The sequence below is a fragment of the Campylobacter showae genome (assembly GCF_004803815.1).
Lineage (GTDB): Bacteria > Campylobacterota > Campylobacteria > Campylobacterales > Campylobacteraceae > Campylobacter_A > Campylobacter_A showae.
In genome coordinates this window covers 112,735-343,420 of sequence record NZ_CP012544.1, presented here as the reverse complement: position 1 = coordinate 343,420, position 230,686 = coordinate 112,735, and the positions used below count along the sequence as shown (strand labels likewise).

General features: G+C 46.1%; 218 protein-coding genes, 7 tRNA genes and 3 pseudogenes. 114 read left to right on the top strand and 114 right to left on the bottom strand.

Going from position 1 to position 230,686, the window contains the following annotated elements:
* Positions 1–245 precede the first annotated feature (245 nt).
* Together CSHOW_RS01710 and CSHOW_RS01705 are read left to right on the top strand one after the other, a co-directional pair.
* A complete protein-coding gene (locus CSHOW_RS01710) occupies positions 246–470 on the top strand; it encodes a helix-turn-helix domain-containing protein (protein ID WP_039895126.1) in 225 nt (74 codons plus the stop codon).
* The gene (locus CSHOW_RS01705; RefSeq protein ID WP_002947418.1) at positions 463–1,503 is read left to right on the top strand and encodes a MamI family restriction endonuclease; all 1,041 of its coding nucleotides are present in this window, start codon (positions 463–465) and stop codon (positions 1,501–1,503) included. Before CSHOW_RS01710 ends, CSHOW_RS01705 begins: the two co-directional genes overlap by 8 nt.
* A 16-nt stretch (positions 1,504–1,519) precedes the next feature.
* On the opposite strand, the gene CSHOW_RS01700 is transcribed toward CSHOW_RS01705, so the two are convergent.
* From CSHOW_RS01700 to CSHOW_RS01680, 5 genes and pseudogenes are all read right to left on the bottom strand, one after another.
* Positions 1,520–2,419 carry a DNA-methyltransferase gene (locus CSHOW_RS01700; protein ID WP_002947417.1) on the bottom strand — a complete coding sequence of 300 codons (900 nt, stop codon included), beginning with the start codon at positions 2,417–2,419 and terminating at the stop codon, positions 1,520–1,522.
* A complete protein-coding gene (locus CSHOW_RS01695) occupies positions 2,397–2,630 on the bottom strand; it encodes a helix-turn-helix domain-containing protein (RefSeq protein ID WP_039895125.1) in 234 nt (77 codons plus the stop codon). The genes CSHOW_RS01700 and CSHOW_RS01695 overlap by 23 nt, the downstream gene beginning before the upstream one ends.
* Before the next feature lie 141 nt (positions 2,631–2,771).
* A pseudogene (locus CSHOW_RS01690) lies at positions 2,772–3,145 on the bottom strand (transposase); the annotation flags it as partial.
* Positions 3,146–3,246: 101 nt separating this feature from the next.
* Positions 3,247–5,901, bottom strand: a complete 2,655-nt coding sequence (gene polA, locus CSHOW_RS01685) for a DNA polymerase I (RefSeq protein ID WP_171992802.1) — start codon at positions 5,899–5,901, stop codon at positions 3,247–3,249.
* Between the two features lie 204 nt (positions 5,902–6,105).
* Positions 6,106–8,559: a molybdopterin-dependent oxidoreductase gene (locus CSHOW_RS01680; protein ID WP_002947412.1), complete on the bottom strand. Its 2,454-nt coding sequence runs from the start codon at positions 8,557–8,559 to the stop codon at positions 6,106–6,108.
* 223 nt (positions 8,560–8,782) lie between these two features.
* On the opposite strand from CSHOW_RS01680, the gene CSHOW_RS01675 reads away from it, so the two are divergent.
* Genes CSHOW_RS01675 through CSHOW_RS01665 form a run of 3 tightly spaced genes read left to right on the top strand, consistent with a single transcriptional unit; the run spans position 8,783 to position 11,657 of the window.
* The gene (locus CSHOW_RS01675) at positions 8,783–9,352 is read left to right on the top strand and encodes a YcxB family protein (RefSeq protein ID WP_002947410.1); all 570 of its coding nucleotides are present in this window, start codon (positions 8,783–8,785) and stop codon (positions 9,350–9,352) included.
* Positions 9,353–9,372: 20 nt separating this feature from the next.
* Positions 9,373–11,292, top strand: coding sequence for a hypothetical protein (locus CSHOW_RS01670; protein ID WP_002947409.1), 1,920 nt, complete (start codon positions 9,373–9,375; stop codon positions 11,290–11,292).
* A 29-nt stretch (positions 11,293–11,321) separates the two neighbouring features.
* A complete protein-coding gene (locus CSHOW_RS01665) occupies positions 11,322–11,657 on the top strand; it encodes a hypothetical protein (protein WP_002947408.1) in 336 nt (111 codons plus the stop codon).
* 107 nt (positions 11,658–11,764) lie between these two features.
* Here the strand turns inward: CSHOW_RS01665 and CSHOW_RS01660 are convergent, their stop codons facing one another.
* Entirely contained in the window at positions 11,765–12,487 is a 723-nt protein-coding gene (locus tag CSHOW_RS01660) for a hypothetical protein (protein ID WP_002947407.1), read from the bottom strand.
* Positions 12,488–12,539: 52 nt separating this feature from the next.
* Entirely contained in the window at positions 12,540–12,878 is a 339-nt protein-coding gene (locus CSHOW_RS01655; protein WP_171992801.1) for a hypothetical protein, read from the bottom strand.
* A gap of 219 nt (positions 12,879–13,097) precedes the next feature.
* Here CSHOW_RS01655 and CSHOW_RS01650 point away from each other — a divergent pair, with 219 nt between their 5' ends.
* On the top strand, positions 13,098–13,355 hold the full coding sequence (locus CSHOW_RS01650; RefSeq protein WP_002947405.1) for a hypothetical protein: 258 nt from the start codon (positions 13,098–13,100) through the stop codon (positions 13,353–13,355).
* Positions 13,356–13,625: 270 nt separating this feature from the next.
* On the opposite strand, the gene CSHOW_RS01645 is transcribed toward CSHOW_RS01650, so the two are convergent.
* On the bottom strand, positions 13,626–14,222 hold the full coding sequence (locus CSHOW_RS01645) for a DJ-1/PfpI family protein (RefSeq protein ID WP_002947404.1): 597 nt from the start codon (positions 14,220–14,222) through the stop codon (positions 13,626–13,628).
* A gap of 133 nt (positions 14,223–14,355) precedes the next feature.
* Here CSHOW_RS01645 and CSHOW_RS01640 point away from each other — a divergent pair, with 133 nt between their 5' ends.
* Together CSHOW_RS01640 and CSHOW_RS10510 are read left to right on the top strand one after the other, a co-directional pair.
* Entirely contained in the window at positions 14,356–15,984 is a 1,629-nt protein-coding gene (locus tag CSHOW_RS01640) for a formate--tetrahydrofolate ligase (RefSeq protein WP_002947403.1), read from the top strand.
* 54 nt (positions 15,985–16,038) lie between these two features.
* Positions 16,039–16,170 carry a hypothetical protein gene (locus tag CSHOW_RS10510; protein WP_002947402.1) on the top strand — a complete coding sequence of 44 codons (132 nt, stop codon included), beginning with the start codon at positions 16,039–16,041 and terminating at the stop codon, positions 16,168–16,170.
* Positions 16,171–16,431: 261 nt separating this feature from the next.
* Here CSHOW_RS10510 and CSHOW_RS01635 read toward each other — a convergent pair whose 3' ends face one another.
* The 3 genes from CSHOW_RS01635 to uvrA all read right to left on the bottom strand — a co-directional run bounded on the left by CSHOW_RS01635 (position 16,432) and on the right by uvrA (position 20,676).
* The gene (locus CSHOW_RS01635; RefSeq protein ID WP_002947399.1) at positions 16,432–16,872 is read right to left on the bottom strand and encodes a pyrimidine dimer DNA glycosylase/endonuclease V; all 441 of its coding nucleotides are present in this window, start codon (positions 16,870–16,872) and stop codon (positions 16,432–16,434) included.
* Between the two features lie 62 nt (positions 16,873–16,934).
* Positions 16,935–17,813, bottom strand: a complete 879-nt coding sequence (locus CSHOW_RS01630) for an AbiTii domain-containing protein (protein WP_002947398.1) — start codon at positions 17,811–17,813, stop codon at positions 16,935–16,937.
* Between the two features lie 7 nt (positions 17,814–17,820).
* Complete coding sequence (uvrA, locus tag CSHOW_RS01625) at positions 17,821–20,676, bottom strand: excinuclease ABC subunit UvrA (RefSeq protein WP_002947397.1); 2,856 nt, start codon at positions 20,674–20,676, stop codon at positions 17,821–17,823.
* 175 nt (positions 20,677–20,851) lie between these two features.
* Between uvrA and CSHOW_RS01620 the strand changes: the two genes are divergently transcribed.
* A complete protein-coding gene (locus tag CSHOW_RS01620) occupies positions 20,852–22,510 on the top strand; it encodes an SLC13 family permease (RefSeq protein ID WP_002947395.1) in 1,659 nt (552 codons plus the stop codon).
* 92 nt (positions 22,511–22,602) lie between these two features.
* On the top strand, positions 22,603–24,183 hold the full coding sequence (locus CSHOW_RS01615; protein ID WP_002947392.1) for a class I SAM-dependent methyltransferase: 1,581 nt from the start codon (positions 22,603–22,605) through the stop codon (positions 24,181–24,183).
* Between the two features lie 159 nt (positions 24,184–24,342).
* Here the strand turns inward: CSHOW_RS01615 and CSHOW_RS01610 are convergent, their stop codons facing one another.
* Entirely contained in the window at positions 24,343–25,095 is a 753-nt protein-coding gene (locus tag CSHOW_RS01610) for a sulfite exporter TauE/SafE family protein (RefSeq protein WP_002947388.1), read from the bottom strand.
* Between the two features lie 77 nt (positions 25,096–25,172).
* Here CSHOW_RS01610 and CSHOW_RS01605 point away from each other — a divergent pair, with 77 nt between their 5' ends.
* The 11 genes from CSHOW_RS01605 (at position 25,173) to CSHOW_RS01555 (ending at position 34,781) form a co-directional block, all read left to right on the top strand.
* On the top strand, positions 25,173–25,601 hold the full coding sequence (locus CSHOW_RS01605) for a DUF302 domain-containing protein (protein ID WP_002947379.1): 429 nt from the start codon (positions 25,173–25,175) through the stop codon (positions 25,599–25,601).
* Positions 25,602–25,649: 48 nt separating this feature from the next.
* Positions 25,650–27,017: an anthranilate synthase component I family protein gene (locus CSHOW_RS01600; RefSeq protein WP_002947378.1), complete on the top strand. Its 1,368-nt coding sequence runs from the start codon at positions 25,650–25,652 to the stop codon at positions 27,015–27,017.
* Positions 26,986–27,327: a hypothetical protein gene (locus tag CSHOW_RS01595; RefSeq protein ID WP_039895124.1), complete on the top strand. Its 342-nt coding sequence runs from the start codon at positions 26,986–26,988 to the stop codon at positions 27,325–27,327. The genes CSHOW_RS01600 and CSHOW_RS01595 overlap by 32 nt, the downstream gene beginning before the upstream one ends.
* A 117-nt stretch (positions 27,328–27,444) precedes the next feature.
* Positions 27,445–29,058 carry an anthranilate phosphoribosyltransferase gene (trpD, locus tag CSHOW_RS01590; protein ID WP_002947376.1) on the top strand — a complete coding sequence of 538 codons (1,614 nt, stop codon included), beginning with the start codon at positions 27,445–27,447 and terminating at the stop codon, positions 29,056–29,058.
* Positions 29,055–29,654 (top strand): phosphoribosylanthranilate isomerase, encoded by a 600-nt coding sequence (locus tag CSHOW_RS01585; RefSeq protein WP_002947375.1) that lies wholly within the window; start codon positions 29,055–29,057, stop codon positions 29,652–29,654. Before trpD ends, CSHOW_RS01585 begins: the two co-directional genes overlap by 4 nt.
* A gap of 176 nt (positions 29,655–29,830) precedes the next feature.
* Positions 29,831–31,012: a tryptophan synthase subunit beta gene (gene trpB, locus CSHOW_RS01580; protein ID WP_002947367.1), complete on the top strand. Its 1,182-nt coding sequence runs from the start codon at positions 29,831–29,833 to the stop codon at positions 31,010–31,012.
* The gene (trpA, locus tag CSHOW_RS01575) at positions 31,005–31,754 is read left to right on the top strand and encodes a tryptophan synthase subunit alpha (RefSeq protein ID WP_002947360.1); all 750 of its coding nucleotides are present in this window, start codon (positions 31,005–31,007) and stop codon (positions 31,752–31,754) included. The genes trpB and trpA overlap by 8 nt, the downstream gene beginning before the upstream one ends.
* Positions 31,755–31,819: 65 nt before the next feature.
* On the top strand, positions 31,820–32,233 hold the full coding sequence (locus CSHOW_RS01570; RefSeq protein WP_002947358.1) for a chemotaxis protein CheX: 414 nt from the start codon (positions 31,820–31,822) through the stop codon (positions 32,231–32,233).
* Positions 32,234–32,289: 56 nt separating this feature from the next.
* Positions 32,290–32,586 carry a flagellar motor switch protein FliN gene (gene fliN, locus CSHOW_RS01565; RefSeq protein ID WP_034957998.1) on the top strand — a complete coding sequence of 99 codons (297 nt, stop codon included), beginning with the start codon at positions 32,290–32,292 and terminating at the stop codon, positions 32,584–32,586.
* Entirely contained in the window at positions 32,583–33,521 is a 939-nt protein-coding gene (locus tag CSHOW_RS01560) for a hypothetical protein (RefSeq protein ID WP_002947354.1), read from the top strand. Before fliN ends, CSHOW_RS01560 begins: the two co-directional genes overlap by 4 nt.
* A gap of 15 nt (positions 33,522–33,536) precedes the next feature.
* Positions 33,537–34,781: a PDDEXK-like family protein gene (locus tag CSHOW_RS01555; protein ID WP_002947353.1), complete on the top strand. Its 1,245-nt coding sequence runs from the start codon at positions 33,537–33,539 to the stop codon at positions 34,779–34,781.
* 1 nt (position 34,782) lies between these two features.
* Here the strand turns inward: CSHOW_RS01555 and CSHOW_RS01550 are convergent, their stop codons facing one another.
* The 8 genes from CSHOW_RS01550 to CSHOW_RS01515 form a co-directional block, all read right to left on the bottom strand.
* Entirely contained in the window at positions 34,783–36,231 is a 1,449-nt protein-coding gene (locus CSHOW_RS01550; RefSeq protein WP_002947352.1) for a Ppx/GppA phosphatase family protein, read from the bottom strand.
* The gene (locus CSHOW_RS01545; protein WP_002947351.1) at positions 36,232–37,461 is read right to left on the bottom strand and encodes a sensor histidine kinase; all 1,230 of its coding nucleotides are present in this window, start codon (positions 37,459–37,461) and stop codon (positions 36,232–36,234) included. It abuts the gene before it with no gap.
* A 38-nt stretch (positions 37,462–37,499) separates the two neighbouring features.
* Positions 37,500–38,171, bottom strand: coding sequence for a homeostatic response regulator transcription factor HsrA (hsrA, locus tag CSHOW_RS01540; RefSeq protein WP_002947350.1), 672 nt, complete (start codon positions 38,169–38,171; stop codon positions 37,500–37,502).
* Positions 38,172–38,244: 73 nt separating this feature from the next.
* On the bottom strand, positions 38,245–38,559 hold the full coding sequence (locus CSHOW_RS01535; protein ID WP_002947349.1) for a dihydroneopterin aldolase: 315 nt from the start codon (positions 38,557–38,559) through the stop codon (positions 38,245–38,247).
* Positions 38,556–39,170: a glycerol-3-phosphate 1-O-acyltransferase PlsY gene (gene plsY / locus CSHOW_RS01530; RefSeq protein WP_002947348.1), complete on the bottom strand. Its 615-nt coding sequence runs from the start codon at positions 39,168–39,170 to the stop codon at positions 38,556–38,558. Before plsY ends, CSHOW_RS01535 begins: the two co-directional genes overlap by 4 nt.
* 514 nt (positions 39,171–39,684) lie before the next feature.
* On the bottom strand, positions 39,685–41,988 hold the full coding sequence (locus tag CSHOW_RS01525) for an ATP-binding protein (RefSeq protein WP_002947345.1): 2,304 nt from the start codon (positions 41,986–41,988) through the stop codon (positions 39,685–39,687).
* Between the two features lie 140 nt (positions 41,989–42,128).
* Entirely contained in the window at positions 42,129–42,851 is a 723-nt protein-coding gene (locus tag CSHOW_RS01520; protein WP_002947344.1) for a PilZ domain-containing protein, read from the bottom strand.
* A gap of 165 nt (positions 42,852–43,016) precedes the next feature.
* Positions 43,017–43,616 carry a peroxiredoxin gene (locus CSHOW_RS01515; protein ID WP_002947343.1) on the bottom strand — a complete coding sequence of 200 codons (600 nt, stop codon included), beginning with the start codon at positions 43,614–43,616 and terminating at the stop codon, positions 43,017–43,019.
* Positions 43,617–43,781: 165 nt separating this feature from the next.
* Between CSHOW_RS01515 and CSHOW_RS01510 the strand changes: the two genes are divergently transcribed.
* From CSHOW_RS01510 to CSHOW_RS01470, 9 genes and pseudogenes are all read left to right on the top strand, one after another.
* The gene (locus tag CSHOW_RS01510) at positions 43,782–44,066 is read left to right on the top strand and encodes a DUF362 domain-containing protein (protein ID WP_002947341.1); all 285 of its coding nucleotides are present in this window, start codon (positions 43,782–43,784) and stop codon (positions 44,064–44,066) included.
* 95 nt (positions 44,067–44,161) lie between these two features.
* Positions 44,162–44,575 carry a nucleoside-diphosphate kinase gene (ndk, locus tag CSHOW_RS01505; RefSeq protein WP_002947340.1) on the top strand — a complete coding sequence of 138 codons (414 nt, stop codon included), beginning with the start codon at positions 44,162–44,164 and terminating at the stop codon, positions 44,573–44,575.
* A gap of 14 nt (positions 44,576–44,589) precedes the next feature.
* On the top strand, positions 44,590–44,946 hold the full coding sequence (locus CSHOW_RS01500; protein ID WP_002947339.1) for a YceD family protein: 357 nt from the start codon (positions 44,590–44,592) through the stop codon (positions 44,944–44,946).
* A gap of 11 nt (positions 44,947–44,957) precedes the next feature.
* Positions 44,958–45,104 (top strand): 50S ribosomal protein L32, encoded by a 147-nt coding sequence (gene rpmF, locus CSHOW_RS01495; RefSeq protein ID WP_002943740.1) that lies wholly within the window; start codon positions 44,958–44,960, stop codon positions 45,102–45,104.
* A gap of 5 nt (positions 45,105–45,109) precedes the next feature.
* Complete coding sequence (gene plsX, locus CSHOW_RS01490; protein WP_002952384.1) at positions 45,110–46,099, top strand: phosphate acyltransferase PlsX; 990 nt, start codon at positions 45,110–45,112, stop codon at positions 46,097–46,099.
* Between the two features lie 19 nt (positions 46,100–46,118).
* Positions 46,119–47,081, top strand: coding sequence for a beta-ketoacyl-ACP synthase III (locus tag CSHOW_RS01485; RefSeq protein ID WP_002947335.1), 963 nt, complete (start codon positions 46,119–46,121; stop codon positions 47,079–47,081).
* 169 nt (positions 47,082–47,250) lie between these two features.
* Positions 47,251–48,480: pseudogene (locus CSHOW_RS01480) on the top strand (DUF2920 family protein); the annotation flags it as partial.
* An 18-nt stretch (positions 48,481–48,498) separates the two neighbouring features.
* Positions 48,499–49,785 (top strand): DUF2920 family protein, encoded by a 1,287-nt coding sequence (locus CSHOW_RS01475; protein WP_171992831.1) that lies wholly within the window; start codon positions 48,499–48,501, stop codon positions 49,783–49,785.
* Positions 49,772–51,004 carry a DUF2920 family protein gene (locus CSHOW_RS01470; protein ID WP_002947333.1) on the top strand — a complete coding sequence of 411 codons (1,233 nt, stop codon included), beginning with the start codon at positions 49,772–49,774 and terminating at the stop codon, positions 51,002–51,004. Before CSHOW_RS01475 ends, CSHOW_RS01470 begins: the two co-directional genes overlap by 14 nt.
* 153 nt (positions 51,005–51,157) lie before the next feature.
* Here CSHOW_RS01470 and CSHOW_RS01465 read toward each other — a convergent pair whose 3' ends face one another.
* A complete protein-coding gene (locus CSHOW_RS01465; RefSeq protein WP_002947332.1) occupies positions 51,158–51,955 on the bottom strand; it encodes a hypothetical protein in 798 nt (265 codons plus the stop codon).
* A gap of 246 nt (positions 51,956–52,201) precedes the next feature.
* Positions 52,202–53,278 (bottom strand): 3-phosphoserine/phosphohydroxythreonine transaminase, encoded by a 1,077-nt coding sequence (gene serC / locus CSHOW_RS01460; RefSeq protein ID WP_002947330.1) that lies wholly within the window; start codon positions 53,276–53,278, stop codon positions 52,202–52,204.
* A 143-nt stretch (positions 53,279–53,421) separates the two neighbouring features.
* On the opposite strand from serC, the gene CSHOW_RS01455 reads away from it, so the two are divergent.
* From CSHOW_RS01455 to CSHOW_RS01410, 10 genes are all read left to right on the top strand, one after another.
* Positions 53,422–54,840, top strand: a complete 1,419-nt coding sequence (locus CSHOW_RS01455; RefSeq protein ID WP_002947325.1) for a CYTH and CHAD domain-containing protein — start codon at positions 53,422–53,424, stop codon at positions 54,838–54,840.
* A gap of 10 nt (positions 54,841–54,850) precedes the next feature.
* A complete protein-coding gene (gene ubiE, locus CSHOW_RS01450) occupies positions 54,851–55,567 on the top strand; it encodes a bifunctional demethylmenaquinone methyltransferase/2-methoxy-6-polyprenyl-1,4-benzoquinol methylase UbiE (RefSeq protein WP_002947323.1) in 717 nt (238 codons plus the stop codon).
* Positions 55,561–56,724 carry an exodeoxyribonuclease VII large subunit gene (gene xseA, locus CSHOW_RS01445; protein WP_002947321.1) on the top strand — a complete coding sequence of 388 codons (1,164 nt, stop codon included), beginning with the start codon at positions 55,561–55,563 and terminating at the stop codon, positions 56,722–56,724. The genes ubiE and xseA overlap by 7 nt, the downstream gene beginning before the upstream one ends.
* A 106-nt stretch (positions 56,725–56,830) precedes the next feature.
* A complete protein-coding gene (locus CSHOW_RS01440; RefSeq protein WP_002947319.1) occupies positions 56,831–57,499 on the top strand; it encodes a CsgG/HfaB family protein in 669 nt (222 codons plus the stop codon).
* A 9-nt stretch (positions 57,500–57,508) separates the two neighbouring features.
* A complete protein-coding gene (locus CSHOW_RS01435; protein WP_002947315.1) occupies positions 57,509–58,063 on the top strand; it encodes a DUF4810 domain-containing protein in 555 nt (184 codons plus the stop codon).
* Entirely contained in the window at positions 58,053–58,733 is a 681-nt protein-coding gene (locus tag CSHOW_RS01430; RefSeq protein ID WP_002947313.1) for a DUF799 domain-containing protein, read from the top strand. Before CSHOW_RS01435 ends, CSHOW_RS01430 begins: the two co-directional genes overlap by 11 nt.
* Before the next feature lie 18 nt (positions 58,734–58,751).
* Entirely contained in the window at positions 58,752–59,210 is a 459-nt protein-coding gene (locus CSHOW_RS01425; RefSeq protein WP_002947312.1) for a DIP1984 family protein, read from the top strand.
* Positions 59,211–59,596: 386 nt separating this feature from the next.
* Positions 59,597–60,283 (top strand): tyrosine-protein phosphatase, encoded by a 687-nt coding sequence (locus CSHOW_RS01420; protein ID WP_002947311.1) that lies wholly within the window; start codon positions 59,597–59,599, stop codon positions 60,281–60,283.
* A gap of 304 nt (positions 60,284–60,587) precedes the next feature.
* Complete coding sequence (locus CSHOW_RS01415) at positions 60,588–61,448, top strand: leucine-rich repeat domain-containing protein (RefSeq protein WP_039895121.1); 861 nt, start codon at positions 60,588–60,590, stop codon at positions 61,446–61,448.
* A gap of 323 nt (positions 61,449–61,771) precedes the next feature.
* On the top strand, positions 61,772–62,455 hold the full coding sequence (locus tag CSHOW_RS01410; protein WP_002947301.1) for a hypothetical protein: 684 nt from the start codon (positions 61,772–61,774) through the stop codon (positions 62,453–62,455).
* Positions 62,456–62,665: 210 nt separating this feature from the next.
* Here CSHOW_RS01410 and CSHOW_RS01405 read toward each other — a convergent pair whose 3' ends face one another.
* The 9 genes from CSHOW_RS01405 to CSHOW_RS01365 all read right to left on the bottom strand — a co-directional run bounded on the left by CSHOW_RS01405 (position 62,666) and on the right by CSHOW_RS01365 (position 73,853).
* Positions 62,666–63,076 (bottom strand): Fur family transcriptional regulator, encoded by a 411-nt coding sequence (locus CSHOW_RS01405; RefSeq protein WP_002947300.1) that lies wholly within the window; start codon positions 63,074–63,076, stop codon positions 62,666–62,668.
* Positions 63,077–63,924: 848 nt separating this feature from the next.
* Positions 63,925–65,772, bottom strand: coding sequence for a 1-deoxy-D-xylulose-5-phosphate synthase (dxs, locus tag CSHOW_RS01400; RefSeq protein ID WP_171992830.1), 1,848 nt, complete (start codon positions 65,770–65,772; stop codon positions 63,925–63,927).
* Positions 65,772–66,584, bottom strand: coding sequence for a flagellar assembly protein FliH (fliH, locus tag CSHOW_RS01395; RefSeq protein WP_002947293.1), 813 nt, complete (start codon positions 66,582–66,584; stop codon positions 65,772–65,774). Before fliH ends, dxs begins: the two co-directional genes overlap by 1 nt.
* Positions 66,581–67,612 (bottom strand): flagellar motor switch protein FliG, encoded by a 1,032-nt coding sequence (gene fliG, locus CSHOW_RS01390; RefSeq protein WP_039895120.1) that lies wholly within the window; start codon positions 67,610–67,612, stop codon positions 66,581–66,583. The genes fliH and fliG overlap by 4 nt, the downstream gene beginning before the upstream one ends.
* Positions 67,612–69,306, bottom strand: a complete 1,695-nt coding sequence (gene fliF / locus CSHOW_RS01385; protein ID WP_002947290.1) for a flagellar basal-body MS-ring/collar protein FliF — start codon at positions 69,304–69,306, stop codon at positions 67,612–67,614. The genes fliG and fliF overlap by 1 nt, the downstream gene beginning before the upstream one ends.
* Positions 69,307–70,407, bottom strand: a complete 1,101-nt coding sequence (gene hisC / locus CSHOW_RS01380) for a histidinol-phosphate transaminase (RefSeq protein ID WP_002947288.1) — start codon at positions 70,405–70,407, stop codon at positions 69,307–69,309.
* A 1-nt stretch (position 70,408) separates the two neighbouring features.
* Complete coding sequence (gene pheA, locus CSHOW_RS01375; protein ID WP_002947284.1) at positions 70,409–71,485, bottom strand: prephenate dehydratase; 1,077 nt, start codon at positions 71,483–71,485, stop codon at positions 70,409–70,411.
* Positions 71,486–71,494: 9 nt separating this feature from the next.
* On the bottom strand, positions 71,495–72,736 hold the full coding sequence (gene lysA, locus CSHOW_RS01370) for a diaminopimelate decarboxylase (RefSeq protein ID WP_002947283.1): 1,242 nt from the start codon (positions 72,734–72,736) through the stop codon (positions 71,495–71,497).
* 55 nt (positions 72,737–72,791) lie between these two features.
* Entirely contained in the window at positions 72,792–73,853 is a 1,062-nt protein-coding gene (locus CSHOW_RS01365) for an LptF/LptG family permease (RefSeq protein WP_002947282.1), read from the bottom strand.
* Between the two features lie 48 nt (positions 73,854–73,901).
* Between CSHOW_RS01365 and CSHOW_RS01360 the strand changes: the two genes are divergently transcribed.
* Positions 73,902–74,147 (top strand): hypothetical protein, encoded by a 246-nt coding sequence (locus CSHOW_RS01360; RefSeq protein WP_157753466.1) that lies wholly within the window; start codon positions 73,902–73,904, stop codon positions 74,145–74,147.
* A gap of 37 nt (positions 74,148–74,184) precedes the next feature.
* Here the strand turns inward: CSHOW_RS01360 and pth are convergent, their stop codons facing one another.
* From pth to nrfH, 15 genes are all read right to left on the bottom strand, one after another.
* Positions 74,185–74,745, bottom strand: a complete 561-nt coding sequence (pth, locus tag CSHOW_RS01355; protein WP_002947280.1) for an aminoacyl-tRNA hydrolase — start codon at positions 74,743–74,745, stop codon at positions 74,185–74,187.
* An 8-nt stretch (positions 74,746–74,753) separates the two neighbouring features.
* The gene (locus CSHOW_RS01350) at positions 74,754–75,290 is read right to left on the bottom strand and encodes a 50S ribosomal protein L25/general stress protein Ctc (protein WP_002947279.1); all 537 of its coding nucleotides are present in this window, start codon (positions 75,288–75,290) and stop codon (positions 74,754–74,756) included.
* A gap of 58 nt (positions 75,291–75,348) precedes the next feature.
* Entirely contained in the window at positions 75,349–77,643 is a 2,295-nt protein-coding gene (locus CSHOW_RS01345; RefSeq protein ID WP_100066923.1) for a type IV pilus twitching motility protein PilT, read from the bottom strand.
* Entirely contained in the window at positions 77,640–78,635 is a 996-nt protein-coding gene (locus tag CSHOW_RS01340; protein ID WP_002947277.1) for a transaldolase, read from the bottom strand. Before CSHOW_RS01340 ends, CSHOW_RS01345 begins: the two co-directional genes overlap by 4 nt.
* Positions 78,636–78,648: 13 nt before the next feature.
* Entirely contained in the window at positions 78,649–79,272 is a 624-nt protein-coding gene (gene serB, locus CSHOW_RS01335; RefSeq protein ID WP_002947276.1) for a phosphoserine phosphatase SerB, read from the bottom strand.
* Positions 79,273–79,280: 8 nt separating this feature from the next.
* Positions 79,281–79,778 (bottom strand): chemotaxis protein CheW, encoded by a 498-nt coding sequence (locus CSHOW_RS01330; RefSeq protein ID WP_002947273.1) that lies wholly within the window; start codon positions 79,776–79,778, stop codon positions 79,281–79,283.
* Positions 79,779–79,781: 3 nt separating this feature from the next.
* Entirely contained in the window at positions 79,782–82,142 is a 2,361-nt protein-coding gene (locus tag CSHOW_RS01325; protein WP_002947272.1) for a hybrid sensor histidine kinase/response regulator, read from the bottom strand.
* 11 nt (positions 82,143–82,153) lie between these two features.
* On the bottom strand, positions 82,154–83,095 hold the full coding sequence (locus CSHOW_RS01320) for a chemotaxis protein (protein WP_002947271.1): 942 nt from the start codon (positions 83,093–83,095) through the stop codon (positions 82,154–82,156).
* 1 nt (position 83,096) lies between these two features.
* Positions 83,097–83,837: a UDP-2,3-diacylglucosamine diphosphatase gene (locus CSHOW_RS01315; protein WP_002947269.1), complete on the bottom strand. Its 741-nt coding sequence runs from the start codon at positions 83,835–83,837 to the stop codon at positions 83,097–83,099.
* On the bottom strand, positions 83,837–83,965 hold the full coding sequence (locus CSHOW_RS10505; RefSeq protein WP_257792041.1) for a hypothetical protein: 129 nt from the start codon (positions 83,963–83,965) through the stop codon (positions 83,837–83,839). The genes CSHOW_RS01315 and CSHOW_RS10505 overlap by 1 nt, the downstream gene beginning before the upstream one ends.
* A gap of 4 nt (positions 83,966–83,969) precedes the next feature.
* Positions 83,970–84,452 (bottom strand): transcription elongation factor GreA, encoded by a 483-nt coding sequence (gene greA, locus CSHOW_RS01310; RefSeq protein ID WP_002947267.1) that lies wholly within the window; start codon positions 84,450–84,452, stop codon positions 83,970–83,972.
* Between the two features lie 3 nt (positions 84,453–84,455).
* Positions 84,456–85,487, bottom strand: coding sequence for a lipid-A-disaccharide synthase (gene lpxB / locus CSHOW_RS01305; RefSeq protein WP_002947265.1), 1,032 nt, complete (start codon positions 85,485–85,487; stop codon positions 84,456–84,458).
* Complete coding sequence (locus tag CSHOW_RS01300; RefSeq protein WP_002947264.1) at positions 85,484–85,930, bottom strand: lysozyme inhibitor LprI family protein; 447 nt, start codon at positions 85,928–85,930, stop codon at positions 85,484–85,486. Before CSHOW_RS01300 ends, lpxB begins: the two co-directional genes overlap by 4 nt.
* Positions 85,931–86,082: 152 nt before the next feature.
* Positions 86,083–87,789: an ammonia-forming cytochrome c nitrite reductase subunit c552 gene (locus CSHOW_RS01295; RefSeq protein WP_002947263.1), complete on the bottom strand. Its 1,707-nt coding sequence runs from the start codon at positions 87,787–87,789 to the stop codon at positions 86,083–86,085.
* A 19-nt stretch (positions 87,790–87,808) separates the two neighbouring features.
* A complete protein-coding gene (nrfH, locus tag CSHOW_RS01290) occupies positions 87,809–88,330 on the bottom strand; it encodes a cytochrome c nitrite reductase small subunit (RefSeq protein ID WP_039895119.1) in 522 nt (173 codons plus the stop codon).
* Positions 88,331–88,722: 392 nt separating this feature from the next.
* Here nrfH and surE point away from each other — a divergent pair, with 392 nt between their 5' ends.
* The 10 genes from surE to CSHOW_RS01240 all read left to right on the top strand — a co-directional run bounded on the left by surE (position 88,723) and on the right by CSHOW_RS01240 (position 95,515).
* Positions 88,723–89,505, top strand: a complete 783-nt coding sequence (gene surE, locus CSHOW_RS01285) for a 5'/3'-nucleotidase SurE (RefSeq protein ID WP_002947261.1) — start codon at positions 88,723–88,725, stop codon at positions 89,503–89,505.
* Positions 89,502–90,167, top strand: coding sequence for a tRNA threonylcarbamoyladenosine dehydratase (locus CSHOW_RS01280; protein ID WP_002947259.1), 666 nt, complete (start codon positions 89,502–89,504; stop codon positions 90,165–90,167). The genes surE and CSHOW_RS01280 overlap by 4 nt, the downstream gene beginning before the upstream one ends.
* A gap of 81 nt (positions 90,168–90,248) precedes the next feature.
* Complete coding sequence (mobA, locus tag CSHOW_RS01275; protein WP_002947257.1) at positions 90,249–90,914, top strand: molybdenum cofactor guanylyltransferase; 666 nt, start codon at positions 90,249–90,251, stop codon at positions 90,912–90,914.
* A complete protein-coding gene (locus CSHOW_RS01270) occupies positions 90,911–92,005 on the top strand; it encodes a phospholipase A (RefSeq protein WP_002947256.1) in 1,095 nt (364 codons plus the stop codon). The genes mobA and CSHOW_RS01270 overlap by 4 nt, the downstream gene beginning before the upstream one ends.
* A 223-nt stretch (positions 92,006–92,228) precedes the next feature.
* Positions 92,229–92,417, top strand: coding sequence for a hypothetical protein (locus CSHOW_RS01265; protein ID WP_002947254.1), 189 nt, complete (start codon positions 92,229–92,231; stop codon positions 92,415–92,417).
* Between the two features lie 132 nt (positions 92,418–92,549).
* Complete coding sequence (locus CSHOW_RS01260) at positions 92,550–92,819, top strand: hypothetical protein (RefSeq protein ID WP_002947253.1); 270 nt, start codon at positions 92,550–92,552, stop codon at positions 92,817–92,819.
* Between the two features lie 93 nt (positions 92,820–92,912).
* Positions 92,913–93,098, top strand: coding sequence for a hypothetical protein (locus tag CSHOW_RS01255; RefSeq protein WP_002947252.1), 186 nt, complete (start codon positions 92,913–92,915; stop codon positions 93,096–93,098).
* A gap of 19 nt (positions 93,099–93,117) precedes the next feature.
* Positions 93,118–93,684 carry an SMI1/KNR4 family protein gene (locus CSHOW_RS01250; protein ID WP_002947251.1) on the top strand — a complete coding sequence of 189 codons (567 nt, stop codon included), beginning with the start codon at positions 93,118–93,120 and terminating at the stop codon, positions 93,682–93,684.
* A gap of 223 nt (positions 93,685–93,907) precedes the next feature.
* Positions 93,908–94,810: a 1,4-dihydroxy-2-naphthoate octaprenyltransferase gene (gene menA / locus CSHOW_RS01245; RefSeq protein WP_039895136.1), complete on the top strand. Its 903-nt coding sequence runs from the start codon at positions 93,908–93,910 to the stop codon at positions 94,808–94,810.
* Between the two features lie 135 nt (positions 94,811–94,945).
* The gene (locus tag CSHOW_RS01240; RefSeq protein WP_002947249.1) at positions 94,946–95,515 is read left to right on the top strand and encodes a YceI family protein; all 570 of its coding nucleotides are present in this window, start codon (positions 94,946–94,948) and stop codon (positions 95,513–95,515) included.
* A 132-nt stretch (positions 95,516–95,647) separates the two neighbouring features.
* Here CSHOW_RS01240 and CSHOW_RS01235 read toward each other — a convergent pair whose 3' ends face one another.
* The 3 genes from CSHOW_RS01235 to CSHOW_RS01225 all read right to left on the bottom strand — a co-directional run bounded on the left by CSHOW_RS01235 (position 95,648) and on the right by CSHOW_RS01225 (position 98,607).
* Positions 95,648–95,785, bottom strand: a complete 138-nt coding sequence (locus tag CSHOW_RS01235) for a hypothetical protein (protein ID WP_002947236.1) — start codon at positions 95,783–95,785, stop codon at positions 95,648–95,650.
* Between the two features lie 26 nt (positions 95,786–95,811).
* Complete coding sequence (locus CSHOW_RS01230) at positions 95,812–96,954, bottom strand: glycerate kinase family protein (protein WP_039895135.1); 1,143 nt, start codon at positions 96,952–96,954, stop codon at positions 95,812–95,814.
* Between the two features lie 282 nt (positions 96,955–97,236).
* Complete coding sequence (locus CSHOW_RS01225) at positions 97,237–98,607, bottom strand: GntP family permease (RefSeq protein WP_002947234.1); 1,371 nt, start codon at positions 98,605–98,607, stop codon at positions 97,237–97,239.
* A gap of 467 nt (positions 98,608–99,074) precedes the next feature.
* Here CSHOW_RS01225 and CSHOW_RS01220 point away from each other — a divergent pair, with 467 nt between their 5' ends.
* Complete coding sequence (locus tag CSHOW_RS01220; RefSeq protein WP_171992800.1) at positions 99,075–99,887, top strand: hypothetical protein; 813 nt, start codon at positions 99,075–99,077, stop codon at positions 99,885–99,887.
* Positions 99,888–100,231: 344 nt separating this feature from the next.
* On the opposite strand, the gene CSHOW_RS01215 is transcribed toward CSHOW_RS01220, so the two are convergent.
* Together CSHOW_RS01215 and CSHOW_RS01210 are read right to left on the bottom strand one after the other, a co-directional pair.
* Entirely contained in the window at positions 100,232–100,654 is a 423-nt protein-coding gene (locus tag CSHOW_RS01215; protein WP_039895118.1) for a Sua5/YciO/YrdC/YwlC family protein, read from the bottom strand.
* Positions 100,655–100,667: 13 nt separating this feature from the next.
* Positions 100,668–101,567 carry a DMT family transporter gene (locus CSHOW_RS01210; RefSeq protein ID WP_002947229.1) on the bottom strand — a complete coding sequence of 300 codons (900 nt, stop codon included), beginning with the start codon at positions 101,565–101,567 and terminating at the stop codon, positions 100,668–100,670.
* A 247-nt stretch (positions 101,568–101,814) separates the two neighbouring features.
* Between CSHOW_RS01210 and CSHOW_RS01205 the strand changes: the two genes are divergently transcribed.
* Entirely contained in the window at positions 101,815–102,576 is a 762-nt protein-coding gene (locus CSHOW_RS01205; protein WP_100066922.1) for a hypothetical protein, read from the top strand.
* A gap of 206 nt (positions 102,577–102,782) precedes the next feature.
* Here the strand turns inward: CSHOW_RS01205 and CSHOW_RS01200 are convergent, their stop codons facing one another.
* The 9 genes from CSHOW_RS01200 to miaA all read right to left on the bottom strand — a co-directional run bounded on the left by CSHOW_RS01200 (position 102,783) and on the right by miaA (position 113,715).
* Positions 102,783–103,418: a GyrI-like domain-containing protein gene (locus tag CSHOW_RS01200; RefSeq protein WP_002947227.1), complete on the bottom strand. Its 636-nt coding sequence runs from the start codon at positions 103,416–103,418 to the stop codon at positions 102,783–102,785.
* Between the two features lie 192 nt (positions 103,419–103,610).
* Positions 103,611–106,958 carry a carbamoyl-phosphate synthase large subunit gene (carB, locus tag CSHOW_RS01195; RefSeq protein ID WP_002947221.1) on the bottom strand — a complete coding sequence of 1,116 codons (3,348 nt, stop codon included), beginning with the start codon at positions 106,956–106,958 and terminating at the stop codon, positions 103,611–103,613.
* Complete coding sequence (gene mreC / locus CSHOW_RS01190) at positions 106,958–107,713, bottom strand: rod shape-determining protein MreC (protein WP_002947220.1); 756 nt, start codon at positions 107,711–107,713, stop codon at positions 106,958–106,960. The genes carB and mreC overlap by 1 nt, the downstream gene beginning before the upstream one ends.
* Positions 107,703–108,740, bottom strand: a complete 1,038-nt coding sequence (locus tag CSHOW_RS01185) for a rod shape-determining protein (protein WP_002947212.1) — start codon at positions 108,738–108,740, stop codon at positions 107,703–107,705. Before CSHOW_RS01185 ends, mreC begins: the two co-directional genes overlap by 11 nt.
* 8 nt (positions 108,741–108,748) lie before the next feature.
* A complete protein-coding gene (clpX, locus tag CSHOW_RS01180; RefSeq protein WP_002947208.1) occupies positions 108,749–109,987 on the bottom strand; it encodes an ATP-dependent Clp protease ATP-binding subunit ClpX in 1,239 nt (412 codons plus the stop codon).
* Complete coding sequence (lpxA, locus tag CSHOW_RS01175) at positions 109,987–110,775, bottom strand: acyl-ACP--UDP-N-acetylglucosamine O-acyltransferase (protein WP_002947207.1); 789 nt, start codon at positions 110,773–110,775, stop codon at positions 109,987–109,989. The genes clpX and lpxA overlap by 1 nt, the downstream gene beginning before the upstream one ends.
* A gap of 10 nt (positions 110,776–110,785) precedes the next feature.
* On the bottom strand, positions 110,786–111,232 hold the full coding sequence (fabZ, locus tag CSHOW_RS01170) for a 3-hydroxyacyl-ACP dehydratase FabZ (protein WP_002947206.1): 447 nt from the start codon (positions 111,230–111,232) through the stop codon (positions 110,786–110,788).
* A 136-nt stretch (positions 111,233–111,368) separates the two neighbouring features.
* Positions 111,369–112,445 (bottom strand): epoxyqueuosine reductase QueH, encoded by a 1,077-nt coding sequence (locus CSHOW_RS01165; RefSeq protein ID WP_002947199.1) that lies wholly within the window; start codon positions 112,443–112,445, stop codon positions 111,369–111,371.
* A gap of 379 nt (positions 112,446–112,824) precedes the next feature.
* Positions 112,825–113,715, bottom strand: coding sequence for a tRNA (adenosine(37)-N6)-dimethylallyltransferase MiaA (miaA, locus tag CSHOW_RS01160; protein ID WP_002947197.1), 891 nt, complete (start codon positions 113,713–113,715; stop codon positions 112,825–112,827).
* Positions 113,716–113,805: 90 nt separating this feature from the next.
* Here miaA and mqnP point away from each other — a divergent pair, with 90 nt between their 5' ends.
* From mqnP to CSHOW_RS10365, 22 genes are all read left to right on the top strand, one after another.
* The gene (gene mqnP / locus CSHOW_RS01155; RefSeq protein WP_002947196.1) at positions 113,806–114,672 is read left to right on the top strand and encodes a menaquinone biosynthesis prenyltransferase MqnP; all 867 of its coding nucleotides are present in this window, start codon (positions 113,806–113,808) and stop codon (positions 114,670–114,672) included.
* On the top strand, positions 114,669–115,187 hold the full coding sequence (locus tag CSHOW_RS01150; RefSeq protein ID WP_002947195.1) for a hypothetical protein: 519 nt from the start codon (positions 114,669–114,671) through the stop codon (positions 115,185–115,187). Before mqnP ends, CSHOW_RS01150 begins: the two co-directional genes overlap by 4 nt.
* Positions 115,180–115,692: a DUF6115 domain-containing protein gene (locus tag CSHOW_RS01145; RefSeq protein ID WP_002947194.1), complete on the top strand. Its 513-nt coding sequence runs from the start codon at positions 115,180–115,182 to the stop codon at positions 115,690–115,692. The genes CSHOW_RS01150 and CSHOW_RS01145 overlap by 8 nt, the downstream gene beginning before the upstream one ends.
* A gap of 140 nt (positions 115,693–115,832) precedes the next feature.
* The gene (gene moaA, locus CSHOW_RS01140) at positions 115,833–116,801 is read left to right on the top strand and encodes a GTP 3',8-cyclase MoaA (RefSeq protein ID WP_002947193.1); all 969 of its coding nucleotides are present in this window, start codon (positions 115,833–115,835) and stop codon (positions 116,799–116,801) included.
* A gap of 195 nt (positions 116,802–116,996) precedes the next feature.
* On the top strand, positions 116,997–117,761 hold the full coding sequence (locus CSHOW_RS01135; protein ID WP_002947192.1) for a 7-carboxy-7-deazaguanine synthase QueE: 765 nt from the start codon (positions 116,997–116,999) through the stop codon (positions 117,759–117,761).
* Positions 117,762–117,821: 60 nt separating this feature from the next.
* Entirely contained in the window at positions 117,822–118,403 is a 582-nt protein-coding gene (locus CSHOW_RS01130; protein ID WP_002947190.1) for a 6-pyruvoyl trahydropterin synthase family protein, read from the top strand.
* Positions 118,404–118,408: 5 nt separating this feature from the next.
* Entirely contained in the window at positions 118,409–118,591 is a 183-nt protein-coding gene (locus CSHOW_RS01125) for a hypothetical protein (protein ID WP_002947188.1), read from the top strand.
* Complete coding sequence (locus CSHOW_RS01120; RefSeq protein WP_002947186.1) at positions 118,588–119,001, top strand: hypothetical protein; 414 nt, start codon at positions 118,588–118,590, stop codon at positions 118,999–119,001. The genes CSHOW_RS01125 and CSHOW_RS01120 overlap by 4 nt, the downstream gene beginning before the upstream one ends.
* Positions 118,998–119,654, top strand: a complete 657-nt coding sequence (locus CSHOW_RS01115; RefSeq protein ID WP_002947185.1) for a 16S rRNA (uracil(1498)-N(3))-methyltransferase — start codon at positions 118,998–119,000, stop codon at positions 119,652–119,654. The genes CSHOW_RS01120 and CSHOW_RS01115 overlap by 4 nt, the downstream gene beginning before the upstream one ends.
* Before the next feature lie 83 nt (positions 119,655–119,737).
* Positions 119,738–119,938 carry a 50S ribosomal protein L31 gene (gene rpmE, locus CSHOW_RS01110; protein ID WP_002947184.1) on the top strand — a complete coding sequence of 67 codons (201 nt, stop codon included), beginning with the start codon at positions 119,738–119,740 and terminating at the stop codon, positions 119,936–119,938.
* A gap of 4 nt (positions 119,939–119,942) precedes the next feature.
* A complete protein-coding gene (gene rsmI / locus CSHOW_RS01105; protein ID WP_002947182.1) occupies positions 119,943–120,755 on the top strand; it encodes a 16S rRNA (cytidine(1402)-2'-O)-methyltransferase in 813 nt (270 codons plus the stop codon).
* 82 nt (positions 120,756–120,837) lie between these two features.
* Positions 120,838–121,518 (top strand): 23S rRNA (guanosine(2251)-2'-O)-methyltransferase RlmB, encoded by a 681-nt coding sequence (gene rlmB, locus CSHOW_RS01100; protein ID WP_002947180.1) that lies wholly within the window; start codon positions 120,838–120,840, stop codon positions 121,516–121,518.
* Positions 121,511–122,536: a helix-turn-helix domain-containing protein gene (locus tag CSHOW_RS01095; protein WP_002947178.1), complete on the top strand. Its 1,026-nt coding sequence runs from the start codon at positions 121,511–121,513 to the stop codon at positions 122,534–122,536. Before rlmB ends, CSHOW_RS01095 begins: the two co-directional genes overlap by 8 nt.
* On the top strand, positions 122,530–123,327 hold the full coding sequence (locus CSHOW_RS01090; RefSeq protein WP_002947176.1) for a hypothetical protein: 798 nt from the start codon (positions 122,530–122,532) through the stop codon (positions 123,325–123,327). Before CSHOW_RS01095 ends, CSHOW_RS01090 begins: the two co-directional genes overlap by 7 nt.
* Positions 123,328–123,337: 10 nt before the next feature.
* On the top strand, positions 123,338–124,546 hold the full coding sequence (locus tag CSHOW_RS01085) for an LL-diaminopimelate aminotransferase (RefSeq protein ID WP_002947174.1): 1,209 nt from the start codon (positions 123,338–123,340) through the stop codon (positions 124,544–124,546).
* Complete coding sequence (locus CSHOW_RS01080; protein WP_002947172.1) at positions 124,543–125,805, top strand: homoserine dehydrogenase; 1,263 nt, start codon at positions 124,543–124,545, stop codon at positions 125,803–125,805. The genes CSHOW_RS01085 and CSHOW_RS01080 overlap by 4 nt, the downstream gene beginning before the upstream one ends.
* Positions 125,806–125,808: 3 nt before the next feature.
* Positions 125,809–126,147 (top strand): YraN family protein, encoded by a 339-nt coding sequence (locus CSHOW_RS01075; protein ID WP_002947170.1) that lies wholly within the window; start codon positions 125,809–125,811, stop codon positions 126,145–126,147.
* 70 nt (positions 126,148–126,217) lie between these two features.
* Positions 126,218–126,532 (top strand): thioredoxin, encoded by a 315-nt coding sequence (trxA, locus tag CSHOW_RS01070; protein WP_002947168.1) that lies wholly within the window; start codon positions 126,218–126,220, stop codon positions 126,530–126,532.
* Positions 126,532–126,981 (top strand): hypothetical protein, encoded by a 450-nt coding sequence (locus CSHOW_RS01065; protein ID WP_002947166.1) that lies wholly within the window; start codon positions 126,532–126,534, stop codon positions 126,979–126,981. The genes trxA and CSHOW_RS01065 overlap by 1 nt, the downstream gene beginning before the upstream one ends.
* A gap of 10 nt (positions 126,982–126,991) precedes the next feature.
* Positions 126,992–127,930 carry an NAD(P)/FAD-dependent oxidoreductase gene (locus CSHOW_RS01060; RefSeq protein WP_002947165.1) on the top strand — a complete coding sequence of 313 codons (939 nt, stop codon included), beginning with the start codon at positions 126,992–126,994 and terminating at the stop codon, positions 127,928–127,930.
* A gap of 217 nt (positions 127,931–128,147) precedes the next feature.
* A complete protein-coding gene (locus CSHOW_RS10370) occupies positions 128,148–128,642 on the top strand; it encodes an ankyrin repeat domain-containing protein (protein ID WP_236844701.1) in 495 nt (164 codons plus the stop codon).
* A gap of 205 nt (positions 128,643–128,847) precedes the next feature.
* The gene (locus tag CSHOW_RS10365) at positions 128,848–129,474 is read left to right on the top strand and encodes a hypothetical protein (protein ID WP_236844700.1); all 627 of its coding nucleotides are present in this window, start codon (positions 128,848–128,850) and stop codon (positions 129,472–129,474) included.
* Between the two features lie 178 nt (positions 129,475–129,652).
* On the opposite strand, the gene CSHOW_RS01050 is transcribed toward CSHOW_RS10365, so the two are convergent.
* Positions 129,653–132,496 (bottom strand): M16 family metallopeptidase, encoded by a 2,844-nt coding sequence (locus CSHOW_RS01050; RefSeq protein ID WP_002949254.1) that lies wholly within the window; start codon positions 132,494–132,496, stop codon positions 129,653–129,655.
* A gap of 142 nt (positions 132,497–132,638) precedes the next feature.
* Between CSHOW_RS01050 and dapB the strand changes: the two genes are divergently transcribed.
* The 5 genes from dapB to CSHOW_RS01025 all read left to right on the top strand — a co-directional run bounded on the left by dapB (position 132,639) and on the right by CSHOW_RS01025 (position 138,540).
* Positions 132,639–133,406 carry a 4-hydroxy-tetrahydrodipicolinate reductase gene (gene dapB / locus CSHOW_RS01045; protein WP_002949259.1) on the top strand — a complete coding sequence of 256 codons (768 nt, stop codon included), beginning with the start codon at positions 132,639–132,641 and terminating at the stop codon, positions 133,404–133,406.
* A gap of 310 nt (positions 133,407–133,716) precedes the next feature.
* Complete coding sequence (gene purF, locus CSHOW_RS01040; RefSeq protein WP_002949262.1) at positions 133,717–135,054, top strand: amidophosphoribosyltransferase; 1,338 nt, start codon at positions 133,717–133,719, stop codon at positions 135,052–135,054.
* A 271-nt stretch (positions 135,055–135,325) separates the two neighbouring features.
* A tRNA-Met gene (locus CSHOW_RS01035) sits at positions 135,326–135,402 on the top strand.
* 463 nt (positions 135,403–135,865) lie between these two features.
* Entirely contained in the window at positions 135,866–137,848 is a 1,983-nt protein-coding gene (locus CSHOW_RS01030) for a cache domain-containing protein (RefSeq protein WP_002949265.1), read from the top strand.
* Positions 137,845–138,540, top strand: a complete 696-nt coding sequence (locus CSHOW_RS01025; RefSeq protein ID WP_002949267.1) for a response regulator transcription factor — start codon at positions 137,845–137,847, stop codon at positions 138,538–138,540. The genes CSHOW_RS01030 and CSHOW_RS01025 overlap by 4 nt, the downstream gene beginning before the upstream one ends.
* A 187-nt stretch (positions 138,541–138,727) precedes the next feature.
* Here CSHOW_RS01025 and CSHOW_RS01020 read toward each other — a convergent pair whose 3' ends face one another.
* A complete protein-coding gene (locus CSHOW_RS01020; RefSeq protein WP_002949268.1) occupies positions 138,728–139,285 on the bottom strand; it encodes a hypothetical protein in 558 nt (185 codons plus the stop codon).
* 3 nt (positions 139,286–139,288) lie between these two features.
* A complete protein-coding gene (locus CSHOW_RS01015; RefSeq protein ID WP_002949269.1) occupies positions 139,289–141,787 on the bottom strand; it encodes a molybdopterin-dependent oxidoreductase in 2,499 nt (832 codons plus the stop codon).
* A gap of 524 nt (positions 141,788–142,311) precedes the next feature.
* On the opposite strand from CSHOW_RS01015, the pseudogene CSHOW_RS10360 reads away from it, so the two are divergent.
* Positions 142,312–142,630 (top strand): annotated as a pseudogene (locus CSHOW_RS10360) (transposase); the annotation flags it as partial.
* 67 nt (positions 142,631–142,697) lie between these two features.
* On the opposite strand, the gene CSHOW_RS01005 reads toward CSHOW_RS10360, so the two are convergent.
* Complete coding sequence (locus CSHOW_RS01005) at positions 142,698–142,952, bottom strand: hypothetical protein (RefSeq protein WP_039895380.1); 255 nt, start codon at positions 142,950–142,952, stop codon at positions 142,698–142,700.
* 1,529 nt (positions 142,953–144,481) lie between these two features.
* Here CSHOW_RS01005 and CSHOW_RS01000 point away from each other — a divergent pair.
* The 3 genes from CSHOW_RS01000 (at position 144,482) to aqpZ (ending at position 148,757) form a co-directional block, all read left to right on the top strand.
* Positions 144,482–145,666 carry a tetratricopeptide repeat protein gene (locus tag CSHOW_RS01000; protein WP_157753477.1) on the top strand — a complete coding sequence of 395 codons (1,185 nt, stop codon included), beginning with the start codon at positions 144,482–144,484 and terminating at the stop codon, positions 145,664–145,666.
* A gap of 271 nt (positions 145,667–145,937) precedes the next feature.
* Positions 145,938–147,410: a bifunctional metallophosphatase/5'-nucleotidase gene (locus CSHOW_RS00995; RefSeq protein ID WP_039895385.1), complete on the top strand. Its 1,473-nt coding sequence runs from the start codon at positions 145,938–145,940 to the stop codon at positions 147,408–147,410.
* 636 nt (positions 147,411–148,046) lie between these two features.
* Entirely contained in the window at positions 148,047–148,757 is a 711-nt protein-coding gene (gene aqpZ, locus CSHOW_RS00990) for an aquaporin Z (protein ID WP_002949277.1), read from the top strand.
* Between the two features lie 765 nt (positions 148,758–149,522).
* On the opposite strand, the gene CSHOW_RS00985 is transcribed toward aqpZ, so the two are convergent.
* From CSHOW_RS00985 to CSHOW_RS00950, 8 genes are all read right to left on the bottom strand, one after another.
* Positions 149,523–150,056, bottom strand: coding sequence for a DUF2393 family protein (locus CSHOW_RS00985; RefSeq protein WP_002949283.1), 534 nt, complete (start codon positions 150,054–150,056; stop codon positions 149,523–149,525).
* A complete protein-coding gene (locus CSHOW_RS00980) occupies positions 150,056–150,583 on the bottom strand; it encodes a DUF2393 family protein (protein WP_002949284.1) in 528 nt (175 codons plus the stop codon). Before CSHOW_RS00980 ends, CSHOW_RS00985 begins: the two co-directional genes overlap by 1 nt.
* Before the next feature lie 79 nt (positions 150,584–150,662).
* On the bottom strand, positions 150,663–151,541 hold the full coding sequence (gene hisIE, locus CSHOW_RS00975; RefSeq protein WP_002949285.1) for a bifunctional phosphoribosyl-AMP cyclohydrolase/phosphoribosyl-ATP diphosphatase HisIE: 879 nt from the start codon (positions 151,539–151,541) through the stop codon (positions 150,663–150,665).
* Between the two features lie 298 nt (positions 151,542–151,839).
* A complete protein-coding gene (locus tag CSHOW_RS00970) occupies positions 151,840–152,943 on the bottom strand; it encodes an SPFH domain-containing protein (RefSeq protein ID WP_002949289.1) in 1,104 nt (367 codons plus the stop codon).
* A gap of 8 nt (positions 152,944–152,951) precedes the next feature.
* Positions 152,952–153,866 (bottom strand): branched-chain-amino-acid transaminase, encoded by a 915-nt coding sequence (ilvE, locus tag CSHOW_RS00965; protein WP_002949291.1) that lies wholly within the window; start codon positions 153,864–153,866, stop codon positions 152,952–152,954.
* A gap of 115 nt (positions 153,867–153,981) precedes the next feature.
* The gene (locus tag CSHOW_RS00960) at positions 153,982–154,821 is read right to left on the bottom strand and encodes a hypothetical protein (RefSeq protein WP_002949293.1); all 840 of its coding nucleotides are present in this window, start codon (positions 154,819–154,821) and stop codon (positions 153,982–153,984) included.
* 304 nt (positions 154,822–155,125) lie between these two features.
* On the bottom strand, positions 155,126–155,965 hold the full coding sequence (locus CSHOW_RS00955; RefSeq protein WP_002949298.1) for a DUF3737 family protein: 840 nt from the start codon (positions 155,963–155,965) through the stop codon (positions 155,126–155,128).
* Positions 155,966–156,344: 379 nt separating this feature from the next.
* Complete coding sequence (locus CSHOW_RS00950) at positions 156,345–158,192, bottom strand: aryl-sulfate sulfotransferase (protein WP_002949302.1); 1,848 nt, start codon at positions 158,190–158,192, stop codon at positions 156,345–156,347.
* A gap of 241 nt (positions 158,193–158,433) precedes the next feature.
* Between CSHOW_RS00950 and CSHOW_RS00945 the strand changes: the two genes are divergently transcribed.
* From CSHOW_RS00945 to CSHOW_RS00930, 4 genes are read left to right on the top strand one after another with little or no spacing between them, the layout of a single operon-like run.
* On the top strand, positions 158,434–159,090 hold the full coding sequence (locus tag CSHOW_RS00945; protein ID WP_002949304.1) for a thiol:disulfide interchange protein DsbA/DsbL: 657 nt from the start codon (positions 158,434–158,436) through the stop codon (positions 159,088–159,090).
* A gap of 9 nt (positions 159,091–159,099) precedes the next feature.
* Complete coding sequence (dsbI, locus tag CSHOW_RS00940) at positions 159,100–159,723, top strand: protein-disulfide oxidoreductase DsbI (RefSeq protein WP_002949306.1); 624 nt, start codon at positions 159,100–159,102, stop codon at positions 159,721–159,723.
* A gap of 40 nt (positions 159,724–159,763) precedes the next feature.
* Complete coding sequence (locus CSHOW_RS00935) at positions 159,764–161,413, top strand: sensor histidine kinase (protein ID WP_002949308.1); 1,650 nt, start codon at positions 159,764–159,766, stop codon at positions 161,411–161,413.
* A gap of 1 nt (position 161,414) precedes the next feature.
* Positions 161,415–162,095, top strand: a complete 681-nt coding sequence (locus CSHOW_RS00930; protein WP_002949310.1) for a response regulator transcription factor — start codon at positions 161,415–161,417, stop codon at positions 162,093–162,095.
* Between the two features lie 377 nt (positions 162,096–162,472).
* Here the strand turns inward: CSHOW_RS00930 and CSHOW_RS00925 are convergent, their stop codons facing one another.
* The 3 genes from CSHOW_RS00925 to CSHOW_RS00915 form a co-directional block, all read right to left on the bottom strand.
* Positions 162,473–162,994, bottom strand: a complete 522-nt coding sequence (locus CSHOW_RS00925) for a disulfide oxidoreductase (RefSeq protein WP_002949315.1) — start codon at positions 162,992–162,994, stop codon at positions 162,473–162,475.
* Positions 162,994–163,647, bottom strand: a complete 654-nt coding sequence (locus CSHOW_RS00920) for a thiol:disulfide interchange protein DsbA/DsbL (RefSeq protein ID WP_002949318.1) — start codon at positions 163,645–163,647, stop codon at positions 162,994–162,996. Before CSHOW_RS00920 ends, CSHOW_RS00925 begins: the two co-directional genes overlap by 1 nt.
* Positions 163,648–163,858: 211 nt before the next feature.
* Positions 163,859–165,631, bottom strand: a complete 1,773-nt coding sequence (locus CSHOW_RS00915; RefSeq protein WP_002949320.1) for an aryl-sulfate sulfotransferase — start codon at positions 165,629–165,631, stop codon at positions 163,859–163,861.
* A 201-nt stretch (positions 165,632–165,832) separates the two neighbouring features.
* Between CSHOW_RS00915 and CSHOW_RS00910 the strand changes: the two genes are divergently transcribed.
* The 3 genes from CSHOW_RS00910 to CSHOW_RS00900 all read left to right on the top strand — a co-directional run bounded on the left by CSHOW_RS00910 (position 165,833) and on the right by CSHOW_RS00900 (position 168,625).
* Complete coding sequence (locus CSHOW_RS00910; RefSeq protein ID WP_002949321.1) at positions 165,833–166,036, top strand: tautomerase family protein; 204 nt, start codon at positions 165,833–165,835, stop codon at positions 166,034–166,036.
* Positions 166,033–166,530 (top strand): thioredoxin-dependent thiol peroxidase, encoded by a 498-nt coding sequence (gene bcp, locus CSHOW_RS00905; RefSeq protein ID WP_002949322.1) that lies wholly within the window; start codon positions 166,033–166,035, stop codon positions 166,528–166,530. Before CSHOW_RS00910 ends, bcp begins: the two co-directional genes overlap by 4 nt.
* Positions 166,531–167,164: 634 nt before the next feature.
* Complete coding sequence (locus CSHOW_RS00900; RefSeq protein ID WP_002949324.1) at positions 167,165–168,625, top strand: aldehyde dehydrogenase family protein; 1,461 nt, start codon at positions 167,165–167,167, stop codon at positions 168,623–168,625.
* A gap of 243 nt (positions 168,626–168,868) precedes the next feature.
* Here CSHOW_RS00900 and CSHOW_RS10355 read toward each other — a convergent pair whose 3' ends face one another.
* From CSHOW_RS10355 to CSHOW_RS00840, 14 genes are all read right to left on the bottom strand, one after another.
* Complete coding sequence (locus tag CSHOW_RS10355) at positions 168,869–169,138, bottom strand: Rossmann-like domain-containing protein (RefSeq protein ID WP_232502014.1); 270 nt, start codon at positions 169,136–169,138, stop codon at positions 168,869–168,871.
* Between the two features lie 40 nt (positions 169,139–169,178).
* Positions 169,179–169,328, bottom strand: coding sequence for a hypothetical protein (locus CSHOW_RS10350; RefSeq protein ID WP_002949328.1), 150 nt, complete (start codon positions 169,326–169,328; stop codon positions 169,179–169,181).
* Positions 169,329–169,417: 89 nt separating this feature from the next.
* The gene (locus tag CSHOW_RS10345; RefSeq protein ID WP_002949331.1) at positions 169,418–169,627 is read right to left on the bottom strand and encodes a DUF4213 domain-containing protein; all 210 of its coding nucleotides are present in this window, start codon (positions 169,625–169,627) and stop codon (positions 169,418–169,420) included.
* A gap of 875 nt (positions 169,628–170,502) precedes the next feature.
* Positions 170,503–170,769 carry a hypothetical protein gene (locus CSHOW_RS00890; protein ID WP_039895388.1) on the bottom strand — a complete coding sequence of 89 codons (267 nt, stop codon included), beginning with the start codon at positions 170,767–170,769 and terminating at the stop codon, positions 170,503–170,505.
* A gap of 8 nt (positions 170,770–170,777) precedes the next feature.
* Complete coding sequence (locus CSHOW_RS00885) at positions 170,778–171,074, bottom strand: hypothetical protein (RefSeq protein WP_039895389.1); 297 nt, start codon at positions 171,072–171,074, stop codon at positions 170,778–170,780.
* A 382-nt stretch (positions 171,075–171,456) separates the two neighbouring features.
* Positions 171,457–171,541, bottom strand: a tRNA-Leu gene (locus CSHOW_RS00880).
* A 15-nt stretch (positions 171,542–171,556) separates the two neighbouring features.
* Positions 171,557–171,633 (bottom strand) — tRNA-Arg (locus CSHOW_RS00875).
* A 12-nt stretch (positions 171,634–171,645) separates the two neighbouring features.
* A tRNA-Arg gene (locus tag CSHOW_RS00870) sits at positions 171,646–171,722 on the bottom strand.
* A gap of 5 nt (positions 171,723–171,727) precedes the next feature.
* Positions 171,728–171,804 (bottom strand) — tRNA-His (locus tag CSHOW_RS00865).
* An 11-nt stretch (positions 171,805–171,815) separates the two neighbouring features.
* Positions 171,816–171,893: transfer RNA gene (locus CSHOW_RS00860), tRNA-Pro, on the bottom strand.
* A gap of 108 nt (positions 171,894–172,001) precedes the next feature.
* On the bottom strand, positions 172,002–173,327 hold the full coding sequence (locus CSHOW_RS00855) for an MATE family efflux transporter (RefSeq protein WP_002949338.1): 1,326 nt from the start codon (positions 173,325–173,327) through the stop codon (positions 172,002–172,004).
* Positions 173,324–173,992 (bottom strand): DNA alkylation repair protein, encoded by a 669-nt coding sequence (locus CSHOW_RS00850; protein ID WP_002949339.1) that lies wholly within the window; start codon positions 173,990–173,992, stop codon positions 173,324–173,326. Before CSHOW_RS00850 ends, CSHOW_RS00855 begins: the two co-directional genes overlap by 4 nt.
* A 124-nt stretch (positions 173,993–174,116) precedes the next feature.
* A complete protein-coding gene (locus tag CSHOW_RS00845; protein WP_002949340.1) occupies positions 174,117–174,854 on the bottom strand; it encodes a TerC family protein in 738 nt (245 codons plus the stop codon).
* A gap of 295 nt (positions 174,855–175,149) precedes the next feature.
* Positions 175,150–175,224, bottom strand: a tRNA-Glu gene (locus CSHOW_RS00840).
* 69 nt (positions 175,225–175,293) lie between these two features.
* On the opposite strand from CSHOW_RS00840, the gene CSHOW_RS00835 reads away from it, so the two are divergent.
* From CSHOW_RS00835 to CSHOW_RS00810, 6 genes are all read left to right on the top strand, one after another.
* Positions 175,294–175,773, top strand: a complete 480-nt coding sequence (locus CSHOW_RS00835) for a hypothetical protein (protein WP_002949342.1) — start codon at positions 175,294–175,296, stop codon at positions 175,771–175,773.
* Positions 175,770–176,609: a deoxyribonuclease IV gene (nfo, locus tag CSHOW_RS00830; protein WP_002949343.1), complete on the top strand. Its 840-nt coding sequence runs from the start codon at positions 175,770–175,772 to the stop codon at positions 176,607–176,609. The genes CSHOW_RS00835 and nfo overlap by 4 nt, the downstream gene beginning before the upstream one ends.
* Positions 176,610–177,857, top strand: a complete 1,248-nt coding sequence (locus CSHOW_RS00825) for an OmpP1/FadL family transporter (RefSeq protein WP_002949344.1) — start codon at positions 176,610–176,612, stop codon at positions 177,855–177,857.
* A 9-nt stretch (positions 177,858–177,866) separates the two neighbouring features.
* A complete protein-coding gene (locus CSHOW_RS00820) occupies positions 177,867–179,411 on the top strand; it encodes a fatty acid--CoA ligase (RefSeq protein WP_002949346.1) in 1,545 nt (514 codons plus the stop codon).
* Entirely contained in the window at positions 179,411–181,138 is a 1,728-nt protein-coding gene (locus tag CSHOW_RS00815; RefSeq protein WP_002949349.1) for an ATP-binding protein, read from the top strand. Before CSHOW_RS00820 ends, CSHOW_RS00815 begins: the two co-directional genes overlap by 1 nt.
* Before the next feature lie 186 nt (positions 181,139–181,324).
* Positions 181,325–181,576, top strand: a complete 252-nt coding sequence (locus tag CSHOW_RS00810) for a hypothetical protein (protein ID WP_002949350.1) — start codon at positions 181,325–181,327, stop codon at positions 181,574–181,576.
* 10 nt (positions 181,577–181,586) lie between these two features.
* Here CSHOW_RS00810 and CSHOW_RS00805 read toward each other — a convergent pair whose 3' ends face one another.
* The 11 genes from CSHOW_RS00805 to rpsU form a co-directional block, all read right to left on the bottom strand.
* Positions 181,587–183,434: a dynamin family protein gene (locus tag CSHOW_RS00805; RefSeq protein ID WP_002949353.1), complete on the bottom strand. Its 1,848-nt coding sequence runs from the start codon at positions 183,432–183,434 to the stop codon at positions 181,587–181,589.
* Positions 183,427–185,691, bottom strand: coding sequence for a dynamin family protein (locus CSHOW_RS00800; protein WP_002949355.1), 2,265 nt, complete (start codon positions 185,689–185,691; stop codon positions 183,427–183,429). Before CSHOW_RS00800 ends, CSHOW_RS00805 begins: the two co-directional genes overlap by 8 nt.
* Positions 185,692–185,855: 164 nt before the next feature.
* Complete coding sequence (locus tag CSHOW_RS00795; RefSeq protein WP_002949356.1) at positions 185,856–187,220, bottom strand: coproporphyrinogen III oxidase family protein; 1,365 nt, start codon at positions 187,218–187,220, stop codon at positions 185,856–185,858.
* Between the two features lie 184 nt (positions 187,221–187,404).
* Positions 187,405–188,721 (bottom strand): hypothetical protein, encoded by a 1,317-nt coding sequence (locus tag CSHOW_RS00790; protein ID WP_002949357.1) that lies wholly within the window; start codon positions 188,719–188,721, stop codon positions 187,405–187,407.
* Positions 188,722–188,756: 35 nt separating this feature from the next.
* Positions 188,757–189,548 carry a DUF2314 domain-containing protein gene (locus CSHOW_RS00785; RefSeq protein ID WP_002949358.1) on the bottom strand — a complete coding sequence of 264 codons (792 nt, stop codon included), beginning with the start codon at positions 189,546–189,548 and terminating at the stop codon, positions 188,757–188,759.
* A 202-nt stretch (positions 189,549–189,750) separates the two neighbouring features.
* Positions 189,751–190,248 carry a YajQ family cyclic di-GMP-binding protein gene (locus tag CSHOW_RS00780; RefSeq protein WP_002949361.1) on the bottom strand — a complete coding sequence of 166 codons (498 nt, stop codon included), beginning with the start codon at positions 190,246–190,248 and terminating at the stop codon, positions 189,751–189,753.
* Between the two features lie 2 nt (positions 190,249–190,250).
* Complete coding sequence (locus tag CSHOW_RS00775) at positions 190,251–191,180, bottom strand: D-2-hydroxyacid dehydrogenase (protein ID WP_002949363.1); 930 nt, start codon at positions 191,178–191,180, stop codon at positions 190,251–190,253.
* A 9-nt stretch (positions 191,181–191,189) separates the two neighbouring features.
* Positions 191,190–192,368, bottom strand: coding sequence for a glutathionylspermidine synthase family protein (locus CSHOW_RS00770; RefSeq protein WP_002949366.1), 1,179 nt, complete (start codon positions 192,366–192,368; stop codon positions 191,190–191,192).
* 1 nt (position 192,369) lies between these two features.
* Positions 192,370–192,999 carry a UPF0323 family lipoprotein gene (locus tag CSHOW_RS00765; RefSeq protein WP_002949368.1) on the bottom strand — a complete coding sequence of 210 codons (630 nt, stop codon included), beginning with the start codon at positions 192,997–192,999 and terminating at the stop codon, positions 192,370–192,372.
* Positions 192,996–193,649, bottom strand: a complete 654-nt coding sequence (locus tag CSHOW_RS00760) for a MerR family transcriptional regulator (RefSeq protein WP_002949378.1) — start codon at positions 193,647–193,649, stop codon at positions 192,996–192,998. The genes CSHOW_RS00765 and CSHOW_RS00760 overlap by 4 nt, the downstream gene beginning before the upstream one ends.
* 107 nt (positions 193,650–193,756) lie before the next feature.
* Positions 193,757–193,969, bottom strand: coding sequence for a 30S ribosomal protein S21 (rpsU, locus tag CSHOW_RS00755; protein WP_002951513.1), 213 nt, complete (start codon positions 193,967–193,969; stop codon positions 193,757–193,759).
* Positions 193,970–194,106: 137 nt separating this feature from the next.
* Here rpsU and ccoG point away from each other — a divergent pair, with 137 nt between their 5' ends.
* The 6 genes from ccoG (at position 194,107) to CSHOW_RS00730 (ending at position 201,953) form a co-directional block, all read left to right on the top strand.
* Positions 194,107–195,453, top strand: coding sequence for a cytochrome c oxidase accessory protein CcoG (gene ccoG, locus CSHOW_RS00750; RefSeq protein WP_002949379.1), 1,347 nt, complete (start codon positions 194,107–194,109; stop codon positions 195,451–195,453).
* 58 nt (positions 195,454–195,511) lie between these two features.
* On the top strand, positions 195,512–195,700 hold the full coding sequence (locus tag CSHOW_RS10340; protein ID WP_002949380.1) for a TetR/AcrR family transcriptional regulator: 189 nt from the start codon (positions 195,512–195,514) through the stop codon (positions 195,698–195,700).
* A gap of 92 nt (positions 195,701–195,792) precedes the next feature.
* Positions 195,793–196,143 carry a TetR/AcrR family transcriptional regulator C-terminal domain-containing protein gene (locus CSHOW_RS10335; protein WP_002949381.1) on the top strand — a complete coding sequence of 117 codons (351 nt, stop codon included), beginning with the start codon at positions 195,793–195,795 and terminating at the stop codon, positions 196,141–196,143.
* Between the two features lie 119 nt (positions 196,144–196,262).
* A complete protein-coding gene (locus CSHOW_RS00740) occupies positions 196,263–197,447 on the top strand; it encodes an efflux RND transporter periplasmic adaptor subunit (RefSeq protein WP_002949382.1) in 1,185 nt (394 codons plus the stop codon).
* Positions 197,447–200,584 (top strand): efflux RND transporter permease subunit, encoded by a 3,138-nt coding sequence (locus CSHOW_RS00735; protein WP_002949383.1) that lies wholly within the window; start codon positions 197,447–197,449, stop codon positions 200,582–200,584. The genes CSHOW_RS00740 and CSHOW_RS00735 overlap by 1 nt, the downstream gene beginning before the upstream one ends.
* Entirely contained in the window at positions 200,577–201,953 is a 1,377-nt protein-coding gene (locus CSHOW_RS00730) for an efflux transporter outer membrane subunit (RefSeq protein ID WP_002949385.1), read from the top strand. Before CSHOW_RS00735 ends, CSHOW_RS00730 begins: the two co-directional genes overlap by 8 nt.
* Positions 201,954–202,310: 357 nt before the next feature.
* Here CSHOW_RS00730 and purN read toward each other — a convergent pair whose 3' ends face one another.
* The 7 genes from purN to tig are packed head-to-tail and all read right to left on the bottom strand — an operon-like array spanning position 202,311 to position 209,287.
* Entirely contained in the window at positions 202,311–202,892 is a 582-nt protein-coding gene (purN, locus tag CSHOW_RS00725; RefSeq protein WP_002949389.1) for a phosphoribosylglycinamide formyltransferase, read from the bottom strand.
* On the bottom strand, positions 202,874–204,295 hold the full coding sequence (locus CSHOW_RS00720; protein ID WP_002949390.1) for a bifunctional ADP-dependent NAD(P)H-hydrate dehydratase/NAD(P)H-hydrate epimerase: 1,422 nt from the start codon (positions 204,293–204,295) through the stop codon (positions 202,874–202,876). The genes purN and CSHOW_RS00720 overlap by 19 nt, the downstream gene beginning before the upstream one ends.
* Complete coding sequence (locus CSHOW_RS00715; RefSeq protein WP_002949391.1) at positions 204,292–205,812, bottom strand: YifB family Mg chelatase-like AAA ATPase; 1,521 nt, start codon at positions 205,810–205,812, stop codon at positions 204,292–204,294. The genes CSHOW_RS00720 and CSHOW_RS00715 overlap by 4 nt, the downstream gene beginning before the upstream one ends.
* The gene (gene def, locus CSHOW_RS00710; protein WP_002949392.1) at positions 205,809–206,321 is read right to left on the bottom strand and encodes a peptide deformylase; all 513 of its coding nucleotides are present in this window, start codon (positions 206,319–206,321) and stop codon (positions 205,809–205,811) included. Before def ends, CSHOW_RS00715 begins: the two co-directional genes overlap by 4 nt.
* Entirely contained in the window at positions 206,318–207,370 is a 1,053-nt protein-coding gene (locus CSHOW_RS00705; protein ID WP_002949393.1) for a GGDEF domain-containing protein, read from the bottom strand. The genes def and CSHOW_RS00705 overlap by 4 nt, the downstream gene beginning before the upstream one ends.
* Before the next feature lie 10 nt (positions 207,371–207,380).
* Positions 207,381–207,971, bottom strand: a complete 591-nt coding sequence (clpP, locus tag CSHOW_RS00700) for an ATP-dependent Clp endopeptidase proteolytic subunit ClpP (protein ID WP_002949394.1) — start codon at positions 207,969–207,971, stop codon at positions 207,381–207,383.
* Complete coding sequence (tig, locus tag CSHOW_RS00695) at positions 207,971–209,287, bottom strand: trigger factor (RefSeq protein ID WP_002949395.1); 1,317 nt, start codon at positions 209,285–209,287, stop codon at positions 207,971–207,973. The genes clpP and tig overlap by 1 nt, the downstream gene beginning before the upstream one ends.
* Positions 209,288–209,426: 139 nt before the next feature.
* On the opposite strand from tig, the gene folE reads away from it, so the two are divergent.
* The 3 genes from folE to CSHOW_RS00680 all read left to right on the top strand — a co-directional run bounded on the left by folE (position 209,427) and on the right by CSHOW_RS00680 (position 212,128).
* Positions 209,427–210,029, top strand: coding sequence for a GTP cyclohydrolase I FolE (gene folE / locus CSHOW_RS00690; protein WP_002949405.1), 603 nt, complete (start codon positions 209,427–209,429; stop codon positions 210,027–210,029).
* Entirely contained in the window at positions 210,029–211,333 is a 1,305-nt protein-coding gene (gene fliI, locus CSHOW_RS00685) for a flagellar protein export ATPase FliI (protein ID WP_002949409.1), read from the top strand. The genes folE and fliI overlap by 1 nt, the downstream gene beginning before the upstream one ends.
* A gap of 114 nt (positions 211,334–211,447) precedes the next feature.
* Positions 211,448–212,128 carry a hypothetical protein gene (locus tag CSHOW_RS00680; RefSeq protein ID WP_002949416.1) on the top strand — a complete coding sequence of 227 codons (681 nt, stop codon included), beginning with the start codon at positions 211,448–211,450 and terminating at the stop codon, positions 212,126–212,128.
* Between the two features lie 153 nt (positions 212,129–212,281).
* On the opposite strand, the gene CSHOW_RS00675 is transcribed toward CSHOW_RS00680, so the two are convergent.
* Both CSHOW_RS00675 and CSHOW_RS00670 read right to left on the bottom strand, forming a co-directional pair.
* On the bottom strand, positions 212,282–213,025 hold the full coding sequence (locus CSHOW_RS00675; protein ID WP_002949419.1) for a hypothetical protein: 744 nt from the start codon (positions 213,023–213,025) through the stop codon (positions 212,282–212,284).
* Positions 213,016–213,381, bottom strand: a complete 366-nt coding sequence (locus CSHOW_RS00670; RefSeq protein WP_002949422.1) for a hypothetical protein — start codon at positions 213,379–213,381, stop codon at positions 213,016–213,018. The genes CSHOW_RS00675 and CSHOW_RS00670 overlap by 10 nt, the downstream gene beginning before the upstream one ends.
* Positions 213,382–213,808: 427 nt before the next feature.
* Here CSHOW_RS00670 and CSHOW_RS00665 point away from each other — a divergent pair, with 427 nt between their 5' ends.
* Both CSHOW_RS00665 and CSHOW_RS00660 read left to right on the top strand, forming a co-directional pair.
* A complete protein-coding gene (locus CSHOW_RS00665; protein WP_039895395.1) occupies positions 213,809–214,987 on the top strand; it encodes a NifS family cysteine desulfurase in 1,179 nt (392 codons plus the stop codon).
* A 385-nt stretch (positions 214,988–215,372) separates the two neighbouring features.
* Positions 215,373–216,365 carry an iron-sulfur cluster assembly scaffold protein NifU gene (locus CSHOW_RS00660; protein WP_002949428.1) on the top strand — a complete coding sequence of 331 codons (993 nt, stop codon included), beginning with the start codon at positions 215,373–215,375 and terminating at the stop codon, positions 216,363–216,365.
* A gap of 132 nt (positions 216,366–216,497) precedes the next feature.
* On the opposite strand, the gene CSHOW_RS00655 is transcribed toward CSHOW_RS00660, so the two are convergent.
* Positions 216,498–217,604 (bottom strand): hypothetical protein, encoded by a 1,107-nt coding sequence (locus CSHOW_RS00655; protein ID WP_002949430.1) that lies wholly within the window; start codon positions 217,602–217,604, stop codon positions 216,498–216,500.
* Between the two features lie 265 nt (positions 217,605–217,869).
* On the opposite strand from CSHOW_RS00655, the gene CSHOW_RS00650 reads away from it, so the two are divergent.
* From CSHOW_RS00650 to CSHOW_RS00640, 3 genes are all read left to right on the top strand, one after another.
* Positions 217,870–218,289, top strand: a complete 420-nt coding sequence (locus CSHOW_RS00650; protein WP_039895398.1) for a TOBE domain-containing protein — start codon at positions 217,870–217,872, stop codon at positions 218,287–218,289.
* 206 nt (positions 218,290–218,495) lie between these two features.
* Positions 218,496–220,751, top strand: coding sequence for a TonB-dependent siderophore receptor (locus CSHOW_RS00645; protein ID WP_002949434.1), 2,256 nt, complete (start codon positions 218,496–218,498; stop codon positions 220,749–220,751).
* Between the two features lie 262 nt (positions 220,752–221,013).
* On the top strand, positions 221,014–222,777 hold the full coding sequence (locus CSHOW_RS00640; RefSeq protein ID WP_039895420.1) for an ABC transporter ATP-binding protein/permease: 1,764 nt from the start codon (positions 221,014–221,016) through the stop codon (positions 222,775–222,777).
* Positions 222,778–222,939: 162 nt separating this feature from the next.
* Here the strand turns inward: CSHOW_RS00640 and CSHOW_RS10330 are convergent, their stop codons facing one another.
* Both CSHOW_RS10330 and CSHOW_RS00630 read right to left on the bottom strand, forming a co-directional pair.
* Entirely contained in the window at positions 222,940–223,257 is a 318-nt protein-coding gene (locus CSHOW_RS10330; RefSeq protein WP_002949437.1) for a hypothetical protein, read from the bottom strand.
* Between the two features lie 222 nt (positions 223,258–223,479).
* Positions 223,480–224,010 (bottom strand): chemotaxis protein, encoded by a 531-nt coding sequence (locus tag CSHOW_RS00630; RefSeq protein ID WP_039895399.1) that lies wholly within the window; start codon positions 224,008–224,010, stop codon positions 223,480–223,482.
* Positions 224,011–224,160: 150 nt separating this feature from the next.
* Between CSHOW_RS00630 and CSHOW_RS00625 the strand changes: the two genes are divergently transcribed.
* The 3 genes from CSHOW_RS00625 to CSHOW_RS00615 all read left to right on the top strand — a co-directional run bounded on the left by CSHOW_RS00625 (position 224,161) and on the right by CSHOW_RS00615 (position 227,263).
* Positions 224,161–226,407: a nitric-oxide reductase large subunit gene (locus tag CSHOW_RS00625; protein WP_002949440.1), complete on the top strand. Its 2,247-nt coding sequence runs from the start codon at positions 224,161–224,163 to the stop codon at positions 226,405–226,407.
* Positions 226,408–226,483: 76 nt separating this feature from the next.
* Positions 226,484–227,029 (top strand): DUF1523 family protein, encoded by a 546-nt coding sequence (locus CSHOW_RS00620; RefSeq protein WP_002949442.1) that lies wholly within the window; start codon positions 226,484–226,486, stop codon positions 227,027–227,029.
* Between the two features lie 96 nt (positions 227,030–227,125).
* Positions 227,126–227,263: a hypothetical protein gene (locus CSHOW_RS00615; protein ID WP_002949443.1), complete on the top strand. Its 138-nt coding sequence runs from the start codon at positions 227,126–227,128 to the stop codon at positions 227,261–227,263.
* Positions 227,264–227,329: 66 nt separating this feature from the next.
* Here CSHOW_RS00615 and CSHOW_RS00610 read toward each other — a convergent pair whose 3' ends face one another.
* Together CSHOW_RS00610 and CSHOW_RS00605 are read right to left on the bottom strand one after the other, a co-directional pair.
* Entirely contained in the window at positions 227,330–229,765 is a 2,436-nt protein-coding gene (locus CSHOW_RS00610; protein WP_002949446.1) for an EAL domain-containing protein, read from the bottom strand.
* The gene (locus CSHOW_RS00605; protein WP_002949449.1) at positions 229,762–230,646 is read right to left on the bottom strand and encodes a cytochrome-c peroxidase; all 885 of its coding nucleotides are present in this window, start codon (positions 230,644–230,646) and stop codon (positions 229,762–229,764) included. Before CSHOW_RS00605 ends, CSHOW_RS00610 begins: the two co-directional genes overlap by 4 nt.
* Positions 230,647–230,686: the final 40 nt, after the last annotated feature.

The following is a 230,686-nucleotide window of genomic DNA, read 5'->3' as shown; positions in this document are numbered from 1 at the left end:
GCTGTTCGCAGATATCAAAAAGCATGGCGCGACAGGCAGTGTCGAAAATCTTTTTCTGTTGTTCAGCTTGCCCGGCTTCTAGTGCGGATTCGGAAGATCGAAGCTAAGGGCTTCCAGGACTTTTTCCTACTGCGACACAATCTCTCTTTAGCAGTTTTCATATACACTGGATGCCACTTATCGTCTGTAGACTTATAGCCTTCTGTTGATTATCATATAATTTTAGAATAGGAGAGAACTAGACCATGAACATTAAAGAACTTTTCGGAACAAATCTTCGAAAATTCCGCACCCAAAAGGAATATTCTCAGGAGAAGCTTGCCGAGCTTTGTGGGCTTCATCGCACATACATCAGCGATATAGAGTGCTTTCAGCGAAATGTCTCTTTGGAGAACATTCAGAAGATTGCCGAAGCACTCGAAATCAAATCTTACATGCTTTTAGTCGAGGAGAAGGAAAGCAATGCTTAATTACCGATTACAAACTTTGGAAGCATCTGAAGCTTTAATTAAGGACTTATATGTTGATTTAAGGACTAAAGTTAACGCATGGTCGGAAATCACACAGCAAACTCCGCAAGCAAGAATGGGCTATGTAGGGCAGCACCTTGTAAGTGTGGTTACAGGATACCCCGGCGGAAAATCCGGTGCGCGTGGATATGACTTGGTAATGAACAATGGGGGTTATGGAGAAATAAAAACTTGCTATCGCGTTGATCAACTTGGAGTTTGTTTAAATTGTAAGACTGTTGTTTCAAGCCTGGAAACAAGTTGCTCTGCTTGTGGCTCTACAAACATCGATAGAAAAGACGACTCGAAGTGGTTGATTAGCCTTCGTAACGAAACAGAATTTGCAGAAGTCATTGAGCCGATAAAATATTACTTCGTGCTGTTTGAATTCTTAGATATATACGATTCATCAAACAACGATATTAAAGCAACGATATGGGAAGTCGACTCTCTTAATAAGGGCTTTGCTTATTGCATGGTGGATTATTACCTTAACATTCGTGCAAGTTCGAAATCCAAAGCTCCATTTAATATGTGGCCATACGAGTTCAAATTTGCCCTGACAAAGCCTGTGCTAATTTATAAATCTATAATAAAAACTGATGGCTCGATTAACACACTTGTATTTCCCACAATGAATAACACTTATGAAGATGAGCTGAAGCCATTGGTAGATTACGCACGAGCAACAACAATTACTATTGATTCTTTGCAGAAGGTTATTTGTCGATTAATGGATGGTTCAATAACTGGCTATTCCAAAATGGAGCCACTTAATCTTTTAGAAAAGTTCAGAGTGCAAATGGGTAGTTTAACAACTAGCTCTTCCAAAAGGGAGCTACTTAATCTTTTAGAAAAGTTCAGAGTGCAAAACGGAATTACCAATGCGGATCTTTGCGACACTTTTGCAGAAGAGATATATCTACCATTGATTATCCCCAAGAAATCAGATATTCCGACTGAAATAAAAAGCAAGTTTCCAGAACTTGCTTGATTTCTGAGCCTTCCACTTAAATCAGAAGGCTCAGTTGTCTGCAATTCAATCTTTCTATCGATTTATCATAATACTCTTTATCTAACTCAAAACCAATATAGTTTCTCGAATTTAAAACGCATGAGACAGCGGTCGAACCTCCACCCATAAACGGATCAAGTACTATATCACCTTTATTGCTACTTGCGATAACTAATCTATCAATGAGTTTTTGTGGTTTCTGCGTTGGGTGAAACCTTTTTTCTGAATAAAAATTTATATCGCCCCAGACATCGGTTATACCAAGTTGGGCATTATATGTTTGCGAAATTTTACTATATGGGATATCAAAATCAAGAATTATCTGAAGCTTATTCCATAATTCTTCAGTTGGAAGCTGTTTGCAAACATTTTTTCCCGTATAAATACTCCACATACCGCCCCCGTTCGATTTTACGCCAAGCTTCTCATTGATTTCTTTTGCCGTTAAGCACAAATCTTTCTGTCGTTGCCTTAAGAAGGATTTTGCAAAAGGTTTGGGGTCTTTATAGAGAAATAAGATGCTTTCAGTTACATTAGGAAATATCTTATAATTCTTAGTGGCTCGCCCAGATACTGCTTGCATGCCTTTATTCAAGATGATTTGTTGCCTTAATTCTAGCCCGGCATCTTCAAGAATTGGGAGCAATCTGCTTAGCATTCTAAAATACCCAAATAAATAAAAGCTCCCCCCTATACGAATAACACGTACTGCTTCTTTTATCCATACCTTTGACCATTCGAGATAATCTTCTTCCGTTCGCCATATATAATCCCATTTTTCGCCAACAACTTTGAAATATGGCGGATCAGCGATGATTAAATCAATGCTCTCATCTGGAACAAGACTATTTATTCCTTCCACACAATCCATATTATATATCTTGTTTAATTCCATATTCAGTTTCCTTGTTGACAATATCCATAATATCTCCGACGTTGCACTCTAATGCAATGCAGATTTTTACTAAGGTTTCTATTGACACTGGTTCATTTTTACCAAGCTTTGCTATAGCGTTCGTGCTGACATGCGCCAGATCTTTCAATTGGGTTTTGTTCAATCCTCTGTCAATTAATAACTTCCAAAGCTTATTGTAATTTACAGCCATTTTCCACTCCTTCCAACATGAGTACCTTTATTATATTATTAATCTTGATAATAGTCAATATATTCTTGATATTTATAAAGGCAATCTTGGGCATTGATTGAGGTGCATTTCTCAATAACTGGATGTCTCACGGAGATAGTCTATCGGTATCAACTCACTAGCAGAGCAGTTTTTGACTATTTGGGTATAGACCTTACCGTCACGCTTTAGCATACTGAATACCGGTGTTTTTGTTTGCTACGCCTCTACCTATCTTGCCTCTTACTCTTTTATATCTGGAGTAACTTTCATCTATCTCTATCTCGCCTGAAAACTTAGATATTTTTTCACACTCTTTAGACATAAGAATTCTAATCTTTTTTTATAATTTTATTTGTAGAATTCCTAGAAATTTTACAAATTTCAGCTATCTTTACAACCTCCAAATCCAAAGAAAAATATTTCAATATCTCGGGAAACTTCTTCTCTGAAATTCGGTAACGATAGATATGCTTGTTTTTTATCGATAAAATTATAGTTCTTGTACTTGTATTCTCTTTGAGAAAAACTCCTTTGAAAGTTTTTAACTTGTCTTGAGCCTAAGATATTATGAAATTTCATCGCTTTTTAAAACACCTTACTTCAGTTCACCCCAATCCTTCGCCACATTTAGACTCGTTTTTAGCAGTACGTTTAGTTTATAAATTTCTTGCATTATCTTTTGCGCCGCTGCGCCAAACTCCTCAGCGTAGCCGTCCTGCACCTCAAAAATCAGCTCGTCGTGTATCTGCAAAAGCATTCTCGCGCGCGGGCTCAAAAGCGGACGGATTTTTACCATCGCCATCTTGATGATATCTGCGGCCGAGCCCTGAAATATCGTATTTACCGCCTCGCGCTCATACATCGCCGTTTGCATCGGTGTCGCGGTAGTAAAGTCAAACAGCCGCTTTCTACCCAGCAGCGTGCGCACGAAGCCCTCGTTTTTCGCCGCAGTTTTTATCCCCTCTAAAAAGCCTTTTATCGTAGGGAAAGCTTTAAAATAGCGCTCGATATACTCCTTTGCCTCGGCGCGCGTGATGCTTACCTGATTTGCCAGCTTGCTCGAACCCATGCCGTAGATGAGGCCAAAATTTATACTCTTGGCCACCGCGCGGTTTTGCCCCTCGGCGCTACCGAATATACTAATCGCCGTGCGCGCGTGGATGTCCTCGTCGTTCGCAAATGCCCGCAAAAGCGCCTCGTCGCGGCTAAAATGCGCGAGCAGTCGCAGCTCGATCTGCGAGTAGTCGAGTCCCACGAAGCTAAAGTCGCTTTTTGCCTCAAAGCAGCCTCGCACGTCCTTTGCCAGCGCGCCACGAGCGGGGATATTTTGCAGGTTCGGATTTTTAGACGAGAGTCTGCCGGTGCTAGTTCCCGTCTGGATAAAGTTCGTGTATATCCTGCTGTTAGCGTCCTTTTTGGCTAAATTTAGCAGCGGCTCGCAGTAGGTGCTTTGTAGCTTATATAGCTCGCGGTACTCGAGTAGTTTTTCGATGACTGGATGCTCATCTATGAGCTCGGCCAGCACGGCCTCGTCGGTGCTGTAGCCCGTTTTGGTCTTTTTCTTTACGGGTAGTTTTAGGTGCTCAAACAGCACCGAGCCCAGCTGCTTAACGGAGTTGATATTAAAATTTTCGCCCGTTAGCTCGTAAATTTCGCTTGTTAAGGCCTTGATCTTGGCGTCGTTTCGCAGGATCAAATTTTGCATTTTTTCGCGGTTTATCGCGATACCCTCGCGCTCCATATCAAAAAGCGTGAGGATGAACGCAAACTCGTGCGTATCGGCGAGTGCGAGTAGCTCGGGATCAAGCAAATTTAAAAAGCTTTTGTAAAACTTCAGCGTTATCCACGCATCCTCGGCGGCGTATTTTGCCGCGTTTTCAAGTGCTACGGACGCGAAGGTCTCGCCGCGCTTTACCACGTCTTCAAATTTGATCGTGTCGTAGTCGTAGAGCCGCTTGGCTAGCGCGTCCATACCGACGCTTGAGCCCGGATCCATGAGCCACGCCAGTATCATCGTGTCTTTAAAATTTACCGGCGGCTCGAGTCCTAGATTTCGCTTTACGACCTTAAAATCGTACTTTAAATTTTGCCCGATCACGCAGCCTTTGTAAATTTGCGAGATCGCCCAAGCGGCAAATTTCTCGCTCGCCTGCTTCGGGGCACCCAGATACTCGTGAGACACGGGCACGTAGTAGGCCTCCTCGTCGTTAAAGCAAAAGCTAAAGCCGACCAACCTGGCGTTTTGCGTATCGACGTCCGTGGTCTCGGTGTCAAACGCCACGAGCGTGTCCGCGTCTATATTTGCCAGCAGTCGCTCGATTTCATTCTCGTCCGTTAAAAGCCGCGCGTTAAAGCCGAGCTTAAATTCCGCGTTTTCGCCCGCGTCTTGGCTGTTTTGTAGCGCTTTTAAAAGGCGGTTTAGATCGTATTCGCGCAGAGTATCGGCGACTTTTACGAGCGGATTTTGCTCGGGAAATTCCGCCCTTTTTAGATCGAGCACGTCAGGCACGTCGTCAAAGAGCGACGTTAGACGCTTGCTCAAAAATGCGCTCTCTCGGCCCTCGGCCAGCATGCCGCGGATACGTTCGTTTCGCACTAGCGGCAGGTTTTCATAGATGCCTTCTAGATTGCCAAATTCGTTTAAAAGCTTTTTGGCGCCGACCGCGCCGATGCCTTTGACGCCCGGGATATTATCCGAGCTATCGCCAGCGATCGCGAGAAAATCGCGTATGCAGCTTGGCGGAACGCCGTATTTTTCTATGCAGCTAGCACTATCGTGGTCGATCTTGCTTTGGGGGCTGTAGATGCTCACTTTGCCGTCCTCGATGAGCTGATAGAGGTCCTTATCATGCGTCACTATGCGTACGAATATATCCCTCTGCTTGCACTCCTTTACGACGCTAGCGATGATGTCGTCGGCCTCGTAGCCTTCGCGGCTCACGGCGGCTAGGCCCATTTTTTCTATCATTTCTATGCACACGGGCAGCTGCTCTTTTAGCGCGGCGGGCGGCTCGGAGCGGTTGGCTTTATACTCGCCCAGGATCTCGTGGCGCAGCGTTTTGCCCTTGCTATCTAGCGCAAAGATGATGTAGTCGCTAGCAAACTCCTGGCGCAGATTCATGATAAAGCTAGCAAAGCCGCTCACCATGCCGCTTGGCTTGCCCTCGCGGTTTTTTAGTCCGCTCATCGCGTAGTAAAGTCTGAAAAAAAATCCGAAAGTGTCTATGATCGTTAGCGTTTTTTGGCTCATTTTTTATCCTTTTTTTGGGCTAATTTTACAAATTTTAGGCAAAAAAACGGCTGATTTGAAAGCAAATTTAAAATTTAGCGGCGCGGATCAAGCGCGGACGCGGTCAAATTTGAGTTAAATTTGATGCTAAATTTGAGCGTGTAAATGTAAAAAATAGTCAAATCTGAGCGGCTAACTTACCGCTCAAATTTAAATCGTAAAAGCCTAAGCCTCTATCGTCACAGGTCTATCAAACGCCGTTACGCTCGGCAGTTCGCCTTTAAATTTCTCGATCTGCACCATGCTCGTGTGCGCGGTGTTGCTTTGCGAGAGCTGCGAGCTAGGCACGTCTTTGGTTAGCACGTTTATGTTGCCGTGTTTGCATAGGCTACGCTCGCCCCAGACGGCCGGGTCGTACCACGCGCCCTCGCTTACGATCACGACGTTATCTTGCGCGGTGTTGCTCACCAGCGCGCCGCAGAGTATCTCGCCTCGGTCGTTGTATATCCTCACCACGTCGCCCGTTTTTATGCCGCGCGCCTTTGCCGTGGCGGGGCTGATGAGTGCTGGTTCGCGGTTTGCGATCTCGGCGTAGTTGCGGATGAGCGAGCTGTTTAGCTGCGAGTGGAGCCTAAATTTAGAGTGCGCGCCACTGATGGCGATAGGGTACTTGCTCACGTCGCCGCCCAGCCACTCAAACGGCTCCATCCACGTCGCGTACGGCGGGCAGTCGGGATAGCCTAGCTTTTCGACCGCTTCGGAGTAGAGCTCGATCTTGCCAGACGGCGTTTTTAGAGCGTTTTTCTCTGGATCGGCGCGGAAGTCCGCGTAGTTTGTAAAGTAGCGCTTTTTCTCGTCGATCTTATCAAATTTGACGTAGCCCTTTTGCCAAAACTCCTCAAATTTCGGCATCGCTATGCCCATGCCTTCGGCTTGCTTGGCGGCGTTTTCGTAGATCTCGCGCACCCACTCAAGCTCCGTTTTACCCTCGCTAAAGGCCTGCTCGTACTCGTCGCCCCACTGTGCGCAGATGAGCCGCGCGATCTCAAAGTCGCTCTTACTCTCGCCCGCAGGCTTTACTAGCGGTTTAATCGCAAAAAGGTATTCGCTAGTGGAGTTTGCAAACTCAATATCCGTGCGCTCGCACTCAAGAGCAGCTGGCAGCACGATGTCGCTGAGCTTTGCCGTACTCGTCCAAAACGGTTCCGTGGTGATGATCGCTTCGATCTTTTTCATCGCTTCGACCGCGCGGTTGGTGCCCGGGTGGCGGGTGAAGGTCGAGCCGTTGGCGTTAAACATCACGCGAATGCGCGGCATGACGTACTTTTTGCCGTTGCGCTCGATCTGCTTGCCAGGCTCCATAATCGCGTCTATGAGCCTGCTGTTTGGTATCTCGTGGTATTTGGCCTTGGCTAGCTTGCCTTGCGGGGCGATGTATTTTTCGTTTACCGCCGGGTTAAAAGCCTGAAGCTTTGGCGCGACGAAGCTGATATCGGCGTTTTTATGCATCTGATCGTTCATCACGTAGCCGCGTCCCGTCTTGCCGATGTCGCCTAGCATCGCAGCTAGAGTTATCAGCGCCCAGTACGCCATCTCGCCGTGGTGCTGACGCTGGATAGAGTAGCCCGTGACGATGAGCGTGTCTTTTTTAGCCAGGGTATCCGCTAGATTTTTTAGTTCTTTTTCGCTCACGCCGCAAATTTTACTCGCCCATTTTAAATCCTTTTTCACGCCATCTTTCGCGCCAGTGAAATACTCTTTAAATTTATCGAACCCGACCGTGTAGCGCTCGATAAATTCCTTGTCGTAAAGGCCGTTTTCGTAAAGATAATCGCAAAGCCCGATCAGCATCGCCGTATCGGTGCAAGGGCGCACGGCGAGATACTGCGCGCCGAAATACTCCGCCGTTTCGTTGCGGTAGACGTCGACGCTGTAAATTTTCATCTCGCCTTTTTTAAATTTCTCTTTCATAATCTCGTAGTAGGCGTAGGAGTTGTGCATCGGAACGCCGATAGCGATCTTGTTTGAGACGACCGGATTTGTCCCCCAAAACACGATCGTTTTGGCCTCCTTTACCACGCCCTCCCAGCGCGTCGGAGCGTGCGTCGGATCGATAGAGCCCGTCACGTGAGGCAAAAACGCCGTCGCCGCGCCGTAAGAGTAGCCGCCAAGCTCGCTCACGTAGCCTCCTAGCGCGTTTAGCATGCGCTTTGCAGTGCGCTGTGAGTGGCCGACCTTCCCGAGACTACCCCACTGATAAAGCTGTCCGTAAATGGCCTGCGAGCCGTATTTGTCGAAGTTTTCTTTTAAAATTTTGGCGCTTAGCTTTATCGCCTCGTCCCAGCTAACGCGCACGAAGGGCTCTTTGCCGCGAAGCTGCGGTTTTGGATTTGACGGGTCTGCGAGGAAGCTTTTGCGCACGTAGGGGTATTTCACGCGCGTTTCGTTTTGGATATGATCGCTTAGGGCGTTGTTTAGCACCGTTGGCATCGCGTCGCCCTCAAACGGCTCTGTGCCCACGACTCTGCCACCGATGGTTTTCACGTAAAACGCGCCGAATTTATTCGCGCAAAGCCCCATCTGCTCGTCAAATATCGCCTGCGCCGCCGCGTCAAACTGTTTTGCCTGCGCCGAAGCTGCCGCAAGCGCGCCTAGTTTTAGAAAGTCTCGTCTTTTCATGATTCTGCCTTAAATTTAAATTGATTGGTTGACTCGGTTTAAATTTAGCGGAATTTACGCGGTTGAGTTTTGCATAGTTTGCCTTTTAACGTATTACGCGACCTCGCGTCTTGGCGGCGATTTTACTAAATTTGGGCTTAATTATCGTTTTAGCGGCGATTTTAAAAATAGCGTAAATTTAGGCCAAATTTGATAATATCTCATCAAAATTTAAAGGAAGCAAATGTCAAATTTGAAAGCCGACTTTGAGATAAAGCCTAGCGCCGAGTATAAAGCCATGACGCGCGAGGTGGGCAAGATTGTTTATAAGGGCGATAAATTTATGCGAAACATACGTATATGCGACTTTACGGCGTCGGCTCTTGGCATGTTTTTTATCACGCTTTTGTGCGTCAAATTTTACTTCAGGGAGCTTAGCGACTTGCTTAGGGATTACGGTTTTAGCGGCGTGGAAAATCTAGCCTACCTATCGTGGATGGCCGCATTTTTTACTCTGCTTTACGCTACTGGGCTGCGGCCTTGGCTGCTTACTCGCGCGCTGATAAATAAAGCAAACTACGGCGAATTCGGATCAAAAAGCGTGATCTTAGAGGATGGGTTTTTCGTGCAAAAAAGCAAATTCGGCGAGGGCAGATATTTTTATAACGTCATCAGCGACGCTCGCTACGTCGGTAGTTTCGTCGTCGTTATCATCGCAAACTCCATGTTTTACGCCGTGCCACGCGAGGCTTTCGCAGACGGCGGGGCGGAGTTTTTAAGCGAGATAAAAAAACGCGCGAAGCTAGACGCGTAAAATCAAATTTAGGATTTAAAATGAGCGAATTTGACGAGCTAAGTTTACACGAGCCGTTTTTAAAAGGACTGTGTAATCTAATAAACGGCAACCAAGCTAAGCCTGAGGACTTGGTAGAAATTTCGCACGAAATTTTTGATTTTGAAGCGACGGCGACCGTAACGTGGGAATTTTACGGCAAGCGCGAAGAGAGCAAAATCGCTGGCGGCGCAAAGGAGCAGATACACTTCGGAGGCGACGATACGCGCGGCTACGAAAATCACGCCAGAGAGTGTTTGCTACAGGCTAGAGATAGCGCCGATTTGCACGAGATTTTACTCGCCGAGCTACGCCAAGACGCAAAAGAAGCCGTCGCGAAATCAGGCGGCACGGTTAGGTATTACGATTTTAAGCCATTTAGCATGAGCGAGCGTTGCGACAACTGCGGCGGTGACGGGCAGACGCGCTGCGGCGAGTGCGGCGGACGCGGTAAAAAAACCTGCTCTAGCTGCGGCGGACGCGGACGACAAAGCTGCTCCACGTGCGGAGGCAGCGGCGGCGTAAATCGCCCTCACACGCAGTATAACTCGGACGGCAGCACCTACGTGACGTATCGCTACGAGAGCTGTTCGTCATGCGGCGGCAGCGGCTCAAATACCTGCTACGGCTGCTCGGGATCTGGCACTGTTAGGTGCGGCGGATGCGGGGGATCTGGCTACGTGCAGTGCGCCCAGTGTAGCGGGCACGGATACTTTACCACGGTAGCAAACATCGGCGCCTACGCGAAACCCAGCGTAAATTTACGCATAAAATCGCGCGCCTACGCCGACGAGCTTTTGGACTTTTTATGCGCGCGCACCTGCAAATTTATCTCGCAAACGATACCGTTTTATCAAGACGAAGAGAGCGGCGACGAGAGCTCGCACCTGTTTTCCTACGTGGGTTCTAGCGCGATAACACGGCTAAACTTTATCCTGCTTGGCAAGGAGTACGAGGCGGTGGGCTTTAGCAACCCGCCCTACGCCTTTATCAGGCCGCCGTTTTTCGACGATCTTTTCGCAGACGAGATATCTATGCTAGAAAAGATTGACGCCGACGGCAAGATAACTAGGCGCGAGGCGTTTAAATTTTTCACGCGATACTGCTCGCAGCCAGCTCTAGACTCCGCGCTAAAGCGTATCGCTAAAACAGACGGCGCGCAAACCGAGGCCGCAAACGCCGTGATAGAGGCCTGCGACGGCTACGTCTCAAGGGGTGCCGCAAGCAAGCTAGGCGATACGATGAAAAAATGCCTGGATAAAATCTCTCCCGTTTACTCGCCTGCGGTTTGGTTCGGGCTGGGCTCGGCGTTTTGGCTGATTGCGCTGGTTTTTACGGCGGGATTTTTAGGCGAAAATTTAGCCGAGCGCTACATCATGGCGCCTATCTATACGCTTATATTTTTAGCCCTTTGCGCGGGCGTGGCTTGGTGCGTCTTGGCGCCTCTTAGCGCGCTGGTTACGCTGATTCGCCGAAGCTCCGTGCCCAAAGAGTACCGCCAAAGCATGCGAAACAAAGAGGCTTTTTCGCTGTTTTTTAAAATTTTAGCGGGCTTTGGAGCAGTCGGCGCGATCTATGGTGCGATATCTAGCTTTGGTTACGCGCCGACTCTTATGCAGCTTGACGAGCGCTTTGAGGCGTCGCGTAGCCTGGAGGCCAAATTTCGCGAGATGACGGCTAAATTTGAGAACTCTAGCGACCAAGAGCGCGAAACAAACTCTACCGTCGCAGCCAAAACAGCGCCGCAGATCACGCAAAAAGAGAAAATTTTATACGTGCAAAAGGCTATCGGCGTCAAGGCCGACGGCATCATGGGCGCACGCACGCTAAAAAAGGCGCAGGAGTTTTTGGACGCAAATTTGACGAACGCGGATGAAATTTACGAAGCCGTAAAAGCAAAAGAAGCAAGCCGCGCAAAATGATTGATTATAACTCATTTTAGGAGGATAAAATGCCCAAAATCAACTGGGACGGAAGGTCTGCGGGAAACGGCACTTGGGTATACGAGGGCAACGAGCTAAAGCCCAAATACGGCGCAACTACGCACAATACTTTTGAATTTGACGGCGGCGTGCTAAAGCCCAAAACTGGAGCTAACTCCTCTAACACCTTTGAGTTTGACGGGAGAAAAATAAAACCCAAATACGGCGCAAACTCAAGCAACACCTGGGTGATACAGGGCAACGTCGTTAAGCCTGATTTTGGCTCAAACTCTAGCAACACTTACGACATAAACGGAGCTCCTATCGCCGTCATAATAGGGCAAGTATGCCTAAAACTGTGGTAGCGGGGGCAAATTTGGCGAGTGCGTGAAGTACACTCAAATCACACTCGCCGTTTTTTTGGCGTGCGATCACGGTAAATTTTAGTTATTTAATGCCTTTAACGCTAAGTTTATTTGCTGTTTTGAGCTAAAATTTGAGCTATTTTCTCTCCAGTAGCTTTTATCGCCGCGTCAGAATTTAAACCGTGTGGATTGCCCAAGAAATACGTTATCGCCACGATTGTGCCAGCCTCGTTTTTAAAATAATAAAATTTCTTACCGCCTGCGACCGCTTCCTTCACCTGCACGCCCTCGCCGCCAAATGCCGCGATAAATTCGTTCTTATAGCTTATTCCCACGCAGATTATTAGGCGTGGCTTGCGCTCTTTTGCCCATGCCCTAAGTTTAGGGAAGCGATTTTGCTCTATCCAGCGTATATATTCACTCTTATTTTCTATACCGGTTGCCTTAGCAAACCCCTCGCTCCAGAGGCTATGACTAGTATTTTTAAACGCAAGCGGATACAAATTTAGCTTAAAATACCCCTTTGCACCTTGCGTAAACGGCTTTACGGTTTCGTTAAATTTGACATGATCGCTCGCTCCGTTAATCGCGCAAAGCAGCTTAAGGGCTTTGATATTATATTGATACGCCAAATTTCGCTCGTGACTCTCGTATCCTGCGGACGGCTTGCTAACGTCATCCTTAAACTCGTCGGCCAACTCTTCAGGTTTAAACCCGCCGCCCCACTCTATCCCGCATAACCAAACACTAGGATGCTCGGCGTTACCGATATCGCCGCCGTCACAACCGCTAAAACCCAAAGCCCATTTTTTAAAATTTTCGTTTAGCATTTTTTGCTCCTATTGATTAAATTTTTTTAAGATGTTTAAAATCCTTAAAAAATTACACCTCTGTTTTTTTGGTTACCGTATAAAAATTTTCAAAACCGCATTTAGCGCATTTGGTATAAATTTCTATATCTTTTATCCTAAAAGTCGTACTTACCGTTCTGTTATCCACCTTCTTAGTCCCTTTCGCCAACTCTTCCCGCAACGTCTCTTGACCTATTTTTCTAGTACAAAAACTCTTTTTGCAGTTTGGGCATTTTGAATAAAATTTAAGCCCGAAATATACCAAAGGGATAACAACTATAAATAACAAAGAGTAGCTATCGTCTTTTAAAAAATGAACGCACAAAACGCTGACTCCGATGCCGATAATAAACGATATAAAAATAGCCAAAAACCTACCGGCGCGCCTTAAATCTTTTGCGTCAAAAAAATAAAAATTCATTTTTATCCTTTAAAGTGAAATAAGAGCGTATTCTACCCCCCCCCCCCCATAAAATCCGCTTAAATTTTATTATTTTTTGGTTGTGAATTTTTTGCTTTAAAAATTACTATATGTCATCAAAATTTTACGCTAATTATGATAACATTTCCCAAAAATAAAGGAGAAAAAATGAATAACGATCACGTAACCAAAACAGAACCTAAGCGCCCGCTAAGCAAACTAGTTCGTGCCTGCGACGCCGTCGCTACCGTGCTTTACGTCATCATTGTAGGCGGCTTTTACCTCTACATCGGCCGCAACGTCGGCGTGCAATACGACTACTACGAAAAGCCTTTTGTTTTTTGCTTACCTTACGTCATCTGGTTTGCGACGACGCTAGCGATGATTTACGTTGCCTTGGTGCGCGAAAAGCTTAAAACGCTCTAAACGGCGATAAGTCTGTCGCCTAAAACCGCTAAATTTATAAAATTCGCGATTTTTGGCAGTAAAATTTGCATTGTTTTGGATTATTTGCTTTTTTGCCGTAAATTTGGAAGCCCTCCGAATATCAGACTAAATTTGCTCTTTTTATACCCGTGCTTTTAAACGGCTAATTTTGTAAATTCGTTTTTCACGCATCTTTTAGGCACGGTGCCTCAAAATTTGACTCGGCTAAAATTTAGCCGTCAAATTCCCGCGGCCGCCGCACGCCAAATTTTAAAACAGATCCGCGTTTTTGTCGCTATTCCACACATACTCCATCGTCACGGCGATCCTCTGCGCCTCGTCTCGTCCGTGCATATCCGCGATAAAACCCAGAGCCGCGTCGATGCCCGCGCTCACGCCCGAGCTGGTGTAAAATTTCCCGCTAACGCACCACCTAGCAGCACGCACCCAGCGTACGCTAGGAGCCTCCGAGGTCGCCCACTGCCATGACAGCTTGTTACTTGTGGCCTCCACGCCGTCCAAAAGCCCTGTTTTAGCTAGCAAAACCGAGCCCGTGCATACCGCGATCACGTACTCGTGTCTGCGCGATAGCTCGCCTAGAGCCGCGATAAACTCGCCATCATGCGCAAGCTCCCTAGCCGCAAAACCGCCCGGCACTAGCAAGACGTCAAATTTGGCGATCTCGCTTAGCTTTCGCGTCCAAATTTTAGCACTCGTACTGCCGCCGACAAGTCCGCCAGTAGCCGAGAAATACTCTATCTCATAGCACTTTAGCTCGCCATCCAGCGCCCTAGATAGCGCCTCGGCAGGCCCCAGCGCGTCCATCGTAGTAAATCCGTCAAAAAGCAAAACGTTTAGCGCCTTCATAGCGATCCTTTACCAAATTTAGTTTCAAATTTAGCCCAAATTTGATTACGAGCGGCTAAAATTTAATGAGATTTTTCGCATTTGCGAGGTAAAATTACAAAATCATTTTAAATCAAATTTTTAAGGAAAGACGATGCTAAGCGACAGAGAAATAGAAGCGAGCGCAAAGCCGCAAAATATCGTAAAAATCGGCGCAAAACTGGGGCTAGGCGAGGAGGAGCTGGATACCTTCGGTAAGCTAAAAGCCAAGATCGAGCCGCGACTAGACAGCGCGTCCGGCGCAAACCTCATCCTAGTTACCGCAACCAATCCGACCCCGTACGGCGAGGGCAAAACGACCGTGACCGTCGGGCTATCAGACGGCTTAGCGCGTATCGGCAAAAGCGTGTGCGCCGCGCTTAGAGAGCCGAGCTTGGGGCCTGTTTTCGGTATAAAGGGCGGAGCGACGGGCGGCGGCTACTCGCAAGTGACGCCGAGCGAGGATATCAACCTGCACTTTAACGCCGACTTTCACGCTATCACCTCGGCAAATAACCTCATCGCGGCGATGCTAGATAATCACATCCACCACGGCAACGCCCTAAATATCGATCCTGCGCGCGTCGTTTTCAAGCGCTGCATGGATATGAACGACCGCTCGCTAAGAGAGATCGAGATCGGCCTTGAAAAGAGCAATAAATTTACCCGCAAGGACGGCTTCGTAATCACGGCCGCTAGCGAAATAATGGCGATCCTCTGCCTAGCAACCGACCTAAAAAATCTAAAAGAGCGGGTAGAGAACATCGTCGTCGCCTACGATAAAGAGGGCGGCCTCGTGCGCGCAAAATCCCTAAACTGCGCGGATGCCGTCTGCGTACTGCTAAAAGAGGCGATAAAACCAAACCTCGTGCAAACGCTCGAGGGCACGCCCGTACTCATCCACGGCGGACCGTTTGCAAACATCGCGCACGGCTGCAACAGCGTGATCGCGACCAAAACGGCGCTAAATTTAGCGGGCTACGTCGTAACAGAGGCGGGTTTTGGTGCTGAGCTAGGAGCGCAAAAGTTCCTCGATATCAAGTGCCGCACCGCGGGCCTCGCGCCAAAATGCGTCGTGCTAGTAAGCACCATCCGCTCGCTAAAATATAACGGCGGCTGCGATAAAGACGGTATCTCTCAGCCAAATTTAGAAGCGCTAAAGCTAGGCGGCGAAAACCTAAAAGCCCACATAGAAAATCTCAAAAACTTTAACCAAAACGTCATCGTCGCGCTAAATAAATTTGCCACGGACTCGGACGAGGAGATCGCTCACGTGCGGGCTCTTTGCGAGGAGTTGGGAGCCGAGTTTAGCGTGTGCGAGGGCTTTTTAAAAGGAAGCGCAGGCACGGAGGATCTAGCCAAAAAAGTCGCGCAAATCTGCGAAAAACCGGCTCGCGAGATAAAATTCACGTATGAGTCCGCCGACTCCGTCAAAACCAAGATCGAAAAGATCGCGACTAAAATTTACGGCGCCAAAGACGTCGTCTTTAGCCCGCGCGCGCAGGAGGATCTGGCCGAGATTTCGCGCCTAGGCTTTGAGAGTTTGCCCGTTTGCGTCGCAAAGACGCAGTATAGCTTTAGCTCGGACGCTAAGCTGCTAGGAAGGCCGAAAGGCTTTAGCTTCGAGGTTAGCGCGCTTGAGATCCGCGGCGGAGCGGGCTTTATCGTGGCGGTTAGCGGATCGACGATGCTGATGCCCGGACTGCCTAAAGTGCCTGCCGCCGAGCAGATGAAAGCGGAGTAAATTTAACTCGCCGATTTGCCAAATTTGCTTGCGAATTTGGCCCGTCGGCAGAGTTTGATTTATAAAAACAGAGGCGAATTTGGCGGAAATAACGCCGGGTTCGCCTTTTTAAATTTGACTACTTCGTCCTTTAAATTTGACGTCAAATTTAAAACGCTAAATTTAACAAACGCCTGCGCTAGCTAGTAAATTTTAGATTTTATCGCAACGCTATTCATGCGAGATTTTTATCTTACCGTCCATACGCCGCCGAAACGCAAAATCAAATCTACTCGCCTAAAGCCGCGTATTAACCTAGCGCCAAATTTGCGCTATTTTACGGCGTTTTGAATATCCAAATTTAACGCTCGAAATTTTGCCGTAATTTTTGGCAAAATCGGCGTAATTTATTTTGGTGTTTTTAATCAAATTTGCGCAAGCAAGCCAAAATTTACGCATGAGGCGGCGCTAGATTTTAACCTTCTCCCACGGCTCGATTCCGCCCTCGACCTCTTTAAAAATGCTCGCGATTTCTATATCTTTTACGCTCAAATTTCGCTCGTAAGCCTTGACGTCGCGCGATTTTAGCTTCTCTTGTAAAAAGGCGAATTCATACTCGATCTGCCCGCGAGAGACGGCTATTTTGGCTAAATTTCGCTCGTCAAATTCGCCCACTTTTGCCGCGTCAAATTTATACCCGCGAGCGCAGGCCTGCGCGTAAACCCCCGCTAGATACACATTTATCGCTTCACACGCGTTTTCGTGCGCGTAAAAGCGGTCAAGCTGCGGGTGATTTTTGTAGCCTTTAGTAAGCCCGGCTAGCACGTTTTTAGCTAGCAGCGCCTCGCGCCAAAGCGCTACGAGCCCCTTTGCGTCGAGATATTTAAAGCTTATCGTCCAAAGTCTCATTTTTGCCTTTCGTTAAATTTGACTTCAAATCACACAAAATAAAGACAGAATTTGACAGTTCATTATACTTTCGGCCAAAAGTATAAAATTCCTGCCACAATCAGATTTCCAGCAATGCCTTCAAGTATATTCCTAATAGTTTTAAATGATTGACTTATAACTTCCTTTGAAGGATTTGCCTTCTTTACTTCATCGTTAACCACATCTAGTTCTTTTTCAAAATTTTTTGGATTGTCTAGTGATACCAAAATGTCTTTTTTATGGGTGTTAATTAATTCTAGGACTTTAACTATTTTATCAATATCCAAACTATTATTAATTGTTTGCGAAGAGTAATTGCTATTCTGCTGAATTTGGCTGTTTGAAACATTACCATAAAAATTATTTACCGTGTAGTTCTTTTCACTTGCAATTTTCTTTTCTTCATCTGTAAATTTCATATCCACTCCTATAATGCCATCTTCTTCCAATTTTAATATCCATTCCATAATAATATTTTTTACGGTCTCAATAATGCCGATTATACTAGTGGGGCTTAACTCTTTTCTATATTTAGTTGGAAAGCCATCACTTATAAGTTGGTTAAACGAGTCTGGTAAATTTATACTTATGATGCTCTTATTTTCAGAGCGATTGATTATATTTTCCAATTCTGGAATTCCTTGTCCAATTTTAGACATAGTTAATTTATTATACATTTCAATATTCTCAATTATTACAGAAACCCAACCATGATACGGATTCCACCCTTTAATATCTCCAAAAATATTTCTATACTCTGGAATACTAGCGTCTTCTTTATATCCGTTCAACTCATTATTAATCCAAATTTCAAAATCCTTAATCTTTAATTTTCTAGCAATAATATAAGCTTGTCTAAGAACATCCGTGGTGCTTTTACTCAATACCTGCTTTTGTATATCAATAACTATTGAATCCATAAAAAACCTATCCCTTTTTTGGCTTACTTTTTACTTTTTTCATATTTTCCAGCTCCTCGGCCAAAAATTTACCCGTATAGCTGCCCGTTTTTGCGTGATTTTTAGCGACCTCTTTTACGCTGCCCTGCGCGATGATTTTACCGCCTTTTGCGCCGCCCTCGGGTCCCATATCGACGATGTAGTCGCAGTTTTTGATGACGTCCATATTATGTTCGATGACAAAGACCGAGTTGCCAAGATCGACCAAATGGTGCAGCACGCGCACGAGCCTATCGACGTCGGCGAAATGCAGCCCCGTAGTCGGCTCATCAAGGATATAGAGCGTATTTCCCGTGTCCGAGCGGCTGAGCTCTTTTGCGAGCTTTACGCGCTGCGCCTCGCCGCCGCTTAGCGTCACGGCGTTTTGCCCTAGCGTGATATAGCCTAGGCCCACGTCTTGTAACGTTGTTAGTTTGCTAGCGATTTTGGGCACGGATTTAAAAAACTCCACCGCCTCGTCGATGCTCATATTTAGCACGTCGGCGATACTTTTGCCTTTGTAGAGGATTTCTAGCGTCTGCGCATTATAGCGGGTGCCGCCGCACGAGTCGCAAACGACGTTTACGTCGGGCAAAAAGTGCATCTCGATCGTGATCTCGCCCTCGCCTTGGCACTTTTCGCAGCGTCCGCCCTTGACGTTGAAGCTAAACCTGCCGATCTTGTAACCGCGCAGTTTGGCTTCCTTAGTCTGCGCAAAAAGCCCTCTGATCTCGTCCATCACGCCCGTGTATGTGGCTGGATTACTGCGCGGAGTGCGGCCGATCGGGCTTTGATCGAGGTAGATCACTTTGTCTAGATTTTCTAGTCCGCTCAAATTTACTCCCGCGACCTTTTTTACCTTTTTGGCGCGGTTTAGCTGCTCCTGAGCCTCAGGCAGCAGGGTTTGTAGCACGAGCGAGCTTTTACCGGACCCCGAAACTCCCGTGATACCGATCAAATTTCGTAGCGGAAAGCGCGCGCTTAAATTTGATATGTTGTTGATATTTACGTTTGAGATTTCAAGCCACGTGTCGATTTTGCGGTTTTTTTGGTAGTCGATTTCCTTTTCGCCGTTTATGTAAAGCGCTGTTTGCGTGCTTGAGCCTAGCAGGCTTTTCACGTCGCCGGCAAAAACTATCTGTCCGCCAAATTTCCCCGCTCCAGGCCCGATATCCACGACGTAGTCGGCCTCCTCGATCGTCTTTTTATCGTGCTCGACGACGATAACCGAGTTGCCTTTGGCTTGCAAATTTCGCAGCGTTTTGATGAGCTTTAGAGTATCGCGCTCGTGCAGGCCGATGCTAGGCTCGTCTAGTACGTACATCACGCCGCTAAGGCCCGATCCGATCTGGCTAGCGATCCTGATACGCTGCGCTTCGCCGCCGCTAATCGTGCGCGCGTCGCGTCCGAGCGATAGATAGCCAAGCCCCACGTCGTAGAGGAAAAACAGCCTCTCGTTTATCTCCTTAAATATCGGCTTTGCGATCGTTTTATCGTATTCGCTAAGGTAGCTAAAATTTGACTCGTCTGAAAAAAACGCGGTGCAGTTTTCGATACTCATGTCTAAAATTTCGCCGATACCGCGCCCTGCGACCTTGACAGCTAGGCTTTGAGGCTTTAGCCTGTGTCCGCCGCAGTCGTCGCAGACCTTCTCGCTCATGTATTCGTCAAAGTCCTTGTAGTCTTTTAGCAGTCCGTGAGTGATTTTTAGCGCGCCTTCAAATTTGCGCAGTAGCTTGTTTCGCTTCCAGAAAAACTCGACCTCTTTTACGTTGCCGTAGAGCACGAGGCGCTTTTCGTCCTCGCTAAGCTCGCAGTAGGGGCGCTTTACGTCGATACCGTTTTGCTCGCAAAAAGCTAGCAAAAATTTATAATAATAGCTCATATTGTAGCCGTAAAGAAGCTTTATCGCGCCGCCTTCGATGCTTTTTTCCTCGTCGATCACTTTGGTAAGATCCAGGCTATATCTGATGCCAAGGCCGTCGCACCTCTCGCACGCGCCTTTTGGAGAGTTGAAGCTAAAGCTAAGCGGCTCGAGCGGCGTAAATGAAATTTTACAATCAAAACACGCCGAGTGCTCGCTGTAGTGAATGAAGCTCTCTTTTAGCCCGAGTTCTTCGGCATTTGCGATCTCGATCTCGACCTCGCCGTAGCTTTCATTCAGCGCTTTTTCTACGTCCTGGGCTAGGCGCTGCGCGTTATCCGCGTCTATCACGATACGGTCTACGATGAGCTTTATCGTGTGCTTTTTGGTTTTGGCTAGCTCGATCTCCTCATCTAATCTCACCTGCACGCCGTCTATCTGGGCGCGCACGTAGCCTTTGCCGCGTAAATTTTCGATCAAGTCCGCCCACGTGCCCTTTTTCTCGCGCACGAGCGGAGCGTATATGACGACTTTAGCGCCCTGAGGCAACTTTTGGATCTCGTTTATGATATCGCTAGCCGACATTTTAGAGATCGGTTTGCCGCACTTGTGGCAGTGCTGTATGCCGACCCTTGCATAAAGAAGGCGCAGATAGTCGTAAATTTCCGTTATCGTGCCCACGGTCGAGCGCGGGTTTTTGGACGTGGTTTTTTGATCTATCGCGATAGCGGGCGTGAGACCCTCGATCTTATCGACGTCGGGCTTACCCACGCGGTCTAGAAACTGCCTAGCGTAGCTGCTAAGGCTCTCCATATACCTGCGCTGCCCTTCGGCGTAAAGCGTGTCAAAGGCTAGCGTGCTCTTGCCGCTGCCGCTAAGTCCGGTGAAAACTACGAGCTTGTTTTTTGGGATTTCTAAATTTAAATTTTTCAGGTTGTGCTCGCGCGCGCCCGTGATTTTTATGGTGTCGTTTGCGTTCATTTTCGCTTCCGTGATTTTAAATTTTTAACCCGTAATTATACCCAAAATCGCTTTAACTAAAATCGCTGTTACTTTTATCAACACTTTAGTAAAAAATCAATTTTAAAGCAAAAGAATTTTTTAAGCCATAAGCTTTTTGGATGTATTATAAATTATCCCAAGCATAGGAGTTATCATGGCAAATCCAAACATTCCTATAGACAGAAGAACAAACCGAGTCGAGCTCATCGGGCTGGTGCTAGGCGTTTTGCTAGCGATTTGGGTGTATAAAATCTTCCCCGCAAACGCAGGAGACATCGCCCTAGCTGCAGCCAAGGGCAAAAAGCTGCATGTAGAAGCTATGCCAGTCGTTGCCGCGGTAGCCGCGCTGATGGCGGCGTGGTGGATGACCGAGGCCATCGCCCTGCCCGCAACCGCCCTGGTGCCGATGGTGGCTTTTCCGGTGCTTGGCGTAGACGCGTTTAAGGTTGTCGCGGCGCCGTATGCTTCGGACACTATCTATCTTTTTATGGGCGGCTTCGTGTTAGCCCTTGCGATGCAAAGGTGGAATCTGCACACCAGAATCGCCCTTGGCATCGTGCTTTTAGTTGGTACGAGCCCTAGGCGGCTGGTGGCTGGATTTATGGTGGCGACGGGATTTTTATCCATGTGGGTGAGCAACACCGCAACCGCCATAATGATGCTACCGGTGGGTCTTAGCGTACTACATTTGGTCGGACGCCTAACGACTCAAAAATGGACGTTTACGGCGATCGAGGATGTGGCAAATTTGGATGAAATTTCACGCAAAGGCGTGCAAGGCGGCTTTATGAATACGGTATTTCACAAAGGCCGCGACATCGCAAAAGAGATAAAAGAAAAAACGAGTACTTTTAGCTCAAATTTCGGCATCTCGCTAATGCTAGGCATCGCCTACGCCGCCTCGATAGGCTCAGTAGGCACCATCATCGGCACTCCGCCAAACGCCCTTCTGGTCGCATACATGAAAAACGAATTTGGCATCGAGATCGGCTTTTTTGAGTGGATGCTAGTGGGCGTGCCGCTTAGCGTCGTTATGCTTGCGGCGTGTTGGTTTTTGCTCACTTACGTGCTCTTTAAGCCTGAAATCGGCGAGATACCAAACGGCAAAAAAGTGATCCAAGACGAGCTAGATAAACTAGGCCCCATAACTACGCCCGAAAAGCTAGTCGGAGTCATCTTCGTAGCGGCGGCTGCGTGCTGGATATCGCTGGGCTTTATCCTAAAGTCCTTTGATGTAAAAATCGCCAGCCTAGATGCGATAATCGCGATGAGTACGGCGATTTTGCTATTTATCGTGCCCGCAAACAAAAGCGGCGAGCGTCTCATCGACTGGGATAGCGCCAAAAAGCTGCCGTGGGATATCCTCATACTCTTTGGCGGCGGTTTGTCGCTATCAGCGCAGTTTAGCAGCAGCGGACTATCGCTTTGGATCGGACATCAGGTCTCTGCTCTCGGCGCGCTACCTATCGCCGCGATCATTATGGCCGTCGTAACGCTCGTCATTTTCCTCACCGAGATCACGTCAAACACTGCTACCGCAGCGGCTTTTTTACCCGTTATCGCAGGCGTTAGCGCAGGTCTTGGATACTCCGGCGCAAACGTTATGCTGTTTACGATCCCGGTCGCTATGGCAGCTACGTTTGCATTTATGCTGCCCGTCGCCACGCCGCCAAACGCCATCGCATACGGCTCTGGCTACGTAAAAATCAGCTCGATGATAAAGGCCGGAATCTGGTTAAATATCATCGGAATTTTTCTTATCACGGCAACTGTCGTCTTTATCGCTTCGGCCGTTTTTGGGCTTAAATTTTAATCAAATTTAGGCGGCCTTAACCGCCTAAATTTACCCACATTTAATAGGCGTTGCTGTATCATCGTAAAAATATTTTAACCTAAGGCTGCAAAATGAACGACATCCAAAAATCCTACGACGAGCTTCCATATATCTCGGCCGCTTTCCCCGAAACTTCGCCTGCACGACTTGAGGCTTTGGCTTCGTTTTTATCGCTAACTCCGCCGCCGTCCAAAACGGCTAAAGTGCTAGAAATCGGTTGCAGCTACGGCGGAAATTTATTTCCTTTTGCTATCGCAAATCCGCAGGCAAAGGTGCTAGGCATAGACCTAAGCGAAGTGCAGATAAATAAAGCCAAAGAGCTAGCCGCACAAATGCGCGTGGATAATATCGAATTTAAAGCAAAAGATATCTGCGATTTTACGGATGCGGACGTGAGAGATTACGGCAAATTTGACTACATCATCTGCCACGGCGTTTATAGTTGGGTGCCCGATATGGTAAAGGACGCGATCCTAAAAACCATCAAGCGATTTTTGAGCCCAAACGGCGTGGCCTACGTGAGCTACAACGTCTATCCGGGCTGGAAGATCAAGGATACGATCAGAGATTTTTTAGTCTTTGGCACCAAAGACGTAAAAGGAGAGGCCGCAAAAGTAGCCAAAGCAAGGGAGCTTTTAAAAGTACTTGGAGAGTACGCGAAATTTTGCCAAAAAGACGGCAACGTAAGCCAAATTTTCTTAAATTACGAAAGTCTAAAATTTCACATCGACTATATCTTATCCGCTAGCAACTCATATATAGCGCACGAGTATCTAGAAGTTTTTAACGATCCGATTTATTTTAAGGATTTTGCGGCCGATCTTGATAAAAACGGTCTTGCCTATCTCGCCGAGGTCGGACTGGAGGACGTTTTTCAATCAAATTTAGGCATAGACGAATTTGACGCGTATATAGATACAAATTTTAGCTCGCGTATCGAAAAAGAACAAATGCTTGACTTTCTAACCAACAGAGTTTTTAGACGCAGTATGATAACGCACAAAGACCTCGTTTCAGACGACTTTAACATAAATATCGGCACGGACGAGCTTTGCAAGCTGCATATCTCGGCAGGTTTTGAAAAAACGAAAGACGGCTACGTAAATATAAACGGCGCCCCGATGAAGCCGCAGTACGACTGGCTTTATCAAGTCTTTACCGACGTTTATCCGGCAAGCGTAAATTTCGCCGACGTCGCCGCGCTTTTAAAAGACGATGAAAACGCGGTAAAATCGGCCTATTTTGGCTTTATGGAAATTTTAGCCGCAAACTGCGCAAAACTAACGACCTACGAGCGCCCAAAAATCGCTTACGAAGTAGGCAAAAGCCGCCTAAAAGAGCGAGCGCGCGGATATTTTGAGTATTTCTCCGCCGCAGACGAGCCTGTGATAAAAATCGCCGACGAACTAAACGTGCTCGCGAATTTTTCGCAGTTTGACGCCTTTATCGCGCTTAAATTTAACGGAGAAAACTCGCTCGAAAATATCGTAAAGCAAACGGCGAAATTCGCACAAGAGCGTAAACTGGAGTTTGCCGTCAAAAACGGCACGATAAAAACCGCCAGCAAAAACGAATACCAAAAAGCGGCCGAAAACTACGTAAAAGACCTTGAGCTAAAACTAAGCGACGGCGGATTTTTAGAAAATTTCTGATTTTTTTGGGGCGAATGCGATAAATTTGCCCCCCTACATTTCCCGTAAATTTGACCGCGTTGTTTTAAATTTACGCAAGCTTCTAAACTCGCCAAAAGTAGTTTCAGCTATTAAAGCGGTAAAATTTAGCAAAACCAAAATTTATAGCAAATACTAAATTTAAGCAAAAAGCTTATTTATCATTATAATTAGCGTCGTGCAAATAAGCGCAAGCAGGCATCTTTTTTGGATAGCACGGTCGATCTTTTGCGCTAAAGCCACGCCAAATCTCACGCTTATAAGCGAGCCGATACCGACCAAAACGCCAACCTCGTACTGCACGAGCCCTTGCAAAGTTAGACTAATAAAGCCCGAAATCGACGAAAATATCACGAAAAATAGCCCCGTGCTGATCGCCTTTTTTATGTCGTAGTTTAAGAAATTTATCAAAACCGGCATGATGATAACAGAGCCTCCGATACCCACGCTGATCGCTACCGCGCCGACAAAAAGTCCGACGAAAAAAAGCGGCACGAGAGAGGGATTGTGCGCGCCTTTGGGCTCCGGATTTTTAAAAAATAGCTTAATAACGTTAAAAATTTGAATGCAAATAAGCGTGAGAAGCAAAAATTTCGACGGAACGCTCGCCACGATAAAGCCGCTCGCGCTCGCCCCGCAAAAGCCGCCGCTGCCCAGAACCAAAGCGGGCTTTAGATCAAGGGTCTTATTTTTGAGATTTAGAAGCGAGCCGTAGACCGAACTAAACATCATCTGAAGGACGCTTACGCCGATTGCGTATTTGACGTCAAAGCCCAAAAATACGAGTATCGGTACGGCCGCCGCGCCGCCGCCGATGCCCAAAAATCCGGACAAAAAGCCGACAAATAGCCCCAAACAAACGTAACCGATCGACGCAACCGATAAAATTTCCATAATCTCGCCTTAAAGTAAAATCCGATTTTAGCCGTTTTTGGGTAAAATTAATTTTAAAATTTAAAAAAGGGAAGTTATTGAAAAGATTGTTTTTGATGATTTTTGCGGGGTTAAATTTGGCCTTCGCAGGCGTCACGGCAGACCAAAGCGAGTTAGAGATAGAAGCCGCGGTTAAGAGATTTCAAAGACTGCTTGACATGAAAGACGTTAGCGAATTTGCCGTAGTGCCTCATCACGTTTTCGCCGCGCAAACGGGAGTAAATTTGACGCCGTCGGTCACGGTAATCTTCGGCGCTCCCGGCGTACTTGCGCCTTTAATAGAATGCGAACCTAGCCTAGCGCTAGAGCTTCCGTTTAAGTTTTTATTTCAAAAAATAGAGGGCAAAACGGTCGTGAGCTTTGAGGGTATAAAAAGCGTCGCTGCCAGATACGGCGCCTCGGACTGCCCAGCCCTAGACGCGGCGCAAAGGCTAGAGCGCGAGCTTTTTGACGCCGCCGTCAAATGAAAATTAAGCTTAAATTTTATATAATCAACGCACATTAAAGGATATTTTATGCTACTTTTGAGCCCAGTTTTTTATTACGAAAAGATCCGCGAGAGATTTGCTAACTCCTACCTCGCCGAGGACACGACGCAGACCATCATCGGTATCGACTGCGAGTATATCAGCAGCGAGCAAACCGATTTTGCGGGGCTTAAGAGCTATTTTAAAGCTCAAAAATTTGACGCACCTTTTGCGGGACTGTTTGGAGTGCTAGGCTACGGCGGGATAAAATATTTTGAAAAAATTCCTGAATTTAACGCGTCGCAGTACGATTTCCCCGACTTTTTCTACGCTAACGCCCGCGCTTACCTACACTTTGATAAAAATAGCAAAATTTACAGCTTTTACGGCAACCGCGAGCGGTATTACGATTTTCTCGTTAAATTTAGCGCAGACGACGAAGCGGCCGCCCAGAAACAGCGCACAAAAAGGCAGAGCAAATATCAAATTTTAACCGATCTTGATGGCGAAAAAGCGCATTTTCTGAGTATCGCAAAGCGCGCAAAAGAGTACCTAAAAAGCGGCGACGTCTTTCAAGTCGTGCTAAGCGAACAGCTAAAACTGGCCTCGGATATGGATAGCCTAGACTTCTACCGAGCGCTGAGCGAGGCAAATCCGAGCCCATATATGTTTCACTTTCCGACCCCTTACGGCGACGTCGCGGGCTCTAGCCCCGAGCTAGTCTGCGAGATCAAAGAGGGCAAGATCTACGTCGCGCCCATAGCCGGCACGCGCGGACGCGGTAAGGACGCGATAGAGGACGCCGCGCTCGAGCGCGAGCTGCTAAGCGACGAAAAGGAGCTAGCCGAGCACAAAATGCTCATCGACCTCGCCCGCAACGACATCGGCCGCGTCAGCAAGCCAAAAAGCGTCGCGGTCAAAAACGCCATGCGTATCGTGCGCTACGAGAGCGTGATGCATATCGTAAGCGACGTCTACGGCGCGAAGGCGGACGATCTGGACGCATTTGACGCGGTCGGTAGCATCTTCCCCGCAGGTACGCTCAGCGGTACGCCCAAAATCCGCGCCATGGAGATCATCGCCGAGCTTGAGCCCTATAGGCGCAACGCATACGGCGGCGGCATCGGATTTTTCCACTTTAACGGCGACGCGCAAATGGCGATTTTGATTAGAAGCGCGATATTTGCGCGTAAATTTGGCGGCAAATTTGACGCTAGCGGGCATGACCCGCACCTTGACGGCGCAAACGAGTCAAATTTAAAAGGCGGGGAGCTCAGTGTAAATTTCGCCGAAATTTTCGTGCAGGCCGGAGCGGGTATCGTGATAGATAGCGTGCCGGAATACGAATATAAAGAGATTTGCAAAAAACGCGCCTCGGTGCTAAATGTATTTGCGAAAAATGCAATGGAAATTTGAGAAATTTGACCTGCACGTAGTGCAGCAACCTCTCACGTGCAGTGGGGTTAGAGAGGGCTTGGGAGAGGGTCTGCCTCCGACAGTTACGAGCGCAAAACGCGAAGTAAAGGAAGGCGACGCTCTACTTCACTTTGTTTGTAGCTGCAAGCAGACCGTAAGTAGAACCTCTTCCTCTCCCAAAAATTCAGTTTTACAGAAAGTAAGTTTTTCAAATTTTGATATTTTCAAGATGCGGGTCTCGGTGGGTAAAATTTGCAAATTTGACTTCAAATTTGAAAGTAAAAAGTTAAGACGAAGTATCGTGAGATGATTTTTGGGGTTTTGAAGTTAAAATTTGACGAAGATAAGGCATATAGCCTATCGAGTCAAATTTTAACGAAATCCACAAAAAGCGCTCGCGAGACAAGCCGCAAAAAAGGAGAAAATTTTGATTTTATTGATCGACAATTACGACAGTTTCGTATTCAACGTAGAACAATACCTACGCGAACTAACTTCCGAAGAAGTGCGCTGCGTGCGCAACGACAAGATCACGCTAGATGAGATCCGCAGGCTAAATCCGAGCAAAATCGTGCTAAGCCCGGGGCCAAAACACCCGCAAGATAGCGGCATTTGTTTAGAGATTTTGCGAAGCGACATCGCCGCGCCGATCCTTGGTATCTGCCTCGGACATCAGGCGATCGGCCTGGTGCACGGCGCAAAGATCAAACGCCTAGAAAAGCCCTATCACGGCAAAACCTCGCTAATAAAAGTTAGCCGCAAAGAGCCGCTATTTACGGGACTGCCGGACGAATTTGAGGTCATGCGCTACCACTCGCTTTACGTGGACGAGCTACCGTCAAATTTGCAGGCCTCAGCCCTGAGCGAGGACGGCGTAGTGATGGCGCTTAGCGTGAAAGATAGGCCGATTTTTGGTATCCAGTTTCATCCCGAGAGCTACTTCACGCAGTACGGCAAAAAAATCATCGAAAATTTCATCAACTACGAAGCCACGCCTGCGACAGACGTCGCCAAAGAGCCCAAAATCCGCCCGCTAAAGCCGTTTCTAATCAAGCTACAAGAAAACGAGCGCCTGGACGACCGCGACTTTGAGCAAATTTGCGAAATCATCGCGAGCAAAGAGTACGAGATCACGCAGCTAGCGGCACTTTTGGTGCTGATCAGCGAAAAAAGCCTCTATCCGCAAAGCCTAGCAAGCCTCGCCAAAAACATCCTAAAATACTCGCAGACCTACCGCGATCCTTCGCCGATGATCGATCTTTGCGGCACTGGCGGCGACGGCTTTAAGACGATAAATATATCAACGACCGTCGCGTTTATCTTAGCGAGCCTTGGCGTCAAGGTCGCAAAGCACGGAAACAAAGCCGTTTCTAGCAAATCAGGCAGCTCGGACGTGCTGGAAATTTTGGGCGTTCATAGCTCAAATTCGCTCCTAGGGCAGCGCGAGCTACTAAACGATAAAAATCTAGCCTTTTTCCACGCGCCGTTTTTCCATCCGCTAGTGGGCGAGGTGCGCGAGGTGCGCCAGCGCCTGGGTATCCGCACGGTTTTTAACGTACTTGGCCCGCTGCTAAATCCAAATTTGGCGCTCAAAAATCAGCTCGTGGGCGTCTATCATAAGCCCGTTTTGCGCCTCTACGCCGAGACGCTGCAGCTGCTGGGACGCGAGCGCGCGCTGGTGGTTCGCGGCGAGGACGGACTAGACGAGATCAGTCTATGCGATGAGACGCGCGTCGTGGAGCTACGCGGCGGCCAGATCAGCGAGTACAGCATCACGCCCGAACAGTTTGGCTTCAAACGGGCGTTTCACAGCGAGATCGAGGGCGGCACGCCGGAGCAAAACGCTGAAATTTTAAAGCAAATTTTAAAAGGTGAGATTAGCGGACCGAAATTTGACATAGTTGTGCTAAACGCGATGTTTGCGCTATACGCCGCTGGCGTCGCTGATAGCCCAGCGCAGGCAAAAGAGGTCATCCTGGACGCGATAAAAAGCGGTAAAGTTTATCGCTATTTTGAGGACTACGTGCGGGGCAAAGCGTGACGCTGGTTAAAATTTGCGGTATCAAAACGCCTGCGGAGGCGCGCGACGTGGCGAGCCTGGACGTCGATTTTTTAGGTGCGATATTTGCCAAAAGCAAACGCCAAGTAGGCGCTCAGACGGCGCGAGAGATAGCGGATATAGCGCACAAGGCGGGTAAAAAATGCGTCGGAGTTTTTGCCGGGCAAAGCGACTGCGAGATAATGGAAATTTGCGAATTTGCCGCGCTTGACGTCGCGCAGATCCACGGCGAGGTTAGCTCAAATTTGTACGCAAATTTAAAGGCGATGAGGCTAGGGGTTTGGCGCGTTTATAGCGTGCTAGATGCGCTACCCGCCGTCGATACCGCGCTTTGCGATATGCCGCTTTTTGATTGCAAAGGCGAAAATGCAGGCGGTAACGGTATTAGCTTTGATTGGGAGATTTTGCGGGGGGTCAAATTTGACTTTGGCATGGCAGGCGGCATCGGCGAGCATAACGCGCGCGAAGCGGTCAAATTTAACCCGCGAGTACTCGATCTAAACTCAAAAGTCGAGGATGAAAACGGTATAAAATCGGCCGAAAAAATAAAGAAAATTTTAGAGCTAATAAAGGCGTAAATTTGTTTGCGGCGAAGGCAAATTTTACGCCTTTGCCGCCTTGCCTAAATAAAATATGGCATGTTTTTAAATTTCCCGTTTCCCTCACAGACCGATTAACGAGGCCTATCCGCGTCCCAAATAAGCCTAATAAAAACTTAAAATGCTAAAATAGAACGAAAATTTAAAGGATACCGATGAACACCAAAGCATATTTCGGCAAATTCGGCGGGCAGTTCGTGCCCGAAACCGTGATGTTCGCTCTAGACGAACTTGAGGCTGCGTACGAGAATATCGCAAAAACGGCTGAATTTAAAGCCGAACTAGACGACCTACTAAAAAACTACGTCGGACGCCCGAGTCCGCTATATCACGCAAAACGCCTAAGCGAGCACTACGGGCATGAAATTTACCTCAAGCGCGAGGATCTAAACCACACGGGCGCGCACAAGATAAATAACGCCCTAGCTCAGGCATTGCTTGCCAAAAAAATGGGCAAAAAGAAGGTCTTAGCCGAAACGGGAGCCGGTCAGCACGGCGTGGCGACTGCGACGGCGGCGGCACTGCTCGGTCTTGAGTGCGACGTATATATGGGTGCTACCGACGTCGAGCGTCAGCAGCTAAACGCATTTCGCATGCAGCTTTTAGGCGCCAGAGTCGTGAGCGTAGAAGATGGCCTAAAAACGCTAAAAGAGGCCACTACCGCAGCGATCCAAGCGTGGGTAAACGAGATAGAAAGCGCATTTTACGTCATCGGCTCGGCGGTCGGCCCGCACCCGTATCCTAGGATCGTGCGCGACTTTCAGAGTATCATCGGCCGCGAGACCAAGGCGCAACTAAAAGAATACGGCGTACATCCCGACTACGTCATCGCCTGCGTCGGCGGCGGTAGCAACGCCATCGGCATCTTTAGCGCGTTTTTGGGCGACGCGGACGTAAATTTGATCGGAGTCGAGGCTGCGGGCCTAGGCGCGGATACTCCGTATCACGCCGCAACTCTAACCAAGGGCCGCACAGGCATCATTCACGGCATGAAAACGATCGTGCTTCAAGACGAATACGGCATGATCGAGCCGGTACATAGTATCTCGGCGGGGCTTGATTATCCGGGCGTGGGCCCCGAGCACGCGCACCTCCACGAGAGCAAGCGAGCCGCCTACTACGGCGTCACAGACGACGAGTGCATAAACGCGCTATATCTAACCAGCCGCCTAGAGGGCATCATACCTGCGATCGAGAGCTCGCACGCGTTAGCGTATCTAGAAAAGCTATGTCCAAATTTGACGAAAAAAAGCGTCATCGTCGTAAATGTCTCGGGACGCGGCGACAAGGACATAAACACCGTGATGAGCTACGAGAAAGGAAAAATTTATGGCTAAGGTAAAAGACGCGTTCGCGGGCAAAAAAGCAAACATCGGCTACGTCGTGGCGGGATATCCTAGCGTCGAAGCGACTAAGGAGTTTTTATTAAATTTAGACGGCAGCTGCCTGGATCTACTTGAGCTTGGCATCCCCTACTCCGATCCGCTCGCAGACGGCAAACTCATCGCGCAAGCTAGCTTTGAAACCGCCGCAAAGGGCGTAAATACAGGCACGGTATTTACCATGCTAGAAGAGTGCAAAGGCAAGATAAATAAACCGGTCGTATTTCTCGTGTATTTTAACATCGTGTTTGCCTACGGCGTAGAGAGGTTTATCGCTCGCTCAAAAGAGGTCGGTATAGCAGGATTTATCATCCCCGATCTGCCGTTTGAGGAGAGCGAGGAGGTAGCGGGACTGTGCGCTAAATTTGACCTTGATCTCATCCCGTTAATCAGCGTCACTTCGCAAAACCGCGCGGATAAAATTTTAAAATTCGGCTCAGGATTTGTCTATGCTCTGGGCGCTATTGGCGTGAGCGGGTCGCAGCGAGCTAGCGAGGAGAGGCTAAAGGCGCTAGTAGAGGGTCTAAAAAAAAGAAGCGATCTGCCTGTTGCGGTGGGCTTTGGCGTGAAAAATAAAAACGATGCCGACGAGGTAAAAACCTACGCCGACGGCGCGATAATCGGCACCGAGATAGTAAAGCTCACGGCCAAATTTGAGGGCGAAGAGCTGATAAAGCAAATCAATAAACTTTTTTAAATTTAGCGGCGTTTGCGTTAAATTTAAGTATAATTATAAAATTTTGTTTAAAGGACGGCGCGATGATGGACGTTGCGGAGCTTGGGATCAAGCATCTGTGCGAGGATACCCTGGGCTACAAGGTAGAGAGCGCAAAGAGCGCGGAGGGGGAATTTTACGGATCGAGTTTGCCGATTTTTAAGGGCAAAGAGGAGTTTCACTTTTATCTTTACTTTAAAAAAGATACGCTAAACCGCTTTGCTAGCGTGCTTCTTGGCGTCGATAAACTAGCCGAAGACGAGCTAAGCGACATCTGCAAAGAGGTGGCAAATCTCACGATCGGCTACGCTAAAAATCTACTCAACGAACGCGAAGCAAACGCTTATAAACTAGGCACTCCCGAGTATCTAGGTAGGACGAGCTTTCACGTCAAACTAGACGACAAGCGCGTCTATAAAATCAAAAATAGAACATTTCAAGTAGGATATAAAAAAGCATGAGCGAAGAACTACAAGAGATAAATGCCGTAGAAACGGCGCTGCAAGGGGTTCAGGAGATGTTGCAAGAGCGCGGCGGGCTTTTTAAAAGCTACGACGAGCTGATGGATATCGGCGTGGATTTTATCTCAGAGCTCGGCACTACGACGATTAGCGTAAAGCAGCTCTTAAAGCTCGAAGTTGGTTCGGTTATCGATCTAGAAAAGCCTGCCGGCGAGAGCGTGGAGCTTTTTATAAACAACCGAATTTTCGGCAAGGGCGAAGTAATGGTCTACGAAAAAAACCTCGCCATCAGGATAAATGAAATCCTAGACTCAAAATCCGTCATCCAGTACTTTAAACGAGAGCAATTATGAGGATTTTCGCCGCGCTTTTGTTGTTTTTCGTAGCGCTTTGGGGGTCAAATTTATCTACTTACAACATTTACGAGCGCAGTGACCGCGTCGATATCATGCTTAGTTTTGACGCGCCTTATAGCGGAGCGATCCTGCAAGAGCGAAAAGACGGCGTGATAACCCTGCTTTTTAAAGACCTGCAAAACGATCAAAATATCGAAAAAAGCGTAAATTCAAGCATACTACAAGAGCTTTTGTTTGAGCCTAGAGGCCAAAATTTAGCCCTCGTGATAAAAAGCGACACTCAGGTGGCCGTTAGCGCGTCAAAAACCACCGACGGCTTTGGCCTGCGCATACGCGTGACGCCTGAAAATGCAGCAAACTCAGCCGCCGCAACAGCACTCTCTCCACAAGAAACTAGAGAAAATATAACCGAGGCGACGAATTTATCCGGCGATCAAAACGCATCAAATTTGACCGCGTCTGCTCAAGGTGCCGGCTTAAATTTAGGCGCGCAAAACGGCGACGTAAATTTCATGACGCAAGGCGTGAGCGATATGATCGATTATAGATATTACTCGGTTTTAGGCGTTTTGGCGCTACTTTTGGTCGTGCTTTTGGTCATCAAGGCAAAGCTAAAAAACAAGCAAAAAACGATAAAAACAAAGCGCGAAAACGGCTGGTTTGAAAAGGTAAAAAGCGACGAAGGCGTGGAGATAATCTACGAAAAATCGATTGATGATACGAACAAAGTCGTGCTTTTTCAGCATCTTGACAGACGCTATCTCGTGCTAACGGGCACATCAAACGTACTTTTGGATAAATTCGGCGAAGAAAAGATGACGAGCGAGCAAGATTTCCAGAGCTTTTTTGAAGAAAATCAAAAAAAGCTAAACACCTACATCGAAAACCGCCAAACATTGGACGCATATAAAGACAAGGCAAGTATAGACTAAAATTCGGAGATAAATTTGGCCAAAAACGATTTGGAAATTTTAAAAGAATTTATAAACGATAAAGAGGCTCAAGAAAAATTTAACGCTATCAAAAATAGCGTAATGGACTTTAATATCTTTGAAATTACGGGTCTTGGCAATCAAGAAATAAAACACTCAAATACCTTAGCCTGGCTCTTTGGAGATAATGAACACGGATTAAAATATCAAATTTTAGAGGGATTTTTAAAATTTACGCTAGAAAACGGCAATAATACTTCAGAAAGTTACGAAAATTTAGAAAAATATCTAAAAATCCAAGAAAAGAATATACGAATTTTTAGAGAAAGCGATAATATCGATCTTTTGCTAATTGACGAAAATAGTAAATTTGTCATAACGATAGAAAATAAGGTTGAAGCGGACGAGAGTGAAAAACAGTTACCCCGGTATCGCAAATTTATCGATAATAAATTTAAAAAATTTAAAAGAATTTATATTTTTCTAACGAAGGACGGGCGCTTGCCTGAGGATGAGACAGAGCAAGACTGGTGGCTAGTAGCGACATATAAAATAATCGGCGATAGCATAGAATACTTGCTAAAAAACAATAATCCGCCTCAAAAAGCAAATATTATTTTATCAAGCTATGTCGATTTGCTAAAAAGGAAAAATATTATGAGTAATGAAAAACTACAAAATTTATGTGAGCAAATTTGGGACAAATATGAAAAAGAGCTTCAAATTTTAATTAGCTATAAAAGGACAAAATTAGATAAGTTGTTTGAGGCAATAAAAAATACACTAGAAGAGAGAGGTATAGAAATCTATAAAGATAGTCGTCTAAACAACCTATATCTAATAAGAACAAAAAATGCCGATTATATATACAACTTTATGTACAGCAAAAATGCAAAGGAAGCAAACAAAGAAAGAAAATATGCTATAGACATCCAATTTAATATAACGAAGGAAGAATATATTTGGATTGGATATGATGGTAGCTATAAACAAGATAAAAATAAAAATAAAAATAAAAATAAAGATAGTGCAATAGAAGAACACAATAAAAAAATAGATAAGTTGAGCAAAATACTAAATATTAATATTAACAAGAACAAAGGAAAGGAGATCTACAAAATTAATAAATCAGAGATAGAGAATTTTAACGATGAGGATATAGAGACCAAAGCAAAAGAAATAGTTAAAAAAATATTAGTAGAAATAGAAGAATTTGACATAAAGATTATTACAGTATCTAGTGAGCTAGGAAATTCCTAACTCACGCAAAACAGATCGCAAAGGTATCCGGCTTGGTCATCTTTTTGATATTTTCCTTCGCCATAAACAGCTCCTTAGCGCCGTAAATTTGCAAAGTGTGGTTGATAAACTCAAACTCCAGTTTTTTATGCGAGCAGTTTGCGTCTAAATTTTTAGCAAGCGCGAGGATAAAACTCAGCCAGCGCACGACATCCTCGCTCGGTAGCAGGTTTTTAAATCGCTCAAATTCGCTCGAGGTTTTCTTGCCGTTTTGTGCGATGATCGCGGCGACCAAGCATTTTTGCGCATGCGAAAAGCCGTAGTTTAAGGCATTTAGTACAAAAAATGCCGAACTAGCGTGCTCGCCATAAAATCCCAAACACTGCGCCACGCTATGCAATCTAGCAGCGACAGCCAGCTCGCTCTCGTATCGCCCCTCAAGCCCATGCAACGGCTCTAGAGCGGCAAATAGATCTTTGGCGTATTTCACGATCGTCTTGTTATCGTCTAGCAAAAATCTATCTTGCAAACTCCTCACGCTCGGGTTGAAATTCGGCGGAAATTTACGCGTCGGACGCAATATATCGCTCAAAAATACGCCCTCTCTAAAGCCTGCGCCGCTAGTATAGATATTTTGCGCGCCCACTGCATCCACTGCGCCTAAAAAGATGAGCGCGCCCTCTCTAATCGTATCGAAGCGATCTTTTTTGATACCGAATTTCCCAAGCTCCAGCACGCTCGCTCGGGCTAAATTTTCGATGAAGTTTTTGTGGTTTTGAAATTTGTAGGCAAAGTTATGCACGGTTTTTAGCGGATAGTCTTGCGCCGACATGATGGCCGAAGATATCGCGCGCAGGCTACCGCCGATGGCGACTAGGTTTTTGCTTTTAAAGTTTTTAGGCAAGCTTTTAAATGCCTCTTTGATAAAGGGCGCTGCAGCGTTTAAATTTTTCTTATCGAAAAATAGCTCCTTTAGCCGCACCGTGCCCAAATTTAACGACACGGCATCTATTATCTTGCCGCCACTAACAAGCGCTAGCTCGGCAGAACCCCCGCCGATATCAAGCGTGACGAACTCCTCTAGCGGCTCAAGCAAATTTAGCGCCGCCACTCCGCCAAACGTCGCTTCATCCTTACCGCTAACGACCTTTAAATTTATCCCAAGCTCCCTGCGCGCCATGCCTATGAGCTCGCTGGCGTTTGGAGCGTCGCGCAGAGCCGAGGTGCCCATGGCGAAAATTTTCGAGCATTTGTAGCTTTTTGCGATATTTTTAAACTCACTAAGCGCTTCGCAGGCCTTTTGCATCGACTTTTCCGAGATCTCGCCGCCGTGCTCGTACGCGCCCTCGCCCAGACGCACCTTCATCTTAAATTCGCCGATGATGTGAAACGCGTAACGCGAAGTTTTCTCAAAAATCGCCATTCGCATCGAATTTGAGCCTAGATCTATGACGGCGGTTCGTTTTGCCATTTATTTGCCTTTATTATTTTTATTTATCGCTAGAGTGAGGGTCGAGATCGCGCCGCTGTGCCCGTCGGTACGGTTTTTGATAGACACCGAGCCGCCCAGAGCCTGAGCCGCGCCCTTAGCTAGAAATAGCCCAAGCCCCGCTCCGCCCTTATCGCCAAAACGCTTAAACGGCGCAAAAAGGTCCTTGCTCTCGTCGATGCCGCAACCCTCGTCTACGACCTCGATGATAAACTCGTTTTCGCTAAGGCGCGAGCGTAGCGTGATCACGGCGCCGCGAGGAGAAAATTTGATCGCATTTTGAACGAAATTTTGAATAACATGCGTTAAAAGCGTCGTTTGTAGCGTCATTTCAAGACTGCCAGGCGTAAAATCCGTCGCTATATCCTTGCCCTCGCCGCGAGCTAAAATTTTAAAATTATTCGCAGATTGATTTAAAAACTCGATGATGTCGATACGCACAGCCTCCTCAAACTGCGCGCCCTCCTGCCGTCCGATCTCCAGGATAGAGCCGATCATTTTATTCATCTGATTGATGGCTTCGTTGTTGTTTTTGAGCGCTTCGATATATTTTTCGCTCTCGCGCGGTTTTATTAGCGTCACTTCGTTTTTGGTTTTCATCACGGCAAGCGGCGTTTTTAGCTCGTGCGCAACGCCGACGAAAAGCTCTTTTTGATAAAGCACGAAAGTCTGAATACGCTCGATTAGGCGGTTTAGGCTTTTGCCCAGCGGCTTAAACTCGGGCGGTAGCTCCTCAAGGCTCACCGTCTGCAAAAATCGCTCGTTTAAATTCGTCATTTTTCTGCTTAAAATTTTGATCGGCACAAGCAGCATCCGCGACAAAAACAGCACGTAAAAAATAATCAGAAGTATCGACGTAGCGTTTACCATGATGATGTCGATTAAAATTTGATCTATGAGTTTGCTTTGATGGGTGGTGTCTTTGGTTAGCGCGATGCTAGTATCGTCCATATATGGGTAAAATAACGTCAAATGGGTCTTTTGGCCGACACTTTCCGTGACGAAATAAGGCGATACCGTTTTGCCCTCAACGAGCTTTGCTCTAGTGGGACTATCGTTTAGCGTGAAGTATTCAAACGGTTTTTGTACTTTAGATAAATTTGCGCTCGTGGATAAAATTTTAGCTTCATATGCGAGCGATTGCGAGATACCCTCGTATATCGTAACCTTGATATACTGATATAAAAGAACGGAGATGATGAGAATTAGCATCGTAGAAGCCGATGCTAATTGCACTATAAACCTAAATCTTAGGCTTTTTTGGGAAAGCAAAACCTATACCCGCGTCTTCTGACCGTCTCGATAGTCGAGATATTTAACGGTTTATCCATTTTTTGGCGGATTTGATTGATTGCTACTTCGATTACGTTTGGAGTTACGAGCTCAGGCTCCTCCCAGATCGCGTCTAGTAGCTGCTCTTTGCTGACGATCTGATCGCTGTGGCGCGCAAGGTGAGTTAGTACCTCAAACGGCTTGCCTTTTAGCTCGATATCTTGGCCTAGATAGGTGATTTTCTCCTCGTCCGGATCAATGATAAGGTCGTCTATTTTGATAACGTTGGTGCCGCCAAAGCGCAGTCTTGCTTCGATTCTAGCTACCAAAACGTCAAAATCAAACGGCTTTTTGATATAGTCGTCCGCACCTGCTCTAAACGCCTTAACTTCGCTATCTTTATCGTCTTTCGCAGACAGTACGACTACTGCAGTGCGCGGAGATTTGTGTTTGATGATGTTGATTAGATCCACGCCGTCGCCGTCAGGCAGCATCCAATCAGTCAAAACCAAATCGTAATTTCTAATACCGATGTAGTATTCGGCATCCTTGAAATTCTCCGAGCTGTCGGTCTGGTAGCCGAACTCTTGCAAGCCCTCGGCGATGGTTTTGTTTAGAGTTACCTCATCTTCAACTATTAAAATTCTCATTTTTTCCCTTCAGTAAAATTTGTTGGGATTGTAGCATAAATTAAGCAAGATTTCAAGATACTTTAAAAAAAATTTAATATTTAAACTCAGCTCTTGCGCCAACCGTCGCATTTTTGACGATCTCGATTTTTAAAATTTCCATTTTTAAAAAGCTAAGCGAGCTAAATTTTTCCTTCAACTTTTTCGCGCAAATTTCAAGCGAGCTCTCCACGGTACCAAATTTCTCCCGCGCGTAAATTTCCTCGATTAAATTTATCATTTCCACGTAGTCTATAAACTCGCCGCTTTCAAATTCCGCGCTTACCCTTACCTTCTGCGGCGTCACGCGCTCAAAATCAAGCAGCCCGATGATCGTGCTAAATTCGTAATCTTTGATAATCGTCGTCAAATGACGCGCTTTTCTTGCCCGGTTATCAGGCGTTTGATGTTTGGCAGGTGCTTGTAAACGACCAAAAACGCTATCAAAAATATCGGCGCATAAGAGTCGATATCAGGAATCTGCGGCTGAAGCGCAAAAGTCGCTACGATAAACGCCGCAAGCGCGGCTAGCGAGGCGAGCGATGAGATCTTAAGCAGCTTGCCCACGACGAACCAAACTCCAAGCGCGATAGCGATCTCAAGCGGCAAAAAAACCGCCAAAACGCCCGCTCCCGTGGCAATGCCCTTGCCGCCTTCAAATTTTAAAAACGGCGAATAGCAGTGACCGAGCACCGAAAGTACCGCCATCGCCCAAAGCGTCGCGGGAGCAAGGCCTACAAATTTCGCGATTAAAATCGGCAATACGCCCTTTAAAACGTCGCAAACGACGGTCAAAATCGCGATTTTTTTAGCGAGTTTGGGGTCTTTTTGCTTTAGCACGCGCAAGACGTTTGTCGCGCCGATACTGCCGCTACCTTCGCTTCTGATGTTTACTCCGCCGAAGATATATGCCAAAATCACGCCCGAGGGGATACCGCCCAGCAGATACGCCGCAGCATAAGCTATCAAATTTTCGTTCATTTTTTATCCTGATTTTTGTTTAGATTTCGCAATATTAATTAAATTCGGCTGATTTTTTGATAAATCGGTCGTTTTAAAGGGCGGCAAATTTGTAAATTTTGCTAGCCGAGACCCGCACCCTGAAAATGCTAAATTTGGTTTGGTTAAATTTGGCATTGCAAGTTTGGCTTCCTTCAGTAAAAAACAACCGTTTGAGGTTGTTTTTTACTTTGTTGTAAAGGGGGCGGGGGCTTAAATTGCGAAGTCGCTCCCCACCCCCTTTAATCCCCCTCCCCCTACGACGCTTTTAAGGTGGCGACATAGCTTTGCTGACGCAAAGCGTCGCAGGTTTGAATCGAATTTGATGTTTTCGAGATGCGGGTTTCGGCGAATAAAATTTGAATATAATAAATCAAGGCGAAGTATCGTGAGATGATTTTTCGAGTTTTGAAGCTAAATTGAGCGTGCGCTAGGCATATAGCCTGCGGAGCGAAAATTTTGCGAAATCTCGGAAAAGCACTCGCGAGACGAGCCGTTATTTCCACAAAAGATAGACCCTTTCGTCGTATATATCGCTACTCTTTGGACTAACCTCCACCTCCGTCACCTCCACGTTTTGCACGTCATTTTTGGCTTTTAGCGCGCTGGCGTCTTCTTCAAATTTCGCCATCAGCTCCTCGATCTGCGCGTTTAGCTGGGCGACTTCTTGCTCGCTTAGTTTGACGTCGCTACGCTCTTTTAGCACACTATTTGCCGAGCGCGCGGAGGTCGCAACTTTGCCGATGTTTCCGCTACTTAGCAGCCCCTTGCCAAATATCGCGCCCAAAATGCTCGCACCCACCGAGATTGCGGTCTCGATGCCTTTGCTTTTAAAGTCTCGCTGCTCTTTTTCCAGCTTTGCCACCGAGCGGTTTAGCTTCTCTTCTAGGCGCGCTTTTTGTTTGTCAAACTCAGCCGTGAGCTTAGCAGTTTGCGCCTCTAAAATTTCGTTGCATTTATCGGCCAAACGGACGTAAAACTCCTCCTTGCTCTCGTTTGGCGCCGAGCTTAAATTTAGCGCGCTAAAGAGCCTAAGCTTGTAGTTTCTATAGATAAATTCTTTGAAATTTTTGGTTAGCTCTTTGAAATTTTTAGCTCCCGCGACAAAGCCCGGCAGCGGCGCGTAGGATAGTTTAAAATTTGGCTCCGAAACCGCGGTAAAATGCATATTTTCGCTAGCTTCGCTCCAGTCGGCGCTTTTTTGAGCTTCATCCAGCCTTAGCGTGAAATTTACCTCGCGAACCTCGTCAAGCCCCTTTTTAGCGTCGTAAAATCGTACTTTGGCTTCACCGTAAAGATACCCCTCCAGCTCGCCGCCCTCCTGCAAATTTGAACTCGCGGCGTAAATTTGAGCGATATCGGGCGATAGCACGGGCTTAGCAGCAAAGCTTTTTGCCGGGCTTGATCCGCTAAAATTTGACCCACTCTTTTGCTCTTTCATCAAATTTGAAATCTGCTCGCGGCTAAGCGGTCCTTTGAGATAGCTCAGGGCCCAGCGCGTCGAGATGACAGACAGCCCGTCCTCGTGGATGTTTTTTAGTAGGAAGTTGCGCTTTTGCAAATTTGAGATGAGATTTTCTATCTCGCCTTTATCCATCGCAGAGCCCGCAAGCCCCGTCATACCGTCGATCACGCGCGCCTTGTCCTGCGCGGTTTGCAAGCGACCGATAAACCACGTGCCGATGTTGCTAAGGCCCTTGTAGTCAAGATCGACCGGGTTTTGAGTGCTAAGTATCACGCCAAGGCCGTGCGCGCGGGCTTGTTTTAGTAGAGTTAGCATCGGGGTTTTGGACGGCGGATTGCCGTTTGGCGGGAAAAATCCAAAAATCTCGTCCATATAAAGCACCGCGCGAAGCGAGCTCGTACCCTCGGTCTTGCGTATCCACGCGATGATTTCATTTAGCAGCAGCGTCACGAAAAACATCCTCTCGCCGTCTTTTAGGTGCGAGATGGTAAAGATATTGCACTTTGCCTTGCCGTTTGCGTTAAAAAGCATTTTTGAAATATCGAGTCGCTCGCCGCTCAGCCACGCGCGAAAATCAGGGCTTGCAAGCAGCGTGTTGATCTTAACCGCTAGTTTCATACGCTCGGAGCTCGGATAAAATTTCTCCACGTCAAATACGCCGATCTTAGCAAACGGAGGCGTCGCGATAAAGCCGATGAGCTCCTCTAGGCTCACGTCCGCGCCCTGGCTAAATTTATCTATAAAGATGTTCGAAATGAGCAGGTGTTCTTTTGAGTTTACGTCGTTTTCTATGCCCACGAGCGAGAGCACGGAGCTAGCCAGGGAGCCTACGTACTCGCTAAACTCCTCGCTGCCTGCGTCTAAATTCGGACGGGCAAAATCCCCGAGCAACGCCACGCCGACGCCGCTACTGCTCTTTGGAGTATAAATTTTTAGCTCGGCGCTATCTTTAAAAAGCCCCACGCGCTCTAGACTTTGAAACGAGCCTTCGATGCCTTTTGTCCACGTCTGTGCTTCGCTAGCGGCAAACTCATCCGCGCTCATGCCTTTGTTTTGCGCTTCGTTTTCATCGACATATGGTACAAAATCCTGCGCGCGCATCTGCGGGAACGCCAAAGCGAGGTTTGTCATATCGCCCTTTGGATCGATTATAAAGGTCGGGATATTATCGATGCAGGCTTCTTCTAGGATGCCGATGCCAAGGCCTGTTTTACCGCTACCGGTCATGCCGATGATGGCTGCATGCGTCGTGAGGTCTTTGTTTTTGTAAAAAAACGGCTCTTTGTCTTTGAGGCCGACGTAAAATAGCTTTAAATTTTCTTGAATAGTTTTCATAAAATTTCCTTGTAGATTTTGGGCTATTTTACTGATTTTTGTTTAAATTTCGGGTGAAGCTGCGGGGTAAATTTGAAATCGAAGCGGGTAAAATTTTAAAAAGGTAAGCACGATGCTCGCCTTTTTATTTTGCGTTAAATTTATTGGTAGGTTTTTAGCTGCTCTTTTAGCTCTTCGAGAGTTTCTATTACGCGTCTTTTGGCAAATTTCGCTATATCTTCGCCTGCGCCGTCTTTATCGGCTAGCTCGCAACAATATCTCATCGCACCTTTATATCTTAACGCAGCGACCAATTTTAGATTAGTGTCTATTTCTATATTTTTATTAGAGTCGCTAGCCTCATCTAGTATGCTTAGCTCAAATTTAGCATTTATAGGCTCACCCTCTTTAAACTCGCCGTCATCCAAGCTAACGACGCCTAGGCCGCCTCTTGAGATATCGTATAGATTGCCGCTTATTTCGCTACCGTTTTGCGTCAAGATCACTCTAGTATAGCGATCGGGATAAACGCGCTGATGTTTTCTTAGGTTTGCGTGCAGATTTTGCATATACGTGAAATTTTGTAGAGTAACGGTCAAATTTGCAAGATCAAATCCGATGATATCCGCCCTTAAATTTTCGGAAAAATATTCATCGCGTACGATATAGGCGTTTTGTTCCTCTTTCATGGCCAAAATTTGCTCTAATGCTACCTTGCAGACGACCGTATCGTCTTCTACATGCTCTACTTCGCCCATGCACTCGACTTTTACGCCGTTGTAAAGATTTAGAAAGTGCACCTGGCGGTTATCGTTTCGTACTCTGGCAAATACGGTCACTGCGTCCTCGCGCATAAAAGAGCTGTCGTTATACGTACTGTTCATCTGAAATATGATTCCTTCCGAATAAAGTTTAAAACTAGATTATAGTAAAAAATCCTTATTTTTTCATTTAAGTACTGATATTTTGTATTAAACTTAATGTCGTTTTGATGTAAAGATGTAGAAAAGAAGCACTAAGGGCGAGAGCTCGCCCTTAAATTTGGATAATTATAGTTTGTCTGCGTTGTGAGATAGGTAGTCTGCGACGCCTGCGGTATCGGCTTTCATGCCTTTATCGCCTTTGTTCCAGCCGGCAGGGCAAACCTCTCCGTGTTCGTTCGTAAATAGCATCGTATCGACCATTCTTATCATCTCGTCGATGTTTCTTCCAAGCGGAAGGTCGTTGATAACCGCATGGCGAACGGTGCCGTCTTTATCAAGCAAGAAGCTACCGCGAAGCGCTACGCCCGCATCCTCTAAAAGTACGTCAAAACCGCGAGCGATAGACTTCGTCATATCGGCTACTAGCGGGAAGCGAACTTGGCCGATACCGCCTTTATTTACCGGAGTTTCTTTCCATGCGAAGTGAGAGAATTGGTTGTCTGTTGAAACGCCGATAACTTCGATACCGCGAGCTTTAAATTCGTCGTATCTTTTATCAAACGCGATGATCTCGCTAGGGCAAACGAATGTAAAGTCCATAGGGTAGAAAAATACTACCGCGCCTTTCTCGCCGATATTTTTATATAGGTTGAAATCATTTACGATCTGATTGCTTCCTAAAACCGCTGCAGCTGTAAAGTCAGGTGCTTTTTTTGTTACTAACATTTTTTCTCCTTAATAATTTTTATTTGTAGCGAAATTATATCATCTAAATATTAAAAAGAGCTAAAAATTTAACGTTTTCGTTTTAAAATTTAACGAAAAAATTTAATATCAAATTTACTTAGTTTTTGATATTCTTGCGAAAATTTTGACCAAAAAGGATAAAAAATGGCAGTAAAAATAACAGATATTTGCATCAGCTGCGGCTCATGCATCGACGAGTGCCCGACGAGCGCTATCGTAGACGACGCGGATAACCCGACCGGCGAGGACGCATACTACGTCTATGCGGATAAATGCGTCGAGTGCGTAGGATTTAACGACGAGCCGGCATGCGCCTCGGCCTGTCCGACCGACGGCTGCATCGTTTGGGACGCTCCTTATGCAGGACAGCCTTCTCGCGACGAGATAACCGCAGATATGAGAACCGGCGAAACTGCCGTCATCTCGTAAACTCCGCACCTAAGCCCTTTTGCGGGGCTTATTTTGAAATTTAATTTTTTTTTGATATAATCACCGCCTTATAAAAACCACAAAAAGGAAATTTTATGCAACAAACGCTTTCTATTATTAAGCCTGATGCCGTAAAAAAGGGCGTTATCGGAAAAATCATGGATAGATTCGAAAGCAACGGACTAAGAATCGCCGCTATGAAAAAAGTTAAACTAAGCACATGCGACGCAAAAGCTTTCTACGCAGTTCACAAAGACAGACCTTTCTTTAATGATTTGGTTGATTTTATGGTGAGCGGACCGGTCGTAGTTATGGTTCTTGAGGGCGACGATGCGGTAGCTAAAAATCGCGATCTAATGGGCGCAACAAACCCAAAAGAAGCAAAACCGGGCACTATCAGAGCCGACTTTGCAGAGAACATCGACGCAAATGCCGTTCACGGTAGCGACAGCCTAGAAAACGCTAAAAACGAGATCGCATTTTTCTTTGCAACAAGAGAAATTTGCTAAATTTAGGTTAAATTTTGAAAATATCTTTCGCCAAAATCGCAAATAACCAAATGCCGTTCGAGCTAAACTCGGACGGGGTAAATTTTAACGGCGATCTAAAAAGAATAAATCAAAATTTAGTTAGCTGTAAAGGCAAAATCGCAGGCGAGATAGCTCACAACTGCGACCGATGCGGCGAAGATATAAATTTAAAGCTTGATGAAGACGTAAATTTGATATTAAGCGACGGAATTTATAAAGGTAAAGAAGAAAATCTCGACGATGTAGTAGAGTTTTTCGACGGTTTTGTAAATTTAGAAGAAGTATTAACAAGCGAAATAGAAGCTTTTAAGAGCGATTATTTTTATTGTGATAAATGTAAAAATCTATAAAGGAGAATAAAATGGCAGTACCTAAACGAAGAGTAAGTCATACTCGCGCGGCAAAGAGAAGAACGCACTACAAAGTAACGCTTCCCGTTCCCGTAAAAGATAAAGACGGCTCATGGAAAATGCCTCACCGCGTAAATAAAACTACCGGAGAGTATTAATACAAATGACGAGCATTTGCATTGACGCAATGGGCGGCGACTTCGGTCCGCAACCTATTATCGGCGGCGTGATCGAGGCTTTAAAAGAAGTAAAATTCGAAGCCGTTTTGGTAGGCGATACGAAAATTTTAGAAAGCCTCGTTCCGCAAAATTTAAAACAATACGTAAAATTTATTCAAGCCGACGAGGTCGTCTCTATGAGCGACGGCGCCACTGATGCGTTAAAGCGAAAAGAAAGTAGTATTTTTAAGGCTATCGAGCTACTTAAAAATAAACAAACTATGGCCGTAGTTTCGGCAGGACACAGCGGAGCTACGATGAGCCTTGCCACGCTTCGAGTCGGACGACTCAAAAACGTCTCTCGCCCGGCGATAGCGACGCTGATGCCAAACGTAACCGGCGGCAATACGCTAGTTTTGGACGTCGGCGCAAACGTAGACTGCAGGCCGGAGCATCTGTTTCAATTTGCTATAATGGGCGAAGCCTATGCAAAAGAAATTCTAAAAATAAAATCCCCTAAATTAGGGCTTCTTTCAAACGGCGAAGAGAGCAGTAAGGGCAACGAGGCGACGAAAGAAGCCTTTGAAATGATCTCAAAACTTGATAGCTTCGTAGGAAACGCCGAAGGAAATCAAGTCTTTGACGGAAGCGTCGATGTGGTAATTTGCGACGGTTTCGTCGGAAATATCCTACTAAAAACAAGCGAAGGCGTAGCCGACGCCATAACAAAAATCATCAAAAAACACGTTAAAAAATCCCCGGTCGCTATAGCCGGCTCACTTCTCATGAAAAAAGTTTTTAAAACTCTAAAACAGCAAGTTGATTACGACGAATATGGTGGCGCACCGCTACTTGGCGTGAACGGCTGCGTCATAATAAGCCACGGTAAAAGTACCCCAAAAGCTATCAAAAACGCGATATTTCAAGCTCTAAAATTCGCAAACTCCGATATAAATAAAGTCATCGAAGACGAGCTTTCGCACTTCGCAAAATGAAATTACAAAGAAAAATTTAATGCCAAAAGCCTCGCTAATATCCATAGCCGCATACGCTCCGCCTAAAATTTTAACAAATTTCGACCTTGAAAAAATGGTGGAAACCAACGACGAATGGATAGTTAAACGCACCGGCATCAGCCAAAGACGCATAGCGCAGGGCGAAGACACGAGCGAGCTTGGCACGAAAGCGGCAAAGATAGCGCTTGAAAGAGCAAATTTGGCGGCAAAAGATGTCGATGCGGTTATCTGTGCGACAATCTCGCCAGATCACTTTTGTATGCCTTCGACGGCGTGTAAAATCGCTAAAAATTTAGGCATAAATACCATTACGGCATTTGATATAAGCGCGGCATGCACCGGTTTTATTTATCTGCTTGAGCTTGCAAAATCACTAATTGAAAGCGGAAACAAAAAAAACGTATTGATAATCGGAGCCGAAAAACTAAGTAAGATTGTCGACTGGACGGACAGAACGACTTGCATACTATTTGGCGACGGAGCGGGTGCCGCGGTCGTAAGCGCTAACGAAGAAAACGAAATAATCGACGTTCACACCGCAGCCGACGGCAACTACGCGAACCTACTCATAACGCCAGGTGGCGAAGAGAAATTTATCAAGATGTCGGGCAACGAAGTCTTTAAAATCGCCGTCCAGACGCTAACCAAAGACGTCGTAGATATCCTGGAAAAAAATCAAATTTCAAGCGATAAAATCGATCTTTTTATACCTCATCAGGCAAATTTACGCATTATCGAGGCGGTCAAGCAGCGCTTAAATTTTACAAACGAGCAGTGCGTCGTAACCGTAGGAAAATACGGCAACACAAGCTCAGCCTCTATACCTATGGCGATGAATGACGCATACGAAGCGGGCAAGCTTAAAAAAGGCGATTTGCTTTTACTTGACGCATTTGGAGGCGGTTTTACTTGGGGTTCGGCTCTACTTAAATTTGGCGGCGAAACTGCAAATAATTTCTAATCTCGCAGTTAAAATTTAAATCTTACGCTTAAATTTATCAAAACCAAAAATCGATTCCATAATCCTTAGTATAACCACCGCATAGCTTACGATCGACCGATTACACTTGACAAAAAAGCTAAATTTAGCTCGGCAGAGGTATAATACAAAAAATCACGGAAGGCAAAAAATGGTAGTCAGTAAAATCTACGAAATCAACTCTTGCGACGATATGGAGCTGGGCGTTAAACGCTCTACGAAATTAAACTTCAAACTGTGCTACGATGACGATAAGCCGGTTAACGCCATAGTTTTTATAGTGCCTGGATGCGGCGGCGACGTCGATAAAGCATATAGAGACTATCTAGCCGAATTTACCGCCAGAGAATTTAACGTAGCCGTGATCAATGTAGATTATCACCATATCTACAACAGATTAGTTACGGGCGCTAGATACTATATGGACGAATTTGATCAAGAAATTTTAAGAGAAAAATGCCGAGAAATAAACCTGCAACTAGGCGGCGATCTGAGCTCGCTAAAAAATTTCGATAAGCTAAACGGCGTCTTGTCTGCGGTTAGTAACTATATAGACAACAATAAAAATAGCGGAGCATTTCCAAAAGATTTTGTTTTAAATTTATCCCTTACGATTGATCCGGCAAAAGACGAATACCAAAATTTCGGCATTATGCAGGCGCAGGATTTGATAAACGCCCTACTTTTTATAAAGGCAAATGCGCCGTTTAAAGCGATTAAAAATTTAAACGAACTACCAGTCGTCATGATCGGCAGCTCGCATGGAGGTTACCTATCGCATATGGCCGCCAAGATCGCTCCGTGGCTCATAGACGGCGTCATAGATAACAGTAGCTACGCCAAATATCCGCTTAGGATCGTGGGATTTGGTAAGGAGCTTGACTATATGAATCACTGCTGCTCATCAAACGATATGCTTTTTAAACATATAAATTTTTTCATCTCCGACAAGACGCTTTGGACCTTAAAAGATGGCTCCGATAAGAGATTTATGCCCGCACACGAAAAGATACGTTATATTTTAAATTTAGACCACGTAAAAACCCAAAGCAAATATCCAAAGCCGATTTATCTAAGCTATCACTATGCCGGAGACGACATCGCTCCTATCGCTGATAAATCAGAACTTTATAGCGAATTTAACGCATGCGGCATAGACGCGACATTAAAAATAATAAAAGATGAAAGCGAGCTCGACGGCAAATTTATCAAATCGTTAACTCACGGCTTTGATATGTCCATCAAAACGCTGATCTCAAAAGAGCTTCCGCCGATGTTAGCCAAGATCGCAGCTCGCCCTAAACAACCTTGCGAGGATAAAAGCATAACCTATATCTCGGAAAATTTAGAGTATAAATTTTTTGAATCTAACGATAAAATCAATCTACAAGTTTCAAAAATATGGCAAAACGGCACAGTAGTTAAAAAAACGTATAAAATCCACTCCTGCGACGATACCGAGCTTAATATAAAGCGCGAAAGCCTGCTAGAGTTTAACCTTTGCTTTGATACCAAAAAGCCGATCACATCAATAGTTTTTATAATCCCCGGCTACGGAGGAGACGCAGACAGCAACTACCGCGAGCACTTAGCGCAGTTTGTCGCGAGCGAATTTAGCGTAGCCGTAGTAGGCGTAAACTACCACTGTATCGGCGATAGACCGCAAACAGGAGCGACGATATTTTTTGACGATTTAGATAGATCGATATTAAAAAAAGAATGCGCCAGGTGCGGCATAGAGCTCCTGGAAAATTTAAGCGTAATCGATACGCAAACCCTACTTGATATCGACAATCTAATAGATGCAAGAAAACGCGATAAGACAGCACCTCAAGACTTGTCGCTTAAACTATCAATTTCTCTTCAACCGACTAAAAACGAATATCAAAATTTCGGCATTATGCAGGCGCAGGATTTGATCAATGCGCTACTTTTCGTAAAAGCCAACACTCCTTTTGAGTGCACAACCGACATAAACGACCTACCAGTTGTCATGATCGGCAGCTCGCACGGAGGCTATCTATCGCATATGGCCGCCAAAATCGCCCCATGGCTCATAGACGGCGTCATAGATAATAGTAGCTACGCGCTAGCGCACTGGCCTTTTATCGGCTTTGGCAAAGAGATAGATTACATGAAATATTACAGCGGTTACACCAGCGAATGCTATCACAATATCGAGCTTTATTTATTCGACAAGACGCATTGGACGCTAGACAAGGCTTCGCCGGCTTATTTTTCCAAGTCGAGGAAATATATAAGAGAAATTCTAATGCCGCAACACCTCAAAGTCCAAAGCGGCTATAAAAAGCAAATTTACACGAGCTATCATTACGCTTATGACGATTTTTACGCTCCGGCTAGCGAAAAACAACGACTCTACGACGAACTAAAAAATTTAGGCTACGACGCTACTCTAAATATAATAGAAAATGGAAGTCAGCTTGACGGTAAATTTATCAAAACGCTAACGCACGGTTTAGATATGTCGATAAAAACGCTAATCTCAAAAGAGCTTCCGCCGATGCTGGCTAAAATCACAGCTCGACCGAAACAGCCTTGCGAGGATAAAAGCATAAGTTACGTTTCAGACGATTTAGAGTATAAATTTTTTGAAGCGAACGACAAGATAAATTTAGAGATAAAAGAACAAAATCTACCGCAGCAAAATCATGATAATAAATAAAACATACGAGATCCCATCCTGCGACGATGTAGAGCTTGGCCTAAAGCGAGATTCGCTACTTGAGTTTAAGCTCTGCTACGACGATGAAAAGCCGGCTAGAGCCCTAGTTTTCATAGTGCCTGGGCTTGGCGGCGACGCGAACGAAAACTATAGAGAGCATTTAGCGCAGTTCGTAGCGAGCGAATTTGAGGTAGCGGTAGCTAGCGTAAACTACCACTGTATCGGCAGCAGACCGCAGACGGGGGCGAAGTATTTTTTAAACGATTTAGACAAAATAATCCTTAAAAACAAATGCTCTAAAATCGGTATAGAAATCCCAAACGATATCAGCTACGGCGAACTTTCGGTGCTAGATGCCTATCTGGGCAATATAAAATCAAGCGGCGGTTTGCCGAGCGATTTTAAATTAGAAATATCCGTCACGTTGCAACCGACCAAAAACGAATATCAAAATTTCGGCGTTATGCAGGCCCAAGACGTGATAAATGCAGCGCTTTTTATCAAGGCAGATCCGCCGTTTAAATCCGCGACCGATATAAACGAGCTGCCAGTTGTCCTAGTCGGCAGTTCGCACGGCGCATACATAAACGCCTTAGCGGCCAAATTTGCGCCGTGGCTCGTGGACGGCCTCATCGACAACAGTAGCTACGCGAAGCTAAACTGGGAGCTCATAGGCCTAGGTAAAGAGGCGGATTATCTCAAATTTCGCGAATACTCGACCGATATATATTTTAAAAATATCAAAATTTACGTCTTTACCAAAACGATGTGGACGCTACTGGATAAATCCTCGCCTCGATATTTCTCGCAAGCGCGCGAAGATATACGAAACGCCCTAGACGCCGCGCACCTAAAAATCCAAAGCGAGTATCCAAAGCCTATCTACGTCGGCTACCACTGCGCCGTAAGCGACCACTGCGCGCCGCCCGAGGAGAAAGTACGGCTCTACGAGGAACTGCAAAAACTCGGCTTTGACGCGACCTTGCATATGATAAAAGACGAGAGCGAGCTTGACGGTAGGTTTCTCAAAAAGTTAACGCACGGCCTAGAGATGTCTATCAAGCTTTTGATCGCCAAGGAGCTTCCGCCGATGTTAGAAAAGATAGCCTCCCGCGAAAAGCAAATTTGCAAAAACAAAAGCATAGCCTATCGCTCGGACGAGCTGGAATATAAATTTTCAGAGGCAAACGGTAAGATAAATTTGGAGATAAAAAGATAATTTTATTTGTAAAATTTGCGTTTGCTAGGGGCTAATTCGAGCGGCAAAATTTGATAAAAGAAAATTTAAGAGGCAAAAGCTGCGCGACAAGCGCATAAAATTTACGGCGTAATCTTTATCTCAAAAGCGTGTTTATACGCAAATTTGACAAAATTACTCTAAACTAAAAAACCGCCTCATCTTACGCTTCCAGTCGTCTTTTGGTATTTCCGTATCGTTTGGATCGTCGCTCCAAACCTCGTGTTTGTCCTCGAAAAATATCGCAGATCTTTGAGCTTGCGGCATAAATTTCGTCTTGTCCTGCACGGGGATTTTGTTCGCCTGAAAGTACCGCAACAGCTCAAAATAATCATCTCTACTATAGCAATTTACCAAAAAATAATTTCTATTTTTCATCCTGATGACGAAATTTTTACGCAGCAACCATAGCGGTTCGCCGGATTTTTTGAGTTTATAGATTTTAAACGGCAGCGCAAATATCAGATAAACTAAAAGATATCTTATAAAGTCTCTCGTTTTGTTAAAATGCACGCCGATAGAGGACTTTTTATAGAGCTGATACGGGGTAAAAAAGTGAAATCTGCCGTATCTGCTATCAAGCTCGCTGATAACGCAAAAATAGACCTTTTCTACATCTTTTACGAGGGCGATTTTCTCCTCGCTCTCTACTTTGTTTACGTAGACATACTCTATATGATAAATTTGCTCGCTAGAAAATCTAAAAAAGCTCGGTTTTTGTTTAAAAACTCGCGGCGCGAAAACGTATGTATTGTATAGGCAGAATAATAAAAAAGATGCGGGCAAAGCAATAAGATAAATGCGATATAAAAGCCCATAGTCGCTAAAAGCAAATACAAAAACGAGAATCGAGTAAAGTATAATATAATATCCCGCCAAAAAAAGCGCGCCGTAATCGTTTATGATTATCGGATTTTCGTCGTAGTTTCTCAAATTTTCTCCAAATTTCTCTTCATGCAGTCAAATTTAAAATGCATAATAAAAGGCGAGAGAGAGCTAAATTTAACTCGGCAAATTTAGACCGGCTCGCCGTAAAACCAAAGCAAATTTAAGCGACCGACCTCAAGCCAAGCCGCTTAAATTTGAGCAAAAGCAAAATTTGGCGCACCCCAAATTTAAACCCTCGAGTTTAAATTTGCCCGAAACAAATCCAAATTCGCACGGCGCGTCTAGTCAAATTTACCCGTTTTTCCTAGCAAATTCTTTCATAAACTCAGCCAAGGTTCGCACGTTTTCGATACTCACGGCGTTGTAGATAGAGGCCCTGATACCGCCTACGTGACGGTGTCCTTTTAGGCCCAGCATGCCAGCATTTTCTGACTCGGAGATAAAGGCCGCCTCTAGCTCGCGGTTTGCGATGGTAAAGCTAACGTTCATCAGCGAGCGGCTATCTTTTTGCGCGTGACCCTTGTAAAAGCCGCCAGAACCATCGATCGCGCCGTAAAGCAGCGCCGCCTTTTGCTCGTTGATCCGGTTTACGCCCGCCAAGCCGCCCTGCTCCTGCACCCAGCCCAGCGTCAAATTTAGCAGATATATGCCAAATGTCGGAGGCGTGTTGTATAGCGACGCGGCCGACGCGTGCGTGTCGTAGCGAAGCATCGTCGGAGTGCGATCCATGCAGGCTCGCTCGAGCATGTCCTTGCGGATGATGACGACGGTTACGCCGCTTGGGCCGGCATTTTTCTGCGCGCCGCCGTAGAGCAGCCCAACGTCCGTGAAATCAACCGGACGCGAGAAAAAATCGCTTGACGCATCGACGACTAGCGGAGCTTTGGAGCGAGGCAGCTCGCGATACTGCGTGCCGTAGATGGTGTTGTTCGTGCAGACGTAGCCGTATGCGGCGTCATCACTAAATTTAACCTCAGGGATGCGGTCGTAGGAGGTCTCTTTGCTGCTAGCGACCACTTCGTAAGCGATGCCCACGTTTGCGGCCTCTTTGATCGCCTTGCTCGTCCAGACGCCCGTATCGGCGTACTGCGCGACGCCTTTGGCGGCTAAATTTAGCGGTATCATCGCAAACTGCAAATGCGCGCCGCCTTGCAAAAATAGCACGTCATACTCTTCGCCGATACCGTATAACTCGCGCGCCTTTGCCATCGCGCCGTAGTGCACCTCTTCAAAAATCTTGCTTCGGTGGCTGATTTCCATTATCGAAAAGCCCTTGCCCTGATAGTCGGTGAGCTCGTTTTGCGCGCGCTCCAGCACGCTAAGAGGCAGAGCCGAAGGGCCCGCGCTAAAATTTAGTTTTCTATTCATCCAAACTCCTTTCAAATTTGAGCTGATTTTAGCGTGATTTGCGTTAAAAAATCATTTCGCGTCGCAAGGGCGGCGGCAAAAGCACGCAAATTTTACACTTTAAGCTACCTTTTGATACAATTTTTCATATTAAGGAGCGAAATTTGATAGAGATCGAGCGTAAATTTATCCTGCGTGACGCCGCCGTCATAAACGAGCTAAAAGCCCGCGACATCGACGTCCAGCAAAAAGATGTGACGCAAATTTACGTCAAAATCACTCCGCTTGAGGAGATTAGATTTCGCGAGGCTTCTGGCGTTTTTACGATCACGCAAAAATCAGGCGTCGGTCTAGCGCGCGAGGAAAATGAGAGCGAAACGGACGCCAAAAGCTTTAAAAAAGCCCTAAAAAACGCGGTCGCCGCTCCTATAAAAAAGACGAGATTTTTATTTAAGCTTGACGGTGCTGCCTGCAACGTCGATATTTTTCACGGCGCTTTAGAGGGGCTTGTTACTTTTGAGGCCGAGTTTAGCGGCGAGCGCGAGGCGACGGAGTTTAGCCTGCCCGAGTTTATCGCCGCGCACGTAATCAGCGAGGTCACGGAAGACGAACGCTATAAAAATAAAAATTTAGCGCTTTTTGGCCTGCCGCAGGGCGAATTTGACGCACAAAAGAGCATTGAGATTTTACAAAACAGCCCCGAGCTAGAGCTAAATTTACCAAGCTACATCGGCGCGATGGATGCGATGCGGACGGTATTTTTTCAGATTTTTACGGCGCTAAACAAACACCTGAGCGAGTACGCAAGCTCTAGCGATGCCGAGGCGCTGCACCAGATCCGCATAAATTTGCGCAAAACGCGCTCTTTACTTAAAATTTTCACTCCAGTTTTTGACCAAAAAACGGCTTGCTATTTTCTGCTAAATTTTAAAAAACTAGCCGAGCTAACTAACCAAAAGCGCGATATAGACGTTTTTTGCGAGTTTTTACAAAAACAAAAAGGCTTTGAAGGGCTAGCTAGCGAGCTAGAAATTTTAAGCAAAACCCTAGCCAAAAGCGTCCAAGCCGAGCTACAAAGCGACGAAGCGAACGAAATTTTGCGCGACTGGGAGGTAATTTTACGCGAGGGAAGCGACTTTTTTAAAGGCGAGCTAGGAGACGCGCCGATAAAAAAACTCGCGGCAAAATCCATGCGAGCTCAAATTTTACGCCTCAAAAAATCTCTCTCAAATTTGAGCGAAACTACCGAAAACGCGCAGTTTCACAAGTGCCGCATCGAGATAAAAAGACTAAGGTATCTAAGCGAGATTTTTGGCGGCGGTTTTAGCTTTGCTGCAGCTAAAAAATGCTTTAAAAAGAGCAAAATTTTACAAGAAACCTTTGGCTCGCTGCAAGACGCCGATATCTGGCTAGGCCTGCTAGCGCACGTAAAAAGCGGCGCCGAGCAAAAGCGCATAGACAAACTCCAAGCTAAAATTTACAAAAAAATCTACGAGCTGCGAAGCGAAATTTTAGACTCAAAGCCTAAAATTTTAAAAAGCCTCACAAAGCTTTCGCACGGCTTAAAAATCTACTATATCTAAAAGAGAAAAAATGGAAAAACAAGAAAAAATAGTTCAGATGTTTAACGACATCGCGCCCACCTACGACCTGGCAAACCGCGTGCTGAGCATGGGTGCGGACGTGAGCTGGCGCAAGATCGCGTGCAAAACGGTGCTAAGCAATTTCAAAAACTCAAGCGTAAATATCGTCGATGTCGCATGCGGCACGGGCGACATGATGGGCTTTTGGCAAAAGACGGCGGGCGAGTTTAACGTAAAAATCGAAAATCTAATCGGCGTCGATCCCTCAAGCGGAATGCTCGCGGTCGCCAAACAGAAATTCCCCGAGTTTAAATTTATCGAGGCGCTAGCGACGCAAACGACGCTTGATAGCGGCTCGATGGACGTGCTAAGCATCAGCTACGGCATCAGAAACGTAGTCGAGCGCGAGGCCGCGCTAAGAGAGTTTAACAGAGTGCTAAAAACGGGCGGATACGTCGTAGTGCTAGAGTTTACCAAACGTAAAAAAAGCGGGATTTTAACGGGCGCTCGCGACTTTTATCTAAGTAAAATTTTACCTAAAATAGGCGGCTTTATCTCCAAAAATCAAGAAGCCTACGAGTATCTGCCAAGCTCGATCGAGGGCTTTTTAGACGCCAAAAGCTTTGCGGACGAACTCGCTGCCGCAGGCTTTGAGATGCGCCTTTGCAAGAGCTTTTCGATGGATATTTCTACTCTTTTCATCGCGCAAAAGGCCCGTGAGTGCTAAGCGTCAGCGAGCTAAACGAGCAGGCCAAAACGCTGCTTGAGACGACGTTTTCGTACGTCGAGGTAGAGGGCGAGATCTCGCGGCTAGTGAGGCACGGCTCGGGCCACTGGTACTTCACGCTAAAAGACGAAAAGGCCGCGATCTCGGCGGTCATTTATAAATTTAACGCCGCTAAGCTCAAATTTGACGTTGCAGACGGCATAAAGGTCGCTCTCTACGGCAAAATTTCGCTCTACTCGCCAAGCGGCAGCTATCAGTTTATAGCAACTCTCATACGCCCAAGCGGCGAAGGCGAGCTCGAACTTGCCTTTAAACAGCTAAAATCGCGGCTTGAGAGCGAAGGGCTTTTTGATATCTCGCGCAAAAAACCGCTACCCAAATTTCCGCGCAGAATCGCGCTCGTAACATCAAAAACATCAGCCGCGCTGCAAGACATGCTGCGTATCGCTTCGCAGCGCTGGGCGCTAGCGGAAATCATAGTTTTTGATTCGCTAACGCAAGGCGAAACCGCGCCCGCCTCGCTCATACGCGCGCTAAAAAGAGCGGGCGCCAGCGGAGCCAACGCGATCGTGCTGGCGCGAGGAGGCGGCAGCAGAGAGGATCTGTGGTGCTTCAACGACGAAAATCTAGCCCGCGAGATCTACGCGGCGCGCACGCCCGTGATCTCGGCCGTTGGGCACGAGATTGACTACGTGATCAGCGACTTTGCGGCGGACTTTCGCGCTCCGACCCCAAGCGCGGCGATGGCTGCGCTACTGCCCGATGCTGGCGAGCTAATGCAAAGCATAGACAGGCTAAGCGAGGCGGCGGACGCGGCCTTTACGCGCGTTTGGGAGCGTAAATTTAACGCCCTAGCGATGATGAGAGCGAGATTTTCGCAAGCGAGCCTCACGCAAAAAATCGCTCGCAAGGAGCAAATTTTGCTAAATTTACGGCAGGCTTTAGATGCCGCCGTGCAAACTAAGCTGCTCAAATTTGAAAACGCGCTCAAGCTCGCTCGCGCCGCATACGCGCAGCAAGAGTCGTTTTTCGCGCAGATTTCAAATTTCGTCCGAGTGCAAAAGGGCGGCAAAACTGTAAATCTAAGCGAGCTAAAATCCGGCGACCGCATCGCGCTAAGCTCGGTAAACGCAAGCAAAGAAGCGGAAATTTTATAGCCAAATTTGATCTGCGGACGCAGCGATTCAAAATTTTAGTCGGGTTAAAAATTTTTAAGCTAAAAATAGTAAGATAATAACGCAAATCAAAATTTAAAGGAGCGATATGAAAACGAACGTAAAATTTTTACTAGCCGCGTGCGCTGCGATGCTAATAACCGGCTGCGCGACCGAGAGATCTCGCGTAGTCGAAACGCCAAAAGTCCAAACCATAAACACCAACTATCAAGGACAAAAGATAGCCGTCTCGATCGGCCGCTTTAGCAATCAGTCCTCATACCAAAACGGCGTATTTTCAGACGGCGAGGACAGACTAGGCAACCAAGCCCAAACCATCCTCATCTCAAATTTACAGCAAAGCGGACGCTTTTCGGTGCTTGACCGCAGCAACATGCGCGCCATCAAAGAAGAAAGCGCTCTAAGCAAAGAGGCTCAAAACATCAAGGGCGCAAGATACGTCATCACGGGCGACGTGACGGAGTTTGGCCGTAAAACGACTGGCGATCACCAGCTTTTTGGAATACTTGGCAAAGGCAAAACCCAAACCGCCTACGCGAAAGTAAATCTTAACGTCGTGGACGTGAAAAACTCCGAGGTGATCTACTCCACTCAGGGTGCCGGCGAGTATGAACTCTCAAACCGCGAAGTACTGGGCTTTGGCGGAAGCGCTGGGTATGATTCGACGCTAAACGGCAAGGTGCTAAGTCTAGCCATCATCGAGGCCGTAAACAACCTAACGCGCGGGCTTGAAAGCGGCGCCTTTAACGCGAAATAAGGATAAATTTTGCGCTTTAAAACTCTAGCAAATTTCGCGCTCGCCTCCGCCGCCGCCATGCTGCTCTCGGGCTGCGCGGACGACTCTCCTAGGCAGCTATACTACTGGGACGGCGCCTACACGAGCTCGGTCTACGAGTATCTAACCGAAGAGGGCGACGCTGGCGCGCAAATCGCCGCACTCGAGGAGAGTTTGCAAAAAGCCTATCAAAGAGCCGCCAAAGTCCCTCCCGGACTGCACGCGCATCTAGGCCTGCTCTATCTTTCGCAAGGAAACGGGGCGAAATTTAAAGCCTACGTCGAAAAAGAAGCCGAGCTTTACCCTGAGTCGCGCGACTACGCCATGTTTTTGCTAAATCAAAATAGCAAAACTAAGGGCGCGGCAGGCAAAACTGAGGCAAATTTAGGCGAGCAGACGAAGGAAAAACCAGGCGCGAGCGAGTCAAATTCAAATGACAAAAGCTCAAATTTAAGCGAGCAAACGAGCAAGCAAAATTTGAAAAACAAGCAAGCAAAACCAGCCAAAACTAGCAAGACCGCAAAAGGAAGCCAAAATGAAAAATAAAATAAAATCGGCGCTTCTTGGCGCGTTTGCGGTACTATTTCTTGGCGCATGCGCAGGATCGCAGCCCGAGGTTTACGACTATTCGGCGTTTTTACAGACCAAGCCTCGCTCGATCGTAGTCGTGATGCCCACCAGCGACTCGTCTGAGATAAAGGCCTCCGCTGCGGTGCTGGCAAACGCGCTCTATCCGCTTAGCGAGGCTGGGTATTACGTATTTTCGCCCGCGCTCGTAAACGAGACCTTTAAAAACAACGGCATCTACGACGCCGCAGAGATCGCGCAGATCTCTACGTACAAGCTAAAGCAGATATTTGGCGCCGACGCCGCGCTGTATCTAAACGTCGCGGACTACGGCACCTCGTATATGCTCATTAGCAGCGTCACGCGCGTGAGCGTAGCGGCGACTCTAGTCGATCTAAACACCGGCGCCGTGCTCTGGCAAAAGAGTGCGACCGCAGCAAACGACTCGGGCGACAGCGGCGGCAACCTCATCGGTATGCTGGTCTCCGCGCTAGTTAAGCAGATTGCCGACTCGGTCTCGGATGCGAGCTTTGATCTCTCAGCGCGCGCGGACGCGATTTTGTTTAGCACCGATTGCCGAGACTGCTTGCTCTACGGCCCGTATTCGCCGCATTACGGCCAGGATAGGCAGCTTGGCGGCGGCAGATAAATTTTAAAAAGGACGAAAATGAAACTAGCCGAGGCGCTGATACTGCGCGCCGACATACAAAAACGCATCGAGCAGCTAAAATCAAGGCTTGCGGACAACGCAAAGGTGCAAGAGGGCGAGAATCCTAGCGAAGAGCCAAAGGCGCTGCTAGCCGAGCTAGACGCGCTCACAAGCGAGCTTGAGCGATTAATCGTTCGGATAAATTTAACCAACTGTACCGCAAAAGCGGACGGCAAGAGCCTAACCGAGCTAATCGCCAAGCGCGACGTACTTACGCTAAAAGCAGGAGCATTGCGAGCTTTCGCGCAAGCTGCCGCTCAAAAAGTGGAAATTTATTCGCGCAGCGAGATTAAAATTTTAAGCACGGTCGACGTCGCGGCGCTGCAAAAGCAGGTGGATGAGCTAGCTAAACAGATCAGGCAGCTTGATACGACGCTGCAAGGCGCGAACTGGCAGACCGAGCTGATCGAAAGCTAAAACCGTTAAATTTAAAATTTCGGGTAAGTATCGCAAGAGGCGAGTACGAAACTCACCTGCAAAGCAGGTTTATGGCAGCGCTCGCGGAAACGGGCGCACCCCTTTTACGATTTATTTTCAGTAAATTTACAGAGGCAATGTAACTACGCAATGTAACTACCGCGTACTGATCTAGCGATACCGAGGGCGGGAACGGGGAAATTTAAAACGAAATTTTGATTTTACGGCGCGGTTTGCGGGCTTGCGACGAAATCTAGCGGCGATTTGGGCGGGCTTGACGCTCAAATTTTACGTTAAATTAAGGCGCGCTTGCTATTTTGTATTTTAACCGCGAGCGTCAAATTTTACAAAAATCATAAAATTTAGCCAAATTTAAAGGATGAAATTTGAAATTTAAAACCCTTGCGCTAGCGGCCGCATTTTTCTTTGCGACCGGCATAAATGCGGAGCTCGCGACAGATACGAATTCCGTAAATTTTAGAAAAACGAGCGGCGCGGAGCTAAATCTCGCGGACGTAAAAGACGCCAAATTTCAAAACGCGCATTTTAAAAGCACAGATACCGCAGCGCACGGCACAAACTCAAACTCATCGCAAAAAGCAACCCTCATCGACGAAGCTAAAAATTTCTACCGCGTGGACGAGCTGCTGTTTCGCAGCGCTCAGCTTGACGGGAGCGACGCCGCGAAGCTGCACGAGCTTGGCATCAAAAGCATCGTAAATCTGCGCCATTTTAGCAGAGGCGGCGACAGAAGGGCGTTTGGCGATCAATTTTGGCTCGCAAGCAAGCCGCTTCAAAGCTGGGAGATAAAACCCGCGCAAATAGCGGACGTCTTGCGCACCATTCGCGAGCGCCAAAAGGAGGGCGCCGTGCTCGTGCACTGCTATCACGGAGCCGATCGCACGGGCCTTGTGGTGGCGATGTACCGCGTGATCTATCAGGGCTGGAGCTTGGATGCCGCGCGCAGCGAGATGATAGACGGCGGATACGGCTTTCACTCCATGTGGCAGGATATCGCGGGCTTTTTGACGCCGCAAAACGAAGCGCTCGTAAGAGTCGAGCTTGGAATTTAGACGAAACGCCCGTTAGGTCAAACGGCGGCTAAATTTGCAAATTCGAAGCGCGTGAGTTTGATTTAACAAAAGCTTGAGCGGCTTTAAAATTGACTAGAGCCCGGCGAGTTTAAATTTTGGCAGGCTTAAATTTAAAGGCAAACTACTGCGGCTAGCTATTGTAGCGGAGATATTTGCGGGATGAGCCGCGGCGAGTCTAAATTTTACGGCGACAGGGTTTGCAAGCTCGAAAACGGGCTTAAATTTAGCGCGCCGTTTGCGCTATAAAATTCTCGTTTTAAAATTTCAAAAACAGAGACTACGAATGATACATCACTTTGCGGATCTGCTAGATCGAAAGGACGATTACTGGGCGATGGTGCCCAACCGCGAGCGTTTCGCATTCGCGCTAAACGGTCCCGTGGCGGATAAGCAGAGCTTGCAGATCGCTACAATAGTGGCGGATACTCCTTTTTGGGAGCAGATTTTTGAGTGTGGGGATCTGCAGGAGCTTACCCTACATCTTCCGAGCAAGGAGCAGATCGCTGCGATATCTAGGCTTAGGCAGCTTAAACGTCTGCGCATTATGAGAGTTCAAGTGAAAAATACCAACTTTCTCGCCGAACTGCCGCTTTTGCAGGAGCTCGTTTTGGAATACGTCTCGGGATTTTGCGACCTTTCGCCTCTGCGCGAGCTGAAAAGCTTAAGATCGGCGCATTTTGAAAATTTACGCAGAGTGAGCGATTTTTCTGGACTTAGCGGCATAGCCTCGCTGCGATATCTGTGTATCAACGGCACGCTAGATTGGGATCAGCCGATTGCAGATTTCGAGTTTCTCAAAGGCCTAACGGGCCTTGAAGTGCTAAAACTAACCTGGGTGAAGTGCAAAGCCCCATATCCGGCGCTTTTGCCGTTCGCCGCTCTTGAAAATCTAAAAAAGATAAGTCTGTATCCGCACGCCTTTGCGCTAGAGGAGTATGCGCTTGCGCAGCTTATTTGCGAGGGGGTAGAGGGCGCGCAAATGCCGCTTGCGGTGGAGTTTAAAGATACCGGTTACGTATATTTTCTAGGGCGAGGCTCGGGATACACCAAAATGGGGGCGAAAAACGAGCTGCAAAGACGCGCGGAATTTGAGCAAAAATTTGAGGCATGCAAGCAAAAGGCGCGGGAAATTTTAAATTTATAGGTATCGCTAAAATTTTACTCTTTGCGGCGAGCTAAATTTAAAACTGTAAATTTCTGCAAAAAAGCAAAGAAATTGCAAAATAGTAAAATATAGGTCGTAAAATTTTACGTATTTTTCTACTTAAAATTCTCATACCCTTTTTCAAATATGCGCTCATATCGCTGCGGCGCGCGTATCGCAATCAAGTCGGCTAAATTTTAAAAGCCCAATTTGCGCTTGCGGCGACTGGGCGCGTAAAACGCCGCAAATATCAGACAAAATATCCGTAAATTTAGCCAAAACGCAGTAAAATTCGAGCGGCAAATTTAGCAAAAGGAGCGATCGTGGAAAATTTATTGTTAGCGCAGCTTCGTGAGGCGCTACCGCAGGGCATGCGCGTGCCGAGCGAACTTGAGGCGCTTTATACGTGGATCGAGGCAAACGGCTTTTATGACGACGTTGGCGGGCGCAGACGCGGCTATCTCTACCCGCAGGATCGGCTGCAGCAGAGCTGGAGCGACGATGAGCGCGAGGGCGGCACGGATATCGTATTTTTCACGGATGAGCCGAAAAATCGCGACGAGGAGTTAAGGTATTGGTTTTACGGCGAGGATCGCGAGCTTGCAGCGGAGATCAAACAGCGGCTTTGCGTGTTCGCAGGCAGCGGCTCGGAGGGCTCGATGTGCGCGCTGTGGCTGGACGATGCAGGGGAAACAAAGATCGTGCATATGGGCTCCGGCTCAGGCTCGACGATGACCTGCGTTTTGGCTCGCAGCGGACTTGATTTTTTGCGGTTACTTGCGATAGGATACGACGAGATCTGCTGGGATGAGGATTTTAGCGCGCCACCAAACAGCGAGAATGACGACTTTATCGTGCATCCAAACCTGAAATTTCAGCAGTGGGTAACGGAGACGTTTAAAACGACGATCCCGCAGACCGCGCTTGAGCTCGTCACTCCCGCGCATTTGGACGACGAGAACCCGAGCGATGAGTTTTTGATCTGGGTAAATCGCGTCGCGGAGTGAGGTTTAGTATAAATTTAAGGCAGGTTAAAACGCAAAATGTCGCCGCTTTTAGCGCCGCCAAGCACTCGCAAGCGTAACTTATTCTTGGCAAAAGCTCGCTTGCAGGATCAAAAACAGCGGCAAATTTTATCGGCATAATCCCGAATTTAATTCATTATAAAGCTATAAACGAGAGAAAATTTAGCTCGCCAAAAAAAGCGAGCCAAAAGCCTAATGGCGGCAGTTTTTGCAGTCCTTTACAGTCACTAGTACATTCATCTTTTCGATGAAATTTCCGAGCTTTCTCTCCAGATTTTCCTTGTATTCGCTCAGCGCCTCGCAGAAATTATAGTCCTCGACGTGTCCGCAGCTCTCGCATACGACGTGGATGTGCGGGTAGCTAAAGATGTCGTAGCGCGCCTTTTGGTTTGGCATATTGACCTCGACGACGAGCCCCTCGTCTTTGAGCATATTTAGGTTTTTATACACCGTCGCAAGCGATACGGACGGGTTTTCGGCGCAGATCTCTTCGTAAAGCTCATCGATCGTCGGGTGCGTGTGACGGTCGAGGATCTTGAGCACGCTGAGGCGCTGCGGGGTGGCTTTGAGCCCGTGATTTTTGAGAAGTTCCATATAGTTCATAGTTTTTCCTGATATTTTTTGCTAAATATACAAAAATTTTATTTAAAACTTCTTTATAGTTGGTAATATAAATTATTATTTACTAAAATTTGTGTCACTTGTAGTCAAGTTTATGCTTTTTGCGAGTTTAAGCACTATACTCAAGGTAAATTTTAGACCTTGGGGCTTAAATTTGAATGCGATTTAAATTTGGCGCTTTGCTCGCCGAATTTAAATAAAAAGCCGACTTTTAATGTGGCGTAAATTTTGTTATCGATCGTTGCAACCGAACGCCGCTTATCATCGCTACCGTAAAATTTATTTTTTGTCGGTTGCGGCGATATCACAACGTTTTAGATACGGCTACGTTTTTCAAGCAAAGGCGTAAAAATAGTTTTCGCTAATTGCGATTTTAAATTTAAACAAGCTTCTGTGCCTTGCTGCACGGCTAAATTTACGAGCAAAAATCTACTTAAATTTTACCTTTTTGATATAATCCGCGTCCAATCAAGCACCGGCGCCAAATTTAAGCATTATAAACGGCAAAAAACGAAAGTCTGTAATGTTTTTTAGCGATTTTATCCTAGGGCACAGCGAGCAAAACAAACCTTAGCACAAAAGCCTATCGCGACTCAAATTTAACCCAAAAATTCGCTCGCAAGCCAGTCCGTAAAAAAGATAAACGAAGATAAAAATAAATAAAACCGGCTTGATGCGCACAAATTTGCCTGTGCCGTTTAGGAGTGGTAAATCAAAGTAATAGCGGCGGGACCGAGTATAAAAAGGTTTGTTTCGCTCAAATTTTTCGCCTTCTCCGCCTAAATGCGCTCGCCAAAACGCATAAAACCGAAACGCAAAAAAGCTTCAGCTTAAATTTGATCCGCCGTTTCGGCTAAAATTTTCTCGCAAACGCTCGCCGCATCGATACCAAGAGCCCTTTCGACATCGGCCGTAGCGCCGTGCGAGATAAACGCGTCGTCAAACTCAAAGCTAACAATGTGCACGTCAAAAATGCGCTGCTCTTGCAAAAATGCGGCTAAAATCTCGCCTACGCCGCCCTTTTTTGCGGTATCTGAAAAGACGTACCAAATTTTATGCCTGCCCGCGAGCTCTTGCAAAAGTTCGCAATCAAGCGGCTTAACAAACACCAAATCAACGAGGCTCGGATCAAATTTACCGTCAGTTTTTTCTAGTAAAATTTTGCGCGCGGCGTTTGCCTTGCCCACGGCGTTACCGTAAGCGATAAAGGCTGCTTTGCCGCCGCCCTCGACCAAGATTTCGCCTTTGCCGAGCCTTAGCTCTCGCGCCTCAAATTCGCCCTGTGCCAGCGCAAAAGCTCCGCGCGGATAACGAAAAGCGCAAGGCCCCTCGTGAGCGTAGGCGTAGCGCATCGCGAGCCTAAAGCTATCGGCGCAACGAGGCGCAAAAATCGTCAAATTCGGGATCAAATTTAGATAACTAACGTCAAATGCGCCCTGATGCGTCTCGCCGTCCTCGCCGACTATGCCCGCGCGGTCCATCGCAAAGACGACGTTTAGGTTCATGATCGCACAGTCGTGCACGACCTGGTCAAATGCCCGCTGCAAAAAGGTCGAATAAATCGCGATAAAGGGTTTAAAGCCTTCCTTCGCCATCGCTGCCATCGAGGCGACAGCGTGCTGCTCGGCGATCGCGACGTCCCAAAATCTATCGGGAAACCTCTCCATCAAAGCGTCTATGCCCGTGCCCGTAGGCATCGCGGCGGTTACTCCGACGATATTTTTATGCTCGCTAGCTAGCTGGGTCAAATTTTCCGCAAAGAGCGCGGTGGCCGATTTGGCGGCTGATTTTTTGATAGCTTCGCCGCTTTGTAAATCAAACGGGCTCACGCCGTGCCAGCTGGCTAGATGCCCCTCGGCCTTTTCGTAGCCCTTGCCCTTTAGCGTCTGGGCGTGCACGACGACGGGCTTTTTCATCCCTTTTGCGACGCTAAAAGCCTCGATAAGCGCCCTCACGTCGTGACCGTTTACGGGGCCGATATACTCAAGCCCGAGCTCCTCAAAAAACATCCCGGGCGTAAATATCCTAATGCCCTCCTCCATCCTGCGCGCCATATACGCGGCGCCGTCTGGCATATAGCTCAAAAATCGCTCGACGCGGCTTTTAAACTTCTGATACAGCGGCCCAGCCATCATCTGCGACAGGTAGTTGCTAAAGGCGCCGATGGGCTTGCTGATGCTCATTTCGTTGTCGTTTAGGACGATGACACAGGGATTTTTGATATCGCCTAGCTCGTTTAGCGCCTCATACGCGATACCCGCACTCATTGAGCCGTCGCCGATAAAGGCCACGGGGATGCGATCCTCGCCCTTTAGCTTGATCGCCTTTGAAGCGCCGACTGCAAGCGAGATAGAGGTGGAGCTGTGTCCGGCGATAAAGTAGTCGTATTTACTTTCGGAAGGCTTGGTGTAGCCGCTGATACCGCCAAATTTTCTAAGCGTGTCAAATTTATCCCAGCGTCCAGTGATTAGCTTGTGCGCGTAGCTTTGGTGGCTAACGTCAAATATAAACGGATCTTTTGCGGCATCGAAAACATAATGCATCGCCACAATAAGCTCGACCGCGCCGATGTTTGAGCTCAGATGCCCGCCGTTTGCGCTGACGGTTTGTAAAATTTTATCTCGGAGCTTCCCGCAAAGCGCTTCGAGCTCCTCCATATTCATAGATTTTACGTCTATCATTGTCCTATTATCTTTTTGATTTTTTCTAGTCTGGCTTCGATCGTGCCCTCGAGGTTGCCAGCGTCGCTAAGCACGATCGCTCCGCCCGCGCTGATGGCTTCATCGGCGGAGATTTTGACGTTTTGTCCGGAGAAATTTTCTTTGATAAACTCGTAATCTTTCGGATTTACTTTGACCTGCACCTCTTTGGCGTCTTTTATCTCACTAAAAAGCTCTTTACAGATAGCTGCGGCGATGTTTGCCGAATTTAGCGAAATTTCTTTTTTCACGACCTCTTTGGCTATATCAACTGCGGTAGCGGGCAGCTGCGCTTCGCTAGATGCGATGAGGCTTTCAAATTTAGCCGCCTGCTCCTCTAGCTTATTTATAGATCCTAGATATCTACTCTCAAGCGCTCTTAACTCCTCGTCAAATTTAGCCGCCGCCTCATCTCTGCCCTGCTTTATGCCGTCTTCTTTAGCGCGCTGGATCTCGCTCTCTAGGCGTTTAGCAAATTCGTTTTCTTGGTTTTCGATTTGCATTTGCAGCTTTATCATACTGCCGCTCATCTCGTCGGTGCGCTTCAAAAGCTCCTCGATAAAGCTTGACTCAGGCTTAAAATGCCCGCCTTGCTCTTTTGCGTCGTTTAAATTTGAGCTCTCTTGCTCGCCGTTTAAGGCTCGCTCCTTATGCTCGGTCGCACGGCCGGATTCGCTTTCGTGGGCCGAGCGTGTATCCTCGCTTCTTTTTTCCTGACCTAAAATTTTAAACCGATAGTTTTCTACGAAGTGCTCTTTTGAGCGCTCATTTGTTATTACGCTACTTTTCATTCTATCATCTCATCGCTTTCGCCTATTTGGAATGCCCCGCTTTCGGCTAGGGCCTGAACCTGCTCTACTATGCGGCGCTGCGCCTCTTCGACGTCTTTTACACGCACCGCTCCCAAAAACTGCATTTCTTCTTTAAACGAATCGCTGGCGCGTTGAGACATACTGGAGAGAAATTTATCTCTCAATGCGTCGCCACTGCCTTTTAGGGCAATCATAAGGTCTTTTTTATCGACGTTTTTAAGTATTTCGCGGATAGCTGCTTGATTGAGGGTGTTAATATCCTCAAAGGTAAACATAAGCTCTTTGATCGTCGTAGCGAGCTTGTCGTCGACGTCCTCGATATATTCGATCGTAGCTTTTGACGCTTTTTGACCGAGGCGGTTTAACACCTCCGCCACGGCCCTTGGTCCGCCGACTTCGACTTTGTAAGACGTGAGGCTCTCTAGTTTGCCCTCTAGTACCGTTGAAACGCGTTTGATTATAGATGGACTGATGTCGCCCAAATTTGCCATTCTCACGACGACCTCGCTTCTAAGCTCGTTATTAAAAAACGAAAGCGTCTCGGCTGCGCTGGTTGAATCCATATGCGCCAAAATAAGCGCGATAGTCTGCGGATGCTCGTTAACGATAAAGTCTGCAAGCTGCTGAGGCTTGACCTTGGTAAGATAACCGAAGCTCTTTGTGTTTTCCATGCTTTTTGCGAGCTTGTCGAGTATCTTTTGCGCGGCTTCAGGACCAAAGGTGCGGTATAAAATTTCTTTCGCGTACTCTAAGCCGCCGCTTCTCATATACTGATTTGACTGCATGAGAGCGTAAAATTCCTCTAAAACCGCAGCAGCTACGCTTTTATCCGTGCTTTTTGCGGTAGCTATATAGCGCGAAATTTCGGTTATGACGTCAACCTCCATATGCGAAAAAAGCAGAGTCGTGACATCTTCGCCTAGCTGAATAAGCAAAATAGCGACCTTTTCGGGCATCGAAAGGTCGTCGTAAATCATCTTTTGTTGTTCGTTTAACTTTATTGCCATTAAAAGTCCTTACGGTTGCTAAAGTCAGAATCGTTTTTTATCATATCTTGAAGCAATACGGCTATCTCTTCGCTGCGATCTTGAACGACTAGTTTCATCTTTTCTAGTAATACATCGTAGCGCAGGTCGTCCTCGTTAAAGTTATCTCCGATACCCAGCTGCTCCTCGACCTTTTTCCTAGCTGCTTGAAATTTCTCCAGCGTATCTTCGCTATCCTCGAGCTGAACCTCATTTTCGGATAGATCGATCTCTTCTTCTTTTACGTCCTCAAGCATTTTGGTCATAAACGGCGTAATGACTTTCTTGTAGAATACATATAGTAAGATCGCTACAAAAAGATACTTTAAGATAGGTAAAAACGGTACTACGTAAAGCTCGAAAAAGGACTGAACTTTGCTAGCCGGCGTCTGTCCGTCTTGACGCTGGAACTCAAAGTTACTAACAGTGACCTCGTCGCCTCTGTTTTGATCAAAGCCGATAGACTGGCGGATAAGAGCGTCGATGCGCGCTAGCTGCTCTTTATCAAGCGGTACGTAGGCTATTTCGCTAGTAGGATTTCCTTTTTCGTCTTTTTTATTTTCGTATTTTCCATCCACGACGACAGCGGCGCTTAGGCGGTTTATCTTGGCAAACTGATCCTTGACGCGCTCGACTTTTTTTGAAATTTCATAGTTTGTCGTAGATGAGCTTTTTGAGTACAGCTCTTTCATTTTACCGTCTTGCAGGCCTTCGACCGGACCGATATTGCTCACAGCCCCAGGCACGCCTTGTACTTCGGCTTCTTTGCTGCCTTGGCGTTTTTCTTCGACGTTTTGCTCGCTTCTAGCCACAGAGTTTGGATCAAAGGTCTCGCTTTGGCTATCTTTTCTAGCAAAGTCAAAGTCTATCGTTACTTTGGCTACGACCTTATCCGAGCCGCCCACGATAGGCGATAGGACGTTTATAATTTTTTCTTCGAGATTGTGCTCGGCGTCGCGTTTGTAGCGGATTTGTTGCGTGATCTGATCGCTATCGTATTCGCCGTCCTCCTCGCCTAGCGGTACTCCGTCCTGGCTTACGATTTTGACTTGCTCTGGTTTTAAATTTGCCACCGCTGCGGCGACTAAATTTTTAATGCCGGTAATTTGTTTTAAATTTAAGCTCTGCCCGTCTTTTAAATTTAACACGATAGACGCACTTGGCGGCGTGGCTCGCTCGGTAAAAATCGTTTCTTTGGGTATCGCGATACGCACGATGGCTTTGTTTATCGGTGCTAGACTTTCGATCGTGCGAGCTAACTCTCCCTCGAGCGCACGCTGAAATTTGACCTTTTGCTCGGCATCAGTCGCGCCAAATTCTTGTTTATCGAAAATCTCAAATCCAACCTTACCGTCCTTTAAAATCCCAAGCGACGCGATCGAGATCCTCTCACGGTAAACGTCCGAGTTTGGCACCAAAATCGTGCCCTCGTTTAAAATTTTATACTTTACCTTATCTTTTTCAAGCTGCTGGATTATTAGCGCAGAGTCTGCGGCGGAAGTGTTTTCAAAAAGTACGCTATAGCCGTCGTAGTTTTCGTTTGAGCTTTTGTGAATGCTCAAAAACACTAAAAAACCGACCACGAGCACGACCGAGCCCGCGGCGACTAGGCGCTGTCTTAACGAGAGGTTGTGATAGACCTGTCCGATTTGTTGAATTGCGGTTTTGAAATCCATTTACTTTAAATTTCCCCCAATTTGTTTTAAAACTACGTCGTTTTGACTAGGCAGTCCGATCGTTATGCGAACCGCGTTTAATCCGTAGCCTTTTAGATCACGTAAAATTATACCTTTTTTTAACAGATTTTGAGCAAGCTCGCTCGCGTTTTGACGCTCAAATTCAAAAACGATAAAATTCGTAAAGCTAGGTAGACGCTTTATGCCGTGCTTATCGGCAAATTTTTCGTATTTTTTCATCTCCTCAAAGTTCGTCTCAAGCGTCATTTTTACGAATTCTTCGTCTTTTAGCGCCTCGATAGCCGCTTTTAAACTAAGCGTCGTTATATTAAAAGGCGCTCTTAGTTTGCCCAGCTCGCTCATCACGCTTTCTTCGCCGATACCGTATCCTACGCGCATACCGCCAAGGCCATAAGCCTTAGAAAACGTACCCAGATATATCGCGTTTGGAAATTTAGCTATGAGTTCGCGAGGCTTTATCTCTTTTTTCGCATCTTTAAATTTAGCAAACTCCTGATATGCGCCGTCGATAACCACGAGCGTATCGGCGTCAATCTGCTCTAGAAATTTATAAATTTCCTCGGCGTCTAGGCAGCCTCCTAGAGGGTTATTCGGTACGCACAAAAATACTACGCCGATCTCGTCTTTTTTAGCATTGTAAATTTGCAAAAACTCGCCCAGGTCATGCTCTTTGCTCTTTGTTTTAAAGACGTGCGCACCCGCTGCTTTGGCGTAAATTTCATACATCGCAAATGTTATGCCTGCAGTTAAAATTCCCTTGTTTGCGTTTGCCTTTGCGTGCACGGCAAATTCTATTACCTGATCGCTTCCGGAGCCTATAACGATAGATTTTTCGCTAACGCCAAATTTACTAGCTAGCGCAGCCTTTAGCTCAAAGTAGCTGTCGTCGGGGTAGAGGTGCATTTTATTTACTATCTCGCCGACTGCTTTTACTACCGCGGGGCTCGTACCGTACGGGTTTTCGTTGCTGGCTAGCTTGATGACATCTTTGGCGTCGATGCCGTATTCGCGCACGACTAGCTCGATAGGCTTGCCCGCCTCGTAGCTCACTAGATTTGCCAAATTTTCGTTAAATTTCATCTCATTCCTCCCACGCGACGTAGCTTCCTAGCCATGCGATCTCATGGCCGTAGCTTACCGCTTTTTGTATCGCTTTTTGGACGTTGTCGTCGTCGATGTGCCCCTCGAAATCTATATAAAAATTCGCCTTAAATTCGCGCTGTTTTATCGGGCGGCTCTCTAGTTTGGTTATGTTTATACCCTCGTCTCTAAAGGCTAGTAGCAGCTCCACTAGCCCGCCGGGACGGTGCTCGGTCTTTGCTAAGATGGATGTTTTATTTCTTTGCGCGCGCTCGTTTTTGAAATCGCTTAAGATAAAAAATCTCGTGCGGTTTGCGGCGTTATCCTCGATCGTCTCAAACAAGATCGGCACGCCGTAAAGCTTGGCTGCGATCTTAGAACAGATGGCTGCAGAGTTTGGCTCGCTACTAGCTAGCTGCGCGGCCTGCGCGGTTGATTTTGCCGGGATAAACTCGACGACTGAAAGCATATGATCGTCTAAAAATTTGCGGCACTGATTGTAGCCTTGCGGGTGCGAGTAGATACGTTTGATGTCCTTTAAATTTTCGCACTTGCTCGCAAAAATATGGTGGATATCCATGTAAATTTCAGCCGCGACCTTGACGCTATCAAATCGCCCGAGGCAGTCCAGAGTCGCGCCCACCGCGCCTTCCGTGTTGTTTTCTATCGGCACGACGCCGTATTTGGCCTCTTTGTGCTTTAGTTTCGTAAAAACCGCCTCGATACTAGCTAAAGGCAAATACGCGCTCATCGCGCCGAAACGACTCTCTGCGGCTTGGTGCGTGTAGGTGCCCTCAGGCCCTAGATAGGCGACCTTTTCTGGCATTTCAAGGTTCCTACTGACGGCAAAAATTTCAAGATAAATCGCCTCGATCGCGGCTTTATTTAAAAACGCAGAGTCCTGCCCCTCTAGGCGGTTTAGGATAGCTCTTTCGCGCTCGGGGCGGTAGATCGCGCTACCGCTGGTTTGCTTTAGCTCGCCGATCTTTCGCACGAAATTCATGCGTTCGTTTAGGCGCCTTAGCACCTCATCGTCGATCTTATCTATCTCGCTTCTAAGGTCGTTTATGTTTTGCATTTTCGCTCCCTAGCCTAAAAATTCTCGCTCCAGCGCCACTACGTCCTCAAAGCTCTCGCGGCGTCTTACCAAAAAGTCCTCGCCGCCTTTTACCGCAACTTCAGCCGCGCGCCCACGAGTGTTGTAGTTGCTACTCATCGCAAAGCCGTATGCGCCGGCTGATTTGATAACGACGAGGTCGCCCGGGTTTAGCGGCGGTAAATTGCGATCTTTTGCTAAAAAATCGCCGCTCTCGCAGATCGGCCCGACCACGTCGCAAGGGCTAAATTTGAGCTCCCAAAGTTGCTCTTTTTTGCACTCGCAAAGAGTCTTGCCGCTGCTAAGAGCGAAAATTTTATGCTTAGCTTGATAGAGGCTTGGGCGAATTAGGTCGTTCATCGCGCCGTCTACGATGACAAAGCGCTTTTCTTTATTAAATTTCTCGTAAAGCACGCTAGTTAGAAAATATCCCGCGTTACCGACGATGAATCGCCCCGGCTCGCAAACTACGGTAACATCCAGGCCGCTTAAATTTGCCAAAATGCCCTGCGCGTATTCGTACAGATCAGGCTCGCTCTCTTCGCCGTAAACGATGCCTATGCCGCCGCCGACGTCAAAAAATTTGATGTCGATTTGCGTAGCTTTTAGCTCTCTAGTCAAATTTGCCACGATCTTTGCCGCTTCGATAACGGGCTTGATATCGGTTATCTGCGAGCCGATGTGGCTGTGGATGCCCACAGGCTCGAGATGCGGTGAGTTTTTGGCGTGTAGATACATTTTTTTCGCCGTTTGCAGATCTACGCCGAATTTATTTTCGTTTAGTCCGGTTGAGATGTAGGGGTGGGTTTTAGCGTCGATGTCTGGATTTACGCGGATGCTGATGCGAGCGGACTTGCCTAGCTGTTTTGCGATAGCTTCTAGGCGGTTCATCTCGGCTTCGCTTTCTAAATTTATCATCAAGATTTCATTTTCCAGCGCAAATTTAAGCTCGTCGTCGCGCTTGCCCACGCCGCTTAAGATGATCTGGTAGTTTTTAGCCCCCGCTAGCAGAGCCCGCTTAACTTCGCCTACGCTCACGCAGTCAAATCCGGCTCCAAGCCCGGCTAAAAATTTCAAAACGCTTAAATTTGAGTTTGCCTTAACGGCGTAGCATACGAGAGATTTTCTAGCGTGAAACGCGTTTTTTAGCGCTTCGTAGCGATGTGCTATGTAGTCAAAATCGTAAACATAAAGAGGGGTGCCGTATTTTTGCGCTAAATTCGTAAAATCCATAACCAGCCTTGTTTAAAAATAGTTAGATTTTACAGAAATTTTGCCTAAATCTCTCTTAACGACTTTTAAAATGTAGATAAAAAGCGTATGCGCCGAGTAAAATAATCGGTAAAAGCACGCCGATCTCGGGCGAGACGACGCCGTTTCTAGCAAACCTCATCATAACAAAAAGCGCACCCCAGACGCAAAGCGAGGCTATCGTAAAGATAAAGCTTTTTAAGGCGAGATTAAAAAATCGTCCGGTAACCGGCAAAAAATAGTAAATAATAAGCACCATAAAAGGCGCGAAAAACGGCGCAAAAGCGAGATTATAAAGCGTTGTTTTGGTCGAATTTAACCCGATACCCTCGTCTTTAAACGCTAAAATATAATCCACCGCATCGGAAATCGTGATCGCCGAATTCTCCGCCGATGCGCTTTCTATCGTTTTTGGTTTAAAGCCTTCAAGCGTTTTTAATCCGCTTGGCGTTTTGATATCGAGTCCTTTTTCGCCCAGTTTGATATTTTGCGGCAAATTTACGATTTTCGCCTCTTTTAAAAGCCACGCATCGTCTATAAACTTCCCGCTTTCGCCGAAGGTAGCGCTGCGCAAGTTGCTGCTGTCTATGTCAAATATCCGCACGTCTTTTGCCTCGCCGCTAATAGGATTTAGGCTGTCCATGTAGACAAATTTGCCTTCGAATTTTAAGAAAATATCCGAGCTCGTGCGCGATAAATTCGAGAGTTTGACGATATTTCGCCCATACTCGTAAGCGTAGGCAAATGGCGTGAAATTTAGCCCGACGTAAATGAGCGTGATGGCAAGCGCGATATAAAAAGGCGGTTTTATCAGGCGATTTTTATCTATACCGAGCGCGTAAAAACTAACCAGCTCGTTACTGCGGATCATGCTAAATTTGCTAGTTATAAGCGCAAAAATGAGCGCGAGCGGCAGGACGTAGTTTACTGCCGTGAGCGAGGTGAGGCCGAAGTAAAGCAGCTTTAGGTTCGCGCTTGCGGGCATGTCTTTTAGGTTGGTTAGGATGTCGATGCCGACGTAAAAAAGCGTGAGCGCGATGAATAAAATCACGAAATATTTAAAATAAAGCCAGCCGACGTAACGCGCGTAAAGATTCATTTATGGCCTTTTAAATCAAATTTTGCGTACGCGAGGCGGCGGACAAGAGTGACACTTTTAAAAATACCAAATTTAAACAGCTCTGTTTTTTGCATGAAATTTAATAAAAATGCGGCTCTGGATAAAAGACAAGCCTGCGAAAAAACAGCATTTTTCGTAAATTTTATAAATTTGATAGTAAAATTTTTAAGTAAATTTATAAAATTTGCTGTAAAGAGAATTTGGCGCACGGTTTTAAATTTTGACTTTAAATTTAACCGATTTTTTAGCGCTTTAAAAAGCCGCAAAATTTGAGAAACCGCAAAAGTCGCAAATACCAAATTTAACCCTCTCACAAAATACCTTTTTTGGTTGAGAATTTTTGCGAAACGGCGTCGATATCAGTTTTTATAAGCTCATTTAGCGCGTTTTCACAGTAGTCCAAAATTTTTTCCAATCCCTCTTTTTCCTCTGCGTTAAATTCGCCAAGTACGTGGCCGGTTACCGCACTTTCGCCTTTATGCGCGCTTCTACCGATACCGATACGCACGCGCTCGTAGTCTGCACCCATTAACGCGTCGATTGATTTTAGCCCATTATGCCCGCCGTTTCCGCCGCCCTTTTTAAATTTAACAACGCCGAAATTTAAATCAAGATCGTCGTGAATAACGATAACACGCTCAGGTTTGTAAAAATCGACAACGGCTTTTACGCTTCGTCCGCTTAGATTCATGAAAGTTGTCGGTTTTAAAAGAAGTAAATTTTGAATTTTAAATAGCTCGCCTTGAAATTTGGTCGAGCTTACATCTGTAAAATTTGAGTTTTTGAGTCTATCTATCAGCATAAAGCCGACATTGTGTCTTGTTTTGGAGTACTCGGGACCGGGATTCCCCAGTCCAACTATGAGTATCAAGGCTAGCCTTATTTAGCTTTTATTACGCCTAGAACCGCTACGCGGTCAGCATCGATCATAGTAACGCCCGCAGGAACGGTTATATCGCGCACTAGGACAGTGTCGTCTATATCAAGACCGCTAACGTCTATGTCAAATGAATTCGGCAAATTTTCAGCCGTGCATTTTACGGCTAAGCGTCTTTTTGAGACGATCAAAACGCCTTTATTTTTTAGACCCACAGGAGTTCCGTAAGGTTTAACCGGAATCATATACTTTGAGACGACGCCTGGAAGTGCAACCTTTAAATCAACGTGTTTTAGCGCGTTTGTCACAGGGTCTTTTTGGTATTCGACTACTACGACTTTTAAGGTTTTTCCGCCTACTTTTACGTCAAACGCAAGGCTCTCTTTTTTGCGAACCTCTTTTATAAAATCATTGATTTTAAAAGCGGCCTGCACGTTCTCTAATCCCTTGCCGTAAATGTTGGCGATTAGATAACCATCTCTTCTCAAGGCTTTTGACGCCTTTTTACCGATACTCTCTCTAACGATACCTTCTAACATCGTTTTCCTTTCTTGAAAAATAGAAGCCGATGATACCCAAATTTATATAAATTTCGCCTTACTTGATATCTTTGAGCGCAATAACTTCGCTTTGAAATTCTTTTAAAAGCTCGGCATCCTCTTCGATAGAGGCAACCATCGCTCGTTTTTTAGCAAGGTCGGCACTCTTGATTTTGATATCGAGGTTTTCCCTTCTACTGGCGCTTTTTAGCGCTTCTTCTTTTGTTATAATTCCCGAAGTATACATGTCAAGCAAATGCTGCTCAAAGGTCTGCATTCCGTAGGTATTTTTACTTTGTTCTATCGCATCGTAAATTTCGCTATCTCTATCTTCTAAGATCATATCTCTTATTCTTATATTTTTTACCATTATTTCGCAAGCGACGCGGCGTTTGCCGGTCGTAGTCACGACAAGGCGCTGAGATATGATGGCCTCCGCAACCGAGGCAAAGGTCATCCTTATGCGGTTTTGCTCCTCTTTAGGAAACATATTTATGACGCGGCCGATAGTTTCTTTAGCATCAAGGGTGTGAAGCGTAGCAAGCACCAAGTGTCCTGTTTCTGCTGCATTTATCGCGGTTCTAACAGTCTCCAGGTCTCTCATCTCGCCCACAAATATAACATCCGGATCCTCGCGCAAAGAGGCCCTTAGCGCGTCGGCGAAACTATCTACGTCTTGGCCGATACCGCGCTGATTTATTACACTTTTATCGTCGTTATATATAAACTCGATCGGATCTTCGATAGTGACGATGTGGTAGTTTTTTGTGTGATTTAGATGGTTTATCATGCTAGCTAGTGTCGTTGTTTTACCGCTACCGGTAGGTCCCGTTACTAGGACGATACCTCTATTTACTTTATTGCAAAGTTTTTCAATAACTGGCGGCAATAAAAGCTCGGACATCGTAGGAATTTTCGTCGGGATCGTTCTAAATACGAAAGATACGCCGTCCATCTGCAAAAAGACGTTTGAACGGAAACGGTAGTCGTCGTTTAATTTATATGTAAAATCTACGCTCTTTCTTTTCATAAGATTGTAATAATTCGCCCCTAAAATCTCCTTTGCAAGTAGTATCGAGTTGTCGTAATCTAAAATTTTATCGCCCATCGTAAATATCTCGCCGTTAAATCTACCGCGAACTACTTTGCTGGATTTTACGTGCAAGTCGCTACCGCCAAGCTCGATAAGTTTTGTTAGATACCCATCCAGTATAACCTTCATTTCAGCTTTTTTTTCGTTCTCTTCGTCGCTCTGCGGCACCGTGGTTCTAATCGGCATCCCGAAAGTTTCATCTTCCATACCGATGCCAAGCTCGGCTAAAAGCGCCGCCCTGTCCTTGTATTTAACCGGTCGCACTTCAGGTTTTTTTAACGTATTTGTTTGGTTTTCTTGCCTATCGTTTATAGTTTGCACTTGCGCCGCAACTTTATTTGCGGCAGTTTGCATTTGTGTGAAATTCGGCTCTAAATTTTGCGCTTGCGAATCACGCAAATTTATGGATTCGTCGATATTTTTTTGCTCTTTATTTTGCCGATCGTCTCCAAAACCAACGTTTAAATTCGGCTGCACAGGGATTGCGTTTATCTCGTTTTTGTCGCTGGCGCCATCGTTATTTATTATGCCGATTTTATCCTCTATATCTTTATTTTCTTCATCTTGAACTATACTAAATTTGTTTTGAAAAAAGTCTAAAATTTGATCCTTTTCGCTAGGGTGCTGTTGCATACCGACCTCTTCTTGCGTAAATTTAATACCCAAATCATCCAAACTTACGTTATTTCCGCCAAATTTTATATCCGGCGTTTCATCGCAAATCGACTGTTCTTGCGCCGTAGCTTTCGCAGTCTCGTCAAACTCATCTTTTTTTGACGGCATCTCGTCCAGTGCGTCTATTTCGCTCAGTGCTTCGTTGATAGCTTGGAGATTTTCGCTTAACTCGTGTTTTTTTGCTTCCAAGTCACCGGGCTCGATAAAACCGTCAAATTTGACGGTTTCCACCGCTTCTTTGATTTTTACGGGCTCGTCGTCTATGGGTTTGAGCGCAGGCAGGTTCTCAAAATCAAAATTTTGTCCAAATTTAAACACGGGCTCATGATCGCTCAAATTTTTATCTGCAACTTCGCCGATCTTCTGCTCATCTTTTTCAGATTTTAGCTCTATTATTTGCTCTTCTTGCGAATCTTCTTTATTTTTATCTCTTATTTTTTGTATATCGTTTTTTACCGCATTCGCTCTTAGATTTATGATGCGCTCAAGTTCGTCGTCTTGAGTGTCAAATTTAATACTAGAACCGATAGGCTCGTAGTCCATTGCATCTTCTTGCTGCGACGAAGTAAATCTCAAAGGCTTCATTTAAGCGCTTTCATTATGTCTTCAAATGCCGTCACAAACTGCTTCAAGCCGTCGTTTAGCAAGTCTTTATAAACCTTCTCCATATCTATGTCGGCTCTTTTTACCACGCCAAAAAATTTCTCTATGCTGTCGTCGCTAACAGCTGTTTTAGGTTCGTTTTTGCTAGCGATAAAGGCTTTGATAGTATCAAGCGGAGCCGTATTTACCGCATTTTGATACATAAGCTCTTTTACGTAATAATCCTTTGCCAGCTCATCGCCCTTTACGCCCGTACTAGCAAATAGCGCGCGCGTCGTCGGCAAGTTTTTATTTTCTATGATTTTATAAATTTTAGTCGCGTTCATGATGCCGATTTGGCCCGTCGGTAGCGAGTTTTCACGCATTTTTTCATCTAGCAAGCGATCAAACCTGCTAACAAAAATGCTAATCACGCTTTTTGGTAGCGGCGTTAGCGGAAATTTCTTCTCATAAGCCTTTACGCCATCTTCAAAAGCGTCCAAACACGCTACGGCTTGCTCCGGCGAGAAAATCAGCGTCGCGTTTACAGCGATACCGCGCGCGGTTAATGCGCTCATAGCCTCAAAGCCCGCTTTTGTCGCAGGGATTTTGATCATGACGTTTGGCATACCGATCTCTGCGTGCAGCCTAGCGCCCTCGTCCACCGTAGCTGCAGCGTTATCGCAAAAGCTAGGATCAACCTCAATGCTAACAAACCCGTCGTCGCCGTTTGCGTAGTGCCTCAAAAGCTTGGTCGCGGCTATCTTGATATCTTGCACCGCGAGAGCCTCGTAAAGCGCCTTTGGGTATTTTTTGCCCATTTGGCCGATGACTTCTTTATAGGAGTCCGATAAAAACGCGGCTTTAAAGATGGACGGGTTTGAGGTCACGCCGCTAATAGCACCGATTTGGAGCAAATTTTCAAACTCGTCCTGCAAAAAGTCGCGCTCGATAAAGTCACACCACAATGAAAAATTTATATCGTTATTAAACATTTTTCTCGCCTTTTTATATCAAATTTATGATCTCGCGCAAATCTTTTTTATCCACGCAACAAGTTGCCGCTTGCTTTAAAATTTGCTTCGCGCAAAACGCGATTTTTAAATTTGAATGCTCAAACATAGATAGGTCGTTGGCACCGTCGCCCACGCTCATCGTCTGCTCTTTTGAGATTCCAAGCAAATTTTGTAAATTTGCAAGCATCGCGCCCTTTGAAAAGCCAAACATCATCTCGCCGCCCACGAGTCCGGTTAGGACGCCGTCTTTGTGGTGCAGGATATTTGCAAAGCTAGCGTCAAATTTGAGCTTTTCTTGCGCTCTATCGGTGCCCGAGTGAAATCCGCCGCTAAAAACTACGACCTTGACGCCTTTGCTTTTTAGATGCGCGATTAGCTCGGCGGCTCCTGGCATTAGCGGTAAATTTGAGCAAATTTGATCTACTTTAGCAAGCTCAAGCCCCTTTAAAAGGGATACGCGGCGCGTTAAACTCTCAAAAAAATCAAGCTCGCCCGCCATCGCTTTTGCAGTTATTTCGCTGATCTCATCGCCCACGCCTTTTGCTGCAGCTAGAAAATCTATCGTCTCGCCATCCATCAGCGTCGAATCAAAATCAAATACGCAAAGCTTTATCAAATTTGATCCTAGAAATCGCGCTTTAGCAACGCTTCGACTTTTAAAATCGTAAGGATATTGTTATCTCTTTTGCCGATACCGTAAATCATGCCTTTGTCTTTTAAAAGCGTTTCAGGCGGCGGATCGATCCTGTTTTGCTGTATTCTAATGGCTTCCGTTAGCCTGTCGATCACAAATCCCGCGACGTTATCGCCCTCTTTCATCACGATGTATCTCGTGCTTGGGCTCGGCTTTGCGGCATTTAGAGAAAATTTCTTTCTCAAATCGATTAGCGGGATGACGCTACCGCGCAGATTAAACACGCCCAAAACATACTCAGGCACGCTAGGTACGCGAGTGTATTCGATGGGCTTAATTATCTCTTGGATATTTAAAATGGGTATCGCATACTCCTCGTCGCCAACGATAAAGCCGACTAGCTGGACGATCTCCTCGCGCTCTTTTTCGCTCGGGTCTATCACCTGTCTTTTTTGTCTTTTTAGAACCTGATTTAGTTTGTCGTTCATGTTCTATCCTATTAGTTTGATATTTTTTCTAACTACGTTTTCAAGGTACTCAGACGAATACGGCTTAGTTATATACTCAGTCATTCCTACCTCCACGCCTCTTAGCCTGTCGGTCTTTGACGTCCTTGAGGTTACCGCAATAAGCGGCAAATTTCTATATTTTGAGTACTTGCGAATTTCGCCCGCTAGCGTGTAGCCGTCCATTCGCGGCATTTCAATATCGATTAGCATCGCATCAAGCGCATGTTCGCCAGATTTTACGATAGTTAGAGCCTCGACTCCGTTGGTAGCCTCGATTACCGTTACGCCAAGAGGGGCTAGCGATTTTTGCATTATGGTTCTGTCCATCTTCGAGTCGTCGACGATCAGCACTTTATAATCGCTCGGTTTTTCTTTGACGCTTTTTGAGGATTCCATGCTGGCTTTTATGTCTACTTTTATATCTTTTGCCATCTCCATCATCATACCTACATCGATGATGAGCGTTACGCGGCCGTCGCCTCTTATCGTGGCGCCTGCGATTCCAGGGATATTTTGTAGATAATCGCCCATTGATTTGATGACGATCTCTTCTTGCCCTACGAGGCTATCTACGATGATGCCAAGCTTTGCTTCCGCTACCCCGATGACGACTACGTATGTCTGATCGCCGCCGTCAAAGACCTGCTTGACGCCAAAGATATCAGATAGCTTAACCAGCGAAAGCACCTCGTCGCGTAGTCTGAGCACGTTTTTGCCGTCGATCGTATAGATATCGTCGATCGGCACACGCACGGTCTCTAAAACGCTTGCTAGAGGAATAGCGAAAAACTCCTCCTGAGCGCCGACTAAAAGCGACTGGATAATAGCTAGCGTGAGCGGAATCTTTAGCTTCATCGTCGTGCCCTTGCCCACTTCGCTTTCGATGTCGATTATGCCGTTTAGCTTTTCGATATTAGTCTTTACGACGTCCATTCCCACGCCGCGACCGCTTACGTTAGTTACCTTCGCAGCAGTCGAAAATCCGGGCTTAAATATAAGCCCAAACGCCTCTTTATCGCTCATAGTATCGGCTTCGCGCTCGGTGATGATACCCTTTTCTATCGAGCGTGCCTTTAGCATATCGGCATCTAGTCCCTTACCGTCGTCGGTAATCTCGACTACGATATGGTTGCCTTCGTTATAGGCTTTTAGCTGGATGGTGCCTTTTTCAGGCTTGCCTGCAGCTAGTCTGGTAGGACCGTCCTCGATGCCGTGGTCGCACGAGTTTCTTATCATATGCACGAGCGGATCGCCGATTTGCTCGACGATGGATTTATCAAGCTCCGTCTCCTCGCCCGTGATTTCAAGGTCGATTTGCTTATTTAGCTCGCGGCTTAGATCGCGGATCATACGAGGGAATTTATTAAACACCTTTGCGATAGGCAGCATCCTCGTTTTCATAACGGCTAGCTGTATATCGGTAGTCACTAGGCTTAGGCTAGATACTACTTGATTTAGCTCCTCGAGGAATTTCTCGCCCTCGTATCTCTCCTCGACGTCGTCGTAAATTTTAAGCAATCTGTTTTTGCCAAGCACCAACTCGCCGATCAGGTTCATCAGGTGATCTAGGCGCTTAACCTCGACGCGTATAGTCTGCTCGTCTGCACTAGCTCCGCTGGACGGGGCCGGGACCTTTTTGTCCTCTTTTTTGTTGGCAGGCTTTGCTGGAGCGGGCTTTGGAGTCGGCGCAGAATTTGAGGGAGCGGCAGCTTGCGGCGCAGCCGGTGCGGCAGGTTTTGGCGCTTCGCCTCCGGCTGCTTTTTGAGCACGTCTTGCTTGATCCTCGGCCTTTCTTACTTTTAGTAGTCTTTCTATCTCGGCTTCGACCTCGTCGTCGCTTAAATTTGATAAATTTTCATCGCTAACGGGTTCGGGCTCAGGCTCTTTCGGCGCCTCTACTACAGGCTCTGGCGCTACTGGAGCAGGCTCGCTAGCGGCCGCACTCGGGGCTTCGCCTTCGGATATCGCGGTTAGTCTTTTGCAGATATCTTCTATCTCGATGCCTACGTCCGTATCGTTACCGCTATCTCTGATACCGTGCAGTAGCCCCTTCATCATATCCACAGACTCTAGTACCACGTCCATGATATCCGGAGTTATCTTTAGTTCATTTCGGCGAGCTTTATTTAGTACGTCCTCCATATGGTGCGTAAGCTTAGTAAGAATATCGAAATTTAAAAAGCTCGATGATCCTTTAACCGTATGCGCAACGCGGAAAATTCTATTTAAAAGCTCTAAATCTTCGGGATTTGACTCAAGTTCTATAAGGTCATGGTCTATTTGTTCTACTAGTTCGAAGGCTTCAACTAGGAAGTCTTCCATTATTTCTCTCATATCATCCATGATTTTCCCCCTTATTTCTTGTGCGCTTCGATCACGCGAAGCACCTCGTTATAAAATAGCGATGCGTCAAATTTGGTTAGATACGCGGCGGCGCCAGCCTCTCTGCTTTGAGCTTCGCTATAGTCGTTGCTTAAAGAAGAGTTAAATATGATAGGAATTCCCGTATATCTCGGATCGTCTTTTATCGTCGATGCAAAGCGGTATCCGTCCATCTGCGGCATCTCGATATCGCTCAAAATCACTCTTAAAAAGTTATTTAACTTATCGCCGTACATCTCGTAAAGATCCTCCATCCTAGCAAGCCCCTCTACGCCGTCTTTTGCTTCGACTACTTTTAGTCCCATTTTTTCTAGCATATCTTTTACTAGTTTTCTTGCCGTCGAGCTATCGTCTAGCACTAGTGCTAAACCGCTTAAAAGCTTACTTTGATCGATCTCTACTTCCATTTTCGGGCTATAAATGCCAAGCTCTTCGACGACGCTTTCAAGGTCTAATATTAGCAAAACTTCGTCGTTTTCGATGCGAGTTACGCCTGTTATCTTGCCTTTATCTAGCGTTCCGGCATTTGAGGCAAAAGTCGCCGCCTCGATGTCCGCCCAGCTTATGCGCCTGATTCGCTTTGCCTCATGGACGATAAAGCCTATCAATATACCGCTAAATTCGGCAATGATGACGCGAGGCTTGATAGCTCCACCCTTAGGCTCGTTTATCTGCATCCATTTGGCTAAATTTATGACAGGTATCACGACGCCGCGCAGATCAAAAATCCCCTCGATATACTCAGGTACTCCTGGAAGTTCGGTTAAATTTGGCATCTTGATGATCTCGCGTACCTTAGCAACGTTGACGCCGTATATACCCTCGTATACATTGTCTCCCGACTGCTTAAAGATACGAAAATCAACAAGCTCCATCTCATTTGAACCGGTTTTTAATGTGCCGTTGTTAAGCATTTTAAACCTTTACGCTCTTTCGAGCAAACTTAATATTTTGGTCGTATTCTACTACAAAATAGCTTTGCTCGCATGCAAAAGACGGCACGTTTACATATTTTTGAGAACCAAGCTCAAAAATATCGCCTTGATGATAGTGCCCCTCGATGACGATATCAGCCTGGTAAAATGCGTTATATCGGCGCATTTTTGCCTCGACTAAATTCTTAAAATTCGGTATTTTATAATCTAAAATTTTTTGTTTAAGCTTATTTAAAATTCGTTTCGAGAGTCTAAAATTTAAAAATTTATCAAAAAAATTTATCGCTTTTAAAAAAAATTTGACGCGTAAAAATCTCAAAGCATATTTCGAAACGAAAGGCAAAAATATATCCCCGTGCGCGATAAGCACGCTATGTCCGCACTCCGAGGCAAATTTAACCGGCTGAGCGCCGATCGGATAGGCTTTGACGTTTTTAAAAAGCCTTGCTAGGTTAAAATCGTGATTTCCCTCGAAATAATAAATTTCCATTTCCTCGCCCAGCTCGTCGATCGCGCGGACGTATCGCTCGTAAAATTTGACGAAAAACTCGCACTCGCTAGCCAAAAAATCAAACATATCGCCCATCAAGAACAGCTGCGGCGTCTTTATCTCGCCATTTTTTAACGCGCATAAAAAATGCCAAAAATTTTCGCGATTTTCGTTTTCGTGCGAGTCGGCAATAAAGATCGCGCCGCTTTTTACGACGATTTGCTCAGGCATCAAATTTTACTTTTTGCGACACCAAATTTGCGGCTATGGATTTTAATTTTAGCAAACGCCATGGTTAAATTTGACGGCTCAAATTTACCGGCCGAGCTCATAAATTTAACGGTTTTAAACGCGCTCATCGGCTTAAAATTTGATCGGTTTGTAGCTAACAGATACGATCTCGACGTCGCTTCTGCCGTTTGGCAAATTTAGCGCAACCTCGTCGCCCTCGCTCTTGCCGATTAGCTGTTTGGCTAGAGGCGAGTTTATCGAGATGAGTCCGCGCTCTAGGTTGCTCTCAGGCGTGCCAACTAGCGTGTAGGTCTTTTCTAGCTCGGTTTCTACGTCCATGATGACGACCGTGGAGCCGAATTTTACCTTATCATGCTCATATTCTGCGGGGTCGATTACCTTGGCGCGGCTTATTATGTCGCTAAGCTCGGCTATACGGCTCTCGATAAACGCCTGTTTTTCGCGAGCGGCGTGGTATTCGGCGTTTTCTTTTAGATCGCCGTGACTGCGCGCGATGTCGATCTCCTCGACGATATTCGGGCGCTCGACGGTCTTTAGATTTTTTAGTTCGTTCGTGATTTTTTCATATCCGAAAAGCGTCATCGGTTCGGTCATTTTTTATCCTTTATTCGTTATGATTTGCGCTACGCTAGCCGCAGAGCCGTATTTTAGGTATTTTCGCAGCTCCTCGCAGCCTTTGATAAATTTCTCTTTATCGCAGCTCTCGTAGGCTTTTATTATATTGCCGGGCGTTACTTCCTCTTGCAATAGCTCCTCGTGCAGTGCCTCTTCGCCCATAAAATCAAACATTATATTTGCAAGCCCGATGTGGCGTAGTTTCACAAAAATCCGCGCGATCATTATGTCGATTGCTTTAGCTTTATAGGCTAGCACGAACGGCGTGCCCACGAGCGCGGCCTGCAGCGTCGCAGTGCCCGAGCAGATGAAGGCAAACTCGCTTTGCAAAAGCGCGCTCGGTGCGTCCGTAACCACGCTAAAGTCGCTAACGTCGCCGTAAATTTGCATTTCGTTTGCCAAAAACGGCGGTACGACGAGCAGCTTTTCTTTGCCCTTTATCTGGCTCGCTACCTCGCGAAAAATCGGCATCAACCGTGAAATTTCGGCACGGCGGGATCCGGGCATAAAAGCGATCTTGCCGCTTTGCAAAAGCTCGTTTTTTCGCACTCGCAGCTCGTCAAGCAGCGGATGTCCGACGTAGCGCGAGCGGTTATAGTACATCCCGTCAAACGGCAAAATCGAAGCCAAATGATCGCAGTAAGCCTCGACCTTCGCCACGCGCCCGGCCTTCCACGCCCACACTTGCGGCAAGATGTAGTAGGTAACGGGCGTTTTGATACCGGCCTCTTTGATCGCTTTAGCTAGCGGCAGGTTAAAGGCGGGGCTATCGATGAGTAGCACGGCGTCGCACTCTGCGGCAAGGCGAGTCATCTCTTTTATCGCGCGTTTTGCCTTAAAATAAAGCGGCAAAACCTCCACAAAGCCCATCGCGGAAAACTCCGAGCTTCGCATAAAAGGCTCGCCGAATTTTTCGTCGAAAATACCCTTTAGTTCGCACTTTGGCAGATGTTCTAAAACCTGCTCGAAGTGCAAATTTGCAGAGGCCTCTAAACAAGAGACGAGTAGCTTCACTGATTGCCCTCAAAGTCCTCGGCTAAGTTTGCAAGCTCTCTGGCGCGCTCCTTAGTCATCTGGAGGTAACAATCGGCGGCCGTTACGGCATAAAGCGTACCCATAGGCGGCACAAACGGGCATTTGGCCTCTTTATAGGCCACCCATTTACGTTGGATATCTTTTAGTTTCTTTTTATTTTCGTCGTTTAGCACGCTCATGGCTTTTTTGTAGTTTTGATTTAGGAGTTTATCTTGGATAGCAAATTCTGCATCTATGCACTGTATCATGCCGGCAGTCGAGCTATCTTTTTGCATGCACTCATCTACGCGCGCTTGCGATTCATCAAATTCCTCTTCCGAAGTTTCCTCGATGCTTGACACAGGTTTTGCCTTGATCGCAAGATCTTGCGCACCGAAAACCAAACTCGCCGCAAGAGCAGCAAAAATAAATTTTTTAAGCATATTTTCTCCTTTAAATTTGATGAAGATTATCGCCTAAAACGACTAAATAAACAATAAAATTTAAATTTATAAGTAAATTAGGATTTTGAAATTTGAAGGATAAGTGCGTAAATTTAAAAAACCCAAAGCCCGCAGGCCTTGGGTTTTGGGGTTTATTTAAAATTTAGGTTCTTAACGTCTTCGTCGGCTTTTTTCATAGCTTCGGTAGGCGCTACGCCGATAGGATATTTATGTCCTAAAGAAGCAGGCGCAGGAACCGGAGTAGCCTCTTGAGTTAGCTTGATGCTGATGCCGTAAGGCGCAAGCTCGTTAACTAGCTCGGTTTGTCCTTGGCGAGCAAATTCTTTACATTGACCTAGGATCCTAGCCGACTCTTCGTCTCCGTGGAAGCCGTAGCTGTTTTCGCTAAATGCGAAGTCCCAGCGGATGTGAGTTTTGCGGTGCAAGTAAAGAGTCTTTTCAAGAGCCTTACTGATAGCTTCTTTTCTCTCTTTTTCATCGGCGATCGAAGCAAATTTCTCATGCTTAGCTAGCTCGGCTCTGGCCGTTTTTATGTCTTGGATCAAAGAAAGTAGCGCGTTTTCGCAGTTTCTTAGCTCGTAAGCGTGGCGATTTTGTACGAATGAAATTCTATCTTTTAGCACTTGTTCGCTTTGCGGGTGGCAAGTTTTGCAAGCCGCGTTTATATCGGCAAGCGGAGTTAAAATTTCATGCTCGGTGATCTTTTGAGCTCCGGCGCGTTTATACGGCATGTGGCAGTCTGCGCACGTTACGCCGCTTCTTCCGTGGATACCGGTTGAGCTTAGCTCAGACTCCGAGTGCTGCATCTTGATGATTTTAGCACCGGTATCTTTATGGATGTAGTCAAATTTAAATCCGTCCTCTTTGGCCAACTGATCATCGTAATACTGGTCGAAATTTTCGATCTTAAACGGCTGGTCCTTTTTCCAGAAAGTCCAAGGGAAAGTTAGGGTTTGGTCTTTACCGAAATAATACTCGACGTGGCACTGCATACAAACATAGTTTCTCATCTCCGCTCTAGTAGCTTTTATGCCGCTTTTAGCGTCAGCTTCGTATCCGCGTCCTACCATCGCATTTACAAATCCCGGTCTTGTTACTCTTAGGCTCATATCGTCCGGGTGGTGGCAGTCCGCACAGGTGCTGCCTAGATGCGACCCATGGATACTCTCGCCGTGTTTAGCCGCGATTTTTTTCATGACGTCAAAATACGGAATAGAGTTCATCTTAGTCCAAGCCGCTTTTCTCTTCTGACCTTCTTCTTTTGGCATTACGTCAAAGAAAGGCATAGGCTTACTAGCTGCCGGAGTCGGATCTTCGGTTAGTTTGTAGTCTGGATCTAGCTGAAGCGCGGTTAGATAGCCGGTGTGGCAGTTTACGCAAGCGCCCGGTTGGCCTTTAAACGCTGGAAGTCCGTGAGAGTTTAAAAACTCCTTGTCGTTTCTTTTGGTCTCGATCTGATCTATCTGCGAATAGTAGTGGGTTCGCGGTTTGCTGTAATCCACGCCGAACGCATAGCCGTTCCAAAACACCGTAGCCGCAGGCCAGCGAATAATCTTGCTATAAGGTAAATCGCCGCCGAAAGCCGTTTCTACAAATTCGCTTCCTTTTGGATTTGCGTCGCTTTTATGCTCCATTTTTTTGTAAGCATCGAGCTGATTTGGGAAATTTGCGCCCCATTTTTCAAAATCAGGCTCAAGTTCGCTTACTTTATTGAGCATTAGCGGATACATCTTTTCTTCGGCTTTTTTAGCGCCAATATCCGTAAAAAGCGCGAACATAGCCGCACCGAGTACGACAGCCACTAAGAAAGTAGCTACATACAACACTTTGTTTTTCATTTTATCCTCCTGTTAAATTTTAAAAGTTATGCGCGTGTCCCGCTTCGCGGTGGCAAGATATACATCTTAAAGGCTCATTTGAGTTGCCTTGATGCTCTTTGAGATTTTTATCAAACGGTTTTGCCGCTCCTATAGCGCGCGGATCGATAACGTTTGAGACGTATTCTTTATGGCAGTCCATGCAGTTTTCCTGAACGACTCTTTTTGTTTTTTCGTTTGCGGTAAATGCGTAAGGATTATCTTTAAAAGTAACGGCATACGCGTGTCCCAGGCCGCTTTGAGCCTTCATGATCCAATATCCTATAAAATCATGCGGCAAATGGCAGTCGTTACAGGTAGCGACGTTTTGGTGTCCGCCTCTTGACCAGCTTTCGTAGACTTGATTCATCACGTGACAATTTTTACAGGCTGCAGGATCCGGACTAAAGTATGAAAATCCCTTGGCATAGTAAAAAGTGTATAGTCCGTGACCGATAACCACTCCAAACGATAGCAACAAAAGAATGACCCAGATGGATGCTTTTTTCTTCGTGTTTTCCATGACGGGCTTTCTAACCTCCATTATAAATTTAAATAAAACTTAACTTTATTTATAAGCCGGTATTTTATTATTAGTTCGCTTAAATTCTCATTTATTTTCCTAATATAATTAGAATTAAATCTAAAGCTTATTTTTATACTATGTAAATATAACAGTAGTTGTTATCAACTTATTGCGACTAATTTCAATCTATTTCGGTATTATATAATATAATATATTTACTATCTTAAATTTGAATAAAATTTAAAAACTAAAATAGAAAGTAAACAATATCCAACATAGGCCAAAACTTTAAATTTAAATAATAAAAGCTGTGCTAAAATCATTTCTTTAAAAATTTGAAAGCTATGGGCTCGTCAAATTTGCGTTAATCGTGATAAAAAGGAATAAATTTGAAAGAAATTTTAATTACAAATGACGACGGATTCGAGGCTAGCGGCCTGCACGCTTTAGCTAGCGCACTGAGGGAGCTACCCGATACGCGCGTTACGATCGTAGCGCCGAGTACCGAAAAATCAGCCTGCGCGCACTCTCTTACGCTCACTAGACCTCTTCGCTTTATCAAGCTTGACGACGATTTTTACAAACTCGACGACGCCACGCCCGCAGACTGCGTCTATCTCGCGCTTCATGCGCTTTACAAAAAACTACCCGACCTCGTAATCAGCGGCATAAACCACGGCGCCAATGTGGGCGAGGACATCACCTACTCGGGTACGTGCGGAGCGGCTATGGAGGGCGTTTTGCAGGGCGTGCCTAGCATCGCGTTTTCGCAGTTTTACAAAAACGACAGCATCGAAAAACTAGGCTTTTCTCTCGCACAACAAGCCGTCAAATTTATCGTTCCGCGCGTATTAAACGGCGAAATAGCACTGCCGCCGCGTCAGTTTTTAAACGTAAATATCCCTGCCGTCTCCGCCCGCGAATTTAAAGGTTACCGCATCGTGCCCGCCGGCAGACGCAGCTACGCCACGCACGCCATGCTCCACCGCAACCCGCGCGGCGTCGAGTATTACTGGCTTGGACAGCCGTCAAATTTAGACTACGAGCAAAACGGCGAGTCCGACATAAGCGTGCTTAGCGAGAGTTTCGCCTCGCTCACTCCGATCATGCTCGATATGACCGCGCATGCGAGCTTGCAGGGCCTAAAAACCGCGCTAAAGGATCAAATTTGAACGAGGTGAATTTGGATCAAAACGACCGATTTACGAGATCTCGCTGGCTGTTTGGCGATGATTTTAAAAAGCTTCAAAACGCAAACGTCCTAATCTGCGGCGTAGGCGGCGTAGGCGGTATCTGCGCAGACGCGCTAGCTCGAGCTGGCGTGGGTAAAATCACCATCATCGACAAGGATCTTTTTGATATAACCAATCAAAACCGTCAAATTTACAGCGAGGCGGTCGGCGCCGTTAAGGTCGGCGAATTTGCCGCAAGATACGAGTGCATAACGGCGCTGCAAGAGCTAATGACGCCCGAATTTATCGCAAATTTTGATTTCTCGCCCTTTGATCTCGTGATCGACGCCATAGACGACGTACCCGCCAAGATCGCGCTCGTGCTAAAAACGCACGAAAAGCTTATCAGCTCGATGGGCGGCGCAAAGCGCATCGATCCGACGCAGATCAAGGTCGCCTCCGTCTGGCAAACCTGCAACGATCCGTTTGCTAAAAAAATACGCACCGAGCTTAAAAAAGCAGGCTTTAAAGGCAAATTTGACGTCGTGTTTTCGACCGAGTTGCCAAGATGCGTGAAACTGGGCAGCTTCATGGGCGTAACGGCGTGTTTTGGGCTAAATTTAGCGGCTTTAGCGGTTAGAAAAATCATCAGCGATAAATAATTTTAATTAGTCTGGGCGAGTTTAACCGCTCGCTTAAAACAAATTTATGCTATTATACCGCACTTAAATTTAAGGAAAAAAATGAAAACATGCGTTATCCTTGCCGGCGGCAAAAGCTCGCGAATGGGCCGCGATAAAACGCTGCTGCCTTTTGGCGGATTTGCGACGCTCACGCACTACGGAGCGCATAAATTCGGGCGGATTTTCGATCGCGTATTCGTTAGCTCTAAATTTGACAAATTCGACCCGCCCCTACCGCTCATCAAAGACGCCAGTCCGAAAGAATTCTCGCGGTCAAATTTGACCGAGGCGAGCGACAAAGATGGCACAGAGGCAAACTCCGCTCAAATTTGCTCGCAAGATACGGCAAATTTGAGCCTTGACGCCTTTTCTCCGATGCTAGCTCTTTACAGTATCCTTAGAAATTTCCCAAACGAAAGCGTCTTTATCGTCCCGGCCGATATGCCGTTTGTTAGCGGAGAGTGCGTGCGCGAACTATATAAATTTAGCGGAGAATACGATATGGTCATCGCCGCGGACGAGTCGCATACGCACTCGCTTTGCGGGTTTTTCAGCGGGGATTTAGCGGGCGCCGCGGGCGAGCTTTTTGCCGCGGGCGAGCACAAGATCGGGCTTTTGCGTAGCCGCTGCCGCTGCAAGATCGTAAAATTCGCAAACAAGGACGAGTTTTTTAACATCAACTACCAGGCTGATTACGAACAAGCTTTAAAAGAAGGAAAAATATGAAAAAAATTATCGTTTTACTGGCGATTTTGTTAAATTTAGCCATAGTCGCCCAGGCGGAAACGGCGAAGCAAAATTTAGACAGCCAGTCCGAAAATGCGGCTGAAAATTTGACAGAACCGACCGCAAAAGACGAAGCCAAGCACCTCTACGAAGCTGCCGCAAAGCTCGAATACGAAGGCGACAAAACAAGAGCCCTTCAGCTTTATAAACTAGCGGCTAAAAAGGCGATATTTACGGACAAGGACGGCGAAACTGCCGCTATGGAGCGCTCCGTGATCGCGCCCTCAGATAGCGTAGCGGACGCACCCGTGGAGGAGCAAAAAATCGCATCCAAAGAGCGCCCGAAAGCGAAATTTGAAAGCGGCGAGGCATACGACGTGGATGAAATTTTGGGCTTAAAAATGCACCATCTAAACTACCTCCTGCCCGCGACGTACGCGTTTAACGACGTTGAAGGCAGGCGCAGATTTGAGACCGCTTTTCAAATCAGCTTGCAAAAGCCGCTATTTTACGACGTGTTTGACATGAACGAAACGATCTCGGCGGGCTACTCGCAAAGCTCGTGGTGGCAGACGGCTAAGAGCTCTACGCCGTTTCGCGAGACCAACTATCGCCCCGAGATTTTCATAACCGTCCCGATGAGATTTGAGGCGCTACCGAGTCTTGATTACCTACGCGCGGGACTTTTGCACGAGAGTAACGGCCAAGGCGGCGAGAAGTCGCGCTCATGGAACCGCGTATATCTCGAGGCTAAACTTTACGCCGGTAGCCTCGTCGTGATCCCGCGAGCGTGGGCGCGCATACCGGAAAGCAAAGGCAGCGACGACAATCCCGACATCGAAAAATACATCGGCAATATGGATATAAATTTCGCTCTGCCTTACCGCGGTCACGTCTTTACGGCGATGGTGCGCAACAACCTGCATTTTGATAAAACAAACCGCGGCGCGGGCGAGCTTGGATGGCTATTTCCGTTTGGCAAGAGCGGCGTTTACGGCTACGTGAAGTACTTTACGGGATATGGCGAGAGCCTCATCGACTACAATCGCCACACTGATAAAGTCGGTATCGGCTTTGCGATTTTAAAATAAAAGGCTAACGCGCTCAGGCGGCGCAGGCAAGGTAAAAATCGCGGCAAGCAGCTAAAAGCGATAAGTCAAATTTGCCCAAACAGACAAGCGCAGTAAATTTGACGATCGGGCAATGCGCATAGAAAAGCGAGAGAGTAAATTTTAAAAATTACAAACGTGGCGCGATCATTTAAATTTACGTAAGGTCGCCGCCGCAACATAAGCGCAAAACCTAAGGAGATAGATGAAAAATTTATTAAGGTTTTTTATAGTTTTGACCTGCGCGACTTCGCTACAAGCAGGCTACAACTACGCGCCCAGGCAGCAAAACGACGAACAAATCGCAACCTATGAGATATTTTTTAAGTACGACCTGCGTAACGGCGAAAAGGACGCGAGCAGCAAAATACGCAACAGACTCTACCTCACTTAGCTAGACGCGAGCGGCACACAGCTAAATCGCTACGTCATCAACGAAGCGGACGAGAAGTACAAGCGCAAGATCCCGGACGACCCATCCACAAAACTAAAAATCTCGCTCACCGTCCGCAAAAACGGACGCTGGGTGCTGCTCGAAGTCTACTCAAAAGAGCACCGAGACGCGCCTGCGTTCACGGCCGAGAGGTGCCTATGGAGCGGGCTAGAAAGGGAGCTGCTGGAGCTTTTTGACGCGGGCGAGGCGCTAAAACTGTACCGAAAAACCAAACGCTTCGACGCAAATTTAGGCTTTTTCGTCGAAAACAACATAGCCGAATACCGCAGAGACGGCAAACCCTCGTATAAGGAATTTACCAGCGTCCGAACGGGCAAAAAGGAAACGACTTTTGAAAAATAAGGCGACAGCGGGCGCCTGCATAGCCGCGCATACCAGATAGGCGGCGAGTCTGCGTATTTTGAGTTTTTCTATCCGAGCGGCAAACTAAAAAGCGTGATAGACCAGCGCCAAACGATAGGCAAGCCGCTAAACGAAGCGGTTAAAATACAAAAAGAATTTAACGAAAAAGGCAAGCTCGTAAAAGAGGTCGTAACCGACGCAAAAGCGGGCGCAGCGACTACGAAATTTTACGGCGAAAACGGCGAAATCGTAAAAACCGAAACAAAAAATCTCAAATAAACTGAAAGCAGAGAAAAATATGTTTTTAAAGCTAGACGAGATATGCCTGCCTCTGGAACAAGAGGGCATAACGGGCATGAGGCTGCTAGCACAAAGCGATGTCGACGCGTCCACGCGAGCGCTAGAAAATGCGCAAGAGGCTCTAGGCGTCAAATTTCCGCCTACGTTTTTGCGCCTAGTTTGTAAATTTGACTTGGGCGAATTTGAAGTTTGCAACGTACGATTTGGCGCTGGCGGCGACTACGCTAGCGAGCTAGTGCGGCTAAACAGCACCGACGAATACAGCGGCAAATGGTGGCACGGCGATACGCGTCCTGCAAATTTGATAGTTTTTGCCGTCGGCGATCCGTGGATATTTCTGATTGATTGCACGGACGGCGCGATTTATGCGTGGCTGCTCGGAGACGAAGAGCTTTGCGGTAGGCGCGTTGCGAGCGATTTTGAGAGATTTTTTAGAGCGCTTGGAAGCATCGATATCACGCGACTAAGCAAAAAGGCCGTACCGAGCACGGAAGAAATAGCTAAATTCGTCCAGGCCGGCGATGATAATGCAATTGAGTTTTGGCGAGAAATAGCGGAAATTTGATAAATTTATACTGTAACGCTAGGATTTTACGCTAGCTTTGGCGGTAAATTTGCCTGATTTCAAAACTCTAAATTTGGCGACATTTGCCGTCAAATTTTAATCCCAAATTTACAAATTTCACCCGTAAACCGGGTCAAATTTATATTATTTTTTGCATTCGGGTGCTAAATTTGAGCTCAAATTTGCCGTAAATTCGGCGCTAAAAATCAACAAAAGGCAAAAAATGATAACCGCAAAAGCTCTTTACGCATCCGCTCGCCTTAGATCGCTACCCCTTAGCGTCTCGGGCGTACTGCTCGGTAGCGGCGCAGCATACGGCGCGGGCGCATTTAGAGCGGATATTTTTGCGCTGGCGCTGCTTACGACATTGCTGTTTCAGGTACTCAGCGACTACGCTAACGACTACGGCGACGCAGTGAAGGGCACCGACGACGAGGGCAGACTGGGGCCGCGTCGCGCGATCCAAACAGGGCAGATGAGCGCAGCCGAGATGAAGCGCGTCATAGTCGTTACGGCGCTGCTTTCGGCATTTTCGAGCCTCGCGCTAAGCGTTTTGGCGTTTGGCGAGCGGTTTTATCTCGTGCTGCTGTTTTTGGCGCTAGGCGGCGCGTCGATATACGCTGCGATCCGCTACACCGTGGGCGCCGGCGCATACGGATACCTGGGGCTTGGCGACGTTTTCGTGTTTTTATTTTTTGGGTTACTTAGCGTGCTGGGTTCGTACTTTTTATACGCGCGTTCGCTCGATGCGGCGCTGCTACTGCCTGCGTGCGCGTGCGGGATGCTAAGCACGGCGGTGCTAAATTTAAATAATATGCGCGATATCCAAAACGACGCGATCAAGGGCAAGCGCACGATCCCCGTGCGTATCGGGCTGCGTGCGGCCAAGCTCTACCACTATGCGCTGATCGCTGGCGGTGCGGGATTAATGCTTTACTACTCGCTTTTGCGGGGCGACTCGGGCGTAAAACTACTCTACGTAGCTAGCTTTGCACCGCTTATTTGGCATCTCTTTTTCGTCTTAAAAGTGCAGGAGTGCCGCGACTTCGACGGGCAGCTAAAGGTCGTCGCGCTCAGCACGTTTGCGATGTCGGTGCTGTTTTTCGTTGGGGAAATTTTAGGCTAAATTTAGCCTGATTATTTTTCCACACGATTAGCAGGAGGCGAATAAGTAATTCAAATTTTTCTCAAAATGTTGCGAAAAAGTTATATATTTACTTTTTTAAAATACACTTTCAAACCAAAATCACGAGGAGAAAAAATGAAAAAACTAATCAAATTTTCGCTAGTCGCAGCGCTAGCAGCGAGCTTCGCAAACGCCGCGGTATACGAGATCGATCCGGTACACAGCAACGTCGGCTTTAAGATCAAGCACCTAAGCATCTCAAAAGTAAGCGGAAATTTCGGCAAATTTGACGCCGTGATCGACTACGACAAAAACGCCAAAGTGCTCAAAGCGCTCGAGGCCACGATCGAGACCGCCTCGGTAAATACGCAAAACGACAAACGCGACGAACACCTGCGAAGCGCAGACTTTTTCAACGCGGCTAAATTTGACAAAATCACCTACAAAATGGTCAAATTTGAGAAAGAAAGCGACACAGAAGGCAAGGTCGTGGGCACGCTCACTATGCACGGCGTCACTAAGCCCGTGGTGCTAAAATTCGAGCTTGGCGGCTTTACGGCGGACAAAAACGGCAAGGAAAAAATCGGCTTTAGCCTAGAGGGCGAAACTAAACGCAAGCTCTTTGAGATCGGGCTAGATACCTCAGAGATTACGCTATCGGACAAAGTAGAGCTAGAAATCGAGATCGAAGCTAAGGAAAAATAAACCTGCAGCAAATTTAACCAAAGCCTGTTTTTCGGGCTTTGGCTTGTTTTTAAATTTTAAGTTTTCGTAAATTTGATAACCCGTACGGCACAAAAACCTGAACGGTAAAAACTTGAGCTAAAATTTGACGCGTCAAAGCACGATGTCAAATTTAAAAACCCGCAAAACAGCCGCGCCAAAAGACGAATTTATAGCAAAAAACATCCGCTCAAGCTCGCTAATCATGCCGAGCAAACAAAGCTCAAGCCGGCAAACCGATAAACTCGCCAACCAAATCACCGCAACAAAGAGTAAATTTACCCCTTGCGCCCTAGCAAATATAGCCTCAAAGCCTGCTGGGCAGTCATTTTTAGATTGCGCGTCGCGGTTTGCTTATCCATCGCCTCTTCTAGGCTCACAGGCTCGTTTAATACGCTAAAAAACGCGTCGATGCCGTTTTCGTTACAGCCGCCGGCACACGGCGACACGCTACCGGCTAGCGCGATGACGGGTTTGCCGTATTTTTTGGCGATTTTTGCCACTCCGGTCGGGGTCTTGCCCATCGAGCTTTGAAAGTCCAGTCGCCCCTCGCCGGTGATGATTAGATCAGCGTTTTTCACGTCCTCTTCGAGGCGAATTTCCTCCATGATGATGTCGATGCCGGGCTTTAGTTTGGCGTTTAGGTAGCTCACAAACCCGTACCCCAGCCCGCCTGCCGCGCCTGCGCCCTTGAAGTTCCAAAATTCGCTCGAAAAGTGCTCGCTCGTCGCGCTCGCAAAGCTGATAAGCCCAGCATCTAGATCCTTTACCATCTGCTCGTCTGCACCCTTTTGCGGGCCGTAGACGTAAGCTGCGCCGTTTTTGCCAAAAAGAGGATTATCCACATCGCAAGCTACGAGAAATTCACACTCTTGTAGCTCGGGTAATACGTTTTTGTTCGAGATTTTTGTGATTTTTATGAGGTTTTCGCCTTTGCCCTCGAGCAGCTCGCCGTTTTCGTCAAAAAACTCGTATCCTAGCGCGCTTAGCATGCCAGTACCCGCGTCGTTCGTCGCGCTGCCGCCGATACCGACGATAAATTTACGCGCACCTTTGCTAATAGCATGCAAAATCATCTGCCCAAAGCCGTAAGTGCTCGTTTTCATCGGGTTTCGGCGCTCTTTTTCCACCAGCATGAGCCCGCTGGAAGACGCCATCTCTAGGATGCCCAGCTCGCCTGCTAGCGCGTATCTGGCAGGGATCTTTTCGCCGAGAGGATTTTGCACGATGACGTCGATAAACTCGCCGTTTAGCGCGTCTGCTAGCGCCACCACGCTACCCTCGCCGCCGTCTGCGATGGGCTTAACCACCACCTCATCGGTCTCACCGGCTAGGGCTTTGAGACCCTCTTTTACGGCGTTGCCAGCCTCGAGGGAGCTGAGGGAGCCTTTGAAAGAGTCGATTGCTATTAGTATTTTCATCTGTTTTCCTTTTTGAGAGCTCGCGTCTTGGACGATTTTGACGGAGCTAGTAAAAATTTCGCTCGATAGACCAAGCGTCTTATCTTCGCTCATTTTTACGTTGCAACCCTCAAACTCGCCTCAAGCCGCTTTGCATCTACTTTTCTATTTTACGAGCGCCAAATTTAACCAAATCAAATTTAGCATTTTTAAGATGCGGGTCTGGGCGGACAAATTTGAAAATTTACCGTTCACACCGCAAAGAGTGCAGTCTCGTCACGCCAAAACCGCACTCAAATTTATTTACAATAAAATCAGCGACGCTACCCAAACCGTCGCCATGCCGACGATACCCATTATAAAGGTAAGCATCGTCTGAGTCTTGTAGCCCTGCTCCGGCGACATCTTGCTAAAGTTAGTAACGACCCAGAAATAGCTATCGTTAGCGTGCGAAACCGTCATAGCGCCCGCAGCGATCGCCATCACCGTTAGCACCGCGCCCATCTCGCTCGTGAGTCCTAGCGCGCTCATCATCGAGCCGCTATCGGTGAAAAGCCCCATGATAGAGGCCGTCGTCGTAAGCGCGACGGTCGAGCTACCCTGAGCGGTCTTGATGATAGCTGAGATAACAAATGGGAAAAATATGCCCACAGTGCCGATGAGATGGGCGTTTGCCTTCATAAACTCGACAAATCCAGCCTTAGCGATGACATTGCCAAGCACGCCGCCCGCAGCCGTGATGAAAAGGATCGGCCCCACGATCTTTAGTGTTTCGTTGGTCATGAGGTTAAATTCATTAAGCTTGCCCGTTTTAGCCAGCAAGATAACGGCAAATAGCACACCCACGCCAAGCGCGATGATCGGGTTGCCCAAAAATAAAACGAAATTCGCAAATGAGCCTTTTAGCTTTAGTATCGACACGACCGAACCCAGCGCCATCAGCAAAATCGGCATAAAAATCGGCGCTAAGCTCAAAAACGCGCAAGGCAGCTTACCGTGCTCTTTGATGATCTCGTCGTAGCTCTTGCCGACGTCTGCGAGATCCTCTTTTAGGCTCACTTTTGCGCCTATAGATTTAGCGAAAATGTAGCCAGCAATTAGAACCGGTATCGAAACGACAGCACCCACGGCGATGACTAGCAGCAGGTTGTGACCTACACCCACGAGTCCTGCGGCTGCTATCGGGCCCGGAGTCGGCGGTATAAACACGTGCGAGGTGTATAGGCCGCACGAGAGCGCGACAGCCATAGCTACGGGGTTGGCGCCGATTTTTTCCTTTATCGCACGGCGGATCGGGTCTAGTACCACAAAGCCGCTATCGCAAAAGACCGGGATACCAACGATCCAGCCCATGATGAGCATGGCTAGCTCGGGGCGCTTGTCGCCTACGCAGCGCACGACCATGTCGGCTAGCTTTAGCGCCGCGCCCGTCTTTTCCAGCGCCATACCGATGAGCGCGCCCAGGATGATGACGATACCTATGCTTTTAAATATCCCGCTAAATCCCTCTCCGATGATCGCGGGAACCTTGACCAAGTCGATGCCCGCGACGACGGCTAGAGCTAGCGAAACGAGCATGATCGCTATAAAGGGGTGAACCCCGAACTTAGAAATCAGCACGATCATAACGACGACCGCGATGACGAAGCAGACGATGAGAGCAATACCGCTCATAACAGCTCCTTTCGGATAAAATTCTTGCATAGCGCAATATTACCGAAATTTGTTTTTAAAATATCTAAATTAGATTTGAAATTTTAGTTTCATTTTATAAAATGAGTGAATTTGATGGCCGATTACTTTTGCGATAAATGTGCGGGCAGCTTTGGTGCGGTTAAATTTTGTTTTGAATTTAGGTTCGAATTTGGAGCAAATTTATCACAAAAAATAACTTGCGAGGTTAAATTTGCGATATTATAATTCATAAAACAAGCGTCGAATTTGACTACTAGCGCTTGCCGAAGCTCAAATTTAACTCCGCCCTAAGCCTTACGGCACTATCATTTTATCAATGATTTGCAAAAGACGCTAAGCGGTCAAATTTAAAGCGATTGCGGGCTTTATTGACCCGTAAATTTTAGGCACGAGACAAAACGTATCGTCCCTGTTTTGCCGACAACTAAAAAGGATACGCTATGGGTATGATAATCTTACTTTTTTACGTTATTCCTTATTTGGCAATTAGCACTGTAGTTATGGTTATCACTGTAAAATACGCTAAGAAAATTTGGATCAGAGGCATAGTAGCGGCCGCGCTATTTTTAATCCCCACTTACGACATCATCATTACAAACATTCTTGGAGCATATTATTGCGCTACCGCTCCAAAGGCCTTTATAAAAGAAACGGTAGAGTATCCGCAGAGTATTTATTTTGAGGATAATGTTTTTAACGGCTTTAACGAGCAGGATATAGAATATATGATGAATAACTACCTTGACGGCATTCATCTAAAAACTTTGGCTTTAAATTTACCCGACGGAAACGTAGCCATATATCATTACGAAAAAAATCAAGACGAATACGACAAGATAGTAAAAGAGGTAAAGCAAGAGCTAGGGGATAAGACGTCGCACTATGATGATATCAGAGCTAGAATCATAAAAATAATCGACTCGAATAAAATCATAACTACGAAAGACAAGATGCCTAAGATGAACTATACCGTCCTATATGACAAGGTAAATTTAAATCGGTTCGCTTCTAAATACTTTCACTCCGACACAATGAGAATCATAGACAATAAAACAAATGAAACTATTGCTTTTCAACAGAGATACTTTATGTTTAAGAGGTTAACCGATTATAGTGCTGGCGGCTATAGCGGAAAGTATATATGTGATGATAAAAGAATTTCTTTAGTTATGAACACTTTTCCAAAAATGGATTTAAATATAGGGTACGTGTTACTAAATTTTGATGCGAGATTTAAAAATTACTTTAAAGGAGAGTAGAATGAGAGTAGAAGAGCAAAAAATTACGCTCGCCACAAAAGACTCAAGAAACGCCACAAGCAGACGATTAAATTTAACATCTAACTCTCGACTCGAAATTTATTTGGCAAAGCCGAGTCGATAAATTAATTGACAAATTTAGCAAACAGTCCGTATTTATCCGCCAAAAGATAAAGTCCTAAAAATAGTGCGGTGTATAAAACGGTTTTAAATATTTTTAGCAAGGCGTGCAAATTTGATCCTTTTTGCTTCGTTAAATTTGCAAAATATTAGCCAAAGGGCGGTTAAATTTGAGTGAAATTGGGGTGGAGAGTTGAAAAATGCGGGAGTAAAATTGGGACGGGTTACCTCAGCCGTTTTAGACGCGTTTTTGAAATTTTATATATTTTCGAGCTTGCGTTTTGGCTGAAATTTTGATCCACGACCTCGTCCGCCGCAGCTTTCGCCCACTCTTCGTCGAAGTTTTGTCCGTTTAAATTGGCGCTGCTAGAGTAAAGCCAGTCAAATTTGCTCAAAAACTCCTCGTGAGCGCACTCTTTCACGACGCGCACGGCATTGGCGTTCGGATATAAAAACGTCGTTTTTCTCGCGCGGCGCACTAAATTTTTAAATTTAGCGGGCACGCGAGCGAGATTTTTTAGCTCGCTAAATTTCGCCGTCGTTATAAGACATGGTTTGTTAAGAGGGCGGCGTTTGAGCGCGTTTATCTCGCGAAAATCTTTACTCAAAAATCCCGCCGTCGTATCGGTCTGCGCCAAATAGATCATCTCTCCTCCAAATTTACGCCTTTTTCCTATCTTTAGCCAGCAAAAATATGCACGAGATAATGAGCGTAAAGCCCGCAAAATCAAGAAATACAAACTCCGTCCCCAGCCAAAAATAGGCAAACGCCGCCGCGCTCACCGGCTCGATGCACGCGATCATGCTCGCCCTGCTCGCGCCTATTATCTTTAGCCCCGTCATGTAAAAGCTAAACGCGCATATCGTGCCTAAAATCACCACCGCGACAAGTGCCGCAAAGCCGTCCGCATCGCTCACGCCGCCTAGCTGCCAAACCCGCGTGTAAAGCGCGAGCACGCCGCCGCCGATGACCATGCCCCAGCCTAAATTTAGCGCGACGGGGTATTTTTGATTTAGCTTCGTCGGGACGAGGCTGTAGATCACGACGCCAAGCGCGCTAATGAGGCACCAAACCAGCGCCTCCGCACTGATAACCAGAGAGCCTAGATCGCCGTGGGTGGCGAGCAGCATGACGCCCAGCACCGCGAAAATGAGCGCGATGAGCTCGACCTTTTTAGGCACGCGTCGTTCTAAAAAGCAAACGACGGCAAGGATGAGCGCGGGCGCGGAGTACTGGATCACGGTCGCGACGGCGGCGTTTGAGAGCTCGACACCGCAAAAGTACGAATACTGCGTCATCATAAGCCCAAAAAACGCGTAGATGAGCAGCTGTGGCAATAGCGCGCGATCTTTTAGCGGCGCAAAGGCTAGGCGCGGCGAGCGAGCGATGTAATACGCTACCATCGCAAGCCCGGCGAGGCCTAGGCGGTAGGGCACGAGCCAGTCGGCGCTGACGCCTTTTTGCGTGAACAGATACTGCCCGCAAACGCCGCTAAAGCCCCATAATATGCCGCCAAGAAGCGTGATAAATACGCCGAAAAATTCGCTCTGAGATCTCATTTGCCGCCTTAAATTTAAAGCCAAAGTATATAAGCTTATGCTTAAGCTAGGGTTAAATTTGGGGTTTGGGGAGGATTTGAGGCGAGCGTAAATGGCTATTTAAATTTTTGGACCGGCCAAGAATGAGATTTTAAATTTTAGTTCGAGTAGAGTGGAGCTACAGGCATACAAACGCCTATACTGCCTCGTAGCGGTCAAAGTCGTAAAAACGCTGTATAATGACAAAAATTTTGATGAAGGAGAAAAGATGACAAAGAAATATAAAACTAAAATGGAAGATAGCTTTAAAACAAAAGTTCAGCTATTTTTGTTTGACAAGGCTTTTTCTTGGGACAACTCAGATAAAAATGGATGCAATGATTACTACATTATGAGTAATATTGAAACTATAAAAAAAGATTTTAAAGGCTTTGAAGTCATTAATGAAGTGGCAAATTTATACAGCAGTAAATACTACCAGCTGAATCTAAATAGCAATGAAAGTAAAATAAAACATAAGGGCAAAGAGCTAAACATCATGCTGATAGAGCAAAGACAATATTTCGTTCAAAAGTCTAAAGAATTTACAGAAATTTTAGATGCACTGGAAAAAGAATATGAAGATGATTTTAAAGGAAAATTTTCTGAAACAGACTTTAATAAGATGCTTGAAAAAACAACTTGCTCATACTGCGGTATAAGCCTAGCTCAGATCGAAGAGCTTGGCAAAAATGGTAAGCTAAATAATAAAAGAAGCGATACGCGTGGATATACGCTAGAAATAGATAGGAAGCTGCCAAATTTAGAGTATAGCAAAGAGAATTGTTGTATGGCTTGCTACTGGTGCAATAATGCAAAAACTGATGAGTTTTCGCCAAGGGAATTTAAGCCTATTGCTGAAGGCATTAGGAGGACTTGGAATGAAAGACTAAAGGCTATTGGGTATAGCAAAGAAGAAATAAAAGACGTGCCAGACCCAAAAATTTGGGAATTCGACTTTAATAAAGAAATTATCCCCAAAACAAAATAGTAAATAAGGTGGTAACTTTACCGCCCAAATTTCTCTGCCGTTATACAGTGTAGCGCACCGCCAAGCTCTATAATCTCGCTTAAATTTAATCTCTACGCGCTGCAATCGACATAATTTTTCTTAATCTACTCTATTTTGCAAATCGGCACAATAAAAAGGCGAGTCTCGAGCAAGTACTATAGCTTTACTTATAAACCGCGTCGCTACTAAATTTTTCTAATCGGCAGTCTAATTATCGTTTTGCATTTTTGCGGGTCGATTTTTCTAGGGTCGCTTAGGTAGATTTCATGATGCGTCCTTTGCTCGCCAAAGTCCTTTGCATAGCCGTTTGCGGCGATAAACTCGTCTATTTTGGCAACGCTCTCTGGCTCATCGTCAAAGCTACCCATATGTAAAATTTGCGCGCAAAGCCCCTCATCTATCGTCAAAAACTCCGTCGCGCCGCAGTCGATCTTTTTCTTTTTTGCAGCTTGCTCTACCGCCCAGTCGAAATTTTCTCGCGCGATAAAATCTGGCAGTCTAATCGCGCTAATCCAGCTAAAATCGCTCTTTCTAGCGTAGTCTGCCTCGCCGCAAGCCGAGCCGCTTTGCCGCCAAAATCCCTCTAGCGGCGGCACGACGTACTCAAAAAAGCCATCTATTTTATAATCCGTTTTATAGCTCATTTTTAGCGCGTAGCTCACGGCGTAAAGCGCCTCTATCGCGCGCTGATACGCACTGCTCGGCTCGTTTGGATCGCCCTCGCCGCGGACGCAGACGAAATTTGCAGGCGGGACGATTAAAATTTGCGGCGTCTGCTTTGGCGCATAAAGCTCTTTAAACTCTTTTTTAAAATCAAACATTTTCGCTCCTTTTTGCTGGGTAAAATTTAGCTGAAATTTTACTATTTCGCATCGCTCAAAACGCTAGAAGTAAAATTTAATCTCATCTAAACAAATTCCGGCCGTGAAATTAGAGAGCTAAATTTAAGCTTTTATTTAACGCAAAAACTGGGCGCAAAGGCAAATTTGACGTTTAAATTTGCCGGCACACGCTTACTCGCCGCCCAGATACTCCTGCAAGCTTTTTACTTCCAGCGCGCTGCCGTCTTGCACGCTTTTTAGCGATTTAGCCGCAGCTAGTGCCGCCGACATCGTCGTGAAATACGGGATCTTAAATCGCATGATATTTTGCCTGATTTTCTTGCCGTCCTCGCTGTTTGACTTGCTGTCGCTGGTGTTGATTACAAGCACGATGTCGCCGTTTTTGAGCCTATCCTCGACGTTTGGGCGGCCTTCGCTGATCTTATAGACGAACTCGCTCTCTACGCCCGCGTCATTTAAAATTTTATACGTTCCGCCCGTGGCGATGATTTTAAATCCGAGATTTATGAGCTCGCGCGCCAAATTTGCGGCGTATTTTTTGTCTGCGTCGGCAAGGGTCAAAAAGACTAGCCCGCTTGTAGGCAGCGAGTTGCTCGCGGCGATCTGGCTTTTGGCAAAGCTCTTGGCAAAGCCCCCAGATATACCCATGACCTCGCCCGTACTTTTCATCTCAGGCCCCAAGATCAAATCGGCGCCCGGCAGCTTGTTAAACGGAAAGACCGCTTCTTTGACGCAGACGTGATTTTTCACTCGAGGCTTGAGTATGCCGCGCTCCTCGTAAACCGCGCCGTAGTTATCGTAAAATTTAAGCGCCTCGCGCAAATTTCCTTGCCACATCACGCGCGTGGCGACCTTTGCCATCGGCACGCCCGTCGCCTTGCTAACAAACGGCACCGTTCGGCTGGCGCGCGGGTTTACCTCGATCATAAAAAGTTCGTTCTGCCCGGTCGCTTCGCTTCCCTCAGAAACATCGGCTTCGCCGTCGCTTTGCTTGTTTTCATAGATGGCAAACTGGATATTCATTAGCCCAACGACGCCTAAATTTAGCGCTATGTCGCAGGTTTGGTTTTCTACCTTTTCGATCATCTGCGCGGTTAAATTTAGCGGAGGCAATATGCACGCGCTGTCGCCGCTGTGGATGCCCGCCTCCTCGATGTGCTGCATAATAGCACCGATATAGACGTCCTTACCGTCGCTGATCGCGTCTACATCGAGCTCTACGGCATCTTGTAAAAATTTATCGATTAGTACGGGCGAGTGATTGCTGACCTTGACCGCTTCGCTCATATATAAGCGTAGCTCCTCATCGCTATGCACTCGTCTCATCGCGCGGCCGCCCAGTACGTAGCTAGGGCGCACTAGCACCGGATAGCCGATAGCCGCAGCCTTTTCTAGCGCCTCTTTTTCGCTTGTCGCAGTGTCGTTTCGCGGCTGTTTGACGCCTATTTTAGAGATAAATTCGCTAAATTTCTTTCTATCCTCGGCGACGTCGATCGTGCGCGCGCTGGTGCCGATGATTTTCGCGCCCGCTATGCTTAGGCGTTTGGCGAATTTTAGCGGCGTCTGGCCGCCAAAATGTACGATCACGCCGTCCGGGTTTTCGTGCTCAATCACGGCTCTAACGTGCTCGAAATCGATCGGCTCAAAGTACAAAATATCGCTCGTGTCGTAGTCGGTGCTAACGGTTTCGGGGTTGCAGTTGTACATTATGGTTTTTACGCCCATGTCGCGTAGCGCGTAGCTGGCGTGCACGCAGCAGTAGTCAAACTCTATGCCCTGGCCTATGCGGTTTGGACCGCCGCCGATGATCATCACTTTTTTCTCTTTTTGCGCCGAATTTGCGTTTAAATTTGGCTCCGTAAAATTTGATAGTTGCGGTAGTTTCGTGATATTCGTCGTCGAGTAGAGATACGGCGTGAGCGCCTTGAACTCGCCCGCGCAAGTATCTACCTCGTTATACTCGAGGTTTATGCCCATTTTCTCGCGCGCGAAATATATATCGTTTTGACCCAGATCAAGGTTGTCTTTTAAATTTATCAGGTGCGCGATCATCTTGTCCGAAAAGCCCATCGTTTTAGCCTCTCTTAGTAGCGGCTCGTCGTTTAGGATGTCCATATCGATGCGATCTTCAAATTTAACTATCTGCCAAATTTGATCCAAAAACCACGGGTCGATCTTGCTCATCTCGTGCACTTCGGCCACGCTAAGCCCGTCGCGAAATGCCTGCGCGACGTATAAAATGCGGCTTTCGTTCGCGTTTCTAAGGCCGTAAATAAGCGCGTTTTTCTCCAAATTTACGAAGTTAAATCCGTAATAGTCCTTTTCCATCGAGCAAAGCGCCTTTTGGATGCTTTCCTTAAACGTCCTGCCGATCGCCATCACCTCACCCACACTCTTCATCGCGGTGCCTAGATACGGGTTTGCGCCCGGAAATTTCTCAAACGTAAAGCGCGGGATCTTGGTCACGATGTAGTCGATGACGGGTTCAAAGCTAGCAGGCGTGCCCGTGATGTCGTTTTTGATCTCATCCAGGCTAAAGCCCACGGCTAGCAGCGTCGCGACCTTGGCGATCGGGTAGCCCGTGGCCTTGCTTGCTAGCGCCGAGCTGCGGCTAACGCGCGGGTTCATCTCGATCACGATCATGCGGCCTGTTTTTGGATTTATGGCAAACTGCACGTTGCTGCCGCCCGTATCCACGCCGATCTCGCGTAAAATTTTAAAACTCGCGTCGCGCATCGCCTGATACTCTTTATCGGTAAGCGTCAGAGCCGGCGCAACCGTGATAGAGTCGCCCGTATGCACGCCCATCGGATCGAAGTTTTCGATCGAGCAGACGATGATACAGTTGTCGTTGCGGTCGCGGATGACCTCCATCTCGTACTCTTTCCAGCCTAGCAAGCTCTCCTCGACCAAAATTTCATGTATCGGGCTGGCGTCTAGGCCGGTTTGGGCTAGTTCTTTAAATTCATCAATATTATACGCCACGCCGCTGCCTGCGCCGCCAAGCGTATAGCTAGCGCGGATAATGAGCGGAAAGCCGATATTTGCGGCTGCGGCTAGTGCCTCGTCCATGTCGTAGGCGTACTGGCTTTGCGGCAGATCCATGCCGATCTTTTGCATCGCCTTTTTAAACTCCTGCCTATCCTCGCCCTTTTTGATCGCTTGCGGGTTCGCGCCTAGAAATTTGACGCCGCCAAGCATGTCCGCTTCGTATAGTTGCATAGCGACGTTTAGCGCGACCTGACCGCCCATCGTAGGCAGTATGGCGTCGACTTTTTCTTTGTCTATGATGCGCTTGATACTCTCTTTGGTTATCGGCTCGACGTATGTGGCATCGGCGAAATCGGGATCGGTCATGATGGTAGCCGGGTTTGAGTTTATGAGTACGACGCGGTAGCCAAGTTGCTTTAGCGTCTTTGCGGCTTGCGTGCCGCTGTAGTCAAATTCGCACGCTTGGCCTATGACGATAGGGCCGCTGCCGATGAGTAAAACGGTGTTGATGTCGGTTCTTTTTGGCATTATTTTTCCTTTGTTACGACGTATAGATACGAGGGGATGGTTATGCTTACGTAGGGCTTTACGGCCGCGCTTTTATATAGGCTCTCTTGGATCACGCCAGTGACCTTGCCCACTGAAATCCCGCTGAAAAATATCCCGTCAAGCCCGCTCGTGACGACCTCGTCGCCCTCTTTTGGACTGAGCCACTGGGGGATAAATTTCACCGTTATTCCGTCTTTGCTCCCGTGCGCTATGCCCGGGATCTTTTCCTCGCCGATTGAAACGGCGAATATGCTTTTTGGATCGTTTTGTAGCAAGGCCATAGGGTTGCCGTCCTTGCTCACGACGATCCCAGCACTCTTGCCTTGGTAAATCAGCCCGTAAATTTTAGACTCGTCGTAGCCGCTAAATTTATCCAGCCAGACCTTGTCGTAGTCGCTGATATTTACGTAGCTAAGGGCGCGTACGAGCTGGACTCTAGGCTCGTAGACGGTCGAGTTTTTATCGACCAAAATTTCGTTTAGCTCCTTTGCGAAGCTTGAAAGCAAAGCCGCCGATTTTTCCAGTTCGGCGTTTTGAGCGCGAAGCTGCTTTATCTCCTCGCGCTGCCTAAAGTGCTCATTTACGCCGTCTTTTACAAATTTGACCGCATCATCGTAGGCGGCAACTATGCGGTTGTTTAAATTTACGACGTATCCCGAGATGAGCGCGCCTCTATCAAGCGAAAAAAATACCAGCGCGCCGATAAGAGCGACGAATAAAATTTTACTCTTCATTTACGAGTTGTTGTAAAAATTTAATCTCCTCAAGAGCCTTGCCGGTGCCTCTGGCCACGGCTAGCAACGGATCGTCCGCGACGAAAACGGGAAGTTTAACGATATCGCTTAGATATTTATCAAGGCCGCGGATCAGCGCTCCGCCTCCGGTTAGCACGATACCGTTTTCCACGATATCTCCGGCAAGATCAGGCGGCATCATCTCAAGCACTGTTTTTAGGGCGTCTGCGATCTCCTTTAGCGGTTCGCGCATAGCCTCGCGCACGTCTTCGCTAGTTAGCTCCACACGGCTTAGCAGACCGCTGATTTGGTCGCGGCCTTTTACGACGATACTAAGCTCCTCAGGCAGCTGTATCGCCGAACCGACGGAGATTTTGATATCCTCACCCGCACGCTCGCCGATTAGGAGGTTGTACTTTTCCTTTATATAGTTTACGATGCTCATGTCGATTTTATCGCCCGCGGTGCGGATAGACTTGCTGATGACTAAACCGCCTAGGGACACTACGCCGATCTCGGTCGTACCGCCGCCGATATCGACGACTAGATTACCCTGCGGTTCACGCACGGGTAAATTTGCTCCGATAGCCGCAGCCATCGGCTCCTCGATCAAAAATACCTCTCTAGCTCCGGCGCTTAGCGCACTCTCACGCACGGCTTTACGCTCGACTTGAGTTAGGCCGTAAGGAACGGAGATGATGATACGAGGGCGCAGGAAGCTTTTTCTGCGGTGAGTTTTTTCGATGAAGTAGCGGATCATCTTTTCTGTCATATCAAAATCCGCAATAACGCCGTCTCTCATCGGACGGATCGCCTCGATGTCGCCGGGAGTTTTACCCACCATCTCTTTTGCTTCGTGGCCGACGGCTAAGATTTTTTGCTTGCCGTATTTTTCGCGTTGTACCGCGACAACCGACGGTTCGTTTATGATGATACCTTTATCTTTTACTAGAACTAGCGTATTTGCCGTGCCTAGATCGATTCCCATATCGCTTGAAAAAAATCCTATTAGTTGGTCTAGAATCATCTGTATCCTTATGCGCTTATTTTATTATTTTTTACGAAAATCGGCTTTTCTTTGCCGCTTACGACCTCTTTTGTTATCACCACGTCGTAGCCCGCAAGCTCCGGTAGCTCATACATTATGTCGGTCATCACCTCTTCCATTATGCTTCGTAGTCCCCTAGCCCCCGTCTTTCGCTCGATAGCTAACCTCGCGACCTCTTTTAGAGCCTCGTCATCAAATTTCAAATTTGCCCTATCTATCGCGAAAAGCTTTTGGTACTGCTTTAGTATCGCGTTTTTAGGCTCGGTTAAAATTCTCACCATATCGTCCTGCGTGATTTTATTCAGCGTAGCGACCACGTGAAGTCTGCCGATTAGCTCCGGGATTAGTCCAAAATGCACCAAATCATCGCTCTCAAGCGCGTCTAGCAAATTTTCCTTATCGTCTTTTGAGCGTTTATCTTGACCAAAGCCCAGCACGTTTTTACCGATCCTGCGCTCGATGATATCGGCTAGTCCGTCAAACGCGCCGCCGCAAACGAAAAGGATGTTTGATGTGTCTATCTGGATAAATTCCTGATTAGGGTGCTTTCTGCCGCCTTTTGGAGGGATATTTACGAGGCTACCCTCAATGATTTTTAAAAGCGCCTGCTGCACGCCCTCGCCGCTCACGTCGCGCGTGATCGAGCGATTTTCGCTCATCCTGGCGATCTTATCTATCTCATCGACGAAAACTATGCCCTGCTCGGCGCGCTTTACGTCGCCGTCTGCGGCCTGCAAAAGACGAGTCAGGATATTTTCCACGTCTTCGCCGACGTAGCCGGCCTCCGTTAGGCTCGTAGCATCGCAGATAGCGATAGGTACGTCTAAAAATTTAGCCAGAGTCTGCGCCATCAGCGTCTTGCCGCTGCCGGTAGGGCCGACAAGTAAGATATTTGATTTTGATATCTCCGTATCGTCCTCGATCTCGCCTTTTCTAAAAATTCTTTTGTAGTGATTATAAACGCCGACGCTAAAGACTTTTTTGGCCTTATCTTGACCGATGACGTAGTTATCTAGCACGGCCTTTAGCTCTTTTGGAGTTAAATTCGTATAGTCTTTGTCGGTTTTGTTTTCAGGACTTGATTCTTGCAGGCTCGTATCGCCGCAAATCATATTATAAGCGGCATTCACGCAGTATTCGCAGATGAAAGCCTTATTGTCCAAATCCGCAAAAAGACGTCTATCGTTTGACTCCGTCTCGCCGCAAAAATTACATTTTCTCGCCATTATTCTCTTCCTTTTGCCAATGGGATACCGCGCTTAGTGCTTAGGATAAATTCGCACATTTTTCGCACCTGTTCTATCTGTGTGCCCGCTAAAAGCTCGCCAGCTGCGGCTTTTAGATCCCCGCTTTTTCTAAATAAAAATTTATACGCCCTGTTTATCTCTTCGACCGTGTCTTTATCGAACCTGCGCCTGATACCGACTAAATTTAAGCTTCTGATATAGGCTCGGTTGCCCTCAGCCAGGCAAAACGGTACGACGTCCTGAGATAGCGCGCTAGCACCCGCTATCATGCAGCTCTCGCCGACTCTCACAAACTGATGTATAGGCGTCATTCCGCCCACGACGCTGTAGTCTCCAAGCTCCACGTGGCCCGCTAGAGTCGCGTTGTTTGCTAGGATGATGTTATTTCCTATGATGCAGTCGTGCGCGACGTGACAGTAGGCCATGATAAACGCATTATCGCCGATACGCGTGATCCCGTCGCCTTTGTGAGTGCCCGAGTTTATCGTGCAAAACTCGCGGATCGTCGCGTTTTTACCGATGCGAACGCCCGTATTTTCCTCAGCACGGTAGCTCACGTCCTGCGGAATATCGCCCACGATAGCATAGCTGTAAATTTTACCGCTCTCGCCGATATGCGTGTCGCCCACGATCCTGGCGCCTTGCTTTACGAGTACGCCGTCGCCTAGCACGGCGTCTTTGCTGACGTAGGCATAGGCCTCGATCGTTACGTCTTCGCCGATCTTCGCGCCGTCCTCGACGACGGCTTGCGGATGGATATTTCTCATTTTGGCTCGCTTATTTATCTACGATCATAGCTTTTAGCTCGGCTTCGCACGATAGCGTGCCGTCTACGTAGGCTTCGCCTTTTAGCACCCAGATGTTGCCTTTGTGTTTTAGCACCTCCAGGCGGTATTCGAGCCTGTCGCCAGGGCGTATCGGATGGCGAAATTTCGCTCCGTCGATGCTCATAAAATAAACGACTTTATTTTCGATGTTTGCTTGATGCTCGTCGTTCATGCTCTTAAACGCGAGCACGCCGCCGGCCTGCGCCATACCCTCGATGATCATCACGCCGGGATATATCGGGTGGCCGGGGAAGTGCCCCTGAAATACGGGCTCGCCGATCGTGACGTTTTTATACGCGACGATGTGTTTGGCAGGCTCGAGCTCGGTAACTCGGTCGATGAGCAGAAATGGATATCTGTGCGGGAGTATTTTTTGGATTTCAACGATGTCGATCACTTTAAACCTTGTGAGTAAAATTTAAAGCCGATTTTAGCCAAATTTTGCTAAGAAAAAGATTATTGATTTGGCCGGGGCAAAATTTAGCAGCTAAATTTTCGCGCCCGCCTTTTATCTCGAGTGCGCTAAATTTAGCTCAAATTTGCGCTACCAAAACCTCGCGGCTATCGTTATAAAGCTCGTCTTTAGCGTAGATTTCGTACCTGCCCGCGCGAATTTCATCCAGCACGATTATAGGATTTTGGCTAAATTCTCCGCACAGCTCGCGGCGGATTTCCAGCTCGCGCGAAACTTCGATAGGCTCTCTACAAAGCTCGTTTACGCTAGCGAAATTTTCGCCCGAAAGCTCGTTAAATTTGGCTAAATTTAGCAGCGTCACGCCGTCTCGCAGCTCGTCGCAAATTTGTGCCGCCTCGCTCACGCTAAATTTGACGTTTTCGCGCTTAAAATGCGAGTAGAACAAAAAATGCGACGGTACAACGCCACCTCCAAATTTGACGTAGGCGCGTAGTAGGCGGTAGTTTAGAAAATATTTGCGCGATAGGTGAAACGGCGCGCCCTTTTCCTCGCACTCGCGCACCTTTTCATAAAGCTCCAACCGTTCCTCGATGCCGCCCGGCATCACGCGACCGCCCACCTCGCTCATCAGCTCGCTAAGCGGCAGTTTTTGCGCCTCGCGCTGCTTGCTAAGCCCGAAAATACAGCCGCAGTAGTTTTGATGATAGAGTTTATCTTTTTTCGCAAGCTCAAACTGCACGTTCGTGCCGCCGCCAGCGCGGTAGTCCACGGCAAAGGTTTCAAGGCCGTATTTCCCCGCAGCCTTATTTAGCGCGGATTCAAGCTGCGAGAAGTCCTTTTTCGGGCTCATCAGCAGCGTCGTGGTGATCGATTTTTCGCCTAGTTCGCGCGCTTTTTGAGCCGAATTTCCCACGCGAAAATCAAAGCAATACGCACAGCGCTTGCCCTTTTCAGGCTCGTTTTCAAGGCCCTTTGCGCCCTCCAGCCACGCCTCGTATTCGTATTCGCCGCAGATGAGCTCGACGCCTAGCTTTTCGCAGCTTCTTTTTACGTCGCGAAATCTCATCAAAAACTCGCTGTACGGGTGGATGTTGGGGTCGTAAAAATAGCCGACGAGACGCTCGTGCGGACGATCGGCGCGTAATCTTTGCAAAAAATAGTGGCTGTCGACGGAGCAGCAGATATGAACTAACATTATAATCCCCATAAACGACGGATTTTAGAATAAATTTTTCTATACCCGCCGCAGTCACAGACGGCCAGTCCGCTCCTTTGCGGGCAAGAAAAATTTATTTAAACTACGCCTATTTTGTCTTGAATATTTTTGCCGATTTTACTAAATTTAACTGCAAATTTGATTAAAGTTGAGTGGTTATAAATTTTAGAATTTTCAAGGTGCGGGTCTCGACGACTCAAATTTATAAACTTGAACGTAAAACGATAAGGCGAAGTATCTTGCGATGAATTTAAATGTTGCGACGAAATTTTCGACCGAAGATAGAACATTCAGTTCATCGAGGGAGGAAATTTCTAGCTCATTTAAAGGCGCGCAAGAGACAAGCCGCAAATCAGAATCAATCACTCAAAAATTCTATTATTTTCTCTTCACACTCCCCGACACTGCCGCCAAATTTACCCTCAAACTGCGATCCATTAAACGTCCGCTGACGCTTAGCCAGCTGCGCCGTGTGCGTGCAGATGAGCTCCTCTAGCTCGGCCTGGGTTTTGATCTTGCCTCGCAAAAACTCGCCGCACTCTTTTAGGCCGACCGAGTTTAGCGGCTTTGGTCGCTGTGGATACCGTGCAAACAGCTCCCGCGCCTCATCCAGTAAACCCTGCTCGAACATCGCCCTAGTGCGCTCTTTGATGCGCGCTCTTAGCTCGTCCCTATCCCAGCTAAGCTCGAAAATCGCCAAATTTGACGCGACGGGGGCTAGGGTATTTTCGCGCAGATACGCGCTCACGACATCATCGCGCCCGCTAGAGCGCAAAAATGAGTGGATATCAAACCACTTTTGCAAGCGGTAGGTATCGTTTGCGCTAAATTTGGCGGCAAATTCGGGATCGAGGCTTGAAACTAGCTCATAAATTTGAGCGTTGCTTAGGCCGCTTTCTACGCGCTCAAATTTGGGCGTGAGACCCGACAAAAGCGCCTTTAGATAAAATCCGCTGCCGCCCGTTATAAATAAGTTTTTGCCGTTTTTTTGCGCAAATTCGCGAGCTGTTTTATAAACCTCAAAAAACATACCGACGTCAAAATGCTCATCCGGCATCAGCAAATTTACCCCAAAATGCGGCACCGAGGCTAGCTCGGCTGCGCTGGGCTTGGCGCTTGCGATATCGATAAATTTATAAACGCAAAGCGAATCAAGACTCAGAATCACTCCGTTAAATTCGCTTGCGAGCTTTAGCGCGAGCGCCGTTTTTCCGCTAGCCGTGGTGCCGATGATGGCGAGTTCTTTCATAAAAATGCCTTAAAATTCGTGAATCTGCTCAAATTTTATCACAATTTACGCTTTTATAAGATAAAATAAAGCAAAAATTTCAGGAAGATTATGCAAAAATTTATAAATATTTTAAAAGATATTAACGAACTAATCGTCTTTAAGCACTCGATTTTCGCGCTGCCTTTTATATTTACCGCGATGATAACGGCGAGCGCGCAGGTAAACGGCTCGGCTTGGTTTGGCTGGAAATTGCTTATTGTGGGCGTTCTTTGCGCGGTTTCGGCGCGAAATTTCGCGATGGCTTTTAACCGCTACAAGGACGAGGACATCGACAAACTAAACCCGCGCACGGCAAATCGCCCAAGCGTGGACGGGCGTATCGGCAAGACGAATTTGCAGATTTTTATCGCGGCAAACGCCGCTATCTTCGTGCTTGTCGCCTATCTCGTAAACGATCTTGCGTTTTGGCTGAGCTTTCCGATCCTGGCCGTACTTGGCGGATATTCGCTTTTTAAGCGTTTTAGCGAGCTAGCGCACCTAGTCCTTGGCCTCTCGCTAGGTCTTGCGCCCATCGCCGGAGCTGTCGCCATTACGGGCAAGATACCGCTTTTTAGCGTGCTGCTCTGCCTTGGCGTGATGTTTTGGGTGGCGGGATTTGACCTGCTTTATTCGCTTCAGGATATCGAATTTGACCGCGAGCACGGGCTTTTTAGCATACCTAGCGTTTACGGCGAAAAGGCTACGATGTTTATCTCGGCGATATTTCACGCCACGGCCGTGATCTTTTGGCTACTTTTTGCGTGGGCTGGGGGGCTTGGCGCGGCGGCATATGTGGGCATTTTGCTCTGCGGGGGTATCTTAGTGGCCGAACACCGCATCGTTAGGCGAGATTTTAGTAAGATCGACCGTGCGTTTTTCACGCTAAACGGCTATCTGGGCATACTTTTTTTCGTTTTCGTTTGGGCTAGCTTATGAGACTGGTTCCGGCAAATTTAGACATAGTTTTTGAGGAAGTGGGCGGGCGCGAGAGCGAGTTTTTGCGCGAATTCGACAAACTAAGCGGCAACGAGGACGATCCGCTGGGAGCGTGGATGAAGCGAGCCAAAGCAAAGGGCGACACGAAGGAAAGTGATCAGGTGATACTGACGCTACTTGTCGAGCTTCATCGTAAATTCGACGACCTAAACGCCTACATAAAAAATGAAAAATTCATAAAACTCGAGCTTGCGCAATCTAGCGCGCTGGACGGGATAAATTTTGAAAATTTTAGGATAAAAGAGGCTAAATTTAAAGAAGGCGTCGGCTATTACGGACGCATTTTTATGCCTATTTTCCCAAAGCGAGACGTGGCGATATTTTTTGAAGCGCTAGATGAAAAAACCGCCAAAATCACACGCATAAACGAGAGTGACGAAAGCGACTACAACGGCTACGTGACGGCTAGAGAGCGCGCAATGATAAGAGAACTAAAGGAGATGAACGATGAGTAACGATTTGATAATATTTGTAATTTTCGGGCTGATTTTGACGGTGCTTTTCGTGCTGGTTTTTATAAAAGATCTAGAGGCGGCAAGGAAATTTTCAAGATACGAAAAGGCGATCGAAAGCCTAATACAAGAGCTTCACGCCGTAAAAAAACAGGTTGCAAATTTTAGCCAAAGCGAGCCTGCCGAATTTGACGTAGTGCAGCTAGAAAGCAACCTCGAACAGCGTTTAAATGAAAAAATCAATCAAAAAATAACCCCGATAATAAACACGCTCCAAGGCATCGAAAGCTCGATAGATAACTTTCAAAGCCAGCAGCAAGATAGGTTATTTACGCTTGAAGAGCGCACCAAAAGCATTAGCAAGATCTCCGCTCCAAACGGCGAGGACGACGAAAAGCGCATAGTGCAGATGTATAGCGAAGGCAAAAGCGTCGAAAGCATCGCAAAAGAGCTGTGCGTAGGCGTCGGCAAGGTCGAGCTGACGCTAAAACTACGAGAGCTAATATAGTGTTAAAAGCTAGGCGCGAAATATAAAAAAATAACATTATTTTCATACGCAAATTTTAAAAAATTTTAAAGCTTAACTTCCTATAATGCCTTTTAACCAAATCAAAAACAATTCTTTTTGATAAAATTAAGGGCGAAATAATGTTAATAGACGGACACGGAAGAACTGTTGATTATCTGCGTATTTCTGTCACGCAAAGATGTAACTTTAGATGCAAATACTGCATGCCTAAAACTCCGTTTAGCTGGGAACCGAGAGAAAATTTACTGAGCTTTGAAGAGCTGTTTTTATTTGTCAAAGTCTGCCTAGACGAAGGCGTAAAAAAGATCCGCATAACGGGCGGTGAACCGCTACTGCGCAAGGACTTGGACAAATTTATCGCGATGATAAACGAGCACAGCCCAGACGTCGATCTAGCTATCACGACAAACGGCTTTATGCTCAAACACTACGCAAAAGCCCTAAAAAATGCGGGTTTAAAGCGCATAAATATGTCGCTTGATAGCCTAAAAACAGAAAAAGCTAAATTTCTCGCGCAAAAAAGCGTCCTACATGAGGTTTTAGCGGGCCTTGACGCTGCGCTTGAAGCCGGACTAAAAGTCAAGCTAAATACCGTCGCGCTAAGAGGCGTAAACGACGATGAGATCGTATCTTTGCTAGAGTTTGCGCGCTCTATGGGCTGTCAAATTCGCTTTATCGAGTACATGGAAAACATTCACGCGACGGGCGAGCTAAAAGGCATGAAATCGGCTGAAATTTTGGACGTTATAGCAAAAAAATATCGCTTTGAAGCGGCCGAAAAGATCCCGACCGGCCCAGCCAGCATCTACAGACTAGAGGATGGCTATACTTTTGGTATCATCGACCCGCACAAACACGACTTTTGCGAGAGCTGCAACCGCATACGCCTCACGGCCGAGGGACATCTCATCCCGTGCTTATATTTCGAGGATGCGATGAGTATAAAAGATGCCGTTAGAAAGGGCGATATCGCGGGCGCTAGCGAGATCTTGCGACAAGTGTTGCAAAACAAGCCCAAAGAAAACAAATGGGCGATCGGCGCTCAAAACGAGACCTCAAGCCGCGCCTTTTATCAAACGGGCGGCTGAAATTCTGGCTAAATTTACGTCAAATTTGACGTGGGTTTGGCCTGCTTTTATCAAAATTTAACCGCTCTTTATTTTTATCCGTAAATTTATCGCCGTTTTTATCAAAACCAGCTCAAATTTAACGTAAAATCCGCCTAACTCCATAAAACTACCCTTCAAATTTTGCTATAATCGACCAAAATTAAAAGGCGAAATTTGAGTTTAAACCTAGTCGAGAGTTTTTTGAGCATACAAGGCGAAGGCGCAAGCAGCGGCCGTTTGGCGATTTTCTTGCGATTTGCGGGCTGCAATCTAAACTGCGCAGGCTTTGGAGTGCGGACCGTTTCTCCTAAAACCGGCGAGACGCTAACAGGCTGCGATACGATTCGCGCAGTTTTTACGGGACATTTTTCGTATCAAAAAATCACCCGTGCCGACGAACTTATAAAAATCATTCAAAATTTGAGCGCAAATTTACGCCGCAAACCCATCGTCGTCATCACGGGCGGCGAACCGCTACTACATCACAAAAATCAAATTTTGCTAGATTTTTTAAATTTTGCGACTAGCGAGGGCTACGAGGCGCATTTTGAGACGAACGGCACTATCGAGGTGGATTTCGGCAAATTTGAGATTTATAAAAAATGCCGATTTGCCGTCAGCGTCAAACTCGAAAACAGCGGCGAGAGTGAGGCTAGACGCATAAATCAGGTCGCGCTAAAAGCCATAAAACAAAACTCCGCAGGTAGTTTTTATAAATTCGTCCTAGATAAAAAAAGCGCGGAAGACGGCTCGGCGATAGCGCAAATTTCGCGTATTTTAGAGCTTTGCGACGCGGAAGTCTTTTGTATGCCGCAAGGTTATGATAAAATAAGCCTCGAACAAAACGCCCTATCCGTTGCGCAGTTTGCGATCAAGCACGGTTTTAACTATTCCGATCGCCTGCACATCAGGCTTTGGGGTGCAAAAGAAGGAGTTTAAAGCGTAAATTTAGCCCGCATCTTTACGGCACAAAACGCAAATTTAATAAACGGAGCTAAGATGATAATAAGAAAAATGTTTAAATTTGAAAATGCCCATATCGTTAGATTTTGTAGCTCGAGACGCTGCAAAACCAGTATCCACGGGCACTCTTACAAGGCTGAAATTTTACTTGAGTCAAATTTTCTCGATAACGCGGGGATGGTGTATGACTTTGGCCTGATGAAGCGTGACATCGGCTGCATCATCGATAGCTTTGATCACTGCACGACGATATTTAGTGGCGACGGAGCCGAGTACAAAAACGACCTCAAAAAGCACTCCGCGCGCTGGATCGAGATCCCGCTAAATCCCTCCGCAGAGCAGTTTTGTAGGATATTTTTCGTGATGATCGATAGGCTTTTGAAAACTACTCAAATGCAAAACGGCGAGCGTGAAGTGAAGCTTCACAGCGTCATCGTCCACGAGACCGACACGGGCTATGCGCAGTGCTTCAGAGAGGATGCGTATAACGCCAAAATGGGCGAGGTAAATTTGAACGAGATCGTCTTTTCCGAGGGCGTTAGAGCCGAGTGGGAGGATGAGGAGTTGTTTGAGAAAATCAAGCTAGGCAAAAAAATAGTAAATCCAAAGGAGGTCTAGCGCAAATGAGGAAAATTTTTGCGATTTTGACGCTGGCGGCGCTGTTTTTTGGCGGTTGCGAGGAGAAAAAGGAGCCCGCGTCGCTGGATCTTGGCGGCACGGTGCCTAGCGACGTACCTATCGCGCAAAGCGACGCAAACGTAAGTATTGACGAAAATATGCCGCCAGAGCCGGTGCCCGAAAAATGAAATTTAACGAGCATCTATCAGAGCTCTACGAGCTGGCGCGCTACATCCACATCGAGCTTGCCTTTGCGCTTTTGGCCTTAGTCGCGGCGCACTTTTGCCTGATAAATTTCGGCATAAACTCGCCAGCCTACGCTAAACGCATCAGACTGTTTTTGCCTACCTACTACGCGTTTTTGGCCGCGATGATGCTTACGGGGCTACTTTTGATGAGCGTTTTTTACTTTTATCTGGGCCTCAAGGCTCTCGTAATGATCGCGGTTTGGACGCTGCTTATCGGGCTTGGGGCGATGGAGTTTAAGCAGCTAAAAACGGCGATGAAAACTAAAAATTTCGCCGCCTTTAGAGTCAAAATGCGCCTAAAAATCGCGGCCGATTTTGTTTTGATACTAATTGCAAGCGGGGTGAGATGAAATTTTTATATTCAAAAGAGGCAAAAAACGAGCAAATTAGGCTTGATGGCGAGGCGTTTTTGCACCTAAAGGCGCGGCGCGCAAAACTTGGCGAGCGCATCGACGTGCGAAATTTGACCGACGGACAAAACCACATCTATGAAATCGTAAATTTAGACAAAAGAGGCGCGGAGCTAAATTTGATATTTTCGCACGACGTGGAAGCACGAAATAGCGATCTAACGCTAGCCTGGGCCGTCGTCGATCCAAAAACGATCGAAAAAACGCTGCCTGGCCTAAATGAAATGGGTGTAGCTAAAATCGTCTTTTTTTACGGCGAATTTTCGCAAAAAAACTTTAAGCTTGATTTTTCGCGCCTAGAACGCATTTTGATAAGCTCGTGCGAGCAGTGCGGACGAAACGATTTGATGAAATTTGAAATTTATAAAAGCCTGGACGAGCTGGTCAAATTTTATCCAAACGTCGCTCTTATCGACTTTGAGGGCGAAAATCTAGACGGCTATGCGGGCAAAGAAATTTTAGCGATCGGGCCCGAGGGTGGATTTAGCCAGAGCGAGCGAGAAGCCGTCGCGAAAAAATACGGACTGAGAGCAAAAAATATTTTGCGCTCGCAAACGGCGATTTTAGGCATAGCGGCCAAAATTTTGATTTAAATTTGATTTTTTACGAAGTTTTTTGTATAATCTCGCCTTACTTTAAATGAAAATTAAAAAATCAGACGATAAAAGGACAAAAAATGAAAAAAGAAATTCATCCGGAATTTGTTGAGTGCAAAGTAACTTGCGCTTGCGGCAACACCTTCACTACGAAGTCAAACAAAAACGAGATCAGAGTGGACATCTGCTCAGAGTGCCATCCGTTTTTCACGGGCAGCGAAAAGATCGTAGATAGCGCGGGCCGCGTCGATAAATTTAAGAAAAAATATAACTTAAAATAATCCTTTGCTATATTTCGTTCCTACGCCGATAGGAAATTTAAGCGATATCTCGCTTCGCGCTTTGAGCGTTTTGCGCGAATGCGAGATACTCTTTTGCGAAGATACCAGAATCGCAAAATCCCTCATAAACCTGTTAAATACGCGTTTTGACGCAAATATAAATATACAAAAACTTATTCCTCTACACACGCATAACGAAGATGAAATTTTATCCAAAATCGAGCTTGAAATTTTTGATAAAAACGTCGCATTTTTAAGCGATGCGGGTATGCCGGGCATCAGCGATCCGGGAGCTGCACTCGTAAATTTTGCTATAAAAAAAGGTATCGCGTATGAAGTATTAAGCGGTTCAAATGCCGCGCTTTTAGCTGTCGTCGCTAGCGGTCTTTGCGAAAAAGAATTTTGCTTTCTAGGATTTTTACCAAACAACGGCAAAGAGCGAGCCGTAGCGGTGCAAAATGCGCTAAATTCGCCGTTTCCCACAGTTATTTACGAAAGTCCAAAACGCATACTTTCGCTCATTTTAGACTTTGCCAAGCTTGAACCAAATAGAGAAATCTTTGCCATAAAAGAGGCGACGAAAAAATTTGAAACCAAATTTAGAGCCACGGCAAGCGAACTCGCACAAAAGCTACAAGAGGCAAATTTAAGCGGCGAGTGGTGCGTAGTCGTGCAGAAAAATCCAAATTTTACCTTTGAGAAAATCACTCAAAACGATATTTTGGAACTTGAAATTTCGCCCAAAGCCAAGTCTAAACTGCTAGCCAAAATCACAGGTCGAAACGCCAAAGAAATTTACTCCGAGCTCACCCGCTAAAACTTGCTCGCAGACTCAAACAAACAGCGAATTCATCCGAAAATTTAGCTAAATTTTACCGATTTTTAGCTATTATCAGGCGATGATAATATACGGAAAACAGCTATTTTTGCACATCATAAAAAACTACAAAAAAAGCGTCAAAACGGTCTATCTCGCCAAAGAGTGCGACAAGGCGCTATTTTCGCAGATCGTAGGCGTCGGCGCGCCGATAAAGCGCGTGGATAATCAAAAAGCCCAAGCTCTCGCACACGGCGGCAATCACCAAGGCTTTTTAGCCGAAGTTGAAGAGTTTGAGTTTAAAAGTATCGACGAGATAAAAAAACAAAATTTTATAGCGGTTTTATACGGACTTAGCGACGTGGGAAATATCGGAGCCATCGTCCGAACGGCGCATGCGCTGGGCTGCGGAGGTATCGTTGTCGTCGCTAAAAATTTGGCGATGGAAGGCGTACTGCGAGCTAGTAGCGGAGCGGCCTACGAGGCAAATATAGCTCTTGTCGAAGACGGTCTTAGCTTGCTAAACGAACTAAAACAGGTCGGTTTTAAAATTTACGCCACGGCAAGCGGCGGCAAAAACGCTCATGAGGTCAAATTTGATCAAAAAGTAGCACTCGTGATGGGCAGCGAGGGCGAAGGCTTACACAAAAAAGTCCTTGCCAAAAGCGACGAAATAGTAGGAATAAAAATGAAGAACGACTGGGACAGCCTAAACGTCTCGGCTGCGTTTGCTATACTTTGCGATAGGATTATAAATGAATGACATAAGTTTGCTAAAAGAATTAGGGCTTAGCGAGGTCGCCAGAAGAACGCACATCGAGGCAGAATATCTAGGTTACATTGCCGATAAAAATTTTGAAAAGTTGGCACGTTTTAACGTCAAGGGTTTTGTTAAAATTCTGGAGCGCGAGCTTGATATCGACTTTACGTCGTGGATGCGAGAATACGAGACGTTCATAGCCGAGCACGAGAGCGAGTTAAAGCACAAAACCATAACCATATCGCCTAAAATTCCGGCCTATACCGCAAACGATAAATCGTCTTATGGCGGTATGCTGGGTGGCATCATCGCTATTTGCGCGATCGGCGCTTTAATTTACTTTTTCGAGCCCCAAAAATACATCGGCGACCTCTCGAGTTTCTTTGAGGACAAAAACAAAAGCGTGACTTACTCCGATACAAACGTAGTGCAACAGGCGACTAAAAATTTAGACTCCATCAAAGACGCAAATATCACGATAAGTGTCTCCTCTGCCCCTAAACAAGAAGACGAGATAAATAAAATCGAAGAGAACGCTTCAAATTTTGCCGTTACCCAAGTAGAGCAACCCTTGCCAGAGTTTAATGTGGCGGTTTCTACAAGTACGCAATCAAAACCCGCAGAGCAAAACGTCAGTAAAAATTTACAGAATGAACAGGTTTCAAATTTGGCCGACGAAAATGCATCCACCGCAGTCCAAGTAACGCCTAAAAGCGGCGATGTATACCAACTAAACGGACTAAGCGAGATAAAAGTCGTTCCGCGCAGAAAAGTTTGGCTTGGCGTGATAAATTTGGACGACAACAAAAAGAAATCTCAAAATGCCTCAAATGCCGTTTCCATTGAAATAGGCAAAAAACAACTCATCGTCACAGGACACGGAGAGATAAATTTAGAAATCGGCGATCAAAATATCAAATTTAGCGGCGATAATCCAAAGCGCTTTTTGGTCGAAAAAGATAAAGTTACGCCGCTCACATACGACGAATTTGTAGCACTAAATAAGGGCAAATCGTGGTAAAAAAGCTTTTAGTTTTGACTGCTAGCGCGGCTTTTTGCCTTGCGGGCAGCGTGGTGGATATAGCAGGCGGCTTGCTGGGTCAAAATAGCGCAAAAGCAACTCAGCTCTTTGGCGACGGCTCTGCATATCTAAACGCAAACGGCAAGCCCGATATCGCTAAAATTTCAAACGTTTTAAAGTCAAATTCGCTCCTACGCCTATCCTACAAGCAAAACGTCAAGGTAAATATCAAGTTTATCTCGCGCCAAAACAACCCGCTACTAATCATGAAAATCGCCAAAGACGCTCTCAACGGCCTTGGCTACAACAACATCCTAACGAGCGAATTTTCTAACGCCGGCGGCGCTCTTTGGGGCGTGACGATCGATACCAAATTTATCCCAGATCCCGGCTCGCTCTACGCCGCGCTTAAAGAAAGCGGCACCGAGATAACGGACATCAACAGACCAGGCGAGCTATCCTACGAGTACGTCATCGACGCGTCAAATTCCTCTATAAACCAAACTCCGGTGCAGTTTTCGCAAGAAGTTCAGCTCTCAAAGCCGCTCGAACCCTATCTCATCGACATTAGCGGCGCAAAGAGCGCGACGATAAGCGCTAGCGCAGAGGATCGTTGGTCCGCCGTCGTGAGAATTTTAGATAAAAATTTAAATTTGCTTGACGAAAAGCAAACTAGCAAGCCCGTAAATAGCCTAAAAGTATCGCTCCCTCAAAATGCAAAATACATAATGATCGATGATGCGGTTAGCCTAGAAAATATCAAACGGGGACTCAAAATCTACCTAGAATAAGGAGAAATTTATGTTTGACGAGATTAGATTTAATACGATTGAAAGACTTCCAAACTACGTATTTGCCGAGGTAAACGCCATAAAAATGGCCGCGCGCCGAGCGGGCGAAGATATCATCGACTTTTCGATGGGAAACCCGGAGGGTCGCACGCCTCAGCACATCGTCGATAAACTCTGCGAAAGCGCGCAAAAAGACAAAACCCACGGCTACTCGGCAAGTGCCGGCATCTACAAACTTCGCCTAGCCATCTGCAACTGGTACAAGCGCAAATACGGCGTAAATTTAGACCCCGATACCGAGGCCGTCGCGGTTATGGGTAGCAAAGAGGGCTTCGTGCACCTAGCTCAGGCCGTGATAAACCCGGGCGACGTCGCCGTAGTGCCGGATCCCGCATATCCGATCCACACGCAGGCGTTTTTATTCGCCGGCGGTAGCGTGGCGAAGATGCCGCTAAAGTACAACGACAAATTTGAACTTGACGAAAATAAATTTTTCGAAGACCTGCTTCACACGATCCGCTCAAGCTCGCCGAGACCTAAATACGTCGTCGTAAATTTCCCGCACAATCCTACGACCGTAACCGTGCAAAAGAGCTTCTACGAGCGGCTAGTCGCGATGAGTAAACAAGAGCGCTTTTACGTGATCTCGGACATCGCCTACGCGGACCTCACGTTTGACGGATACAAGACGCCGAGCATCTTTGAGGTAGAAGGCGCAAAAGACGTTGCCGTCGAGTGCTACACGCTATCGAAAAGCTACAATATGGCGGGCTGGCGCGTCGGATTTTTATGTGGAAACAAGCGTCTTTGCGCAGCTCTTAAAAAGATAAAATCATGGGTCGATTACGGTATGTTTACTCCGATCCAAGTCTCAGCAACCGTTGCGCTAGACGGCGATCAAAGCTGCGTCGAGGAGATCCGTCAAATTTACGAAAAACGCCGCGACGTAATGCTTGAAGCCTTTGCAAGTGCAGGCTGGGAGATGCATAAACCAAGCTCAAGTATGTTTATCTGGGCAAAAATCCCGCCGCAAGTTGGAAACATCGGTAGTCTCGAGTTTTCAAAGCAGCTTTTAACAAAAGCTAGTGTCGCGGTGAGCCCGGGTATCGGTTTTGGCGAGGGTGGCAACGACTACGTACGCCTCGCTCTCATCGAGAACGAAAATCGTATCCGCCAAGCGGCGCGAAACGTTAAAAAATATCTGAAAGAATTTGCATGAATATAGCCATTTTAGGCGTCGGCACGGTCGGAGAAGCCGTAGCTAAAATTTTACTCCAAAACAAAAAACTAATCGCGGCAAGATGCGGCGAGGAGATAGTCCCGGTTATCGGCGTCGTTAGAAATTTAAATAAAAAAAGAGACGCCGCCATCCTGCTCACGGACGACATAGATAGCGTCATAAAGCGCGACGATATCGACGTTTTCGTCGAGCTCATGGGCGGCGTCGAGGAGCCCTTTAGGGTCGTCAGTCAAATTTTAGAGCGCAAAAAAGCCGTCGTGACGGCAAACAAGGCGCTACTAGCCTACCACCGCTACGCCCTGCAAAATTTGGCGCAAAACACGCCGTTTGGCTTCGAGGCTAGTGTCGCGGGCGGCATACCTATCATCAGAGCCCTTCGCGAGGGCCTTAGCGCAAACCACATCCTAAGTATCAACGGGATTTTAAACGGCACGAGCAACTACATCCTAACCTCGATGATGAGCAAGGGCTCAAATTTCGCTGACGCACTAAAAAAAGCACAAGAGCTAGGCTACGCCGAGGCCGATCCGACCTTTGACGTCGGAGGCTTTGACGCGGCGCACAAGCTACTGATCCTGGCTAGCATTGCATACGGTGTGCACGGCAACCCAGAAGACATCCTGATAGAAGGTATCGAAGGCATCACGCCCGAGGATATCTTTTTTGCTAACGATTTCGAGTATGTTATTAAGCTGCTCGCTATCGCCAAAAAAACCGGCGAGAAGGTCGAGCTGCGCGTGCATCCTGCACTCGTGCCAAAAGATAAAATGATAGCCAAAACTGACGGCGTGACAAATGCAGTAAGCGTAGTGGGCGACGCAGTCGGCGAGACGATGTTTTACGGTCCTGGTGCGGGCGGTCCTGCGACGGCGAGCTCGGTCATCAGCGACCTCATCGATATCGCCAGAGACGGCAAATCACCGATGCTAGGCTACAAAGCGCCGTTTGAGCTAAACGCGCTTGAGCTTTTAGATCCGAGCGAAATTCGCACGAAATATTATTTTAGGCTCAGGGTCGAGGACAAGGTTGGCGTGCTAGCTAAAATCACGAATTTAATGAGCGAAAACAACCTCTCTATCGATAGCCTGCTGCAAAAACCGAAGGACGAGAGCCCGTATGCAACGCTATTTTTCACGACGCACACAAGCGTGGAAAAGGACGTAAGGCGCACTATGGAAATTTTGCAAGAGCAAGAGTTTGTAAAAGAAAAACCTTTTATGATGAGGATAGAAGAGTAAAATTTGGGGCTTAAGGCGTATATTTTCGGCAAGAGCTCGGAGGATCTAGCTTGCGAGTTTTTGCTAAAAAACGGCTGCGAGATACTCGCTAGAAATTTTAGCTCCAAATTCGGCGAGATCGACGTTATCGCTAAAAAAGACGGCATCTTACGCTTTGTTGAAATCAAAGCCACGCAGGGCGACTATGAGGCCGAGTATCGCCTCACGCCCGCTAAATTTAATAAAATTTTAAAAACTATCGACTTTTATTTGCTACAAAACGGTGCAAATGCCGATTTTCAGGTCGATTTGATCGCAATAAAAAAGAGCGAGATAAAGTGGATAGAAAATATTAGTTTGTAAAAATTCTTATTTAGCTAAAATTTAAATACTTTCGTGTATAATTACAACTATCTTTAAAAGGGAGAATAAAATGGGAAAATACATAGAACTAACGACTGCGAATTTTGACGTCGTTAAAGAGGGTGTCGCGCTAGTAGATTTTTGGGCACCTTGGTGCGGACCTTGCCGTATGCTTGCTCCGGTTATCGACGAGCTAGCTGAGGAGTTTGAGGGCAAAGCTAAAATTTGCAAAGTAAACACCGACGAGGTACAAGACCTAGCCGTAGAATTTGGCATCCGCTCGATCCCTACGCTTCTATTTTTCAAAAACGGCGAAGTCGTAGAGCAAATGGTTGGCGCGCAATCAAAACAAGCCATCGCCGATAAGATAAATTCGCTTCTTTAATGGTTTTTAGACGAGGAGGAAGCCTGCTTCCTCTCACCTCCGTTTTTGCGTCCTTTATAGGTGCAGCGCTGGTAGCAGGCGTATTTGCTTACAATAATTACAGATTTTCGCAGTATAAATTCGTAAATTTTAACGAGCTGGTTTTTTACGAGCAGGCTCAAATTTTCGCACCGCAAGACGATAAATTTTTACTCGTGGTTTTTAGCTCCAACCAATCAAATTGGAAGGAAATTTTAAAAACTTCAAGCAAGGATTTAAAAATCGTCGCCGTGGACTTGCTCCAAAAACGCGCGCCTAGCGATGGAAATATAAATTTCGTCGCTTCGGATATAAATACGATTTTAAAGCTGATGCACGTCCTAAATATCACGTCTTTGCCCGCAAGCGTGGAGCTAAAGGCGCAAAAGGGCGGCATTTATAAACAAGATTCTAAAATAAATAAAATTTAAAGGAAAAAATATGTTAGATTTAGCGATCATCGGAGGCGGTCCTGCCGGACTTAGCGCGGGACTTTACGCCACTCGCGGCGGACTAAAAAACGTCGTAATGTTTGAAAAAGGAATGCCCGGCGGCCAGATTACGAGCAGCTCCGAGATAGAAAACTATCCCGGTCAAAAAGCGCCCGGCGAGAGCGGCATCGACTTCATGAGTACGTGGGTCGCGCAGTGCACGCATTTTGGGTTAAAGCACGAGATGGCGGGCGTAGAGCGCGTGGTAAAAAACGTCGACGGCAGCTTCACCGTCAAGCTTGAAGGCGGCAAAGAAGAGCAGGCCAAAGCAGTCATCGTAGCCACCGGCTCCACTCCGCGCCGCGCAGGCTTTGCGGGCGAAGACGAGTTTTTCGGCAGAGGCGTGAGCACGTGCGCGACTTGCGACGGATTTTTCTATAAAAACAAAGAAGTCGCGGTTCTAGGCGGCGGCGACACGGCGATCGAGGAGGCTCTATATCTAGCCAACATCTGCTCTCGCGTCTACATCATCCACCGCAGAGACGAGTTTCGCGCAGCACCCGTCACGCTAGAAAAGGCTCGCGCTAACGCCAAGATCGAGTTTATCACGAGCGCCACGATCAAGCAAGCTTACGGCGATAAATCAGGACTTGCCGGTCTAATCATAAACACAAAAGAGGGCGAGCGCGACCTAAAAGTGCCTGGCGTTTTCGTATTTGTCGGGCTTAACGTAAACAACGACGTCCTCCGCCAAGAAAACGGCGAGTTTTTGTGCGATATGGAGGCAGGCGGCCAAGTGGGCGTCGATCTAAAGATGCAAACTAGCGTGCCTGGACTATTTGCCGCGGGCGACATCAGAAAAGACGCGCCAAAACAAGTCATCGTAGCCGCAGGAGACGGCGCCGTAGCGGCCCTTAGCGCGCTTAGCTACATCGAGAGTCTACACTAAGATTTCTCAAATTTAGCCGAGTTTTTCGGCTAAATTTTCTCTTTTTACTTCAAATTTTTCAAATTTACCGAGTTTTGCCTTATCCTTTCAAATTTAGCCAAATTTGCCTTGATTTAATTTTTCCGCATTTTCCAAATCCCCTGTCCCCAAATTTCACTCAAATTTAACCGCCATTTGGCTAAGATTTCGCAAATTTAATAAAGCAAAAGGATCAAATTTGCACGACTTGCTGAAAATATTTAAAACTATTTTATACGCCGCGCTGTTTTTAGGACTTTATCTTTTGGCGGATAAGTACGGACTGTTTTCTAAATTTAGCTCGCCCACTCGCTTCGTCGTTACCGCCGACACTAAAATAATCCCAGGCTCAGAGCTAAGCAAATACGTAACGCAAGAGGAGATAGACGATTTTGCTTTTAGATACTGGGATATAGATAAGCAGATAAAAGACGACGCATTTGCTGAAAATTTCCGCAAACTTTTAAAATCAAAGCAAACGGATCAAATTTTAAAATTTATGCAAGACAACAACATCAGCGTAGAGCACAAGCTCATCTACGGTACTACGCCGATAATGTATTCAAGCTTTTTTGACGATGAAAACACCACAAAAGAGTTTATAAAACTAGGAGCAAATATCAGACAAAAGGATAATTTCGGTCTCTCGCCCCTGGCCTACGCCATAGAAAATAACTCTACAAAGACCCGCTAAGCTGCTACTTGATAGCGGGGTTAAATTTGATGAAGTAAAGACGGTGCAATACTAAATATATCCTCCGTTTTATAACAACATCGAAAAGCTTATCATAGACGGAGACGACGTAAAGATAGTATTTCGAGATAATTACCAAGTCAATAAAGAATCCAAAGACGCAAATAACCCCATGAGGTATATAGTATGGCATAACTATGTCGAAATGGCTGATATAGTCCTTGCTAGCGGATATAGACCAAAACTTAAAGAAACGCCGTCTTTATTTGCCGGCATAAGGGATGAAAATTCAACCTTTCTACGCTCTTTATACGTGGCGCTGCAAAACTACCCAAACTACGAACCCATGCTAGAGCTTCTTTTAAAGCATGGCGTCGTAGGGCAACCTACTAAAGAGGAGCTAAAGAAGGCGTATGAGGAGTGCTATAAAAAGCGCAAGGGATTGATTGATTATAAAGAAAACTATATCTATAAAATGAATAAAGGTATAGACGAAGAAGGCGAAGCGAAGTTACGCAAAAACAAGAAATATGAGCACTTATGTACCGAGTGCTTATATCATGAAGGTCTTTTACAATACAAACCACAGCCGATAGACCCGAAACGAATAAAAAGATTTGACAATCAAATAAATTTTCATTCACATTTTTGCCCCGACGAAAATGCTACGTTTAAAGATATTAGGGCTTTCATAAAATGGGCAAACGAAATGGAAAAGCAAGATGGGATCAATAGCGCTATAGGTAGAGCCGAAAGCGGCATGGCTCAGGTGATTTACGTAGATGGCAACCGAAGCCAATCAGACTCAAACTCAAATTTACAAAGCAAATAGATAAAAGGGAACAAAAACGTCAGCGAAAATTTGAGTTAAATTTGAGCGAGTTTAACTCAAATTCCATTTGGCAAGATGCAAATTTAGCTTCAAATTTAACAGCTCCCAGCCGAATCTAAAGCCAAATTTGCGCTCGTCGCCCGGGCAGCAAATCAAATTTACCGCCGAGGCTCAAATTTTACTTCGCCAAAGCGGGGTTATTCACGCTTATCACGACGTTTTTCTCGTTTAGATAGAGCTTCGCCGCGTCTTTCACGTCCTGCTCGGTGAGCGCATTTACCGCGTTTTCGTACTCGTCAAGACTCAAAACCTCATCGCCAAAAACCAGCTCGCGCATGAGCGTGCGCGTCCAAAATTCGCCCTGAACGTAGGATTGGCGCATTTTTACGAGGGCTGATTTTTTGAAATTTTGCAGATAGCGCTGGATATCCGCGCCGCCTTTTAGCTCGGCAACGTTTGATTTTATCTCGCCTAGCACGGCATTTACGTTATCAGGCGCAGCCGTAAATCCAAAATGCGCGGTGAAGCTTTCGTAAGGGTATTTTGCGAGATTCATATGCACGCCCAGGCCGTAGACCTGCCCGCGGTCCTCTCGCACGTCCTCGCGCAGCATCATCGAAAGCACCGCAGATAGGGCGTTTACGCGCAGTAGCTCTGGGCGCGAATACTTCACTTTTTCGTTTTTCATTATCATCGCGGCGTCGCTTCGTTGCGTGGTTTGGTAGCTTCGCTTAAACTCCTGCTCGCCTGCGATCGTCCTCACGCCGTCATCTACGAAATTTTCGCGTTCCGCGCGTGCGGGTAAATTTGCCAGATATTTTTGCAAAAGCGGCTCGGCGGCGGTCAAATTTAGATCGCCGACCACGATAAAATCATACGACGCCGCGTTGGTAAATTTCTCTTTCACTATCTTTTTTACGTCGCTCATCTGCAGCTCGTTTATGTCCGCGGCCTCGAGCGGGTTCGTTCGCGGGTTGTTTTCGTAGAAAAATCTCGCAAACTCGTCGCGAAATTTGCGCTCGGGCAGATTTTTGGTCTTTTCCAGCTTTTCAAGCTCGTTGATTTTTGTCTTTTTTAGCGCGTTTTCGTCAAATCTAGGCTCGCTAAACTCCAAAAACAGCGCGCGCAAAAGCCACTCAAAGTCCGCACTAGCCGAGCTTGCGCTATATCCTTGCGAAAGCTGATCGATAAATTTACTATAGCTTAGCTGCTTGCCGCTTAGGATTTTAGCCAGATCGTAGTTGCTAAACTCCCCTGCCCCGCTCTCGTTTGAGACCTCTACCGCCAGCGCGCCCTGCTTTGGCTTGGCTAAATTTGACGTGCCGCCGCGACTAACCGCGCTTAGCCAGACGACGTCTTTTTTGGTTTTTACCTCCTTAAATGCGACGCGCGCGCCGTTTGGTAGCTCGTAAAGATAAAAATCAAGCTTTTCGTTATGCTTTTTCGAGACGAAATTTTTAGGTTTTAGCGCTCCGTAGTCAAAAAGCTCGCTCTTTGCTTGATTTGAAGCTAGCGTATCGTACGGCTTTGCCTCCGCCCAAATTTGATCAAATTTAGCCTCATTTAGCTTCGCTCCTTTGGCGCTAATCACGTTTAAAGTTTTTGCGTCGATGGCCAGTATCCGCCTAAATTCTGCATTCACGTCATCCAGGCTGATCTCATCAAGAAGCGCCAAAGTAACGTCGCGCAGGTCTTTTTCGCCAAGCAACACTCCGCCGATCCTAGTCGTCTCCTCGATATCTGCCGCGACCGCGCTCGAGCGTTTGTTGCCCGCTTGCAAATAGGCATTTTTAGCCGAGTTTATAAAATCTTTTTTCGCGCTCTCAAAGTCCGCCTTGCTAAAGCCAAATTTCTCCACGCCCTTTAAAACGCTCGCCAGATCGCTAAGCGCGCCGCTAAAATCATCATCCACGGCGTTTATCTCAAAGGCGTAAAGCACGTTTTGATCCTCGATGATCGGCGAGTAAAATCGCCCGCGCAGAGCTAAATTTCGCTGCTCGTATATCATCGCGACTAGGTCTGAGATATAGTTTGCGAGCAAATTTTGCCTGAGCCTTTGGATCTCGCCGTCAAATTTGTACTTTTGCGTAAAGATCAAATTTAGCGAGTTTAGCCCGATCTCGGCGGAGTCGTAGTTGTTTACGCTAAAACCGCTTTTTACCTGGATAGTTTTATCGGGGCTCGCGTAGTCGTTCGTGTTTTTAGCCGAGCTAAAGCTTTGCTTTATCATCTCCTCGATGCGCTTTTTATCAAAGTCTCCGACCGCGATAAATTTCATAAATCTAGGCTGATACGTCCTCTCGTAAAAGCCCTTTATGGTCGCTACGTCGACGTTTTTTACGATATTCATATCGCCGATGGGCGACCTTTTGGCGTAGATGCTATCTCCGTATAGCTCGGGCACGCGGTTTTTGATGTAAAATCTATACGCAGGCGTATTTCTAGCGCGCTCCTCCTCGACGATGATGCCCCGCTCTTTATCCAGCTCGGCCGCGTCAAAGCTCACGCCGTCGATCCAGTCGCGAAAAACGCGGAAAACGTCCTTTAAATTTTGCTCGTTTACGTGGATTTCCAGTAGATAGCTAGTCTGATCGTAGCTAGTCTGTGCGTTTAGATCCGCACCAAATGCCACTCCGAGGCTCTCTAGTTTTTTCACCAGCTCGTTTTTACTAAACTCGCGGCTACCGTTAAACGCCATGTGCTCGGTAAAGTGCGCCAGCCCCAGCTCGTTTTCGCGCTCATCGGTCGAGCCGATGTTTACGACTAGATAAAAATATGCCGAATTTGCAGGCTGTTTGTTTTCCTTGACGTAGTATTTTAACCCGTTTGCTAGCTCGCCGCTCGCTATAGCTGGATCCTGGGTCAAATTTATATTTTGAGCGGTTTTATCTTCCGCCGTCAAATTTAACGCACTCAAATTTGCGTCCAGCTGCCGCGTTTTGGCCGCCTGTGCGACCGGCGCTTGTTTGGCTAAAACGCTCGCCGCAAAAACGGCTAGAAATAAAAATAAAATTTTCCTCATCGTCGTCCTTTAAATTTAAAAAGCCGATTATATAGCGCAATTTTTAATATTTTTGCCCGCGCGTAGCGAAGTCGGCGGCCGTGCTAAATTTATTTTTTATAAAATTTATGCTAAATTTAGCCCAAATTTTAAAGGATAAATTTTGGTAAAAATAGGAATCCACGGCGCAAGCGGCAAAATGGGACGCATGATCATCGAGTGCCTAAAAAACGAGCCAAACGCGAAACTCAGCGCGGCTTATACGATAGAGCCGCTTGACTTTGCATTGCCCCAGGACGTCATCCTCACGGACAAATTTGACGAGCTTTTCGCAAACTGCGACGTCGTTATCGATTTTACGATCAAAGATGGCGCGATAAATCTGCTAAACTACGCTCGCACCGACCCAAAACCGTTAGTTATCGGCACTACGGGTCTTGGCGAAGACGGCGCGAACCTGCTAAAGCTAGCAAGCGCGGCGATGCCGATACTTTACGCTACCAATATGAGCCTTGGCGTCGCGGTTTTAAACCGATTGGCGGCGCTTGCGTCAAAGGCATTGCGCGAATTTGACGCCGAGATCGTCGAGCAGCACCACAGACACAAAAAAGACGCCCCAAGCGGCACGGCGCTGACGCTTGGTGAACGCGTAGCAGCGGCTAGAGGGCTAAACCTAAAAGACGTTTTGGTGACTGGTAGAGACGGCATGGTCGGAGCTCGCAGCAAGGACGAGATCGCGATCCTAGCGGTGCGAGGCGGCGACGTCGTGGGCAGGCATACGGTCGGATTTTACAACGAGGGCGAGTTTATCGAGCTAAATCACACCGCAACTAGCCGAGCGACCTTTGCCAAAGGCGCGATAAAGGCGGCTATTTGGGTGGCGGGGCGAGAGAGCGGGCTGTACGGGATAGATGATTGCCTGGGATTGTAAAATAGGCGGCTTGGCTTTTTCTACTTACTTTGCGTTGAAATTTAATTTTCAAGCTCGGCAACCCACGCGGTTAGCCTACGCTTAAAAATTAAATTTCGCCTTAATTAAGCGAAAAATCCTGCGCCTTATCATTTTGCGTTCAAATTTTTGATAATTAAATTTTAGCATGAGAGGCAAAGTATCGCGAGATGATTTTTGGGGTTGCGCAGAAATTTTCGTCCAAGACTAGACATGTAGTCTGTCGCAGGGCGGAAATTTCAAGCTCCGCAAAAAGCGCTCGCGAGACGAGCCTCAAAAAGGAAAAATTAAAATGTGTGCGATAGTTGGAGTGATTAATTCTAAAGATGCGGCAAAAACGGCATATTATGCGCTATTTGCCATGCAACACCGAGGCCAGGAAGCAAGCGGCATCAGCGCATGCGAAAACGGCCGTATAGAAACCGTCAAAGGCCGCGGGCTAGTTACCGAAGTCTTTGACAAGACAAACCTCGAGAGTCTAAAAGGCGATATGGCGATCGGCCACAACCGCTACGCCACCGCAGGCAAAAACTCCGCCGCCGATGCCCAGCCCATCGCCGCGAACTACTCGCTAGGCCAAGTCTCTATCGTGCACAACGGCAACCTCGTAAACAAAGACGAAGTCCGCAGCGCGCTAATCGCCGAAGGCGCGATATTTCAGAGCAATATGGATACCGAAAATATCGTGCATCTCATCGCTAGAAGCCGAAGCGAACATCTACAAGACCGCATCGTCGCGGCGCTAAAACAGATCAAGGGCGCCTACTGCCTACTCATCCAGTCGCGACATAAAATTTTCGCCATCCGTGACCGTTGGGGCGTGAGACCGCTCTCTCTGGGACGCCTAAAAGACGGCGGCTATATCGTAGCTAGCGAGACGTGCGCGTTTGATTTGGTGGGCGCGACCTTTATCCGCGACGTGGAGCCCGGCGAGATGCTGGTTTTCGAGCAGGGCAAAAGCGAATTTGAGAGCGTGCGCCTTTTTGAAGCCGAGCCTAGAGTTTGCGCGTTTGAGTATATCTATTTCGCACGCCCAGATAGCGTAATCGAGGGCAAAAGCGTCTACGAAGTGCGCAAAAAAATGGGCGAAACGCTAGCTAAAAAAAGCAAGATTGGCGCTGACTTCGTCGTGCCGGTGCCTGATAGCGGCGTGCCGGCGGCGCTAGGCTACGCAAACGCTAGCGGGATACCGTTTGAGCTAGCTATCGTGCGTAATCACTACGTCGGACGCACTTTTATCGAGCCGACGCAAGAGATGCGCAATCTCAAAGTCAAACTCAAGCTAAACCCGATGGCAAGCCTACTCAAGGGCAAAAGCGTAGTCGTCGTGGACGATAGCATCGTACGCGGCACGACTTCTAAAAAGATCGTTGAGCTACTACGTCACGCGGGCGCGAGAGAGATACATTTCAAAGTCGCTTGCCCCGAGCTAAAATACCCGGAGCGCTACGGTATCGATACTCCAAGCTTCGAGGAGCTAATAAGCGCAAACAAAACGCCGGAGGAAGTGTGTAAATTTATCGGTGCGGACAGCCTCGAGTTTTTAGACGTGGACGAGCTGGTTAGCAGCATCGGCAGCGAGCGCAAGTACTCGCTGGTTAGCTTTGACGGAGATTATTTTATCAAGTAAATTCGGCTTTTGCCGTTTCAAATTTGACCTATTTAGGCAAATTTGAGTCTACCGAATTTGAGCGGCAAAACCCGCACCTTGAAAATGCAAATTTTTGTTTTTGACGTTTTTGCCTCAAATTTGGATTTTTGTTGATTTAAATTTGACAAATTTGTGACCGAAAATTGCAAATTTAAATTTTAAAATTTGACTTTTGGGCGCCCTACTGCGCAAAAATGAAAATATTTTATCAATATATAAGCAAACGTTGAATATAATTGCGAACTTTAACGTCACGGTAGCTCAGCTGGTTAGAGCGCTGGTCTCATAAGCCGGAGGTCGGGAGTTCAAGTCTCCCCCGTGACACCATAAATGCCCTATTCATCGGTATTTAAACCGCCTCTTTTGAAGTTTCCCTTTCTTTGAATTTTTTCTTAAACTATGGTATACTTTTGATAAAAAGTGGTACAATTTTTCAGAATTGTTTTATTTTACTAAAAGGATCCTATAAAATTACTTTGGATTCATATTTAAAAATCTAGTCTTTATCTCTAATATCTTCTAATTAAACCAAAAGATCAAATTTATCCTATTGTTTATTGTTGGCAAATATTATCAAAAATAAAATATTTTGTTATTTATATTAAGATAGTTCAATTCTTCACTCAAACCCATCTACATAAAACCCTATATTGCTTATCGCTCTCGCCTATGCGCCACTTACAATTATGACCACATTTGTATCATTAAGATCAAATGGTATAAAACAGAAAAACAACAAATTTTCTATCGTTATTGTGCACTTTTATCTTAAAAATTCTATAATAGCGAAATGAAATTCAAGCAAAATTATTTTTACATTTTATTAGTCGCCGTTGCTGTGGGATATTTTTATCTAGTTTTTACAAACTATGATGAAAACAAACAACAAACCTACGACTCTGCCGTCTTAAGTCAAATAAAAACCGTACAAAAATACAAGGCAATCATAAATGAGCGTATCGAGCAGCAAAAGCGACTGCTTGAGAAGACAGCAAAATTTGTTGCGACAAAAGATTATACACAAGATTATACTACGATAAAAGGCGTGCTTAGCATTGTTGCTAGAACGGGTAGCTTTTTAGCAGTCTATGCCGGATATCCGGATAGCTACAGATTTGTCGCAAGTAACGAAATCGAGCCGCAATATAATTTCTCAGACCGCCCTTGGTTTGTGGCTGCAAAAGAGAGTATGACAACAAGCTTTACTGAGCCATATATAGACCATCAGCTTGGCATCTACGTCATCTCTGTCTCAACGCCGCTTTTAAAAAATGGTAAATTTATAGGTGTTTTGACGGCTGACCTTGACTTTGAAATTTTTCAAAAGGAGCTTGCCGCACTCTTTCCGCTTGCAAATGGCTCAGCGTTTTTAATGGTAGATGGCAAAAACATCCTCGATCAAACAGAGCAAATTTTAGACTTTTCAGGCGCTCAAACCAAAGAGGTATTGCAAAAAATTTCAGTTAAAAAACAAGGAAATGAGCAAATTCTTATCAAAAATAAGCCTTATATTTTTGTATATGATACGCTCGCAAATAGCAAATGGATGCTAGTTAGCGTGCTTGATGAGGGCATGATTTACAGGCAAATCGACAAAAAAGCATTAAAAGATCTTGGTATTTTTTTGGCATTGGCATTTTTTGGTATTTGCGCCTTTGCTAGTCTTTACGTGGCACAGCGAAAATTTTACAAAAACAAACACCTTCTAAATCTTTTTGCCAAAAATCCAATAGGTGGGCTTGTTATCACGGATAAAGACGGCAATATCGCCTTTATCAACAAAGAATTCGAGAAAATTTTTGGCCTAAAATTTAAGGCAAATATCGGTAAAAATTTAAAAGAACTCTCTAATATTTTTTGCTCAAATAAAACCACACAGAGTATATTTACGCAAATCAGCAGCAACCCAACCAAGAGCTTTAGCCTGACTTCAAAAAAGGGCAAGCTGTTTTATAAAACAGAGTTTTTGCCGCTGCTTAACAAGCAAGGCGTATTTGAGGGTGTTTTTATCATGTCGCACGATATTACGCATGAAGTGGGTTTGGAACAAAATAGGCAAAAACAAGAGCAAATTTTACTGCAAAACTCCAAAATGGCAGCACTTGGCGAGATGATAAGCGTGATCTCGCATCAATACAAGCAGCCCCTGAATACCCTTTTGCTTCTTGCAAGCGATACGCATGAGCTGTTAAGCGGCAAGAATGGCGATAAAATGGCACTAAAAAACATTGAAAATATACGCATGAACGTTGAGCTTATGAATGAGACTATCGATGTTTTTAGGGATTTTTACAAAGAGGATTTTTGCGAGAAAGAATTTGACTTAATCGACGTGCTTGATGATGTTTTATACATTTGCCGACCACAGCTTCAAGTAAAAAATATCGAGTTACGCTTTACATACGACGATGGACCTCATGAGATCAAAGGCTATGCAAACTACATAAAACATGTGCTTATGAACCTTATCACAAACGCAAAAGACGAGCTGGCCAAAAAGGCAAAAAGTACCGACAACTTCATTCCTTATGTAGAAATAAATCTTCGTCAAGATGAGAACAAATTTATTATCACTATCGAGGATAATGCAAATGGCGTAGATAGCGAGCTTTTAGATAAAATTTTTGAACCGTTTTTTACAACAAAAGGCGACGATGGCACCGGTATGGGGCTTTATCTTTGCAAGCTGATTTTTGAGAAAAAACTACGTGGCGACATAAGACTTGCAAATGCTAAAAACCCGACAAAATTTGAAATAGAGCTGTTAAAATGAACGAAATTTTTAAAGAGTTAGCACGCTTAAATGTGCTTTTAGTTGAGGATGACACGCAGCTGCAAGGAGTTTTGGCTGGACTTCTTGCACCATATGTAGGGCAAATTTACAAGGCGCAAAACGGGCAAGACGGTCTTGAGAGCTTTAGCAAAAACGACATCGATATTATCATCACTGATATAAATATGACCCATATGAGCGGAACAACGATGGCAAAACGAGTTAGAGAGCTTGACGAGCGTGTGTCGATCATTTTTATTACGGCCTATGATACCGATGAAAATTTACAAAACTCGCTAAGCATACAAAATTCAAATCTGCTTAAAAAGCCATTTGATAAACAGCAGCTTTTAATCATGATATTAATGGCCACAAAAAACGGCGTAAAGACTAGTAAACGTTTAAATCTAGGTCGTGGATTTAGCTACGATACACAAGGCAGATTACTTTATAAAGAGAGCGAAACCATCGTTTTAACTAGAACCGAACAGCGACTTTTGCATATCCTAGCGATAAATAAAGAGCGAGTCGTATCGTTTGATATGATAGAAAATTTCGCATGGAACGGTAAAGTAGCGTCATTTGAAACGATACGAAACTACATAAACAAACTACGCACCAAAACCTATACACAACTTATCAAAAACGTTCAAGGACTTGGCTACAAGCTCTCGCTTGATGACGAAGTTTAAAAATTTGCCTTTAAAGCAGCGTGTAAAATTTAAATTTAAGCGCAAAAAGTCAAATTTGAAAAATAATAGTACTATGATTTGATTTTCTAAAAGCGAGTTGTAGAGAAAATTTCGTCCTAAGAGTAGATATATAGTCTACCAAAGGCCGAAATTTTCTAGCTCATGAAAGACGATGCACAAAATAAAGTTATTCTATTGGAGCTTTACTTTGTAAAAATCTAGTCAAAGTTTGCGTTTCTGTCTCATCAAGTCCAGCGTTGCCAATCATAGTTTTTATAACACTTGGCCAAACATTTACGTTAAACTCATCGTATCCGTGTAGTGCATGACATGCCCCACATCGCTCTTTAAACAACTCTTCGCCAGGTTTATAAACTTCGTCTAAATTTGATTTTAAAGCCTTTTTGTCAACTACTCCCTTAACGCTAACCTTGATCCATTCGTTGTCATAGTCATCTTTTTGGACGCCATTTTTCTTGAAATTTTTATCGTTTTTAACACTTATGTCGCTCTCTAGGACACCTAGTCTAGCATAAGCCGTATTGCCCTCGCCAGGCACAAAGCCGTTATATTCGACTTCGGCGAAATTGCCGCTATCTTTTAATACCTTGACTTTTGCGCCCACAAAAAGCTGACCGATCTCTTTGCCGCCAACCTTATCTAAAATTTTAGCTGGCGTACCGACATAAGCATCGTTAGCAAAAAGCGCAGCACTAAGCCCTAAAAATATAACTATTTTTTTCACTTCTTATCCTTTTTTTGCAAATTTTGGCTGAGAAAAGACCTCTAGGCTTGGCAATTCACCCTCAAATTTCTCGATTTGCACGAGTGCAGTTGCTTGATTTCCCATAGCAAGGCTTGAGGTTGGCTCGTTTGGTATTAGGACGTTTACGTTTCCGTGCCTGCAAAGTCCGTTTTTATCTGGATCCCACCAGCTGCCCTCTTGCATTCTAACAACGCCCTGTTTTACGTTTTTAGTCACGATAAGTCCTGCTAAAGTTTGACCTCGATCGTTAAAAATTCTTACCACATCGCCGTTTTCAAGACCTCTAGCTTTTGCATCGTCTGGATGCATCCATACAGGCTCTCTGCCTTGAACTTCTTCAATGTTTCTAAGCCATGTGTTGTTTAGTTGGCTGTGAAGGCGGTATTTTGGGTGTGGAGTTACTAAATTTAATGGGTATTTTTTTGTTTTTTCCACGTCTCCTAGCCACTCCATCGGCTCCATCCAAGTTGGGTGCGCCTTACAGTCATCATAAGCCGCTTTTGCAATCTTTTTAGACAAAATTTCAAACTTGCCAGATGGCGTTCCTAGGCGGTTGATGATAGGATTTTTTCTATATTCGGCCATAGTTACGTATTCGTGAGCGTGAGGCGGGACTTTAAACTCAACATAACCTTTCGCCCAAAACTCCTCAAAACTTGGCATGCCTAGTTTTGCATCATCGCCCTTTTTCTTTGAGGCATTATAAAACTGCTTGATCCAGTCCATTTCACTCTTACCCTCGCTAAATGCCATGTACTCTTTATCGCCAAATTCTTTTAAAATGCCGCAGTAAATTTGGTAGTCGTTTTTAGCTTGCTCGTATGGCTCGGCAATCTTGTGCATAGCTATAATAAATTTGTTTGTATGAGATTTTGTGATGTCATCTCTCTCTTGCTCGGTGGTAGCCGGCAAAACGATGTCAGCCATGCGAGCCGAAGCCGTCCAGAAGCAATCTTGCACGATAAATGTATCAAGCTTTTCAAATGTTTTGGCCATTAAATTTGTATCTGGCGCATGATGGAATGGATTGCCGCCAGCCCAGTATGCCATTTTTATAGTCGGATAGGTAATCTTTTTGCAGTTAAAATCGACCTCTTTGTCAGGGTTGTTTATGCAATCAAGGATTCTTGAAACAGGAATAGCAATATTACTGCGGTTTTTCCACTCGCCCTCAGTTGATGGTACGATGCCGATAGCTCCTAGTCCTGGGAAAGCCGTAGATGTCGTAGCAGAGCCGCTTGCAAGTGCAAGTGCGCTACCGTTTGGCGCAGCTGGACTTGGGCAACCGCCGTCAGAGTAGTGGTAACCAAAGCCATATCCGCCACCAGGCAAGCCGATCTGTCCAATAAACGCAGCAAGCGTTATCATCATCCAGTGAAACTGCTCACCGTGATGTGCGCGCTGTGGTCCCCAACCGCCCATTAACATAGTACGTTTTGAGCCAAAAATTTTAGCCAAATTTATAATATCCGCCTCGCTTACGCCACAAATTTTTGCTGCCCAAGCCGCATTTTTCACGACTTTATCCTCACTCTCGCCTTTGAGATAAGCGATAAATTGTTCTGAGCCGCTTGTATATTTTTTTAGAAATTTCTCATCAGCCACGCCAGCGTTCATCATCTCGTAACATATCGCCATCATCATAGCAACGTCGGTTGTTGGATTGACAAAAATGTGCTCTGAGTTTAGGTAGTTTGCGGTGTTGTTATAAACTGGATCGATCGTTATGACTTTGATGCCACGTTTTTTCATCTGCTCTTTTAACTTACGAAAATAAATGTAGCTCTCATGATCTGCCACGCCCCATGCGATCTGGTTTGTATTGATCGGATCAGCTCCCCATATGACGACAACCTCGGTGTTTTTAAGTATCACAGGCCACGCAGTAACAAGAGAGTTGCCCTCGTCAGAGCCTGCAACGTGTGGCGTAATCGCACTAATAGCATGCTGCGAGTAGTTTAGCGTGCGAGTCGTGTAGCCGCCAATGATATTTAGCATACGGCCAAGAAGCGTTTGCGGGTTATTAACGCTACCAACGCTATACCAACCGTAGCTACCGCCGTAGATTGCGCTACCGCCATATTCTTTATTAACACGTTTTAGTTCGTCGGCTACTAGTTTAAAAGCCTGCTCCCAGCTTATCTCAACCCACTCGTCCTTACCGCGCATTGATTTATCGCTTTGATAGCCTTTTTCAAGGTATCCTTTGCGCACGCTTGGACGCGCGATACGAGTTTGATCGTAGGTTCTAGCAACCACGCCTTGAGTTAGACTAACTGGGTAAAAGTCAATCTCGCTGGCATCTAATACACCTTCAAATTTACCGTTTTTAACTAGCCCTTTGATAGCACCAAAATGGCTTGCGCTCATCTTTGCAGGCGTGTCGCTCATTAGGTTGTCACTTATGAGACTTGTTGCGTTTAAGCTACTTGCACCAGCGGCTGTAGCTGCTGCAGCTTTTAAAAAATCTCGTCTTTGCATCTTTTCTCCTTTGTGAAATTTTGTGGTTAGTTTAAAATATAAATATGATTTTAAATCAAAAGCATAATAAAAGTATAATTTTAAAAAAATTTATAAAAAGTGTTCTAAAAAACCTAGATACTACAAATTTTATGCATTAGATTTTGAAAATACCTTTACTCTTGGGGCATTGCCTGTAAACTTCTCGATGTTTACAATATTAGCATATCCTTCGCAGTCATCATAACTGCAAGAAGAGACCTTCTTAAAAAGGACCTGAATTCTGTCAGACGGAGTTTCTAGCTGATTTTCTATCGGATATTCGATGAATTTTCTTTAAAAACCACATAATTATCACACCTTTTTCCATTTTTGTAAATTTATAGTATTCCTTCCCCAAAATGCTTCAAATTTTGGCTTTTGAGGTAAAACTTAAAAGCTCAAAGTTTTTGGTCGTAGTTACCTCTTTTATTTTAATGCTATAAGGCTCAAGATAAGTTAAAAACTTTCGAAGGAGTTTTTCTCAAAGAGAGTGCAAGCACAAGAGCGAATTAGACGAGAGTGTAATTTACTCTGATTGCTGGAAGGCTTATGATGGATATTAGTGGATTATGGAGCCAAGGCACACTACAGAGTAAAACACTATAAAAATGAATTCGCTAATGGTAAAAACCATATAAATGGCATTGAGAATTTCTGGGGATATGCTAAACATAGATTATCTAAATTTAAAGGGATCAAAAAGAGAGCTTCCTGCTTCATTTAAAAAAATGTGAATTAAGATATAATACTAAAACTACACAGAAAAACTTATATCAGAAACTATTAAAACTGATAAGAGAGAATCCGCTTAAGTTTAATTGAGCCAAAGCCAATCCCATTTTCTTTTTTTCATTTAAGTTTTAGATTTTATCGGATTATTTATAATGTCTCATATAGTTTCATTTATATTTTTTGCCAATTGTACATCTTTTATTTTACCTATATAAGGTATCGTAACATCATTATTCCTTAATCCCCCAATCTCTCTACCGGCCTGGACACTACCATTTTTATTGTTCAAACTATGCTCGTTGCGCTTTAAATTGGCGTTAGAATTTACAATAGTATCATTATTTACATTATTTTCTTTTAAACTCTCATCAAATTTCTTATTTGCTTTACCTAAATTCTTAGCTCCTTTCATAAGAGCAAAAGGACCCGAGATTGCTAAAACGATACTAAAATCAGCTGAAACATCTGAAAGAGTATGGATGGCTTATTTTTGAGTATTTTTCCAGTAGTCCTCGTATTATTGACAACGGTGGCAAGCTTCTTAGCAACTTTACTCATTTAAATCCAAATAACATAAATTTGACCGTAAACCGATAGTAGCTTGAAAATCCGTAAAACCAAACAATTATAGTATTAAATCAAAAATCATCGCAATCAGTATTGAGCGCCAAGTGCGAAATAAGCCAAGAAGTAGTATAATCATTTTATTTTTATTTATACTGGATTAGTTTGATAATGCCAAATAGCCCCAATAAGACATTAGAAGAAGAATATATTGAATTTAGAAAAATAACTATTTTGGTAAATGCTTCATTTCTTCGCTGTATACGCACGTAGCTTTGTTGCTTATTATTTTTATTTTACCAAACCACATAATGAGCTTACTGCCTTTACTAAAATTTTTTACACAATTCATGAAAAATATTTTTCCAAATATAGAATACTATTCTAGTGTGAGCAATTTACCTGAATTATGTGAATTTTATTTTAGCTACTTATGGCTGGCATGCATTATGATATCAATATGGTGCATTATGCAATCGCCACAATTAAATAATGAGGCCAAGCAGTTTTTTGGAGCATACGAATATCTTAATAAAGGAATATTTCCTGAAAATTTTATTAAAATTGAAAGCAGTAAAAAAGAGCGTATGATAACTATCTTTTGTGTTATATTTATTGGATATGCTCTGTATATAAATTACAATGGCTACTTAATAAATAGCAGTATATTTTCAGAATGGCTAGCGGATAGACTCGAGATACTTGCTATGGGCGTTTTTCAAAATTTAACTATTCATGTAGCAATAGTGTATATTATGATTAACATATATACTATTATACATATTAAATGGCTACATAAAAATACAAATATAAATTTTAGGCCCAATTAAACTTAAACGGACTCTCTCTTATAAATTTCAACAGTTTATGATATAGCTTTCCTGTGTATTTTTAGCGTTATATCTAAATTCTATTCGCTACGCTCATTACTTTTCAAGAATGCAGTTCTAAACGTAACTTACCGCTCCCTTGCGTGAGCCTAATTTAAAAATATATCCTTTCAGTCAATCTCAGCAAGCGCTCAAAATAATTCAGTATAAAATATTTATATTTGCCAAATTTCGCAAAAATAATACAGATAAAGAAAACATTAAATTTATCCTAAAAATAACCTCGTTATTAGTAAAATATAGCATAATCAATAATAAACAAATTCCATACAAGGAGATCGCTATAAAGAAACTAGTTTTCATCTTTTTTGTTGCGTTGCTTGCAGTATCCGCTCATGCGGAAAGCAGTACTGTAATCGCAGAGCAACTAAGATCGGCCGGCAAAACCGTAGAGGCCGTCGCCTACGATAAAGAGGGTTGCCTGAAAGAGAAAAGTTGGTTGTCTTGCGAACGACTCGCGAAGCATTACGACACTACGAAGCCGGATATGCCTTGCGATTCGGAAATAGTCACGGAGTACTATAAAAAGTGTTGCGATTATTCAAAAAACAAGGTCCAGCTATGCTGCGAAAAGGGCTATCCAAAAGAGCTTGAGGAAAAGCGCGATGCGGCTTGCAAAGCAAAAGATGCTAAAAGTTGCGGCACGCTAGCCTCCATCGCACACAGACAAAAAAACTATGAAAAGTCGTTTAATTACGCAAAAAAGGGCTGCGATTCCGGAAAGGACGATACTTCTTGTAAGCTTCTTGCCTATATGTATTATTACGGTCAGGGCGTAGAAAAGGATTATAAAAAATCGTTTAATCTATATGAAGGATTGTGCGATAGAGATATATACGATATGTGCGCTATCCTGAGCCACTTCTATACGGATGGCGTAGGCATAAAACAAGACATCAAAAAGGGCAAGAAAATTTTAGAAAAACTTTGCTACGATAAATATAAAGAAGGCTGCGCCAATCTAGCTGTACTCTATGAAAGCGATCAATACGGCATGAAAGACGAGAAAAAAGCGACGGAACTCTACACTATCGCTTGCAAAGACGATCCAAAAAGTCCGTCGTGCGACAAGATAGGCGGCACGAGCAAGAGGCTTGAGTTTTTTTGTACCGAAAAAAAGCGCGGTTATAGTTGCGTTGAGCTGGCAGATACTTATTACAGAAACGATCTGGAAAAAAAGTTATATTTTTACAACAAAGCTTGCGAAATCGGATTTGAACGCGCTTGCGGCCAAATTGCTAGTATCACCGAGCAAAAAGAAGTTTCAGAAAAACGAAAATCTGCTTGCGAAGAAAAAAATGACGGCGAAGCTTGCTTCCAGATAGCAAGCTCCTACAACTACGATCCGAAAAATCAGCTATATTTTTACGAAAAAGCTTGCGAATACGGATATGCGCAGGGATGCTATGAGGCCGTAAAATACACTAACGATCCGGAAAAGAAGTTGTATTTTTTTGACAGAGGTTGCGAGTACGGGCTTGCGTATACGTGCCTCTATGCTTCAGACCTCGTAAGAGGAGATAATAACAAAGCGATGGAATATGGATACAAAGCATGCAAGCTAGGTGATACTGCAACTTGCAAAAGAATTGAGGGAATCGCTAAGAAGGCTTGCGACGGAGGCGATCAAGACGGTTGCAAGTGGCTAGATACAATAAAAAATCGTAAATAAATTTAAATTTGAGCCGAGTTTAAATTTGCACTCGGCTCAAATAAACTAAAAGATTGCGAAATTTTTAGTTAAATATGCGACTTTAAATTTCTACTAAAAAACGGTTTTAGTTTAAGCAAGACGCATAAAAAAGAGAGTAATCTAATAAAAAAGAAGTCAGGAACCGATAAAATTTTCTATAAGGAGAGTGTTTTATGGTTTGCAAATATTTTATTTTACTGCTTAAAATTCTTTTCGTTTTTACCGCTTTTTTCTTTAGGGAGGCGACCAAATGAATCCCACACCGCATCTAAAAAAATTAACCCTACTTCACTCCAATGATTTGCATGGAGACTTTTTGGCTGAGCAAGTGGACGACAAGCTAGTAGGCGGCGTCTCTATGCTGTCAGGCTATATAAATCAAGTTCGTCAGACCGAGAAAAACGTCATCTACGCTATTGCCGGTGATATGTTTCGAGGCTCCATTATCGATTCGGAGTACAAAGGGATTTCCACGATCGAGATCATGAATGCTTTAGCGCCAGATATCGCTACAGTAGGCAATCACGAGCTAGATTACGGTATTCCGCATTTATTATTTATAGAAAAGTGCGCCCAGTTTCCCATCATAAACGCAAATTTGTTTATCAAAACCAATCACGCCCGTCTATTTCCGCCTTGCTACATTATGGAGCTTGACGGCATGAAAATCCTTTTTATCGGTATCATTACCGATGCGGTTTTGGCGCAGGCCAAGCAAGACCACCTGATCGGTTCTTTCATCGGAATCGAAGAGGCGGCGCAAGAGGTCGGGCGAATCTGCAACACATACAACCGAATCGATATCGATTTTACGGTTTTGCTGACCCATATCGGTTTTGAATCAGATAAAGAGCTAGCCGCCATGCTACGACCCGAATGGGGCGTCGATCTGATTATCGGAGGGCATTCTCATACCTTGATGGAGCAACCATATGTCGTCAATGATATTTTGATTGCGCAAGTAGGCGTAGGCACCGACCAAATCGGGCGGTTTGATATCGTAGTTAATACCGACACCAACAGCATCGAAAGCTATAAATGGCAGTGTATCCCTATAACCGACAAGTACTGCCCGGTCGATGAACAAATAGAGAATTTGATTCGAAAATATAAGAGCGTAACCGATCAAAAATATACTCGCGTCATCACCCGCTTTAGCTGTCCGCTAACGCACCAGCAGCGCAACACCGAAACGGCTTTGGGAAATTTGTTTGCCGATATTTTCAAAAACAGCCTAGGCATAGATATTATGTTGCTTGGCTCAGGCAGTATTCGCGGCGAGAAGCTGGGGCTGATTGTAGAATACGGCGGTTTGGTCGAGATTTTTCCATACGACGACGGCGTTTATATGCTAAAAGTGGACGGCCGAACCTTTCGCCAAATGATGCGCTATATGCTAAGGGACGACGCCTTTTTGGGTAAAACGGAATTTTATCAGTTATCGCAGGGTATCAAACTTGCCTATTCACGCTCCCGCCAAGAAATCGTAAGTCTAACTTATCAGGGCGTGGAAATGCCCGATGATGGTATTTTTACGGTCGGTTTGCAAAACTATCATTACTGTAACCTTGAAAGCTTCTTTGGCGTCAGTTTTGAGCACGTGAAAACTTTCGGCGCTCCTAAGATGATTTCTACTTCTTGCTTGGATATTCTGGCGGAGTATTTAAATTCGCACAAAGCTATTCGGCAAGACGTAGAGGGGCGATTAACGATTTTGGATTAAAAGTATTTTCGGTCGCCCATGCGACTTTTTAATATTTACCACACAACTGTGGCTATATTTCCGCCGCATTCAGCGATAAGCGCAAAAGAACCGTCAAATGACTACGGGCTTGATTGCGGCAAATAAAGCCCCAATACTTAATGTCTAGAAGCTTTTTACGATCAACCCGGCTCTTATCGCAATTTTGTTCAAGATAATTCTTCGCGTTTTTAATTTTTGTTTTGATTTTAAAGGCTTATATTTAAGGATACTTTTTGCTTTGAATTATGATAAAGGCAGCGACGGTTTTAGCAAATACGCTCTTTTCGGACAGCATACAAATCGTGGTCTATGAGTAAAATTTAACAACTTAGATGATAACTAATAAATATGCAAATAATCGATTTAACGGTACGTAGAGAACAACAAAAACGTAAAAAATATGCGCTTACGCTAGGTGCCGCACGCCAAGCTCGGAGAATCTTGATATCGGTACTGCTAAGTTTTCAGCAAATTCGAGACGCGAGTTAAATAATCGGAACAAATACTAAAAAGCTCATGAGACATTATGTTATAAATTTAGACTATAAAATATTTTGCAAAGTTACAAATTTATGCTAAAATCGCGCGCTTTTAAATTTACCTAAAAGGGAAGAGATGAAAAAATATTTAGCTGAGTTTTTTGGTACATTTTGGTTAGTTTTTGGAGGTTGCGGCAGTGCAGTATTTGCAGCGGCTTTCCCAGAGCTTGGTATCGGATTTGTCGGAGTTTCGCTAGCATTTGGCCTTACGGTTCTTACGATGGCTTACGCAGTTGGTCACATCAGCGGCGGCCACTTCAATCCAGCTGTATCAGTTGGCCTACTAGTTGGCGGAAGATTTGACAAAAAAGACTTCGTGCCTTACGTCATCGCACAAGTTATCGGAGCGATCGCAGCTGCTGCCGTGCTATATCTTATCGCTTCAGGTAAGGCTGGATTTGACGCTACTGCGAGTGGTTTTGCTAGCAACGGATACGGCGAGCACTCACCAAATGGCTACAGTCTAGTTTCAGCGCTAGTTGCTGAGGTGGTTTTAACTGCGTTTTTCCTTATCATCATCTTAGGTGCGACTGATGAGCGTGCGCCAAAAGGCTTTGCACCGATCGCTATTGGCCTTGGTTTAACACTTATCCACCTTATCTCGATACCTATCACAAACACGTCAGTTAACCCAGCTCGTTCAACCGGCGTTGCGATATTTCAGGGCGGTTGGGCATTAGAGCAGCTTTGGCTTTTCTGGGTTGCGCCTATCGTTGGAGCGATCATCGGAGCCATCATCTATAAAGTTATGGGCTGCACATGCGGCTGCTGCAAAAGCGCAAAATAATTAAATTTATACTTCAAGGGCGGTCTTCGCCCTTTCTATTTTCATAAAATTTTTAAAATTAAGATCAGTTAAGCGAATATAATAATCTATTTAACATATTACCGTTATTACATCTAACCTCTACTTCGCTATCCTTCTAGCTTCGTCTTAACAAACGGTAAGCGCATCGCAATTAAATTATTCTTTGAGTTCTTTGTGTCACTATAACCTCGTCTCCGCAATCCAACAAACCATCGTAAGCCTTCCCAGGTAATCAAAATAGATAGCGGGCAATTAAAGTCGCTACATCTAGGCGACATCGGCATCAATTCATTTGCAAAATAGTTTTAGGCTATATAAACAAACTTGAACGTCGCACTTTAGTATGCCGTTTTACTAGCAACCACAAGCCAAGAAATGTTATAAAATAGTAAGTTTTTAACCAAGTAGGCATACGAGCCAGAAATCTATTCTAAAATTAAATATTTTATCATGCACGCCGGCCATAAAATTCTGATATTTTTGGCTATTTTATCGATTTTTTTTATGAAATTTTAATAAACTCCGCTATTTATACCACTTCCATATCGAGCTAAAAACACTATAAAATTTCTCTAAATTTCTTTTTCGGAATTTTTGAACGGACTATATATGTTTATTTTTTATCTCTACGCTTGTTATTTTTAAGAACATCGACAAGATCGTGATTTTTGTGTTTATACCTACCTTCAACAAAAAGCTCCTTTGGAGGTTTTTATATCGCATTCGAGTAAATTTGCCCGCGCCCTATCTGCACTCCAGCTTTGTTATCGTTTGGGTATTAGCAAAGTACGACGGATACGGCATCGAGAGGCTAAAATTTCGTATCTGCTTCGGCGCGATATTTTTAGCGACGCTAGCGGTGATCTCCGCGACGTTTGAGCGCTCGTCGCTGCGCGAAGATAGCGATAGTCCGCTAGGCTTAAAGATGGAACCTGCGATCGTGTCCTTACTCACGGGATTATTGATGAGCTTAACAGTCAGATCGCAGTTTGCGATGCTAAACTCGCCCGTATTTCGCAGCAAGCCCTTAAACACGATGGTTTCGTTTCTTAGTACGCGGTGGCCTGAAAACTCCGTCAGCACGGCCTTTTTGGTGTATTTATCCACGATCATCATGAAAAAATATCCAAGCGTCAGCGTCGCTATTACGTTTATCGCAATGTAAATTTTAAAAAATTTCGGGTTTTTTTCGCCGCGCGATATCAGCGCGAAAAGCATCGATAGTAGCGCCAAAACCGCAATCGCGATGAAGTGAAATACGTTAAAATACCCTTCCATCAAAAGCACTCCGAACTTGTCGTTACGTTGTAGTCCTGTGCGCGAAAGTTATTTACCACGTGCGTGATCTCGCGCGTCGCGTTTATGTCTAGCGCGTCTTTTAGCACGATATTTTCTCTCAAAAACGGCTTTAGCTCGTTTGCGTATCGGCGCAGCGTATTGCCCGAGTTTTTGTAAAAGCTAAGCCCGATTTCGCAGTAGTTAAACGGTTTTTTGGAGAGATTTGTGAGGCGCAGATCCACAAGCAACGTGTTTGAGTACTCAAGCTGCTTGGTTGAGACTAGCTCGAGCGAGCGGGTTCGCAAATTTTCATCTAAAAGCTTAGGCATAAAATACGCCCCGCATCCAAGCCCCGCGATAGTAACGATCATCAGCGCAAAGCCCGCGAAAAAGGACTTTGACGCGACGTAAATGCAAAGCGAAACAAGCGCTAAAAAGGTCAAAAACATCCAGATATAGGCGGCAAAATCCACCCAGCCAAGGTGCGTCAGATAGAAATTTAAGCCTTGTTTTAGTTCGTTTATCATCTTGCCTCTTTGCTTCGTTTGCCTTGCGGCGAGCCAAATTTAAAATCCTCCTGCACAAAGCGTGCCAAATTTGACCACCCTAGCCTTTTCGCGAGTTTTTTTCCTCGATACCGCTTAGTCCGAAACGGCGCGCGAGCTCGGCCTTGACGCGGTCAGGGTGAATGCCGTGTAGCGCTAGTGCCACGAGCGAGTGAAAGCACAGGTCGGCCGCCTCGTAGATGATCTCCTCGGTCGGCGTTTTTGGCTTTTGGTTTTGAGATGTCTCAGTTTGGCTGTTTTTGTTTGCGGCGTTTTCGTTTGAAATTTTAGCAAAATTTTCGTTTTGGGTTAAATTTGACGAAATTTGACCACCGTTTGCGGCAGAGTCAAACTGCGAAGTTTCGTTTTTGCGCACCGAGGCGTCCTTGCACGCCATCACGAGCTCCGTGGCCTCCTCGCCAACTTTTTTTAGGATTGCGTTTTCGCCCTTTTTAAACAAGCTCGCGACGTATGAAGTCTGCGGATCGGCATTTAGCTTGCGGTCTAATATCGCGTGATAAACCTCGTCGATTATGCCGTAGATCGGCTTTTTGGCTTGGTTTAAATTTTGCTCTCGCGTCAAATTTTGCCCATCATCGCTAGCTAAATTTGACTCGCCGCCGTCTCCAGAAATCTTTCTAAAAAAGCACGATTTTGCGCCGGTGTGGCAGGCTATGCCGCCGTTTTGAACGACTTTGAGCAGTATAGTGTCGTTGTCGCAGTCAAGGAAAATCTCATCTATGGCCTGCGTATTTCCGCTCTCCTCGCCCTTTTTCCAGATACGGTTTTTCGTGCGCGAAAAATAGTGCGCAAAGCCGGTTTTTAGGCTCAAATTTAGCGCCTCTTCGTTCATATAAGCAAGCATCAAAACCTCGCCGCTCGAGCTTTCTTGAACGACGGCAGGCAAAAGGCCGCCCACTTTTTCCCAATCTATTTTCATTTTTATTTCCTTTCGGCTACGGGTTTGGCTCGGCGCACGGGCAAAATTTAAAGCTCAAATTTGACTTCAAATTTGAGCATAAAAAGGCGAAGTTTTTTGCAAAAATATTTCGCTTCGCAAAAAACTACACCTGTTTCGAGATGATTTTGGAGTTACTCAGGTAAATTTAGCGGCGGACCTGACTTTGCTTGCGATTACAAACGGCAACGAAGCAAAGCCATCCAAACTAAATTTAGCCGACCTCGCAAAAAGCGTTCGCCCGCAAAGCGTAAAAAAGGCGAGTCGCTCCAAACAAAAATTATTGCGTTATCGCGCTTTGCTTCTCTTTATCCTTCGTATCCACCCAGATATTCGGCACCGCTCCACCAGGCGTTAAGAATATCTTCGCGTCTTTATTTTCGCGCAACGCCTCGTTAAATTTGGCCTGCGTTTCGATCTGCTTTAAATTTAGCAAATTGTGATCGAGGCTTTTTGCGACCTCTTTGTTTGCGTATGCCTGCGCGTCGGCTTCGATCTTAGCGGCGTCCGCGCGACCCTGAGCCTCGATGATAGCAGCTTTGGCCGTACCTTCTGCGAGGGCTGCTTTTTTGAGCGCCTCTTGATTTGCGCGCTCTACTTCGTATTTGGTTCGCTCGGCCTCTTGTTTAGCGATTTGCACGCGCTCGATCTGCTCTTTTACCTTTTCAGGTAGGATGATCTCGCGAAGCTGCACGGTTAGTAGTTCGACTGGTTTATTTGGCTGTGCGTCGATGTCCTTGCGGATACCCTCGTCGATAGCCGTCGCTAGGTCATTTCGCTTTGTCGGAAGCTCCTCGGCGGTGTATTTACCTGCGATACTGCGCACGACGTCGCGCACGACGGGATCAACGATCTTGTTCTCCCAGCTAAGCCCCCAAGACGCGATCGTTTGAGGCGCATTTTCCGGATTTAGGCGGTACTGCACCGTGATGTCGATGCTAACAGGCAAGTTTCTCGCGTCCAAAACGGAGATCGAGTTTTTGCGGATGATACCGGCTTGGGCCTGCGCGCCGTACTTTTGCGCCGCCTCGCCCATATCTTCGCCCGAAGTGTAGTTGATGAGGCGCACGCGCGTATCGACTACGATGACCTTTTGCAAGAACGGGATAAAGAAGTGCAGTCCCGGCTGCATCGGAGACGGGTCATATTTACCCAAATTTGACTTGATGCCCACTTCGCCCGAGTTTATCGTGACGAAAGGCTGCGTGAGCGCGATCACTGCCACGAGCGCGATGATGACGTAGGCAAAGGCCGAAATTTTGCCAAATCCTTTAAAATCAGGCGTTTTAAAATTCACTTTTGGGCCCTTGCTCTCGCCGCCGTTATCGTCTCCGCCGCCGGAGCCTCGTTTTTTATTAAAATAATCGTTCAAATCTGCTGGCATTTCGTTCCTTAAATGTAAGTTAGCATCGAGGCGTATTTTGGATTGCGTCCATAAACTACATCAAAATACGCGTCTTGTAGGCGTTTGGTTACCGCGCCGCGCTCGCCCGCGCCGATCACGCGGTTGTCGATGTTGCTTATCGGAGTGACCTCGGCCGCCGTACCCGTGAAAAACGCCTCGTCCGCAGTGTATGCGCGGTCGCGGGTGATGCGCTCTCTGCGCACTTCGATGTCTAGATCGTGAGCGATTTTGATGACGGTGTCTTGCGTGATGCTAGCTAGGCTGCTGTCGTTTGGAGGAGTGACGAGCGCGCCGTCTTCCACAATGAAAAAGCACTCGCCCGGTCCCTCGGAGATGTAGCCCTCACTATCAAGCAGCAGCGCCTCGTCGTAGCCGGCCTCTTTGGCTTCGTAGTTTGCCATTTGCGAGCAGAGGTAGTTCGAGCTTGATTTTGCGCGGCTCATTTGACCACCGACGTTTAGTTTGGCAAAGCTTGAAATTTTCACGCGGATGCCCTTTTTTAGCCCCTCTTCGCCTAGATATGCGCCCCACTCCCATGCAGCGATTGCGGTATTTACAGGAGCTTTGGTGTGAGCTAGACCCATCACGCCGTAGCCTAGGTAAACGATCGGGCGTAGATAGACGTTTGATTTAAATTTATTTGCGCGAAGTAGCTCGACCTGCGCGTCTTCAAGCTCTTTTTGCGTGTATTTGACATTTAGGATCGTCATTTTGGCCGATTTTAGTAGGCGCGCGGTGTGGTCGCTCAAGCGAAATATCGCTAAGCCCTTATCCGTCATATAGGCTCTCGTGCCCTCAAATACGGCGTTTGCATAGTGAAGCGAGTGGGTTAAAACGTGGACTTTAGCGTCCTCCCATTTGACTAATTTTCCGTCCATCCAGATAAATTCGGAAGGGTTCATTTAATATCCTTTTTTATAAAATTTGCTGAGTGTAGCTAAAATTTCTTTAAAATTTTGTAATGTTTAAGATTTCGTCCTAAAATTTTGAGCTTGCTAGGCAAAATTTACTCCGATTTTACAGCTCATCCGCTACGGTGTCTTCGATATTTTCGGCAAACGGTAGCACGAGCGTATTATTAGAGCCAAACACGTTATGCCACAGAGCTTTTTTGATCGCTTCGTAAGGCGTATCGTAAATTTTGGCCAGCTCTTGCAGTAGCTCCTCGGCCATGGCGTCGCTTAAATTTTTGCGGCGATAAAATAGCATCAGAGTCGCGCCGATACCGATAAACTCAAACCCGAATCGCTCGTTCATCATCAAAATAAACACATACGTCTGCTCAGGTTCAAAATCATCGGCAAAATACCCCTGAATCATTCTCGCAAATACGTCCGTACTGCGCTCGCAAGAGCACAGATACACGTCGATATCCTCGTCAAGAGCGTTATAATCGCGGGTATTCAGGTATTCTAAAGCCTTTAATTTATCTGGATAATTTAGGCTAAATTTACCGTAAAATTCGCCAACTTCAGTCTTGTATTCGGGGTTGCGCAGGATACTTAGCATCAAACGAAACTCCGCAGCGGGAAAGTCGCGCGCGTCCGGATTTTGCGCATTATACTCCTCCTCGTCAAGCGCCTCGTAACTAGAGCTTGCGTGCATATTCGTGTATTCGCACTGAGGAGCGTTTTCGATGATGAAAAGCGGCTTAAACCCCGCATATTGCTCGCACAGGCGATCGTAGGCGATCGTGACGGCGTTCATATTTTGATGAGCGTGAAGGACGCCGTATTTTAGGGTAAAATTCGCTTCGCGCGTGTAGCGCGGATCGGGCTTTGCGAGCCTAAACGAAATAAGCTTTTCGGGGCGACAAATCGTGTAAAAAGCTAGCTTTAATTTTTCAAAAAATGACATATTTTTTCCTTTTTAAATAATTTAATTCTTTAGTTTAAAGGGGCGATTTAAACCAAAAACGGCTTAAATCTCAAATTTGACCGCAAACTTTTAATCCAAATTTGACTTCAAAATTTAAATAAAAAACAATATAGCGAAGCATTTTACTTTTTACTTTACGCTTATGCTCGCAACAAATATACGAGGCAGAAACTAGCCCAGCAGGATACATATAGTAGCAACCGAGTTTGGACGTTATTTCCTTCCGTTTGCAGTTGCGACCGCAAGCATAAGTATAAGTGAAAATACGAGTCGGCAAAAACCGCTATTTTTCTAAAATTATCCTAGTCGCGACAGGATCTACGCACTCCTCGTCCATTATAATTTCGCTTATCTCGCTTGCCTTTATCACGCCTGAGAGCGGGTTTTTCACGCTAGCTATGCCGCCCAAAATTTCCACGTCCACGCTTGAGTATTCAAAGGCTAGCGTGGTATCTATCGTCTGGCAGCCGCGCATCACGAGATTTTGCACGTAGCAAAGCCCTTGCAGGCTTTCTATCACGCAGTTTTCAAAGGTCACGTTTTTGCTGTTCCACGCGAGGTATTCGCCGCTTATGAAGCTATTTCGCACGGTCACGTTCTCGCAGTTCCAAAAGGCGTCTTTGCTAAGCAACTTGCTATCCTCGACGAGTAGGTTTTTGCAGCCGTCAAAGCCGTAGTTCCCGTCCAAATTTAGCCCGTAAACGCGCACGTTTTTGCAGTTCATCGCAAAATAATCCCCTCGCGCGCAGACGTTTTTTATCTCCACATCCTCGCAGCTCCACAGTGTCTCCTCGGCTTGGGTCAAATTTACGTTTTCTAGCCTCACGTTTTGGCACCTTCGAAAGGATTTTGGCGCCTGGATTAGCGTATCTTTAAAGCTAACCTCCTGCGCGTACCAGATGCCAGCGCGCGCCATCTGCATCAAAAATCCGTCCTCTACGGCGACGTTTTTAGTGTACCATAACGGATATTTCCACTCGAAAGTGCAGTTTTTTAGGCACAAATTTTGCCCGTGCTTTAGCGGCGACTCTCCCGCTGCGAACCCGCACCGCTCAAACTCCGCGTCCTTTGCGCCAAACATCGCGCGCTCGCCGATAAATTTTTGCTCGACAAATTTTTGCATATTTCGCCTCCGTCGTTTTTGTTGATTATATCGGTTTTACGGCAACAAGGGTGTAAATTTTAAAAATCGGAGCGAAATTTATGAAGCAAACGGGTAAATTTAAGCAGCAGTAAAAATCCAAGCGTTTAGGCGTTGCTATTGTCTTTCGGAGTCCTATTTTCCCAAACGCTTGGCAGGAAAAGGTAAGATTTAGACTAGCGCAAAGGATGGAAACGCGAGCCTAAATTTTACCTCTTACAAGATCGAATTTGATCTAAATTTAAAACCTGCGACCCATCAATTTGAGCGGGCAAATTTAACCGAGTCGCAAGCGCAAAATCCAAACTTACCAAAAAGCAGCCCCAAAGCGCACCGGCCGGGAGCCGCTAAATTTTAAATTTTACTTCTCAAACGCCTTTTCTAGGCTAAACGGAAACGCCTGATAGCCCATCGCGTTAGTCATTTTGATTTCGATTGACGGCTCTTTTGCGCCCCATTCAAACTCGTCGATGTGAGGGCTAGGCACGCCGACCGGGCGGCCTTTGGCGATGTCAAACTGCATACCCGCAACCGCCGAGTAAACCATCACGCTATCAAGGTCGTCTTGATACTGCGCTAGCGAAGTGACCGAGCTATACCACTCGCTGCCGCGCTGTTTGCCGTACTCCCAGACCTGCTCGACGGTTTTAGCTTTTTCGTCGATTTTATAAACGACCGCGCGGGAGTATTTCATACCCGCCATCGCAGGCTGCTCCATGCCGCGGGTGTCGCCGTTGTCAAAGACGGTGAGATACACTACGCCCTTTTTAGACTTACTATCGATGCGGAATGCCGTGTGCTGCGTCCACTGCCAGTCAAATCCGCCCTTTTCGCTCTCATATCCCGGACATTTTGAGTACTCGTCCTCGCAGACGATCTTTTTGCCGTCTTTATCTACCGGCTGGAGCAAGTAGCCCTTAAACTGATCCTTCCAGCCCTTATGCGCGCCCATTATCCATTTGACTTTTTTGTCGCGGCCGATCTTGATGACGGCGTCTTGGTGGCGGCTGGAGATGATGATGCTATCGTCGCTTGGATCATAATCCACGCTATTTACGTGCGCCCAGTTGCGTCCAGGGCCCGAGCCCACGATGTCGCCCCATTTTTCGTTCGTATCCATCGCGGCTAGCTCGTCCGTGCTCGCGGTGTGGCCTGCCTTGCTAGCGTCGATGTTTAGGCACACGGCGCCCTGATCGAGAGTTTTTAGCACGATGTCGCGGTACGGATCTAAGATTTCATACAGCCTAAAATCATCCACGACGTTGCCGTCGCGATCAACCTCGACGATGACGTCGCGCACGGTGCGGACGTTTTTGCCGTCGGCGCGTTTATAGTTGGCGTTTGCCGCGCGGAGGAAATAATGCCCGTTTTGCGCAACGTCCATAGAGTGCGAGAAGTCGTTGTAGCTCGCAGGTAGCTCGCGGTTAAAGATTTCGCGTCCCATTATGTCGTATTTGGCGTATCTTTGGCCGTAACCCCATGTCATCGCGCCGTCGTCGTTTTGCTTAAAGCCCATCATGACGCCTGCGCTAAACGGCTGCTTGAGGTCGTAAATTTTACTCGGCTCCAGATACCAGCGCACTTCACCTTTAGTGTCTAGGATGAAGTTATTGGGGCTGTAGTTCCACTCGATCGCGCCGCCGGCCGGGTTGTTCCACACGACTTTGGTGCCCTTGCCGGTTTTATTTACGAAGTTATTTACGTAGTAGAGGCGGTTAGCGAATTTCGCGCTCGGAGCCTTTATCACTTCGATTTTATCAAACAGCGCGCCCTTTTGAGACGGCATGCCAGAGCTCTCTAGATAAATCGCCGGAGCGTAAATTTTATAGCTTTCTTTTACGTGCTCGGTTTGGCCCTTGTAAATTTTATCGTACTCGACCTCGACGGTATTTTGATAGTCAGGGTAAAGTCCGAAAACAGGTATTCCGCCGTGCGTGCGCAGGTGCTTGTCGGCGACTTTATAGCTGATAACCTGACCGCCCGGTTTTGGCACGATAGTGACTTTCGCGTTTGCTAGCGTGTAGCCGCCGTTTTTGATCACCGCCGTTAGAGGCGCGATGTCGTACGGATTTACGACCACTTCGCCGATTTTGCCCGGGATGCCGTAGTCTATGTGCGCGCCGCTAGGTCCGCCGATAGCAAGTGCAGCCGTGCTTAGACCGCCGAGTAACGCCGCAGCTAGGGCGAGCGATGATAGAGTTCTTTTCATCTTTTCTCCTTTATAATGGTAAATCGTTTCATTGCCGTAATTTTATTGAATATTTCTAACGTGAAAATCACGCTATTATTATAAATAGCTTAAATCCAAAAAATAATTTAAATTTTTATATTTTCCGCTAAAATTTAACCCAAATTTTACGAATTTAATCTAAAATTTATCTTAGCGTGAGTTTTGCGGCGGCGAGAGGATATAAAATTAACCCAAACGAAATCATTTTAAGGAGCACTCCATGAATCTACTTTCTAAATTTAGCAAAGGCTTTCTAGCCGTAGCGATGTTTGGCGCCATAAGCGCAGCCGCGTTTACCGAGGGCGAGGACTACGTAAAGCTGCAAAAACCGCTGCCTGTGGAGCAAAACACGCTGGTTAAGGTCTTTAGCTACGCATGCCCGTTTTGCTACAAATACGACAAAACCGTCACGCCGAAGGTCGTAGAAAAGGTCGCAGGGCTAAAATACGTGCCGTTTCATCTAAAAACCAAGGGCGAATACGGCGAGGCAGCGAGTAAAATTTTTGCCGTTTTGGTCGTGATGGATGAGGAAAAGGGCGTGAGCCTGCTAGATGAAAACTCGCTGTTTAAAAAGGCAAAATTTGCCTACTACAAGGCCTATCACGATCAAAAGCAGCGCTGGAGCGACGGCAAGGACGAGGCTGCGTTTTTAAAGACGGGGCTTGATGCGGCGGGCATTAGCGAAGCGGATTATCAAAAGAAGCTAGAAGATCCGAAAGTCGCCGAACTGCTTAAAAAATGGGACGAGAGCTACGACGTAGCCAAGATCCAAGGCGTGCCGGCCTTCGTCGTAAACGGCAAATACCTCATCATGACGAAGTCCATCAGCTCCATTGACGGAATGGCGCAGCTAGTAGAAGAGCTGCTCAAAAAATAGGGCGCGAGCATGAAATTTGCGGAAAAAATAGCGAAATTCGGCGATAGCCGCCTGCCGTGGGCGATCCTCATAGCGGTGAGCGTGGGACTCGTGATCCTCGCGCACTCGCTGTTTCAAAACTACGTCTATATGCCTCCTTGCGAGCAGTGCGTCTATATCCGCTTTGCCTTTTTGTGCATGGCGCTAGGAGGTCTGGTCGCGATCGTAAATCCTAAAAATTTACTTCTCGCCGCGCTCGGCTACCTACTAGCCTTTTGGGGCGCGATCCAGGGCATAATGTATAGCGCCAAACTAATCAAAATCCACGACGCCGTGCATGGAGACGATCCGTTTGGCGTGCAGGGCTGCTCGACCGAGCCGCACTATCCGTTCGGCCTGCCGCTTGAAAAATGGGCGCCTGATTGGTTCTTGCCTACGGGCGACTGCGGCTACGATAATCCGATGGTTCCCGACGGCGTCACGCTAAGCGGCTTTCAGAAGTATCTCGTCGATCTTTACGAGGACGGCTGGTACCTGATCCCATCCAGCAAATTTATGTCGATGGCCGACTGCACGCTGATCGGCTTTGGCGTCTGCTTCGTCGTGCTTGCAGCGATGTTCGTTTGCAAAATTTTAACTCTGAAAAAAGCTTAAATCGGTCTAAATTTAGACCGATTTTTGCTATACTCGCCGTATGAAAGCCTTACGCGAACATAATTTTAAAATCTACTTCATCATCATTTTCGCAAGCCTTTTCGTGGTGCTTTTGGGCGTGAAAAACTACGAGGACGCCAAGACGCAGATCACGGCGCTCGCGGATAAAAACAAGATCGTCGCGAGCGAAAATATCGTCGGGAATTTCTCGTTTTGGCTGGACGAGCGACTGCACTCGCTGGTGCGCGCGGCTAAATTTATGCAAAACGCGGGCATCTCGCAAGATAGCGAAAAGCTCGGCGCCTTCATACGACTTTTCAAAGAAAACTCAGCGGAATTTGATGCCTTGCAGTTTTTACGCAAGGATGGAGAAATTTTCGTGGACGGCAAGGAGCTAGCAGACGATGAAGCGATGCCAAAGAGCTTGCGCACGGGGCTTGTGTGGTTTGAGGAGACCAAAAGCACGCTCGCACCCACGGTAAATTTTATGCAGCGCCATAAAATTTTAGGCGAGCCGACGCTAAATTTATGCGTGCCCGTGCTAGACGGCAGCTCGTTTGTGGGGGTATTTTGCGGAGTGGTGAAGCTGCAAAACATACTAAAAAATATGGAAAAATTTAAGCTCGCACCCGATTCCTACGCCTTTATCGTCACTCACGGCGGCGAAATTTTAACGCCGATGAAGGATGCGGCGCTAAAAAAGCAGATCGAGGATAAATTTAAAGAGCTTTTTCTGCGCGATGAGGACATCACGAGCCTAAATATCGGCTCAAATTTCATCTCCGTCGCTGAGATCCCCACGCTAAACTGGTTTATAGGAGCCGGCACCGATAACGAAAAGGAGCTCGCCGCGCTGCTTAACTCCGTGCTAAAAAACGCCCTCATCTTGCTTTTTGCGTTCGCGGCGCTAGCGCTGGTGGCAAATTTCCTCCACAACTTTATGTATTCAAAAATCAAAAACCTGCAAGACGACTACGAAGCTCTGCTCAAGCACAAAGCCCGTATGAGTGAGGCGGGCGAGCTAATCAGCGGCATAAATCATCAGTTTATCCAGCCGGTTAATTCGCTAAATTTGATGATATCAAGCCTACTTATGCTGCAAAAAGACGGCAAGCTAGATGCCGCGACGCTACAAAGTATGCTACAAAAAGGGCAAGCCGCGACCGTGCTTTTAAGCGATACGATCGAGATTTTTAGAAATTTTTATAAAACGAGCGACAGCCCGCAAAAATTTAGCGTGCAGCGCTGCATAAAAGACCTACTAAAACTCATGCACACCGAGCTTAGCAAAGCAAACGTCGCAGTAAGCCTGCGCGAGTTTCAAGACGAAGAGGCCACGCAGCGGATGGGCATCGTGCAGCAAATTTTACTCATCCTCATTCACAACGCTAAGGACGCAGTCGTGGAGCGATACAAAGACGAAATCGCCAAGCGGCAAATTTTTATCGAAGTCAAATTTGAAAACGGCATGTGCAAAATATCCGTCACGGACTACGGCAGCGGCGTGAGCAAGGAGCTTCGGGATAAAATTTTAACCCAGCCAAAAACTACCAAAAAGCAAGGAAGCGGTATCGGGCTGTATTTTGGCAAAAAGCTCGCAAACGAGAAGCTTTCAGGCGACGTCAAGCTACTAAGCGCGGGCGATCCGACGACGTTTGAGTTAAGTTTTGAGATAAATTTAAAGGAATAAGATGCAAGAGCATTTGAAGCTGCTTAAAGACCTGAGCGTCCTCATCGTCGAGGACGACGAGATCGCAAGGGAGCTGCTAATAGGCGGACTAAAGCCATACTGCCTAAGCGTCTGGGGCGCGGGCGACGGGCTAGAGGGGCTGGAGCGCTTTAAAAAGCTAGCTCCCGCCATCGTCATCACCGACATCCACATGCCCGCGATGAACGGCTTTGAAATGATGAAGGAGATGATGCGCATAAAACCCGCGCAAAAATTTATCGTCTTTACCTCATACGACACCGACAACAACCTCATCAAAAGCATCGAGCACGGCGCGGCATCGTTTCTAAAAAAACCCGTCGATATCGCCGCTTTGTGCCGTCTGCTAGTGGCTCTAACCTACGAAAAGGGCGAAAAGCTCGTGCGCCTGGGCCCGCAAACTAGCATAAATCTCGCCAAAGAAAAGATCTACAAAAACGGCGAAGAAATTTATCTCTCCTTTTTGCAAAATAAGCTCTTTTGGCTCTTTGCGTATAACCTAAACAAACTCGTGAGCTACGAGATGATCGAGGAGTTCGTCTATGAGGGCGAGCTGCCTAGCAAGGGCGCGATACAAAACGTCGTGCTGAGGCTGAAACGGGAGCTGGGAGTTAAATTTAAAAATATTAGCGAGAGTGGGTATATACTGCTAAGCGGCGAATAGTCTAAATTTGGCGGCTTGTCTCGCAAGCGTCTTTAACGGAGCTAGTAAAAATTTAGCTTGATAGACTACGTGTCTTATCTTCGCTAAATTTTTACGTCGCAACCCTTAAATCCATCTCGCGATACTTCGCCTTATCTTTTTACTTTCAAATTTGAAGTCAAATTTGTAAATTTTAGCTCAAATTTTACTCGTCAAGACCCGCATCTTGAAAACGTTAAATTTGTAAATTTAGTAAGCTATAAGATAAATATTCCAGACGGATTGTGTGTAGTTTGAATAGTTTTTGGCGGATACGACGGGAGCGGACTGGTCGTCCGTGACCCGAGTATCCTAGCCGAAAACTATTTAAAATCCAGCCGAGCCGGGGAATCTTAGATTTAAATTCGATTGATTTCGCTACTGCGCGCGTTATACACAAACCAGCTCAAAATCATCACCAGACAAAACGCCCCAAACACCGCAAAAAACGCAAAATTCGCCCACGAGTAAATTTTGATAAATCCCGCCTCGTTCGCCGCACTAAAATCAGACGCAAACAGGCTCGGGTAAATTTCATTTAGCGGTAGCGCAAAAGGAAAGCTAATCTCGCTAACGCCGCTAAAATCGCTAGTGGAGTAATCAAGCCCAAATATCACGCCCAAAAAAATCAGGAAAAATCCCGCCAGCTTGACACCAAAAACCTTAGGCGCGCACATCGCCACGCACACGCCAAACGCCGCAAACAGCGTCGCAAAGCGCAGCTTCACAACAAGCGCGTCCGCAACCGCACCACCCAAAAACAGCTCGCACAAGATAAATTTAACCGTTAAAACTGCGAGCAACGCCGCCCAAAACGCCCGCCTTCGCTGCAAGTTATACACAAAGCAGACAAAGCCCTTGTTTTCGATATTGTAGTCCATTATTTTGCCAGCAGCTCCTTGACTGCCGCCGCCATCGCGTCTACCGAGCCGATCGCCTTCACGTTTATGAGATACTTGCCACCGACCACGTACGCAGGCACGCCCTGGATCTTCGCCACGTCGTAGCTATTGTTCCACGCTTTTAAAATTTCTTGAGCGCGCTCGCTAGCTAGAGCCTTGTCGTAGTCTGCGTCGCTCACGCCTGCTGCGCTAAGAGCCGTCTGGATAAATCTCGCCTTGTCCTTGCCGTCGTTAAAATCGTCGTTCTTGTCGTGAGTAGCCTTGTAGATCGCAAATTTGGCTTTTTTAAATTTAGACTTGTCGCTTAGCAAACTAACGTCGCTAACCTCGTCTAGAGCGATCATCGCGGCAAAAATTTTGCTCGCCGTTTCGCCCAGCTTGCCTTTGGTTTTTAAGTGATACGGGATAAATTTGACTCCGTCTAGCTCGCTAAAGAGTTTGGGCGTGACGGTTTTATCGAATTTATAGCAGTGCGGACACTCATAGCTAAAGACCTTTACGACGCTATCTTTTGGTGCGTTTAACGGCTTTTCTAGCACTTGGTAGTCCGTGCCCTCCTCTAGCGCGTTTGCGCCGATGCCGAGCAAGCAAACGGCAACCAAAATTCGTATAAATTTGGAAACCCTTTTCATCAAATTCCTTTGCGGTAAATTTGAAAGATTGTATAAAAGAAAGGGTAAATTTGAGATTAAGCGAGCTAAACTCGGTAAATTTAACGAGCTAAATTTAAACAAAGCGGCGAGTCAAATTTCATTTCAAATTTAACTCGCCGCACAATTACCGAATCCAGCCGCGCGCCTAGTTTTAGCGGCGGCTAGAAAAACTAAACCAGAAAGGTTAAATTTAATATTCAAAGATATTTGGATCGATCACCATCGCGCGGTATGCCACGTCGTCTCTAGACGCAGACTCAACGTCCATCTCAAATTTGATATCGTTTGTTTTCGGATCGATCTCCACTAGCACCATTTTGATCGTTTTATCGGGCTTTAACAGATAGACGTTCGAGCTTGAGATGAAGTACGTGCTTTTATCCTTTTGCCACTCCACGACGCTAGTAACCGCGCTGTAAAAGTCAAATCCGCGCTCCTTGCCAAACTCCCACGTCTGTTCTACCGTGCCTTTTTTCTCGTCGATCTTATACTCGACCGCGCGAGAGTATTTTTCCTCTTTTAGCGCAGGCTGCTCCATACCGCGGCCGTCACCGTTGTCAAATACACTGATGTGCTTTACGCTGCCCTTGTTATCGTAGCGCGGAGTGAGCCACGCGGTGTGCTGCGTCCACGACCAGTCGAAATCGCCCTCGCATTTTGAGTTTTCGCATTTGATTTTGTTGCCGTTTTTATCCACCGGAGTTAGCACTTTTTCTTTAAAGTCCGCGCTCCAGCCCTCAGGCGATGCGAGGATCCATTTTACCTTTTTGTCGCGGCCGATCTTGACGATGCCTTGGTGGCGAAGCGAGAGGATGATGCCGTCGTCGCTAGGATCGTGCGAGATCGAGTTTACGTGCGCCCAGTTGCGTCCAGTGCCGGTCGAGGTCACGTCGCCAAAAGGCAGATCGTCGCTGATTTTGATCTCTTTGGCGTCCATATCGATATTTAGGCACACGGCGCGAGCGTCAAGAGCCTTGATTAGGTTGCTGCGATAAACGTTTTTGCCGAAAATTTCATTCAGATCCCACTCGTCCACGACCTTGCCGCTGCCGTCCACTTCGATGATGTGATCTCTGATCGTGTGCGAGAGCCTGCCGTCTGCGTGGTGGTAGTTGTATTTACCGACGCGAAGCAGTAAGTGATCGCCTTTAAGCGGCATCACCTCGTGACTAAGGTCGATGTAGCCGCGCGGTAGCTCGCGATTATACACCTCCTTGCCCATCATATCGTAGCGCATATATCGCTGCGCCATGCCCCAGCTCAGATCGCCGTTTGGCAGCTGATGAAAGCCCATCATCATGCCGCCGTCCATCACTCTACGCTCGCTGCGGTCGTAAAATTTCTGATAATCCAGATACCATCTGACCTCGCCCTGCGTATCGACGACAAAATTTTCGGTGAAGTCGTTCCAGCTGGCCGCGCCGCCGTTTTTCCAATCAAGCGGCTTATAGACGCTCGTGATCGTGTTGTTGATGAGATAGAGCCTGTTTTTAAACGCAGGATCGACCTTTTTGACCTTCATTTTTTGCATGTGGCTAAATCTATAATCGCGGCTATACGTCACGATCGGCTGAGCGTAAATTTTATACTTTTCGACCTTCTTTTCGCCGTTAAAAACGTAGCTTACTTCGACCTCGTTTAGATAGTCTGGATACAACCCCCAGATCGGCACGCCGTCATGCGTCAGCAGCGCATGCTCGGAGACGTTGTAGGCGATGTCGATGCCGCCATTTGGCTTACCCAGCACCCGCACGTGGATATCCTTGATGTCCTTGCCCGCGCGATCGATGATAGCGGTTAGTGGCGCCACGTCGTATGGGTTGATAAACACCGAACCAAGCTCACCTTGGGTTTTTACCTGATGCGCCAAAACGCCCGCACTCGCAGTCTGCGGCACCGCTATAAACGCGCTGCCCACTAAGGCCGCAGCCAAAACGATAGAACCGAAAAAATTCTTACGCATATTCGCTCCTTTTGGATAAATTTAGCTAATTTTACTACTACCAAATCACATAATAATCATACTAGCTTTAAACTTTACTTAAATATAAAATTTAAAGCTATATTTTAATAAAAGGGCTTAAATTTTAAAACAAAAGCGAGCCGGATAACGGGTCAAATTTTGATATAATTAGCCCGAATTTATCAAATTTAAGGAGAAAAAATGCCTTTCATAAACGTCAAAATGGCAGGCCCTGAGCCGACAAAAGAGCAAAAGCAAAAGCTGGTCGAGGAGATGACCGACACCATGGTGCGCGTGCTGGGCAAAAATCGCGAGCGAGTGCAAATTTATATCGAAACATACGACGCAAGCTCGATAGGCTCGGGCGGCAAGACGCTTGAGGAGATTAGAAAGGAGCAAAAATGAGCGAATTTTCAAAAGAGGATTTGGAGCGCAAGATCACGCTAGCAGCGGGCGATACGGCGCCAAATTTTACCCTAGAAAACAGCGACGGCGTTAGCATCAGCCTAAAAGACTTCGTCGGCAAAAACGTCGTGCTGTACTTTTACCCAAAGGATAACACCCCGGGCTGCACGACCGAGGCATGCGAATTTAGCGCACTTTACGACGATTTTATCGCCAAAGACACCGTGATCGTGGGCGTTAGTCCCGATAGCGTCAAATCACACGCCGGCTTTGCGCAAAAACAGGGCCTAAAACACATCCTGCTAAGTGACCCCACGCACGAAGTCGCCAAACTCTACGGCGTCTGGCAGGTCAAGAAAAACTACGGCAAAGAGTATCTGGGTATCGCGCGCTCGACCTTTGTGATCGGCAAAGACGGCAAAGTCGCGAAGGTGTATAAGAGCGTGAAGGCAAAAGAGCATGCGGCGAAGGTTCTCGCCGATCTTGCAAAGTGATTGCGGCTTGTCTTTTTCCTTTATACATCGTTAAAAATATCGCCGAAGCTCGGTTACATAGTACTTGTATGCGCCCTCGCTCGGCTCATTTCCGCCTCGTCTAAAGAAAAAATACTTCGCCTTAACTTTTTGCGTTCAAAATTTGAAGTCAATTTTGTAAATTTGAGTCACTGAGACCCACATTTTGAAAATGCAAATTTTAAACCTGCGACGCTGCTTTGCTCGCAGAGCAAAGCAGCGTCGCCACCTCTAACGTGCAGTGGGGTTGGAGAGGGCTTGGGAGAGGGTCTGTCTCGGACAGTTACGAGCGCGAAGTAAAGGAAGGCGACGCTTCGTAAGTAGGTTTGCTTGCGGTTACGAGCCGCAGGCGAAGTAAAGCCCCTTCCTCCTTAACAAGGAAGATTGATTTGTGCAAAAAAATCTAATTTATAATGCCAAATTTGACAAAACCAAATTTAGCATTGTAAATCTGCGGGTCTCGGCAAGTAAAATTTAAAATATTCCCCGCAAATTTAACCTAAAAATCCTGTCAAATTTCCGCTCAAATTTTTGATAACGATTATTTTCTAATTATCAAAATATTTATAATGGAGGAGTAATATTTCAGTTATTAAATAATTTTAAAGGAGAAAAAATGGTTAAGTTACAAGAAAAATACGGCCTTTTTATAAATGGCGAATTCGTCCCCGCAAGCAGCGGCAAGACGCTAGATACGTTTGATCCCGCCACTGGCAAAAAGCTAGCCGCGATCGCGGACGCGAGCAAAGAGGACGTGGATGCGGCGGTTAAGGCCGCGCGCGAAGCGTTTAAGACGTTTCGCCATAGCACCGTAAGCGAGCGAAGCAGAATTTTGCTCAAAATCGCCGATATAATCGACGCAAACAAAGACTTTTTGGCTACGGTCGAGACGATGGATAACGGCAAGCCTATCCGCGAGACACTAAACGTGGATGTGCCGTACGCAGCGGAGCATTTTAGGTATTTTGCAGGCGTGATCCAGGGCGAAGAAGGTAGCGCGAACGTACTCGAGGAAAAGCACCTCTCACTCATCTTGCGCGAGCCTATCGGCGTCGTAGCACAGATCGTGCCGTGGAATTTCCCGTTTTTGATGGCGGCATGGAAGCTAGCTCCGGTCATCGCCGCGGGCGACACGAGCGTGCTAAAACCGTCGTCTGAAACGAGCTTGAGCGTGCTAGAGCTAATGCGCCTCATCAAAGACGTACTGCCAAAAGGCGTCGTAAACGTGATTACGGGCAAAGGCAGCGGCGCGGGCGAGTTTTTGCAAAAACACAGCGGCATCGACAAGATCGCATTTACCGGCTCGACCGAGATCGGACGCGAGATCGCTATCTCTGCAGCTGAAAAAATCATCCCTGCAACGCTCGAGCTAGGCGGCAAATCAGCCAACATCATCTACGCCGACGCGGACTTTGATCTAGCTCTAGACGGCGTTCAGATGGGCATTTTGTTTAACCAAGGGCAAGTTTGCTGCGCGGGCAGCAGGATATTTGTCGAGGAGAAAATTTACGACAAATTTATCGCCGCGGCGGTGGAGAAATTTAAAAACCTAAAAGTCGGCGATCCTCTGGATCCAAAGACGCAGATGGGCTCTCAAATCAACGCCAAACAAGCCGCCAAGATCGTCGAGTATATCAACATCGGCGTCAAAGAGGGCGCTAAAATCGCCGTCGGAGGCAAACTAGCGGCTGCGGGCGATAGCTTCGTCGAGCCGACGCTGCTAGTGGACGTGAGCAACGATATGCGTGTAGCCAGAGAGGAGATTTTCGGCCCTGTGGGCGTCGTGATCAAATTTAAAAACGAGGATGAGCTGATAAAGATGGTAAACGACAGCGAATACGGCCTAGGCGGCGGCGTCTTCACACAGGACATCACTCGCGCTATCCGCACCGCTCGCGCGATGGAGACGGGCCGCGTGTGGATAAACTGCTACAACCAGATCCCGGCGGGCAGCCCGTTTGGCGGCTACAAGAGCTCTGGCATCGGCCGCGAAACGCACAAAGTCATCCTCGAGCACTACACTCAGATGAAAAATATCATGATAAATTTGACGGGCAAGGTTAGTTCGTTTTATTAAAATTTGCTAGCATAAATTTGGGTCGGGCGGTTTGCTCGGCCCTTTTTTGGATTTGACGAAGCTCTTATAAATTTGAATAAATTTAGAATCGATTTTTATCTACTTTCGTTTTAAATTTAATATCAAGCCGGTGATTTTACATTAAACAAAATCACTCACCAAACTGCAAATTTAGCCAAATTTGGTTTTATGCATTTTGATCGTTAATTTTCCAAATTTTAGAAGCCGGACTCTCGCAACTCATTACAAATTTTTCCGTAAATTTGCCGAAAAACGATACTCCAAACCGGCCTGCACAATCACGTCTAAAAAATCGCCCACGCGCGTAGTATAAATGCCGCCCGCACAGCTCACGCCTCTATCAAAAAGCGCTTTAGGCGACATCAAAACGGTTGGACCTACGACGATGACGTCGGCACCGCTCTTTTTTAGACTCAATATCTCCTCCAGCGTGTCGTTTAGTAGCGTGACGACGGTTATGCTGAGATTGTCGGCCGCCCCGATCGCGTCCACAGCCTCTTCTTGCGGTAAAAGCACTTGAGATCATCGACTTTTAGCGCGCTCTTATCAAGCTCCAAAATGTAAAAATCCAGGCTGCTTTCATTATAAATTTGATATAAGGCACCAGTGCACCCACGATCACGCTAAACGAGCTGCGCTTGATAGCTAGCTCGTCAAAAGGATCGGCCTTAAATTTAGTCACATAGGACTACCAGAGCGCTCATAACACGTCTGCAAAAGCACGATTTAGAACAGGCTACAGTCATGGGCTTTTAAAAGGCCTGCCGCTAATTAATCCTTTAAAAGCGTTTTTACGTTTTTGCCGCAGATGTTGCCGGAATTTGGCATTACCGCGGTTTGCGACGGACAGCAAACGGCCTGCGGAAAGGACTTTAGTGGGGTGAAGCTCACGCCGCAAACGCCATTGCTTAGCTTTACGCCCGTGAAAAACAGCCCTACCACAACGCGCTGCACGTTTAAATTTTTTATTTCGTCGCCCAAATTTTTATAAATTTGATCTAGGATGTCGCTTAAAATTTAACCTGCAGCAATCTCCTTTCGGCTATGCAAGTAGTTAAATTTTATGAAAATTTTATAGCAAAATATTTTAAATTATATTAATCTATATCATATTTGCATCTAAAATAGATGGCGCCCAACGGCATAAAATTAGTCAAATTTTGAGCCTAAATTAATATCTAGCTTAATTACTTCTCCTTGCGAGTTAAAATTTATCTTGTTTTTTTTGATTCTTTAAATTTTGGTATTGATTGAAAAGTATGTCCGTCTCATGTTTATAATCGTATAAATTTTTATTATAAAATATCGTTTTATAATCGAGATTGTTCCCCTTGTCGTATATTGAAATGAAAGAAAATATATATTCTCTATCGCAATCTATATTTTCATCAATTATCTTTTTATAGTTATAGCAAAACGGGTATATACTCTTTTTTGTTGATAAAATATATCCCTAAATATAGAGTTTAAAAGCCTACTATAACATCTGTTTTCTGGAGTAATTATGTCAAATTTTTTAGTTTTTGTTTCGTGCATAATTGGTAATTGTATGTCATTTTACTTATAAATACAAAATCAGTAAATAGGTCGAATGAGTGGTTGGCGCCATCTCCAAACCTCATATATATAAAATTCTCTATAAAATTTCCATATTCGTCAATCAAATGCTTTTGCTCCCAAGGATAAAAGAGCCGTAGTTTTAAAACCTCGTCGTTTTCTACGATTTCTTCGGCGTTTTGTATAGGTTTGCCGTCTTTGCAAATTTTGGAGCCCAGATTCATAAGATAATCGAAATTTAGCCTTTTATCCAGCTTCCAAAATTCGCATCTGTCATCAGGATATTTATCACCGTTGCATCATGAAAATCTTACTCTCTCATAGCCGTTTTTGTCTAAGTGAATATCTGCCATCTTGCCAAAATCTATTTGCGGATAATTATCTAAGTAGTGAATCTTTTTTAGGTAATCTTTTAAATTTAGCTCTACGAGCTCTCTTTGCGTCAGGTTTTTATCGCTAAAATCAAGCGCTTCTAAGATTGCCGAAATTCTATATGCAGGTAGCAAGGCAATAAATATACAGAGCCAGATTAGAAAAACTATTATATAAAAGTACTTTAGACGCAAATTTGCTCCTATGTGACATATTTATTTTTATGGACTATGCGGTAAATCTCGTATCGATCCATTATATTCTTGCCTTCTTCGCCGTATATAGTATAGTCTCCTTTGCCGCCCGCAAATTCATACGCATATGATATTACTGTCCTATTGGTATCGTGTTTGTGGATAAAAATTTTCAAGACAGCCCAAGTCCAGCTCGTCTCCGGCAAAATTTGACCTTTTAAGATTTGTATCTCCGTCGTCTTAAAGGTGTTCTCTATAAAACATAGCGTACAAAAAACTTGATTTCCCAGAGCTATTGGGGCCATATACTAAAGCTATCGGCTTATATGAAAATTTCTGCAAATTTTCTCCAAATGCCTTAAAGTTATTAAAACCTACTTCTACCTTTTTAGCCCCTCGATATATTTTTTATTTACCGTGATTATACTATAGTTTATTTTTGGTGCTCTTAAATATTGCTAGAATTAAGCGTTATACTTTGCAACGCCTGAGCACCATAGACATAATTACAAAATAGTATTCAGGCGACCTGTCAAAGCAAAACCTCTAGTGATAAAATAGGCCAATATAGGATGCTCTAGAATATTAAATAAATCCGAGAGAAACAAAGTTAAAAATAAAAACAGAATTTTGGGTTACCTTTTGAAAGCTTAAGTCTTGAGATGTCGTGTTTTAAGGAGTTTTGGATGGTGCGGATGAAAGGACTTGAACCTTCACGCCGTGGGGCACCAGATCCTAAGTCTGGCGTGTCTGCCAATTTCACCACATCCGCACAACAATAATAAAATGGTACGCCCATCAGGATTCGAACCTGAGGCCTACGGCTTAGAAGGCCGTTGCTCTATCCAGCTGAGCTATGAGCGCATAAAAACAAAGTGGCGCGCCCGATAGGAGTCGAACCCATAACCTACAGATCCGAAGTCTGTCGCTCTATCCAATTGAGCTACGAGCGCCCAAGTGGGGTGAGTGATGGGAATCGAACCCACGACCCTCAGGACCACAATCTGATGCTCTAACCGACTGAGCTACACTCACCATCTAACAAATGGTCGGGGTGAAAGGATTCGAACCTTCGGCCCTCTGGTCCCAAACCAGATGCGCTAACCAGCCTGCGCTACACCCCGAGGCATTGCGAGTTTAGCCTACTTATTGAAAAGGCGCATTGTAGCCAAAAAAATACTCTTTGTCAAGAAAAATAAGCTTAAAATTGAAAATTTGCAAAAATTTTCGCTTTAACCCGCACAAATTCGGCTAAGAACAAATTTGGTGTAAAAGAAAAAAGTTAGCCCGATCAGCCAAACGTTAAAAAACATCGCCTTAAAAAGATCTTGCAACTCGCCGCCAAAAACATCGGCTACAAGCGAGTAGAGCGCTATTTGTAGCACTATCTGACGGGTAAAATTTAAAACAAAAACCGCCGCCGGTCTTTTTACGCCTTGAAGCGTCGAGCCGGAGAGATTTATGAGTGCGTAACCCATAAAAGCCAGCGAATTGACCGCAAAATAGCTCCTCGCCGCACTCACGACCTCAGGCGTCTCGTCAAAAAACCCAACCAAAATCCCGCCGAGCCCCAGGCAAAAAGCCGCCGCAAAAATACAGTAAACCGTTAAAAATTTGACCGCATAGGCGTAGCAGCCGCGCACTCTGGCGTATTCGCACGCACCTAAATTTTGCGATACGATACCAAGCACCGCCGATGCGATGCCAGTCGTGGGCAGCATTACGATCTGCTCGATGCGAAGAGCTAGGCCATAGCCTGCGACCGCATGCGTGCCGTAGCGGCTGATAAAATGCATGAGCACGAGTCCGCCAAGCGACATCGAGAGGTAGTTTAGGCACGCTGGCAAGGCTTGGGCTAAAATTTTACGGTAGATGGCGAGCTCGGGCGCAAATGAGCGTAAATTTAAAAAATTTATCATACCCGTTTTTGCGACTTTGACGCCTAAAAATAGCGAGCCTAAAAGCTGCACCGAAGCCGTTGCTAGCGCTATCCCGCCGATACCCAGCCCGCAAAAATCCACATAAAAAAAGCAAAAGCCTAAATTTATAAAAAGTCCCGCAAAAAGCCAGTTTCGCAGGCTCTTCGTATCGCCCGTAGCTACCAGCACGCCGTTTAGGGATTTTATGAGTAAGAAAAACGGCGAGGCAAGAAATATCACGCGGTTATACGCCATGGCTTCGCGTAAAAACTCCTCATTCGCGCCTAAAATTTTAAGCAAATGTGGCGTAAAAATAAAGCCCGAAAGCCCCATAAAAAACGCGAAAAGAAGCACGAAAAACACGCCTTTTGCGGCATAAATTTTAGCGAGTTTTTCTTTGCCGCCGCCAAGCGCGTTGCCCACAAGTGCCGTTAGTGCCGAGCCAAAGCCAAGCCCCACGCCAACGACGCTGATATAGAGCAAAAAACTCATCGAAAAGCCCGCCAGCGCCTGCGTCGAGATGCGCGCGGCAAAAAACACGCCCGTAACATTGTAAAGCGTGTTAAAGCTCATCGCGACGCCCGCGGGTGCAGCTAAGCGCAGTACGAGCTTGTTTACGGGCTCTTTAGTGAGATTCACTTGATTTTGAGCTCCAAAAGCGCGTCTTTTACGTCTTTTGGCACGCGGTAGCTGTCGCGGATCTTTGAGATCGTTTTGTTGTGGGTAAATTTACTCAGTCGCCCGCTCTCCAGTAGCTCTCGCCCCGCGCCGTTAAATTTGATAAAGACCTCGGCTAAACACCAAGCGGCAGCCATTTGCACGTAGTATCGCTCGTCCTTTTCCTCAGCGCAAATTTCAAAAAACCGCTCGAGCGAAAGCGCCCCAAAATTGCGCATAAAATAAACGTAAAAAAATCGCTTTTCGTATTCTAAATTTGAGCATAGAGCCTGCTTTAGCAGCGCATCTACGTAGCGCGCCTCGGTAAATTTAGGCTCAAAGCCGTCCGTCACAGCCCAGTTTGGCATCGTTTTGACAAACTCGCTAGCTAGCTTAAATTTAGCTTCGTCGTCCTTAACGAGCATTATCAAAAAGCCCTTTAGCATAAACTCCTCGTGAAAAAACGGCTCATAAGCTGCGATCTGTTCTAAATTTAACCGAGCGAAATTTTGCTTTGCCAAGCGTCTTAGTTCGGGAGTTTTTACGCCTAAAATTTCGGGGCTTTTGATGAGTTTTTGCGAAAATGCCGCTAGCTTTTGGCTCCTAAGTCCATCTAAAATCTCTAAAAATTCGCCTTTTACGTCCACGCTAGTTCCTTTGCTTTTTAAATTTACCGCTCAAATTCGCCCCGTTTAAATTTGACGCCTCAAAAAAGCCGAAGCGTCAAATTTGCCGCCCTGCGCGCCCAAAAGCAAATTTAAAGGCTCAAATTTACTTTTGAGCCTCTTGCGCGCGTTTTGCCGACTTTTTACGAGCGTAGATGTTGATGAGCTCCACGCCCAGAGAAAACGCCATCGCAAAGTAAACGTAGCCCTTAGGTACGTGCATACCGAGCCCCTCGCCTACAAGCGTAAAGCCGATCAGGATCAAAAACGCAAGCGCGAGAATTTTGATCGTCGGATTGTTATCGACAAAATTTGAAATGCCCTTAGACGCAAACATCATCACGCCCACGGCAAGTATCACGGCTAGGATCATGATCTCGATGTGGTTTGCCATGCCCACCGCGGTGATGACGCTATCGAGCGAAAAGACGATGTCAAGCACGGCGATCTCGGCGATAACGACCCAAAAACTCGCATGCCCCTTGCTTGCCGAGCGCTCCTCGTGCTCGCCGCTGACGCTTGAGTGGATCTCGAGCGTGGATTTGCCGATAAGGAAAAGCCCGCCCAAAATCAGCACCAAATCGCGACCCGTGATCGTGAAATCGAATACGCTAAATAGCGGCTTTGTAAGCTTCATGATCCAAAATAGCGAAAGCAGCAGCACAATCCTCGTTAGCATCGCAAGCGAAAGCCCTAGTATACGGCCTTTGTCGCGCTGCTCGGGCGGGAGCTTGCCGACTAGGATCGCGATAAATATGATGTTATCGATACCAAGCACGATCTCAAGCCCAGTTAGCGTCACGAGCGACAGCCACGCCTCGGGCGAAAAAATCCAATCGAACATTTTTTTCCTTTTTTATAAATTAGGGCGCGATTATAGCCAAAACGGGTTTAAATTTGATTAAGCAAGCAAGAATGGGAGTTTGGTGATCAAATTTTACGATTAAATTTGACGAATTTTGGTTTATTTGGCAGTGGTTAAATTTGCCGCGATGAAATTTGATTTCACAAAATACGCCGCAAACGGTTTTGAGGTTAAATTTTAGAAAATCCAAATTTAAGAAAAATTGTATTTAGATAAAGGGCATTTAAGCGATAAGCGGATAAAATTAAAATCTTTTGTGAAATTTAAAATGAAGTGGTGACCCCTACGAGACTCGAACTCGTGTTACCGCCGTGAAAGGGCGATGTCCTAACCGCTAGACGAAGGGGCCACAAATTAGCGGAAATGGGATTTTACATTAAAGATAATAAAAAATAGCTTAAACCAAGGATAAAAAATCATGAAAAAATTTTCCAAATTTGCTTTGACTGCGCTCGCTTGCCTTGCATTTAGCGGCTGTGCCGCGCTACAAAGCCAAAAATCATCAGACAAATTTACCGTCACCATCCTCACTCCGCCGCTAAAAATCAACGACGTGGGCTTCCTGCATAAAACCGCAAACCAGCTAAATTTGCAAATTTACAGCTCGGGCGTAAATACGGTAAATCTCAAAATAAACGACAAAATTTGCATGAACGGCGCGTGCTTTGAGAAAAAAGAATTTAACAAAAAGTTCTTTTTAGAGGAGAGATACGACGACTTTTTTGCGGAAATTTTAGAGCGCAAGCCGCTGTATAACGGCATAAATGTAATGACAAATTCGTGCGGTTTTATACAAGATATAAGTAAATATTCAATAAAATACGAAGTTTGCGGTAAAAATATCAGCTTTTTCGACGCTAAAAACCGCATAAAAATCATCATAAAAGAGCTTCAATGAAATTTATCGGCGCGCACGTCAGCATCGCGGGCGGCGTAGAAAACGCTCCGCTAAATGCGGCAAATATCGGCGCAAACGCCTTTGCGATGTTCGTCAAAAATCAGCGCCAATGGGAGGCCAAGCCGCTTTCCCAGGAAAATATCTCCAAATTTAAGCAAAATTTAAAAGCCTCCCATATCGAGCCCAGGCACGTTTTGCCTCACAATGGCTATCTTATAAATTTAGGCCATCCAAACGATGAGCAGCGCCAAAAGTCCATTAACGCCTTTTTGGATGAAATTTACCGCGTAGAGGCGCTCGGTCTAATGATGATAAATTTTCATCCGGGCTCGTATCTAAATGAAATTTCGCCAGAAATTTGCCTCGAAAATATCGCAAACTCCGTAAATTTCCTACTCGAAAATAGCCAAAACGTAAGGCTAGTCATCGAAAATACCGCCGGCCAGGGCTCAAATTTGGGCTTTAAATTTGAACACCTAGCCTACATCATCAAACGCTGTACCGATAAAAGCAGGATCGGCGTGTGCCTCGACACCTGTCATACCTTTGCCGCGGGATACGATATCAGAGACGACTACGAGCGCGTGATGAGCGAATTTGACGAGATAGTCGGGCGCGGTATGCTGCGGGGTATGCATATAAACGATACGAAATTTGACCTAGCCAGTAAAAAGGATCGCCACGAGAGCCTAGGCAAAGGCTTTTTGGGCTTAAAAACATTTGAAAACATCATAAACGACCCCCGCACGGACGATATCCCGCTAGTTTTAGAGACGATCGACGAAAGCATCTGGGCGGACGAGATAAAAATTTTAAGAAACTTTAAAGGAGAATAAATGAGAAAATATATCGGCGTTTGCCTAGCGGCTTGCTGCTGTCTAAATGCGGCGGGCTTTAAAATCCCCGAGCAAAGCGGCGATAGCATCGCGCTTTTAAACTCAAACGTCGCGACGAGCTTCGGTCCCGACGCAGCCTATAACAACCCGGCGAATATGATATTTCTAGACGGCGGACACTACCTAGAGAGCTCACTAACCTACCTGCGCATGTCAAAGACGAAGTACAGGCACTATAACGGCGACAAACTCACCTCCAAAAGAGCGAACGCGCTCGTACCTACGTTTCACTTCGTGACGCCGCAGTTTGATGACTGGCGCTTTGGTCTATCAGTCGTCGTGCCTGCGGGAATGTCGATGAGATGGGACGAAAATTTGCCTAAAGCCACTTCTAAAAAATTCGACCTAAAAGTGATCGAGGTAAATCCTAGCGTCGCCTACGCGCTAACCGACAACATCGCGTTAGGCTTTGGCCTGCGCGCAGTTTACGCTAGAGGAGAGGCCGTGCAGGAGGTCTCAGGCGCCCTACCCGCCTCGCAGGATATCAAAGGCGACCGCATAAATTTCGGCTACAACGCGGCAATCACCTATAAACCTACTTCAAATTTGAGCCTAGCGGCCACCTACCGCTCGAAAGTAAATATGAATCTAAAAGGCGACACCGACATCAGCGCGCCGGCGCACCCGAGGGGGGCGTTTCCGAGCGGCTCGTATAGCGGCAGCGCAAAGCTATCCGTACCGCTACCTGCGAGCTTAAATTTAGCCCTATCGTACAAAATCGCAAACACCACGCTGTTATTTGACTTTGAGCGAACCTATTGGTCTGCGTGGAAAGAGCTTGACTTCAACTACCCTGGCGCCTCGGCCGCTCACTACCGCAACCCGTTTTTTGCAGCATTTGATGCGTCCAAAAAACGCGACTGGAAGGACAGCAACGCCTACCGCATCGGTGTAGCACACGACGCGACGGATAAACTCCGCCTAATGGGCGCGGTTACGTTTGACGAGGCCGCATCTAGAGCCGATACTACGGGCTTTGACCTGCCAGATACCAAAGCCGTCATCTACGCAGCGGGCTTTAACTACAAATTTACAGACGCTTTGGAGCTTGGAGCTAGCTACTTCTACCAAGACAGAAAGGCGCGCGACGTGAGCTACTACTCAAACGCGTCAGGACTCTATCCAAACGGCAAATTTGAACGTGGCAATGCTCAGGCGATAAATTTGAACGTAAAATATAAATTTTAAGGCGCGGCTATGAACTACCCTTACGAAAATTTCGAGGATATGCTAAACGCCGCAGTCGATAAAAACGGCGGCGGTATCGCGATCTATACAGAAACTAGCAAAATAAGCTACAAGCAGCTACGCACAAACGCCTTTACGCTGGCTGCGTTTTTGCAAGGTATGGGCATAAAAAAAGGCGACCGAGTCGCGATGATCGTAAATAACTCGCCCGAGTTTATAGCTAGCTACTTTGCCATCACTCTGCTTGGCGCCGTGGCGGTGCCGATAAATACCTTCTTAAAATACGAAGAATTCGAGTACATCATAAACGACTGCGGGGCGAAATTTCTCTTTGCTTCGGCCGAGCTAGCCAAAGAGATACGCGGACTAGAGAGCAAAACCGCAATCAAAAAGATCGTCTGGATCGGCGATAGGGCCGAATTTGACGGAAACAATATCGCCTACGCTCACGCGCTAAACTGCCGTATAGAGCTAAATTTGACCGACCGACCAAAGCTTAATGACCTAGCCCACATCATCTACACCTCAGGCACCACGGGCAAGCCAAAGGGCGCGATGATCAGCTACCGCAACCTCATCTCAAACGTCCAGGGCGCGCACGAGGTCTTTCACGTACGTATGAAAGATAGATTTGCCGTGTTTTTGCCGATGTTTCACAGCTTTACTCTCACGGCGATGGTGCTGCTACCGATATTTTCGGCGTGTTCGCTTATTTTAGTAAAGTCCATTTTCCCGTTTTCAAACGTCCTAAAACAAGTCCTGCTCAAGCGCGCGACCGTGTTTTTAGGCGTGCCGGCGATCTATACGGCTATCGGCAAAGCTAAAATCCCGTGGTATTTTCGCTGGTTTAACTGCATTAGGATTTTTATCAGCGGCGGAGCGCCTTTGGCTGAGCAGACTATTACCGATTTTCGCGTCAAATTTCCACGCGCGGTGCTAATAGAGGGCTACGGCCTTAGCGAATGCTCGCCTATCGTCTCAGCAAACACGCTGCAAAAACAAAAAATCTCAAGCGTCGGCTTGCCGCTGCCGGGCTACGAAGTAAAATGCATAAACGACGAGATGATGGAGCTGCCAGCAGGTGAGGTCGGCGAGCTAATCGTAAAAGGCGACTGCGTGATGCAGGGCTACCTAAATATGCCAGACGCCACAGACGAGACGATCGTAAACGGCTGGCTACGCACGGGCGATCTAGTCAAGATCGACGAGGAGGGCTATATCTTTATCGTCGACCGCAAAAAAGACCTCATCATCTCAAAGGGCATCAACATCTACCCGCGCGAGATCGAGGAGGTGCTATTTAAACTGCCCCAAGTCGAAGCTGCCGCAGTTATCGGTGTCAGAGACGAGCACGCAGACGAGGAGGTCACGGCCTTTATCCAGCTTAAAGAAAACATGAGCCTAGACGAAAAAGATATCCGCGCGCACCTCAAAAAACACTTGGCGAATTTTAAAATTCCAAAGACGATTTATTTTAAAGACGAGCTGCCTAAAAACGCGACGGGCAAGGTGCTCAAACGCGTTTTAAGGGATCAGATAAGGGGTGAAATTTAGTGCGGTTTTTGATAGAGTTTATCGGCGGCGAGCAAAATTCTAAAATTTCCTCGCTCATAAAATGCAGCGAAAACGAGGCGAAAATTTTACGCCACCTGAGCAAAAACTACGTCGAGGGCACTCCGCAAAGTAGCGCTTACGACGTGCTTTGCGCGGTTTTTGGTAGCGAGGAGTATAAATTTTTAGCAGGCCTTGCAGACGTAAAGAGCCTGCTAGAAAGCGGCTGGATCGTGCAGGGCTTTTCTATATTTAAAAACCCTAACGCAGAGAGCGCGGGCTCAAATTTACTCGGCCTACTTCACAGCGAGATCTCGCTTTCGCCGCTTTTTCTTAAAATTTTAGAAGAGGGCGAGTTTGGGCTCACGCTGCCCGCAGTCGCGCCCTACGCCGATCACCTTGATTATCTAAAAGACCAGTTTTTGCGCGTGGAACTTTACGGCAAGCTCTCGTTTTTTAGCAAAAACGTCTCAAGCGACGCCAAAAGCCGCCTCGAAAAAGATGTAAAAGAGCTAGAAACCATCATCGAAAAACGGCTAAATTTAAGCAAAATTTCGATCTCCGTCGAGCAAATTTTTAAAGATAACGCGCTAAACGACAAAGAACAGCTTATTTTTCTCGCGCTTTTAAAGGAAGAGTACGTCGGCGAAACGGACGCCAACCGCGATTTAAACGCGCTTGTTGGGATTTTGAGCGCAGACGAATTTGAACGTATCAAAAATCGCTCCCTACTAGATGAAGGCTCAAAGCTAATCGAAAACGGCCTCATCGACTACGACGAGTCGCTAAATACCTACGGCGGCTTTAGCAGAACGTTTTACATAACCGACGAAATTTTACAAAGCGTAATGCACCCAAAAACCGAGAGCAAAAGTAAAAAACTAGCGCTAGAAACTCTCGTAAAAGAGCAAGAAATCTTTGAGTTAATCGAGCCCTCGACCGACATAAACGACGTCGTGCTAGACGTCAAGGTAAAGGAGCTACTGGACGCAATCCTAAAGCAAGTAGACCGCCGCGTGCTAGCGCGTCTATCTAGCTGGGGCATCAAGTCGCGCAAAAACGTGGACGCCAAAATCATCTTTTACGGACCGCCGGGTACGGGCAAAACCATGAGCGCGCTAAGCCTCGCAAAGAGCCTAAAAAAGCAGGTTCTTAGCTTTGACTGCTCTAAAATTTTGAGCAAATACGTCGGCGAGAGCGAGCAAAACGTGCGTAAAATTTTTGACACCTACAAAGAAATCTGCGCTAAGAGTAAGAGCGAGCCCGTACTGCTGCTAAACGAGGCCGATCAGTTTCTAAGCACGCGCGTCGAGGGCGGCAGTGGGGCGGATAAAATGCACAACCAAATGCAAAATATATTTTTGGAGCAAATCGAGCGCTTTGAGGGCGTACTCATCGCCACGACGAACTTCTTGCAAAGCCTGGATATCGCGTTTTCTCGCAGATTTGATTATAAGATCGAGTTTAAAAAGCCCGACCTCGCCGCTCGTCTTGCGATCTGGCGCAAAGTGCTGCCCGAAAATGCGAGCTTTGAGGAGAATTTTGACGTCAAGCAGCTGGCTAAATTTGAGCTAAGCGGCGCGCAAATCATGCTGGCGCTCAAAAATACCGCGCTAAAAGTAGCCGTGCGCGAAGACGGGATATTTACGATGAGCGACTTTGAGAGCGAGATCAAACGCGAGATGAGCTCAAATTTCGGCGAGGATAAAAAGGTCGGGTTTGACGGGTAAAAATCGGCTAAATTTGGCTTGCTGTTTGGCTAAGACGCGTTTTGCTAAATTTACGCCACTTGCAAAGCTTTATCGCGTATTCTTACAAATTTAAGCGTTAAATTCGTAGCTCGGCAGACGCAAATTTGATAAGCGATTTAAATTTATCGCAGCCCTAGCTACTCAAATTTGAAAAGGTTATCAAGCATGAGTGATTTTTTACTACGCCAAGTCAAGTTATTTTTAGGTATAGCAGCCGTTTGCGCTCCGCTATGCACGGTAATCTACTTCATATCAAAAGAGTATTTTGATGAAATTTTAGTCGGCATTTTCATCACGTATATTTTCCTGCTCGTTGTTTTCGTTTTTAAATTCATCAAGCTACTTTTAGGCTTCAAAGACGAGAACAAAAAGCCAGTTTGGGAGCAAATTTTAACTTGGCTGTCAAATATCGCTTAGATCGCCGCGCTCAAAGCAGGATTTGCCGGCCAAACCCCTCGCCCGCTTTTAAAATTTCATCCCTTAGTTTCTTGTGTCCTGCCGATAGAGCAGCGATTTTAGCTAGTTTTTCGTCTTTTATCTTTGCAAATTCGCTCTTTAGCGCCGATAAAATTTTATTTAAAAATGACGCACTACCAAGCATCTCGTTTTCAAATTCGTATAAATTTAGCGACGTCAAAACGCGGTCTTGCACCTCGTCAAAGCTCGGGATAAACAGAGCAAAGCCGTTTTGCTCGTGCGCGCGCATCGAGCCTGCGATCTTTTCTTTTAGAAAATACACGGCGATTTTGACGGCGTTTTCGTAGTTTGCGGCGACTTTGAGGTTTAGCTTTTCAAAAAACAGCGCCGTCTTTTGCAGCCCTTTAAATTTCGCCGTCTCATAGTCCCTCAAAAACGTCCTATACACCTGCCCTGCATACGTTCTAACATCGGCAAACACGGTCTCGGAGTGCGTTTCATCCTCTTTTTGCGCGTTTTCAAATTCGGATTTATAAATCATAAATTCGCGCTCCAACCGCTCGTAAATTTCATCCAGCGCAGCGCCGATTTCTTCTTGCAACGCGCTTAAACCTCGCTTATACGTCCTAAAAAATTTAGCAAATTTCACGTCGTTGTAGATGAGTTTTGAAAATACCTCGTCGCTGTCAAAATCCACCGCCTCGTACGAGCTAGCTTCAAAATACTCGCCCTTTAGCAGCGTTTTTCGCGGCGCGTATTTATACTTTTTCACGCTTTTTAGACTAGCTAGGATCTCGTCTGCAACGAGCTTTGCGACGTGTTTTAGCTCGTTAAAGGCTAGCTCGATTTTCGGTTTAAAATTTTCTTGCACGGCTTTTAAATTTGACTCTAGCTCGGCGTCAAATTTGGAGATTATCTCGCCCGCTTTTTCGTAAATTTTAGCGATTTTTTCGTGCTGCTTGGCATTTACGGCAACCAGTCTAGAGCACTTTTCGCGCACGAATTTTTCCTTTATATCTTCGCTGCCAAAAAGCTCGCGGATAGCGCTTATCACTTCGCTAAAATTTGACTCTGTCAAAAGTGCCGCATCGCCCTCGGCTTGCGCCGTTACGGCTTGTTTGGCGGAAACTGCGATGATACGCTCGAAAAATCGCCCGTATGTCGCCTGCGCGTGAGTTTTGAGTCTCTCAAGCTCGTCCTTGCTTAGCTTATCTTTTTGATTTAGCAAACAGATCGCCGTTTTGCCCCCGCCAGCCAAAAATTCCTTGATCTGCGCGGATTCGCTAGCGCGCGCGGCGTTGTCGGCGAGGCTTAGCCAGATGACGCCCGCGACGTCTTTTAACACCTCGTGCGTGACGGCGGTGTCGGCCTTTGAGAGCGAGTTTAACCCTGGCGTATCGACGAAATTTACCAGCTTTAAAATTTCAGACGGCGCATAAACGCAAAGCCTGCTCACGTCGTCGCCAAACACGCGCTGATCGACAAAGCGCCCTATCTCCTCGACGCCCAGATACAGCTCTCTGCCGTTTTCATAAAGCACGCTAAGCCCTGGTGCGGCGCCGTATCTGATAAAAGTCGGCTTTGATGTCACCGGAGTTAGGCCCGAGGGCAAAATTTCGCTGCCCAAAAGCGCGTTTAAAAACGTCGATTTGCCGCTAGAAAACTGCCCGACGATAGCGACCGTAAGCGGGCTGGATAAAAACAGATCAAGCTTGTTTAGCTCCTGCTTTAGCTCGGCGCTTGGGTGAAATTTGGGCTCGGTTAGCTCGTTTTGCAGCCGTCTAAATCGTCCGTGAAAATCGTCCGAAAATATCTTAAAATACCGCGTTTTATACGCGTTTATAAACTCCTCAAACACTTTGCAGCTCCAAATTTATAGCATTTAACGCCTCGCTTTGCGAGTTTAGTCGCTCTAGCTCGCGCGAGTCCCGACCGCTAGTTTGCGCTAGCTTGGCAAGCTCGTTTTTTAGGGCTTCTTCGCTGATTGCGAGCGCCTTTTCTTTATCTTTTAGCGCGGCTTCGATACGCTGTTTAAACTCGCTTTTTTCAAATTCGCTAAGCTCGAAAACGAAATTTTTGATCCGCTGGGCGCCCAAAAACTCCTCTGCGGCTAGCTTGGCGGCTTCAGATACGCCTTGCGCGCCCGAGTTTGCGGCGCCAGCCACCGCATCTGCAACCTCTATGCACTCTAAATTTATCCCTCTTGATTGCAGATAGTCGTTTATGCTAAAGACCTTTGCCGCCGCCGTTTTGCCCTCAAATTCGCCGAATTTTAGCGCGATATTTTGCGTGCACGCGGTGATTTGCTGCACGATCTCGTTGCGGTTTTGGCGCATTAGGACGACGACGCCGTCTTTGATCGTCGTTTGCGCGATACGAGCCAGACGCTGCGGGTCGATCTTTTGTTTTTTGGCGGCCGAGTAACTTACATCATCTGCGATACGCTGCTTTAGCGTTTGCGCCAAAGACCTTAGCCCCAGTTCGTAGCTAGCCGCGGTTTTAGCCGTATCTAGGCGCTCTAGCTCCTCTTTTGCCGCGTCTCTTACATCCTCTAGGTGGCTAGCTAATGCGGCCTTTTGTTCGTTTAGCTCGGCGAGCTTTTGCGACAAGCTCAAATTTGAGCCCGTTAGCTTTAAGATATCGCTTTGCGTATCCGCCGCAAACTGCGCGCAGACGCGCCCTAGCTCCTTTTTATATGCTTCGATACCAAGGCAAGATTTTTGGCTACTAGGCCCAAAAAGCGTCTCGTAAAGATACTGCTTAAACTCCTCGACGCCGCTGTTTTGCCCGCCCTCAAAATAGCTTTTAGCACTCACGGCGAAAAACTCCGCTCCGATACCCAGCTCCCGCGTGCGCTCCTCGACGCTCTTTTTGGCGTAGGCGGCGACCTCGTTTAGCTCGCCTTCTTTTAGCACGTCGGCGTGAGTTAGCAACACGGCGAGCTTTACGGCGTGGGAGTTTTGCAAGCTTGAAACGATAAAGTCCAGATCCTTTTGCGTGGCGCTTTGCGAGACGTTCATCAGGTGCACCATCAGATCGCACTCTCGCATAAATCGCCGCACCAGCTCCTCGCGCGCAGCCACCGCGTCATCAATGCCTGGAGTGTCAATTATGCGTACGTTATCTTTTAAAAGCTCCAAATTTTCGTAAAGCTCGACACTTTTTACGAATTTAGCGTATTTGGAGTCCGCCGAGGTGTAGAGCTTGATCTCGCCCGTTTTGACCGTTTTACTAGCGGGCTGATCGGAGCAAATTTGTTCCGCGTCAGGGCTTTGAAATTTAGCTTCTGCCTCATCGCCGTCCGCATTAAATTTGACGTTTAAATTTTTCGCCGTTTTACTCTCAAATTTGACGCCCAAACCGCCGTAAATTTGGGCTATTTCATTATCTTGATCTTGCGCTATGCCAAGCTCTTTTAGCTCCGCTTCGCTCCAAAAATTTACTTTTGCAAAAGGCTCGGGCGAATATTTTAGCACCGTTAAATTTACAGTCTCGGGCACGTTTGAAGCGCCCAGGATTTTCTTACCCAGCAGCGCATTTAGAAGGGTTGATTTGCCCGCGTTTATGACGCCCGTGACCGCGACGTTAAACTCTAGCTCACGCGCTTTTTGGCGCGCTTTTGCTGCTGCGTTTGCGACATGCGCGTGCGGGTTTAGCGATAAAATTCGCTCGCAGATATCATTTAGCGCGTCTATTTTTTGATGAAAGACGTCTGATTTTTTAAAATTTGAGCCCTCTTGCTCGTTCCCTGCGGTCAAATCTGCGCTAAGAGAGCGTAAAAATGCCGCAAGCCTGCTAAAATGCGCGGCGGAGATTATGTTTTCGGTTTGCAGGATTTCTAGCGCGGCGAGTAGTTTTGATTTTGAGATTTTTGCGGATTTTAGAGCGTTTATCGCGCCTAGCTGGGCACACTGGAGGCTGTATATATTGGCCTTTAGCCCAAGCGCGTGAAGGATATCTCTAAACTCCTTTAGCGCCATAAATCTATCGAAATTCTCCGCATCCGCCGCGAGTAAAACGGCGAGGTTTCGCTCGTCTGCGAGAATTTGCGTTTTGGGATCCAAAAAAAGCTTAAGAGCGCCCCAAATTTCGCTTAAAAATTTATCCGTATCCACCGCTTCGCCTTTGGTAAAATTTGCGTCCGCAAGGTCGCTTTCGGGGCGAAATTTAGCATAAATTAAATTTAAACAAGCTTGGGCGGGTTATTTTCGTGATAAATTTAAAGCAGTCCGTAAGAGGATCAATTTTGACGGTAAAATTGCATCAAATTTACCCGAAATTACATAGCGGCTCGCGGCTGGATAATATTTTGTTCAAATTTTTGCTCGGTGTCTTCGCTCATTATGCGCAAAATTTTGCTGCGTTTGATCTTCGCGTCGTTTTTAAATATCGCGCGCACTTTGTCCATGCCCGCGTAAAAGTCACGCATGAGCACGACGCAGGTGTATTTGCCAAAAAACGTCGGCTTTATGACGCCGTTTTCTTCGTAGATCGCGTTTACCAGCTTTAGCAAGCTAAGCTCGACAAATAGGTCTTTGTTGATGTTCGCATCGTTTTGTTCGTTGTAGGCTTTGATATCGACTGCGCCGTCAAAAAGCCTTGTTAAAAACGTATATTTTAGTCTCTCTTTTTTGCTAAATGCGCATTTTGCGATGACCGGACTTTGTCTATCTTTGACCTTTCTGCCGTAGTCAAGCAGGTTAAAGGCGTTTATAACTAGCTCGCCGTCTAGGAAGCTAAACGCACCGCTGCCAACACCAACGTACTCTAAATTTGAGCCCACGTATTCGTCGCGAAGGCCTGCGCTTTTTTCATTTGAAAATGCCCAAGCGTTGCTTTGTCTGTAGCCGCTTTTAGCAAATTCGCTCACGATGATCTCGTAAAATTCGCGCTCGTTATCGACGTTTGAGACGCCGAGCGAGCGAGCGATGTTCTCTCTTGTTAGCTCTGATTTCATGAGCGGATAGAAGGTGATCTGCTGCGGAGAGATCGATTTTGCGACATTTATGTCGTTTATGAGCTGCTCTTTTGTTTGATTTGGCAGGTTAAATATGAGATCTAGGCTTATAACCGGGATCTTGCCAAGAGCCTTCTCGAGCTTTCTTTTCGTCTCTTCTGCAGAGCCAAATTTCTCATACCTGCCGACTCTTTTTAACGTCTCGTTATCAAAGCTTTGCACGCCTACGCTTAAGCGGTCAATAAGCCCGTCAAAACGGGTTAAACTCTCCGGCGAGATATGGTTTGGATCGCTCTCTGCCGAGACATCTTCGATACTAAAGAGCTCTTTTGCAAGTTTTAGCGTCTTTTCAAGCTCGGGTTCGTTGATAAGCGTCGTGCCGCCGCCGACATAAAGCGAGCTAAAGTCAAAGCCGGCCTCTTTTACCTGCCTCATCTCCTCGCGTAAATTTTCAAAGTAAATTTTCGCAAGCTCCTGTTCGTAGTGATACTTGTGAAACGAGCAATACGGGCAAAAAGTGTGGCAAAACGGCACGTGAGCGTAGAGCATGTATTTTTTATATTTTTTTGGAGTTTTTGTGTAAGTTGTGGTCAAAATATCTATGTTAAATTCGTTGTATAGTGATTTTTGAATAGAATTATGAGCGTAATTTACCGCAAATTTTTCTATAATATTCTTAAATCCCACAATTAATTCCTTTTCTTAATTTTTATCGCGTATTTTACTTAGGTTTTGCTTAAAATAAAATTTTAAGGCCCTAGCCTAACCTATTTAAATAAATTTTACGTAAATTTTGCCGGAGAAATTTACGGGTGAGCTTATATATCTTTTTGTTGTATTTCGTTAAATTTTATCCATAAGCTTGAATATTTTACTCCTTAGCCCTTGAGATGATCTTGCTCGAGTCAAGCTCAAATTTCACTCCGTCTTTTGCCTGCAGATAGTAAAATTTACCGATATTGCAAAGCGACTTAATGCCATAAATTTTAACCGTCTTTTCATCTATCTCACAAGGTCTTTGATCTTTGCCTTTCGCCTTGCAAAGAGACTTTGGTAGGGCATTTAGCGCACTTTTATCAACTAGTAGAAATTTATAATCCACATCGCCTATATTAAATATTTTGGCTGAGTATTTGATAAACAAAAGCGAGTTTGAAACTATCATAAGAGTGAGTGCAGCGTAAAATACAAACGAAAAGTCCTTGGTTTCTTTGATGCTTGAAACGCCTAGCATAAACGAGAGCATGAATGAGCAAAATAGCATCCAAAGCGCCAAAAATTCGCTATTTTTTGAGATAACAACCGAAATGATAAAGAGTAAAATCATGAGAAACGACAAAAGATAGATGATAAAATTTGGTCTATCTTTAAAGAAAACTGCCAAATTTACTCCGGCGTAGGAGAGTAACAATAGCGATAAAATAGCGCCCCAGCCGTAGTTTAGCTTGAAGGCTGCAAGGGCTAAAACGGCAAATGAGACGAGCGTTAAAACGTAGATGAAATTTGAGTTATAAAAAAATAGAAATTTTGGCTTTTTAAATTTGTACTTTTTATCGTCTTTTTGGTATAAAAATGAGATAAAAACCAGGACTAATATCTCAAAAAAGGTGACAAATGCGGTAGCGCAAAAGAGCAAAATGCCCGTAAATATCATCTCTGAACTATCTAAGCTCGGGAAATATCCGATCTCGGAGCCAAAATACAAAAAGTAGCAAAGCACACTAATAATCGGCACGATGAAATTTGAATGCCTAAAGAAAAAAGCAACGCACTCTTTTATGAAATTTGCCTTTAAATTTGCCGAGTGCTCACTCAAACGACTCTCGAAAAATGAGTTTAAAAGTAGCTCGTTTTTGACCTTTTCAAGCTCGTCTGACTCCTTTGATAGCGCTCTTTTGTAAAATTCATAGTTTTGCTCGCTAAAGTCTTTTTTGATCTCGTCTTTTATGTCTAAGACAATAAGAACGATCTGCTCTTTTATCTCGACGAGTCTTTTTGAAATTTCAGCAAAATTTGTCCTATTTAGCCTACCAAAAAGATCGCTCTCTTCATTTAAAAGAGCGATCAAACGCGCTTGTTTACTATTTCTTATCTCGCAACATGAAAAACTCGCCTTTAAGAAATTTACAAATTTTTTAGCGTTTTTAATGCTCTCGTCTTTTTGGTTTAAAATATCTTGGTAGCTCAAATTTTACCTATCTTATTTAAAATTTATAAATTTAGTTATCTAAGCACCTTTGCGATTTCGCTCCAGCCCAAATGCTCGGCAAAATCAGCCGCAGTTTTACCGCTTTTCGTGCGCGCGTTTTTGTCGGCGCCGTTTGCCAGCAGTATGTTTATGAGCGTTAGATTACCCGCGAGCGCCTCGTGGTGCAGCTGCGTAAATCCGAGCTCATCGGCGTCCGTGAGGATACTTGGGTTTTCTTTGACGTATTGCTCGAACTTCTCGCGTACATTTTTGCACATCGGGTGCTCGATCAAATTTTCCGGGTGTTCTTTTTGCTCGTAAACTACCAAAATATCGTTAAAATCGCCAAAATCAAGCCCCCATGCTTTATCGTGCTCTTTTAGCTCGCCCTTTTGCATACGTGAGCGCATCGCCTGCACACTAAAGCCGCCGTACGCGCGTCCGCCCACCGCAAACATCCAGTCGCTCATCTCGTCTATCTTTGCGCTCACGCGATCGCCGTTTTTTACGTTTTGCACGGCGTCAGGCTCGTTTACGAGCGTGCCAGAGATAGTCTCGCCGTCAAAATCCACGTCGTTTATCCACATATGCTCACCCACTTCCTCGCCGTCCACTACGTCTAAAAAGCAAATTTTAACCATCGCGAAATCAAGCCCTGGCACGACCCTGTGGCGCTCCCAGTAAAGCTCACGCCAAAAATACCTAAAACTCTCACGCGCCTGCTCGAATGAGCGCTGCATATAGTCCTCTTCGTTGCTTGCGAAATAAATCGGCATTTGCTCGCCCAGATCGACTTGTTTGCCGAAAATTTTCTTAAAAAAGCCCATTTTATCCTTCTTTGTTTTTAGATTAAGAGTTAAAATTTAAATACGTTAAATTTGACGAACCGCTAAATTTTGAATGAAAAAATAAAGCAACTGTTTCGCAAAATTAGGCGAGGCGATTTAAATTTTGCGACGGGAGTTAACGAGTGGGTAATGACCGAGCGAAAATTTAAATCAACGACGCATAATGAAGCGAAAATGCCCGCTATTTTAAGTTTTTAAAGCTAATCGGTAGCTCTAAATTAAGCCCCTTCACAAGCCTTATACACTCCTGCAGATCATCGATACTTTTGCCGCTTACTCGCACCTCTTCGCCGCGGATCGCCGCAGTTACTTTTAGCTTTGCGTCCTTGATCGCTTTGGTGATTTTCTTCGCGTTTTCGCTATCTAAGGTGTCGTTTAGTTTTAGCGTCGCCTTTAAATTTGCGCCACTAGCACTTTCGCGTTTGCTTTCAGTCACGGCCACGGGCGGGATATTTCGCTTGATGAGTTTTGAGATGACGATGTCTTTTAGCGCGTCGATTTTGTTGTCGCTAGAGCTAAGAAGCGTGATGATTTTTTCCTTTTCGTTTAGCTCCACCTCGGCCGCAAGCCCCTTAAAATCATATCTCGCCGCGATCTCTTTTTTAGCCGTCTCCAGCGCGTTTTTGACCTCCATCATATCGACCGCCGCGCTTATATCAAAACTATGCTCAGTTGCCATTTTTATCCTTTCAAAAATTCTTTTATATTTTCCGCGATCATCGCCACGAGCCGCTCTCTAGCCTCATAGCTCGCCCACGCTACGTGCGGAGTAAGTATCAAATTTTCCTTATTTTTGATACGAAGCAACGGATGATCCGCGCGCATGGGCTCGGTCTCCAGCACATCCGAGGCAAATCGTAAATTTCGCCCATCTATCGCGCGGGCTACGGCGCTCTCGTCCACTATGCCGCCACGACCGAAGTTCATCAGTATGGCGCCCTCTTTCATCAAATTTAACTCCCGCTCGCCGATCAAATTTCGCGTTTTTTCATTTAGCGGAGCATGGATACTCACGATGTCGCAGCCGCTTAGAAGCTCGCCCAAATTTAGCCTTTTAAACTCGGCGTTTGCGTTTGCGCCGCTAGTGGAGTAGTAGCTCACTCTCGTGCCAAATGCCGCTGCTATGCGCGCCACGCCTCTGCCGATCTCGCCAAGGCCGATGACGCCAAAGCTCTTGCCTGCGATCTCGCCGATACTGCGGTCTAGATTCGTAAAAATTTCGCTCTTCGCCCACTCACCGCTTTGCGCATAGTTGTCGTAAAATTTGACGCGATTTGTCAGCGCAAAAAGGCAAGCGAACGTATGCTGCACGACGCTGGCAGTGGAATAGCCCGCGACATTTTTTACCGCGATGCCTTTTGCTGCGGCGTGCGCGAGATCGACGTTGTTCATGCCAGTTGCACTTATGCAGATTAGCTTTAAATTTGACGCATCCATCGTCTCTTTGTTGATCACGACTTTGTTCGTGATAACGACGTCCGCGCCCTTTAGCCGCTCTACGCGCTCGTTTGCGGCGGTTGTTTGGTAGCTTTTAAATTCGCCAAACTGCTTAAAAACGTCCAAATTTACGTCGCTTCCAAGCGTCGCGGCATCGAGGCAGACTATTTTCATTTTGCATCCTTATTTGATAAAGTGCCCCACGAATTTGGAGTAGTTATCTAAAATTTCACCGCCTCTGCGATAACCCAGCGCGCACGCCTCGTAGGCGAAAAATACGCCGGCTTGGTAGCTATTGCTGGCGGCGTCTTTGTTAAATTCGTAAAATTCCTGATAGATCGCGCGGTTTTGACCGTAGTCGCCGCCGTTTTGCGAGCTCACGCTACCGTTAGCCTCGATCACGCTCACGTTCGCACCCTCTCGGCCGAAAACCGGCTTTTTCACGCATTTTTTGCCCGCGATCGGCTTGTCGCTAGCCTCAAGCAAGAGCGGGTGATTCGGATATAGATCCCATAAAATTTTCAAGATACCTTTGCTTTGGAAAAGCAACGTATATGCGGGATTTAGGATGATGGCTTTTTGATTTTGGACGATGTTTTTTAGGATTATGGCTAGCTCGCCTTCCTCTACGGCGATGTCCTCCCACGGCACGAGTTTGAACCAGTACTCGTAGTTTTCTCCGTCAAAAAATACGCCCTCCTCGTCGTTAAATACGACCTCGTGGACGTAAGCAAACGCCGTGTGAAAGCCTGCCTCCTCGGCGATATATTGCAGTAGCTTCACAGTTTGTTCGTCCTCGCTGCTACCGGCCACCGAGCTAAATAAAATTTTCCAGCCCTCATAGTGCTCGTTAAAGCTCTCCGTCTCCTCATCTAGCGTCACTAGGCGTCTAAAATTTTGCTTTAGCGCGTCATAAAGGTCGTTAAACTGCGCGCTCTCGTCCATGCGGTTAAATTTGAGCGCCGCCCACTGGATGATCGCCGTCTCAAACACCGCAGTCGGGGTGTCGGCGTTAAATTCGATGAGTTTTATCGGTTTGCCATCCAGTCCGCCGGCTAGGTCAAATCTACCGTAAAGATGCCAGTGCACGTCGTTTTCCCAGCTTTCGCGCACGAGATCTACGAGATTAAACGGGATGCCGACCTCGTGGTAGAGGTTGTTATCGATGACGTGTTGGGCGGCTGCGACGAACATATCGTATAGCTCGTTTGCGGCGTTGTAGTATGCCTCGGCCTGCGCCTCGCTAACCTCGACTAGTTCGTCTGCTACGTAGTCGCTGCCGTCTGGATCGGTGTGCCACGTAAAGCCGATCTCGCTTAAAAATTCGCTATTTAGCGGTTCGATTTTTTTTAAATTTATCATTTTATCCTCCGAAACTTGAGCTTGAACTTGAGCTTGAACCGCCGAAAAATCCGCTCTTTCCGCCGCTTGGTTTACCCGCCGAGCTAGCGGCTTTGGCTTTGTTAAAGCTATCTACGCTCCTTGAGTACGCGCTTGGGTTTTTATACGCGCTTTGGCGCTGCGACTGATAGCCCGGGTTGTTAAATAGCTTGTTGCCGATCCAGCTACCGATGATCGCGCCCGCAGCCGAGGCTAGAAGCGTCTCGCCAAGGCTCATGCCGCCGCTTGAAAGTTGCGCGTTTTGAGCGTTCGAGCCGGTTAAATTCGATGTTCCGGCATCGATTTTAGCGTTTTCCTCGGCGATTAACTTATCCATCTCCTCTTTACTCAGCACGCGCTCGGTGCCGTTGATATCCTTTAGCACGACGCGCGTTTCGCTGCTTGGGTACTCCTCTAGGACTTTATATTTTCCCGGCGCAGTCTCCTCGATGATGACAAACGCTCCCGTTTTTTGCGCCGCTTCGTTTAGCGCGCTACTTTCGCCGCCGTTATCGCTGCTGCCGCAGCCTGCCAACCCGGCCGCTACCACCGCGCCAAAACCGCCCACGGCAGCGTAGCTGGCTACTTTTTTGATATGCTTAAAAACTCTCATTTTTTATCTAGCTCCTTTGAAATTTTCTTGCTTTTTACCATTATCACGCCTTTTTTAAATTTGATAAATTTTGATTTTCCGATGTTTTTTATGATTTTGTTTTGCGTTTTTTTTAGGCTCTTGCCGCTTAGATTTTGCGATTTTAAAAACTCGGCCAGGCTCGTCCATTTGCCCTCGCTTTCAGACTCACTCTCGACGAATTCGACGTCGATTGGGGCTACGTATTCGCCGTTTTGACGAGCCAGGAGCGGACGCTCCAGCATACTTAAAAATCCTCTTAACTTCTCGTCTCTTTCGCGGTAAATTTGAGCAATTTCGGATTTATTATTTAGCAAAATTTGCTCTTTTTCGCGAAAAAGCCTATCTTTATCGGCTTGCAAATTTTGATTTTGTTCTTTTAGTTCGCTAATTTGCGAGAGTAGAAATTCGTTCACGTCAAATTCGCCGGCCTTAGCGGCTTTTTTTGACTCTGAGCTTTTAGCGGATTTTGAAGTTTTGGGCGCGGTTTGAGGCTCGTAGCCATCCAAAACCACGTATTTTACACCGTCTTTTTCAAAGGTTTTTAACGTGCCGCGACGAATGCGGTTGTAGACGGCTTCTTTGGTTACGCCTAAGATTTCCGCGGCCTCGCTCACGGGCACTTTGGACATATTTTTCCTTTGATCGTTAAATTTGACGTAGATTATGGCAAATTTTGGCTTTGATGCGAGTTAAACGGGAGTTTAAATAAAAAAGGCCGCCGAAGCGACCCTTTTGGTTAGAGCTTTGACTCGTAGCGTCTAAGCATATATAGACGTTTAAGCATTTTCTTACGAGCCGCGATTTTTTGTTTTTTGCGGATCTCGGTCATAGGCTCGAAAAAGCGTCTTGCGCGAACTTCAGTCACGACAAGATTCCTGTCGGTTTGCTTTTTGAACTTTCTGTAAGCTTCGTCAAAAGACTCGTTAGGATGTACCTTAATACCAGGCAACGTCCTCACCACCTTTCAATTAAAATAGACGGCGATTATAGCAGAAATTTAGTAAATTTGAGAATTTATAAAAAATTAATTGCATTAAAACTATAATCCATATAAAAATTATCACTACTTTGTAATCAGGATGAATTATGACTAAAGAAGAGTATAAAAAATATTTCAAATTTGCCAGCAAACGCTATATCGCCTACATCCTGATAACCTGTACCGTGCTTATTTTACCGTTTATATCTATCGGCGGAAATCAATTTTTCCTACTAAGCTTCGAGCGCAGCGAGCTGCATCTGTTTTTTGCTAAATTTAACGTCCAAGAGCTGTTTTTGATGCCTTTCGTGCTCATCATCTTTTTTATTTTTATATTTTTTATGACGAATTTAGGCGGCCGCGTCTGGTGCGGCTGGAGCTGCCCGCAGACGATATTTCGCGTGATTTACCGCGACCTTATACAAACTAAAATTTTAAAGATCCGCAAGAGCGTTTCAAATAAGCAAACGCAGGCCGAGGGCGGCGTCAAAAATGCGCTCGCAGTGGCGATCTGGAGCGTTTTAGCTTTTGTCGCGGCGGCGAATTTTCTCTGGTTTTTCGTCCCGCCACAGGATTTTTTAGTTCAAATTTTAGACCCGGCCGAACATAAAATTTTACTCGGGGCTTGGATCGTTATCGCTGTGTTTTTGATATTTGACGTAGCGTTTTTGGGCGAAAATTTTTGCATTTACGTCTGTCCGTACGCTAGAGTGCAGTCCGTGATGATAGATAACGACAGCATGCAGGTCATCTACGACGAGGCGCGGGGCGGTAAAATTTTTGAGGGGCAAACCAAACTGTGGAAAAAACCGCCGGGGCCGCAAGACGAGTGCACCGGCTGCGAAGCCTGCGTGAAAATTTGCCCGACGCACATCGACATCAGAAAAGGCATGCAGCTAGAGTGCATAAACTGCCTAGAGTGCGTAGATGCCTGCACGAAAACGATGTCCGGGCTAAATTTGCCTAGTCTAATTAGCTGGACGAGCTCAAATTCGCTAAAAACCAAGCAAAAGGTGCGGTATTTGCGCTTTAAAACCGTCGGCTACTGCGCCGCCATCGCTATCGCCGCGACCGCGCTAGCGCTAATGAGCGCCAAAAAAGAAAACATGCTGCTAAATATCAACCGCACGAGCGAGCTATATAAGGTAAATAAAAACGGCGAGATCGAAAACGCTTACGTGTTTTTGTTTGAAAACACCGACGCGCACGCGCATGAGTTTTACTTTGACGTTAGCGCAAACGATGCCGATATCAAAATAAAACGCCCAAAAAGTAACATTGCCTTAAACGCGGGCGAAAAGAAGAAAATCGTAGTCGTATTAACGGCTCCTAAAAATGCCGCTAGACCCGGTAAAAACGCAAATGCAAAGATAACTATACGCGCCTATGCCGCAGACGAAAAAGAGAAAATTAACATCGCAAGGGAGACTATTTTTGCATACCCGAGGGACTAAAAATCATATTTTTATTGTATAATCCTTAAATTATAATTTTAATTTTTAAAGGTATGCAATGAACGGGAAAATCACGCAAAGAAGCGCCGAGAGAAAAGAGAAATTCATCCAAGCCGGACTTGAAATTTTCCTCGAAAACGGCTACGAAAACACGAGTTTAACGGATATCATCAAAAAAGCGGCGGGTCGCTGGCGAGCATCTACAAATTTTTTGAAAACAAAGAAGGGCTCTTTCGCGCCATCGTAGAGCGTGGATTTGACGACTTTAGGACACAGATAGACGAGAAAATCGATCTAAATTTATCGCATAAGCTGGATGATTTTTTAACCAAATTCGCGATGATATTTTTCGACATCATCTGCGAAAAGAAAACCACGCTAATCTCAAGAGTAATGATGAGCGAAGGCGCAAAAAACGACGGACTTTTGGGCAAAGAGTTTTTGGATCAAATTTTAAGCAAAATCGATAAAATTTTAATAGATTTTTTCGAGCGTGAAGACATAAGAATCCAACTAAATCCATGTATCTCTCCTTACGTCGCAGCCAAGGCGTTTGCCGCAGTCGTTAGAGAACCTTATCATTATAATGCTATTTTGCTAAACGAGGACATAACGCTAAGTGCAGAAGAGCGTAAAGAGCACGTAAAAACACGCATAGATATGTTTTTGCACGGCGTAAAGAAACGCTAAATTTTACTCTCTAAAATTTGACTTTTCGTGTAAATAAGAGTAAAATAGCCGACTTTATTTGTAACAAATATTACAAACAAAATTTTTGTATAATATCCCAAAAAATTAAAGGCAAATTTATGAGAAAAATTAAAAATATCTCTGTTTTGTTATTGGCGTTGCTGCTTTTTACAGCATGCTTTGATAGTAACGATAAAAAAAGCGCGGCCGCGGCAGGACAGCAAAGGCAAATGCCGCCCTCAAAAGTCGACGTATTCGTAGCTAAAAAATCAGACGTACCTATCAGCTTTGACTACACCGCGACTCTAACGAGCCAGCAAGACGTAATCGTCTATCCTAAAGTAAGCGGCACGATAACCAAGCAGTTTTTTAAACCCGGCGACAACGTAAAAGCCGGCGACAAGCTGTTTTTGATAGACCCGGAAAAATACCAAGCCAGCTACGACGCGCTTGAAGCCGCTATCGGCGTAGCAAACGCAAATTTAAAAAACGCTCAAACCGAATTTAACAGAATTTCAAATTTATATAAGAAAAACGCCGTTTCGCAAAAAGAGTACGACGCGGCAGTTTCGGCGCTCGAGATCGCAAACGCAACTCTACTAAGCGCCAGAGCAACCGCCAAAAATGCCAAGATCGACCTGGGCTACACAAGCATAACCGCGCCTTTTGACGGCGTTTTGGGCGATAATCTCGTAGATGTAGGCTCGCTAGTCGTAGCAAACACGACTCAGCTCGTGCGCCTAACCAAAATCAACCCGATCGAGGCGCACTTTCACATCTCCGACGTAGATAACCTAAACCGCGTCAAAATGCAAGAAAGCGGCCTATGGGCGCAGACAAACTCGGACGCCGTGCTAAAGGTCGGCCCGGGAGAGTTTAACGGCAAGGTAAATTTTATCGATAACGTCGTAAATACGAACATGGGTAGCGTTTTAGCCAAGGCCGAATTTAACAACGACGAAGGCAAGCTGCTGCCGGGTATGTTCGGCCACGTGACGATGGGCGGATTTTACCAAAAAGACGGCTTTAAAATCCCTCAAGTAGCACTCCAGCAAACCGACGTCAAGACCTACGTGCTAGTCGTAGAGGACGGTAAAGTAGCCTCCAAGGACGTAAAAATCACCTACCAAACCAAAGACGCCGCAGTCATTAGCGAAGGGCTAAACGAAAATGATAAAATCATCTTAAACAACTTCCTAAAAATCGGCGTAGGCGCACCGGTCAAGATAGACAAAGACCTAACCGAAAGCTTTGGTAAAGGGGCAAATTTAGAGCCTAAAAACGAGCAAGAAAAGGCTAAGTGATGTTTTCTAAATTTTTCATAAATCGCCCGATATTTGCCACCGTCGTATCTATCATCATAGTTATCGCGGGCGCGATGGCGATAAAGGGGCTTCCTATCGAGGAGTATCCAAAACTAACCCCGCCTCAAATCTCCGTTAGCGCCACCTACACGGGTGCTGACGCCCAAACTATCGCCGACTCCGTAGCCAGCGCGATCGAGGATCAGATAAACGGCGTAGAAAACATGCTCTATATGCAAAGCACCTCAAGCTCGAGCGGCTCGCTAAATATCAACGTTTATTTTAAAATCGGCACCTCAGCCAAACAAGCCACGATCGACGTAAACAACCGCGTCCAAGCCGCGCTCTCAAGACTGCCTCAAGAGGTGCAAAACATGGGCGTGACCGTGCGCGAACGCAGCGGCTCGATCCTAGAAGTAGTCGGCTTTACGAGCTCAAACATGGACCTAGTAGAGCTATATAACTACGTAAATTTAAACATCGCAGACGAGATCAAAAGAGTTAACGGCGTGGGCGACACGGCGCTAATCGGTAGCAAAGAGTACTCGATGAGAATTTGGCTAAAACCGGACAAACTAGCCTACTACAAGCTAACCCCTAGCGACGTAATCGCCCAAGTAAAAATCCAAAATAGCCAATACGCCGCGGGTAAAATAGGCGAACAGCCATCGGATGGGGATAATCCTTACGTTTACTCCGTTCGCTCCGACGGCCGTCTCAAAAATGCCGCGCAGTTTGGCGATATAATCATCAAAAGCGCCGACGGAGCCGTGCTAAAACTAAAAGACGTAGCGACCGTGGAGCTAGGAGCGGCTAGCTACGCATCAGACGCGATGCTAAACGGCCAAGACGCCATCCCGCTTCTAATCTTTATGCAAAACGACGCTAACGCCCTAGCCACGGCGCAAGCGGTAAACGCAAAGCTAGACGAGCTAAGTAAAAATTTCCCCGCGGGCTTTAAACACACGGTCGCATATAACCCGACCGAATTTATCGAAGTTTCTATCCATGAGGTCGTAAAAACCTTTATCGAGGCGATGATCTTGGTTATCATCGTTATGTATATGTTTTTAAAGAGTTTCCGCGCGACTATCATCCCGATGCTAGCGGTTCCCGTGTCCATCATCGGCACCTTTGGCGGACTGTATGCGATGGGATTTAGCATAAATTTGATCACGCTTTTTGCGCTCATCCTTGCTATCGGTATCGTAGTGGACGACGCCATCATCGTTATCGAAAACGTGGAGAGAATTTTACACGAGGAAAAAGACATCACCGTCAAAGAAGCGACCTATAAAGCGATGGAGGAGGTACAAACCCCGGTCATCTCGATCGTGCTGGTTTTATCAGCCGTTTTCGTTCCGGTTTCTTTTATGGAGGGTTTTGTCGGCGTGATCCAGCGTCAGTTTGCGCTCACTCTGGTTACTTCGGTTTGTATTTCGGGCTTTGTCGCACTTACGCTTACTCCGGCGCTTTGCGGCGTTATGCTAAAAAAACAAGAGAGCAAGCCGTTTTGGTTCGTGCAGAAATTTAACGACTTTTTCGACTGGAGTACGAAAATTTTTACCGCAGGCGTGGCAACGGTGCTTCGCCACGTTATCATCAGCCTTATTGTGATAGGCATTATGGGTTTTGCGACTTACGAGCTGTTTAAAAAAGTCCCTAGCGGCCTCGTACCGTCCGAAGATAAGGGTGCGCTGATGGTTATCACTTCGCTACCGCCGTCAAGCAATATGCTAAAAACCAAAGAAGAGGTAAAAACTATCAGCAACATGGTTCTAAGCAATCCAAACGTCGAATTTACGATGGGTTTTGCCGGATACGATATGCTTGCGGGCGCGCTTAGAGAAAACTCTGCCATCAGCTTTATCAAGCTAAAAGACTGGAGCGATAGAAAAACGCCGGATAGTCAAGCAGACGCGCTAACCGGGCCTTTTAACGGTATGCTTTGGGGCTCGAAGGAGTCGATGAGCTTCGTCGTAAACGTCCCGCCTATCATGGGTCTTTCGATGACGGGCGGCTTTGAGATGTATCTGCAAAACAAAAGCGGCAAAAGCTACGCCCAGATCGAAGCCGACGTGAAAAAAGTAGTCGCCGCGGCAAACGCTCGCCCGGATCTAACCAGCGTGCGCTCGACACTAGAGACTAACTACCGCCAGTTTAAAATCGACGTCGATAGGCAAAAAGCCCAGATGTTTGGCGTGAGCGAGAGCGAAATTTTTAGCGCGATAGGCTCGACTTTCGGTTCTTACTATATCAACGACTTTAGCCTTTTTGGCAAATCCTACCGCGTCTATGCCAGAGGCGAGGACCGATTTAGAAACAATCCCGAAGACTTACGTAAAATTTACGTCCGCTCAAAAGGCGGCGAGATGATACCGCTAAACTCCGTAGCAACTCTAACTAGAATTTTGGGTCCCGATATCGTGGATAGATTTAACCTTTTCCCGGCGGCTAAGATCCAAGGGGACCCAAAACCGGGCTACACGTCGGGAGACGCGATAAAAGCGATACAAGAGGTGGTCGAACAAACGCTAAATATGGAAGAATACTCCATCAGCTGGGCGGGCACGGCGTATCAGGAGGTTAGCTCGCAAGGCACCGGCTCTACGGCGTTTATATTCGGTATGATTTTCGTGTTTTTGATCTTGGCGGCGCAGTACGAGCGCTGGCTCATCCCGCTAGCAGTTATCACGGCCGTTCCGTTTGCGGTTTTTGGCTCGCTAGTCGCCGTTTGGGCTAGAGGGCTAACAAACGACATTTACTTCCAGATCGGACTACTGCTTCTCATCGGTCTATCGGCTAAAAACGCGATCCTAATCGTGGAATTTGCGATGCAAGAAAGACTGGCGGGTAAGAGCGTATTTGACGCGGCCGTCAATGCGGCTAGACTTCGCTTCCGCCCGATCGTCATGACTTCGCTCGCGTTTACTTTGGGCGTTTTCCCGATGGTTATCAGCACGGGCGCGGGCGCTGCCTCTCGCCACTCACTAGGCACGGGCGTGATCGGCGGCATGATAGCGGCCACTACGATAGCGATATTTTTCATACCAATGTTTTACTATCTGCTAGAAAAACTAAACAACAAAGTCTGGGACAAAAAACCAAGCGGAGCACAGGAGATCAAAAATGTATAAAATTTTAACTTTAGCCACGGCGCTATTTTTAGCCGGCTGCTCGTTTCGCCCCGAGATACCAGAGGTCGATACGAAATTTGAATCTACGTACAAATTTGAAACTAGCGACATCAGAGACGAGTGGTGGAAGGAGTTTGGCGACGAAAACCTAAACTCACTCGTAGCTAGCGCGCTAGAGAAAAATACCGACCTCCGCACGGCTTATTTAAATTTACAAAAAGCCGCCGCAAGCCTAGGCATCTCGGAGGCAGATCTTTTTCCTAGCGTAAATTTAAACGTCGGCTACACCAAAGCAAAAAGTAGCGGCGAGACCTATACCAAGCAACCTCAGACGCGCTACCGAACATCGCAGGTAAATTTGGGCCTCAGCTACGAGATAGATCTGTGGGGCAGAGTGAGGAACAGCGTCGAGTCGGCTAAAGCCAGTCTAAACGCGACCAAGCTCGACTACGCTACCGCGCGCCTTAGTATAAGCTCTAGCGTGGCCAAAAGCTACTTCGCGCTCGTGGCTCTAAATATGCGCGAAGCCGTGTTAAAAGACACGCTAAAAACCTACGAGGAGACACTAGCGCTTCGCAAAACGCAGCTTGATCTAGGCGGCATAAACGAGACGACATATCTACAAAGCAAAGCGGCCGTAGAAAGCGCAAAAGTAAGCCTGCTAGAAGTGCAAACCTCGCTGTCTCAGGCTCTAACATCCGTAGCGATACTAACGGGCAAATCAAACGACGAGATCCTAAGCGGCGCCGTGCAGAGCGCTAAAATGCTACCTAAAGAGCCTGAAGTGAGTGCTGGCGTGAGTGCGGACATACTACTGCGAAGGAGCGACGTAGCTAAAGCATACGCCGATCTAAACGCCACCAACGCGCTAATCGGCGTCGCAAAGGCCGACTATCTACCGTCCATCTCGCTAACGGGACTTTTCGGATTTTCTAGCGTGGATTTTGAAAATATCTTTATCAGCAACGCAAACACGTGGAGCATAGGTGGCTCTTTGGTGCAGAAAATTTTTGATTACGGCAGAACCAAAAACAACGTCCGCATCACCGAAACCAACGAGCAAATCGCGGCCGTAGCCTATGAAGCTGCGATCAAAAAGGCTCTTGGCGAGGTTAGAGACGCACTAAATAATCGCAAAAACGCCAAACTAACGCTAAATCAGGTCAAAGAGCTCCTGCCCTCGCAAGAAAAAATCTATAAGCTAGCCAAGGATCAGTTCGAAGAGGGCTACACCGGACACCTGGAGCTACTCGACGCACAGCGCAACCTACTCTCGGTTAGACTCCAAGACATCGCAGCAAATTTAAGCCTCATCGACTCGGTCGTGGACGTTTACAAGGCATTTGGCGGCGGATTTAGGGCCGAATAATTCTACTTTTGGGCGGAGCTTTCCGCCTCTTTTCTTTTAAATTTTAGCTGTTGTTTCGGTTAAAATTTACTTGTTTTGCTTCAAATTTTGCGCTTGCGACTTGGGGTAAATTTGCATTCAAATGCGTAAATTTGTTTCAAATTTGAGCGACGCGCAAAGCCGTCAAATTTACATCGCTTTTTCCAGAGTTTGTATTTTGCCAAATTTCCAAATTTGACGCTTCAAATTTAGCTCGCCTGCGCGGCTTTTAGCAAGCGGCGAGATAAATCGTATTGCCGAAAATTTACGTTTTAAATTTGCAACCAAAAACTAGTCAAATTTGACAAGAAGCAAAATGCCTCTAAATTTCGTTAAATTTTACTCTTTGTCCGTCAAAATTTGCACGATAGTTTCAGGTAAAATTTCATGCTCTATCGCGTGGATTTTGGCTTCAAATTCCTCAAAACTTATTCCTGCACTCTTTTCAAACGCGCGCTGAGCGATGATCTTGCCGCCGTCTAGCTCCTCGCTCACCCAGTGCACGCTCACGCCGCCCACCTTCATATCGCTATCAAAGCTCTCTTTTATCGCGTGTGCGCCCTTAAAAAGCGGCAACAACGACGGGTGCAAATTTATCGCGCGAACTTGGCTTGTAAAAACGGGCGTGAGGATACGCATAAAGCCCGCAAGCACGGTTAGATCTACGTTAGCTCGTTTTATTTCCTCTACGACAGCGGCGTCAAACTCCTCTCTCGAGGCAAAATTAACGTGCTCGATGACGACGCTTTTTAGGCCGTATTTTGCGGCTTTTGCGATGCCGCCTGCGTTAGCTTTATTTGTTAGCGTTAGCGCGACCTCGATCTTGGTCTGGCCAAAAACCTTGCCGTGCAACCTCTCTAAAATCGCCTCCAAATTCGAGCCGCCGCCGCTAAATAAAACCGCTATTTTTTTCGTAAGCATTTGAGTCCTTTGATGACGTCCGCGGCCGTGAGCGCGTAGTCGTTGATTTTGATTTCGCGAGCGGCTAGAGCGTGAGCTAACGTGCCCGAGATCGCGGCATTTAGCGGGTCGTAACCCTGCGCGAGCAGTCCCGCGACGATACCGCTTAGCGCGTCTCCGCTGCCGCCTTTTGCGAGTGCGGCGCTACCATGCGTCATGACGTAGACCTCGCCACCTTGCGCGATTAGGGTGTTTGCACCCTTTAAAACAAGCACGCATTTAAAATTTCGGCTAAAAATTTGAGCGAGTTTGAAGCGATTTTTTTGTACTTCGCCAGCATCAAATTTGCCCAGATTTGCAAGCTCTAGCAGGCTCGTAAACTCTTTTGGGTGCGGCGTTATCACAACCTTTTCGCTGTTTAAAAGCTCAAGCGTACGCGGCTCATAGCAAAGATCGGCGTCGATAACGAGCGCGTCTTTTGTTTTTAGCTCGCTAAAAAGCTCGTCTTTTTGCGCCTCATCAAGCTCGCCAAGCCCCATTCCTACGGCACCGACTCGCATTTTGGGCGCTATGCGCGCGCTTTGCATCAAAACGGGCTCGAGGTCTAAATTTTCGCCCACGACGCTAACGAGTCCCGCACCGATAGTTAGCGCGGCAAGTCCTGCGATACGCGCCGCTCCGCTATACGCGCCGCTCACGACAAACGCGTGCCCGAAGTCGCCCTTGTTAGCGTTTTGTTTTACGCGAAACGGCAAATTTAAATCGCTTTTCCTAAGTTTATAAAAGCTCGTTCCCGTCTCGTAAAGCTCGCGGGGAAGACCCAAATTTGCTACTTTTATGCGCCCGACGAAATCCTTTGCAAAATCGCTATAAAGCGCCAGCTTTAACGCGCCCATCGTCACGGTCGTATCGGCCTTAAAGACCGCGCCTTGCGATAAACCGTTTTTATCAAGTCCGCTTGGGATGTCGCAGGCGAGCTTGTAGCTGGGCTTTGCGTTTAGTAGATTTATCAAATTTATCGTTCGCACGTCTAGCTCGCGGCTAAGTCCGGTTCCGAAAATCCCATCGATGATGCAGTCAAATTCGCCGTTTTGCGTCAAATTTGAAATCAAATTTACGCCGCATTTTAGCGCCCTGGTTAGCTCGGTTTTTGAGATTTCGTTTTGTTTGTCGCTCGCTAAAAACGCAAAACAATCAAATTTGCCGCCCAAAAGCCGAAGTGCTGCAAGCACGTCTGCGCCGTTATTTCCGCTGCCGACTACGCCTAAAATTTTACGGCGTTTGGTCGATGATTTTTTGAACTTACTTCGCACGGCGTTAGCTAATGCATTTGCGGCATTTTGCATCAACACCTCGGTGCTAAGCCCAAATTCGCTCACGGCTCTAGCGTCAAGCTCTGCCGTATCCCAAAATAGCTTTTTCATGCGCTCTCCTGCTTCACTCGGTAGCTCAAAGCCTCCAAAATATGGGGCTTTTTGATGATGCGCGAGCCCTCGATGTCAGCGATCGTGCGAGCTACTTTTAGGGTTTTATTAATAGCGCGGCGGCTGAGCGAAAACCTCTGCGTTGCATTATCTAGCACACCGCTCGCCTCGTCGTCGCAAATGCAAAATTTAGCTATCTCTTCATCGCAGAGCTTGCCATTTAGCTCACTTTGAGAGCGCGAGATTTGCGTCTCAAACACGCGCAGCACAGTTTGCCACATCGCTTCGCTCGTGACATCGCTTTTATCGCTCGCGGCCACCTCATCCATCTGTACATGAAGGTCGATACGGTCTAGTACGGGTGCCGAAATACGCGATTTATAGCGCTTGATCTCAAGCTCCGAGCATTTGCACTCTAGATTTTTTGAGAGTAGATTACCGCATGGGCACGGGTTCATCGCGGCTACGAACATAAATTTGGTCTCATACGTGACTTTTGAGTTTACCCGCGAAATGTTGATTTTATAGTCCTCCAGCGGCTCGCGCAGGCTCTCTAAAATTTGCGGCGCAAAGTGCGGAAGCTCGTCGAAAAAAAGTATCCCGCCGTTAGCCAGCCCAACCTCGCCGATCCTAGCAGAGCTCGATCCGCCGCCAAATATCGAGCTGCGCGTACTCGTGTGATGAGGCGAGCGAAAGGCGCGCAGGGCGGAAAATTCGCTCTCCTGTTGATTTAGCGAGCTGTAAGCGCAGCTGAGCAAAATCTCATCCAAACTTTGCGGCGGCAAAATGTATCGCAGGCGCTTGGCGCTCATGCTCTTGCCGCATCCGGGGCTACCCTCAAAGATAACGTTGTGCATACCGCAAGCAGCCACCAGGCAAGCTCTTTTTGCCCTACTTTGGCCTTTTACGTCGCTAAAATTTAGCTCGAAATTTTGATTTTTTACGAAGTATTTTTCGCCGATTTTGATTAAATTCGAAAAAAGCGGATGAACGGCACCGACTTTGCGCGAGGCGGCAAATTCGGGCTCGAGGAAAAATTTGATCGCCTCGGCCAAATTTGAAACGGCGTAAATTTCTAAATTCGGTATGGCGCCCGCTTTTTGCGCTATCTCTTGCGGGATCAGCACGCGAGAACCCGGCGCTTTCGCGCTCAAAAAAAGCAAGATAGAAAAAAGGCTAGCCGTACTTTTGACACCGCCGTCGAGCCCCAACTCGCCGAATGCAAAAATAGGCTCGAAATCGCGCTCTTTTTGCAGGGCGATTAAAAGCGCGATAGGCAGGTCGAAGTGACTGCCTGATTTTGGCATATCCGAGGGGGATAAATTTATGATGATTTTTTGCGCTGGGAAGGAGAAATTTAACGACAAAAGCGCTGATTTTACGCGTTCGGCGCTCTCTTTGATCGAAGCTCCCGCAAGCCCTACGATATTAAGTGCGGGCAAACCGCGGTTAAAGCTGGACTCGACGTCCACGAGCCGTAATTCGTCATTATAAGTGGCGCATTTTAGGGCTTTCATGTGTTTTTTTGTTTTTTATACTCTTTGTCGAATTTCTTGCGTTTGTTGTAACCGATGCGTTCAATAAAAAGGTGTCCGTCGAGGTGATCCATCTCGTGCTGGATCGCAACCGACAAAAGCCCGTCCGCCTCGAGCTCTTTTCGCTCGCCGAAGCGGTCTTGATACTCAAGCGTTATAAACTCGGCTCTTTTTACATCCTCGTAGTATCCGGGTACGCTCAGGCAGCCTTCTTGGTAGATTATCTCACCCTCTTTGCGTAAAATTTTGGGATTTATGATTTCTAGCAGATCCTCTTTTCGCTGCTCCTTGCTCTCTTCGTCTACTAAATTTATGATCAAAATTCGCTTGGCCTCGCCCGTCTGGATGGCGGCTAGTCCGATGCCGTTTTTAGCGATCATGGTCTCATACATATCGTCTAAAAATTTATGCAAATTTTCATCAAAAGCTTTAACTTCAAGCGATTTGACGAAAAGTTTTTTGTTCGGATAGGTTAGGATTTCTAGTATCATTTTTCAGTCTTGTCCTCTAGTACCAAAAAGTGTTCGCCGTCTCTACCAGTGTTTACAAGCGAATCAAGCGCCAAAGAAAGCATCTCCTCGATAGTTTTTGTCATGTTTAGATCAAAAGTGACCACTCCCATATCAAACTCGTATTTCTCTCCATTTAGCATGAAAGAGGTGTCGTAAAACATATCGGTTATACGTTTGCAGGCTTTTTGTGCGCCGCTTATGTCGGTATGCTTCATCAGCATAGCAAAACATCCTCCGCCGTAGTGCGACAAGATATCGCTACGCCTCGATGTACGAAGCAACATGCGAGATATATTTTTTAAAACGGCCAACTTGCCTTTTGATCCGATGCCATCCAGCGCGCTATCTTTTGGCTTTAGTAGCATAACAGAGGACTTGTAGTCGTATTTTTTTATATTTTCAGACTCGATACCGAGCGTCTTGAGGAAAAATTTTCTATTATATACGTCAAATTTTTCATCATATATAGACTGTTCTTCAACCAGCTTAAAAACCTTACTAATCTCTTCGTAGTTCGTTTTGATAACTTCGATATGCTTGTCCATTAGCGCATTTAGCTTGTTTAAGTCTTCGTTAAAAGAGTTAAAGACGCTTTGTATCGTGATCAAATTTACATTTGGATCTAGGCTTTCCGAGCGTTTTTTGATGATAGTTTTTAAAACTCCCAAATTTTTATATATGAGCGCAACGGCCTGTAGCATGCTTTTTATCTGCATAAAGCTATTTTTGACCTCGCGCTCGATATTGATTTGTCTATCGTCCTCGAGTTTGCCGATCTCGTCTTCGATCTTTATGATCTCGCCGACCTTTTTCTTAAAGTCGTCAGACTGCTTTTCGAGCATCTTTTCAAAAAAAACGGTGTAGTTTTTCGGGATCGAGGGGATATTTTCCTCGGTTAGTTCTTTTATGATCGCCTCGGAAAAACCGTAGATGTTAAACTCGTCCTTTTTAGCTTTTGCGCCTACTTTTTGAGTAGAAGCGTTATTTGCCGCTACGTTTTCGCTTTTTTTGTTGTCTAACTTTATCAAATTCTACTCTTTACTTAAAGCTTTTCTCCAAAACTTTATCTATAAGCCCGTACTCTTTGGCTTCGGCAGAGCTCATGAAAAAGTCTCTGTCGGTGTCTTTTTGGATTTTAGCCAGTTTTTGACCCGTATTTTTAGCTAGGATCGCGTTTAAAATTTCTTTCATACGCAAGATTTCCTTCGCCTGTATCTCAATATCCGTCGCCTGTCCGCGCGCGCCGCCTAAAGGCTGATGGATCATGATACGCGAATTTGGCAGCGCATAACGCTTGCCCTGCGCCCCGCAGCTAAGCAAAAACGCGCCCATAGACGCCGCCTGACCTATGCAGATCGTGCAGACGTCGGGCTTGATGTAGTTCATCGTATCGTAAATGCTAAATCCGCTCGTTATCACGCCGCCAGGACTGTTTATATATAGATATATGTCCTTATCCGGATCTTCAGCCTCTAAAAACAGCATCTGAGCCACGATCGCAGACGCCATACCGTCCTCGATCTCGCCGCTAAGCATTATTATACGGTCTTTTAGCAGGCGCGAGTAGATATCGTAGCTTCTCTCGCCCTTGCTCGTACGCTCGATGACGTAGGGGATGTAGTAGCTCATTACTCCGCCTTTTTCTCTTTCTTATCGCTCTTTAGCGCAAACATCTCGTTAAATAGCTTCTCCTCGATCATCGACATTTTGATCGCAGGCAAAATTCCTTGATTTTTATAGTTTTCAAGGTGCTGTTTCGGATCTACGCCCGAGCGATACGCCTCAAAATAAACCGCTTGGATCAGCTCTTGATCGCTTACTTTGATATCTCTGCGGCGCGCTAGCTCGTCTATTATAAACGTTAGCTTCACGCTTTTTACGGCGTCGTCGCGGTATGTCTCGCGCTGTTTGGTTAGAGCGTCTTTATCCTCTCTAAATTTAGCCATCTGCTCAGGCGTAAAGCTGCTCCAAGCGCCGCGGAACTGCATGTCCATCTCTTGCTCTACGATGTTTTTCGGCACGTCGAAGTTAAATTTAGCCACGATCGCGTCGGCAAATTTAGGCTTTAGCTCCTCGTTTACGTTTTTAGCGTGTTTCTCGGCTTTGATCTGCTCTTTTAGCCTCTCTTCAAACAGCTCAACGCTTACCTTTTCCTCGCCCGGCATGATACGTTTTAGCGTCTCTTCGTCGATCTCTTCAGGCACTTTTTTGCCTTGGATTTCGTGTAGTTTTACTTTAAACGTAGCGTCTTTGCCCGCAAGGTGCGCAGCGCCGTACTCGGCAGGAAATTTAACCTTCACATCGCGCTCTTCGCCGACTTTTAGTCCGATCATACCGTCCTCAAAGCCGGGTATAAACTGACCTGAGCCGATTTCTAGCAAGTAGTTTTCGGCTTTGCCGCCCTCAAACGCCTCACCGTCCACGAAGCCCTCGAAGTCAAATTTAGCAAAATCGCCCTTTTCAAGTGCGGCTTTTTCTATTTTTTCTAGTGGGGCCATCATTTTCAAAATTTCGTTTTTTCTCTCGTCGATCTCTTTTTTGGTTACGCGCGGAGTGCTGACGCTCTCTATCAGCTCCTCGTAGCCGTCGATGTTTATAACTGGTTTAAACGAAAGCTCGATCTCTGTGTCTATCTCGTTTTCGCCTCTATCAAATTTAGTCACGATCGGCTCGCCGATAACCTCTTCAAATTTTCTATTTAGCTCTTTTAGTCCAGCGTCTATGACGTCTTTTAGCGCGTCTTGCTCAGCATCGGCTGTTAGTTCTTTTTCGTAACGTTTTAGCACTACGTTCACAGGCACTTTGCCCGCTCTAAATCCGTCTATTTTCATATTTTTCGCAGCTTTTTTAGCAGCATTTTCGAGTTTGGATTTTACGTCCGCGCTCGGTATTTTCGCACTCAGCGAAGCATTTACGGCGTCGATCGCCTTGGTTTTGATTTGCATTAAATTCCTTTAAAAAATAAAAATTTCCTAGAGTGTAGCAAAATTTTCCTTATTCATAGTATAAATTTAAGCGCGCGAAAGGCGAATTTAAGTAAAATCATTTATCAAATTTAGATAGCGAAATGAATCAGGAACGCAAATGCAAGAAAATTTAAAAAATGAGATTTTAAAAAAAGAAAAGTTTGAAAGCTGCGTCGAGCAGATGCTAAATCTAGTCGGCGAAGACCCGCACAGAGAAGGTCTAGCCAAAACTCCCGAGCGCGTTTTTAAAGCTTACGAGTTTTTAACGAGCGGCTACTGGCAAGACCCCAAAGTCGTGTTAAACGACGCGCTGTTTGATAGCTCAAATAACGAAATGGTGCTCGTGCGCGATATCGAATTTTACAGCCTTTGCGAGCATCATTTGCTGCCATTTTTCGGGCGCGTGCACGTAGCCTATATCCCAAATCACAAGGTCGTGGGCCTTAGCAAAATCCCGCGTATGGTAAATATCTTCGCCCGCCGCCTGCAGATCCAAGAGCAGCTCACCGAGCAGATCGCAGAAGCCGTGCAAGAGGTCATCAAGCCAAAAGGCGTTGGCGTCGTCATCGAGGCGCGCCACATGTGCGTGGAGATGCGTGGCGTAGGCAAGATCAACTCGACCACGACCACGTCGGCGCTGCGGGGCTGCTTTTTAAAGAGCAGCGAGACTAGACGCGAATTTTTCTCCCTCATAAATTCGCACAAAGAAGTGAGATTTTAGTGGGTTTAGATAGCTTAAAATCAAAACTGGGCGCAAATTTATCTCTCTCTAGCGTCTTTGGCGTGATCGAGCGAATTTCCGCTACGACGATAGAGATTTCGGGCCTTCGCCCTAGCATCGGCGACATCGTGCAAATTTGCGCCAAAGACAAGAGCAAAAGCGGACTAGCGATGGTGACTGAGGTGCGGCAAAATACCGCGCTTATCTCGCCCTTTGGCTTTGTAGAAGGCTACAAAATCGGCGACTTCGTCTATCAAAGCGACCAAGGCATGAAAATCCCCGTCGGAGACGCTCTTTTAGGGCGCGTAGTCGATCCTTTTATGAATCCAAAAGACGGCAAAGGAGCGATCGCCGCCACCGAGTACGCCCCGATAATGCGCGCTCCGATCGATGCGATGAAACGCGGGCTGATAGATGAAATTTTTAGCGTCGGAGTTAAAAGCATCGACGGACTGCTAACCTGCGGCAAAGGCCAAAAACTTGGCATTTTCGCGGGTTCGGGCGTAGGCAAAAGTACGCTCATGGGCATGATAGTGAAAAACTCGCAAGCTCCGATCAAGGTTGTCGCCCTCATCGGCGAGCGCGGCCGCGAGGTGCCGGAGTTTATAGAGAAAAATTTACGCGGCGATCTAAGCGGCACCGTCGTCATCGTAGCCACCAGCGACGATAGCCCGCTGATGCGAAAATACGGCGCCTTTTGCGCTATGAGCGTGGCTGAATACTTCAAAAATCAAGGCAAAGACGTACTTTTTATCATGGATAGCGTGACGAGGTTTGCCATGGCGCAGCGAGAGATCGGACTGGCGCTGGGCGAGCCGCCGACGTCTAAGGGCTATCCGCCATCCGTGCTCACCCTACTGCCTCAGCTGATGGAGCGCGCGGGCAAAGAGGAGGGCAAAGGAAGCATAACGGCCTTTTTTACCGTACTAGTCGACGGCGACGATATGAGCGATCCGATAGCCGACCAGAGCCGCTCGATCCTAGACGGCCACATCGTGCTTAGCCGCGAGATGACGGACTTTGGCATCTATCCGCCTATAAATATCCTAAACTCCGCCTCGCGCGTGATGAGCGACATCGCAACCAAAGAGCACAGAGCAAACGCCGCCAAGCTAAAACGCCTCTACTCGCTTCTAAAAGAAAACGAAGTGTTGCTACGCATCGGCGCGTATCAAAAGGGCAGCGACAAAGAGCTTGACCTTGCCATCTCGAAAAAAGAATTTATAGATAACTTCCTAAAACAAGACGCCGAAGAGGGCTTTAGCTTCGAGCAGACGCAAGAGCTGCTAGGCGGGATAAACTAGTCAAATTTAGGCTTCGCGGGCAAATTTGAGCACGATTTATCCTTCTTGCTTTTAAATTTGACGGGTTAAATTTAAGCCAAATATTTTTATCGAGCGGCACACAAAGGATCAAATTTGAGCAGAAATTACGACGAAAATCCGCTGATTTTACAGGATGATTTTTACGTTATCGCGCTTAGTTGCGTATTCTTGCTCGGCTTTAACCTTTTTATGACGTTTTTGATATTTTTTAGCGGTATGGTAGGCTGGCAAAGCGACTCATTTTGGGAAGTTTTCGCAGCGGAAGCAATGCGAACCCACGGGTTTATTTGGATGTTTGCATCCGTGATTCTTGCAAACGCTTTAGCCGCCGCCGACCTAATCAAAAAGCTCAAAAATCCCTCCCCCGTTTACCTTTACGAGGATAAAATTTACCAAACCAAAAAGGGAGTAACGATAAATTTAGCAGATATCGCCCAAATGCGAAAATCGCCCTATCAAATTTTAGGAGCGACACCAAAGAAACCGCTTTCCGCGGTAGTGATCCCGTTTATGTTCGTATTGGCCGCATTTATTTTTTATGCGCTGATTTTTATCGCTAAATGCGTGCTCAGAGCCTTTGATAAGGACGTAAATTTAAGCTACTTTTGCAACCTTGCCCTGTTTAGCCAAACGAGCGTTATAAATATTTATTTCATCTCAAAATCAGACTACGCCGCGGTTCGGGAGTATTTTGCGGCGAAACTGGGCGCCTATATCGAGGATGCGCCCTGGACGATCAAATTTTACGACGCCAGAAACCTTCAACGGCTTTAAATTCGGCGGCCGCTTTGTTCGCCTTGCATTAAATTTACCGAGCAAATATACGCATTTATCCCGTATCGCCGCCAAATTTACATCTTAAAGACGCGGGTTTTAAGCGCCGAGATTTCACCGCCTTTGTCTCAAGTTAGCGGCGCGAGCCTTGATTTACTGCGTTCGGTTGCCGACTTTCTCGGTTTGGTTTCTGCAAATTTCATTGACCTGCTCACCCTCGCTATTTCGTAAGATAACCTCGTAGTCTATGTACTCGCTTCCTTTGTCAAGCCCACCCAAATCTCTAAATTTCGACAATATTATTTCAAAGGATTTTACGTCGTCTAGGGTAAATTTGTCGCTTATTTTGGCGTATTTGAAATTTTTACTAGGAAGCATATAAAAATCTCTAAATTTTTGTTTTAAATTTAGTGTGTAAATCGTCGTGGACGCAGCACCGTTATCGTAGCCATTGACTTTACTCTCATCAAAGGCAAGCGCGAGGCAAATTTCATCCCCGCAAACGACTTTTGTATCTTTAGCGAGGCTATTTACGCGCACGGTTTGTTGCCGTTCTTCCCCCTTAATCTCAAAGGTATTGCGAGCGAGCTTTTTTGCTATTTTATCTCCGCTATAGCCTCTTGCCTCAAGCTTATCAGGACGAACAAGCCAAGGCTCATTAGGATTTTTAGGAAAGCTTTCAAGCGAGATTTGAAGCCCTCTTATGGCATTTAAATTTTCCTCGGTGCCTTGCGGAGCTGCAAAAGAGGTGCCTCTCATAGAGTGTAGATTAAAGAAACCGATAAATTTTCTCACGACCTTATACGCCGTTTGAGAAAATATCTTGGCTTCGTTTTCAAAAAGAGAAATATCGTAGATGCCGTATTCATAATATTTAAGTTCTCTTCTTACCCACATCTCATCTGGCGAGCGGTCGATCTCGTCGTATCCATAGTAGCGCCCGGCATATCTTTTTGCAAAAAAAGGTCTTCTTTCCTCTCGTCTTTATATCTAAGCCAGACTCCGGTTTCGTTTTTAACATATAAATGGTCAAATTTTATGCCTTTTGCAAATCTGCCTTTTCCAAGCCAAAATACGGGTCTTTTTTCTAGGGGAGGCAGAGTGGCAACCGGAGGCAAATTTTGCAGTTCTTTTTCAAATTTTTCATCGATATAGTCGCACGCGCTAGTGGGCATACCAGGATCGCAACCCTCGGGCGTATCGACCGAAAAAAGCGAGGTTAGGATTAAATATACAAGTAGCACAAAAACCACGCAAGCGCCGCCTATAACCCAAGCAATAATTTTTAAAATTCTTTTAAGAGTTTTTATATCTAAATTTTATACCATTTCGCCTGAAAAACCACAAATTGTAACTTTAAATTTGCCTTTGCGCCGCGTCAAATTTGGATTTATTTTGCCGATTTTCATCCAAAATGCAAAAATTTTAATTTTTAAATTTTCTAAAACCTTAAGAAATCAAACTAAGTTTAGGATATATTTTATCTTTTTATATCAAATTTGACTGAAATGGCGACGTTTTGCTCATTTGATAAGGAATTTCAATATATAAACTCTATCAAAAACCGGCTAAATTTGAAAAAACTAAGCTAAAATTTTAATCAAAAATTTATAAAAATTGTTATATTATCCTCGCGAAAATAAAAGGGATAAAATATATCCTAATTGATAAAGGTCAAGCGTGAGAGTATATCTAGACAACAATGCCACGACAATGGTCGATCCCGAAGCTTTCGAGCTTATGAGGCCGTTTTTTTGCGAAAAATACGGCAACCCAAACTCGCTTCATAGATTTGGCTCCGAGACGCACCCGGCGCTTCGCCGCGCGATGGATCAGCTCTATGCGGGCATAAACGCAAGCGATAACGACGATATCGTGGTAACAAGCTGCGCCACCGAGAGCAACAACTGGGTGGCTAAAGGCGTATTTTTCGATCATATATTAAATAAAGACAAAGATCACGTCATAATTAGCGCCGTCGAGCATCCGGCGATCTCGGCGACCTTTGAGTTTCTCAAAAAATACGGCGTTCGCGTGAGCCGCGTGCCAGTCAACGAAAACGGTCTGCTCGATCCAAACGACCTAAGAAAGCTCATCGACGACAAAACCGCACTCGTTAGCATCATGTGGGCAAATAACGAAACGGGCACGATTTTCCCGATAAAAGAGTGTGCGGCGATCGCCCACGAGTACGGCGCGCTATTTCACACCGACGCGACGCAAACCGTCGGCAAGATCAAGATAAACGTGCGCGAGATGGGCGTGGACTTTATGAGCTTTTCGGCGCATAAATTTCACGGGCCAAAGGGTGTAGGCGGCCTATACATCAAGGATTCGCAAAAGCTAACGAGCCTGCTTCACGGCGGCGAGCACATGGGCGGCAGGCGCAGCGGGACGCTCGATGTCGCAGGTATCGTCGGCATGGCGCAAGCACTGGAAAACAGTAACAAGCTAATCGAGTTTGAAAATCTGCACGTTAGACGCCTGCGCGACAAGCTCGAGGACGCGCTGCTACAGCTACCCGACGTCTCGGTCGTGGGAGATCGCGCTCACAGGCTACCAAACACCATCCTAGCCGCCATAAAAGGCGTCGAGGGCGAGGCGATGCTGTGGGATCTAAATCAGGCCGGTATCGCGGCATCCACGGGCTCGGCGTGCGCGTCCGAGACCCTAGAGAGCAACCCGATAATGGAAGCCATCGGCGCTAGCAGCGATCTGGCACATACGGCGCTGAGGCTGTCGCTGTCGAGGTTTAATACCGAAGAAGAGATCGACTATGCGATAGAGCATATCAAAAAGGCGGTGGTGAGGTTAAGAAGCATATCAAGCACGTACGCTTACAACCCTAACGGCAAGTAACGGCTTGTCTTTTGAGCGCTTTTTGCGGAGCTTGCTAAAATTTAGCTCGGCGGACTACTTGTCCAGCCTACGCTAAATTTTACCTGTACAACCCCAAAAATCATCTCAAAACAAGCGTAGCGTTTTTGCGAAGCAAAATGTTTCTATAAAATACTTCGCCTGAATGTTTTGTGTTCAAATTTAAGATTAAATTTAATTGAAATTTGAGCTTTATAAGCCCAAATTTGAGTTAAATTTAAAAGGAAGCGGGCGGCAGTATCGCGAGATGGATTTGAATGTTGTGAAGCAAAAATGAGCAAGGCTAACCAAATAGGTTGCCGCAGCGATATTTTTGCAAGCTCATTCAAAGACGCTCGCGAGACAACGCCTCTAAAAAGGAAATAAAATGGCAAAAAATAATCTAATCGGCGGCTCCATCTGGGACGAATACTCCCAAAACGTCCAAGACCGCATGAACAACCCGAAATTTATGGGCGAGATAACGCAGGATGAGGCAAAAGCAAGAGGCGGCAAGCTCATCGTGGCGGACTTTGGCGCAGAGAGCTGCGGTGACGCGGTGAGGCTATACTGGCTCGTGGACGAGAAAACCGACCGCATCATGGACGCTAAATTTAAAAGCTTTGGCTGCGGTACGGCGGTGGCTAGCTCAGATACGATGGCCGAGCTTTGCATCGGCAAGACCGTGGATGAAGCGGTCAAAATCACCAACATCGACGTAGAAAAAGCCATGCGCGACACCCCAGACGTCCCAGCCGTCCCGCCACAAAAGATGCACTGTTCGGTCATGGCCTACGACGTTATCAAGGCCGCCGCGGCGCAGTATAAGGGCGTGGATCCTGAGCATTTCGAGGACGAGATCATCGTGTGCGAGTGCGCGCGCGTGAGCCTAGGCACGATCAAAGAGGTCATCCGCCTAAACGACCTACACACGGTCGAGGAGATCACGCAATACACCAAAGCAGGCGCCTTTTGCAAATCCTGCGTGCGCCCGGGCGGACACGAAAAGCGCGAGTATTATCTCGTGGACATCCTCGCAGACACCAGAGCCGAGATGGAACAGGAGAAAAAGCAAGCCATCATCGACGCGCAGGTTTCAGGCAAATTTGACGACGTGAGCTTTGAAAATATGACCGTCGTGGGCCAGCTAAAGGCCATCGAGAGCGTCATAGATAGAGATGTTCGCCCGATGCTGATGATGGACGGCGGTAATATGGAAATCCTCGATTTGCAAAAAGACGCCGAGGGTAAATTTGACGTCTATATAAGATATATGGGTGCTTGTAGCGGCTGCGCGAGCGGTGCGACTGGCACACTATACGCGATCGAAAACGTATTGCAAGAAAACCTCAGCCCAAATATCCGCGTCCTACCTATCTGATCTGCTTTACATGGCAAATTTGACGCGGCTTAGGGCTCAAATTTGATTAAATTCGGGGCGGTTAATTTAGCCACCCTACTCTACATTATTTACAAATTTAAACATCGAGTTTAACCTCGCCGTTTTTAAATTTCACTCTTTTATTTCCTTATAAAAGCTTAAGTTACGAGCCAAACAAACAACGATCGTTATCAACAGTATCGGTATCAGCGGCAAATACAAATAAACAAAAGTCGCTGCTGCATCACTACTATGAACAGCCTTGCCTTCCAAAAACAACGAACCCACTGGATAATACAAAACCAGCGTCATGATCGCAAAATTTTCTATCGCGAAAATCGTATTGCTTTTTTCGGGATTTTCGACGAAAAGTTTGCTATATCTGCGTCCTGAAACAAAAAATGCGCCTACGCAAATGGCGCTAAATATGAACGCTCCAGATAATCCCTTGTCGGGGTTTGAAGATATAATCAAAAAAGCCATCGCCGCAAAGCTCACGAAGGCAAATCTAACTAAAAGATGAATCTGATATCTGCGCTTTAAATTTTCGGGGATTTGAGCTAGAGCTTTGCCGTATTCTAGCGCTTCGGCCTCCTCGTCGCTTTGGCTTGGCTCGGTTTCATGGCTCGCGCCCTCAAATTTCGGCTCAAATTCGGTTGCGTCGCTTTGATTGGCTTGCACTTGGCTTAAATTTTGCCCATTAGTCGTCTCGTCTGCGACTACTTCGCTGATTTTCTCTTGCGATTTTAGTACTCTTTGCGGCAGATATACGGTTTCATCGGCGGCAAATTCGTCGTTGGCATTGTGGGCTATTATTGCAACGGGCGTCATTATGATGGTAAAAATCATAAGCGAGCCATCAGGACCAGCACCTGATTTTATCTGAAAATACAGCGCTATTACGCTAACCGTGATGAGAAAAAGTGCGATAGTTTCAGCGCTTATCAGGCTAAAAGCTTTGCCCTCGTCGCTAAACAAAAACACGCTGTATCGCTTATGCCTAAGCGCACTCAAGCAAACAAGTGAGATCAAAGCCGATACAAAAAGCGCCATCCCGAATGCAAAAAGCGAATACGGATGCGTGTGGTCTACATTCCAAAGCGATAAAAGAAAAACGATAAAACTCATAAAAATACCCGCAAAAAGATACTTGAAAAAACGCCACCTATCGTAGCTTTTTAAAATCTCTTGCGGAATTTGACTGATGTCGACGGCGACTTTATCTTTTTGAGTTTGCATTTTTGCCTCCTTTTTTGTTATTTTAGCCTAAATTTTAATTCTATCATCACCAAAACCCATTTGCCCCGAATTTCAATTTACGAAATTAAATTTTTCTACTTCATTTATCAAAATACCTAAAATTCCGATAATCGTTAATGTAGAATATTTTAGTGACAAAGTTAGAATTTTGCATATTCGTTTTTTAAGTTTTATAAAAGTTTAAGTTGTTAATATTCGCTCAGATTTTAATACGAAATCAAATTTAATCACAAAGGAAAACACAATGTTTAGCGCAAGAAATCAACTGTCAGCACAAATCACAGAGGTAAGAGAGGGGGCGGTAAACTCTCTAGTGGTAGCAAAATTGCAAGGCGGAGAGACAGTAAAAGCAACCGTAACCGTAGATAGCCAAAAGGCTCTAGATCTAGCAGCAGGCAAAAAGGTAGTTTATCTATTTAAAGCTTCTTCTATCATAGTAGCTAAAGGCGAGAACGGTCTAAAACTAAGCGCTACTAACCAACTAAAAGGTAAGGTAGTAAAAGTAGTGGAGGGTGCGGTAAACGCTGAAGTAGATATCGAGATAGCTGGCGGCGATAAGCTAAGCGCTATCATCACTAACGAGTCTGCTAAAAACCTAGCTCTAAAAACAGGTGATGAAGTAACTGCTATAATCAAAGCTAGCCACATTATCATAGGCGCTTAATTCTTTTAAATAGCGAGCGGATTAATAGGGCGCTCGCTGAATTTTAAATTTGATTCAAATTTATATCGCTTAACCCAAAATACTAAATTTATCCGCTCAAATTTAACCCCTGTTTTCTCTTATTTAGCACTTGTTTGCTCTTTATTTTTTCTTAAATATTTTGATATATAATTTGCCTAATCATTATCAATATTAAGGAGAAAATTTTGAACGCTCAATGCAAATTTGTGGGTTTATCTATGTGCCTTGCTTGCTCGCTTTACGCAGTCGATGCAAACCTCGGCGAGGTGACCGCCTACGGCAAAACAGACATCTCGGCCACCGAGGGTACGGGCTCATATACGACGCAAAACATGAACACTGCGACGGGGCTTGATTTAACTATCCGCGAAACGCCACAGACCGTCACCATTATCCCCGATCAGCTCGTTAAAGATCTAAATTTAAACGACGTAGATAAGGCGCTAAGCTATGCGCCGGGCATTACGACTACGAGCAGGTTTGGCATGAATCTACCGATGTCTAGAGGCTTTAACATCGATAACATCCAAGAAGACGGCATGCAGTCCACCACTGCGCTTGCTGCGCAGGGGCTCTACGGCCAGTCCAAAGAGCATACCGACATGGCGTTTTATGACCGCGTGGAGGTACTTTGCGGCGTGGCGGGTTTGACGCAGAGTAACGGCGAGCCCGGCGGTACGATAAATTTGGCCAGAAAGCGTCCGCAAAAGACGTTCGGAGCAAATTTATCCCTAGGTATAGGCAGCTGGGATACATACCGTAGCGTAGCAGACGTGACGGGCGGGCTAAACTCCGACGGCTCAGTCCGAGGCAGAGTAATCGGCGCTCTTGGCAAGGATGGGTCGTTTAGGGATATAAAAGGTAACAAAAGAGGCGCAGTCTCTGCGATGATAGAAACCGATATAGGCGACTCCACGAACGCGCTTGCCGGGATAATCTACCAAAAAAGTAGAGGCGTCTACGATCCGTTTGGTGTACCCGTGGTCGGCAAGAACGGCGAGGAGTTAAATTTAAACCGCAAAACGACCTTTATATCAGACTGGAGTCGTGCGATCTACGAAAAATATAACCTATTTTTAGATCTTGAGCACTATTTTAACGACAGCATCAAGGCTTATGCCAAATTTAACTATACCGATAGCAAGAGCACTCTCAAATTCGGCGGCTGGCACGGAGTAAATCGCGATCCGATTACCAGATATATCGGCTACGATAGATACGACAACGCAAGTAAAGAATTTAGCTTTAAAACCGGTATCGACGCAAACTATGATTTATTTGGTCAAAATCACGACTTTTTCACCAGCATTACGATGTCTCGCGAGACCTTCACGCAGCACGACAGAGACGTATTTACGGGCGCGGCAAATCTCACCTATAATACCTTCAACAAAGGCCTCATAAATAACGAACCAAACTGGGGAGATATGACGGCTCTTTGCGCGCTGGGTACCAACTGCTACAATCTACACTATAACACTAAAATTTACCAACAGATGTTTACGATCGGCACTAGGTATAACTTTAGCGACGACTGGCATTTACTCCTTGGCGCTAGATACTCGTGGTTAAAGAGAAATAGCACTACCGACAACTACCGCCGAGGCACGCATACGGTCACACAAGAGGTCAAAAAGCACAAACTAACGCCGTATATCGGCCTTACGTGGGATTTTGCCAGAGATCACTCGCTGTACGCCAGCTACACCGAGATATATAAGCCCCAAACTGCTACAGATAGAAATGACGAGATACTGAAGCCTATCGTGGGCTACAACGCCGAGATCGGTCTAAAGTCCGAGTTTTTTGACGGCGCGCTAAACACGACCGTAGCGCTGTTTCAGATCGAACAAGAAAATCGCGCGATACAAGACTACGAGTACTACGTCGCCACGAATAAAAACAGAAGCGTAGCCGAGGGTAAAGTACGAAGCCGCGGCCTTGATATCGAAGCAAACGGCGCGATCACCGATAGGTGGAAAATTTTCGGCGGATATACGTATAATAAAAGCGAATACATGAAAGACGAAACGCACAATCCTACAAGTGTCGACTACCGCAAAGGCGCAAATGCAAAGCCTTGGATACCAAAACATATTGTCAAGGTCTACACAAGCTACGAGCTGCCTCTAGTCGCGCAGCAAAAGCTAGTCTTTGGCACGGGCGTACGCTATCAGACCAAGACCAACAACATGTACTCAAGATACAATATCACGACCGGCGCGTATTATCCGGCTAACGACATTCCGGACCAAAAGGCCTACGCGCTATGGGATGCGAATATCGCGTATTATTACGACAAGCACTTTAACGTAAATTTATCCGTCAAAAACATAACCGACGAGAAGTATTTTATCAATCAAAATAACCGCGTGGCCGGACAAAATAACTTCTACGGCGAGCCTAGGAACTTTATGGTGACGTTTAATTACGCATACTAATCAGGCTATTGCGCACCTGCTTTTCGGACTTAGCTAGGCTCGTAAAATTTATAAATACGAGCCTCTAGCGTAAATTTGTTTTACTTATTTACGGAGCTAAATTTGCTCAAATTTAACCTTTCTCGGCTTGCGGGATACGAATTTACTCGTCCGTAAAGCGCGATTAAATTTGCGGTAAAATTTGAAAGATAAATTTCTGCGCAAAAGTCATAATGCACCGTCAAGCAAGGCAGGCGAACATAAAATTAAAAAAAGGCTAAATTTGCAAATTTTAAAGAAGTTTTTCATCATCGCAGGCTGGTTTTGGACGGGCAAGCGCTCACTAGCGGCGTGGGCGATGCTGGCCGTGACGCTGGGAGCTAGCCTAGCCATCGTCAAGGTCGCGACGCTCATGAACGCATGGGATAAAAAATTTTACGACGCGATCGAGAAATTTCAAAAAGATCTCATGCTCCCGCTTGTGGGCGAGTTTCTTGTCTATACCGCGATTATCGTGCTATTTATCGTGATCGGAAACTGGTTTAAAAAGCTGCTTGTGATCTCGTGGCGCGAAAGTCTAAGCGAAGAGATGGAAAATCTATGGCTAAAAAACGCAAATTTTTACCGCTTGTCCGGCGCCACGGGCTTTGATAACCCGGACCAGCGTATCGCCGAGGACAGCCTCCTACTCGCCGATAAAAGCGTAAATCTAATAAAATCCATGGTTTACAACCTCTCCAAGCTTTTTGCTTTCGCCTTTATCCTCTGGGAGGCGTCAAAAGTACTGCGCTTTAGCGCGTTTGGACACGAGTTTGCGCTGGAGGGCTTTTTGGTCTACATCGCGCTCGTTTATACACTTTTTAGCTCGCTAATCACGCACCTAATCGGCCGCAGTCTAAAGCGCCTAAACTACGAAAAACAGCAGGTCGAGGCCGACTACCGCGCAAATCTACTAATCACTCGCGAAAACGCCGAAGCCGTCGCGCTGATGAAGGGTGCGTGCGCTGAAAAAACGCGCTTTAGAACAAGCTTTAGCGAGGTAGTGCGCAACTGGCGCGTCATCATGAACACCGAGTTTCGCCTAGAGTGCTTTTCGGCTAGCTACTTAAAAATCACGAATCTAATCCCCATCTTCGCCTGTTTGCCGCTTTATTTCGCGCACGCGATGACGTTTGGCGATATGATGCGGGCGCGCTCGGCGTTTTACAGCGTGCAGGACGGCTTTGCGTGGTTTATGGACTACTATAGGCAGATCATGGAGTGGGCTGCGAGCGTGGAGCGCGTGTATAAATTCATCGAGATCGCGCAGGCAGCGGACTCTAAGGTCAAATTTGACGCTAAATTTAGAGAGCATAACAGCGATCTTGACGACGTCAACAAACCTGCCCAGGTAACGGCGGCAAATTTGGCGCAGGATAAATTTAAGAGCGTTAAATTTGACGAAAACGCCGAAGCAAACGAGCTGAGGTGTAAAAATTTACAAATTTTTACCCCGAGCGGCGAAAGGTTAGTTTGCGGGCTAAATTTGAGCATAAAAAGCGGCGAATGGGTGCTGCTACGCGGAGCTAGCGGAACGGGCAAAAGCAGCGTATTTAGGTATATCGTGGGCATCTGGGATCACGGCTCGGGCGATGTTTGCTTGCCGTGCGGGACGATGGTCGTGCCGCAAAAGCCGTTTTTAGCGCGCATGAGTCTAAGGCGGCTTATCGCGTATCCTAGCGATTTGCAAGGCGCCGATGCCGATTTTGAAGGAATTTTACGACGAGTGCGGCTAGAGAAATTTATCCGCGAACTAGACGAAGTTAAAGATTGGGGCAAGATTTTAAGCGGCGGCGAAGCACAAAGGCTTGCATTTACTAGGGTTTATTTTGCGCGGCCCGCATTTTTACTGCTTGACGAGGCAACTTCGGCGCTTGATAGCGTGCTGGCAAAAGAGCTTTTAACCGCCCTGAAGCGCGACTTTACGCACCTTAGCGTACTAGCTATCACACACCAAGAGGAGCTTAAATTTATTTTTGACAAGGTTATAGATATAGATAAAATTTAAAAATTATCGCTAAATTTTTAGTCCTATATTAAGCCCGTTTTGTTAAATCAATACACTTACGCGCCGGAGCGTTTTATATTTTATTTTTTATCAAAACGACCGCATTTTATCTTTTTGTATCGGTTCAAAGAGCACGATTTAACGCAAGTTCCAAATTTACGGTTAAACGGTCTCCCAAAATCTCGGTTTCGTTTTGATCGTATCCTTATTTTTCTCGTGCAAAATTTGCAAGAACTCTTTAAAATTTGGAGTAAAAATCGAAGCCGCTGGCGCAAATTTATACTCGCTCGTGCCGTCTTTCTCAAACTCGTCCGCAAAACAAATCCGCCAAATTCTAGCGCTATTTATCCATATTTTCGTACTCTCAAGCGCTGTAATTTGCTCAAATTTATACCTAGACGCGAGTTCCTGCCCTCTAAAAACATAGATGTAATTTTGATCAAACCAAAGGCTTTCACGCGAGATGAAAAACCGCTCCAACCAAAGTAAAAATGGCCGTACGGAAAGTCTTTTTATCGCGCTTGATTCGCCTATTGCAGCGAGCTGACGCGGGCTAAGCTTGCTAGGATTTCGCCAAAATATCGTCCAAACAATCCCGCCAAAAAGTAAAACGTTAAAAGTTATGATTAAAATTGCGGTTATTTTTAAAATTTGAGCCCTTTCAAAAATATGAATTTAGCCTCCGTGTCGCTTGCGCCGAGCTCACGCTGCTTTTATGCCGCCATTAAATTTAGCGCCTTTAAATTTGAGTTCGCCGCAAAATCTTTTGCCAAATTTTGCCTCGACGATGAGAACTAGCACGAAAAATATCTTTTCGTCGTTTAAAAAAGAAATTTGGCGCAAGGTTTGATTTGCTCCATTAAATTTGACGCCGTTTTCGCGTAATGTGCGGCAAAACTCGGCCTCATCAAAGCCTAGTTTTTGCGAGATTTCAGCGATCGTATAGGGCTCGAGCGAGGCGATGATGCGGTCCATGTTGCACATGCTAGGATTTTTGCGACGAGTGATGACGTCTGTAAATTCATTTGCGAGTTTGATGAGCTTTTTCTTGCGATTTATCACGTGTAAAACGGCTGCAAGCGCAACCAAAAAGCCCGCAAATTTATGTGCGCCCATCCAAAATTCGCCATACTCTCCGAGCGCGAAATTTACCCCCGAAAACGCGAGCAAACTAAGCCCCAAAATCAGCGTGCAAATGAGGCAAAATTTATAAACAATCTCGAATTTAAGCATAAAATCCCCCAAAATATATTTTCGTAATTATACATTTTTAAAATAAGCAATATTTTAAGGACAGATTTTATCCTTTTATTGATATACATCATTTTTGTGCAAATTTATTTTGGATAAACTTTATACGAATTTTTCAAAAGGAGACAAAGTATGCGTGAATACAAGAAGTATTGGTGGGCGCTGGTAGCAGTCGTTACTATCGCCTTCGGGATACTGGGCTATTACGGCGTAGAGGTTTATCGCGAAGCGCCGCCGGTAGTGAGTTTTGCCGATAAAAACGGCAAAATAATAGTCGAGCAAGAGCAAATTTATAAAGGCCAAGAGGCCTGGCAAAGCATCGGCGGTATGCAGGTGGGCTCGGTGTGGGGACACGGAGCGTATCAAGCGCCTGACTGGACGGCTGATTGGCTACATAAAGAGCTAGTCGCGTTTATGGATATAAAGGCAAATCAGCTTTACGGAGCCAAATTTGACGCTCTAAGCGCCGAGCAACAAGCCAACATCAAGGCTCTAACAAAGAGCGAATATCGCACGAATACGCTAAAAAACGGCGTTATAACGATCAGCGACGAGAGGATCGCCGCAGCAAAGGTAGTACGCGACGAGTATAACGGGCTTTTTGGCAACGATCCGAAATACCAAAAACTACGCGAAAACTACGCGATGAAAAACAACACGTTAGCCAAAGAGGAAAACCGCGAGCAGCTAAATGATTTCTTCTTCTGGGCGACCTGGGCTACGGCGACGAATCGCCCAAATAGCGAGGCTACGTACACGAACAACTGGCCGCACGAGCCGCTAATCGACAACGTTCCGACGAAAGAAAACGTATTTTGGACGATTATCAGCGTTACGATTTTGGTTGCGGGCGTTGGCTTACTAGTTTGGTTTTCAAATTTCTACGGAGAAAAAGATCACGAGAAACTCGCTCCTATCGACGCCGATCCGCTCTCAAGGCTAAATTTGACCCCGTCTCAAAAGGCGCTTGGCAAATACCTTTTTGTAGCGCTAGCTCTTTTTGTTTTCCAGATCATGATAGGCGGCTTCGTGGCGCACTACACAGTCGAGGGGCAGGAGTTTTACGGCATAAATTTATCCCAGTACATCCCGTACTCTTTGGCGCGCACTTGGCACATCCAGGCGAGCATTTTCTGGATCGCGACGGGCTTTTTGGCAGCCGGACTTTTCCTAGCGCCTATCATCAACGGCGGCAAGGATCCTAAATTTCAAAAACTAGGCGTTGATTTGCTATTTTACGCACTACTTTTCCTAGTCGTGGGCAGCTTTATCGGCGAATACATGGCGATAGCGGGCAAGATGGATACTAGCCTGAGCTTTTGGCTTGGTCACCAAGGATACGAGTATATCGAGCTTGGCAGAGTTTGGCAGCTTATTTTGTTTGTCGGTCTTGTTATCTGGATGGCGCTTGTGCTTCGTGGATTCGTCGGTGGATTTAAGGCTGATGGCGATAAAAACCTGCTAGCTATCTTTACGGCTTCTGCTATCGCGGTGGGACTTTTCTACGGCGCGGGGCTATTTTACGGTCAAAGAAGCCCGCTACCGGTGATGGAATACTGGCGCTGGTGGGTCGTTCACCTTTGGGTCGAGGGCTTTTTCGAGGTGTTTGCGACCGCTTCTCTTGCGTTCGTGTTCGCATCTTTAGGCTTAGTTGGCAAAAAATTCGCGACCTATTCGACCTTGGCAAGCGCTAGCTTGTTTTTGATTGGCGGTATCCCTGGCACTTTCCACCACCTTTATTTTGCGGGAACGACCACTCCGATCATGGCTGTGGGCGCTAGCTTTTCCGCGCTTGAGGTCGTGCCTTTGGTGCTTCTTGGAGCCGAGGCGTTTCATCAGTATTCGCTTCAGTTCGCGCAAAGCTGGGCGAAAAATCTCAAATGGCCGCTTTACTGCTTTATAGCGGTGGCGTTTTGGAATATGCTGGGCGCGGGCGTGTTTGGCTTCCTTATCAACCCGCCGCTATTTTTGTTCTACATCCAGGGTCTAAACACCACCTCGGTGCACGGACACGCGGCGCTGTTTGGCGTTTACGGATTTTTGGCTTTGGGCTTTGTTTGGCTCGTGGCGCTTTACCTTTTCAAAGGGCAAGAATTTAACGACAAGCTTATGAAAGTGGGCTTTTGGTCGCTAAATGCGGGTCTAATGCTAATGATTTTAGCGTCGCTGCTCCCGATCGGTCTTTATCAAGCCGTCGCCGCGATAGACGTTGGCATGTGGTACGCTAGAAGCGCAGAGTTTTTGCAGATGGATCACTTGCAAAATTTACGCTGGCTAAGGATGATCGGCGATACGATCTTCATTATCGGCGGCGTTTGCTTCTTTATCCAGATTCTTAAATTTATCGCGGGAAGCTGCGGCTGCAAGGCCAAAGCCTAATCCGCCTAAGCCCCTGCTTTAGGGGCTTAGCTTCTTCTAAACTTCTATCTTGTACAATTCGCCCCAAAGGACGAAAATGCAAAAATTTAAAAAATACCTCCGAATTTTCATAATTAGCTTTCTGTTTGCTCTGCATGCCTTGGTATTTACGGCGATAAACTACGCTTTCCCGCACTACGACGAGGCGATCATCACGGGCGGCGAGGTCAAGCGCATGGACAAAGACGGCTTCATCGACGCGCAAAACCCGGCCGACGGCCCGACGCGCGACGTGTACTTCATCTACACGCGGGAGCTAAACGGCACGAAGGTGATGCCGTATCGCAACGAAGACACGGGCTGGGGCTTGTCGCTTTATTTTAAATTTAACTCCGCCGACGTCCAAGCCGCAGCCCAGAGTCTAGTGGGCGAAGGCAGGGCGCAGATCAAATACTATGGCTGGCGCATCGCGATGTTTGATATGTTTAGAAACGCCGTTTCGGTTAAAAAGCTAAAAGAGGGCGAGACCCGCGCAAATCCTATTTCTAGCTATATATTTTACGCTTTGACGGCAGTTTCGTTTGTGGTTTGCGCCACTTTTGTTAGAAGGAAATTTAAAGACGAGCCAAGCTCAAATTTATAATCCAAGCTAAATTTGAGCCGCTTTTTAATGGCTCACTCAAATTTGACTCTGCGAGGGCGGCAAATTTGACGTAAAATTTGCGCCCAAAGGATATGCGTGAGCGAGCTATACATCTTTATTTCCGAGCTTTGCGCTTTGATAAACGAAAATTTAAAAAAGAATTTCTATTTTCAGGCGGGATTATTTTTGGTTATATTTTTGCTCGGATTTTTGGCGGTCTGGATACAGGATTAGTCAAATTTGAGCGGGCAAATTTGACTAAGACGAGCTAAATTTAACGGCTCAAAGCCACCGCGCGTTTTACTCCTCGATATTGCTAGGCGAGGTCGGCTTGCCCAGCAAAAACCCTTGCGCGTATTTGATGCCAAATTTCTTTATCTCGGCGAGGATCTCCTCTGAGCTAACAAACTCCGCCACGACGTTGTAGCCCTGTCTTCCGGCAAAGTCGATGATAGTTTGCAGTAGATACCTAGCATTTTTGTCGTAAGGTAGCTTTTTGATGATCGAGCCATCGATCTTGATCGTGTCGATATCAAGCTCTAGGATGCGGTAGTAGTTTGAGTAGCCGCTACCGAAATCATCGATCGAAATTTTGCAGTCGTAGGCGCGGATCTTGTTGATGAAGTCATTTACGATCTTATAATCATCCACGCCCTCGCTCTCTAATATCTCAAAATACACGTGCTCAGGCCTTGAGCAGACGCGTAGCTTTTTCTCGATGAGATCCCTTATGCTTTCGTTTGCGATATCGCTGCTAGAAAGGTTCATAGAAAAGCTTGTATTCGTAAACTTCTCAACTAGCCTAAATACGTGCTCGATGACCTTTTTCGTGATATCGTTATAAAGCGAAATTTTCTTTGCTATGTCCAAAAACTCGCCCGGATAGCGGATCTTGCCGTTTTCGTCGATGAGGCGCACGAGCACTTCGTAGTATTTGACCCGCGCCGTTTCACCAGATACGTCGTAGATCGGCTGACACTCGACGATCACGGTATCGTTATATAGCGCGTTTTCGATGGTGCGCGACATGATTTGGTTGTGGTAATACTGCTGCTCTATGTGGCTGTTTTCGGTGTAAAACTGCACCGTTTCGCCGTTTTGCTTAGCTTCGTGGTGAGCTAGCATGGCTTGAGTTAGGCGGTTTGTTTGCGGAGTGTCTTGAGGCAGGCTAACGCCGATGGTTATTTTGATATTAGGGATAAACTCGCGTGCCCCCTCAACCGTGATATAGAGATTATTTGCCTTAAAATAATCGATAAATTTACGTACGACCCGCTCTGCATCGTCACCGCCGTACCAGATACAAAACTCATCAAACTGCACTCTATAAATGTTCGCGTCAATCTTATAAGTGTCGATACAAAGCTGAAGCGTCGTCGCAAATGAAGCAATGATGGCGTCCACGGTCTTTGTTTTATAAAAAAACCGAAAATCCATAAAGTTGTTAATGTTTATATAGATGATCATGCCGCCCGAGCCCTGCTCCATCCTTTGCGTCAGAGCAAAATAACTACCAAGCCCCGTTAGCTTGTCTTTTAGCGCTTCGTTTTTCAGCTCTTTGTTTTTGTTTTCGAGCTCTTTTGTCATCGCGATCTCTTTGGTTTTATCAAATTTGATCGACATGTAGCCGTCTTTGTCGCCGCTTTCGTTAAAAAGCGGAGAGAAAATAACCTGCTCGTATATGAGTTCGCCGCTTTTTGTTCTGCTTATTAGCTCGTCGGCTCGCCAAATTTGATCCGATTCTATCGTTTTTAGCATATCTTGATAAAATTCGTTTGAGTGCTGATGGGACTTTATGATGTTTATATTTTGATCTTTTAGTTCCTCAAATTTATATCCGAAATTTTGCTCGAAAATTTTATTTACGTATTTGACCTTTCTATCTAGGTCGGTAAAGGTTATGGCGTTAAAGCTATTATCGACGGCTTGCTCGAAACGGTTTAGTAGTCTGATATTGTTTCTAGCTCTAGCATAAGAAATATAAACAAATATCGACGCAAGCCCAAACAACACAAATACTAGCGCCATCGTCCTACGTAAATTCGATAAGACGTTTTGTATGTAGCGCTCGCTACTTTCTTTGAGGTCGGATAGTTTATTGTAAATTTCAAGCGAAATTATATCGCGGTAAAGCTTTTGCGCCTGCTCGTAGTGGCCGATCAGTTTTTGTGCGCTCGATAAAAAATCTGCGTCGTTTTTAGTTAGTTTTGGGTTCTTTAAATACTCGTTTAAAAGCTTTTTGGGTGCCGCTAGATCAGTGTTTAAGTCGTATCTAAACATCAAAATTTGCGACATCAGCTCGTTAAAATACAGCCCGTCTAAAGCCTCGAATTTTAAGATTATTTCGTTATAAACGAGCTTTGCCATTATCGTAACGGAGTTAAATTTATCCGTTAGCTCGACTCTTTTTTCAACCGCTTCCTCTAGCTCGCTAAAAGTTTTTTCGTTTAACGCTAGCTTTTCAAAGGAGATCAGGTTACTTGAATCAAGCTTTTTTAGAGCCTTTTGAAACTCAGCCGTATGGCGCATGATCGCGTCGTAGTCGGCCTCTAGAAGGCTTTTTTCGAGCAAGAAATTTGCCTCGTCGTTAGCGTCCATTACGCTTTCTATCGTGCCTTTCCACTCATAAGCAGTTACTAGGTCTTTGGTGGCCTTATAGGTCATCACGGTACCGAAAAATACGATACAAACGATAGTAAAAAACAAAATTTTATGAAAGATTATCTTGTGTTTCATTTTAAAATTTCCGGTTTTTCGCCGCTTAAAGTCAGCAAAAATTTATAAAGCTCGTGTGTCTGCTCCTCGCTTAGATCGTAGTTTAAAAGCATTTTGCCAACGTCTTTAATCGTGTCTTTTAGATCCATAACCTCGCCGCCATAAAAGTACGGCGCGGTTTTTTCGATGTTTCGCAGGCTAGGCACTTTGTAGCGGCCGGTTTTGTTGCCATCTGCGTGAAACCTTAGCTCGTAGTAGAGGTTTGCGCCCATATTCGCGCCGCTGTGACAGTTTATGCAGCCGATTTTTTTAAATAGCTCAAATCCGCGCTTTTCCTCATCGTCGAAAACGCTCTCGTCGCCGCTGATAAATTTGTCGAATTTAGCGTTTGGCGTGACGAGGGCTTTTTCAAAATTTACCAACGCGTCGACGATGTTGTCAAAGCTCACCCCGTTTTTGTAAAGCTCTTCAAATTTTTTCCTATAAACGGAGTTTTGATTTATCTTCTGGATTAAAAATTTCGGCTCGCTGGCAAGTTCATTTTTACTCGTTAGACTCTGTCTGACCTGCCCAGCCAGATCCTTAACCTCGCCGTTTTTAAAAAAGATAAAATTTAATGCCGAGTTTAGAGCAGTTGGCGGGCTAATCTCCTCGTCGGCGGAAATTTTTACGTTTTTTTTGCTCGTGCCGCTTAAATCCCAGTAAAGGCTGTGGCATCTCTCGCAAGACAGCGTGCCGCTCGGACTTATCGACGCATCAAAAAACAGCTCCTTGCCCAATCTGGCTTTTTGTTCGTCAAATTTGGGCTGGGTGACCGGAGATAAAACGTGTGAAGCGGCGAAAGCTTGAACGCAAAAGAAGCATAAAACGCACGAAAATATCTGCAAAAACGCTCGCGGCAACTAAAATCCTTTTTAAATTTTAAATAAATAAAGCGATTAT

Bases quoted from the DNA above. Each gene is read 5' to 3' on its own strand.
- ilvE (WP_002949291.1), bottom strand. From the start codon at position 153,866: ATGAACCCTTCCGAATTTATCTGGATGGACGGAAAATTAGTCAAATGG.
- CSHOW_RS01430 (WP_002947313.1), top strand. From the start codon at position 58,053: ATGAAAAATAAAATAAAATCGGCGCTTCTTGGCGCGTTTGCGGTACTA.
- CSHOW_RS01570 (WP_002947358.1), top strand. From the start codon at position 31,820: ATGGACGTTGCGGAGCTTGGGATCAAGCATCTGTGCGAGGATACCCTG.
- CSHOW_RS00650 (WP_039895398.1), top strand. From the start codon at position 217,870: ATGTTTAGCGCAAGAAATCAACTGTCAGCACAAATCACAGAGGTAAGA.
- CSHOW_RS00995 (WP_039895385.1), top strand. From the start codon at position 145,938: ATGAATCCCACACCGCATCTAAAAAAATTAACCCTACTTCACTCCAAT.
- CSHOW_RS01660 (WP_002947407.1), bottom strand. From the start codon at position 12,487: ATGCTAAACGAAAATTTTAAAAAATGGGCTTTGGGTTTTAGCGGTTGT.
- CSHOW_RS10340 (WP_002949380.1), top strand. From the start codon at position 195,512: ATGAACGGGAAAATCACGCAAAGAAGCGCCGAGAGAAAAGAGAAATTC.
- plsY (WP_002947348.1), bottom strand. From the start codon at position 39,170: ATGAACGAAAATTTGATAGCTTATGCTGCGGCGTATCTGCTGGGCGGT.
- CSHOW_RS00760 (WP_002949378.1), bottom strand. From the start codon at position 193,649: ATGTCCAAAGTGCCCGTGAGCGAGGCCGCGGAAATCTTAGGCGTAACC.
- CSHOW_RS01670 (WP_002947409.1), top strand. From the start codon at position 9,373: ATGAGCGAATTTGACGAGCTAAGTTTACACGAGCCGTTTTTAAAAGGA.
- CSHOW_RS01065 (WP_002947166.1), top strand. From the start codon at position 126,532: ATGGTTTTTAGACGAGGAGGAAGCCTGCTTCCTCTCACCTCCGTTTTT.
- CSHOW_RS01615 (WP_002947392.1), top strand. From the start codon at position 22,603: ATGAACGACATCCAAAAATCCTACGACGAGCTTCCATATATCTCGGCC.
- CSHOW_RS01700 (WP_002947417.1), bottom strand. From the start codon at position 2,419: ATGGAATTAAACAAGATATATAATATGGATTGTGTGGAAGGAATAAAT.
- clpX (WP_002947208.1), bottom strand. From the start codon at position 109,987: ATGGCGAGAAAATGTAATTTTTGCGGCGAGACGGAGTCAAACGATAGA.
- CSHOW_RS01510 (WP_002947341.1), top strand. From the start codon at position 43,782: ATGGCAGTAAAAATAACAGATATTTGCATCAGCTGCGGCTCATGCATC.
- CSHOW_RS01550 (WP_002947352.1), bottom strand. From the start codon at position 36,231: ATGGCAAAACGAACCGCCGTCATAGATCTAGGCTCAAATTCGATGCGA.
- mreC (WP_002947220.1), bottom strand. From the start codon at position 107,713: ATGAAGAGTAAAATTTTATTCGTCGCTCTTATCGGCGCGCTGGTATTT.
- CSHOW_RS00825 (WP_002949344.1), top strand. From the start codon at position 176,610: ATGAGAAAATATATCGGCGTTTGCCTAGCGGCTTGCTGCTGTCTAAAT.
- bcp (WP_002949322.1), top strand. From the start codon at position 166,033: ATGAGCGAATTTTCAAAAGAGGATTTGGAGCGCAAGATCACGCTAGCA.
- CSHOW_RS01345 (WP_100066923.1), bottom strand. From the start codon at position 77,643: ATGAAGCCTTTGAGATTTACTTCGTCGCAGCAAGAAGATGCAATGGAC.
- carB (WP_002947221.1), bottom strand. From the start codon at position 106,958: ATGCCAAAAAGAACCGACATCAACACCGTTTTACTCATCGGCAGCGGC.
- fliH (WP_002947293.1), bottom strand. From the start codon at position 66,584: ATGAAAAGTAGCGTAATAACAAATGAGCGCTCAAAAGAGCACTTCGTA.
- CSHOW_RS00820 (WP_002949346.1), top strand. From the start codon at position 177,867: ATGAACTACCCTTACGAAAATTTCGAGGATATGCTAAACGCCGCAGTC.
- CSHOW_RS01705 (WP_002947418.1), top strand. From the start codon at position 463: ATGCTTAATTACCGATTACAAACTTTGGAAGCATCTGAAGCTTTAATT.
- CSHOW_RS01665 (WP_002947408.1), top strand. From the start codon at position 11,322: ATGCCCAAAATCAACTGGGACGGAAGGTCTGCGGGAAACGGCACTTGG.
- CSHOW_RS01115 (WP_002947185.1), top strand. From the start codon at position 118,998: ATGAAATTTTTATATTCAAAAGAGGCAAAAAACGAGCAAATTAGGCTT.
- serC (WP_002947330.1), bottom strand. From the start codon at position 53,278: ATGAATAGAAAACTAAATTTTAGCGCGGGCCCTTCGGCTCTGCCTCTT.
- CSHOW_RS01225 (WP_002947234.1), bottom strand. From the start codon at position 98,607: ATGAGCGGTATTGCTCTCATCGTCTGCTTCGTCATCGCGGTCGTCGTT.
- CSHOW_RS01060 (WP_002947165.1), top strand. From the start codon at position 126,992: ATGTTAGATTTAGCGATCATCGGAGGCGGTCCTGCCGGACTTAGCGCG.
- CSHOW_RS00945 (WP_002949304.1), top strand. From the start codon at position 158,434: ATGAATCTACTTTCTAAATTTAGCAAAGGCTTTCTAGCCGTAGCGATG.
- CSHOW_RS00630 (WP_039895399.1), bottom strand. From the start codon at position 224,010: ATGCTTAAATTCGAGATTGTTTATAAATTTTGCCTCATTTGCACGCTG.
- CSHOW_RS01340 (WP_002947277.1), bottom strand. From the start codon at position 78,635: ATGTTTAATAACGATATAAATTTTTCATTGTGGTGTGACTTTATCGAG.
- CSHOW_RS01650 (WP_002947405.1), top strand. From the start codon at position 13,098: ATGAATAACGATCACGTAACCAAAACAGAACCTAAGCGCCCGCTAAGC.
- CSHOW_RS01330 (WP_002947273.1), bottom strand. From the start codon at position 79,778: ATGAACGACAAACTAAATCAGGTTCTAAAAAGACAAAAAAGACAGGTG.
- CSHOW_RS01425 (WP_002947312.1), top strand. From the start codon at position 58,752: ATGAAACTAGCCGAGGCGCTGATACTGCGCGCCGACATACAAAAACGC.
- CSHOW_RS01205 (WP_100066922.1), top strand. From the start codon at position 101,815: ATGACAAAGAAATATAAAACTAAAATGGAAGATAGCTTTAAAACAAAA.
- hsrA (WP_002947350.1), bottom strand. From the start codon at position 38,171: ATGAGAATTTTAATAGTTGAAGATGAGGTAACTCTAAACAAAACCATC.
- CSHOW_RS10365 (WP_236844700.1), top strand. From the start codon at position 128,848: ATGGCTGATATAGTCCTTGCTAGCGGATATAGACCAAAACTTAAAGAA.
- CSHOW_RS00735 (WP_002949383.1), top strand. From the start codon at position 197,447: ATGTTTTCTAAATTTTTCATAAATCGCCCGATATTTGCCACCGTCGTA.
- CSHOW_RS00980 (WP_002949284.1), bottom strand. From the start codon at position 150,583: ATGATAAACGAACTAAAACAAGGCTTAAATTTCTATCTGACGCACCTT.
- CSHOW_RS00770 (WP_002949366.1), bottom strand. From the start codon at position 192,368: ATGATAAATTTAAAAAAAATCGAACCGCTAAATAGCGAATTTTTAAGC.
- CSHOW_RS01675 (WP_002947410.1), top strand. From the start codon at position 8,783: ATGTCAAATTTGAAAGCCGACTTTGAGATAAAGCCTAGCGCCGAGTAT.
- CSHOW_RS10335 (WP_002949381.1), top strand. From the start codon at position 195,793: ATGATATTTTTCGACATCATCTGCGAAAAGAAAACCACGCTAATCTCA.
- CSHOW_RS00985 (WP_002949283.1), bottom strand. From the start codon at position 150,056: ATGGAAGGGTATTTTAACGTATTTCACTTCATCGCGATTGCGGTTTTG.
- CSHOW_RS01405 (WP_002947300.1), bottom strand. From the start codon at position 63,076: ATGAACTATATGGAACTTCTCAAAAATCACGGGCTCAAAGCCACCCCG.
- CSHOW_RS01635 (WP_002947399.1), bottom strand. From the start codon at position 16,872: ATGAGACTTTGGACGATAAGCTTTAAATATCTCGACGCAAAGGGGCTC.
- CSHOW_RS01250 (WP_002947251.1), top strand. From the start codon at position 93,118: ATGTTTTTAAAGCTAGACGAGATATGCCTGCCTCTGGAACAAGAGGGC.
- CSHOW_RS01130 (WP_002947190.1), top strand. From the start codon at position 117,822: ATGATAATAAGAAAAATGTTTAAATTTGAAAATGCCCATATCGTTAGA.
- CSHOW_RS10505 (WP_257792041.1), bottom strand. From the start codon at position 83,965: ATGAGCGCGTTTAAAACCGTTAAATTTATGAGCTCGGCCGGTAAATTT.
- CSHOW_RS01515 (WP_002947343.1), bottom strand. From the start codon at position 43,616: ATGTTAGTAACAAAAAAAGCACCTGACTTTACAGCTGCAGCGGTTTTA.
- plsX (WP_002952384.1), top strand. From the start codon at position 45,110: ATGACGAGCATTTGCATTGACGCAATGGGCGGCGACTTCGGTCCGCAA.
- CSHOW_RS01125 (WP_002947188.1), top strand. From the start codon at position 118,409: ATGAGGAAAATTTTTGCGATTTTGACGCTGGCGGCGCTGTTTTTTGGC.
- CSHOW_RS01470 (WP_002947333.1), top strand. From the start codon at position 49,772: ATGATAATAAATAAAACATACGAGATCCCATCCTGCGACGATGTAGAG.
- CSHOW_RS01215 (WP_039895118.1), bottom strand. From the start codon at position 100,654: ATGATCTATTTGGCGCAGACCGATACGACGGCGGGATTTTTGAGTAAA.
- CSHOW_RS01600 (WP_002947378.1), top strand. From the start codon at position 25,650: ATGCTACTTTTGAGCCCAGTTTTTTATTACGAAAAGATCCGCGAGAGA.
- ndk (WP_002947340.1), top strand. From the start codon at position 44,162: ATGCAACAAACGCTTTCTATTATTAAGCCTGATGCCGTAAAAAAGGGC.
- hisC (WP_002947288.1), bottom strand. From the start codon at position 70,407: ATGAAATTTAACGAAAATTTGGCAAATCTAGTGAGCTACGAGGCGGGC.
- CSHOW_RS00775 (WP_002949363.1), bottom strand. From the start codon at position 191,180: ATGAAAATAGTCTGCCTCGATGCCGCGACGCTTGGAAGCGACGTAAAT.
- CSHOW_RS01560 (WP_002947354.1), top strand. From the start codon at position 32,583: ATGAGGATTTTCGCCGCGCTTTTGTTGTTTTTCGTAGCGCTTTGGGGG.
- CSHOW_RS01095 (WP_002947178.1), top strand. From the start codon at position 121,511: ATGAATGACATAAGTTTGCTAAAAGAATTAGGGCTTAGCGAGGTCGCC.
- CSHOW_RS01165 (WP_002947199.1), bottom strand. From the start codon at position 112,445: ATGTTAGTTCATATCTGCTGCTCCGTCGACAGCCACTATTTTTTGCAA.
- CSHOW_RS01545 (WP_002947351.1), bottom strand. From the start codon at position 37,461: ATGCTAATTCTCATCATCTCCGTTCTTTTATATCAGTATATCAAGGTT.
- CSHOW_RS00610 (WP_002949446.1), bottom strand. From the start codon at position 229,765: ATGAAACACAAGATAATCTTTCATAAAATTTTGTTTTTTACTATCGTT.
- mqnP (WP_002947196.1), top strand. From the start codon at position 113,806: ATGCAAAAATTTATAAATATTTTAAAAGATATTAACGAACTAATCGTC.
- CSHOW_RS00925 (WP_002949315.1), bottom strand. From the start codon at position 162,994: ATGGACTACAATATCGAAAACAAGGGCTTTGTCTGCTTTGTGTATAAC.
- CSHOW_RS01295 (WP_002947263.1), bottom strand. From the start codon at position 87,789: ATGAAAAACAAAGTGTTGTATGTAGCTACTTTCTTAGTGGCTGTCGTA.
- CSHOW_RS00885 (WP_039895389.1), bottom strand. From the start codon at position 171,074: ATGGCCCCAATAGCTCTGGGAAATCAAGTTTTTTGTACGCTATGTTTT.
- CSHOW_RS00620 (WP_002949442.1), top strand. From the start codon at position 226,484: ATGCAAAAATTTAAAAAATACCTCCGAATTTTCATAATTAGCTTTCTG.
- CSHOW_RS01610 (WP_002947388.1), bottom strand. From the start codon at position 25,095: ATGGAAATTTTATCGGTTGCGTCGATCGGTTACGTTTGTTTGGGGCTA.
- CSHOW_RS01485 (WP_002947335.1), top strand. From the start codon at position 46,119: ATGCCAAAAGCCTCGCTAATATCCATAGCCGCATACGCTCCGCCTAAA.
- fliF (WP_002947290.1), bottom strand. From the start codon at position 69,306: ATGGATTTCAAAACCGCAATTCAACAAATCGGACAGGTCTATCACAAC.
- tig (WP_002949395.1), bottom strand. From the start codon at position 209,287: ATGCAAATCAAAACCAAGGCGATCGACGCCGTAAATGCTTCGCTGAGT.
- trpA (WP_002947360.1), top strand. From the start codon at position 31,005: ATGGCTAAGGTAAAAGACGCGTTCGCGGGCAAAAAAGCAAACATCGGC.
- lysA (WP_002947283.1), bottom strand. From the start codon at position 72,736: ATGGATTTTACGAATTTAGCGCAAAAATACGGCACCCCTCTTTATGTT.
- CSHOW_RS01210 (WP_002947229.1), bottom strand. From the start codon at position 101,567: ATGAGATCTCAGAGCGAATTTTTCGGCGTATTTATCACGCTTCTTGGC.
- CSHOW_RS01525 (WP_002947345.1), bottom strand. From the start codon at position 41,988: ATGAAAACTATTCAAGAAAATTTAAAGCTATTTTACGTCGGCCTCAAA.
- CSHOW_RS00765 (WP_002949368.1), bottom strand. From the start codon at position 192,999: ATGAGAGTTTTTAAGCATATCAAAAAAGTAGCCAGCTACGCTGCCGTG.
- ubiE (WP_002947323.1), top strand. From the start codon at position 54,851: ATGGAAAAACAAGAAAAAATAGTTCAGATGTTTAACGACATCGCGCCC.
- nfo (WP_002949343.1), top strand. From the start codon at position 175,770: ATGAAATTTATCGGCGCGCACGTCAGCATCGCGGGCGGCGTAGAAAAC.
- lpxA (WP_002947207.1), bottom strand. From the start codon at position 110,775: ATGAGAAATATCCATCCGCAAGCCGTCGTCGAGGACGGCGCGAAGATC.
- CSHOW_RS01080 (WP_002947172.1), top strand. From the start codon at position 124,543: ATGAATATAGCCATTTTAGGCGTCGGCACGGTCGGAGAAGCCGTAGCT.
- CSHOW_RS01015 (WP_002949269.1), bottom strand. From the start codon at position 141,787: ATGCAAAGACGAGATTTTTTAAAAGCTGCAGCAGCTACAGCCGCTGGT.
- CSHOW_RS01365 (WP_002947282.1), bottom strand. From the start codon at position 73,853: ATGAATCTTTACGCGCGTTACGTCGGCTGGCTTTATTTTAAATATTTC.
- CSHOW_RS01415 (WP_039895121.1), top strand. From the start codon at position 60,588: ATGATACATCACTTTGCGGATCTGCTAGATCGAAAGGACGATTACTGG.
- CSHOW_RS01000 (WP_157753477.1), top strand. From the start codon at position 144,482: ATGCCTTGCGATTCGGAAATAGTCACGGAGTACTATAAAAAGTGTTGC.
- CSHOW_RS01640 (WP_002947403.1), top strand. From the start codon at position 14,356: ATGCTAAGCGACAGAGAAATAGAAGCGAGCGCAAAGCCGCAAAATATC.
- hisIE (WP_002949285.1), bottom strand. From the start codon at position 151,541: ATGAAAATAGATTGGGAAAAAGTGGGCGGCCTTTTGCCTGCCGTCGTT.
- CSHOW_RS00910 (WP_002949321.1), top strand. From the start codon at position 165,833: ATGCCTTTCATAAACGTCAAAATGGCAGGCCCTGAGCCGACAAAAGAG.
- fliG (WP_039895120.1), bottom strand. From the start codon at position 67,612: ATGGCAATAAAGTTAAACGAACAACAAAAGATGATTTACGACGACCTT.
- CSHOW_RS00780 (WP_002949361.1), bottom strand. From the start codon at position 190,248: ATGGCAACTGAGCATAGTTTTGATATAAGCGCGGCGGTCGATATGATG.
- CSHOW_RS00935 (WP_002949308.1), top strand. From the start codon at position 159,764: ATGAAAGCCTTACGCGAACATAATTTTAAAATCTACTTCATCATCATT.
- clpP (WP_002949394.1), bottom strand. From the start codon at position 207,971: ATGAGCTACTACATCCCCTACGTCATCGAGCGTACGAGCAAGGGCGAG.
- CSHOW_RS00845 (WP_002949340.1), bottom strand. From the start codon at position 174,854: ATGTTCGATTGGATTTTTTCGCCCGAGGCGTGGCTGTCGCTCGTGACG.
- CSHOW_RS01440 (WP_002947319.1), top strand. From the start codon at position 56,831: ATGAAAACGAACGTAAAATTTTTACTAGCCGCGTGCGCTGCGATGCTA.
- dsbI (WP_002949306.1), top strand. From the start codon at position 159,100: ATGAAATTTGCGGAAAAAATAGCGAAATTCGGCGATAGCCGCCTGCCG.
- CSHOW_RS01350 (WP_002947279.1), bottom strand. From the start codon at position 75,290: ATGTTAGAAGGTATCGTTAGAGAGAGTATCGGTAAAAAGGCGTCAAAA.
- CSHOW_RS01595 (WP_039895124.1), top strand. From the start codon at position 26,986: ATGTATTTGCGAAAAATGCAATGGAAATTTGAGAAATTTGACCTGCAC.
- CSHOW_RS01240 (WP_002947249.1), top strand. From the start codon at position 94,946: ATGAAAAAACTAATCAAATTTTCGCTAGTCGCAGCGCTAGCAGCGAGC.
- CSHOW_RS01325 (WP_002947272.1), bottom strand. From the start codon at position 82,142: ATGGATGATATGAGAGAAATAATGGAAGACTTCCTAGTTGAAGCCTTC.
- CSHOW_RS01695 (WP_039895125.1), bottom strand. From the start codon at position 2,630: ATGGCTGTAAATTACAATAAGCTTTGGAAGTTATTAATTGACAGAGGA.
- CSHOW_RS01050 (WP_002949254.1), bottom strand. From the start codon at position 132,496: ATGAGGAAAATTTTATTTTTATTTCTAGCCGTTTTTGCGGCGAGCGTT.
- CSHOW_RS01520 (WP_002947344.1), bottom strand. From the start codon at position 42,851: ATGAACAGTACGTATAACGACAGCTCTTTTATGCGCGAGGACGCAGTG.
- CSHOW_RS01025 (WP_002949267.1), top strand. From the start codon at position 137,845: ATGAACGAAATTTTTAAAGAGTTAGCACGCTTAAATGTGCTTTTAGTT.
- CSHOW_RS01710 (WP_039895126.1), top strand. From the start codon at position 246: ATGAACATTAAAGAACTTTTCGGAACAAATCTTCGAAAATTCCGCACC.
- nrfH (WP_039895119.1), bottom strand. From the start codon at position 88,330: ATGGAAAACACGAAGAAAAAAGCATCCATCTGGGTCATTCTTTTGTTG.
- CSHOW_RS00920 (WP_002949318.1), bottom strand. From the start codon at position 163,647: ATGAAAAGGGTTTCCAAATTTATACGAATTTTGGTTGCCGTTTGCTTG.
- CSHOW_RS00955 (WP_002949298.1), bottom strand. From the start codon at position 155,965: ATGCAAAAATTTGTCGAGCAAAAATTTATCGGCGAGCGCGCGATGTTT.
- CSHOW_RS01630 (WP_002947398.1), bottom strand. From the start codon at position 17,813: ATGGATTCAATAGTTATTGATATACAAAAGCAGGTATTGAGTAAAAGC.
- uvrA (WP_002947397.1), bottom strand. From the start codon at position 20,676: ATGAACGCAAACGACACCATAAAAATCACGGGCGCGCGCGAGCACAAC.
- purF (WP_002949262.1), top strand. From the start codon at position 133,717: ATGTGTGCGATAGTTGGAGTGATTAATTCTAAAGATGCGGCAAAAACG.
- CSHOW_RS00660 (WP_002949428.1), top strand. From the start codon at position 215,373: ATGGCAAAAAATAATCTAATCGGCGGCTCCATCTGGGACGAATACTCC.
- CSHOW_RS00810 (WP_002949350.1), top strand. From the start codon at position 181,325: ATGAGTGATTTTTTACTACGCCAAGTCAAGTTATTTTTAGGTATAGCA.
- folE (WP_002949405.1), top strand. From the start codon at position 209,427: ATGCAAGAAAATTTAAAAAATGAGATTTTAAAAAAAGAAAAGTTTGAA.
- CSHOW_RS00900 (WP_002949324.1), top strand. From the start codon at position 167,165: ATGGTTAAGTTACAAGAAAAATACGGCCTTTTTATAAATGGCGAATTC.
- mobA (WP_002947257.1), top strand. From the start codon at position 90,249: ATGAAAACATGCGTTATCCTTGCCGGCGGCAAAAGCTCGCGAATGGGC.
- CSHOW_RS01185 (WP_002947212.1), bottom strand. From the start codon at position 108,740: ATGATTCTAGACCAACTAATAGGATTTTTTTCAAGCGATATGGGAATC.
- CSHOW_RS01030 (WP_002949265.1), top strand. From the start codon at position 135,866: ATGAAATTCAAGCAAAATTATTTTTACATTTTATTAGTCGCCGTTGCT.
- def (WP_002949392.1), bottom strand. From the start codon at position 206,321: ATGATACTAGAAATCCTAACCTATCCGAACAAAAAACTTTTCGTCAAA.
- CSHOW_RS00970 (WP_002949289.1), bottom strand. From the start codon at position 152,943: ATGCCAGCAGATTTGAACGATTATTTTAATAAAAAACGAGGCTCCGGC.
- greA (WP_002947267.1), bottom strand. From the start codon at position 84,452: ATGACCGAACCGATGACGCTTTTCGGATATGAAAAAATCACGAACGAA.
- rpmE (WP_002947184.1), top strand. From the start codon at position 119,738: ATGAAAAAAGAAATTCATCCGGAATTTGTTGAGTGCAAAGTAACTTGC.
- fliN (WP_034957998.1), top strand. From the start codon at position 32,290: ATGTTGCAAGAGCGCGGCGGGCTTTTTAAAAGCTACGACGAGCTGATG.
- CSHOW_RS00720 (WP_002949390.1), bottom strand. From the start codon at position 204,295: ATGAAAAAGCTATTTTGGGATACGGCAGAGCTTGACGCTAGAGCCGTG.
- CSHOW_RS01645 (WP_002947404.1), bottom strand. From the start codon at position 14,222: ATGAAGGCGCTAAACGTTTTGCTTTTTGACGGATTTACTACGATGGAC.
- CSHOW_RS01300 (WP_002947264.1), bottom strand. From the start codon at position 85,930: ATGCTTAAAAAATTTATTTTTGCTGCTCTTGCGGCGAGTTTGGTTTTC.
- CSHOW_RS00960 (WP_002949293.1), bottom strand. From the start codon at position 154,821: ATGTCATTTTTTGAAAAATTAAAGCTAGCTTTTTACACGATTTGTCGC.
- CSHOW_RS00730 (WP_002949385.1), top strand. From the start codon at position 200,577: ATGTATAAAATTTTAACTTTAGCCACGGCGCTATTTTTAGCCGGCTGC.
- trxA (WP_002947168.1), top strand. From the start codon at position 126,218: ATGGGAAAATACATAGAACTAACGACTGCGAATTTTGACGTCGTTAAA.
- rpmF (WP_002943740.1), top strand. From the start codon at position 44,958: ATGGCAGTACCTAAACGAAGAGTAAGTCATACTCGCGCGGCAAAGAGA.
- CSHOW_RS00835 (WP_002949342.1), top strand. From the start codon at position 175,294: ATGAAAAAATTTTCCAAATTTGCTTTGACTGCGCTCGCTTGCCTTGCA.
- purN (WP_002949389.1), bottom strand. From the start codon at position 202,892: ATGCTTACGAAAAAAATAGCGGTTTTATTTAGCGGCGGCGGCTCGAAT.
- CSHOW_RS00715 (WP_002949391.1), bottom strand. From the start codon at position 205,812: ATGAAAGCCCTAAAATGCGCCACTTATAATGACGAATTACGGCTCGTG.
- CSHOW_RS01150 (WP_002947195.1), top strand. From the start codon at position 114,669: ATGAGACTGGTTCCGGCAAATTTAGACATAGTTTTTGAGGAAGTGGGC.
- CSHOW_RS00655 (WP_002949430.1), bottom strand. From the start codon at position 217,604: ATGCAAACTCAAAAAGATAAAGTCGCCGTCGACATCAGTCAAATTCCG.
- CSHOW_RS01230 (WP_039895135.1), bottom strand. From the start codon at position 96,954: ATGAAAATACTAATAGCAATCGACTCTTTCAAAGGCTCCCTCAGCTCC.
- CSHOW_RS00625 (WP_002949440.1), top strand. From the start codon at position 224,161: ATGCGTGAATACAAGAAGTATTGGTGGGCGCTGGTAGCAGTCGTTACT.
- menA (WP_039895136.1), top strand. From the start codon at position 93,908: ATGATAACCGCAAAAGCTCTTTACGCATCCGCTCGCCTTAGATCGCTA.
- CSHOW_RS01315 (WP_002947269.1), bottom strand. From the start codon at position 83,837: ATGCCTGAGCAAATCGTCGTAAAAAGCGGCGCGATCTTTATTGCCGAC.
- trpB (WP_002947367.1), top strand. From the start codon at position 29,831: ATGAACACCAAAGCATATTTCGGCAAATTCGGCGGGCAGTTCGTGCCC.
- CSHOW_RS01085 (WP_002947174.1), top strand. From the start codon at position 123,338: ATGTTTGACGAGATTAGATTTAATACGATTGAAAGACTTCCAAACTAC.
- CSHOW_RS00740 (WP_002949382.1), top strand. From the start codon at position 196,263: ATGAGAAAAATTAAAAATATCTCTGTTTTGTTATTGGCGTTGCTGCTT.
- CSHOW_RS01270 (WP_002947256.1), top strand. From the start codon at position 90,911: ATGAAAAAAATTATCGTTTTACTGGCGATTTTGTTAAATTTAGCCATA.
- CSHOW_RS00675 (WP_002949419.1), bottom strand. From the start codon at position 213,025: ATGTGGGTAAGAAGAGAACTTAAATATTATGAATACGGCATCTACGAT.
- polA (WP_171992802.1), bottom strand. From the start codon at position 5,901: ATGAGCCAAAAAACGCTAACGATCATAGACACTTTCGGATTTTTTTTC.
- CSHOW_RS00915 (WP_002949320.1), bottom strand. From the start codon at position 165,631: ATGCGTAAGAATTTTTTCGGTTCTATCGTTTTGGCTGCGGCCTTAGTG.
- CSHOW_RS01145 (WP_002947194.1), top strand. From the start codon at position 115,180: ATGAGTAACGATTTGATAATATTTGTAATTTTCGGGCTGATTTTGACG.
- CSHOW_RS01265 (WP_002947254.1), top strand. From the start codon at position 92,229: ATGAAAAATTTATTAAGGTTTTTTATAGTTTTGACCTGCGCGACTTCG.
- aqpZ (WP_002949277.1), top strand. From the start codon at position 148,047: ATGAAAAAATATTTAGCTGAGTTTTTTGGTACATTTTGGTTAGTTTTT.
- ccoG (WP_002949379.1), top strand. From the start codon at position 194,107: ATGACTAAAGAAGAGTATAAAAAATATTTCAAATTTGCCAGCAAACGC.
- miaA (WP_002947197.1), bottom strand. From the start codon at position 113,715: ATGAAAGAACTCGCCATCATCGGCACCACGGCTAGCGGAAAAACGGCG.
- CSHOW_RS01200 (WP_002947227.1), bottom strand. From the start codon at position 103,418: ATGTTTGATTTTAAAAAAGAGTTTAAAGAGCTTTATGCGCCAAAGCAG.
- moaA (WP_002947193.1), top strand. From the start codon at position 115,833: ATGTTAATAGACGGACACGGAAGAACTGTTGATTATCTGCGTATTTCT.
- CSHOW_RS01120 (WP_002947186.1), top strand. From the start codon at position 118,588: ATGAAATTTAACGAGCATCTATCAGAGCTCTACGAGCTGGCGCGCTAC.
- CSHOW_RS00950 (WP_002949302.1), bottom strand. From the start codon at position 158,192: ATGAAAAGAACTCTATCATCGCTCGCCCTAGCTGCGGCGTTACTCGGC.
- CSHOW_RS01220 (WP_171992800.1), top strand. From the start codon at position 99,075: ATGATAATCTTACTTTTTTACGTTATTCCTTATTTGGCAATTAGCACT.
- CSHOW_RS00785 (WP_002949358.1), bottom strand. From the start codon at position 189,548: ATGGGCTTTTTTAAGAAAATTTTCGGCAAACAAGTCGATCTGGGCGAG.
- pheA (WP_002947284.1), bottom strand. From the start codon at position 71,485: ATGCAAAACATAAACGACCTTAGAAGCGAGATAGATAAGATCGACGAT.
- CSHOW_RS01680 (WP_002947412.1), bottom strand. From the start codon at position 8,559: ATGAAAAGACGAGACTTTCTAAAACTAGGCGCGCTTGCGGCAGCTTCG.
- rlmB (WP_002947180.1), top strand. From the start codon at position 120,838: ATGATAATATACGGAAAACAGCTATTTTTGCACATCATAAAAAACTAC.
- CSHOW_RS01320 (WP_002947271.1), bottom strand. From the start codon at position 83,095: ATGCTTAACAACGGCACATTAAAAACCGGTTCAAATGAGATGGAGCTT.
- CSHOW_RS01620 (WP_002947395.1), top strand. From the start codon at position 20,852: ATGGCAAATCCAAACATTCCTATAGACAGAAGAACAAACCGAGTCGAG.
- CSHOW_RS01005 (WP_039895380.1), bottom strand. From the start codon at position 142,952: ATGAAAGGAGCTAAGAATTTAGGTAAAGCAAATAAGAAATTTGATGAG.
- CSHOW_RS00930 (WP_002949310.1), top strand. From the start codon at position 161,415: ATGCAAGAGCATTTGAAGCTGCTTAAAGACCTGAGCGTCCTCATCGTC.